The following is a 230,686-nucleotide window of genomic DNA, read 5'->3' as shown; positions in this document are numbered from 1 at the left end:
GCCAGGTCGTGGCCGACCAGGCCGCGCAGCTGCGGGTTGTACAGGAAACCTGTCGCGTCGAAGGCGAACGGTGACTCGTCAGGCATGGCTCTCCATCTCGTTAGGAGTCTAACTATAAGGCTCCTAATTTTCCGCGCGCAAGCAGGTTCGGACTCTGGTGATTTCCGCCGTCACCGGCTAGGGACTTCCCCAGTTGATGGGCCGGATGCGGACGACCCGCCACCGGCCCGGTGAGCCGCCGGGGAAAAGGCTGTTACCGTGTGCGCGTGATCGGGACAGAAACGCCGATCCGGCGTCTTCTCAGCTCGGCAGGAGGCACGGAAGACGAAATTCGTGCCGTCATCGACGAAATCGGCGAAGAATGCGCCGCCGCGATTCTCGTGGACGAGATCGCGGCCCGCTTCGACCCGCCGGCCCTGGACCGCGAGTACACCCTGCGCGCCGAGTTCCCCGGCGCGCGCCAGGTCCACGCCTACACCTTCACCGTCTCCTCCGCCGGCCTCACCGCCGTACCCGCGGACGGCCGGCCGCCTGACGCGCTGGTGGCCTGCGACCTGGCCGCGCTGACCCGCGCCGTGTACGGCGGCGGACGCAGAGCGGCACGCGCCGAGGTGCTCTGGCCGGACGGCGAACGGCTCGGCGCGGCCCTGGCGTCGGTCCACTCGCTCGGCCGCGCCGTGGAGGCCGTCGTCACCGCCTGCCACCCGCCGCAGCCGGAGAACCTCGACCGCCTCGCCACCCGCTACGGCACCGACAAGTACGGCACCCTGCACTGGTACACCCCGCACTACGCGCGCTACCTCGCGCCGCTGCGCGACCGTCCGGTGCGCCTGCTGGAGATCGGCGTCGGCGGCTACCAGGACCCCGCCGCAGGCGGCGCCTCGCTGCGCATGTGGCAGCGCTACTTCCCACGCGGACTGATCTACGGACTCGACCTGTTCGGCAAGACCGGCGTGCGCGGCCCGAGGATCCGCACCCTCCAAGGCGACCAGGGGGACCCGGCGGCACTGCGCGCGCTCGCCGCCGAGCACGGCCCCTTCGACATCGTGATCGACGACGGCAGCCACCTCAACGAGCACGTGCTGCTGTCCCTGCGCGAACTGTTCCCGCACGTGCGGCCCGGCGGCCTGTACGTCGTGGAGGACACGCAGACGTCCTACTGGCCGGCGTTCGGCGGCGGCGGCCCCACGACGACCATGGAATTCGCCAAGACGCTGATCGACGGCCTCCAGCACCGTGAATTCACCGGTCCCGGCCACTCGCCTTCCCTTTTCGACCGGCACGTCGTTGCGGTGCATTTCCACCACAATCTGATGGTCGTGGAGAAAGGCGACAACGACGAGCAAGGCGCTCCGTCGTGGATTCCCCGCGGCGGCTGATTACGGAGCATGAATGTCACGTGTTCTCTTCTGCGCCATCGGCCAGCTCGGCCACCTCAACCCCATGATCACGCTGGCGCGTCACGTCGCGGCGGCCGGTCACGACGTGCGCGTCGCCACCGGGCCCGACATGGCGGGCCACGTCGCGCACGCCGGTTTCCCGCACCTGCCGATCGGCGCGCCGGGGGAACTGCGGCCGGAGGAGTTCACCGAGGAGCGTGGCCGCCGCCTCATCGCCGAGCTGACCCCGAGGTGGATCGGCGACCTGTCGCGGCACGTGGCGCGCTGGCGGCCCGACGTGGTGGTGCGGCAGTGGCTCGAAGGCGCCAGCATGGTGGTCGCGGCCCGTGAGGGCATCCCGCAGGTGGTCGTCGAGGTGTGCCTGCGGCTGCCGCCGGAGTACGCCGTCTACCACCCGGCGCTGGAGATCGCACGCGCGTACGGCGTGGACCCGGCGGCGCTGGACGGCGACCTGTGGCTGTCGTGCTACCCGCCGTCGTTCGCGCGTCCCGGCACGCCGCGCCTCCCGCACGAGCACCACGTCAAGCCGCTGCTGTACGACCTCGTGGCGGCCGGCGGATCCGGCGGGCTGCTCGGCACGCTGCCGGACGGGCCGGTGGTGTACGCGACGCTCGGCACGATGTACAACATGGCGACCACGGTGTTCGCACGGCTCGCCGAGGCGTTCGCCGGCCAGCCCTACCACGCGGTGATCACCACGGGTCCCGACTGCGACCCGGCGTCGGTGCTGCCGTCGCCGCCGCCGAACGTCCGCCTGGCGCGGTACGTGCCGCATTCGCTGATCTTCGAGCGGTGCGCCGCGGTGATCTCGCACGGCGGGTTCAACACCGTCATGTGCGCGCTCGCCGAGCGGCTGCCGCTCGGCCTGATCCCGCTCGGCTCCGACCACGGCACCAACGCCAGGCGCTGCGCCGCGCTCGGCGCCGCCGTGGTGTACCCCGGCTGCGTCGAGGAGCCGTACCTGCACGTCGCGCCGCAGGACGTGGACCCCGATGTGGTGCGCGAGATGACGGCGTCCCTGCTGTCCGACGGCCGTTACCGCGCGGCGGCGGCCAGGGTCGCCGAGGAGACGGCCGCGCTCCCCGGCCCCGGCCACGCCGCCGCGCTGATCGACGACCTGCTGGCTCAGCCCGGTTCCTCGGTCTTGCGCCAGAACGCCGCCGAGTAGTCCACCCGCTCGGGGGTGACCTTCTGGTGCACGCTCAGCAGGTAGTCCCGCACGGCCGCGCGGCACTCCTCGATGGCGTGGTAGTCGTCCACGATGACGTACCCGCCGAGCGACACCTTGGGGTACAGCACACGCAGCGCCTCGTACGTCGAGCCGTACAGGTCGGCGTCGAGCCGCAGCAGCGCCAGCCGGTCGATCGGCGCCATCGGCAGCGTGTGCGAGAACCACCCGGCGAGGAACCGCACCTGCTCGTCCAGCAGGCCGTACGCGGCGAACGTCCGCTGCACCTCGGCGAGGGTGGTGCCGCGCAGGAACCGCGCGTACGCCGTGCCGGCCGGGTCGTTCACGTGTCCGCTGAGCTGGCTCATGACGCCGAGCAGCGGCGACTCGTGGCCGGCCTCGTCGAGCGTGCGGGGGAACCCCTCGAAGGAGTCGGCGGCCCACACCAGCCGGTCGCGCACGTCGTGGGCCTTCAGCACGGCCCGCATGAAGACGGCGGCGCCGCCGCGCGCGATGCCGGCCTCCATCAGGTCGCCGGGGACCTCCTCCGCCAGCAGGTCCTCGACCAGCATCTGCAGGTTGTCCAGCCGCGACATGCCGATCATGGTGTGGGCCAGGCTCGGCCAGTCCTTGCCTTCCAGCCGCGCCGCGAGGTCGAACTCGCCGCGTGCCTGCCACGGTGTGGCGATCGGCGGGTCGGTGTAGATGAGGTTCAGCAGGCACCGCTTCAGCAGGTCCAGGTAGAGCGCCACGCCACCGTCGGGTGCGGGTCCCGGCACGCCGGGGCCGTCGTCGTCGTACCGGGTCACGCGTGCTCCCCCCGCAGTTCGAGCGGCAGCGAGAAGACCAGGCTCTCGCGTGCCGAAGTGACCTCTTCCACCTCTGCGAACCCGGCCTCGGCGAGCCGGTTGAGCACACCGGCCACCAGTTCCTCAGGCACCGAGGCGCCGCTGGTGACGCCGGCCACCCGCACCCCGGCGAGCCACGCCGGATCGATGCCGCCGGCGTCGTCCACCAGGTACGCCGCACCGGCGCCGGCGTGCAGCGCCACCTCCACCAGGCGCACCGAGTTGGAGGAGTTGGTGGACCCGACCACGATGACGAGGTCCGAGCGGGCCGCGATGGCCTTCACCGCGGTCTGGCGGTTCTGCGTGGCGTAACAGATGTCGTCGGACGGCGGCCCCGCCAGATCGGGGAACCGTTCGCGCAGCAGCGCGACGGTCGCCTCGGTCTCGTCGACCGAGAGCGTGGTCTGCGACAGCCACGCCACGTGTGCCGGGTCCCGCACGGTCACCCCGGCGACGCCGCCGGGGCCGTCCACCAGGTGGATGCGCTCCGGCGCCTCACCGGCGGTCCCCTCGACCTCCTCGTGGCCCTCGTGGCCGATGAGCAGGATGTCGTAGCCCTCCTCGGCGAACCGCCTGGCCTCCTTGTGCACCTTGGTGACCAGGGGACAGGTCGCGTCGATGGTGCGCAGACCCCGCCGCGCGGCCTGCTCGTGCACCGACGGCGCGACGCCGTGCGCGGAGAACACCACCACCGCGCCTTCCGGCACCTCGTCGGCGTCCTCCACGAAGACGGCGCCGCGTTCCTCCAGGTTCCGCACGACGTGGACGTTGTGCACGATCTGCTTGCGCACGTACACCGGTGCGCCGTACCGCTCCAGTGCGCGTTCCACGGTCTGCACCGCGCGGTCCACCCCCGCGCAGTAGCCGCGCGGACGGGCCAGCAGCACACGGCGCGGACCTTCGGGGCCGATGTCGTTGTCCATGGGGGGACGGGCCTCCTGCCTGGTGGTTCCTCATGAGCCGGTGAGCGCGTCTCACCGGGTCGCGGCCGGCTCGGGTTCCTCGTCGTCGAGGCCGGGGACGGTCAGGCCGCGCTCGGCCGCGATGCGCAGGGCCTCCTCCACCAGGGTCTCCACGATCCGTGACTCCGGCACCGTGGCGACGATCTCGCCTTTCACGAAGATCTGACCCTTGCCGTTGCCGGACGCCACGCCGAGGTCGGCCTCGCGCGCCTCGCCGGGACCGTTCACCACGCACCCCATGACGGCGACGCGCAGCGGCAGGTCCAGGCCGGCGAGCGCCGCCTGCGCCTGCTCGGCGAGGGTGTACACGTCCACCTGGGCCCGGCCGCACGAAGGACACGACACGATCTCCAGGCCGCGTTCGCGCAGGCCGAGGGATTCGAGGATGCCGATGCCGACCTTGACCTCCTCGGCCGGCGGCGCCGACAGCGACACCCTGATGGTGTCGCCGATCCCCTCGGCCAGCAGCACGCCGAACGCCACCGCCGACTTCACGGTCCCCTGCATCAGCGGACCCGCCTCGGTCACCCCGAGATGCAGCGGGTAGTCGCAGCGCGCGGCGAGCCTGCGGTACGCCTCGATCATCACGATCGGGTCGTGGTGCTTCACCGAGATCTTCAGGTCGCGGAAGCCGTGCTCCTCGAACAACGAGCACTCCCACAACGCCGACTCCACCAGCGCCTCGGCCGTCGCCTTGCCGTGCCGTTCGAGCAGCCGGGGGTCGAGCGAGCCGGCGTTGACGCCGATCCTGATCGGCACGCCGTGCTCGGACGCCGCCTTGGCGATCTCGGCGACCTTGTCGTCGAAACGTTTGATGTTGCCGGGGTTGACCCGCACGGCCGCGCAGCCCGCCTCGATGGCCGCGAAGACGTACCGGGGCTGGAAGTGGATGTCGGCGATCACCGGGATGCGCGACTTGCGCACGATGACCGGCAGCGCGTCGGCGTCGTCCTGCGACGGCACCGCGACCCGCACGATCTGGCAGCCGCTCGCGGTGAGCTCGGCGATCTGCTGGAGCGTCGCGTCGATGTCCGCGGTCACGGTCGTCGTCATCGACTGCACGCTGACCGGCGCGTCACCGCCGACCGGCACGGAACCCACCATGATCTGCCGGGAGACCCGGCGCCGCCGCGGTGGCCGCGACGGCGGCGCGGGGAACCCGAGGTCCAGGGCGCCGCCGCGTGGGGACGTGGTGCTCGTCATCGGGGTCTCCTTCACGAGTGCGTAGTGGTCCGGTGTGGTCCGGTCGTCGGTCGGTGCTCCGGCATGGCATGTGGCCGCGTGTGGTCCGGTGCGGCCATGCCGCTCAGACCGGCTCGGCGTGGCGTACCAGGTGACGGTCCCTGGACTCCAGCGTGGCGGCGACCTCGGCGGCCACCGCCTCGCCGGTGAGACCGAACTCCTCCAGGAGTTGGGCCCGTTTGGCGTGGCCGGCGAACCGGCGCGGGATGCCGTACGTCCGCACCGGCAGGTCCACGCCGTGGTCGCGCAGCAGCCGCGCCACGCCGTCGCCGGCGCCGCCGACCCGGCAGTTGTCCTCGACCACGGCGACGAGCCGGTGCCGGGACGCCAGCTCCGCCAGTTCCTCCGGCAGCGGCGCGACCCAGCGCGGGTCCACCACGGTCGCCGCGATCCCGGCGTCCCGCAGGGTCCGCGCCGCCGCCACGCACACGGCGGTCATCGGCCCGAACGCCACCAGCAGCACGTCCTCACCCTCGGCGCGCGCCAGCACGTCCAGCGGCCCCGCCGTGGCGACCGCCGGCAGGTCGGGGCCGAGCGGCCCCTTGGGGAACCGCACCACGGAGGGCCCGGTGAGCGACACCGCCTGGTCCAGCAGCTCGGCGAGCCGCGTGCCGTCGCGCGGCGCCGCGATGCGCAGCCCCGGCACGACCTGCAGCAGCGACAGGTCCCACATGCCGTTGTGGCTCGGCCCGTCGTCGCCGGTGACCCCGGCCCGGTCCAGCACGAACGTCACCGGCAGGCCGTGCAGCGCCACGTCCATCAGCACCTGGTCGAAGGCCCGGTTGAGGAACGTCGCGTAGATCGCCACGACGGGATGGAACCCGGCGTACGCGAGGCCCGCCGCCGAGGTGACGGCGTGCTGCTCGGCGATCCCGACGTCGTACAGCCGGTCGGGGAACCGCTCGGCGAACCCGCCGAGCCCCGCCGGGTGCAGCATCGCGGCGGTGACGGCCACGATGTCCGGCCGCTGCTCGGCCAGCTTCACCAGCGTGCCGCCGAACACTCCGGTCCAGGTGGTCGCGGGTTTCGGGTGCTGCACCCCGGTGCCGGGGTCGAACGGGCCGGGGGAGTGCAGCCGCTCCACCGGGTCCTCCTCGGCCGGCGCGTACCCCCGGCCCTTGACGGTGACGCAGTGCACCACCACGGGGACCCGCAGGTCCTTGGCGCGGCGCAGCGCCGCCTCGACGGCCGGCACGTCGTGGCCGTCCACCGGGCCGAGGTAGGCGATGCCGAGTTCTTCGAAGAACGTCCCGGTCTCGCCGCCTTCGCCGGGGCCGCGGCCGCGCAGTTCGCCGAGGCGGCGGGCCAGGCCGCCGGCGGTGGGGCAGTAGGAGCGGCCGTTGTCGTTGAGGACGATGACGACCGGCCGGTGCCGCGCCGCGCCGATGTTGTTCAGCGCCTCCCACGCCATGCCGCCGGTCAGCGCGCCGTCGCCGACGATCGCCACGACGTTCCGGTCGTGCTGGCCGCGCAGGGTGTGCGCCTTGGCGAAGCCGTCGGCGTACGACAGGGCCGTGGAGGCGTGCGAGTTCTCGATGATGTCGTGCACCGACTCGGCGCGGTTGGGGTACCCCGACAGGCCGTCCCTGGTGCGCAGCCGTTCGAATCCCTCGCGGCGGCCGGTGAGCAGTTTGTGCACGTACGCCTGGTGGCCGGTGTCGAACAGAATGCGGTCGGCCGGCGACCGGAACACCCGGTGCACCGCGATGGTGAGCTCCACCGCGCCGAGGTTGGACCCGAGGTGCCCCCCGGAACGGGACACCGCGGACACCAGGAACCCGCGGATCTCGGCGGCGAGGCGGCCGAGGTCCCGGTCGTCGAGACGGTCAAGGTCACCGGGTGCGGTGATGCCCTCCAGCAGGCCCATGCGGCTCTCCTCGTGGCTGCTCATGTCCGCGGTCCCTCACCGGACGCGGCTGACGGTACGTTCGACGAACCCCGCGAGGTGGTCCCTGCCGCGACTCGCGGGGAGCAGGGCCAAGGCGGCGGCGGCCCGGTCGGTGTAGGTGCGGGCCATGGCCGTCGACCTGGCGATGGCCTCGGTGCTCCGCAGCACGCCGCCGACGGCGTCGAGCGCCTCGTCGATCGCGAGCTCGCCGAGCAGCGCCGCGTCCAGCACGGCCCGGTCGCGCGCCGTGCCGGCCTCGTACGCGAGGATGATCGGCAAGGTGAGCCTGCGGTTCTTGATGTCGCTGGTCGCCGGCTTGCCGGTGGTGCCGGCGTCGGTGACGTAGCCGAGCAGGTCGTCCTGGATCTGGAACGCGATCCCGAGCGCGTCGCCGTACTCGCCGAGCGCCTGCACCCACTCAGGCGGCCCGCCGCCGAGCACGGCCCCGGCCTGGCAGGCGCCGCTGAACAGCGCCGCCGTCTTCAGCCGCACCATGCGCAGGTACGCGCGCACGTCGCGCGCCGACCTGCTGGTGATCTCCGCCTCCAGCGCCTGGCCGCGGCACAGGTCCACCCCGGCGCGTGCCACGATCTCCATCGCGGACACGATGCGGCCGTCCGGCACGCCGGCGGCGCGGCACTCCGCGAGACACAGGAAGATCTGGAACAGCAGCGCGTCCCCCGCGACGATGGCGTTGTCCATGCCGTACCTGCGGTACACGGCGGGACGGCCGCGGCGCATGGCGTCGCCGTCGATGATGTCGTCGTGGATGAGGCTCGCCACGTGGCCGCACTCGGTGCCGACCGCCGCCGGCAGCACGTCGGCCACCCTGCCGCCGACGGACTCGGCCGACAGCAGAAGCAGCACGGGCCGGAACAGTTTCCCCGGCGCGGTCAGCGCGTACGAGCAGATCTCGTCGAGCGGATCGGGTATTCCCTCGTTGTTCTCACCGCCGGGTGTGAATGATTCCCAGCGTCTTTTGACCTCGTTCGCCATCAGCCCCGCGTGCGCCGACGGAATTTCCTCCACCACCGTTTCGTGCTGCGGGCCCGAAAGGACTCCGACCGGGCTGTCGCTGCATACGGTGACATCGCCGCTACCCATGGCACCTTCCATTTACTTCGCCGGTCACGCCGCACCCATGTTTCGGTGGCGCCGATGCCGGGTCAAGGGATGAGCGGTGGAGCAGGCGCACAGACTACGGAACCCCCTAGGGGCTGATCTGCGCTTATCCGTAGCCTGCGCCGGTGGCGGCTCTCGCCGTGGCTAGCTTCTGACCCAGTTCACACGGCCGGAAAACAGCGGAGTTCTGCGCAGGCAACGGCCCGGAGCCGTCATTCTCGAGCACGAGCGAGGCCACCGCCATGGATAAAAGAATTCTCGTAGGCATCACGCAGCAAGGCGTATGGGACATGGCACTGGAGTCCATGCCGCTCGCCGCCGGTTATCTGAAGTCCACGGCGCTCGCGGACGAGCGGATCAGGGAGGCCGCCGACATCCGGATTTTCAATTTCAGAGGCGGCGTGTCGATCTCCGCGATGGCGACGGAGATCTTCAGCGAGCGCGTCCCCGAGATCTTCGCCTGCTCGGTGTACGGCTGGAACTTCCGCGCCTTCGGGTCGCTCGCGGAGACGTACAAGCGGATGAACCCCCGCGGCTGGGTCGTGTTCGGCGGCACGCACGTGGCGCACCAGGCCGAGCGGGTGTTCCGGCTGTTCCCCGCGGTCGACGTCATCGTCAACGGCGAGGGCGAGCTGGTGTTCCGTGACCTGGTCGGCGCCTACCTCGACGGCCGGAGCCCCGACGACCTCGGCCACATCCAGGGGGTGTCGTTCCGCGACGCGGCCGGCGCGATCGTGACCACCGAGCAGCGGGAACGCATCGAGGACCTCGACGTCATCCCGTCCCCCATCCTGAGCGGCGCGCTCGACCTGCTGGACGACACCGGACGCTTCCGGTACGACGTCGCGCTGATGGAGACCAACCGGGGCTGTCCCTACAAGTGCTCCTTCTGCTTCTGGGGTGGCGCGACCGGCCAGCGCGTCAAGGCGTTCTCGCGGGAACGGCTGCGCGCCGAGCTTGAGGTGCTCGGCCGGCTGAAGGTCGAGACGATCGCGCTGTGCGACGCCAACTTCGGCATGCTTCCCATCGACGAGGAGTTCGTGGACGACCTCATCGAGATCCGCGACCGGTACGGCTACCCGCGCGCACTGGAGAGCTCCTGGGCCAAGAACAAGTCCCAGGTGTTCTACTCGATCGTCCGCAAGATGAAGCGCGCCGGGATGCGCAGCTCGTTCACCCTGTCGCTGCAGACGCTCAGCGACACGGCGCTGTCGCTGATGAACCGGCGCAACATGAAGGTCAACGCCTGGGAGGACCTGGTCTCCTGGCTGAACGCCGAGGGTCTCGAGTGCTACGCCGAGCTGATCTGGGGTGCGCCGGGGGAGACGGTGGAGTCGTTCTACGAGGGGTACGACCGGCTGGCGGCCCGCATCTCCCGCATCGCGGTGTATCCGCTGCTTCTGCTGCCGAACACCGAGTACTACGACAAACGGGATGAGTACGGCATCATCGCGGTGCGCGGCGACACCGACGACTTCGAGTACTCCCTGGCGCACAACACGGTCAGCTTCGAGGAGAACCTCCGCATGCAGAGGTTCATGTTCTGGGCCAGGGTCATGGGGGAGTACACGGTGCTGCGCCACACCTGGGCCCCGCTGCGGGTGCTCGCCGGCGTCACCCAGTCGCAGGTGCTGCGCGACATCCAGGCCTGGATGGACGAGACCGACGACCCGGCGGCCGAGCCGCTGCGCGACTGGCTGACGCAGTCGGCGGCCGACCAGGACGCCTACGGCCCGGCTGTGGCGTACCTGCTCGCCGACCCCGAGGCCAAGCGGCTGCTCGGCCGGTGGTGGCACGAGTCGATGCGCTCGGCGGTGCCGCGTGCCGTCGCGCCGCTGCTCGACGAGGTCTTCCAGTACGACCTGCTGACCCACCCCATCCCGCTGCGCGAGGACGTGCTCGACACCACCGAGCCGCTGCCGATGGTGCGGATCGGCGACGACGACTACTTCCTGCGTTCGGGGGTGAAGTTCGAGTACGACGTGCCTGCCGTGCTCGACGCGCTGCGCACCGGCCGCGAGCCGGACCTGTCGCCGTGTCCGGTGACGCTCGACCTGTACCACCGCACCGGGTTCGAGAACTTCCTCGGGACCACCAACCACGAGGAGATCATCTACTTCATGGGGGTGCAGCGGCACCAGATCACCGGCGCCGCGCCGGATCCGCTGACCGTGCTCGACGGTGTCGCGGGGATCGAGGACGACCTCGATGACGGGCCGTCCCCGGCGCCGCTCATGGCGGCCGAACCGGCGCGGGTGGTCGCCGAGATCGGTGGCGGAGGGGCCTCCGCCTGCCGGTGAAAAGACGGCTGCGCCGATCTCACGGAGCCTCGGAAATGGTCTACACCATTATTGGTCTACACCATTTCCGGGGCTCCATGAATGACCGGCGCCTCGTCGTTAATGAGCCGGTGGAAAACGATGTCCGAGGCCGGGGGTTTTGCGGTCGTCATGGGGTGGAATCGTAATGGATTAGACCGGTGTAATAGCATCTAGCTGGGAGAACGTCCTCTGATGAGGCGGGTGACGAATGGTCGACCGCTTCATAGGTAGAGTCCGGTGAACGAAGACGGAGGGCTCGTCGTCGAGGTCGTGAGGAGCTGGATGTGCCGAAGTACGTATACGACTTCACCGAGGGAAACAAAGACCTGAAAGATCTGCTCGGCGGCAAGGGTGCCAATCTCGCCGAGATGACGAATCTGGGCCTTCCTGTGCCTCCGGGGTTCACCATCACCACCGAGGCGTGCCGGTCGTACCTGAGTGAGGGCGGCCTGCCGGCGGGGCTCGGTGACGAGATCGACACGCATCTGGCGTCGCTGGAGAAGACCATGGGCCGCCGCCTCGGCGCACCCGACGACCCCCTGCTGGTGAGCGTGCGGTCCGGCGCGAAGTTCTCCATGCCGGGGATGATGGAGACGGTGCTCAACGTCGGGCTCAACGACGACTCCGTGCACGGTCTCGCCAAGCGTTCCGGCGACGAGCGGCACGCCTGGGACTCCTACCGCCGCCTGATCCAGATGTTCGGCAGGACGGTGCTCGGCATCGACGGCGCGCTGTTCGAGTGCGCGCTCGAGGACGTCAAGCACGGCAAGGGTGTCACCGACGACCTCGGTCTCGACGCCGGCGACTTCCAGCACCTGGTGGACACGTACAAGGAGATCACCCTCGACCGCACCGGGTCCGCGTTCCCCGCCGACCCGCGCGACCAGCTCCGCATGGCCGTGGAGGCGGTGTTCGGCTCGTGGAACGCCGAGCGCGCCGTGCTGTACCGCCGCCAGGAGCGCATCCCGGCCGACCTCGGCACCGCCGTCAACGTCGTCGCCATGGTGTTCGGCAACCTCGGCATGGAGTCCGGCACGGGTGTCGCCTTCACCCGCGACCCCGGTACCGGCCAGCAAGGCGTGTACGGCGACTACCTGCAGAACGCGCAAGGCGAGGACGTCGTCGCCGGCATCCGCAACACCGTTCCGCTGGAACGGCTACGCGACATCGACCCCGAGTCGTACCGGGAACTGCTCGGCATCATGAGCACGCTGGAGAACCACTACCGCGACCTGTGCGACATCGAGTTCACCATCGAACGCGGCAAGCTCTGGATGCTGCAGACCCGGGTCGGCAAACGCACCCCCGCCGCGGCGTTCCGCATCGCCGTCCAGCTCGCCGACCAGGGCCTCATCGACATGGACGAGGCGCTCGCCAGGGTCACCGGCGAACAGCTCGCGCAGCTCATGTTCCCGCGTTTCGGTGAGAGCGGCGGCCGCCGTCTCATCACCAAAGGCATGAACGCCTCACCCGGCGCCGCCGTCGGCAAGGCCGTGTTCTCCTCCGCGCGTGCCGAGGAACTGGCCGCGCGGGGGGAGGACGTGATCCTCGTGAGCCGCGAGACCACCCCCGACGACCTGTCCGGCATGATCGCGGCGCGGGGGGTGCTGACCAGCAGAGGCGGCAAGACGTCCCACGCCGCCGTCGTGGCGCGCGGCATGGGGAAGACCTGCGTGTGCGGCGCGGAACAGCTCGACGTGGACGCCGAGGGCCGCCGCTTCACCGGTCCCGGCGGCGTCGAGGTCGCCGAGGGGGACGTGATCTCCATCGACGGCGGCACCGGCGAGGTCTTCCTCGGCGAGGTGCCGGTCGTGGCGTCCCCCGTGGTCGAGTACTTCGACGGACGAGGCGACACCGGCGACGAGCTGGTGCGCGCCGTGGACCGCCTGATGCGCCACGCCGACGGCCGCCGCCGCATGGCCGTGCGCGCCAACGCCGACACCCCCGAGGACGCCGCGCGGGCCCGCCGGTTCGGCGCGCAGGGCATCGGCCTGTGCCGTACCGAGCACATGTTCCTCGGCGAGCGCAGGCAGCTCGTGGAGGACCTGATTCTCGCCGGTCCCGGCGCGGCGCGGCAGAAGGCGCTGGACGCGCTGGAACCGCTGCAGAAGGCCGACTTCGCGGGGATCTTCGAGGCGATGGACGGCACGCCGGTGACGATCCGGCTGATCGACCCGCCGCTGCACGAGTTCCTGCCGGACCTGACGTCCCTGTCGGTGAAGGTCGCGCTCGCCGGCGACGACGCCACGCCGCGCGACCGCGAGCTGCTCGCGGCGGTGCGGCGGCTGCACGAGCAGAATCCCATGCTGGGGCTGCGCGGCGTACGGCTCGGACTGGCCGTCCCCGGCCTGTTCGCCATGCAGGTCCGCGCCATCGCGGCGGCCGTCGTGGAACGCCGCGCCGCCGGCGGCGACCCGCGCGCCGAGATCATGATCCCGCTGGTGGGGGCCGTGCAGGAGCTGGAGCACGTGCGCGACGAGGCCAGGCGCATCCTCGCGGAGACCGGCGTCGAGGCCATGATCGGCACGATGATCGAGGTGCCGCGCGCCGCGCTCACCGCCGGCCAGATCGCCGAGGCCGCCGAGTTCTTCTCCTTCGGCACCAACGACCTCACCCAGATGACCTGGGGGTTCTCCAGGGACGACGTCGAGGCGGCGTTCTTCGCGCGCTACCTCGACCTCGGCATCTTCGGGGTGTCGCCGTTCGAGACGCTGGACCGCGCAGGCGTCGGACGGCTCATGGACATCGCCGTGCACGAGGGCCGGGCCACCCGCGGCGACCTGAAGCTCGGCATCTGCGGCGAGCACGGCGGCGACCCCGAGTCGGTGCGGTTCTGCCACCGGATCGGGCTCGACTACGTCTCCTGCTCGCCGTTCCGCGTGCCGGTGGCCCGCCTGGAGGCCGGCCGCGCCGTCGTCACGGCCGGCGACTCCGACACACGGTGACGATGGACCCGCCTCGGCACGCCGGCCGGGGCGGGTACCGCGCGCAGGGGTGCGGGCTCGTGTCGGTAAGGGGGTGGTAAGGGGTGTTTGACCTGGGATGACGCGCGGCATGTGAGCGCTGTGTGAACTTTCTGCGGTGTTCGACGTAGGAGTGCCGTCCCGGGGGTAGCATCCCGGCTACCGATGGAAGGTTATGACGAATCCGACCAGGCCAGATGGGTACCGGAACCTCCCGGCAACCCCGAGCGCAGCGCGTTCGAACGCGACAGGGCACGGGTGCTGCACAGCGCGGCGCTGCGGCGGCTCGCGGCCAAGACCCAGGTGGTCGGGCCGGGAGACGTCCGCGACCACGGCAGGCACGTGCCGCGCACCCGGCTGACCCACTCCCTGGAGTGCGCGCAGATCGGCCGCGAGATGGGCAAGGCCCTCGGCTGCGACCCCGACCTGGTGGAGACCGCGTGCCTCGCGCACGACCTCGGCCACCCGCCGTTCGGCCACAACGGTGAGCGGGTGCTCAACGAACTGGCCGCCAGATGCGGCGGCTTCGAGGGGAACGCGCAGAGCCTGCGGCTGCTCACCCGCCTTGAGGCCAAGGTCCTCACCTCCGAGGGCCGCAGCGCCGGCCTCAACCTGACCCGCGCCACCCTCGACTCGGCGCTGAAGTACCCCTGGACGTCCGCGCACGGCCCCAAGTTCGGTGTGTACGCCGACGACCTCCCCGTCTTCGAGTGGGTGCGCGCCGGCGTCCCCGCCGGTGAGGTCGCCTTCGAGGCCCAGGTCATGGACTGGGCCGACGACGTGGCCTACTCGGTGCACGACCTGGAGGACGCGCTCCACTCCGGCCACGTCACCCCCGCCACGCTCCGCGACCCCGAGGAGCGCCGCGACGTGTGCGAGCGCACCCTCAAGTGGTACGCCTCCGACGCCGACCTCAACGAGCTGGAGGAGACCCTCGCCGACCTGGTCGCCGAACCCATGTGGCCCACCCGCTTCGAGGGGTCCATGCGCGACCTGGTCGTCCTGAAGTCGTTCACCAGCGACCTGATCGGCCGCTTCTGCCACAGCGCGCAGGAGGCCACCCTCCAGGCGTACGGCCCGGGGCTCACCCGCCACCGCGCCGACCTGATCGTCCCGAGGCGCATCCGCCTGGAATGCGCGCTGCTCAAAGGCGTCACCGCGCACTACGTCATGTCCCGCGCCGACCACAACGCCAACCTGGCCCGTCAGCGCACCCTCGTCGCCGAGCTCGCCGCCATGATCACCCTGGGTGCGCCGGCCACCCTGGAACCGGCGCTGCGTCCCCTGTACACCGAGGCCCCCGACGACCCCGCGCGCCTGCGTGTCGTCATCGATCAGCTCGCCTCCCTGACCGACGCCTCCGCCACGTCCCTGCACCACTCGCTGACGTACGCGGGCCCCTGACCCGCGCGGGTCAGGAGCAGGTCGCCGGCAGGGGTTCGTCGGGTGCGTACCTGGCCCACTCCCTCGCGGTGAGCGCGCCGGCGTCCGCGCACAGCGCGCGGACCGGATCACGATGGAGTGCCGGATCCCAGAACCGCAGGACGGCGTCGTCCCCCGAAGAGACCAGCAGGCGGCCGTCCGGGCTCGGCGCCACGGCGAGCACCTGTCCGCTGTGACCGGCCATCGGCGCACCCACCTGGTCGCCGGTCCGAGGGTCCCAGAGCCGGATGGTCCCGTCGCGGTGACCGGTGACCAGAAGCGTGCCGTCGGCGGTGAACACCGGACCCGCCGTCATATGAGCCCCGTCGTCGTGCCGCAGCGCGCCGGCGCGGCGGCCCGTCGCCGGGTCCCACAGCACCGTCCTGCTCGCGGGGAGGAGGACGCCGCCTGAGGCGGGGACGTCGTCCGGGTACACGTTCCCCGTCACGGCCAGCAGAGCACCGTCGGGACTGAAGGCCACCGCCTTGGGTTGTCCGGTCTCGCCGGTGGGGAGTTCGCGGAGCAGGCGGCCGGTGCCGGGATCCCACAGCCGGACCCGGTCGTCCACGGTCACCAGCGTCCGCGCGTCGGGACTGAAGGCGAGCGCCTCCACCGTGCGGCCCTCGGGGAGTTTCCTGACCACCTTCAGCGTCGCCGGGTCGACCAGGACGACCGTGTCGCCGTGGAAGCCGGTGGTGGCCAGCAGCGAACCACCGGGTACGAAGGCCAGCGCCTTCTCCCCGAGGAGCAGCAGGCCGTCGGAGGGTCCCACGTCGGCGCCGGTCAGCGGGTCCCTCAGGCGGACGTTGCCGTTGTACTCGCCGGAGGCCAGCAGGCGTCCGTCCGAGCGGAACGCCACCCGCAGCACGTTCTTGCCGTCGCCGGTCGGCCACACCGGGCCGGTGCGGTGGCCGGTCCGGGGGTCGAGCAGCACGAGGTTCGACTCCAGGCCGTCGGTGCCGGCGGCGAGCAGCCGGCCGTCCGGACTGAAGGCCAGGGAGAAGGCCCGGCCGACGCCGTCCGGTGCGGTGCCGTAGGGCCGGCCGGTCCCCGGGTCCCACAACCGTACGGTGTGGTCCAGTCCGCCGGTGGCCACCTGGCGGCCGTCGGGGCTGAACGCGACGGCCCACACCACGGGCCGGCTGAACGCGGGGACGGACTCCCGTATGCCGGTGTGGCCGGTGAGCACCACCTTCTGCCGTCCCGTGGCGGGGTCCCACAACCGTGCGGTGCCGTCGCTGTGCGTGGTGGCCAGCACATCGCCGTCCGGGCCGAACGCCAGACGGTACGTATCGGTGGCGGGGGTCACCGTCAGGGAACGGAGCAGGCGGCGGGTCCGCGGGTCCCACAGCCGCGTGGTGCTCTTGTAGCCGGAGGTGGCCAGCAGACGGCCGTCCGGGCTGAAGGCGATCGCCGGGTCGTCCGCGGTGTCCCCGGCCCGCAGCGTGCCGGCGTGCTCGCCGTTCCTCAGGTCCCAGAGGTGGACGACGCCTTTCTTGTGGCCGGTGGCCAGCAGGCGGCCGTCCGGCGAGATCACCGTGGAGGTGTGCTCGTACAGGTCGCCGGTCACCGCGTGGCCGTACGGCCGTCCGGTGAGCACGTCACGCAACCGCAGCACGAGCCGGTCGCCGTGACGGGGATCGGTGCTCGTCACCCGCGTGAAGCTCTCGGCCAGCAGCCGGCCGCCGGGGCCGGTCACCAGGTTGCCGTCCGCCACGGAGACGGCCTCCCTGCCGCCGCCGGGCCGCCACAGCTGGATCCTGCCGTCCGGGCCGATCAGCGCCAGCCGTCCGCCGGCGCCGAACGCGATCCACTCCTTCACGCCTGGCCGGCCCTGGATGGGGACGCCGGCGCGGCGGCCGGTACGCGGATCCCACAGCCGGACCACACCGGCCCAGTCCGTCGAGGCCAGCCATCGGCCGTCGGGGCTGTAGGCGATGGCCGACACGTCCTCGGTGTGACCCACCAGGACCGTGCGGCGCTCGGCGACGAGCGCCGTCAACGCGGCGGCGGCCTCGTCGGTGGGGGAGATCCGCCAGGCCGCCACGGCGAGCCTGCGCCTCAGGATCGGGTCGTCCGTGCGCTCCACGGCGGCGGCGATCTCACGCGACAGACCCTCCGCGTGCCGGAGGGTCTCCGCACGGTTGGACACGACGGCCCAGGTCGTCACGACCAACACCAACGCCAGCGTGGCGGCGAGGACGGTGGACATCTGACGCCGTTGCCGCCGGTCGCGTCGCGCGGCCCGCACGCGGTCCCGTTCCGCCTGTTCCGCCGCCTCCAGGAAGCCGGTCGCGGGAGGCGGCAGGGCCAGGTCGCGGGCCTCCCAGGCGCCGCGCGTCGTGCGCGCGGCGGTGAGGCGGGTGCCGGTGTACAGGAAGTCGGGGTCACGGTGCGCGTCCTGCCACTGCTCGGCGTCACGCACCAGCCTGTCGACGTCCCTGCGTACCGATCGCTCGTCCTCCAGCCATTCGGCGAGCCGCTCCCAGCCGGTCAGCAGCACGTCGTGGGCCAGCTCGACCATGACGGGTCCCGGGGCCGCGCCGCTCACCTCGGTGAACGGCTGCCACGTCACCATCAGCCGTGCTTCGAGGAAGACCTCCAGCACCTTCAGCACCTGATCGGCCGGCACCGGACGGCAGGCCTCGACCAGGTCGTCGCGCGCCATCCTGTGCCGTACCGCCGGCTCGTCGGCGACGCTGGTCAGCAGCAGCAGGACCGGTCTCGCCGCGGCCCGGTGCGGTTCGTCGAGGCTCTGGTAGGCTTCCTCGGCGGTCCTCTGCACGACGTGGGCCACACCGCCGAAGCGGTCGTAGGAGCGCCGGGTGAGCATGCCGTTCTCGCGGTGCTCCCAGGCGCGCCGCATGGCCAGCGACAGCAGCGGCAGCGCTCCGGTGCGCGGTCCGCCACGGGACGGGGCGGCGAGGTCGCGCACCACCATGTCGGCCAGGTGGTCCTCCACCGGCACGCCGGCCGCGGCGGCGGGACCGGTGATCGCGCGGATCAGTTCCTCGTCGCTCATCGGCCCGAGCACGAAGCCGCGCCGTTCCAGTGCCTCGGCGAGCACGGGATGCGCGGCGCAGCGGTCGATGTAGTCGCCGCGTACGGCGGCCACCACCACGCCGGCCGGTTCGCCGCCGGGGGTCAGCGGGGTGGTGGCGACGGCGTCCAGCGCCGCCAGGAACAGCTCGCGGTCCTCCGCGCGCCGTGACTCCTGGCCGGTGACCCCGGTGAACATCTCCTCCAGCTGGTCGACCACCACGATCAGGCGGCGCGGTCCCGCCGGGGGAGGTGTGCCTCTTGTCTCCCGTTCCATGGCGTCGGCCACGAGGATCCGGCCCGCGAGGACCGTCGCGTGCGCGGGATCGCGCCGCAGATCGTCCAGCACTCGATCGGCGTCGGCGCGGCACGCGATGGCGAGGTGCGTGGCCAGCGCTCGCAGCGGCTCGTCACCTGGGGTGAGCCACAGGTCGGGCCAGTGCCGCGCCGCCGGGTCCACGGTCACCGATCCGTCGGCGAGGCCGGGGAGCAGGCCGGCGCGCAGCAACGACGACTTCCCGGCGCCGGACACCCCCGTCATGAGGATCAGGCCCGGTCGCGGCGATGACGGCTTCCCGGCTTCCGGCGCCTCCGGCACGCGGCCCGGTCCGCTGCGCAGTCCCGCGGCGATCAGCGCCGCGAGCCTGGCGGTGGCCGTGCCGCGGCCGTAGAACACGGCGGCCTTGTCCCTGCCGAACGGCGCGAGGCCCTGGTAGGGGCAGCCGTCGGTCCACGCCGGCCGCTCCGGGGTCCCGGGGAGGGCCACGTGCCGCGCGGTGATCTGGCGCAGCACCTTGGTGAGGTCGTCACGCAGCGATCTCAGCTCGTACAGCGACGCCTCGGCGCGGTCGCGGTCGTGACGGCGTTCGGCACGGTTCCGGTACTCGTCCCGCTCGTGCCGTTCCATCGCCTCGATCAGCTCGGCGAGCAGGGGCTCCACGGCCGACACCCGGCCGCCGAGCTCGGCGAACCCCTCGCCGAGCTGGGCCAGCAGCCGGTGCTCACCTCGCTGGAACGCGTCGATCACCACGGTCTGGACGACGTCCAGCTCGCGCAGCACCCGCGAGAGGATCTCGGCCAGGTGCTCGGCGTGCGCGTCGCCGGCCTGGAGCATCGCCTCCAGCCGGGCCGACAGCTCGGCCTCCACCTGCTCGGTGGACGGCGGCCGGTCGGCCTTGTCCCGTGCCGCGTTCAGCGACTGGCCGATCACCTCGGTGAGCAGGTTCGCGCCGACGGAGCCCACCACCCCGGCGCCGGCCGCCAGCAGGCCCGGTTCCAGCCCGGCCACCGCCAGCGGCGCCAGGGCTCCGGCGCACAGACCGGCGAAGGCCACGCGCGGCGTGGCGCGGGCCACGGCCTGGCCCGGACGCCGACCGAGCCGTACGGCCCATGCCTTGACGCCACGCCGCGCGTGAGTCTTCGCGAGCGAGACACCGTCCTCGGCCGGGACGGGGGCGGCCTCGCCCTCGTCCCCGCCGGAGCGGGCCGGTCGCTCGCCGCCGGATTCCCCGGGCTCTACCGGCATGCGTATCCCCGCGCGCTTCGCGTCACGTAGAGATATCGCGCCGTAGCGGCACTCGCTACACGGTCGTCGCAATTATCAGTGGACACTCCGCTCGTGGAAAGGTGAACTTTCAATTTTTCTCGCGTCAGGAGTCATGGAGAGGGTCAGAGCGGCCGCAGGGGGGTTCGCGTGCGGCTATACCGGTTCAGCTTTCCGCTGGTGCGGGGGTGATGAAGCGTGTGATGGCGTGCGTTGCCGTCGGGAAAGATGGACCGGGAAACGTGTGAAAGTTGCAGTATTCCGGTCGGTGACGGTCTCTCCGGCGGCCGAGCCGGGTCAGCCGCGGGTGACCTGAGGAGTCGGCTGGTGATTCGGCTGGGTGGCCGTGGGCCGCGGCCTGGGGGTGGATTTGGCGGCGCACTCGGCCTGGCAGCGGGGGGTGGCGCCGAGGCGGGCCCGCATGGAGGCGACCTCGGTGCCGGGGGAGAGGGTGGGATTGCCGGTCATCCAGGCGTCCAGGTAGGACCACGGGTCGACCATGCCGCGGCGGACCCACCAGTACGCCGAGGAGGTCTGCCAGGAGATCGCGAAGTACAGGCCCGACGACCCGCCTTTGCCGTCGCCGGAGTCGCCGACGGTGCCGAGGACCTGGCCGGCGCGCACGGCGACACCGGGACGGATGCCGTTCCCCACCGAGTCGAGGTGGCCGCCGAGGTAGCGGACACCGTCCTTGCCGACGACGGTGACGAACCGGCCCACCCGGTCGGCGCCGCGGTCGGTCGACGCGGTCCAGCGGTTGCGCGTGTTGGTCTCGTGCACGACGCCGTCCACGGGTGCCACGAACGCGCAGCCCTTGCCGGCCCACACGGTGGTCCTCGGTACGGCGGCCTGCTGGCGCGGGTAGGTGACACGGCAGCCGCGCACCGGGAAGACGTACTTGAACGGTGACAGCTTCGGCGGCGGCACCCGCACCGGGGGGTCCCCCTTGGGGACGGCCGCACCGGGGGTCGCGGTGGGGTCGAGCGACGCGGGGTCGATCGCGTCCGGGCTCGCCTCGGGGCCGCCGCTCGGGCCGGCCGACGCCGCCGGGCCGGTCTCCGTGGCGGTCACCGGGTCGGTCGCCGGGTCACCTGCCGGGTCCGTCGCCGGGTCGGAGGCGGACGGCGCCGGTGGCAACGTGCTGATGCCGGCCACTCCGCCAGGCGCCGCGCAGGCCGTACCCGCGGTGGTGACCAGCACCGCCGCGGCGATGGCCGCCAATCGCCCCGATCGCATGATCCCCACCCGTCAGACGTTACCGAAAATGAGCGTTTCCTTTGTAACGGACCTCCACCTACATCACGCACCATTCACGAAAAATCACCCATCATGCTCGGCCGTCGTCCGGCGCCTCCCGTCCGGGCCGTAGACTCACGGACGTGGCCGGGCGGATCAGTGACGACGACATCGCGCTCGTGCGCGAGCGCTCACCCATCGCCGACGTCGTGGGGGAGCACATCCAGCTCCGCAACGCCGGCGGCGGCAACCTCAAGGGCCTGTGCCCCTTCCACGACGAGAAGTCCCCGTCGTTCAACGTGACCCCCACCCGGGGGTACTGGTACTGCTTCGGCTGCGCCGAAGGCGGCGACGTGATCACGTTCGTGCGCAGGCTGGAGCATCTGACGTTCAGCGAGGCCATCGAGCGGCTCGCGCAGCGCGCCGGCATCCAGCTCCGCTACGAGCAGGGGGGGTACGTCCCCGGCCGCGAGCACGGCGAGCGCACCCGGCTGATCGAGGCGCACAAGGCGGCGGCCGAGTTCTACACCGGCCTGCTCGAGGCCCCCGAGGCGGCCCCCGGCCGCAGGTTCCTCGCCGAGCGAGGGTTCGAGCGCGCCGACGCGGAGCACTTCGGCGTCGGGTACGCACCCGCCGAGTGGGACCGCCTGGCCCGCCACCTGCTCGGCCGCGGTTACACCGTCAACGAGCTGGTCAAAGGCGGCCTGGCGCGCGAGGGCCGCCGCGGGCCGGTGGACCGCTTCCGCGGCCGGCTGGTGTGGCCGATCCGCGACATCACCGGCGACGTCATCGGCTTCGGCGCGCGCAAGCTGCTCGACTCCGACGACGGCCCCAAGTACCTCAACACGCCGGACAGCCCCATCTACAAGAAGAGCACCGTGCTGTACGGCATCGACCTGGCCAAACGCGAGATCTCCAAGCGCTCCCAGGCCGTCGTCGTCGAGGGGTACACCGACGTGATGGCCTGCCACCTGTCGGGGGTGCCGACCGCCGTGGCGACCTGCGGCACGTCGTTCGGCGAGGACCACATCAAGGTGCTGCGCCGGCTGCTGCTCGACCAGGCCGAGTTCCGCGGCGAGGTCGTGTTCACCTTCGACGGCGACTCGGCGGGTCAGAAGGCCGCGCTGCGGGCCTTCGCCGACGAGCAGAAGTTCGTCACCCAGACCTTCGTGGCGGTGCAGCCCGACGGTCTCGACCCCTGCGACCTGCGGGTCAAGCACGGCGACGGCGCCGTGCGCGACCTGATCGCCGGCCGCGAGCCGCTGTTCGCGTTCGCCATCCGCAGCGTCATCTCCCGCTACGACCTCGACAGCAACGAAGGCCGCGTCGCCGCGCTGGACGCCGCCGCGCCGCTGGTCGCCGGCATCAAGGACCCGGCGCTGCGCGGCCGTTACGCCGTCGACCTCGACCGATGGCTCGGATTCATGGACGAGCGCATGGTGCTGCGCCGCATCCAGGAGGTCGGTGGCCGGTCCGGCGGCCAGACCTCCGCGCGCGGCTCGCGCCGTCCCGCGCCGCCGGCCCCCGACCCCGCCGACCCGGTGGTGCGCGTCGAGGTCGAGGCGCTGAAGCTCGCCGTGCAGCGTCCGGCGCTCATGGGGCCCGAGTTCGACGCGCTCGGGGCCGCCGTGTTCACCGTGCCGGGCCACGCGGCCCTGTACGAGGTGATCGTGACGGCCGGCGGCACCGTGGCGGCCGGGCCCGGCGGCCGTGAGTGGGTCGACCGGTTGCTCGGGGCCACCGAGGACGGCGCCGTGCGGGCCATGGTCACGCGGTTCGCCGTGGAGCCGCTGCGCGCCGACCTGGCCGACGAGGAGCGTTACGGCGCGGCCGTGCTGGCCCGGCTGGCCGAGGTGGCCGTCACCCGCGCGCTGGTGCAGATCAAGGCGCGCATGGAGCGGCTCAACCCGGTTGAGCAGCAGCAGGAGTACAACCGCCTGTTCGGCGAACTCGTGGCGCTCGAACAACAACGGCGGGTGTTTAGAGAACGTGCCGTCTGACGCGTAATTAACTTTACTTTCCGCTGGTCAACGCGGCCAAACATTCCTGAGATATCGATTCGGTAATGACCGCCGCCTTACCATCGGTGACAAAAATAGGCCTGCCCTTTTCTGTATGCCATACCGCAGACTATGACGCGTGGGTGCATCGGTGCTGCCAAGCGGACCGCCGTCTGTCGACCAGGTGGCGGATCTAGTCGCGAGAGGAAGGGAGCGCGGGGCCGTCACCGTCGACGACGTGGCCGCCGCGCTCGACCGCTCCGAGCTGCCGGCCGACGCGCTGGAACGCGTCGTGCGCATGCTCGCCGAAAAGGGTGTGGAGGTGCTCGAGCCCCCGGGCGACGACGACACCGTCCGGCCCGACGAGGAGGACGTCGGAAAGCGCGCGCCGACCAGCGATCTGGTCCGCATCTACCTCAGGGAGATCGGCCGCGTCCCGCTCCTGACGGCCGAGGAGGAGGTGGAGCTCGCCAAAGCCATCGAGGCCGGCCTGTTCGCCGAGGACAAGCTGTGCGACCTCGGGCTGCGGCTCGCGAAACCCGAGTTCGAGGAACTGGTCTGGGAGGGGGTCCGCGCCAAGCAGCGGCTCATCGAGGCCAACCTGCGGCTCGTGGTGTCGATCGCCAAGCGGTACGTCGGACGCGGCATGCTGTTCCTGGACCTGATCCAGGAGGGCAACCTCGGCCTGATCCGCGCGGTCGAGAAGTTCGACTACACCAAGGGCTACAAGTTCTCGACCTACGCCACGTGGTGGATCCGGCAGGCGATCACCCGGGCCATCGCCGACCAGGCGCGCACCATCCGCATACCGGTGCACATGGTCGAGACGATCAACAAGCTGGTGCGGGTGCAGCGTCAGCTCCACCAGGATCTCGGCAGGGAGCCCGCTCCCGAGGAGATCGCGCTGGAGATGGACCTGCCGGTGGACCGCGTGGTGGAGATCCAGCGCATCGCGCAGGAGCCGGTGTCGCTGCAGTCACCCATCGGCGAGGAGGACTCCGACCTCGGCGACTTCATCGAGGACGCCGACGCCGTGGTGCCGATGGAGGCGGCCGCCTTCATCATGCTCCAGGACCAGCTCGACGACATTCTCGCCACCTTGTCCGACCGCGAGCAACGCATCATCCAGCTCCGCTTCGGCCTGTCCGACGGCCACCCGAGGACCCTCGAGGAGGTCGGCCGCGAGTTCGGCGTGACGCGCGAGCGCATCCGCCAGATCGAGTCCAAGACCCTCGCCAAGCTGCGCCACCCCACCCGCGCGCAGATGCTCAGGGACTACCTGGAGTAGAGCGGGGATCCGCGCCACCGAAGCCGGTGACCTGGCCATGCCCCGGGTCACCGGCTTTCCGCATAGGAGGCGGACATGCGCGGCGCACCAGGGACGGCGCCGCGACAGGTGTGCCGCGACACGTCCGGCACGACATGGGTGGCGGCGTGATCTGTGTGCCGTGACACGTCCGGCACGAGATGGGTGGCGGCGTGACCTGTGTGCCGTTACACGTCCGGCACGAGATGGGTGGCGGCGTGATCTGTGTGCCGTGACACGTCCGGCACGAGATGGGTGGCCGCATGACATGTGTGCCGCGAACGTCCGGGTCGACACGGGGTGGCCGCGTGACTTGGTGTCGCGACACGTCCGGCGCCGCATGTGCGGCGGCGCGACCTCGGTGTCCGACCGGGGTGGCGGACATGGTGGCGCGACCGGTTGTCGCCGGCATCAACGCTTCGGCCGTGGTTTCACCACAGACCGCACCAGATCCGGATCCTGAGTCTCGATCTGCTTGGCCGGCTTGTCGGGTTCACACCGTCGTTCAGGGCCCCCGCCTTTCTCCTTCGGTCTTGGTCCGGTACCCGGGAGGGCCACGCGGCGGCCGTCGTCATTCCCCGACTCCACCTCGGTCAGGAGCGGAAACTCCTGCACCACCTCAGTGGACGCCACCCTCGCGACCCGCGCGCGGGCTGGTCAAGGACCGGTCGCGGGCCGTTGGAACGGTGCGCGCGCGGCACCCAGAAACTGGGGTCGATGAAATTTCAACTGGGGTAGTTTCAGGGTCGACAGCGGTATACCACCAGGTCAATCGGGTTCACCTATATATCACGGTGTAATGGATCCAGTCCTGATTGACACTATGTGGCAGCCCGCTCCACGCTGTGGGTGCACCACGGTCGACCGCACAGTGCTAGCTCTTCGGCATCACCCGGGCAACTCGACGGCGCGAGCCCGGATCACCACACGTGATGCCGCTGACCAGTGAGTGCCCGGTGCACGGGACGGGTCCCGCCATGGCAAGGGAAACGCTCGACGTCCCGGTGTGACCGGCATCTCTCCACGACTCCCCCGAAAAATCAGGGGTGGAGAAAGGTTGTTTGCCATGCCCAAGCTCGATCGACTCGGCGAACCGATCTACGCGTTGTTCCGCATGGTCATTGGATTCCTCTTCACGTTGCACGGCGCGGCGTCGATCTTCGGCGTGTTCGGGGGCCACCGCGGCTCCGGTCACGCCGTCGCGGTCGCGGTCTGGCCCACCTGGTGGGCCGCGCTCATCCAGCTCATCTGCGGCGCACTGGTCCTCACCGGCCTGTTCACCCGCGTCGCCGCCACCCTGGCGTCGGGCTCGATGGCGTACGCGTACTTCGTCGTCCACCAGCCGCAGCAGCTCCTCCCGCTGCAGAACGGCGGGGAGGCCGCGGCGATGTTCGCCTGGGCCTTCCTGCTGATCGTCGCGGCCGGCCCCGGCATCTGGTCCCTCGACTCCCTCCTCGGCCGCTCCCCGGCCCGCGCGTCCACCGCCGGAGCCAAGCCCGCCTTCGGCCTCGCACGTTTCGCCCGGACGCAGTCATCCGGGTCGTGACGGCCGTCCAGAGCCCCGCAAGGCCCTGACACGCGGGGCTCTGACACGCGGGGCTCTGACACGCGGGGCTCTGACACGCGGGGCTCTGACACGCGGGGCTCTGACACGCGGGGCTCTGACACGCGGGGCTCTGACACGCGGGGCTCTGACACGCGGGGCTCTGACACGCGGGGCTCTGACACGCGGGGCTCTGACACGCAGGGCTCTGACAAAGCCTGGCCGGAGTCCGCGAGGCTCTGACAAGCCCGGTCACCGGCGGGTCCCGCACCCGCCGGTGACCGGCCGCTCCTGAAGCGGGGATAAATTTCTCGACATGCGACTTCCCTGGGGCTCGCGAAGCCTTCCCGCCGACGCGGCCGTCACGCTGGAGCGCGGCGAACGGGTACTCGTCCACGCCTCCACCCCGGACGGCCTCATCGTGGTCACCGACCGGGCCCTGCACCTGCCAGGCGCGGCACCGCTGCCGTGGCACCGCATCGACCGCGCACAGTGGGACGAGGAAGGCCTGAACGTCACCGCCACCGACGGCGCCACACACCGCGTCCTGGTCCCCGACCCCGGCCGCGTACCCGAGGCGGTACGCGAACGCGTCACCTCCTCCATCCTGGTGAACCGCCACGTCCGCCTCGGCGACCGCGGCGGCGTCCGCCTGGTGGCCCGCCGCCTACCCGGCAGCGACACAGCAGAGTGGGACCTGGTCTTCGACCCCGGCCTCGACCCCACCGACCCCGGCCTCCGCGCCGCGGCAGAACAGGCCTTGGAGGACCTGCGCCGCACCATGGGGGTCTGAACCCGATCGCGAGGGTCAGAGGATGAACACCATCACGGAAGATCAATTTGATCAGGCGGGTGTGAACCCGATCGTGCAGGTCCACATCTGATCACGGGGTCCGAACCCGACCATGGAGGTTCGAACCCGATCGCGGGGTCTGAACCGACCGTGACATCGCCGAACCCCGATCATGGAGGTGCGGATCCGATGGCGGGGTCCGCACCCGACCATGGACGTCTCCGCCGAGACCATGGACGTCTCCACCGGGCCATGGCGGGTCAAGCTGCTGGAACGCGAGCAGCTCGCACGCGACCTGCACGAGGAAGTCTCCACCGGACCATGGACGTCTCCACCGGACCATGGAAGTTCGGACCCGAACATGGAAGCGGCCCGCATGAGGGGAGCTCATGCGGGCCGCGGTCCTATGGCGCTCAGGTGACGCGGTTCATCTCCCGCTCAGGCCATCCCGTGCCGGTGTCCTCAGTTGCGGCGCTCCAGCCGTTGCGGTGGAGGAAGGGCACCCGGTCACCGAGTACATCACCCAGCTTGTGCCGCGTGGCCTCCGCCGCCTTGGTGGCCTGCGCGCCGGCGAGGCCGGCCGCCTGCTGCACCATGGGGTTGTCGGACACCCGCTGCGCGAGCCGCTTGATCTGCTCGTACCGTTCCCGTCCCGCCCGGCTGCCGAGGACATAGCCGATGGCCAGCCCCACGGTGAACGTCATCTTGTATCGCATCCTTCACCTCCGTGTGCCGCTCCCGGCATCCCTGCTCTCCGCCTCCCCTACCCTCGCGGCGAGGGGTTATGGTTCCCGATGCGCACCTGTTCGGGTCCGAAGGTGGTTTTGCCGCATTCGCCACCCCGTCGAGCGGTCCACGTGCGACACGCACCCCCCGGAATGCGCTAATCTAGTTCCGCGCCGCACGACAGGGCAGAAGCCCTCCAGCGGCGGCGCGCCGCACGATCCCGTGTAGCTCAATCGGCAGAGCAGCCGGCTGTTAACCGGCAGGTTATAGGTTCGAGTCCTATCGCGGGAGCCAAGCACCACCACAGCCCCGGGGCCACGTCCCCCGGGGCTTTTCCGTCTCCACGACCCGATACCAGCCCGGACGTCCACGACCCGTCAGCGGCCCCGAACCTCCACGGACTGGTACCAGTCCCGAAAGTTCGCGACCCGGCACCAGCCTCGAACGTCCGAGATCTGATGTCGGCCCCGAGAACCGCTCCGGGGAACACGCGGCCACCTTCCCCGGATCCCGGGCCCCCCGCAACCGGTGATCCTTGGGACCCCTCCGTCTCCGAGACCGGTGATCCTTCGGACCCCGTCGTTGCCGCAACTGTTGATCATTCCTGGTATGGCGGGACAAACCAGCGTCCATACCGCAAGATGTGGATCTGCCGTGCTTTGTGGCACCACGTGTACGAGCTGTCACCGTGGTCACCGCCAGGCCCGGCGCCGCGGATCATGCCGAGTGCAGCGGGGAGAGGCCGCTGCCATTCGGGGTGCACGCCACCGCCCGGAAACGGTGACGTCACCCGTGAAAGAGCGCACATGCTGGCGTGGCTGAGATCACGGCTGCCGTCATCCCCTTCGTCTCTCTCGTCCCCTTTGTGCCCCGTGTCGCCGGTGGCCCCGCCGCCGCACCGCGGCGGGGGGACGGGACCGGTGGATCCCGGTGAGGCGGAACGGTTCCTGCGGATGTACCACGCGGAGGACCCCGACGCGGGGCCGCTCGGGCCGCGGCTGCGGGAGGTGCTGCGGCACATCGCGCGGTACGGCACCTACACCCATACCGCGGCGGAGCTGGCATACGGGGCCAGGGTCGCGTGGCGCAACAGCAGCCGGTGCATCGGACGGCTGTACTGGCGCTCGCTGCGGGTCCGCGACCGCCGCTTCGTGGACGACGCGCACGGGGTGGCCGCCGGATGCGTCACCCACCTGCGTGAGGCCACCGGCCGCGGCCGGATACGGCCCACCATCACGGTGTTCGCACAGGACCGTCCCGGCCGACCCGGCCCACGCATCCGCAACGAGCAACTCATCCGGTATGCCGGCTACCTCCGTCCCGGCGCCACCGTCACCGGTGACGCGCACGAACACATCGGCCACCTGGGGCCCGGCGGCGTCATCGGTGACGCGCGCAACGTCGAGATCACCGAGCTGGCCCTGCGCCTCGGCTGGGCCGGGGCCGAAGGCACCGACTTCGACGTGCTTCCCCTGGTGATCGAGGCCGGTGGCCGGCCACCTCTGCTCGCCACGCTTCCGCCTGACGCGGTGCTGGAGGTCCCGCTCGTCCACCCGGTCCACGACTGGTTCGCCGGTCTCGGTCTGCGCTGGCACGCCGTCCCCGCGATCTCCGGCATGTGCCTGGAGATCGGCGGTGTCTGCTATCCCTGCGCACCGTTCAACGGCTGGTACATGGGGACCGAGATCGGTGCGCGCAACCTGGCCGACCGCGACCGCTACGACCGTCTCGGCGCGGTCGCCGCGGGACTCGGCCTGGACACCTCCAGCGACCGCACCTTGTGGAAGGACCAGGCGCTGGTGGAGCTGAACGTCGCGGTGCTCCACTCGTTCGCCGCGGCCGGCGTCACCATCACCGACCACCACACCGAGTCCCGTCGTTTCCTGACCCACCTGGAACGGGAGGAACGGTCCGGCCGCCTCTGCCCCGCCGACTGGTCGTGGATCGTTCCTCCGCTGTCGGGCTCGACGACGCCGGTCTTCCACCGGTACTACGAGGACGTCCCGCTGTCCCCGGCGTTCGTCCACCATCCCCCGGACAAGTGATAGAACATAGTTCTGTAGTGGTGCGCCGATCCGGAGGGGGTCAAATGCCCGAGCTGGTCCTGTCGTCCCTGGAGGACGCCGTCCTCACTCTCACGTTCAACCGTCCCGACCGCATGAACGCCTGGACCGCCCCCATGGGCCGCCGCTACTTCGACCTGCTGGAGGAAGCCGAACGCGACCCCGCCGTCCGCGTCATCGTCGTCACCGGCGCCGGCCGCGCCTTCTGCGCCGGCGCCGACTTCCAGACCCTCGACGCCATCCAGGACGGCACCTACGACGAGGAACACGACAAACGGCCCGCCACCCACCCCACGACCATCCGCAAGCCGATCATCGCCGCCGTCAACGGCGCCTGCGCCGGCCTCGGCATGGTCCACGCACTGGCCTGCGACCTGGTCTTCACCGCCGATGAGGCCAAGTGGACCACCGCCTTCGCGAGGCGAGGCCTGATAGCCGAGTACGGCTTGGCCTGGCTCCTGCCGAGACTCATCGGCCAGGCCAAAGCCATGGACCTCCTCCTGTCCGGCCGCACCCTCCTCGGCGCGGAGGCCGCGACCCTGGGCCTCGCCACCCGCGCCGTCCCCGCCGCGCGCCTCATGGAGGAAACCCTGGCCTACGCACGAGACCTGGCCGTCCACAGCTCTCCGGCCTCCATGGCCGTCATCAAGCGCCAGGTCTGGACCGACCTGGACAAGACCCTGGACACGGCGAGTACCGACGCCGTCCACCTGATGCTGGAGGCCTTCACCCGCCCCGACTTCGCCGAAGGCGTGGCGAGCTTCGTCGAACGCCGGCCCCCGGCCTTCCCGCCGCTCTCGCTCTAGGCCACGCGGCGGGCCCCGGCGGACGGCGGGGCCTGGAGGAAACGCGGCTCGGCCCAGGAGTTCGCGGCGTACGCGGTGGTGATCTCGGCGCGCACCGCGTCGAGACGGCCCGCCGGGACGAGCGCGATGGCCGAGCCGCCGAAGCCGCCGCCGGTCATGCGCGCGCCTCGCGCGCCGCCGCGCACGGCGGCCTCGACCGCGACGTCCAGCTCGGCGCAGGACACCTCGTACTGGTCGCGCAGGGACAGGTGGGAGGCGTTCAGCAGCGCGCCGATCTCCTCCGGGACGCCGGCGCGCAGGAGGCCGACGACCGCCTCCACCCGGTGGTTCTCGGTGACGACGTGCTGGGTGCGTGCGCGCTCGTCGCCGGTGAGCGTGGACAGGGCCGACGCGAGGTCGGTCACGTCGCGCAGCGATTTCACGCCGAGGTGTCGTGCGGCGTTCTCGCAGTCGCGGCGGCGGCGCGCGTACTGGCCGTCGGCCAGTTCGTGGTGCACCCCGGTGTCGATGATGAGAAGTTCCAGGCCGGCGGCGGCGAGGTCCAGCGGGACGGGACGCGTGCCGAGGCTGCGGCAGTCGAGGAACAGCGCGTGGCCTTCGCGGCCGAGCGCGGACGCGGCCTGGTCCATGATGCCGCACGGCATGCCGACGAAGTCGTTCTCGGCCTTCTGGGACAGGAGCGCCAGGTCGAGCGGTGCGAGGCCGAGGCCGTACAGCTCGTTGAGCGCGGAGGCGACCGACACCTCCAGCGCGGCGCTCGACGACAGCCCCGCACCCCGCGGCACGTCGCCGTCGACGGCGACGTCGGCGCCGCGCACGGGGTGACCGGCCTGGCGCATGGCCCAGACCACGCCGTAGACATACCGGGTCCAGCCGGTGGAATCGTCGTCGCCGGCGATGACGACGGGGTCGCCGGGGTTCTGCAGCGACAGCAGTCGTACGGTGTCGTCATCGCGTCGTGACAGCGCCGCGGTCACCCCCCAGGGAAGTGCGTACGGCAGGACGAAACCGTCGTTGTAGTCGGTGTGCTCCCCGATCAGGTTGACCCGGCCGGGTGCGTGCCAGACGACGTCGGCGGGACGGCCGTACGCGGCCTCGAAAGCATCGGCGACCCGCATGACGAAACGGCCTCCACGTCTCGGTGAAAAGTCCGTCGTAGCTTATCCAGCGGCGCGGGGTCTCCCGGTACGACGGGGGTGGACCGGCGCTTGGCGACCTTGGTTAACCTCAGTGCGGGACGACACAAGGGAGTGTGATGACGAAGCGAGCTTTGGTGCTCGGGGGCGGCGGTGTCGCCGGAATCGCCTGGGAGACCGGAGTGCTGGCCGGCCTGGCCGCGGGTGGGGTCGACTGCCTGGCCGCCGACAAGATCCTCGGCACGTCCGCCGGGGCCACGGTGGCCGCGCAGATCACCAGCGGGCTGCCGATGGAGGAGCTGTTCCGCCGTCAGGCCGATCCCGTGCTGCAGAACACCGAGCTGCGCAGCGGCGTCTCGGTGGGGAGCCTGGTGGTGCTGTTCGAAGGCATGTACCGGCGGGAGTCCGACCTCGCCACCATGCGCAAGGAGGCCGGCACGCTGGCGCTCGCCGCCGAGACGGTGGCGGAGCCGGTACGGCACGGCGTCATCGCCTCGCGGCTGCCGCGCCACGAGTGGCCGGCGAACGCCGAGATCGAGCTGGTGGCGGTGGACACCGCGACCGGCGAGCATCAGGTGTTCCACCGCGGCTCCGGCGTGGGGCTGGTCGACGCGGTGGCGGCGAGCTGCGCCGTGCCGGGGGTGTGGCCGCCGGTGACGATCGGCGCGACCCGGTACATGGACGGCGGCGTGCGGTCCGGGGTCAACGCCGACCTCGTGGCCGGGTACGAGCGGGTGCTGATCCTCGCGCCGATGGACGACGTGCAGCTCGCCGGCCAGATCGACCTGCTGGAGGAGAGCGGCCGGGTCGAGCTTGTCATCCCGGACGAGGAGTCGGCGGCGGCGATGGGCGCCGACCCCTTGGACCCGGCCGTGCGCACACCGTCCGCCGAGGCCGGGTACCGGCAGGGCCTGGCACTCGCCGGACGGCTGTCGGTCTTCTGGAGCTGACCGCAAATCACTGCAACCGCATGCAAACCGTGAAAACGGATATGCATGGTCATAAGGGGTGAAGGTTTGGAGTCGGTGTCCTGCGGCCGCAAGCGGTTTGCAGGACACTGACCTATCATTGCGCCGTGACTCGGCGACTTGCGGAAGTGGCGAAGAAGGTAGGGGTCAGCGAGGCGACGGTGAGCCGGGTGCTGAACGGCAAACCCGGCGTCGCCGACGCGACCCGTGCCGCCGTGCTGACGGCACTCGACGTGCTCGGCTACGAACGACCCACCCAGCTCCGCGGCGAACGCGCACGCCTGGTCGGTCTCGTGCTCCCCGAACTCGGCAACCCGATCTTCCCGGCGCTCGCCGAGGTGGTCGGCGGCGCACTGGCCCAGCAGGGCTTCACCCCCGTGCTGTGCACCCGCACCGCCGGCGGCCTGTCGGAGTCCGACTACGTCGAGATGCTGCTCGACCAGCAGGTCTCCGGAGTCGTGTTCGCCGGCGGCCACTACGCCGAGGCCGACGCGCCGCACGAGCACTACCACCGCCTCCTTGAGCTGGGCCTCCCCGTGGTCCTCGTCAACGCCGCCGACGACGACCTCCGCTTCCCCCGCGTCTCCACCGACGACGCCGTGGCCGTCGAGCAGGCCTTCGGTCACCTCACCTCACTCGGCCACGAACGCATCGGCCTGGTGCTCGGCCCCGAGGACCACATCCCGTCCCGCCGCAAGCTCGCGTCGTTCCGCGCCTGCGCCGAGGCCGCCGGCATCGAGATCGGCGACGACCTGGTGGAACGCACCCTGTTCTCCCCCGAAGGCGGCCAGGCCGTCGTCAGCAGGCTCCTGCGAGGCGGCGTCACCGGCGTCATCTGCGCCAGCGACCCCCTCGCGCTCGGCGCCATCCGCGCCGTACGCCGCGTCGGCCTGTCGGTCCCCGAGGACGTGTCCGTCGTCGGTTTCGACGACTCGGCCTTCATGAACTGCACCAACCCGCCGCTCACCACGGTCCGCCAGCCGATCGAGGCCATGGGCCGCACCGCCGTCACCCTCCTCGTCGGCCAGATCGAAGGCGCCAGCGTCACCTCCGAGGAGCTGCTCTTCGAACCCGAGCTGGTGGTGCGCGGCTCCACGGCCCCCGCGCGCGTCCGGCCTCCTGCTCTGGTCAAATGACGACAAGGCGCCGCTCCGCGTGGAGTGGCGCCTTGTCCCGTGGCACGGGGTCAGCCGCTGACCGCCTTCTTGTACAGGCGGGTCGCCAGCGGGACGAACACGACCAGCATGACGGCGATCCACAGCAGTGACGCCGTGACGGCGTGCTGCAGCGGCCAGGTGGCCGCGGTCTTCATCAACGGGCTGGTGTTGCCGAACAGTTCGCGTACCGCCTGGGTGAACGTCGACACCGGGTTCCACTCGGCGACGACACGCAGCGGGGTGGGGAGCTTCGAGCTGTCGAGGAAGGCGTTGGAGACGAACACCAGCGGGAACGACAGCATCGTCGCGATGTTGTTGAACGTCTCCGGGGTGCGCAGCGCCAGCGCGACGGTCGCGGTGAGCCACGAGAACGCGTAGGCGAACAGCAGCAGCAACCCGAAACCGAGGAGCGCCTCAAACGGCGACGTGTGCACCCGCCACCCGACGACCAGCCCCATGGCCGCCATGACGACCAGGCTCGCGAGGTTCATCAGCAGGTCGCTCACGGTCTGGCCGATCAGCACACCGGACGGGGCCATCGGCAGCGAACGGAACCGGTCGAAGATGCCACGCTGCAGGTCCAGGGTCAGCGAGTAGCCGGTGATCTGCGCGCTCATGATCACGGCCTGCACGAAGATGCCGGGGAGCAAGAACTCCCGGTACGACATGCCGGGGATGTCGATGACGCTGCCGAAGACGTAGGCGAACAGGAGCACCATCACGACGGGGAAGGTGACCGCGGCGCCGAGCAGGTCGGGTGACCGCCGGATCTTCAAGGTGTTGCGCCTGGCGATGGTCCAGCCATCGGCGATCGGCATGGTCAGCGCGTTCATCAGGAGGCCTCCTGTGCCATTTCCTCGGTGCCGGACGTCTGGCGTCCGGTCAAGGCGAGATAGACGTCGTCGAGGGTCGGCCGCCGCAGCCCGGCGTCCCGCACCCGCACCCCTTCGTCGGAGAGCAGCCCGAGTACGTCCCGTAGCGTCGCGGCCCCGTCGGTGACCGGCACCGTGATCCGCAGCGACTCCGGCACCACCTGCAAGGCCCCGACCGCGACTCCCGCGAGCGTCCGCCGCGCGGTCTCCAGCTCGGCGGCGCCGGTCACCGTCAGCTCGATGCGGCTGCCGCCGACCTGGTCCTTCAGCTCGTCCGCCGTGCCGTCGGCGATGGCGCGGCCGTGGTCCACCACCAGGATCCGGTCGGCGAGCCGGTCGGCCTCCTCCATGTACTGCGTGGTCAGCAGCAACGTGCCACCCGCCGCGACCAGCTCCGCGATGGTGTCCCACAGCGCGGCACGCGCACGCGGATCGAGCCCCGTCGTGGGTTCGTCGAGGAACAGCACCGGCGGGTCGGCGACCAGCGCGCCGGCCAGGTCGATCCGGCGCCGCATGCCGCCGGAGTATCCCTTCACCGGCCGGTCCGCCACGTCGGCCAGGTCGAAACGCTCCAGCAACTCCCGTGCGCGGGCTTTGCTCCGCTTGGCCCCGAGGTGGTACAGCCGTCCCACCATCTCCAGGTTCTCCGCACCGGTCAGGTGCTCGTCCACCGCCGCGTACTGCCCCGACAACCCGATGCGCTCCCGCAGCCGCCTCGCGTCCCCGACGACGTCGAACCCGGCGACCGTGGCCCGTCCCCCGTCCGGCACCACCAGCGTGGTCAGCACCCGCACCGTGGTGGTCTTGCCCGCGCCGTTCGGCCCGAGCAGAGCGAGCACCGTGCCTCTCGGCACCGAGAAGCTCAGCCCGTCGAGGGCCGTCACCTTGCCGTACCGCTTGACCAGCCCTTCGGCGGTTATCGCGTCACTCATGAGGGTTTCTCCTTGGCTTGTTTCCGTGAGGTCAGGACCGGTGGACGTCGATGTCGCCCCAGTTGGTCTGCACGTGTACCTCGACGACCGCGTCGCTGGTCCCGGGTCCGTCCGAAGGGGTGAGGTTGTTGCGCACCACGCCGTTCTTGGAACGCAGGTCGAGCCAGGCCGCCGTGCCCTCGGCGATGCCGACGCCGACCTTGCCGTAGCCGTTCTCCAGGCGCACGGTGCCCCGCACCACCGCGCCGACCCTGATCCGGCCGTACGCCGTCCGCGCGGTCAGCCCCGCCAGCGCACGGCCGACCGTGACGTCACCGTGCGCGGTCCTCACCTCCACGTCACCGGTCACCTCACCGACGACGATGTCGCCGTTGGAGGACTTCACCAGGCCGCCTCCGTCGAGCGTGCCGAGCCGGATGGTCCCGTTGGAGGTGTTCACCTCGACGGTTCCCGCCACCCGGTCGACGGAGATGTCGCCGTTGGACGCCTTGGCCCTGATCGGTCCGGTCTCCTCGAAGTTGAGGTCGCCGTGCGGGCAGTTCAGCCTGACCTCACCGAGCGTCCCGGTGCCGACGAAATCCGCCGGCCCCTCGGCTCGCACACCTGATCCCGTCGGCAGGTCGACCGTCACGTCGACAGACCCGCGCCACGGCAGCAGGTACCCGAGCGCGCTCGGCTTCGGCCCCTTGACCAGCAGCCGTCCGTTGGAGAACTCCACGATTGTCCGTTCGGCGGCCTGCACACTCGCCTCACCGGACGGGTTGCTGGGCCGCACCTCGACCACGGTGTCGGCACGGTCGCTCGCGTTGATACGTACCTGACCGCCATAGATGTCGATCTCAGCGGTGATCGGCTCGGGGGTGTCGAAATTCGGCATGGCGGAGCCCTCCTCATGGGTCCGGTGAAGCGTCCCGGCCTCAGGGCCAGGCGAAGTGAGTAAGACGTGTGGCGCCGCGCCGGCGGCTGCCGCTAGCGCACCCAGCCGGTGTAGCTGCGACCTCCCTGCGGCGGCTGCGGCCGTTCCGCGGGACGCGGCGCCGCGCCGGGTTCGAACGCCGCCGAGATGGCCCGTACCAGGAAGGCGTTGACCGAAAGCCCCTGTCTGGTGGCCGCCTCCTCCACCCGCACCTTGAGATGCTCAGGCAGCCGCAACGTCATGCGCGCCGTCCCCCCCTCCTCGGCGTACGGCACCGCGGCAGGCGCCGGCATGGCGTCCTGTACCGGCTCCCCACCGCCGGTGGACGCCACCGGCTGCGGCGGCGTCACCACGAACGCCGGATCCCCACCGCGCAGCCGCACCTCGACCGACCCCGGCGCGAGATCACTCGTGATCTCGTCCGCCGCCGCCGACAACGCCTCCAGCAGGGTGAGCCGCGTGGCCGACTCGAGCGCGGCGACAAGCCTCTCGGTCAGCGCACGGGCTTCCGGCCCGCCGGCCTCGGCGGCCACGGCGAGCTCACGGCGGAGCTTCTCGACGTACGGCATCAGATCCATGCCACAACTATGACGTCATCATGACGTCATGTCAAGCCAGCGATGACGTCACTGTGTTTCGGGGTGACGTCATAGGTGACGCCGGCCGTCTCTCGGCCGTCTCCCGCCTGCGCTGTCAGGCGAACAGACCGGTCTCGCGGCCGTCCGCACCGAGCGGACCAGGTTCCCCCGCCAGGCGGGTGTAGTACTCCACACCGTGGATCGGCTGGCCGACGTCGTTGGACAGCGCGAAGTGCGAGCCCTCCACGGTCACCTGCGTGCGATGAGCGCGCAGCGCGGCGGTCTTGGCGTCGCCGTCGCCGGTCACGCGGGTCGTGACCTGGTCGTCGGGAACGCCGAACCCGTACTCCTCGACCGAGGCCGGCAGCTCGAACGGGCCGGTCCCCACCCCCTCGGCCAGCACCGACAGCGGCATCGCGGTGGCGTAGAACCGCGACGTGCGCCAGGGCTCACCTTCCCCGAACGCGGGGTCCGCCGCCTTGACGAACGCGCGCCACGCCACCCGGTGCGCCTGGATGTGGTCGGGGTGGCCGTAGTAGCCGTTGTCGTCGTAGGTGACCATCACCTGCGGCCGCACCTCTCTGACCACCCGCACCAGCTCGGCCGCCGCCTCGTCCGGATCCGCCTGCCAGAAACAGGACGGATGCTCGTTGGACGGGGCCCCCATCATCCCCGAGTCCCGCCACCGGCCCATCCCGCCGAGAAACCGGTGGTCGTCCACCCCGAGCGCCGCGCAGGCCTTCGCCAGCTCCCCGGCGCGGTACTCCCCGAGCGCGTCCCCCGACAGATGCCGCAACTCCGGCGGAATCACCTCCCCCTCCTCACCGAGGGTGCAGGTCACCAAGCACACATGGGCTCCCTCCGCCGCGTACCGCGCCATCGTCGCGCCTGTCCCGATGGACTCGTCATCCGGATGCGCGTGCACGAACAGGACCCGCCGCTCGGCCACCATGCCTGCGAACCGCCTTCCTCACCGGGGAGAGAACCCTCTCATTGTCCGACGTCCTCATCTGCCGCGCACCCGCCGAATGCCGGCACCGCTTCGGAGGGAGGCACGCAGATGTGAGGCCGCCGGTCAGGAGCCGCGGAGCCAGGCGGTGGTGTCGGGGGGGAGGAGGCCGGAGGCCAGGGGGGTGCTGGTGAGGAGGATCTCGGTGTTCCGGGGGAGGGGAGTGGGGGTGGGGGAAAGGTTGGTGATGCAGGTGAGGCCGGTGTCCCGGGTGAAGGCGAGGACGGAGTCGGGGGTGTCGAGCCAGGTCAGGGTGCCGTCGCCGCCAAGGTCTCGGCGGATTCTCAGGGCCTGGCGGTACAGGGTGAGCATCGAGGTGGGGGTCGTGGATTGGGACTCGGCGGTGAGGGGGGCCCAGTCGGTCGGCATGGGGAGCCAGGGGGTGCCGGTGGTGTAGCCGAAGGGAGGGGTGGTGCCGGACCAGGGGAGGGGGACGCGGCAGCCGTCGCGGCCGGGGTCGGTGTGGCCGGAGCGGGTCCAGATGGGGTCCTGGCGGAGGTGGCCGGGGATGTCCTCGACCTCGGGGAGGCCTAGTTCTTCTCCCTGGTAGATGTACATGCTGCCGGGGAGGGCCATGGCGAGGAGGGCTGCGGCGCGGGCTCGGCGCAGTCCGAGGACGGGGTCCGATGGCATGCCGTGTTTGCGGTCGGCGTGGTCGAAGGAGGTGTCGGCGCGGCCGTACTTGGTGACGGGACGGGTGACGTCGTGGTTGGACAGGACCCAGGTGGCGGGTGCGTTGACGGGCTGGTGGGTGGCCAAGGTGGTGTCGATGGACTTGCGCAGGGCCGTCGGGTCCCAGGGGCAGGAGAGGAAGTCGAAGTTGAACGCGGTGTGCAGCTCGTCGGGACGCAGGTACAGCGCGAAGCGTTCCTGGTCGGGGAGCCAGACTTCCCCGATGAGCATGCGGTCGTCGTACTCGTCGGCGACGGCGCGCCAGCCGCGGTAGATGTCGTGGACCCCGTCGTGGTCGGTGTAGGACTCGGTGACGCTGGTGAAGTCCTTGATGAGGACGGCGGCCGAGTCGATGCGGATGCCGTCGACGCCGCGGTCGAACCAGAACCTCAGCACGTCGTGGAACTCGGCGGCGACGTCGGGGTTGCTCCAGTTGAAGTCGGGCTGCTCGGGGGCGAACAGGTGGAGGTACCACTGGCCGTCCGGCACCCGGGTCCACGCGGGGCCGCCGAAGATGGACTGCCAGTCGTTCGGCGGCTGGTCGCCGCGTCCGTCGGCGAACCAGAACCGTTCGCGCTCGGGGGAGCCGGGGCCGGCGGAGACGGCCTGCACGAACCATTCCTGCTGGTCGGAGCCGTGGTTCGGCACGACGTCGATGATGGTCTTGATGCCGGCGTCGTGTGCCTCCCCGATGAACGCCTCGGCCTCGGCGAGGGTGCCGAACAGCGGCTCGATGTCCCGGTAGTCGGCGACGTCGTAGCCGCCGTCGGCCATGGGGGAGGGGTACCACGGGTTGAGCCAGATCGCGTCGACACCGAGTTCGGAGAGGTACGGCAGGCGGGCCCGGAGTCCGGCCAGGTCGCCGACGCCGTCGCCGTTCCCGTCGGCGAAGCTGCGCAGGTAGACCTGGTAGATCGCGGCTCCCCGCCACCACGTTTCGGACATGCTGGGGTGTCTCCTTCTCGGATCGGTGTGTGGCGGACGCCGTGGACAGGCACGGCGTGCGCCGGGTTCGGATCGTGTGTGGCGCGCGCCGTGGACAGATACGGCGTGTGCCGGGTCGGTTACCTCTGGTGTCCGGCCGGGGCCGGTCGGGCCGGTGGACGCGGCGGTGGGGGGACGGTGCGGCCGCGTCAACCTTTCAGGCTTCCGGCGGTGAGACCCGCCATGATGCTGCGCTGGAACACGAAGAAGATCACGATGGCCGGGATGCTGGCGATGACGAGTGCCGCCATGAGCACGTTCTGCGGCATCTGCGCCGACAGCGAGGAGATGCCGACACTGATCGGCATCTTGTCGGAGTCCGGCAGCACCAGCAGCGGCCAGACGAAGTCCTTCCACACGCCGACCACCGCGAGGATCGACACGACTCCGATGATCGGCCGGGACACCGGCAGCACCACCGACCACAGGATGCGTGCCGGCCCGGCCCCGTCGATCGATGCGGCTTCGAGCAGTTCACGCGGTATCGAGTCGAAGAACCTCTTGAGCAGGAAGATGAAGAACCCGTTGGCCGCGGCCGGCAGCCAGATGGCCCACGGCGTGTTGATGAGGTTGAACCCGAGGATCGGCAGGTCCTTCACCGTCAGGTACGCCGGCAGCAGGATCACCATCGGCGGGATCATCAGCGTGGCGAGCATCAGCCCGAGCACGGCCTTGCCGAGCACCGGCCGCAGCTTGGACAGCGCGTACGCCGCGGTGACGTCGATGGCGAGGGTGAACAGCCACGCGCCGGCGGCGTAGATCACGGTGTTGCGCAGGAACGTGCCGAGTTCGAGCTGGTCCCACGCCTCGGCGTACACGTCGAAGTTCAGCTCGTCCGGGAAGAACGACGGCGGTATCCGCGCGAGCTCGTCGGGGGACTTCAGCGCGCCGGTGACCATCCAGTACAGCGGGAACACGAAGACCGCGGTGAAGCCGAGCACCACGGAGGAAAGGACGATCCAGTAGATCACCCGGCCCCGGGTGGTGCCGAGCGTGTGCGGGGACACCAGGCCTCTGAACTGCTGACGCGGCGCCTTGCGGCGGCGCTTCTCGGGGGCCGGTGGCGGCGCGAGCGGGGGGCGGCTCGGCCGCAGCCGGGGGCCGGAGTCCTGGACGGTGCCGTGCGACATCGGTACGCCACTCCTTAGTTCGCGTCGTCCCGCGAGACGCGGAGGTAGACGGCCGAGAACACCATGAGGACGAGCATCAGCATCAGGCCGAGCGCGCCGCCGCCGCCGAAGTTCCCGAAGCTGAACGCGTACTGGTACATCAGGTACGCCACGGTGACGGTCGCGTTCTCCGGGCCGCCGCCGGTGAGCAGGTACGGCTCGATGAACACCTGCATGGTGGCGACGATCTGCAGCAGCAGCATGACCAGCAGGATCAGCTTGGTCTGCGGGATCGTGACGTGCCACACCCGGCGCAGCAGCCCCGCGCCGTCCAGCTCGGCGGCCTCGTACAGGTCGCTCGGGATGCTCTGCAGCGCCGCCAGGTAGATCAGTGTGCCGGTGCCGAGGTTCATCCAGGTGGACACGAGCACCAGCGAGATCAGCGCCGTGCTGGTGGAGTCGAGCCAGCTCAGCGCCGGCAGGTGCGCGAGGCCGAGTATCTGGTTGAACAGGCCCGGGCCGGGGTCGTAGAACCACTTGAAGAGCAGGACCGCCACCGCCGGCGGCAGCATCACCGGCAGGTAGACCACGAACCGCAGGTACGCCGTGGCGTGCCGCAGCTCGTTGAGCACGAGAGCGATGACGAACGGCACCGCGTACCCGACGAGCAGCGCGAGCCCGGTGAACGCCGCGGTGTTGAGCCAGGCCGCGGGGAACGCCGAGTCCTCGATGACGGTGCGGAAGTTGTCCAGCCCGACCCACTCGGCCGGCCCGACGAAGTTCGTCTTCTGGAAGCTGAGCAGGAACTCCCGCACCATCGGGTACCACGAGAAGAACGCGAAGCAGATGAGCGCCGCGCACAGGAACCCGTACGCCGTCAGGTTGCGGCGGAACGCGCGCCGGAACCCGCCGGGATCGCGGCGCGTGGTCATGGTGGTCATCGGTTGGTCTCCTTCGGCGGTCGCGGCGGGGTACCCGGCCCCGGGTCGCGGGGCCGGGTACCCCGGAGGTCAGCTGGACCTGGCCAGCATGGTGTCGACCTTCTTCTCCGCGTCGGAGAGTAGCTGGTCGATGTTCGCGTCCTGCCTGGTGAGCACGGCCGACATCGCGGTGTCGAGGATCGCGTAGATCTCCTGCGCCTTCGGGGGCTCCAGCTTGAACTGGACGTTGGCCGTGCCGTCGACGTACGGCTTGAAGTGGTCCACCGGCACCGTGGCGAACTGCGTGCGCAGCTCGTTGATCTTCTGGCCGGGTGCCGTCGCGCCGTACAGGTCGGTGGCCGGCAGGCCGACCGGCAACCCGTCGTTCTTGGCGCGCTCGTAGTCGAACTGGCCCTGGCCGGGGGTGAGGAAGCGGTACTCCAGCCACAGCAGACCGGCCTTGATCTGCTCAGGCGTGGCCTTGGGGTTGAACATGTACCCGTCGCCGCCGCTCAGCGAGTACGTGGCCTCCGGCAGTGACGTGACGCCGTAGTCCTCGAACTTGCCCTTGAAGTCGTTGTTGACGGCCTGAACCACGTCCGGCGCGCCGATCATCATGCCGAGCCTGCCGCTGCCCATCATGCGCATGAGGTCCTCCCAGCGCAGCAGCTGCTTGGTCCCCATGCTGTCGTCGGTCCAGCGCATCTGCTTGAGGTTCTCCAGCACGGCCTTGCCTTCAGGCGAGTTGAACGCCGCCTTCTTGCCGTCGGGGGTCACCATGTCGCCGCCGCGGCCGTACAGGGAGGAGGTGAAGTGCCAGCCGCCGGTGTTGCCGGCGCTGTACTCGCCGTACCCGACGTAGCCGGGGCCGAGTGCCGCGATCTTCTTGGCGGCGGCCTGCACCTCGGCCCAGGTCTTCGGCGGCGCGTCGGGGTCGAGACCGGCCTGGGTGAACAGCTTGCGGTTGTAGACCAGGCCCGTGCCGTAGTTGGTGCGCGGGACGCCGTAGAGCTTCTCTCCCTCCTTGAAGACGCTGATGACGTCGGGCCGCATGTCCTTCAGCGTGGTGAGGGTGGAGGCGTACGGCGTGATGTCGGCCGCCTGGCCGGACGCGATGATCTTGCGTACGTCGGTGTAGTAGACGTAGAAGAGGTCCTCCATCTCGCCGCCGGCGAGCTTGGCCTGGAACGTCTCGGGGACGATGCAGGGGAAGGCGTCCTTGCTCTCGATCGTGATGTTCGGGTGCAGCTTCTGGAAGGCCGCCACGTCGGCGTCCCACTGCGCGCGTTCCTTGGGGTTGCTCTTCGGCGGCTGGCACCCCACCGAGATCGTCACAGGAGCGTCGGCCGCCGCCGGGCCCGCGGGTGACGAACCGGCGCCGGGGGTGTTGCCGGAGCCGCCACATCCCGCGGCGGCGAGCGCGAGCCCTGCGGTGAGCAGGATCGCGAGGTTGCGGGGTTTCATGGGTCTGTTCCCTCCTGGACGTGCCCCCGACGACGAGGCTGAGGTCGTGATCAGGCATCGCGAACCGGTTGGGAGCAACATATAGAGACAGACATATGTCAGCAAGACCCTGGTTAGTGTGATGCAAAAAAGTGACAGTGTTCTGGCTCGGGGTCGGTACGGCAGAGGAGGCGGGCCGAGGACGCCTCCTGGCTGGCGCGATACCCGTGTTCGCCGGGATCGACGGACCATCCGGCGGTCGCCGGGGTCGCAAAGGTGAGGCGGAATCCCGGAAGAGGCGACGCCTGCCGCCGCATCTGGTCGGCAACCTGGTGCCGCCGGCATCGTCGGACGTCGGTCTGGCGACTGACTGGCACGGATCAGTCGTATGCTTGCCGACTTCCGTCAAAAGATTGCGGACATCTGTACGCCGACTTAAGCTGCGAACAGCCCGCGCGTATCGACCCGCGTCCCCGATCGGGGTGCCGGGGGAGGGAGGACGCACCGTCTCCCGGCACCCTCACCGCATGAGAAAGCGTCCGCCGGGGCCCGGACGGCGGACGCGGTCACCACACCCGCCACCGGGCTCCCGGCGGACGCCTCGCTGCGGACCCCGGCCGTGCGGCCGGGCTGACGGCCCTCGTCCCGTGTGCGGGACGCGGGCCCGGCGGCCGTCAGACGATCTGGTTGGCGACGTGGAAGGAGACGCCGCCCTGGTCGTCCACGTCGGCGTCGAGCGACTTGTCGTCGAGGACGCTCGCGGCGACCGGGTCGAGGTAGACCCTGGCCCCCGCGCTCTCGACGACCTTGTCGCTGCTCTCCGGCCCTTCGGCCACGGACAGCATCAGCGAACCGGCGTCCTCGTCCTGCGACGAGATGCGGATGCCCCTCTCGCCGGGCTCGTCGGCCTGCGCGTTCAGGTCGCGGATCACCTTGGCGGCGGTATCGGTCAGCGTGAGCATTACGTCTCCTCGCTGGGTTGGGTTTGGGTTCGTCCGGTCTAGTCCCGCCCTAGCCGTTCCTTCAGCCGATAAACCCACATAAAGATCGATCCACGCTAAAAGAGGGAAAAGCTGGAACGGTGGCCACGCGGTGCTGAATAGTGGTCACAGCGGGCCACGACGGCGGCCCGCACGAGGGGTGGGAGCGGTCGATGGTCGTCGTCGGCACATGGAACCTGGAGAACCTCTACCGGCCCGGCGGTGAGTTCGGGCCGGTCGGCGAGCAGGACTACCGGGCCAAGCTGGCCGCGATGGCCGCCACGATCAACGGGTTCGCCCCCGATGTGCTCGGTGTGCAGGAGGTCGGACAGCCCGAAGCGCTCGCCGACCTGGTGGCCGAGCTCGGCGGCGAGTGGCACACGGTGCTGTCGGGCCACCCCGACGCGCGCGGCATCAGGGTCGGGGTGATCAGCCGGCTCCCCCTCGCCGCGCAGGCGGACGTCACGGCGTTCACCGCGCCGCTCGCCGCCGTGCAGACCGCCGACACCGGGCCGCTGACCGGCCAGACCAGCCGCGGCATGCTGGCCGTACGCACCGAACCGGCCCCCGGCGTCACCCTGGACGTCGTCGTGGTCCACCTGAAGTCCAAGCTGCTGAGCTTCCCCGGCGGCCGGTTCCAGCCACGCGACGAGGGGGAACGCGCCAGGTACGGCGCCTACGCGCTGTACCGGCGTGCCGCCGAGGCCACGACCCTGCGCGGCGTCGCCGACCGGCTGACCGGCGGCGAGGGGCAGCATCGGCCGGTGGTCGTGTGCGGCGACTTCAACGACGAGCCGCAGGCCGCCACCACGCAGATCGTCCTCGGCCCGCCGGGCTCCGAGCTCGGCACCCCCGGCGCGTTCCGGCCCGACCGCGGCGACCCGTGGCGGCTGTGGAACCTGTACTCGCTGCTCCCCGAGGGGGAGCGCTTCTCGCGGGTGCACAACGGCCGCGGTGAGCTGATCGATCACATCCTGGTGAGCAGGGCCTTGCTCGACAAGGTCGACGAGATGCGCTCGGTCGTCGGCCACGGCCTGCCGTCGGTCACCGAGGACCCCGGCCCGCGCAGGAACGCCACCGACTCCGACCACGCGCCGCTGTACGCGCGGCTGCGGTTGTGACGCGCCGGAGGCCTTGGGGTGCTCCGTGCGTCAGGCCGCGGCCTGGCCGCCGGTGATCTGCTCCTTCAGCGGCATGAGCGTCCCCGCGATGCCGAGGATCGTCTCGTCCGGCACCCCGAGGTGCGCCAGCGCGCCGGCGAGGTGGGTGACCACGCTGTCGAAGGCGTCCGTGGTGATGCCGAGGCCGGCGTGCGCCTCACCCATCGTCCGGCCGCGGTACTCCTGCGGACCGCCGAGCGCGGCGGCCACGAAGCCGCGCTGGTGGGCCTTCAGCTTCGTCACGTCGATCTCGGCGAAGTAGCCGGCGAGCGTGGGGTCGGCCAGCACGCGCGAGTAGAACTCGTCGACGACGGCGGATACCGCCGCGGCCCCGCCAACCTGGTCGTATATGGACGCCATCTGGGATCACCCTCCGTGACTCGTCGGCGATGACTTCTGTCAGGAGAATCACACGAGCGCGTTTCAGCCCCATGTCCCGGCGGAAATTCGCCGTGTCCGGCCTCTCACCCGATCGACACGGCCGTAATGACGGCACCGGCCGCGCCGCGGGACGCGCACGGCCGGTGCGGTGACGGTCAGCGCCAGGTGTCGTTCCTGGTCGCGGCGCCGGAGGCGGGGGTCGTGAAGGAACGGTTCGGGTCGCTCTCCCAGGTCACCGAGCCGTCGGGGTTCTTCTTGATGTACTTGTACTGGATCGCCGTGCCGGCCGGCAGGTTCACCGTGCCGCGCCACACCGGGTAGGCCGCCGACGACAGCGGCACCGCCGCCGCCGGGCTCCACGCGCCGAGCGCCGCCACATCGCCGACCACGAAGACGTTCTGGCCCCAGTACGTCGTGGCGTCCACACCGAACGACGTCGCGACCGACGCCGCCGGCGGCGGGCCGCCGACCCTGATGGCCACCGCACTTTTGGCCGGTACGGTCACGGTGGCGGTCCCGCCGGCGGCGACGGTCACCGCGCCGCCGCCGATCAGGTCGGTGTACGTCCCGGCAGGCAGGCCCGTGGGGAACGTACCGGTGTGCGGGCCGCCGCCGTTGTTGATCGCGACCCATCCGGCGGACCCGCGGCCGAACGCGATGACGTCGGTGTCCGGCGCGCTCCAGTTCGTCACAGAGGTGCCGCGCACCGCGTTGCGGAAGCCGACCATGGCGGTGACCGCCGCGTCGCGGTGCAGGCACGTCCACCCCGACGAGCAGTTCGCCGCGGTGACGTACCCGTTGCCGTCCGACGGCGGCGAGGCGTCGTTGTCGGTGAACGTGAAGCCGTCGTAGATCTGCGGCGCGCCGTGCGTCCAGGCGAGCTGGAAGATGTTCGCCAGGGTGTAGGTCGCGCCGTCCTTGTAGGTGAGGGTGGAGCCGTCGCGCTCGGTGTCGTGGTTGGTGACGAACGTGACGGCTTTGGCGCTCGGCTGCATGCCTCCCCATGTGGCGCCGAAGGTCTGCAGGTCGGAGATCGATCCGGAGAACTTCTCCTTGAGGTAGCGGCCGTACTGGAAGTCCAGCACGTCGGCGAGCCCGGTGTACTGGCTCGGCTGCACGGCCTCACCGGCGCCGTAGATGACCTCCTGGAAGATGTACGGCGAGCCGGTCAGCCTGCCGTAGATCGACGACAGGTCGGTGGGACTCATGTGCTTGACCGCGTCCACCCGGAAGCCGTCCACCCCGAGGGACGTCAGGTCGTTGAGGTAGGCGGCGATGCGGGACCGCACGTACTCGGCCCCGGTGTCCAGGTCGGCCAGCCCGACCAGCTCGCACCGCTGCACATTCGCGGCGTTGCCGGTGTAGTCGCCGCCGTGGATCAGGTTGTCGGAGTTGCCGCACGCGGCGGGGTAGTAGTGGAAGTCGGCCCCCGAGTACGTGCCGGGGTAGGTGTACTTGGTGAAGCTCCTGCCGCCGTACGACACCGAGCCCTGACCGGTCATGTGGTTGACGACGGCGTCGGCGTACACCTTGATCCCGGCGGTGTGGCACGCCTGCACCATCGAGGCGAACTGCGCGCGCGTGCCGAGCCGACCGTTCACGTCGTACGCGGCTGGCTGGTACAGCTCCCACCACGAGTGCGTGCCGGAGCGCTTCAGCGAGTCCTGCGGCGGGGACACCTGCACGCCGCCGTACCCGGCGGGGCCGAGCACGTTCGTGCACTCGGCGGCCACCGACGGCCAGTTCCAGGTGAACAGGTTGGCGATGACGTCCTTGGTGCCGGGTGGCGCGGCCTGCGCCGGCTGCGGCACGGTGAGCAGGGCCGCGAGGCACGCGACCAGCGCGGCCGGCGCGGCAAGGGGACGAGGACGTGATCGGGGTGATGTGCGGGATCTCACGCGGGGGGCCTCCAGGCTCGATGGACGGGTTCCCCGCCGGGCCGGGTGCGGCGACACCCGGCCCGGCGTCCCTCCGGGGACGGGAGGGGACGTCTTGCGCCGCTAGCTCCGGACGAACACCGCGACCGTGCGGGCCGGCACGGTGATCGCGCCGGTCGCGGCGTCGAACGCCGACCGCTTGACCACCGGGTCGCGGCCTGCCGCCTGCGCCGGGTGCAGCGCCGCCGTCGCGCCGCGCAGCGCCGGCACCGACGCCGTACGCTCACCGGGGGTCGCGTTGAACACCACCGTGATCGACTTCCACCTGGGGTCCACGCCGGCGGTGTCCAGGTGCATGGCGATCAGGCCGGGGTCACCGGACTGCACGGGGAACGTCAGCCGCCGCTGCACCTCGGCCAGGGACCCGAGCCCGCCGAAGGCCGGCGAGGACGCGCGTACCCGCAGCAGGTCCCCGGACTGCGCGCGGGCCGCACCGATCGCCGCGCAGTCCGGCCGCAGCGCCGGGTCGGCCAGCAGCGGCCGCGCGTACGGCCACTTGGACGCGTTGTCCCCGGCCGGTGGCAGGCCGCCGCCGAAGCCGTTGCCGGCCGCGCAGTCCCACAGCAACCGGTTGAACCAGTCACCGGAGTCGTAGGAGTTGCGGTCCAGCGACTTGGACCGCAGCCGCTCGCTGCCGGCGTGCCAGAACGCGGTCCCCTGGGACAGCACCGACGCCGCCAGCGACAGCGACTGCATGCGCACCCGCTCTGCCATCGGGGTGGACGGCGGCAACTTGTAGGCGAGCGCGTCGAACAGCGTCTCGTTGTCGTGCGCGTCGACGTACGTCACCGCCTCACCCGGCGCCGCGGTGTACCCGGCGGGGGAGCCGTTGTAGTCGACCTGCGCGCCGGTCACCTCCTGCCCCGAGGACCCGGTGAACCGGTAGTCCTTGAGGTTCCCCGCGAGTCCCACCTTGATCAGGTCCTCGTAGTGGCGCAGCCGCGTGGCCTGCTGAGCCGCGTCGCCGTTGGCGGGGGAGCCGTTGGGGGTCCCGGCGAGACCGGAGCCGAAGCCCTGCACGCGGGGGTCGGCGTCGAACGGGCCGCCGCCGCGCACCGCGTCCCGCAGCCGGTCGTTGAACGTGCCGATGCCGGTCCCGGCCATGTTCGCCTGCGTGGCCTGCGGGAACCGCGCGCCGTCCGCCACCTCGCCGAAGTTCCAGCCCTCGCCGTACAGGACGATCGCCTTGCCGTCCACGCCGTCCTTGGCGAGCGTCAGCTTGTCCAGCGCGGCCCGCACCGCCACCATGTTCGCCTTCGGGTGGTGGCCCATCAGGTCGAAGCGGAAGCCGTCCACCTTGTGCTCCTTGGCCCAGGTGACCACCGAGTCGACGACGAGTTTCCCCATCATGGCGTGCTCAGGCGCGGTGTTCGCGCAGCAGGTCGACGTGGCGAGGGTGCCGTCCTCCAGCAACCGGTGGTAGTAGCCCGGCACGACGCGGTCCAGCACCGATTTGGGGTCCTGGCCGGCGGCGTAGGTGTGGTTGTAGACCACGTCCATCACCACACGCAGCCCCGCGCCGTTCAGACCGGCCACCATCTCGCGGAACTCGCCGATACGGCGCGTGCCGTCGGGGTCGGAGGCGTAGGAACCCTCAGGCACGGTGTAGTGCACCGGGTCGTAACCCCAGTTGAACGAGTCCTTGGCGGCGGTGCGCGCCACGCAGGCCTGCTGCTGCTCGGAGTCGGCCGGCATGGCGGCGAGGTCGCAGTCCGGTTCGGTACGGTCGGCGCGCCGCTCCGGCACGCTGCCGATGTCGAACGCCGGCAGCAGATGCACATGGGTGAGGCCGTCGGCGGCGAGGGCCTTGAGCTCCTTCATGCCGGCCGAGTCTCCGGTGAACGCCGCGTACGTGCCGCGCCTGGCCGCCGGCACCGTGGCGTCCGAGGCGGAGAAGTCCCGCACGTGCAGCTCGTACACCGACGCTCTGCCTTGCGGCACCGCCGGCGGTTTGCGCAGCGAGGCCCACCCGGCGGGCCGCAGCGCGCGGTCGGACAGGTCGGCGAGCTGGCTGCGCGCCGAGTCGGCCGCCAGGGACACGCTGTAGGGGTCGGTCACCTCGTTGACGACCACACCGCGGGCCGCCGGCGCGTACACCGTGACCAGGAAGGCGTAGTAGCGGTCCCGCCACGACGCCGCGCCGCGCACCGACCACACGCCGGTCGCGTCGTCGCGCCGCATCTCGTGCACGGTACGGGGACCGCCGCGCGGGTCGCGGTACAGGGCCAGCTCGACCTTGGCCGCCGTCGGGGCCCACACCGACACCCGCGGCGTGCCGGACGACCAGACCGGCCCGAGCGCGGCCCCGGTGGCCGCGGCGTACAGGTCGTCGAGGACACCGGGGATCTGCACGCCGGTCGCGGTGAGCAGAACCCCCGCGGCGCTCCGTTCCAGCGCCACCACCTGGCCGCGCAAGGCGGTGCGCACCAGGTCGGCGTCTCTGGAGTCCACGGTGAACGTGCTGTAGGCGGCCAGGTGCGGCCACTTGGCCTTCTGCGCGTCGCTCAGGCCGGCGCCGGGGGTGAGGCGGACCAGGTGGATGTCACCGGTGAGGTCGCCGCCGGCGTACGCGATGTCCCCCTTGGGGGAGAACGCCAGCGCGTACGCCGACGAGGCGGACGGCTTGACGTCCCAGGCGACGGTGTTCCGGTCGATCCAGTGCGCGCGGGCTTTCGACAGGTCGGCGTCCGCACCCCGCGCGGGAGGCTGCGGCAGCAGGTGGCCCGGGGTGGCCGCGAGCAGCCACACCTCGCCGCCGGTGGCCGCGAGGTCCAGCGACTGGTCGTCCGGCAGGTCCTTGTCGTCACCCTTGTGGATGATGTAGCTCAGGCTGGTCGCCCCCTCGGCGAGCGGCACCCGGAAGTACACCCCGAAGCGGTCGCTCCCCGCCGGCCGGATCGGGGTGGCCCACTCGGTGGGGTTCGCCGCGCCGCTCCAGACGTGCAGCCCCCAGCCGTCGTGGTTCCCGTCCGCGCGGCGGTAATGCAGCACCGCGACGTTCTCCGCCGCGGCCCGCGTCGGGTGGATCGTCGCGTCCTGCGAGTTCACGTACGCCTCGGGCCGGGTGGCCGGCACGAACGACTGGTCGGGGCCGGGGTCCTTGGCGTCACCCTTGTGCACGATGAAGTTCAGCGGCGCGGCCGGGTCCTTCAACGGGACGTGCCAGAACGCGCCGTAGGAGTCGGTGCCGTCCGGCACGCGCGGCGCGGCCCAGTCGGTGCCGGCGCCGTCGGCGATCGCGTCACCCCACAGGTGCAGCCCCCAGCCGTCGTACCGGCCGTCGGGCCGGTGGTAGCGGATCGTGGCGAAGCCCTGCGCGGCGGCGCGAGAGGTGAAGGTGTCCGGCTTTCCCTCCGCCAGCCAGACCTCGCCGTTCCGCGCGGGGTCGATCAGCCGGTCGCCGCCGTCCTTCTCGTCCCCCTTGTGCGCGATGATCCCGACACTGGTGGCGCCGGGCTTCAGCTTGATCCAGGCGAACCGGCCGTAGGCGTCCTCGCCGTCGAACGGCACCGGCGCGTCCCACGCGGTGGGGTTCTCGACGTCCCCCCACACGTGCAGGCCCCAGCCGTCGTACGCGTCGCGCTTGTAGTGCACCACCAACCAGTCCCGCGTGACCGCGCCAGGCGCCGGCGGATCCTCCGGCTTCCCGACCGTCGCGCCGGCGGACGCCGAGGCGATCCGGCCCGCGGAGTCCTTCACCACCGCCTTGTAGGTGACCTTGGTGCCGGGGGCCAGCCCGTCGAGGTCGTGGTACACGCGGAACAGCCGCCGGCCGTCCACCAGGGACGGCGCGTCGTCGGTGCCGAGCACCTTCCACGCACCCTCGCCGATCCTCACGGCGAACGTCACCTGGTCGAACCCGGCACCGGGGACGGTAGCCCCGACCGGGACCCGGTCGTCGGCCGGCGGCACGAGCTCGGCCCCCGGCAGCACCACCGCCACCGCCGGCCCCTGCGCCGGCGCGGCCAGTGGCGCCGCCGCGCGGTAGACCACCGCCGACAGCGGCGGCACCGTCAGCCGCACCGTGCGGTCCCGCGCCGAGGTCACCGAGGCAGCGCCGCCGCCGTACACCCTGGTGAAGCCCAGGCCGGCCGAGTACGTCGGCACGTCCGCGGTCGCGGCCGTCGCGGCGTTGTTGACGGCGACGACGTACTCGACCCGCTCCTTCGCGCCGATCCGCGAGAACGCGTACAGGCCACCCTCGGCGAGCCGCTCCACCTGCGCGCCGTCGGCGAGCGCCGGATGCGCGTCACGCAGCGCGGCCAGCGCCTTGACCCCCTGGTAGACGGGATGCGTCGTCACGTAGTTGTCCCGCGCGTGCGTGGCGTCCGTGCCGATCAGGTCGTCGGTGAGATAACTCGCCGTACGGGACGCGAACATCGTCTGCCTGGCGTCCTTGTCGCCTCCCTTGCCGGTGAACCCCTGCTCGTCGCCGTAGTACACCACCGGCTGACCCCGCGTGAGGTACATCAGCTCGTGCGCCAGCAGGTCACGCCGCAGCAGCTCCGCGTCCGCGGCCCCCGGCCTGTCCTGGGTGACGAACCTGCCGATACGGCCCATGTCGTGGTTGCCGAGGAACGTCGGCAGCGACTGCGCACCCCCGTCCGGCTTGGTGTGCCGGTCGTCGCCGTCGTACAGCCGCGCCAGCCGGTCGGCCCCCGCCGTCCCGCCGGCGAACGACCGCGCCGCCTCCTGGAACGGGAAGTCGAGTGTCGCGTCCAGCCGGCCCCGCGTGGAGTACCTGCTGGTCACCGCCGGGTCCCCGGAGTACACCTCACCGAACATGAAGAACCGGTCGTTGCCGAGCTTCGCCGCGTACCCGTCGAGCGCCGGCGCGAACCGCTGCCAGAACCCCATGTCGACGTGCTTGGCCGTGTCGATGCGGAACCCGTCGATCCCGGTCTCCTTGACCCACGTCCGGTAGATGTCGATCATCCCGCGGGCCACCTCGGGCCGCTCGGTCCACAGATCGTCGAGCCCCGAGAAATCCCCGTACTCGTCGTTCTCGCCCCCGCTGAACGACGAGTTCCCCCGGTTGTGGTACATCGTCGGATCGTTCAGCCACCCCGGCGTCTTCACCCCCTTACGCGCCTCAGGCGTGTAAGGAAAAGAATCCGCGTCCACCTCGGGGAACCGGTCACCCCCCGCGAAATCACGGTCGTCGAACGGCCGTCCCGAGGTGTCGACGTACGGATAGGCACCCTTGCTCCGGTAGGTGTACGTCTTCTCGCGGTAGTCGACCACGTCGGCGGTGTGGTTGGTGATGATGTCGAAGAAGACCTTCATCCCCTTGCGGTGCGCCTCCCGCACCAGGCGCTTCATATCCGCGTTCGTCCCGAGATGCGGATCGATGGAGGTGAAGTCGGTGATCCAGTATCCGTGGTACCCCGCCGACACGTCGTTCCCGCTCCCCTGAACGGCACGATTCCTGAACGACGGCGTCAGCCAGATCGCCGTCGACCCCATTCCCTTGATGTAGTCGAGCCGCGAGATCAACCCCGCCAGATCCCCACCCTGGTAGAACCCCTTGTCCTGCGGGTCGAACCCCGTGACCAGCCGATCCCCCGACATCCCACCCCGATCGTTGCCGGCGTCTCCGTTGGCGAACCGATCGGTCATCACGAAGTAGAACCGCTCCCGCGACAGATCCCCCCGAGGCGCGTCCCGCGCCAGCTCCATGTCCCCCGCCTCGAAGTCCCGCCGCGTCCCCGAGACCAGCGGCCCCACCGCTTCCCGCGCGACCACCCCTGCCTTCCCACCCTCGGCCTCCGCCACGGCCCCCGGCCCCGTACCGGCCAGTCCCACCCCGGCCAGCAGCACGACCAGGGCCGCCACTCCCCGCCGTCCTCGCGCACTCGACCATCTGACGGACCATGAGCAGGACGGCCGGATCACAGGGCCTCCAATGTCGTATTTCACAGGCGTTGCCCGGAAGTTACTCAGATCTTGCAGCCTATGCAATGGTTTTCAGAAATTTCCTGCAAGGCGGCAAGCGTGGGATATGGGTGATTTGTGGGGTTTTGTCGGATTGTCTGGTCACCCCTGTGCCGCTGGCCATGCGCACTCCCCGGTGGTGGGCTGATGGTGTGCGGCCGGTCCGGGACGTGCCGCGCGAGAAGGGGTCGTGGCCGGGAAAGAAAGGCGCGCCTATCCGGACGGATTCCTTATCTCACAACGGGCCGGTGCCGGTTGTTGGCTGATGATCCGCTCACGTGGGCCGTGCGCGCGTGCACGTGATCGGGTCACGTGTGGAGTGGAAGGTCCCCGCCGGGAATTCCTGTGCCGGGAAGGACCGGGAGGTGTGCGTGATTACGCGGTTACATGCCTGCTCCGTGGACGTGTCCGCGGTTTTACACCGGCCGAAATCGGCTGTCCACATGCGAGGTCAGAGATGAGTGCGCGATGCGGAAAGAATCCGAACGATTATCTGGGATCTTTTCCTCGGACGTGCGGTGACTTACTATTGCGGAACATTCGAAGCCGGGTGACGTAGGGCGGCGAGGAGTGTGCCTGCTGGTGAGGGTGCGGGCTTTCTGCCCGTGGAGGCGACGAGTTTTGTCGGTCGGCGGCGGGAGGTCGCCGATGTGGTGCGTGCGCTTGAGGAATCGCGCCTGGTCACGCTGACGGGGGTGGGTGGCGTCGGGAAGACGCGGCTTGCTCTTCGGGTGGTGCGTGAGGTCAGAGCGCGGTTTCCCGGGGGTGTGCGGTTGGTGGAGTTGTCCTCGGTGCGGAGGCCCGAGTCGCTGAGGGAGGCGATCCGTTCGGCGATCGGGGAGAGAGAGGCCGGAGGGGTGCGGCGGTCGCTGCTCGTGCTCGACAACTGTGAGCATCTGGTGGAGAGCGCGGGGCCGCTGGTGGACGAGTTGATCTCGGGGACGCCTGGGCTACGGGTCATGGTGACCAGCCGGCGGGTGCTCGGGGCCGTGGGGGAGTCGGCGTACCAGGTCGAGCCGCTGCCGATCGACGGATCGGCCGACGGGAGCGCGGGGGGACAGCCGGAGGCGGTGACGTTGTTCGCCGACCGTGCGGCCGGGCTGATGCCGGGGTTCGTGCCGACGCCGGAGGTCGCGTTGCTGTGCCGCAGGCTGGACGGCATACCGCTGGCCATCGAGCTCGCGGCCACGCGGCTGCGCACGATGTCGTTCGACCAGATCATGGGGCGGATCGACGACCGGTTCTCGCTGCTGTCGGGGTTCGCGCGCACGCCGGTGCGGCGGCACCGGACGCTGCGGATGGCGATCGGGTGGAGCCATGAGCTGTGCGAGCCCGAGGAACGCATGCTGTGGGCCCGCCTGTCGGTCTTCTCCGGGGACTTCGACCTGCCGGCGGCGCGAACGGTGTGCGCGGGGCCGGCCGCGGCCGGTGGGGTGCCGGAGGCCGAGGACGTGCTGTCGCGGCTGGTGGACCGGTCGATCGTGCAGAGGGTGGTTTCGGGCCGGGTCGTGCGGTACCGGATGCTGGACACGGTGCGTGAGTACGGCGGTGAGTGGCTGCGGCGGCTCGGGCTGGAAGGCGAGACACGGCGGCGGCACCGCGACCACTACCTGGCGCTCGCGCGGCGGTTCGACCGCGAGTGGTTCGGGCCGTCGCAGATGGACTGGCACGACCGCATGATCCGCGAGCTGCCGAACCTGCGCGCCGCGCTCGACTTCTCGTTCGCCGACCCCGCCGAGCAGGCGCGCGGGGTCGAGATGGCGGCACGGCTGGCGTACTTCTGGATCGCCTGCGGGTTCGTCTGCGACGGCCGGCGCTATCTGAGTGCTGCGCTGTCGCACCTGCCGGACGTGCCGCCGGGGGAGGGGGTGAACCGCGCGCTGTGGGTGGGGGCCTGGCTGGCCGACGTCCAGGGGGACCTCGACCAGGCCAACGACCTCGCCACCGAGTGCATGTCGCGGTCCTTCGCCGTGCTGGACCGCGCGTCGGCGGGCTGGGCCACGGCGTGCTGTGCCACCACGGGGCTGCGCTGGGGGTACCTGCCGGAGGCGCTCGGCATGTACGAGCGGGCCCGCCGGACCCATGAGGAAGGCGGCGACCTCGGCGCGGGGCTCGCCACGGCCCTGGTGGGGGAGGCGTACGTGCTCGCCAGGCTCGGCCGCCGCGAGGAGGCCATGGCGCGGCTGCGCCGGCACAGGTCCCTGTGCGACTCGCTCGGGGACATCTGGATGCGGTCGTCGGGGGACTGGGTGCGCGGCTTCATCGAGCTGGAGGAGGGGGACGCGGCGTCGGCGGCGCGGTTCTTCCGCGCGTCGCTGCGGGCCAAGCACCTGCTCGGTGACAGCCTCGGAATGACGACGGCCGTCTCCGCGCTCGCCGCGGCGGCGGCGAGGAGCCGGGACATGGAACGCGCGGCACGTCTGCTCGGCGTGAGCGAGCTCATCGAGCTCAGCTTCGGGCTGCGCGTGTCGATCTCCCCGCCGGACGACGTCCGCGAGGCGACCGAGGATCTGGCCCGCTCCGCGCTCGGCGCGGACGACTTCACCGCGGCCTTCCAGCGCGGCCGGGCCATGGACGTCGAGGCCGCCGTCGCGTACGCACTGGAGCCGCCGTCACCGGTCCCCGCCGGCACGGACGGCACCGACGGCGCCGCTCGCACCGAGGACTGAACGCAGGTCCTCCCACGGGGGTGTTGCCATAATTGCCAGAAATGACATTATTCACCCATGCGAGACGCCTTGCGCGAGGAAACCGAGCGCCTGCTGACGATCCAGGACGACTTCGAGCGCTTCCGGGCCGCGACCCGGATGCTGGTCGATCTGGACGACCTGATCCTGGAGATCTCCAGGATCAGGAACGAGAGCGCCTCCCGGATGCAGATCAGGCCGATCCTCCAGCCCGCGCGCTCGGACGACTCGCTGCCGGAGGACGCCAGAGCGCTGCTCGACTGCCTGCGGCGCATCGGAGCCGAGCGGTTCCGCCGGCGTGACGTGTTCCGGCGCATGGCCCGCCGCTTCAAGACGGTCGCCGCGATGGTCCCCGCTCTCGACCTGCTGGAAGGCGCTGGCTACATCCGCAAGGTGGAACCGGTCGCCGAGCCGGGACAGCCGGGCCGCCGTCGTTCCCCCGAGTACGAGGTCCGGTTCTGAGGCGACCACCAGGCCCGGCGGCCGTCAGGTCGCCGGGACGAGGTCTCCGGGGTCCGGCGGCAGGGAACGCCACTCGACGGCGGACGGCGGGATGTCGCGCGCGGGCCGGTCGGCGGTCTCACCGGCCGGCGTGACCGAGCCGCCATCCGGGCCGCCACCGGAGCCGCCACCCGGGCCGAGGCTGCCAGGAGGAAGCCCGAGCGCGGTGCCGAGATCGTCGTACATCTCGAACGACCCGTACAGGCCGGTGATCGTCAGGATGCGCAGCAACGTGCCGTGGACACCGGCGACGCGGAGCGGCACGCCGGTCTCGTGGCTGCGCCGCAGCACGCTGATCAGCTCGCTGAGGCCGACGGAGTCGCAGAAGCCGACCCCGGTCAGGTCGAGGACGAGCGCGTCCACCCCTGGTGCGTCCCAGGCGGTGGTCAACCCTGACCGTAGGGCGAAAGAGGAACGGTAGTCGAGGTCTCCCTCCGCGCTGACGACGATAACGTCGTCTCTTTTGTGCGATGAGACGGTGAGCCCCGGTCGCGGCTCGGCCCCGTGCTGCATGATCACTCCCTCAGACCTGCGGGTTTCACGGCAGGCGTTGCCTCCCTTCCTACCAGTTCCTGACGCTTTCTCGATGCCTTGACCGGGGTCGGTTCCCGTGGAGGGCCGGCGGAAGGCGGCCGAAGACCGCCGCGGGCCGTCCGCAGACGGTCGTGACCAGGGGAAGTCCGGAAGAGGTGTCAACGGCCGAAAATATACCTTTCTGACCCCTTTCTGGGGTTACTTCTACCAATCAACGGACAGGGGATGACCAATCAGCCAGTAAGCAGGAAGGAACCGTCATGGCCGCGACGCCGCACAACGGAGCCGGCCGGGGAGACGACCGACCGGTGCTGACCGACCGGCAGGGACACCCGGTGTACGACAACCAGAACCAGCGCACTGTCGGCGCCAGAGGCCCCGCGACGCTGGAGAACTACCATTTCCTGGAGAAGATCAGCCACTTCGACCGTGAGCGCGTCCCCGAGCGGGTCGTGCACGCGCGTGGCATCACCGCCTTCGGATATTTCGAGGCCACCGGCCTGCTCGGCGACGAACCGATCTCCCGGTACACCAGGGCCAAGCTGTTCGCCACCCCCGGCAAGCGCACCGACGTCGCCGTGCGTTTCTCCACGGTGATCGGCGGACGCGACTCCTCCGAGGCCGCGCGCGACCCGAGGGGCTTCGCCGTCAAGTTCTACACCGAGGACGGCAACTGGGACCTGGTCGGCAACAACCTCGGGGTGTTCTTCATCCGCGACGCGATCAAGTTCCCGGACGTCATCCACGCGCTCAAGCCCGACCCCGTCACCTTCCGGCAGGAACCGGCCCGGATCTTCGACTTCATGTCGCAGACGCCGGAGAGCATGCACATGCTCGTCAACCTGTTCAGCCCGCGCGGCATCCCCTCCGACTACCGGCACATGCAGGGATTCGGCGTCAACACCTACAAGTGGGTGAACGAGCGCGGCGAGACCCACCTGGTGAAGTACCACTGGCTGCCTGAGCAGAACGTCCGCAGCATGACGGCGGCCGACGCCGCCAAGGTGCAGGCAGGGGATCTCGGGCACGCCACCAGGGACCTGCAGGAGGCCATCGAGCGCGGCGACCATCCGCAGTGGCGGCTGGTCGTGCAGATCATGAGCGACGAGGAGCACCCGGAGCTGGACTTCGACCCGCTGGACGACACCAAGACCTGGCCGGAGGAGCAGTTCCCGCCGCGGCTGGTGGGACGCATGGTGCTCAACAGCAACGTGAGCAACTTCTTCACCGACAACGAGCTGATCGCGTTCGGCACCGGTGTGCTGGTCGACGGGCTCGACTTCTCCGACGACAAGATGCTGGTGGGCCGCACGTTCTCCTACAGCGACACCCAGCGGTACCGCGTCGGGCCGAACTACCTGCAACTGCCGGTCAACCGCGCCAAGAACGCCGACGTCCGCACCAACCAGCGGGACGGCTTCATGGCCTACGACCAGGGGAACGCCGAGGAGTCCCCGCACGTCAACTACGAGCCGTCCATCCTCGGCGGCCCGCGTGAGGCCCCCGCCCCCGGCCACGACGAGCAGGGCCCCGTGATCAATGCCCGGCTCACCCGCAAGCGCCTGCCGCGGACCAACGACTACAAGCAGGCCGGCCAGCGCTACCTGCTGATGGAGCCGTGGGAGCGCGACGACCTGGTGTTCAACTTCACCGACGCGCTGCGGCAGTGCCCCCGGCCCATCCAGGAGCGCATGGTCTGGCACTTCCTGATGGTGGAGAACGACCTCGGCCTGCGCGTCGGCGAAGGCATCGGCCTGTCACCCGAGGACGTCGCGCACCTGGAGCCGCTTCCCGGCCAGATCCTCGACGACGAGGAGCTGGACCGCCTGGCGAACCTCGGCAAGAATCCGGCGAGGGACGTCACCGGCCTCACCATGACGCACTGCGTCCCCGACGAAAGGTACATGCCGTAGGCCGTCGCCACCCGCGTCCCCGCCGCCAGGGCCGGGACGCGGGAGTCGCGGGCCCGCGTGTGGCGGTAGCGTGCACGCATGCGTGAGGTTCAGTGGCGGGTACGGCGTGAGTTCACCCTTGCCAAATGGGCCGGCGCGGCCGGGTTCGCGGTGATCGCCGTGGTGCTGCTGGCAGTGGACCGCCGCGGCATGCTGCTGTGCGCCGGCGGCGCCGTCCTGCTCGGCGGCTTCGCCGTGCGCGACACCCTGGCCCCCGTCCGCCTGGCCGCCGACGACCTCGGCCTGACCGTGGTGACCGGCCTCAAGGCCCGCCACCTGGTCCCCTGGCGCGACGTCACCCGCATCAGGGTGGAACCCAACGCGCGCTACGGCCTGCGCTGGGACATGCTGGAGATCGAGACCGAGGAGAACCTCCACACCTTCTCGTCCCACGAACTCGGCGCCTCCTGCGTCTCGGTCGCCGAGGAACTGTTCCGCCTCAGACCCACCTGACACACGGGCCCACCGGACGCGGGTATGCGCGCGATCGGTGGCGCGGCCGGGTGGGTAAAGACCCGGTGTGGACCTGGCGACGGCGGCGGACGAGCTCTACGGCCTCGCGCCTGAGGAGTTCACCGCCGCGCGGACCCGTCTGGCCGCCGAGGCCAAGCGCGACGGCGATCCCGTGCTGGCCAAGCAGGTCACGGCCCTGCGCCGGCCCACCGTCTCGGCCTGGGCCGTCAACCACCTGGTCCGTGCCTCTCCACCCGAGCTGGATGACCTGCTGGACCTCGGTGAGCGACTGCGGTCGGCCTGGGAGGCGGGGGAGCCGGTGGCCGGGCTCGACCAGCGGCGCGCCGGACTGGTCACCGCGCTGATGCGCACCGCGTCCGCGCTCGCCGCCTCCGCCGGTCGTCCCCTGCGCGAGCCGGCGGCCCGGGAGGCCGAGGACACCCTGTACGCCGCCACCATGGACCCGGTGGTGTCGGACGAGGTACGCGCGGGCCACCTCTCCCGGCCTCGCCGCCATGTCGGCTTCGCCCCCGCGGCCCCGGCCCGCGCGCCTGAGCCGCGGCAGGAGAAGAAGACCCCCGCCAAGGCGCCCCGGCCCTCCGCCGAGGACCGCCGTACCCGCGAAGAGGACCGTCGCGCCAGGGAAGAGGAACGCCGCAGGAGGCGACGCGAGGAGCGCGCCAGGGCCGCGGAGGCGGAGGCGGACGCCGCGGCCGAGGCGCTCGCGGAGTGGAGTGCCGAGCGGGACGAGGCCCGCCGCGAGTGCGCCGAGGTCACCGAGGAGGCCGGCCGCCTGCGTGAGCGCCTGCGCGAGACCCTGGCGCGACAGGAGTCCCTGACCAGGCGCCTGGAGACCGCCGAGCGGGAACACACCCGCGCCGAGCGCCGCGCCGCCGAGGCCCGCCGCCAGGCGCAGGAGGCACGCGACCTGGTGTGACGGGCTACTGCCTGGCGGTGGCGTGCCTGCCGCGGTGGCCCGTGCCGGCGCGGCGGGGGGAGAAGGTGACCAGCGCGGCACGCGCGGCGGGCCGCACCGGTGCGGCGGAGGGGACCTCCCCGGCGTCCGGGACGCTCGCGTCGCGGTACGGCGGCCGGTGGCGGGGGATGAGCAGCGTGAACACGGCGCCGACGACGGTGACGGCGGCACTGATGACGAAGGTGACGCGGAAACCGGCGGCGCTGGTCGTGGTGACCGTGCCGGACGTCACGGTGTGCGCGGCCATCACGGCGCCGAGCACGGCGCTCGCGACGGTGGAGCCGAAGGTCCGCATGACGGCGTTGAGGCCGTTGGACGCGGCGGTCTCCGAGGCCGGAACGGCACTCATGATCAGGTTCGGCATCGCGGCGTAGGCGAACCCGACGCCGAAGCCGATGAGGACCGAGGTGAGGATCATGTGCCAGACCTCGGTCATCAGCACGAGACTGACGGCGTAGGTGACCCCGATGAGGATGATGCCGATCAGCAGCGGCACCCGCGGCCCGCGCGACCTCGTGAGACGTGCCGCGAACGGCGAGGTGGCCCACATGACCAGGCCGCACGGCATGAGGCACAGGCCGGCGACCAGCATGTTCTGGCCGAGGCCGACACCGGTGCCGGTGGGGGACTCCAGGATCTGCGGGAACATCACCACGGTGCCGAAGAAGCCGAAGCCGACGGTGATCGAGGCGATGTTGGTGAACAGCACGGGCCGGCGCGCGGCCACCCGCAGGTCGATCAGTGGACTCGGGACGCGCAGCTCGTAAAGGCCCCAGATCGCGAAGACGACGACGCCGCCGATGAGGCATCCGAGCGTCGCGGGGCTCGTCCAGCCCCAGGTGTTGCCCTCCGACACGCCGAGCAGCAGCGCCACCAGTCCGGCGGCGAGCCCGAGCGCGCCGATCAGGTCGAACGATCCGTGGTCGCGCGGCCCGCCGGAGGGGACCACCCGCCACACGAGCAGCGCGCCTGCGACGCTCAGCAGGCCGGACATCACGAAGAGCAGGTGCCAGTCCAGGTACTGCGCGATGTAGGCCGACAACGGCAGCCCGACCGCTCCGCCGACGCCGAGCGTGGCGCTGACCAGCGCGATCCCGCCGCTGAGCCGGTCGCGGTGCAGCGTGTCACGCAGGATGCTGAGGCCGACCGGGATGACGCCGATGCCGGTGCCCTGCAAGGCCCGCGCGACGACCAGCGGGATCAGCGAGGACGAGAACATCGCGATGACCGAGCCCAGCCCGACCAGCCCGAGCAGGATGAGGACGACACGCTTCTTGCCGTAGAGGTCGCCGAGGCGTCCGGCGATGGGGGTGGAGACGGCGGCGGCCAGCAGCGTCACGGTGAGCACCCACTGCACGTCACTCGGCCGCGCGCCGAGGATGGCCGGCAGCTCGGGGACGAGCGGTGTGACCAGGGTCATCATGAACGCCGACACCAGGCCGGTGGCGGCGAGCGTGGCGACGACGGCTCTGTCGCTGACGGGTCTCGGCGGCGACCGGTCCTCCGGCGTCTCGTGGCCATCGGTGCGGTCGGTGTGTGCTGACACGCGTGCAGTCCTTTCCCCGGCGTGCGGTCGCGCGAAACGGCACCGCGAAGGCGCGAGGTCGATTTAAACTGGAAGTGGAGAACCCTCCACTTCTACGATGCTAAGTGGACACGCCTCCACTTAGCAAACCCTTATCGGCCCCTGCACCCGGAAGGAGCGCCTCGCGTGGTCAACGCTCTCGACCCCGACCGGCCGCTGCGCTCGGACGCGCGGCGCAACCGCGACAAGATCCTCTCCGCCGCCGTGCGGGTCTTCGCCGAGAGGGGCCTGGAGGCCAACCTCGACCAGATCGCCAAGGAGGCCGGCGTCGGCGCCGGCACCCTGTACCGCAACTTCCCCACCAGGGAGGCCCTCGTCGAGGCCGCCTACCGCAACGAGCTCGCGCGCCTGTGCGACGCGGCCCCCGTGCTGCTCGCCACCATGACGCCGCGTGCGGCCATCCGCGCCTGGATGGGTCTCTACATCGACTACGCCTGCGCCAAGCACGGCATGGCCGACGCGCTGCGCGCCGTCGTCGACACCGGCCGCAACCCCTGCGAGCGCAGCCGCGAGATGATGCTGGCGTCCCTGTCGTCCCTGCTCGCGGCCGGGGTGGCCGACGGCGGTGTCCGCGCCGACGTCCGCGCCGACGACCTGCTCGCCTGCGTCGTCGGCGTCGCGCTCGCCACGCGCGCACCGGAGCAGCGTCCCCAGGCCGAGCGCCTGCTCGACCTCGCGATGGACGGCCTGCGGCCGAGGAACGGCTGAAGGGCCGGCGCGGTCAGACGGTGAAGCCGCCGCCGGAGTAGGCGTCGGTGACGCGGCGCTCCATGAAGGCGACCCCGTGGTCGACGGTGACGAGGCGCCAGCCGTACCTGGCCTCCTGGCTCAGGGTGTCACCCCACTGGTCGTCGACGGGGGAGGTGGTGGCGCAGCGGAGGGGGACGGTGCGGTACTCGACCTTCGGGTCGGCGCCGTCCATGGGCCCGGCGGGGGAGGGAATCGGGAAAGGCCCGTCGCCGAGGACGCCGAAATCGGCGGCGCGCTGCGCGGAACGCTCGAATACGTCTCTTTCGTGGCCATGAATTCTGAGGGCCTCGGCGAGCAGGCGCACGGTTTCTTTTCTCGGGTGACAGGTCTCGCCTTTTTCGATGTCGCGGATCGCGCGGGTGCTGATGGTGGAGAGATCCGCCAATTGTTGCTGGGTCATGCCGGCCCGCGACCGGTGGTGCACGAGTAATCGTGGGAATTCACTGCTGCTCACCTCGGTGCTCCTTCCGGCCGACCCGGCCCGGTGCCACCCGGGCCGATGAGTCCCGCGATCTCCCCGGTGTCCGCGTGATGACCTCTGACCGTCTCGGTAAGACCGCTCAGTGAAGCCCATCATCTGAGATGACACCGGACTTGTGCAAGAGTCCTTGCGCAACTTTTGGTGAGATCGACGGGCTGCTCGACCCGGAGCTCTCGCGGCGATCTTACATTCATGCAGGTGAGAGCGCTGCAAAACTGCTATATAACAGCACAATAAACATTGAACAAGAAAGCTTGAGTAACGCATCGTAGTGGACCTAGGCTTGAGCATTGTGAAAGAGCACATCCAGCCACCGCTCCGGCGGCTCGCATGAGCCGCGGGGAGACGAGCAAGGGAAGTGACGGTGTCAGCGTGCTGAAAGCCTTCGCGCACCCCATGCGCGTCCGCCTCTACTACAGCCTCAGAAACGCCGGAGCGGCGTCGGTGTCCCAGCTCGCCGCCTCGGTGAGCTCCCCGATCGCGCAGGTCAGCTACCACCTCCACCAGCTGCACCAGTACGGCTTCATCGAGGAGGTGCCGCAGTACGCGCGCGACCGGCGCGAGCGCTGGTGGCAGCTCAGCGGCAAGAGGGTGGGGTGGGACGCCTCCACCGTGCTCGACGCACCCGACGCCGCGGCGGTCGCCTCCATGGTGAAAGGCAGCGCGATCCGCGAGCAGGTCAGGTTCATCGAGGAGTTCGCGAGCGAGGAGAAGGACTGGGACGGCGACTGGCTCGACGCGGCGTTCATGACCGACGGCACCGTCGACCTCACCAGCGACGAGCTCGCGCGCATGCACGCCGAACTGAAGGCCGTGATCGACCGGTACGCCATGCTCGGCACGCGCTGGCGGCAGACCCGTCAGTCGCCCCCTCCCGGGGTCGAGCGCGTCATGTACGTCATGCATGGTTTCCCGATCCGGGGAACACGGAAGCAGTAGCTCCCCGGCCGGTCGGCCGCCCCCCACGATCGGAGCCTGAGACCATGAGCACGACGCCTGCGCACCCGCTGCGCCAACGACGGTTCTTATACATCTGGGCCGCGAGTTTCTTCACCGAGATCAGCAGGTGGTCCCTGCTGATCGCGCTGCCGTTGTACGCGCTGACCCTCACCGGCTCGGCGCTGGTCACCTCCACCGTGGCGATGCTCGGCCTGCTGCCGAGCCTGATCCTCACGCCGCTGGCCGGCGTCTTCGCCGACCGGTGGCGGCCGGCGCCGCTCATGGCGTGGCTGGCCGGCACCAGAGCCCTGCTGCTGCTCCCCCTGCTGCTCGTCGCCGGCGAGGGCGACCTGTGGATCGTGTACCTCGTGATGGCCGCCGAGTCCGGCCTCACCGGCATGTTCGAGTCGGTGAAGAACGCCGTGGTGCCGACGCTGGTGCCCTCAGGACAGCTCGTGCGGGCCAACGCGTCCATCAACCTGAACAGCAACCTCGGCCGTCTGGTCGGCAGTCCCGTCGGCGGGTTCCTGCTGGGGTTCACCGGCATGGCCAGCGTCGTGCTGACGTCGGTCGCCATGCTGGTGGTGACTGTCGTGCTCGTCGCGCTCATGGGCTCAGGCGCCGCGCGCCGGGTCACCGAGGACGCCGTGGTCCCCGGGGCCGAGACCTCCGGGCCCGCGTTCTGGCGCGAGCTGCCGACCGGGCTGCGCGCCATCGGCTCCTCGGCGCGGCTGCGGTCGGTCGCGCTCATCCTCGGTCTGCTGTCGGTGGCACAAGGACTCTTCGTGATCCTGTTCCTGCTGTTCGTCACCGACCTGATCGCCGGCGGCGAGCCGGAGGCGGGGCTGCTGCGCGGCGTGCAGGCCATCGGAGGACTGCTCGGCGGCGCCGTCGCCGGCCGGATGGCGCGCCGGTTGCAGGCCCACCAGTTCCTCGCCTACGGGCTGCTGTCGTTCGCGCTGATCAGCCTGGCCATCTGGAATCTCACCCTGGTGACCGCCTGGATCGGCTTCTACATCGGCCTGTTCACCCTGGCGGGGGTCCCCGGCATCTGGCTGATGGCGGGGTGGCTGTCGCTGGTGCAGGAGGCGACGCCTGAGGGGCTGCGCGGCAGGGTGATGAGCACGTTCATCGCGCTGTCCGACGGCCAGCAGGCGCTCGGCATGATGCTCGCCGGCGTCCTCGCCGGGCTGGTGCCGACGCTCGCGGCGCTGAACTTCCAGGCGGCGGTGCTGCTGCTCGCGTGGTTGCTCGCCGCGCGCCTGCTGAAGCCGGCGCCGGTCACGCCACAGGCCGGGCCGGTTCAAGAGGCACGCGAGAGGGATACGAGCCGGTGAAGCACCCGAGGCACAGCGACCGGCCCGCGCCGGTCGCCGCGCTCATGGCCTCGACCGACAGGAAGGCCAGCGAGTCGGCCCCGACGAACGCGCCGATCTGCTCAGGCGTCATCAAGTGGCCCGCCAGCTCGCTCTGCGTGCTGATGTCCACGCCGAAGAAGCACGGCCACGCGATCGTCGACGACGCCAGCCGCACGTGCACCTCGGCCGCGCCGGCGCCGCGCAGCAGCGCGACCGCGTGCTTCATCGAGGTGGCGCGCACCAGCGAGTCGTCCACCACCACCACTCGCTTGCCGCCGACCGCCTCCGGCACCGGGTTGAGCTTCAGGCGGACCCCGGAACGGCGCGCCGCGTCGCTCGGACGCAGGAACGTGCGGCCGAGGTAGGGGTTCCTGACAAACCCCTCGGCGTACGGCACCCCGCTCTCGGCGGCGTAGCCGAGCGCGGCGGGCCGCGCCGTGTCAGGCACAGGGATGACCACGTCGGCCGGTACCCCGGCCTCGCGGGCCAGCGCCGCGCCGAACGCGTGCCGCACCTCCTGCACGCGGCGTCCGCTGATCAGAGAGTCGGGCCGCGCGATGTAGACGTGCTCGAACACGCACAACGTGTGCGGCGCGACCGCGAAGTGTTCCGACCGCAGGCCGTCGTCGTCGATGGTGAGCAGTTCGCCGGGCTCGACCTCGCGCACGAACCGGGCCCCCACGGCGTCCAGCGCCGCCGTCTCCGACGCCACCACCCAGCCGGTGGCGGTGGCCCCGAGGCAGAGGGGACGGAAGCCGTGCGGGTCGCGCGCCGCGTACAGGGCCGACGGCGTCGCGAGCACCAGGCAGTACGCGCCGTACACGTGCGGCAGCAGCTCACGCAGTCCCTGCACGAGCGGGCCCTCACGGGTGGCGAGCCGGTCCACCAGGGCCTGGGTGTCGGTCCCGCCGTCCCGCCGCCTGTCGCTCCCCGGCTCCCGGCCGGCGCGGTCGCAAGCCCGGCCGCCGGCCCCGTCGGCGGAACCGCCGAAGCGGCCGATGCGCAGCAGGTTGCCGTTGTGGGCCAGCGCGAACCGTTCACCTGAGGCGGCGGCGCCGAGCAGGGGCTGCGCGTTGGCGAGGGCCGCGCCGCCGGCCGTGGGGTAGCGCACGTGGCCGACGCCGACCAGGCCGGGCAGCCGGTCCAGCCGCTCCTCGTCGAACACCTGGGTGACCAGCCCGAGGCCGCGTTCCAGGCTCAGCCGGGATCCGTCGCCGACCGCCACGCCTGCCGCCTCCTGGCCGCGGTGCTGCAACGCGAGCAACCCCGCGTACACCATCCAGGCCACGGACGCGCCGGGGGCCCGGACACCGACGATCCCGCACTCTTCTCCCACGGCGTCAAGAGACATGGGGCACCCTCCGCATTCGGCCGGTGAAAATCGAATCGGCGCCTTTGCCGGCGCCTGCCGCCGATGCTAGGCGAGAACGTCGTGCAGAAGTTCGTGCGCGGTGGAAGCTGCCTGCATTCTTCCGTCGAAACTTCCGGGTGCGCCTTTCCACCGCGCCTAGTCTTTTCTCAGAATTAGGGGCCGCCACTCCACGACGGGAGTAATCCAAATTGGCACACCACGTCACGGCCGCGGCGAACAAGCTGCCGCCGTCGCCACGCGAGCACCTCACCTCTGAAGAGACCCGCACCGTCCTGCGCCTCCAGCACCGCATGCTCGGCTTCGCGCGTGAGTACCTCTACCGCGAGGGCTTCGTCGAGTTGCTGCCTCCGGTGATCGGCCCGGTGACCGACCCGGGGATCCGCGGCGCCAAGCAGGTCGACGTGGACTACTACGGTCACCGCTACAAACTGATGACGAGTGCCGGGGTCTACAAGCAGCCGTCGCTGCTGGCCTTCGACAAGATCGTGTTCGTGGCCCCCAACGTGCGGCTGGAGCCGCTTGAGACCTGCTCCACGCAGCGTCATCTGGCCGAGTTCCACCAGCTCGACATCGAGGTCGCGCACGCGACGCTGGAATCGATCATGACGCTCGCCGAGGAGCTCATCACGCATATCGTGCGGGGTGTCGTCACGCACTGCGCCGGTGACCTCGCGGTGCTGGGCCGCGACGCCTCCGCGTTCACGGCGCTGCTCGGCAAGCCGTTCGGCCGGCTCTCCCACACCGAAGCGGTGCGGACCCTGATCGACCGCGGCCACCCGCAGGAGCCCGGCGCCGAGATCGACTGGCAGGGTGAGCGGCTGCTGTCCGAACTCGCGGACGGACCGCTGCTCGTGTCGCACTACCCCAAGGGCTCGCGGTGCTTCATCGAGCGTGAGGACCCTGACCGGCCCCGGGTGCTGCGGACGTTCGACCTGCTCATGCCGGAGGGGTACGGCGAGGTCATCAGCGGCGGTGAACGCGAGCGGGACTACGCGACGCTGATCACCCGCTGCCGGGAGACCGGCGAGAACCCCTCCAAGTACGCCTGGTACATGGAGGAGGTGCGCAAAGGGGTGCCACCGAGCGCCGGCTTCGGGCTCGGGGTCGAGCGCTTCACCCGGTACCTCGCGGGTGCCGAGTACGTCTGGCAGGCCACCGCTTATCCGAAGGTCCCCGGGATGGTGTCTCCGTGAGCACACTGCGGGAGACCTTCGTCCCGGCCGCGTCGTCCGCGGCCGCGCCGGTGGACGCGCCTCGGGTGGTGCTGGTGGACAACGACCCCATCTCGCGTCACGTGCTCGGCGGCACACTCAGCGCATCGCCGGACATCACGCTGATCGCCGCGACCGACGGCCGTGGCGCGACACCGGGGTGGCACGTGCGGCGCGGCGACCTCGCGGTGCTGGTCTCCGGGCCGAAGGAGAACCACGTGCTGCTCGCGCGCACGCTCGCCGAGGCGGGGGTGCGCACGCTGCTCATCGGCGTCGACTGGAGCAAGCACCGGCTCGACGCCGCGTTCGCCGTGGGGGCGGCCGGCTGCCTGAACAAGGACTGGGCCGTGGCGAACCTGTGCGCCGCCGTCGTGGCCGCCGCCTCCGGGTACGTGGTGCTCTCACCCGACCTCATCGAGCTGTGCGTGCCCGCGACGGTGATGAACGGCGGCTCGGTCTTCGACCACCGCATGGACGAGCTGACCGAGCGTGAGCGCGAGGTCCTCGCGCTGCTCGCCGACGGCCTGTCCACCGCCGAGGTGTCCAGGTCCCTCGCGATCTCCCCGGCCACCGTCAAGAGCCACGTGTCGCACTCGCTCACCAAGCTCGGCGCGCGCAACCGCCTGGAGGCCGTCCTGCTGATGCAAGCCGCGCTCGGCTGCGGTGTCGAAGAGGACAGACGGCCACGCCTCGTCCGGTGAGGGGACGGCGCGCGGAGCGTTGGCAGGACGAAAGCGAAAAATCTCCGCCGGAGGACAGCTCGGAACGTTCGCACGACGGAAGAGGGGTCCCGGACTCCGGGACCTCTCTTCCGTCGTCATGCATGAGTGCCGGTGCCGGCGGGTCAGGCGGGATCCGGCGCGTGCTCACGGCCGAGCTGCTCGGCGAGGGCCGCCACGGTGGGGTGGCGGAACAAGGTGGCGATCCCCATGTCGACGCCGAGTGAGGCCCGCAGCCGGCCGATCAGCCGCAGCGCGAGCAGCGAGTGGCCGCCGAGCCGGAAGAAGTCGTCATGGATGCCGACGTCCTCGACGCCGAGCACGTCGGCGAACAACGCGCACAGCATCTCCTCACGGTCGTCGCGCGCCGCCTCGCCACCGGTGACGCCGTAGTCAGGCACCGGCAGGGCCCGGCGGTCCAGCTTGCCGTTCGGCGTGACGGGGAAGTGCTCCAGCCCGACGAATGCCGCGGGACGCAGGTAGTCCGGCAGGAAGACCGTGAGGTGGCCCCGCAGCGCGGTGACGTCGAAGGCACGTGGGTCGGTGGGGATGACGTACGCCACGAGCCGCTGGTCACCCGGCCGGTCCTCGCGCACCATGACCCTCGCGTCCGCGACCCCGTCGTGTGCGGTGATCGCCGCCTCGACCTCCGCGGGCTCGATGCGGAACCCCCGCAGCTTGAACTGCGCGTCGTCCCTGCCGACGAACTCCAGCAGCCCGTCACGCGTCCACCGCACCATGTCCCCGGTGCGGTACATGCGCTCACCCGGCCCGCCGAACGGGTCGGCGGCGAATCGCTCGGCGGTCAGCGCCGGCCGGCCGAGATAGCCGTGCGCCAGCCCCGCTCCCGCGATGTACAGCTCGCCGATGAACCCCGGCGGTACCAGCCGCAGGTTCGCGTCGAGCACGTACAGCCGTTTGCCTGCCGTCGGCCGGCCGAGCGGCAGCGACGGCCGTGCCAGGTCCTGCGGCGCGGCCCGGTGCCACACGCTGACCATCATGCATTCGAGCGGCGAGTAGCAGTTGACGATCCGCAGGCCGGGGTAGTCGCGCAGCGCCTTGCGCATGTGCGGCATCGAGGCGGCCTCACCGCCGGTGAGGAGCTGCCGCGTGCGGGACAGCAGGCCGGGGTGCTCGTCGAGCAGGAAGTTGAGCAGGCTCGCCGAGAAGTGCGCGGTGGTCACGTCGTGCGCGGCCATCAGCCTGGCGATCACCTCGGGCTCCGGCACCGGGCCCGGCTGGAGCACGCACGTGCCGCCGGTGGTCAGCGGCCCGAACAGCTCGGCGGCGAACGCGTCCCACGACACGGGGGAGCACTGGAGTGTCACCTCACCCTCACGCAGTTCCATGAAGTCCTGTCCGGCGAGCGTGGCCGTGATCGCGCGGTGCGGCGCCACGACCCCCTTGGGGCTGCCCTGCGACCCGGAGGTGAACAGCACGCACGCGGCGTCCTCGGGGGTCACGCCGGAGCGGGGGCCGGCGGGGGAGTGGGCCGCGACGGCCGCCGCGTCGGTGTCGCACCGCACGACCACGACCCCCTCGGCGCCGAGTCGCTCCGCGAGGTCCGCGCCGGTGACGAGCACCTCCGCGCCGGCCCTGCCGAGGATCTCCCGGCGCCGCTCCGGAGGGAAAGACGTGTCGAGCAGTACGTACGCGCCACCGGCCTTGAGCACCGCGAGGATCGCCACGACGAGGTCGGGGCCCCGCTCGAATTGCACACCGGCCCAGGCGCCGGGCCGCACGCCGAGCCCGGCGAGGTGGTGGGCCAGGCGGTTGGCGCGTTCGTTCAGCTCGGCGTACGTGACGCGGCGGTCCTCGAAGATCAGCGCGGTGACGTCAGGCAGGCGCGAGGCGATGCGTTCGAACGCGTGGTGCACGCACTCAGGTGCGGCGGCGCTCGGCCCCGTACCCGCCGCGAGCAGGCGTCCCTGCTCCTCGGGGGTCAGCGGCGCGATCTGCCTCAGGCGGGTGCCGGGGTCGTCGGCGAACCGCTCGAACAGGCGGGTCAGGCGCGCGGCCCACGCCTCGACGTCGGCGCGGCCGAACAGGTCGGGCCGGTGGTGGATGTGGAGCTCCAGCTCCTCACCCGGTACGGCGACCAGTGTCACCGCGTAGTGCGAGGTCTCCCGCACGGTGACGCCGTCGGCGCGCAACCCCTCGACCCGCAGGTCGAACGCGTAATCGCTCATCGGGTAGTTGTCCATGGCGACCGTGGTGTCGAACAGCGGCCGGTCCGCGCCGATGGCCCGGTGGATGTCGGTCAGCCCGAGGTAGTCGTGAGCGAGCAACCGGAACCGCTGCTCCTGCACGCGTTCCATGACGTCCCGCACGGTGTCGTCCGGCCGCAGCTCGGCCCGTACCGGCACCGTGTTGATCAGCATGCCGACCATGGTGTCCGCACCCGGCAGGTCGGCCGGCCGGCCGCTCACCGTCGTGCCGAACACCACGTCGTCGCGGCCGGTCATGTGGCCGAGCAGGATGGCCCACGCGGTCTGCACCACCGTGTTGACGGTGACGCCGCACTCACGGGCCCGCGCCGACAGCTCACGCGTCAGCCCCGCCGGCAGCCGGACGGTCACCGTACGGGGGTCGGCCTCGCCGCGCGGCGCTCCAGGGGCCACGTACGTGGGTTCCGCGCCGGCCATGTCCCCGCGCCAGCCGAGCTGGGCCCGGATCTTGTCCTGCCGCGCCACCCAGGTGAGGTAGTCGCGGAACGACGGCGCAGGCGGCAGCCGCTCACCGGCGTACAGGTCGAACAGTTCCTGGAACAGCAACGCCGTCGACCAGCCGTCGATCACGCAGTGGTGCGCGGTGACGACCAGCCTGTGCCTCAGCGGCCCCTCCTTGACCAGGAGGAAACGGATCAGCGCCGCGCCTTCCACGTCCATCCCGCGTCGCCAGTCCGCGTCGATCACCGCGGCCGCGTCCCCCGCGTTCGCGCCGGCCTCGGTCCAGTCGAGCGGCGCGTCCCTGCGGACCACCTGCAGCGGCTCGCCTGACCTGCGGTGCCGGAACACCACACGCAGATTGGGGTGACGTTCGAGCAGCGCCTCGGCGGCGGCGCGCAGCCGCGCGGCGTCCAGCGGGCCGTGCAGCGGCGTGACGAACTGCGCGACGTACAGCCTGCGGGACTCGCGGTCGAACAGCGCGTGGAACAGCAGGCCCTCCTGCAGCGGTGACAGCGGCAGGACGTCCTCGACGGGTGAGCGTGACATGGTCGGGTCTCCAGACGTCGGAATCACAGCAGGGATTCGATCTCGTCGAGCTCCGCCTGGCTGAGGGACACCAGCGGCACGGCCGCCGCCTCCCCGGCGGGATCGTCGTCGACGGGGAGCGCGCGCCGCGCCGTCGCGGCGAAGTCGTCGCCGGCGAGCACGTCCTCGGCGGTCAGGTTCAGCCCCGCCTCGCGTGCCCTGCGTACGACGGTCAGCGCGGACACGCTGTCCCCGCCGCGGCCGATGAAGTTGTCCCCCGCCGCGACGGCGGCCACCCCGAGCACCTCGGCCACCACCGCGGTGAGCACCTGTGCGCGTGCGTCGAGCGGCTCCTCCTCGGGGGACGCCGCGGGGAAGACGGGCTCGGGGAGCGCCTTCCTGTCGACCTTCCTGTTCGGGGTGAGGGGGAACTCGGGAAGCACCAGATAGATGCCGGGGACCATGTAGGCGGGGAGGCGCTCGGCGAGGTGAGTCCGAAGGAGCGCCGGGTCCGGGTCCGCGCCGGTATCGGTGCGCGAGGACGCCGTCTCGCCGGAGGTCGTGTCGCCGGTGCGGACGGTCGCGGGGGTCACGTAGGCGACCAGTCTGCGGTCGGCGGGGCCGAAGTCGTGCGCGGTGACGACGGCCTGGTCCACCGACGGGTGGGCCGCGAGGTGGGCCTCGATCTCGCCGGTCTCGACGCGGTGGCCGCGGATCTTGACCTGGTGGTCGGTGCGGCCGAGGTACTCGAGGTCGCCGCACGGCAGGAACCGCGCGAGGTCGCCGGTGCGGTACAGCCGCGCGCCTGGCGGGCCGAAGGGGTCGGGGACGAAGCGGGACGCCGTCAGGCCGGCCCGGCCGTGGTAGCCGCGGGCCAGACCGCCGCCGCCGATGTACAGCTCACCTGGCTCGCCGTCCGGCACCGGCAGGCCCGAGCCGTCCAGGACGTGGCAGGTGGTGTCGCGGATCGGCCGGCCGATCGGCATCGGCCCCGAGCGGCCGAGGTCGCCGGGCCCGAGGGGACGTACGGTGGACCAGATGGTCGTCTCCGTCGGCCCGTACATGTTCCACACCGTCGCTCCGCCGCCGAGCAGGAACCCGGCGACGTCCGGCGTGACCGCCTCCCCGCCGACCAGGGCCGTGAGCCCGGCCAGCTCGGGTGCGCCGCGCAGCAGCCGCCAGGTGGCGGGGGTGGCCTGCATGTGCGTGGCACCCGAGCGCGCCAGCAGCGCGCGCAGCCGCGCGCCGTCCACGGTGGTGGCCGAGTCCGCGACCACCACCGTCCCGCCGGTGGTCAGCGGAAGGAAGAGCTCAAGCGCCGCGATGTCGAACGAAGGCGTGGTCACCGCGACCAGCACGCCGAAGGCCGGCATTCCCGGCCGCGCGGCCATGGACACCAGGAAGTTGACCAGCGCGCCGTGCGGCACCGCGACCCCCTTCGGCCGGCCGGTGGACCCGCTCGTGAAGATCACATACGCGAGGTCCCCGAGCGTCACCCGCGCCTCGGGAGGCGTGGCAGGCATCGCGCCGATCGCCGGGTCGGCGACGTCCAGCCACGGCATCCCCGGTGGCAGCCCGCGCGGCGGCCCTTCGGTCAGCACGACCGCGGGCCGCGCGTCCTCCAGGATCAGCCCGATCCGCGGCCCTGGGTCCCGGGGGTTCAGCGGCACGTACGCCGCACCGGCCTTCAGCACCGCGAGCAACGCGACCGGCAGCGCCGTCCCTCGTTCCAGCAGCACCCCGACGAGGTCACCGCGCCGTACGCCGCGCGCACGCAGGAAGTTCGCCAGCCTGTTGACCCGTGCCTCGGTCCGCGCGTACGTCAGCACCTCGTCCCCGCACACGATCGCCGGCCGCTCGTCGCCTGCGCGCTCCGCGAGCATCTCGGGGAGGGGCCGCAGCCCTCCGCGCGGGAAGGCGGCGCCGTCATCCTCGAAGGGGCCGGTCATACATCTCTCCTTCCACGCTCATGGGCTCGCCGATGTCCTCGCCACGCAGAGCCGCGGGGTCGTACTTGCCGAGAGCGCTGATGAGGAGCCGCATCTCGAGCGTCAGGCACTCGACCAGCCTCAGCAGGCCGGACTCGGGGTCCTCGTCGGCGGCGAGCAGGGCCGCGCGGCCGAGGCCGACGGCGCGCGCGCCGAGAGCGAGGCACTTGACGGCTCTGGTGCCCTCCCACATGCGGCCGCTGACCAGCAGGCAGTCACGGCGGCGGCCGACGGCCCGCAGGCAGTCCGCCAGCGGCAGGCCGACGTGGTCGAGGAACGCGGCGGGAGCCCAGCCGGTGCCGCCTTCCGCGCCGTCCACGGTGACCGAGTCGCTCCCGGCCTCCCACGCCACGGTCGCGGCGTGCGCGACGTCCCTGCCGGGGTGCAGCTTCACCCAGATCCTGGCCCTCGGGAAGTTGTTGCGCATGAGGTGCACCTGCTGGCGCAGGATCTCCTCGGTGTACGTGCCGGGGCTGGCGCTGCGCAGGTACAGCTCGCCGAACGCGCGGTCCAGCGCGAACTGCTCACGCAGGGCCGCCGCGGCGTCCTGCGGCACCACGGTCATGCCGCCGAGCCCCGGCTTGGCCCCCTGGCCGACCTTGAGCTCGAACGCCAGCCGGCCGCTCTCCAGCAGGGGCCGCGCCGAGGGGTCGGTGTACACGAGGTTCCACACCTCGGCGTCGGCGTCCTCGGTGCTCTGCTGCACGACGACCCCGCCGAGACCATCGGCGGCCTCATCGGCGTACGCGCGGATCCGCGCGAGCAGCGACCGCGGCGCGGCGTCGCGTTCCATGCGGCCGTACCCGACGACCGGCACGACGTTCTCGCCGAGCACCATGGGGATGCCGAGCCGGCCGGCCTGCCGTCCCACCGCGAGCGCGAGGTCGCCGCGCGCGGCGTGCGTGGAGCCGAACGCCGAGACGAAGAGCGGCAGCGCCGACCGCAGCCCTCCGATGTCGCAGGCCATGGAGACGTCGCTGTACAGCGGCTCCCTGCCGAGCTCGATGAGCTTCTCCAGTCGCTCGTCCATGAAGACCGGCGGAAGCAGCCGTATCGTGTCCAGCGCGTCGGCGGACGCGGGGGAGGTGCCGCCGAAGACGGCGCGGCCGTAGTCCTCGACAGGCGGGAAGGCGCACGCCATGCCGTTCCTGGCCCGTGCGCGTATGGCGGCCTCGGGCAGACCTGGGGCACGCAGAGGGGAATTCATCGACTCGCTCCCGTTCGCCGGTGACACGGCAACGTTAGGCACGGTCCCGCCTCGTGACCGGCAGAACCACCCGGAAGAAAACCGGCGGCTTCACAGCGCTCGAAATCGCCCTCCACCCGAGGTGGAAGAAAATGCATCGGTGAATGATTGACCTCGCGGCCGGAAAAGTGGATACATATTTCATTCTCCTTTTTGCACAGGAAGGAACGACCCATGAAAAAGCGGCGGGTGTTCGTTCATGACACGAGCCTGCGTGACGGTGAGCAGGCGCCGGGGAACTCCATGGACCCGAGGCAGAAGCTCGCTTTGGCGCTGGCCCTGGAGGCCGTCGGCGTCGACGCCATCGAGACGGGCTTCCCGGCCTCGTCACCCGCTGAGGCCGAGGCCACGCGGCTCATCTCCCGGCACCTGACCACAGCCCGTTTCGTCACGTTCTGCCGGGCCGTGCGTAGGGACGTGGACATCGCGGTGGCGGCCGGCGGCACCCGCAATCACCAGGTGCAGGTACTGGCCACCGCCAGTGAGCTGCACATCGAGCGCAAGCGCGGCATCACCCCCGAGGAGGCGATCGCCGAGGTCGCCGATACCGTGCGGCACGCCGTCTCGCTCGGCGTCGAGTCGGTGTCCCTCGGCCTCGAGGACGCCTCACGCGGCAGTGACGAGTTGCTGCGCGCGCTGGTCCGCGCCGCCGTCGCCGAAGGCGCCACGTGTGTCGGGGCCGCCGACACCACCGGGTGCATGACGCCGGACGAGTACCGCGCGCTCACCGAGAAGATGCGGGTCTGGGCCCCGCCGCCTGTGCAGCTGTTCACCCACTGCCACGAGGACTTCGGGCTGTCGCTGGCCAACACCGTGGCCGGCCTGCAAGGCGGCGCCGACGGTGTGCAGACCACGATCGGCGGCATCGGCGAGCGCGCCGGGAACACCGCCATGGAGGAACTGGTGGCCCTGCTGCACTACAAGGGTGACCGGTACGGCCTCTACACCGATGTCGACCCCGGCGGCATGTACGCCATCTACACGCAGTTGCGGCAGGTCATCGGCATGGCGCAGCCACGCAACAAGGCCATTTTCGGGGAGTTCGCGTTCGGCACCGCCGCCGGCATGCACCAGCAGGGCATGCTGCGCGACCCGAGCACCTACGAGTTCGTCGAACCCGCGCTGTTCGGCCGCGAGCGCTCCATGCTCATCGCCAGGCACTCCGGCCGCGCCGTGCTGCGCCACATCCTGTCCCGCATCGGGGTCGAGGTGAGCGACGACAAGCTGGAGGAGCTGTACCGCAGGCACATCACCGAGCGGCCGGGAGCCGACTGCGAGGACATCACGGTGCTGGAGCGCCGCCTCGCCGCCGAGCTCGTCCCGGTCGGCGCGCGGACGCACTGAGGGCCGGGGGGTCATGAGCGAGACGACCATGCCGCCTCCCGTCACTCCGGGGACGCCTGCGGCCAGGAAGCTGTCCATCTGCGTGTTCTGCGGCGCGCGTCCCGGCCTGTCGCCGCTCGGACCGCCGGTCGCCGAGGCGGTCGGCGCCGCGCTCGGACTGCGGGGCCACCGCCTGGTGTACGGCGCCGGTGGGGTCGGCCTGATGGGTTCGCTGGCCCGAGGCGCGCTGCGCGCGGGAGCGGAGGTGACGGGGATCATCCCCCCGTCCCTGCTGGAGATCGAGCGGCCGTTGCTGGAACCCGGCCAGCGGCTCGTCGTGACCGAGGACATGTTCGAGCGCAAACGCCTGATGATCGACCAGGCGGACGCCTTCATCGCGCTCCCCGGCGGCTACGGCACCCTGGACGAGATACTCGAAGTGGTGTCCCTGTCCTACCTGGGTGAATGCCCCAAACCCATCACGCTGCTCAACGTGGACGGGATCTTCGACAACCTGTTCGCGCTGTTCGCCGACATCCACCGCCGCGGCTTCACCCGCGGCGGCCCGCCGCTGTTCCACGTCTCCGCCACCGTGGACGAGGCACTCGACCACATCGAGTCACGCCTCGCCGCCGGCATGCTCGGCGCGGCCTGACAGTCCCCCGAGTGGGGCACGGCCACCACGGCCGTGCCCCACTCGGTCGTGCCGTGACCCGCGTACACGCCACAGACGTGGACGCGGGTCACGGCACGCCGCGCGCGCATCGGCTCACGGCACGCCATCGGCCCGGCCGGACGGCCGGGCCGAGGTGTCCGCGGGTCCGGTCAGTCGGCGATCCTGCCGGGGACGCCGCCGAGCCAGCGGCCCGCGTACCTGTCGCGGGCCTCCTGGTCGCGGAAGGAGTACGTCTTCAGCAGCCACCGCGTGCGCGCGCGGTCGGCGTCGAGGATCTCGATGCGGTCCCTGCTGTGCAGCCCGTCCTGATTGGCGAACAGCAGCAGGTCGCCTCTCATCAGCCGGTGCCGCTGTTTGTCGGCGCGCCACAGCGCGTTCTTCATCGCGATGAGCGCGTCCTTGGCCGCCGCGGGGGCCCCGGGGGTGACGGTGGTGTGCGTCTCGACGTAGCGGAAGCTGTGGTCGTTCTCCAGAATCGGGTGGTCCTCCGAGATCTGCTGGCGGAGGTTGGTGTCCCGCGAGAACACGTCGAACGGCGTGTAGAAGTCCGGCTTGCGCAGCGCCTCCTGCTGCTCCTCGGTGAGACAGGCCAGCAGGGAACGGCCGCTGACGAAGGTCGTGTAGATGACCTCCTCCTCGGGACACCGCATGCCGAGCAGCGCGATGTAGTCGGCGCGGGCCCAGTGCGCGGTGCGGTCGTTGTGGAACACCAGCTCGCTGTCGCTGAATCCGGTCTGCATGCCGCTGTACCGGTTGATCGCGATCACGTCGGTGAAGAAGTCGCCGTTGTTGCGGCTGCCGTACGCCATCAGCGGGGTGCCGGCCAGGTGGGAGAACATCTGGAGGAACGCCTCGCCGACGAACGTCCGCTTCTTGCGGTACTTGTCGGCCACCGGGTCGTCGAGCTCCAGCTCAGGCACGTCGTCGTCCATGGGGCAGTCGCGCAGGACGTGGGTGTCGGAGATCCCTTCGTCCCGTTCCCGCCTGATCCGCCGGCAGATGTCGGCGAAGAACGCCGGCGCGGGGGCCGCGGCCACCGCGCGAGCGAAATCCTCGTAACCGTCGTAGGGGTTCCCGGCGACGGCGCCGAGAACACCGCGGAGCTCGTCACGCTCCGCGTCGCTGAACACATGGAATGGCTGCATGGTTCAAATATCGGCCCGCACCCCCTGTGCCTGTCATCGTCCGCCGGTGCACAACGGTTCAACCCGGGGTGGAGTCATTTCAATTCATCGGCCGTAGACCAGGTCAGGTGAAATGCCGTTGCATTGTCGTCGAATATCACGGAAAGCGGGAATCCGAGGTGACGGCGTGGCCGGCGAGACTCTGGCGCGGAAGGTGTGGCGGTCGCACGTCGTGCGGCACGGCTCCACAGGCGACGACCTGCTCTACATCGACCTGCAACTGCTGCACGAGGTGAACACCCCCGAGGCGTTCGCCGGTCTGCGCCGGGCCGGCCGCCGGGTGCGCCGTCCCGATCTCACCGTCGGCACCGAGGACCACACGACACCGACGGTCGCGGGGTCAGGTGGTGACCCGGTGACCCGCAGGTACCGGACGCTGATGGCGGACAACTGCGCCGAGTTCGGCATCCCGCTGCACCGTCTCGGTCAGCGAACCCAGGGCATCGTGCACGTCATCGCGCCTGAGCTCGGCCTGGTGCGGCCCGGCATGACGATCGTGTGCTGCGACTCGCACACCACCACGCTCGGCGCGTACGGCGCACTGGCCTTCGGTATCGGCACCAGCCAGGTGGAGCACGTACTCGCCACCCAGACACTCCCCATGGCGCGGCCGAAGGACATGGCGGTCACCGTGACAGGGAGCCTGCCGGCCGGGGTGACCGCCAAGGACCTGGTGCTGGCCCTCATCACCGAGGCGGGTACCGCCGCCGGTCAGGGCCACGTCGTGGAGTTCCGCGGCGACGCCGTCACCGGGCTGTCCATGGAGGGCCGGCTGACGCTGTGCAACATGGCGGTCGAGATGGGTGCGCGGGCCGGCATGGTCGCGCCGGACGACGTCACCTTCCGCCACCTGGACGGCGTGACGCGGGACGACGAGGCGTACTGGCGGTCGCTCCGCACCGACGAGGACGCGGTGTTCGACACCGAACTGCGGTACGACGCCGGTGACCTGCGGCCGCACGTGTCGTGGGGCACCAACCCCGGCCAGTGCGTCCCCATCGACGCCAGTGTGCCGGACCCGGCGGCGTTCGGCGACGACCGCCGCGCCGCCGCCGAGCGCGCCTTGCGGTACATGGACCTGCGGCCCGGTGTCGCGATGCGCGACATCGCGGTGGACGTCGTGTTCGTCGGCTCGTGCACCAACTCGCGCATCGAGGACCTGCGTGTCGCCGCCGACGTGCTGAGGGGCCGCAGGACCGCCGTCGAGACCGTCGTGGTGCCGGGGTCGGCCAAGGTCAGGAGGCAGGCCGTCGAGGAGGGCCTGGACCGGGTGTTCGCCGAGGCCGGCGCCGACTTCCGCGCGCTGCCGGGCTGCTCGATGTGCATCGGCCTCGGCGACCGGCTGCTTCCCGGCCAGCGGGCCGCGTCCACGACCAACCGCAACTTCGAGGGCCGGCAGGGTTCCGGCGCACGCACCCACCTGGTGTCGCCGGCGGTGGCCGCGGCGACCGCCGTACGCGGCCGGCTGGCCGCACCCGACGACCTGTGAGGCATCCATGTCGAAGTTCATCGTGCACACCGGGACAGGGGTCCCGCTCCGCCGCCGCGACGTCGACACCGACCAGATCATCCCGGCGCGGTTCTTCACCGGCGTCACCAGGGACGGCTTCGCGGCCGGCCTGTTCGGCGACTGGCGCGCCGACCCGGGATTCGTGCTCGGCCTGCCGTGCCACAAGGACGCCACGGTGCTGGTGGCAGGCGACAACTTCGGCTCCGGCTCCTCGCGTGAGGCGGCCGTCTGGGCCCTGTACGACTCGGGGTTCCGCGTGGTGATCGCGCCGAGGTTCGGCGACATCTTCCGCGCCAATGCGCTGGTGAACGGCCTGCTCACCGTCACCGCCTCTCCCCGGTTCGTGGAACTGCTGTGGTCGGCGATAGAGCGGGACCCCGCCACCGAGATCACGGTCGACCTGCGCCGGCTGCAGATCACGGCACCCGGACTGCGGGTGCCGTTCACCCTCGACCCCGCCGTACGGGAACGCCTGCTCGCCGGACGTGACCTCATCGGCATGACCCTCCTGCACGAGCCCGACATCGACGCCTACGAACGCCGCCGCCGCCCCACCCCGTGCACGATCCGCCACCGGCGAAGGAGTTGAGATGAAGCACAACAGGTACGCGCCTTTCCCTCCGGTAGACCTTCCGGACCGCACGTGGCCCGGCCGGGTGATCACCGAGGCGCCGCGGTGGTGCTCGGTGGACCTGCGCGACGGCAACCAGGCGCTGATCGAGCCGATGAACCCGGCGGAGAAACGGCGGTTCTTCGACCTGCTGGTGCGCATGGGCTACAAGGAGATCGAGGTCGGCTTCCCGTCGGCGTCCCGGTCGGACTACGAGTTCGTCCGCCAGATCATCGAGCAGGACGCCATCCCGGACGGCGTGGCGATCCAGGTGCTCACCCCGGCGCGGCAGGAACTCATCGAGCGGACCTTCGACTCGGTGCGCGGCGCGCGCAAGGCGATCATCCACGTGCTCAACTCCACATCCACCTTGCAGCGCCGCGTGGTGTTCGGCATGGACCGCGACGGCGTGACCTCCATCGCGGTGAACGGCGCGCTGATGTGCCGCAAGCTCGCCGACACCATGGGGGACACCGAGATCACCTTCCAGTACAGCCCGGAGTCGTTCACCGGCACCGAGCTGGACTACGCGGTGGAGATCTGCGACGCCGTCAACGAGGTGTGGCAGCCGGCCCCCGGCCACAAGAGCATCATCAACCTGCCGGCCACCGTCGAGATGGCCACGCCGAACGTCTACGCCGACCAGATCGAGTACATGCACCGAAACCTGCGGTACCGCGACTCGATCATCCTGTCCCTGCACCCGCACAACGACCGCGGCACCGGGGTCGCCGCCGCCGAGCTCGGCTACATGGCGGGGGCCGACCGCATCGAGGGCTGCCTGTTCGGCAACGGTGAGCGCACCGGCAACGTGTGCCTGGTCACCCTCGGCATGAACCTGTACTCGCAGGGCATCGACCCCGGTATCGACTTCGGCGACATGGACGAGATCCGCCGCACCGTCGAGCACCTCAACCGGATCCCCGTGCACCCGCGCCATCCGTACGCCGGCGACCTCGTGCACACGTCGTTCTCCGGCTCGCACCAGGACGCCATCAACAAAGGCGTGCTGGCCCTGCAGCGGCAGGCACGCACGGCCGGGGTCGCGCTTGAGGACCACCCGTGGGAGGTGCCGTACCTGCCGCTCGACCCACGCGACATCGGCAGGTCCTTCGAGGCCGTGATCCGCGTCAACAGCCAGTCAGGCAAAGGCGGTATGGCGTACCTGCTGCGCACCGCGCACGGCCTCGACCTGCCGCGGCGCCTGCAGATCGAGTTCTCCGGCGTCGTGCAGGCGCACACCGACGCCGACGGCAGCGAGGTGGACGCCGCGAGGATCTGGGACATCTTCGCGGCGGAGTACCTCGACCGGCGCGGCCTGCGGCTGCTCACCTCGCGCGCCTCGACGCGCGTGGAGAACGGCACGCGGGTGGACGTCGTCGGCGCCGACGTGCAGACCAACGGCCACATCCGCGACATCGAAGGCAGCGGCGAGGGCCTCATGGCGGCGTTCGCCGCCGCTCTCGGCGCGCTCGGCCGCGACGTGCGGGTGCTCGACATGGTGGAGCACACCGTCGGCGCCGGCGCGGACGCGCGCATCGCCGTGTACGCCGAATGCATGGTCGACGGCCACGTGCTGTGGGGTGCCGCCGTCGACACCACCGCCAGAGCGGCTTCGTTCAAGGCCGTGCTGTCCGCCGTCAACCGCTCCACAGGAGGACGTCCATGACCACGCGGGACCAGCGCGACCAGGTGCGCAGGCTGTACGAGCTGATCGACGAACGCGACTTCGCGGGCCTCGCCGCGCTGTTCGACAAGGACGCCGTGTACCACCGTCCCGGCTGCGACGTGCTGGTGGGCCGTGACGGCATCGAGCGTTTCTACACCGAGGAACGCACCATCAGCAGCGGTGCGCACACCCTGTCGCGGATCATCGTCAGCGACCGCGACGTCGCGGTCGAAGGCGCCTTCGAAGGCGCGCTCGACGACGGCAGGCAGATCGCGCACCGCTTCGCCGAGCTGTTCCGGCTTTCGGAGGAGGGGCTGTTCACCCGCCGCGACTCCTTCCTTTTCGTGTCCACCATCTGAAGGAGCCACTGATGACGACCATCGACGCCGAGGCGAGGCACGGCGAGACCGGCCTGGACGGCGCGCAGATCGGCGGGTTCACCGCGCACATGGTGACGATGCGCTGGACGGTGGACGAGGGCTGGACCGGCCCCGTCCTCGGCCCGCGCACCGACCTGTCGCTGCCGCCGGCGACGGCCGTGCTGCACACCGGCCAGTCCATCATCGAGGGCCTCGCGGCGCACCGGCAGCAGGACGGCACGGTCGCGATCTTCCGGCCCCGTGACCACGCGCGCCGCTTCCAGCGCTCGGCCCGGCGCCTGTCCATGCCGCCGCTGCCGGAGGAGCACTTCGTGCGGGCCCTTGAGACGCTGGTGGCGGCCGACCACGGGGCCATGTCGGACCAGCCGGGCTGGCGGCTGTACCTGCGGCCCTTCATGTTCGCCTCCGAGGAGAACCTCGTGCCACGGCCGGCGCGCGAATTCACGTTCGTGGCCATCGCGATGATCATCGGCAACTACTTCGGCGAGGACATCGAGAGCCTGTCGGTGTGGGTGTGCCGCGACTTCCCCCGCGCGTTCCCCGGCGGCACCGGCGACGTCAAGTACGCAGGCAACTACGCACCCACGCTGCTCGCGCAGACCAAGGCGGGCCAGGCCGGCTGCCACCAGGTGGTCTGGCTGGACGCCGCCGAACGCCGCTGGATCGAGGAGATGGGGAGCGCCAACCTGTTCTTCGTGCGCGGCACCGGCTCCGAGGCGGTTGTCGTGACCCCCGAGCTCACCGGCAGCTTCCTCCCCGGCGTCACCCGCGACACGGTGCTCGCTCTCGCCGCGCGCCTCGGGTACACGGTGCGGCACGAACGGATGTCCCCGGAACGCTGGCGCGAGGAGTGCGCGTCCGGGGAGATCACCGAGACGTTCGCCTCCGGCACGGCCACCGTGGTCACCGCCGTCGGCTCGGTGACCGACGGCGAGAGCACCTGGGCCATCGGCGACGGCACCCCAGGACCGGTCAGCCGGGCCGTGCACCAGCTCATGATCGACTCTCAGCACGGCCGCGCCGCCGACCCCGCCGGCTGGCGGCACCCGGTCAGGACGCCGGCATGACCGTCACCTCAGGCCTGCGGGCCCGTGTCGACGGCACCCGGCTGCTCGACACCCTCGACCGGCTGCGCCAGATCGGCGCGCTGCCGGGAGGGGGTCTCTCGCGCCTCGCGTTCGGCGAGGCCGACGTACGCGGCAGGGAACTCGTCGCCGGACTGATGCGCGAGGCCGGCATGCGTGTGCGGGTCGACCCCGCGGCCAACCTGATCGGCGGCTACCCCGGCCGCCGTCCCGGCCTCGGCGCGCTCGTGCTCGGCTCGCACCTGGACACCGTTCCCGGCGGCGGCGCGTTCGACGGCGCCTACGGCGTCCTCGCCGCCGTCGAGGTGGTCCGCACCCTGAACGAGCACCGCATCATGCTCGACCACCCCGTCAAGGTGGTGGCGTTCAGCGACGAGGAAGGCACCGCCGGGGCCCGTCCCATGTTCGGCTCACGCGCCGTCGCAGGCGAGGTCGACCCGGCGGAGCTGAGCACGGTCGCGCGGGACGGCAGGACGCTCGGCGCGCTCGTGGACGCCGCCGGCGGCCACAGCTCGCACATCGGCCAGGCCCGCTGGGCCGCCGGGTCCATCGCCGCCTACCTGGAGCTGCACGTCGAACAGGGCCCGGTGCTCGAAGCGGAGGGACTGCGCATCGGCGTCGTCGAAGGCATCTCGGGCCGCTGCTCGGTGGACGTCACCGTGCGCGGCGAGACCAACCACGGCGGCACCACCCCCATGGAACTGCGCAAGGACGCGCTGGTCGCCGCCGCGCGGGTCGTGCTCGCCGTGTCCGCCATGGCGGGGGAGCAGGGCCTCGTGCGGGTCGCCACCACCGGGGCCTGCGCGGTGCGGCCGGGGACGTGGAACGTCATCCCCGGCGAGGTCCGCCTCACCGTGGACCTGCGTGACGTGTCGGCGCACGCGCTGGAGGCCGCGGTGCGCCGCCTGCGTTCGGAGGCCGCCGTGATCGCCGCGGGCAGCGGCACGTCCATCGACGTGGAGCCCCGGCAGCACGTCGCACCCGCGCCGTGCGACGCCGAGCGGCGACGCCGCATCGAGGAGGTGGCCCGCGACCTCGGACTGAGCCATCGGACGCTGCCGAGCGGCGCGGGCCACGACGCGCAGTGGATGGCCCGCCTGGCCCCCATCGGCATGATCTTCGTGCCGAGCCGCGGCGGTGTCAGCCACGCGGCGGGGGAGTGGACCGACGCCGCCGACCTGATCAACGGCGCCGAGGTGCTGCTCGGCTGCGTTCTCGCGGAAGGCACACGGGAATGACGACGGAGATCACACCGGCCACCATGCCGGCCACCATGCCGGTCACCACACCGGCCGGCTCGGTGACGGCCGAGGCGTCGGCCGTCCAGAGAGGCATGTGGCTGACCTCACGGCTCGACCCAGGCGGCGCACGGTTCACCGTCTGCTCGGCCAGCCGCCTCGCCGGCCCCCTCGACGTCCAGGCCCTCCAAGAGTCCCTCGACGCGCTGGTCGCACGGCACGACATCCTGCGTGCGCGCTTCGCCGTGGCCGGCGACCGGCTGGACCTGCTGGTGGACCCCGCCGCCTCGGTGCCGATCGAGACGGCCGACCTGACGGGCCTGCCGGTGGACCAGGCGCGCGAGGAGGCGCGGCACCGCGCCGAGCACGCCGCCGCGGTGCCGTTCGACCTGGAGAACGGGCCGCTGCTGCGGGTCCTGCTGCTGCGGACGCTTCCCGGCGAGCACGTGCTGGTGCTCACGCTGCACCACGCGGTCTGCGACGGCTGGTCGGTCAAGCTGCTGCTGGAGGAGTGGAGCCGGGGCTACGCGCTGCGCCTGTCCGGTGCGCCGATCCCCGCCGAGCCGCCGCCTCCGCCGTACTGGGACCACGCCGAGCCGCCGCGCGACCGGCTGGCAGCCGACCTCGCCTACTGGCGCGGACGGCTGCGCGGCGCCGCACCCCTGCCGCTGCCGCCGCCGCTGCCGGGTCCCCGTCCCGGACAGGAAGCCGCGATCCACGGCTTCCCCGTGCCGCCGGACCTGCTGGACGAGGTGGACGAGCTGGCCGCGCGCACCGGCGCGACCCGGTACGCCGTGCTGCTCGCCGCGTTCACCACCCTGATGGGCCGGCTGTGCGGCACCGACGACGTCTGCGTCGGCACGACGATGGCGACCAGGGAGACGATCGAGTCCTACGACGTGATCGGCCCCATGTTCACCACCGTCGTGCTGCGCGAGGACCTCAGCGGCATCCGCGACTTCACCGGCGCCGTGGCGGCCACCAGGGAGACGCTGCTCCAGGCGCTGGAACACCGCGCGGCCCCCTTCGAGAACGTCCTGGACGCCGTGCGCGCCGGCACGCGCTCCACCGCGCGCAACCCGCTGTTCAACGTGTTCTTCGAGGTGGACCACGAGGCCGAGTCCCCGATGGCGGCGCGCGGCCTCGCGAGCGAGGTGTTCGGCGTCGATCACCCCGCCGCCAAGACCGACCTGATGCTCGCGATGCGGCCGACGGCCGGCGGCATGCGCGGCGTCCTCACCTACCGCACGGCCGCCTGCGACCCCGTCATGGCCGCCGCGATCGGCGACGGCTACGTGGCGCTGCTGCGCGACGCGACCTCACGGCCCGGCGTCCCCCTGCGCGACCTCGCCGTCATGTCCCCCGAGGAGGAGACCAGGGTCACCGAGCTGCTGCCTGACGGCGGGAAGGCCGAGCTGCCTGACGTGTGCGCGCACGACCTGATCGGACGACAGGCCGCGCGCACGCCGGACGCCGTCGCCGTGCGTCAGCTCTCCGCCGAGGCCACGAGTCTCACCTACGCCGAGCTGGACGGCCGGGCCAACGCGCTCGCGTGCCGCCTGCGCGAACGCGGCGTCGGGCCGGAGAGCCGGGTCGCGGTGCTCATGCGCCGCTCACCGGACCTGGTCGTGGCGTTCCTCGCGGTGTGGAAGGCCGGCGGCGCGTACGTCCCCGTCGACCCGTCGTTCCCGCTGGAACGGGCCCGCTTCCTGGTCCGCGACAGCGGCGCCGCCGTGGTGCTGTGCGACCAGGAGCTGTCGGCCACCGCGCTCGCTCTCGGGCCGCCGGTGCTCGACGTCACCGCCGACCCCGGCCTTGAGCCGGCCGGCCCGCCGCCGGCCGCCGGCCCGGGGGACATCTGCTACGTCATCTACACCTCGGGCTCCACCGGCGTGCCGAAAGGTGTGCTGGTCGAGCACAGGGGCCTGGTGAACTTCCTGCTGTGGTGCGTGCGCCGGTACGCGCGCGACGGCGACGGAGGCACGCCGCTGTTCTCCTCGGTCGCGTTCGACATGGTCGTCCCCGACCTGTTCACCCCGCTGCTGCTCGGCCAGACCGTGCACGTCGTCCCCGAGGACGTCACACCGGACCGGCTCGGCGCGGTGCTCGCCTCGGCCGCGCCGTACTCCTTCGTCAAACTCACCCCCGGCCACCTGCAGCTGCTGTCCCGGCAGCTCACCGTGGAGCAGGCACGCGGCCTCGCCGAGCTGCTCGTCGTCGGCGCCGACTCCTTCCCCGCGAGCGTCCTGCGCGAATGGCGGGAACTCGACCCCGGCACGCCGCTGCTCAACGAGTACGGCCCCACCGAGGCGTCGGTGGCCGACTGCGTCCACGAGATCCCAGGCGCCGGCGCCGGCGCCGGCACGCTCCCCATCGGACGGCCCATCCCCAACACCACCATCCGTGTGCTCGACCGCCACGGCCACCCCGTCCCCACCGGCGTCCCCGGCGAGCTGTACATCGGCGGCGACTGCGTCGTCCGCGGCTACGCCGGCCGGCCCGCCACCACCGCGGCCGCGTTCCGGCCCGATCCCCACGGCCCGCCAGGCGCCAGGATGTACCGCACCGGCGACCTCGGCCGCTGGCTGCCGGATGGTGAACTGGAGTTCCTCGGCCGCGCCGACCACCAGGTCAAGGTGCGCGGCCACCGCGTCGAACCCGGCGAGATCGAGGCCGTGCTCTGCCGCGATCCGTCCGTGCGGCAGGCCCTGGTGACCGTGCGGCCCACCCCGGCGGGCCACGACGCGCTGGTGGCGTACGTCGTCCCCGCCGACGGTCACACCGTGGACACCCTCCGCGCCGACGGACTGCGCGAACACTGCGCGCGCGTCCTCCCCGCCTACCTGGTGCCGGGGTGCGTCGTCGCGATCCCCGCGCTGCCGCTCAACGAGAACGGCAAGGTGGACCGCGCCGCGCTGCCGGAACCGTCCTTCGGGACGAACGCGGAAAGCGAACCGGTCACCGGTCCTGAGCTCGACGTCGCGAAGGTCTGGGCCGGTGTGCTCGGCCTGGAGGCCGGCCGCGTCGGCAGGCACGACAACTTCTTCGAGCTCGGCGGCAACTCGCTGCTCGTCCTCAGCGTCTGCGACCGCCTGCGCCGCGGCCTCGGCCTCACGGTGTCCTTCGAGGACTTCCTGCGCACCCCGACGGTCGCCGGCGTGGCCGCGTCCGCCGCGCCGGACGGCGGCCCGCGCCAGGCCGGCGGCGCGCTCACGTGCCTGTCCCCGGCCGGCGACGGCACCCCGATGGTGTTCGTCCACCCGCTCGGCGGCACCGTGTTCTGCTACCGCCACCTCATCACCGAGCTGTACGGCACGGCCCCCCTGTACGGCCTAACGCTCAGCTCACTGCTCGGCGGCGCGGCGGCCGAGGAGGACAGCCTTGAGGCCCTGACCGGCCGCTACGCCGAGGAGATCGCGCGCACCGTCACCGGGCCCGTCGCGATCACCGGCTGGTCGGCCGGTGGACTCATCGCGTACGAGACCGCGCGACGGCTGCGCGAACTCGGAGCGGACGTGACCTCCCTGGTGCTGATCGACCCGAGCCCCCCGGAGGACCATGGCCACTGGCGGGGCCACGTCCGCGAGGTGCGGCGCATCAGGTCGCGGCTGAGCCTCGCCACCGAGGAGGAACGCGAGGCCGAGTTCGCCGCCGTCATCGGGTCCGGCCTGTTCAGGGCCATGGGGATCGCGCCGTCCACCTGCCGCGACTACTCGCTGTTCCCGCAGGACGTTCTCGGTATCTGGGAACGGCAGCTCCACCTGCTCGGCGCCTACGACCCGGGCTCCTACGACGGCCCGGTGACCCTGCTGACGTCCCGCGAATCGGGACCCGCGCGGCGGGACGAGCTGGTGCGCGACTGGCGGCGCCTCGCCACCGGTCCCTTCCACTGCCGCGAGGTGGACGGCGACCACCTGAGCATGATGCGGCCGCCGGCCGTGACATCCGCCGCCGCGGCGCTGCGCGACGTCCTGACGCACCGACGAGGAGACCAGACATGATCGTCGTCATCAACGACGAGGGCCAGTACTCGATCTGGCCCGCCGACCGCGAACCCCCCGCCGGCTGGCACGCCGAAGGCGCCGCCGGTACCGAGGAGGAGTGCCTGCGCCACATCGACCAGGTGTGGACCGACATGCGTCCGCGCACCGTACGGGAGGCGCACGATGCGTACCGCTGAGACCGCGGGGACCGAGCACGAGCGGGTCATCGGGGACTTCTACTCGGAGTTCCCCTACCCGTGGCACGTCACCCGCCTCGCGCGGCCCCACGACCCCGGCCTGTACGCCGCGCTGATCTCGCAGGAACTCGGCGACTTCACCCACACCAGGATGCCGCGCGACGCGCGGATCTGGGTGCCGGGCTGCGGCGTGAACCAGGCCCTCATCACGGCGTTGCGCCACCCCGAGGCCACCGTCGTCGGCAGCGACGTGTCGGAGGAGTCGCTGCGCATGTGCGCCGCCGCCGCCGAGCAGGTCGGCGCACCCAACCTGGAGCTGCGCGAGGAAGGCATCGCCGGGGCCCCGTACCGCGACGAGTTCGACTACGTCGCCTGCACCGGCGTCATCCACCACAACCCCGACCCCGGCGCGCTGCTGCGGTCGCTCGCGGCGGCCCTCAAACCGGCCGGCGTGCTGGAACTGATGGTGTACAACGACTTCCATCGCCGCGAGTTCACCGCGTTCCAGGAGGCCACCCGGCTCATCGGCCGGCCGCAGGACATCTGGTACGCCAAACGGCTCGCCGCCGCGTTCCAAGGCGAGGGCCTCCTGGCGGAGCGGCTGCGCGCCGAGAAGGACGACCCGGACGTGCAGTTCGCCGACACCTGGCTGAACCCCTGCGAGCGGACGTACTCCGTCGCCGCGCTCGGCGACCTGGCCGCCGGGGCCGGTCTCGCGCTGGAGGCGCCGTGTGTCAGCCCCCTCGGCCGCGCGCTCGGCACGTACATGTGGGAGGTGCCGCTCGCCGACGACCGGCTGCGCGAACGGCTGGAGGACCTGGACGACCAGGTCCGCTGGCAGGTGTGCAACCTGCTGCTCTTCGACCGCTCACCGTTGCTGTGGTTCTACGCGCGCCGCGCCGGCAACCCGCTGCCGCGCAGCCAGGAAGCCGCCAGGGACCGCGCGTTCCTCGACACCGTCATGACCCGCGTCGAAAGCGAAGAGGACGTGTGGATCCTCGGCCCGTCCGGCGGCTACCGGCCCCTGGAACGGCCGGCGCGGGCCGGGGGAGACCCCGGCGAGTTCCACGACGTGGTGGCCCTGGCCGACGGCTCGCGATCCATGCGTGACGTCCTGGCCGCCGCGGAACGGACACCGGGTCCGCAGGCGCTGCGCCGCCTGCGGACCATGGTGTCCACCCCCGCCTTCCCGTACCTCGTGGCCCGCCACGCGACCTGAGGGAGGCGGTGCCCGTCCGGCCGCGAGGGGCCGGACGGGCCGGTCGGCGGGTCAGCCGGGAAGGCGGCAGCCGTCGGTGGTCTTGCCGTTGTTGCAGTGGTTGAGCTGGAGTGCGTCGAGTTGGTAGGCGAAGGTCTGGCCGGAGGGGCTCATCACCGAGAGTTGTACGGTGGCGGCGTTGGTGGGTGCGATCGCCGAGACCGAGTATTCGGCCCAGCTCGTCGTGAGGCCGTAGAGCGAGCTGTCGCTGGTGGACAGCAAGGTGCCGGAGGAGTTGTACCAGGACAGGCGCAGTCTGACGTTCCCGGAGGTCGAGGTCGTCAGCCAGGCCCAGAACCTGTACCGCTGTCCCGCCGTCACCGCCGGCTTACGCGTGACCGACACGAAGCCGTTGGCGTGCGACTGGACGTTCATGGTGAGCGACCGCCGGCCGTCGTAGTACCGCGCCGAGGTGGCGGCGTCCGGTCCCGGCGGGGTGACCTGCATCCAGCCGCCGCCTGAGGCGGTGAAGCCGCTCGGCGTGGCGTACGGCGCGTCGGCCTCGATCGTGCGTTCCTGTGCCGTGAGCAGGTCGTTGCTGTAGCCGACGTCACAGCAGGTCGGCGTGGTGAAGTAGGGCCAGGCGGCCACGTTGACCTTGCGGGTGTCGGGATAGTTGCTCGTGTAGAAGGTCGCGCCGGTCTCGCTCGGGTCGTAGTAGGTGTTGAAGTTGTGGTCGAGCAGCCAGTCGTAGTACGGGTTCGACATCACGTCCGGGTAGCTGAGGACGTTCGGCGTCTCGGTGACCTTGGAGTGGTCCACGTAGTTCGGGTGGCCCAGGTGCAGCAGCTCGTGCAGCACGGTGCCGCTGGCCCAGCCGTCGGCCGTCGCCACACCGATGCTGTTCAGCGGATCGTAGTAGGCGTTCGCCGTGCCGTCGAAGTCCTCGAACACGACGTACCTGCGGTTGGAGGTGTCGTACCCGGCGGCGGCGAGGTCCGCCGTGATGACACCGACCGGGGTCTCGCCGCCGATCACGCCGTTCTCGATTTTCTCAGGCACCACGAGTGCCTGCGCGTACCCCGCGTACGTGCTGGTGTCGTACCCGGTGCGGCAACTCAGGTTGAGGTGCTGGTCGTAGTTGGTCGACTCGTCGAGCGACCAGTCCATCCTGTCCACGATCTTGGCGATGTTCTGCACGTGCGTGGCGTAGTTGTTGCCACCGCCGTCGTGCCAGGCGTAGATCACCTGGATCGCCGGGTTGCTCCCGGACGCGTTCGTCGGATCCGACAGTGTCGTCGCACAGCCCCGCTTGGGAACGTTCGCGTCCGTGGGCTGCGCGTACGGCCCGGTGGGTTCGGGGTCGTACGGCGGCGCGAACGCCGCGGCGGGACTCGCCGCGAGGACCACGGCGGCACCGGCCGCGACCAGCGCGGACACGAGGCGGTTGAGCTGCAGTGACAAGGGTGCTCCTCCCGTTGAACAACGGCCCGGTGTCGCTTCGCGGACACCGTTCGGCCGGATTTCTGGTGGCGCACCTAATTGGTACTTTGATCCGACGATTTTTTCGTTGACCATGCGCGCACTGTGCTTGCTCATCGGTGCACGGTTGCGGAGCGGAATTTCCGAGGCGCGGGTGGCCCGTCCGGCCGCGAGGAGCCGGACGGGCCGGTCGGCGGGTCAGCCGGGAAGGCGGCAGCCGTCGGTGGTCTTGCCGTTGTTGCAGTGGTTGAGCTGCAGAGCGTCGAGCCGGTAGGCGAAGGTCTGGCCGGACGGGCTCATCACCGACAGTTGTACGGAGGTCGCGTTGGCCGGTGCGATCGCCGAGACCGAGTACTCGGCCCAGCTCGACGTCAGACCGTAGAGCGAGCTGTCGCTGGTGGAGAGCAAGGTGCCGGAGGAGTTGTACCAGGACAGGCGCAGCCTGACGTTTCCGGATGTGGCCGTGGTCAGCCAGGCCCAGAACTTGTACCGCTGTCCGGCTGTCACCGCCGGCTTGCGTGTCACCGACACGAAGCCGTTGGCGTGCGACTGGACGTTCATGGTGAGCGACCGCCGGCCGTCGTAGTACCTGGCCGACGTGCTGGAGTCCGGTCCCGATGGGGTGACCTGCATCCACCCGCCACCGGACACACTGAAGCCCGACGGTGTCGCGCTCGGCGAGTCGGCCTCGATCGTGCGTTCCTGCGCGGTCAGCAGGTCGTTGCTGTAGCCGACGTCACAGCAGGTCGGCGTGGTGAAGTAGGGCCAGGCGGCCACGTTGACCTTGCGGGTGTCGGGATAGTTGCTCGTGTAGAAGGTCGCGCCGGTCTCGCTCGGGTCGTAGTAGGTGTTGAAGTTGTGGTCGAGCAGCCAGTCGTAGTACGGGTTCGACATCAGCTCCGGGTAGCTGAGGACGTTCGGCGTCTCGGTGACCTTGGAGTGGTCCACGTAGTTCGGGTGGCCCAGGTGCACCAACTCGTGCAGCATGCTGCCACTGGCCCAGCCGTCGACGGTCGCCGCGCCGAGGCCGCTCACAGGGTCGTAGGAGGCGGTCGCCGTGCCGTCGAAGTCCTCGAACACGATGTACCTGCGGTTGGAGGTGTCGTACCCGGCGGCGGTGAGATCGGCCGTGATGACACCGACCGGTGTCTCTCCGCCGATCACGCCGTTCTCGATTTTCTCAGGCACCACGAGTGCCTGCGCGTACCCCGCGTACGTGCTGGTGTCGTACCCGGTGCGGCAACTCAGGTTGAGGTGCTGGTCGTAGTTGGTCGACTCGTCGAGCGACCAGTCCATCCTGTCCACGATCTTGGCGATGTTCTGCACGTGCGTGGCGTAGTTGTTGCCGCCGCCGTCATGCCAGGCGTAGATCACCTGGATCGCCGGGATGCTTCCGGTCGTGACCTTCGGATTGGACAGTGTCGTCGTACAGCCCCGTTTGGGAACGCTCGCGTCCACCGGCTGCGCGTACGGCCCATAAGGTTCCGGATCGTACGGCGGTGCGAACGCCGCTGCCGGGCCTGCCGCGAGGACCACGGCGGCACCGGCCGCGACCAGCGCGGACACGAGGCGCTTGAGCTGCAGTGACAAGGGTGCTCCTCTTGTTGAACAACGGCCCGGTGCCGCTTCGCGGACAACCGTTCAGGCCGGGTTTCTGGTGGCGCACCTAATTCGTACTTCGGTTCGACGATTTCACGTTGACCTTGTGCGCACTGTGCTTGCTCATGGGTGCACGGTTGCGGAGCGGAACATCCCACGCGGATGCCGCCGGATCGCCTGACCGGCGCGCCGGGGCCTGTCCGGCCGGGAGGGCCGGACAGGCCGGTCGGCGGGTCAGCCGGGAAGGCGGCAGCCGTCGGTGGTCTTGCCGTTGTTGCAGTGGTTGAGCTGGAGCGCGTCCAGTTGGTAGGCGAAGGTCTGGCCCGACGGACTCATCACCGAGAGCTGTACGGAGGCCGCGTTCGCCGGCGCGACCGCGGAGACCGAGTACTCGGCCCAGCTCGACGTCAGCCCGTACAGCGAGCTGTCGCTGGTGGACAGCAGCGTGTTCGAGGAGTTGTACCAGGACAGGCGCAGCCTGATGTTGCCGGACGTCGAGGTGGTCAGCCAGGCCCAGAACTTGTACCGCTGTCCCGCCGTCACCGCCGGCTTACGGGTCACCGACACGAACCCGTCGGCGTGCGACTGGACGTTCATGGTGAGCGACCGCCGGCCGTCGTAGTACCGCGCCGATGTGGCCGCGTCCGGTCCCGGCGGCGTCACCTGCATCCACCCGCCGCCGGACGTGCCGAACCCCGACGGGTAGCCGTACGGCGCCTCGGCCTCGATCGTGCGTTCCTGCGCGGTCAGCAGGTCGTTGCTGTAGCCGACGTCACAGCAGGTCGGCGTGGTGAAGAACGGCCACGTCGCCACGTTGACCTTGCGGGTGTCGGAGTAGTTGTCGGTGTAGAAGGTCGCGGTGGTCTCGCTGGGGTCGTAGTAATTGTTGAAGTTGTGGTCGAGCTGCCAGTCGAAGGACGGATTCGACATCACGTCCGGGTAGCTGAGCACGTCCGGCGTCTCGGTGACCTTGGAGTGGTCCACGTAGTCCGCGTGTCCGAGGTGCAGCAACTCGTGCAACATGTTGCCGCCCCACCCGCCGGAGACGGCCACACCGATGCCGCTGCCGGTGCCGCCGTTGGCCAGGGTGTCGTACATCGCTTCCGCCGTCCCGTTGAAGTCCTCGAACACCAGATACCTGCGGTTCGGCACGTCGTACCCCGCCGCCGCGAGGTCCGCCGCGACGACGCCTGTCAACGTCTTCCCGCCGATCACCCCGTTCTCGATCTTCTCAGGCACCACGAGCGCCTGCGCGTACCCCGAGTACGTGCTGGTGTCGTACCCCGAGCGGCAACTGAAGTTGATGTGCTGGTCATAGTTGGTGGACTCGTCGAGAGCCCAGTCCATCCGGTCCACGATCTTGGCGATCTTCTCCACATGGGCCGCGTAGTTGTTCCCGCCGCCGTCATGCCAGGCGTAGATCACCTGGATCGCCGGGATGCTCCCGGTCGCGTTCGTCGGATCGGACAAGGTCGCCGCACACCCGCGCTTGGGAACGTCCACGTCCGCGGGCTGTGGGTACGGCCCCGTGGGCAGATCATCGTACGGCGGCGCGAACGCCGCGGCGGGACCCGTCGCGATCATGACGGCGGCCCCCGCGGCGGCCAGTACGGACACAAGGCGTCTGAACTTCAAGGACAACGGTGCTCCTCCCGTTGAACAACGGCCTGGTGCCGCTCTTCTCGCGTACACCGTTCCGGCCGGATTACGTGTGGTGGCGCACCTAATTCGTATTGCGACCCGGTGATCAGTCCTTGACCGTACGCGCACCGTCCTTGCCTGCCGGCGCACGCTCGCAGGCGAACGACGAGAGGATGTCCACGAGCACCGGCTCGTCCGCCGCCGTCCGCGACACCAGATGCGTGGCGAGCAGCGTGAATACGCTGCGCAGCCCGCCTGACGACATGTCACCGGCCTCGGTCGCCACGGCCAGTTCACGCAGTTCCATGCCGTCCACGCTGACGACGGCCTCCCGGATCGCGTGCAAGGGGAAGTCCTCGTCGGCCAGCGGCCCGGTGGCGCTGTCGGCCCCGGTGTCCCACAGCAGCCCCTCAGCGGCCTCGGCGAGCGTGACCTCTTGCGGCAGCCGCTCCCCGTACACCACGACACTCGGCCGGAAGCCGCCGTTCTCCGGTCCGAGGAACGCGATGAGCGCACCAGGGGGTTCGATCGCGGTCCATCGGTCCGGCAGTTCGATGCGGAAGGGACTGAGACCGGGGGAGGCGATGTTCGGCCATGGGACCGCGGTCCAGCCACGCTTCTCGCGGTCTCCGGCGCGGTCTCCGGCGCGGTCTTCGGCGCGGTCTTCGGTGTGGTCTTCGGTGGCGGCTTCGATGCCGGTGGAGACGTGCGTCGTGACGTTCACGGAAAGGCCCTCACGAGTTTCTTGGCGTTGTCGGCGACGCCGTCGCCGAGATCACGGGCCAGCTTGGCGACGTCGATCTCGGCGCCACCTGCGACCTTGGCGCCGAGGCCGGCCGCCAGGCCCGCCGCACCCTTGATCTTGAGCTTTCCGTCATGGAATTCGGCGTCGAAGTTACCCGCCAAACCGGCGCCGAGCCAGCCTTCAGGCTTGGCGACGGCTTTCACGGGCCCGAGTTCGACCTCTACAGGTACGCCTGTCCTCGCGCCTGCGAAGAGTTCACCGCCGGCAGCCAGCCGGCCACCCTTCTTGCCGAAGCTCAACTCGTTCGCGGTGGACGCCTCGGCCCCAAGGATCCTGGCGTCCAACGCGGCCTTGGCGCGGACAGGACCGGCTTTCACGTTCGCCTCAGGGTTGAGCCTCAACAGGTAGGCCGCCGTTCGTGCGTCGAACCGTGCCCCGGTCCGTTCACCGACCCGGCCCACGGTGGCGGTCACGTCGTACTCGCGGAATCCAAGAGCCCAGCCTTTCCCATCGCGTACGGCCCCTGACTTGTTGGCCCTGAAGTACAGCAGCGAGAGCATCGCCTCCCTGGGGGACGCTCCGTTCCGTTGTAACCGCCGGATCTCCTGCGGTGTGACCCCACGGCCACCCGCCTTGCGGCCGAGCGAGTTGGGATTCTTGACGGAACGCTCGTCCATCAGCCGCGGCCCGAGCAGCGTGGTCAGCGCCGCGGCCGTCGCGCCGGCCGACACACCGGGGGCCGCCGGCAGCGGGCCGAAGACCGTGCCGGTACGGCAGGCCACCGTCAGCTCACGGACGACCCTGCGCCTCTCCTGCTCGGCCTCCTCGTGCCGCCGCCGCGCTCGCCGCACCTCCTCGCGGGCCTGCTCGACGTCGCGCTCGGCCCGTGCCACCGCCGCCGGGTCCGCCACGTCATCCGGCCCGGACGTCCGCACCGTGGCGAGCGCGCGCTCGGCCTCGCCGAGCCGCTCCTCGGCACGCCGCAGTTCCCTGCGCGTCCGCTGTTCCTCCTGGATCGGCGCCACGGTCCTGCGCAAGGCGTCCGCGATCTCCTCGTGCGCGGTGCGGGCCGCGAGCACCCGCGCGCCGAGCCCGTCCAGCGTGCCCTGGAACCGGTCCGCGCAGGGCCCGGTGAACGCCGAAGGCCCGCCGAACAGGCCGCCGCGGACCGCCGCGATCGACCGGCCGGTCCCGTCCAGCGCGTACGCGCGAGCCCCGGCGTCGCCGGAGGCACGCCGCACCGCGTCAGGCATCCCCGCGTCCTCGTCCATGTGCCGTCACCCCCCTGCCAGCCGGAACGCGATCGCCGTCAGGCGTGCCTGCCGTGCGGTGACCGCCATGACCTGGCCGAGGTCGTGCAGATGCTCCGACCACCGGCTGCCGAACTCGTGGACGGCCGCGTCCGCGGCCCCGTCCCCCACCGACACGGCCGCTCCTCGCGTGACAGGCAGCCCGGCGGCCGCCTCCCCGAGCACGGCCGCGACATCACTGAGAACCGCGGGCTGTCCCGCGATCAGGTTCGCGCTCATGGCAGCGACCCTAGGAGCGCCGCGGCCCCGGCGAAATGGGAAGGGTTACCCATCGCGCGGGGACCGTGACGGACGTCAGCGACGGCGGAGTCGCGGTGACAGCCGGTGGCGCGGCGGCCGGAGCGCGGCCGACAACCTCCGGCCGCGAGGCAGGGTGCGGCGCAGGCGGTCGCGTACGGTGTCGGCGAGTTCCCAGGCGCGGTCCGCGTCGGCCGGGCCAGCCGGCGCGGGGCCGTACATCGTGTGGTCCACGATGCCGGCGAGGGCTCCGAGCGGCTCGGTGAGGGTCGGAAAGCCCGCCGACGCGCGGGTGCGGGCCTCGCCGGTGGTGGCCGAGGCGGGGACGCGAAGTCCCGCGTCGGCGAGACGTTCCATGGTGTCGCGCCAGGCTCCGGTGACACGCCGCACCGGGTCCCGCGCGCGGCGTCTGCGCACGCGGAGCGCCGGTTTCAGCAGCGGCACGCAAGCCAGCAGCGCCAGCAGCACGGCCACCATGAGCGTCAGCGGCACCGCCGGGGAGGACGTACCGGCGGGGCCGGTCGCCTTCCGGCCCTGACCGGGTGTGGACGGGTCGGCGTCCTTGTCCGACGCGGCCGAGGGCTCGGATTCGGACTCCTCGGCGGTCTCCCGCTCCGGTGTCTCGCCGTCCCGCGTGGGAGCCGGATGGAACGGCACCCACCCCGACTCGGCGAACCGCACCTCCACCCAGGCGTCGATCTGCTGACCCGTCACCGTCCGTCCGCCACCGGCCGCCGGCCGGCCGAGGGTGAACCCCACCACCACGCGGACGTCGTACCCGAGAGACCTCGCCATGGCCGCGAACGCCGACGCGTACTGCTCGGCCGTCCCGGCACGGGTCTCAAGGAGCCGCCGGATCTGGAAGATCCCGTGTCCGCCAGGAGCCTGCGGCCCCGACTCCGACCGGAACCTGCCGCCGGCGAAGTGACCGGCGAGGCGGCGCAGCGCGGCGAGGTCGTGCCGGTCCCCGGCGATCCCGCGCGCCTCGTCGGCGACCGCCGCGACGGCCCGGTCGGTCCCCGGCACGGTCACCGGCCGGTCCGCGGCGAGCGCGGCTGCGTCCACCACGGGGACCGAGCCCCGCACGGTGTACTCGCCAGGCGGGGGCCGGTCGTCAGGCAGCGCCACGTCACCGGTGCCGGGGTCCACCCCGAGTCCCGGCACCGAGACCTCCACCGGCCGTCCCGCGCTCACCACCATGCCGACCGGCCCGGCCTCGACGAGCCGCACCCGCGTGTCCACCGTCCGCGCGTCCGTGCCGCCGTCCGGAGCGCCGGGAAGACGCGTGCCGGCCCGCCAGAACGTCGCGTCACTGGTCCAGTACGTCCCGTCGAACCGCGCCAGCGTCGCGTACCGCAGCCGTTCCCGTCCGGTCGTCGTCACCCGCAGCCGCACCGGCAGCTTGCCGCTGCGGATGGCCGGGAACTGCGACAACGGGCTGACCCCCTGCCGGGGCCGCACGGCCTGCGGCACCAGCTCACGCGCGTCCGCCGGTTCCGCGCGACCCGGCAACACGGCCACCAGCGCCGGCCCGAGCAGTCCGGCCGCCACCCCGGCCCCGACCAACGGCACCGCCACCACGGCCCGCAGGACTCCACCCGCCGGCCGGGCCCGCAGCGCGAGAAGCGCGGCACACACGGCCGCCAGCGCCGGCGCGAGCCATCCGGCCGTTCCTGCGGACCCCGCCACCGCCAGCCCGGCGGCGACCCCCGCCACCGGCACGGCCATGGCCCATACCGCGCTTTTGCCGCGCAGCACCGACTCCGCCGCCGCGAGCGCCGCCGCTCCGCTCACGAAGGCCACCGTCGCGAGCTCCGCGCCGGAGGGGTCGAGCGGCGGCACCGACGTCACCAGCAGCCGAGGTCCTTCGAAGGCCCGCGAAGGCAGCACCAGCGCGACGTACGCCACAAGTCCCGCGAGCCCCAGCGTGAGCCGCGTGACCGGCGCGAGCCGTGGCACGGCCCCGGCCACCAGGCAGATCACTCCGGCCACCACCGCGGCCCCCGCGACGGGAAGCACGTACCGCGCGTCACCGAGCGCCTCACCCGGCGTGCGTCCGAACACCCCCGCGAACGCGACCATGGGTGCCAGCCCGAGCGACGTCGCCAGCGCGACACCGACGACCCGGCCCCCGCCTGCTCCGCCGTTCTTCCCCCCGCCTGTCTCCGCGTTCACCATGTTCACCGCGTTCACCGCGTTCACTGCGTTCACCATGTGTCCCCGGCACGCCTCATCGTCCGCCACCGCCGAACCGGCCGAGCGCGGACACGGCCGTGCGTGCGGACGTGGCGCTGATCACGGTCAGGCCGGCGCCGTCCCGCACCGTGGTGGACGTCTCGTCCGGGGCCAGCCGTACCAGCACGGCGCGGCCGGACGACCGCCGTCCCGACGCGAGCAGCGGCGGCACCTCCGGATCGGTCCCGGTGATCAGGATCAACGCTCCACTCGGCCCGGTGCCGCGCACCAGGGACCGCAGCGACGCGACGCCGGAGTCGGCCTGCTCCGCCAGGGTGAGCCGGTCCACGGGGCCGCGCGCGCCGGCGCGGAGCGCGGCGGCGGGATCTTCGCCGAGTATGTGCAGCGTGACGGCTCCGTCGCCGGGACCTGCGGCGGTCATCACCGACGCGGCGACCTCGACGGCGTCCTCGAAGGCGGCAGGGGACAACGCGGCCGTCCGGGTGTCGAGGACGACGGCGGCGCCGGGGCCGGTGCCTTCGACCGGCCTGCGGACGACCAGTTGGCCGGTGCGCGCCGTGGACGGCCAGTGGATGCGGCGCGGGTCGTCACCGGCGCGGTACTCGCGCAGCCCGTCGTACGCGCTCGCGCTCTCGGCGGCGCGGTCGCGCCGGATCTCCTGCCCGGGGGCCAGGCCGGCCGGTGGCGCGGCCAAGGGGTGGACGCGGGGCCGCACCCACAGGACGGTGGCGGGGGCCAGGTGGTCGGTGCGGCGGGCCAGGCCGAGGGGGTCGCGCCGGTCGAGGGTCAGCGGGCCGACCGTCACCAGGCCGCGGCGCGGAGTGGGGATGGCGTACTCGACGCGCGCCTCGGCGCCGGGTGCGAGCGGTGGGACGAGCACGCCGGAGCGCGCGCCGCCGCCGGACATCGTGGGGCCGCTGCCGGGTGCGGTGGCGCGGCGGTCATCCGCGGCGGCGTGGCCGTCGGACGCGGCGGCGTGGCCGTCGGACGCGGTGGCGCGGCCGTCGGACGCGGTGGCGCGGCCGGTGGACAGCCTGCCGGTGTTCCGCACGACGAGGTGTCCGGTGGCGCCGGTGTCCACGGTCACCCGTCCCGGTGTCACCGTGCGGCTCCCCTCCAGCCGTACCGGAGGAGACACCAGCAGCACGGCGCCGAGCACGAGCGTGAGCGCGCACGCGCCGAGCCCCGCCAGTGCCGGGTAGCCGGTCGCCGAGCCCGACGCCACGAGGACGACGCCGGCGATGGCCGCAGCGACGCCGGAACCGGTGAGCCGAGGCCCACGCGGCGAGGGAAGGGTCGCCGGACGGCGGCGGGGACCGGAGCCGGAACCGGTGAGCTGTGGCTCGCGCGGCGGGGGAGCGGTCATCGCAGAGCGGCGGGGACCGGCGCGGGGACGGTGACGAGCAGGTCGCTCAGGATGCCGGCGGAGGTCTGGCCCTCGATCTCGGCCTGGGGGTCGAGCAGGAGGCGGTGCGCGGCCACCGGCTCGGCGACGGCCCGGACGTCGTCGGGGGTGACGAAACCGCGGCCCTCACCGGCGGCCCACGCCTGCGCGGCGCGGACCATGGCGAGGCTGCCGCGAGGGCTCAGGCCGAGACGCAGGCCGGGGTGGCTGCGGGTCGCTTCGGCGAGGCGGGCCACGTACTCGGCGACGGCGTCCCCGACGTGGATCCGTGAGACGTACTCGATCATCCAGCGGACCTGCTCCACCTTGGCCACCGGCCGCAGCGCCGGCGCGCCTCCCGCGCGGGCCCGGCCGAGCAGGACGTCGCGTTCGGCCGTGACGTCGGGGTAGCCGACCGCGATGCGCAGCAGGAACCGGTCGAGCTGCGCCTCAGGCAGCCGGTAGGTGCCTTCCAGGTCCACGGGGTTCTGCGTGGCGACGACGAGGAACGGCGACGGCACCAGGTGGCTGCGGCCCTCGACCGTGACCTGCCGCTCCTCCATGACCTCGAGCAGCGCGGACTGCGTCTTCGGCGACGCGCGGTTGATCTCGTCGGCGAGCACGATGTGCGCGAACACCGGGCCGGGCCGGAACTCGAACGTGCTCTGCCGCTGGTCGTACACCATGGTGCCGGTGATGTCGGACGGCAGCAGGTCGGGGGTGAACTGGATGCGGTGCCAGCTCGCGTCCACCGACGCCGCGATCGCCTTGGCCAGCGTCGTCTTGCCGACACCGGGGACGTCCTCCACCAGCAGGTGGCCCCCGGCGAACAGGCAGGTCAGCGCCAGCCGTACGGCGAGCGGTTTGCCGGTGAGCGCCTGCTCGACGTTGGCGCGCAGCGCGGTGAACCCGGCGGCGAAGTACGACGCCGCGTCGACGGAGGTCTCCGTCGTCTCGCTCGACATGTGGCCTCCGAAGCTCACTGTTGCCGTGCCGCGCGTCCGTCGGCGGCACGGCACACGGGTTTCTGATCGGCCGGCACGGGACCGGCCGAGTCGACGAGCACCATGACGCGGTAGCAGTACCTGGTGCGGCTGTCGAGCTTGTGGACGAGGTACGGCGGCGCGTCACCGGCGGACGGATCGGCGATCTTGAGGTTCCCCCGGAACACCACGTACTTGACGAACCCCGGCGCCGACGACGCGTCCGCGAAGTCGATCTTGATGGTGCCGCGCTCGGGACTGGTGAGCACCAGCGGCACCGAGTACAACTGCAGGGCCGGCCCCGGTGACGCGGTCGCGGCGGGCGGCGTCGCCGACGGGGACGACGTCCCGTACCAGATCCCCGCGCCGGTCGCCGCGACCAGCAGCCCGAGCGCACCGAGCACCGGCCACAGCAGGCGCCGTCGCGGCGCGGAAGGCTTCGCGGGTGCCTCGGGGACGAGCACGGTCGCACCGCTCGTCGCGAGCACCTCGGGGAGCACGTTCCCCGTTGCGGCCGATCCGGTGGCGGCCGGTCCCGCATTAGCAGGTCCGGTGGTGGCCGGTCCGTTATGAGCCGGTCCTGTAGTAGTCCGTCCAGCGGTGGCCGGTCCTGTGAAGGCCGATCCCGGAGCGGCCGGTGGGGACCCGGTAGCGTGCGGCGCGGAGGAGCGCGCCGGGGAGGCCTGGTCGGGGGACGGGGTGACGGAGGGTGGGATCGGGGGTGGCGCGCCGGGAGGCAGCGCGCCGGTGCGGCCACGTAATCGGGTGAGGTCGCCGGCCAAGGGCTCCGCCTGCGGCCGGTCCTGCGGTCGTTTGGCGAGGCACGCCGACAGCACACGCCAGACCTCGTCGTTGACGCCGCCGGGCCGGGCCGGCTCGTCCTCCAGGTGGGCCCGAAGCAGCGCCATCGGGGTGTCCCCGGTGAAGGGCCGCCGGCCGGCGAGCAGCTCGTACGCCATGACGCCGAGCGCGTACACGTCCACGGCGGTCCCGGCGGGACGGCCCTGCGCCAGTTCGGGGGCCAGGTAGGCGGGGGTGCCGACGAGCTGGGAGACCCGGGTGAGCACCTGGCCGTCGGCCACCAGCGCCACCCCGAAGTCGGTGAGACGGGCCCACGGCTCGCCGCCGCGCCATGTCACCAGCACGTTCTCCGGCTTCAGGTCGCGGTGCACGATGCCGGCCGCGTGAACCGCCGCGAGCGCCGACGCGACCTGGCCGAGCAGCGTCATGCCCCGGTCGGCGTCGAACGCGTCCCGCGCCATCGCGTCGCGCAGCGTCTCCCCGGTCACCAGCTCCATGACGATGGCGTGCGTGTCCCCTTCGACCACCAGGTCGTGCACCGGCACCAGATGGGGATGGTCGAGGGACCGCAGCGCCATACGTTCGCGCAGGAACCGCGCGACCGCCTCACGGTCGGCGGCGTACTCCTCGCGAAGCACCTTGATCGCGACAGGGTGCTCGTCGGCGATCCTGCGTCCTTCGTAGACCCGGCCGTTGGAGCCCTGGCCGATGAGCCGCTCCAGCCGGTAGCCGCGGCCGAGGGGGACCGGCGCGGCACCGGGGTCCGGCCCACGTGCCCCTCCCGGGGGAAGGGTCGGTAACGCGGCGGGGTCGCTGTTCAAGGCAGTGGTCTCCACACGTGGGCCGGGGTCCGTGAGCGGTGAGGCAGTGGTCTCCGCACGTGGGCCGGGGTCCGTGAGCGGTGAACCAGCGGTCTCCGCGCGAGGGCCGCGATCCACGAGCGGTGAGCCAGCGGTCTCCGCACGAGGGCCGCGATCCACGAGCGGTGAGGCAGTGGTGTCCGCGCGAGGGCCGCGGTGCGGCACGTAGCGTGCTCCTGGCGGCACTGCGGTCGTACTATAACCACTCACAGTGGTCATACACCGACTCATCCGTGAATTTCCTCATCACAGAGCGGCACCTGCACCGTCATCCGGCCGCCAGGGGTGACCAACAGCCCTCGTCCCGGCGGCAGCCCTCCACGGGTCGACGACGGCAGCTTCAGGTCGAACAGGTCGCCGTCGGCCGAGGACGACGGGGTGAGCAGCAACCCGGTCCGCGCGCGCCGCACCGCCGACAGCCAGCCACGGTACCGCTGCATCTGCAGATCCTCGGTCGTCCCCGCCGCCACCAGCACATGACCCCGGTCCCGCGCCGTCCGCGCGAGGTCCTCAAGCACCGTCGCGCACGGTCCGTCGGCGAGCAGCTCGGCGTCGTCCACCAGCACCGCGCACGGCCCCTCCTGCGCGTGGAGCGCCACCCGCAACGCCTCGGCGTCCCCGCCGTCCAGCACCGCCGCCACCCCGTGGGCCGTACGCAGCGGGGACTGCCGGGGACAGACCGCGATCACGGGAAGCCTCATGGCCGCGCCGGACGATCCCGCCGCCGGGCCGGCCGCGCTGTGGGGTCCCGCTCCGGCGTTGGCCGTGCCATATGCTCCCGCCGCCGTTCCGGCCGTGCCAAGCGGTCCCGCCGCCGCGTCGGCCACGCCATGGGGTCCCACTGTCACGCCGGGTCGGCCGGTCGTGGTCAGTGACCTGGCCACGGCGAGCAGTGCGCCGCTGCGGCCCGAGCGGGCCGGTCCCGCGACGAGGAACACGTGGCCGAGCCCGGCCAGGTCGAGGTCGACCGGCCCGAGCCGGTCTCCCCCCACCCCGATCGTGCACACAGTGGGCTCCGGCGGCGCGGGGGTCCTCCTGAGCCGTCCGGCCTCCGCGGCGGTGATCCGGGACGGCAGCGGGTCCACCGGGTGCGGCAGCCGGTCCTCCGGGACGCCGTCCCAGCGGCGCCGGCACTTCTGCGCGAAGCGTTCCACCGCGGCGACCTGGGCCGCGCCTTCGGGGTCGGCGTCGAGCATCGCGATCTGCGTCTCCACCATGGAGGGGACGGCGATGGCCCGGCCAGGTGGCATCGCGCGCGGCGCCTCACGCGGGTTGATCCCGTACGCGGCGAGGTCGTCGCGGTCGGCGTGCCGCAGCACCAGGCGGGCCGCCGTCGCGCCGGCGAGCCGCTGCGTGAAACCGGACCGGTCGGTGGAGATCACCGTGACCACCCCGGCGGCCGGTCCGCGGCGCAGCAGCCCGTCGAGCGCGTCGACGAGCCGGCCGCCGTCCAGGTCGGCGTACCGCGCGACGAACGTCTCGTAGCCGTCGAGCATCAGCACCAGGTACGGCAGCGCGTCGCCGCCGCACGCCGCGCGCTGCTCGGCCGGTGAGGCGTACCCGCCGGCCGACAGCAGGCGCTGCCGCCGGTCGACCTCCGAGTTCAGCAGCGCGAGGACCCGCGCGGTGCGGTCGGCGTCGTCGCCGTCCACGTGCGCGCCGCAGTGCGGCAGCGCCGCCAGCGGAGCCAGGGCCCGGTTTCCCTGATCGAGCAGGTACAGGTGCGCGTCGGCCGGCCCGTGCCGCCGGGCCAGCTCGACGGCGAGGGTGCGCAGCACGGTGGACCGGCCGCTGCGTGCCATCCCGGCGACCAGCAGCGGCCCGGTCCGTTCCAGGTCCAGCAGGAAGGGCCGCTGCGCCTGCTCGCCGGGATGGTCGCCGAGCCCGAGCGGCACGGCGAACGGCGCGCGGCCGCCGTCCCCGAGGTTCAGGCCGGTGTTCCCGGTGTCCAGGCCGCCGTCCCCTGCGTCCAGGTCGTCCACGGTCACCAGCTCAGGCAGCGGCGGCAGCCACGGGCTAGGCGCCGTGCGGGCCCCGCCGCGCGTCGCGGCGTCGCGTACGGCCGCGACGAGCACCCCGAGGTCGGTCTCCCGGTCCTGTCCGGCCGGCGGCGGCGCGGTCACCGGTGCCGCCGACCCCGCCTCGGCGACGGTACGCCGGGTCACGGTGACCTGCTCGGCGGCGCCGGTCCCCGGCAGCTCGCGCGGCCGTCCGGCGCGGGCCACCTGGAGCAGGGTGAGGTCGGAGTGGCCGGCGCGCAGGTACGCGCGGCCGGGGACGTGGCGCGACAGCCGGGCCGCGTCGGGGACGTCGATGACGTCGCCGCTGTCGGAGGCGCTGGTGACGCGCAGGCAGATCCGCAGGTTCAGGTTGGCCCGCAGCTCGGCGTTCACGACGCCGGCCGGCCGCTGCGTGGCGAGCACGACGTGCACGCCGAGGCTGCGGCCTCGCATCCCGATGCCGACGACCCCGGTGACGAACTCCGGGACCTCCTCCACCAGGGACGCGAACTCGTCGATGACGATCACCAGGCGCGGCAGCGCGCGTCCCGCCGCGAGGTAGTCCTCGATGTCCTTGGCGCCGGCCTCGGCGAACAGCCGTTCGCGCCGCTTCAGCTCGGCGTCGAGCGACGCGAGCGCGCGGGACACCAGGTGACCGTCCAGGTCGGTGACCATGCCGGCGCAGTGCGGCAGGTCACGGCACTCGGCGAACGCGCTGCCGCCTTTGTAGTCCACCAGGACCATCGACAGCGCCTCGGGGGTGTTGCCGAGCGCCAGCCCCGCGACGAGGGTCTGCAGCAGTTCGGACTTCCCCGCGCCGCTGGTCCCTGCGATCAGCGCGTGCGGCCCGTCGCGCCGCAGGTCCACCGTGACCGGCCCTTCGGCCCCGACGCCGAGCGTCACCGCCGTGCTCGGGCCGCCGGCGGCCCACCGCCGCGTGATCTCCTCCGGAGTGGGGGTGGCGCCGAGCCCGGCGAGTTCCAGGAAGCCGACGGACGCGGGAAGCTCGGCGCCGCCGCCGGACCGGCCGCCGAGCACCCGTATCGGGGCCATGGCGTGGCCGAGGCGCAGCGCGTCCCCGGCGGGGAGCCGGTCGAGCAGCACCGACTCGGTGAGCGACCCGTCGGGCCTGCGCACCCGGGCCCTGGTGCCGGACGCGCTGGTGACGACGACGGTGGCGCGGCACTCGTCGGGGAGACTGGTCTCGTCGTCGTCCAGGCAGATCGCGTACACCCCCGCCTCCGGCCCCTCGGCGAGCAGCTCGGCGAGCCCCGGCAGCTCACGCAGCCGCCGCGCGCGGTCGGCCACCACGACGAGACGCCGTCCGCTCGGCCCGCCGGCGCGCAGCGTGGCGCGGCGCTCGGCACGCCGTTCCGCGACAAGTGACCCGAGCTCGGCGAGCCGCGCGCCGGCCTGCCGCGCGTCGGTGGCGACCATGCGCCGGCAGGCGAAGTCGGGGGAGTGCGGCAGCGAATGCGGCAGCCACGTGACCCATTCCCAGTCCGCCGCCTCCTCGGCGCCGGTCAGCACCACGAGCCCGGCGTCGTGCGGCCCGTGCAGCACCGCCAGGTGCGCCAGCACGGCCCGCGCCGTGGCGAGCACCGCCTCGCGCGGCCCGGCGACGCCGAGCACCCCGGCGGCGGCCAGGTCGATCGCGACCGGCGCGTGGTGCACCACGGGACGCTCCGGCGGCTCCTCGGTCCCCGGTCCGGTGAACGCCGCCTCGACCGGCGTGGCGGCGAGCCCCACCCGCAGCCGCAGGAAGTCCTCGTCGTGCGGCCGGCGCTCGAACAGCCGCCGGGTCGGCCCTGTCGCGACGCGCAGCAGCCGCGCCGGGTCGGGAAGCGCGTCGCGTCCCGTCCGTCCCTGTTCGCCGGCCGCGGCGGCGAGGGCCTCCTCCAGCAGCGCACGCCTGCGTTCGTACTCCTTGACCGCCTCGCGGTGCTCACGCCGTCCTCCCCGCCGGTCGGAGACGACGTTGGCGAGCATCAGGACCGGCGACAGCGCCAGGAAGATCAGGAAGTACCCCGCGCCGGGGAACAGCGCGTAGGCCGCCGCCGCGAGGACCAGCGGCAGCACGATCGCCACCACGGGGAAGCGCACCCTGCGGGGCTCGTCCGGCCGGCGCGGCACCGTGAACACCGGTGCGGGCCGGGTCAGCGGTATGCGCGGCGGCCGGTTGAACAGCAGCACGTCCCCCGCGGCCTCGACCGGCGCGTCCGCGGGGTCGCTCTCCCGCACCGCCAGCACGGTCTCCCCGGCCCCGAACACCTCCCCCGGCGCCACGACGGCGCTGCCGTCGAGCCGCACCCCCTGCCACGCCACCCCGTTGCGCGAGCCCGCGTCGCTCAGCTCCGCGTCACCGTCCGGTGTGAGCAGCAGCGTCGCATGCGTACGGCTCACCTCGGGGTCGGCCAGCGTGAGCCCTCCTGCGGCTCTTCCCACCGTCAGCGCCGTCCCCGCCACCAGCGGGGCCGACGCCGCGCCGCCGGCGCCACCGGCGACCGCCACCTCCAGCCCCGGGGACGGGCTCGCCGTCCCGGCGGGGCTCACGGGGTGGGACGCGAACTCCAGGCGGGCCCCCGCCGGCAGCCGGAGTTCCGCGAGCGGCCTGTCCTGCGGCACCGCGTGGCCGTCCAGCCACAGCGGGACGCCGGAGCAGGGAGGCAGGCCGGCCGCCGGCAGCGCGCGGACGAGGTCGGCCACGGTGGCGCCGGGCCCGGCCCGCAGCACGACGGCCGTCTCCCGGCCATCCGTCACGACCCGCATCTCGCGCTCCACCGCCGGTCCTCCCTGTGTCCTGATCCGTCCTGAACTCGTCAGCCGCCGACCTGCTCCAGCGCCTCGGCGCGGCGGCGCACCTCGGAGGCGGCGTCCTGCAGCGCCGCCGACAGGCGGGTGAGCGCCGGCTCGTACTCACTGCTCCACGAGGCGCGGAAGCGGTCGGCCGCGCCGCCGCGCCAGTACGTCCCCGCCAGCTCGTTGCGCAGTTCGCGCAGCAGGGTGTCCACGGCGGTGGCCTGCCGCTGGAAGTTGGAGTTGAGCGAGTGCAACTGGGGGATCTCGCCGCCGATGACCGTCATCACATGGCTCCTTCGCCGTCGTCCGATGTCGGCGACGACGCTAGACGGCGCACCGGCGGCGGCGGTATGGGAAGGGTTTCCCAGCGGACCTCAGCGGGGGAGCGCGGCGAGGTCCTCGCGGGTGACCAGGCCCCGGCTGAGCGCGTACTCGGCGAGGTTGGCCAGCGCGTTGAACCCTCTCATGTTGGGGACCCCCGCCGCGTCGAGCCGGGTGCGCAGGTACTCGATGCGCTTGACGAGAGTGGTGCGCGGCCAGCCGAGCCGGGACGCGGCGGCGGCGTAGTCCTTGGGGTGGGGGTCGTACCGAGGCGGGTCCTCCAGGTAGCCCATGAACAGCGCCGTCATCGCCAGGCGGTCGGCGGCGCTGATCATCACCTCGGCGCCGGTCGCCGTGGGGGTGGTGCCGGGTGCCGGGGTGACGGCGGCAGGCGGGGGAGCGGTCGTCGCGGCCGGGGTCAGGGTGAGGCCGTGGCGGTGGTGCGAGCCGTCGACCAGGACCTTGGTGAGGGACTCGACGGCGACGCGGCGGCCGGGGGCCAGCACGCTGCGGAACCCGAGGTCGTCGACCGTCGAGAGCGGCCGGGTCTCCGAGACGTTGGACAGCCACCAGGTGCCGGTGTCGTACGCGACGGCGCCGGCGACGCGGGAGATGCCGGTGTCCTCCGGGTCCAGGCAGATCGTGCAGTCGCGTGCACGGCCGAAGGTGAGGCGGTCATCGGCGGTCAGCTCGACGACGTGGTCCCGCCTTTCGACCCGCATCACGGTCATGATCTTCTCCAACGGTTTCTCTGGGGAGGGTTTCCCACCACGCACGACGCCGCCGGGTGGACGTAAGGTCCTATTCTCGGACATCGCCAGTTATGGCGTGTTGGATTTGGCCGCTTGTTTCGCGAATGGAAGAGCTTGATGTCCGCCTTGGTGACTTCGCTGTTGTCCGCTGGAAGATCGGCCGTAGGACGGCTGCGACGGCTCCCATCAGGTGGAAAGCCCAGCATCTGGATCAATCGCGCAGTAATCGGTGTCGCCGTCGCCGCATTGGTGACGGCCGTCGGTTTCGGCGCGGGATACCGCACGTCGAAGGCTGCTTTCGGGGACGGCAGTGCCTATCTGCAGAAAGGCGGCAAAGTACTGCGCGTCAATGCCGACAATCAGCACGTTGACGCTCAAACAGCAGTGAACCTCGCAGTAGGCAAGGAAACCCTTGAAGTGGTCCAGGTGGGGCCGGACTCCGTCTGGGTCGTCAACAACGACACCGGCGTCGCGACCCGCCTCCCCACCGACACCCTGAAGCCCGACCGGACCGAGAGGCACCCGGACGCCAAGGGACAGCTCGACCTCACCACCGGTGGCGGCGAGACCTACACCGTCGACCACAGGAACGGCCGGCTGCGGAAGCTGGACGGCAAGCGTGGTCAGCCGGGAGAGGTCACCACCCCGCCGGTCACCGCCGCCGTGGTCGACTCCAAGGGAACGGCCTGGGCCCTGTCCGTGACGAACGGCGAACTCCTGGAGATCGACGGCACCACCGTGAAGGGCCGTCAGCGGGTCACCGAGCCCGGCGAGTCCGCCGCGCTCACCCTGGTCTCCGACCTGCCGGTCGTCTACCGGCAGGCCACCGGTCAGGCGGCGCTCCACGACGCAGGCGGCCTGCGCAGGCAGGTCGACCTCGGCGCGCGCGACGGCCTGGTGTCGCAGCCGGGGACGGCGTCCCCGGTCGTCGCCGTCGTGGTGCCGAGCACCGGCGTGCTGACCACCGGCGACTTCAACTCCCGCCAGGCGAGGAACATCCGGCTCCCCGGCCGCGCGGGACACACCTTCGCCGCACCCGTCGTCCACCACGGACGCGTGTACGTCCCCGACTTCACCGACCTGCAGGTCCTCATCGCCGACCTCGCCACCGGCGAGGTGCGGGCCGAGAAGGTGCCGAGCCCCTCGAACGAGTTCCAGCTCACCGTGCGCGACGAGCGGGTCTGGGTGAACGACCCCCAGAGCACCGTCACCCTGACGTTCGACGCGAGTGGCAAGAAGACCAGCATCGACACCAGCGGCGAAGGCGGCCCGTCCGACAAGCCGCTCCCCACACCGACCCCGACCGTCCAGCAGGACGAGCAGCCGCCGCCGGCGAGGCCCGTGACGCCGGTCACCACCGCACCGCGCGTCTCCCGGCCGAGCGCCGCACCCACACCGAAGGACGAGGTCGTGCCGGACGTCGTCGGCAAGCCGCGCGAGCAGGCCTGCGCGCGGCTGCGTCCGAAGTTCCGCTGCCTGGCCGTCGCGGAGAGCGGCGAGGACGCGCAGGGGGACACCGGCGTCGTCCTCGCCACCGACCCTCCGGCGGGGACGCGCGCGGCGCGCGGCAGCGCCGTCACGGTCCGGTACCGCGGCCCGGTCACCGTCCCCGCCGTCGTCGGCGTCCCCGCCGCGCAGGCCTGCGAGGCGGTGCTCAAGGCGCGGCTCAAGTGCGCGCAGAGCGCGGAAGGCCTGGCCAAGGCGGCCACGCAGGTCGGTGTGGTGACCAAGCAGGACCCCAAGCCCGACACCCCCGCCGCCACCGGCACCACCGTCACCGTGGTCTCCCCGGCGCAGGTGGAGGTCGGTTCCCTCCAGGGACGTCCGGTCGCCGAGGCGTGCGCGGCCGTGCAGCAGGCGGGTCTCGCCTGCGCGCAGCAGGAGGCCGGCCGCGGGGCACCCACCGGCGTGGTCCAGACCCAGACCCCCGCGGCCGGGGCCGGTCTCGCGCCAGGCGGCACGGTCACCGTCACCTACCTCGGCGAACCTCTGGTGCCGAACCTCGTGGGCCAGGCCCCGGACGCGGCCTGTGCGCTGCTGCGCCAGGAGGCGCTGGAGTGCGCACCCAACGACAACGAGATCACGCTCGACCTGAACAAGGTCATCAAGCAGGACCCGCCGCCAGGCGGCCGGCTGGCGGCCGGGACGAAGGTGACGTACACCTACGAGTCCACGGCGCCGACCGACCTGCTGCGCTACAAGGCCCCCGCGCCGGGCCGCGCCAACTTCATCTCCCCCGGCGGCGCGGGACCGGCCGGGTGGAGCTCGCAGAGCACGCTCGGGAAGGTCTACCAGCCCGACCAGGTGAACAGCGTGCCGGGACTGGTTCCCATCTACCGGTTCAGCTGCCAGAAGGCCGCTCAGTGCCATGAACCCGGCAGCTACTACTTCTCACCCGGCGCGGGAGAGCACGCGGGATTCGTCGCGGAAGGACCGGCCTTCGCCTGCTTCTCGGACAAACCGGCCGGCACCAAAGAGCTGTTCGCGCTGATGAACGGCGAAGGCACCTGGGTGTGGGCCGTGCCGGGAAGCTTCGAGTACAACCACTTCAAGTCCACCGGTTTCGGTGGCAGGGAGTTCCGCATCTGCAACATCTGGTGACCCCTCACTCCAGGCACGCGGCAGGCAGCGGGAACCACCGGAGCCGCTCGAACCCGGCCGGTAGCTCCGGTGGCCGTGGGTCGACCGTGTCGGGACGGGAACGCAGCAGCGCGCGGGCCTGGTCCATCTGGGCCGGCAGCGCGGACTCCGGCGCGCGGCCCGCGGCCGGTGCGGGGGAGTCGTACCGCAGGTCGGCGAGGCTCGCGGGTGGCGTGGCGGGAGAGTCCCTGTGGCGCCACAGGCCGGTCGTGGGGGTGAAGCGGTAGTCGGGGAGCAGGCGGTGGCCGGCGGTGGCGACCAGGTCGACGGCGTCGATCAGGTAGTCGCACACGGTTTCGGAGATGAAGTAGTTGAAGTTGACGCGGACCCAGCCGGGTTTGACGCCTTCCCAGCCGCGCGCGATCTCGGTGCGGAACTCCAGGGACCGCGCGTCGCCGATGCCGAGCAGCCGGTGGCCGTACGGCCCGGCGCACGAGCAGCCGCCGCGCGCCTGCACGCCGAGCAGGTCGTTGAGCACGGCGACGACATAGTTGTGGTGGAGGAACTGCTCGCCGTGCCGGACGCGCAGCGACACGATCGGCAGCCGCCGCGCGTCGCGGTCGCCGAGGATGTCGATGGCGGGGTTGCGGGCCCAGCGCTCCAGCGCGCGGCGCCACAGCCGTTCCTCCCTGGCCTGGATGACGTCGGTGCCGACGGCCTGCTTCAGGCCGAACACCAGGCCCGCTCTGATCGACTCGACGATGGCCGGGGTGCCGCCTTCCTCCCTGGCCACCGGGTCGTCCAGGTACCGGTGGCCCGCGGGGTCCACGAACAGCACGGTGCCGCCGCCAGGCGCGGCAGGTACGCCGCCTCTCACCAGGTCGCGCCGCATCACCAGCACGCCGGGGGTCTGCGGGCCGCCGATGAACTTGTGCGGGGACAGGAAGATCGCGTCCTTGTGGTCGCGCAGGCCCGGCGCGCTCGGCCCCATGCGGATCGGCACGTACGGCCCGGCCGCCGCGTAGTCCCAGAACGCCAGGGCCCCGTGCTCGTGCAGGAGCGCGGACACCGCGTCGGTGTCGGACAGGATGCCGGTCACGTTGGACGCGGCGGAGAAACTGCCGATCAGCGGCCGGCCCGCGTGCCGTTCCAGCCCGGCGCGCAGCGCGGCCAGGTCGATCTGGCCACGCCGGTCCTCGCCGATGACGACGGTCTCGGCGATGCTCTCCCGCCACGGCAGCTCGTTGGAGTGGTGCTCGTACGGGCCGACGAACACCACCGGCCGATCGCGTACGGGGATGCGGTCCAGCAGGCCGTACCGGCGCGCGAGCCCGTCGGGGAGGCGCAGTTCCAGGATGCCGATGAGCTTGTTGACGGCCGCGGTCGCGCCGGACCCGCAGAAGATCACCAGGTCGCCGGGGCCGCCGCCGACGGCCTCGTGCACGGCCTTCCTGGCCTCTTCGCGTAATCGTCCCGTCTGCAGGCCGGTGCCGGAGCTCTCGGTGTGGGTGTTGGCGTAACAGGGGAGCACGCGGTCACGGATGAAGTCCTCGATGAAGTCGAGGGAGCGGCCGGACGCGGTGTAGTCGGCGTAGACGATACGGCGCGCGCCGTACGGACCGTGGAGGATCGCGTCGTCGCCGATGACACCTGACCTGATCCGCTCAAGCAGCGGCGACGCCGGTGGCTCGTCCTTCAGCTCCACACGCGTTTCCTGCTGAGTCACCATCCGACCAGCATGCCTCGTTGGACGCAATTGTTTAATCATTGACATACATATCTGGCGACAAAGCGTGGAAATCAGCGGACGGCAGTAAATGAGGTAAACCTACCTGGAAAGCCGATAATTCGATTTCGCCGTCCCGGCGCGTCGGGTAACCTGCGATCATGCTCGACCGTGATCGCGGCAGCCTGCGGCAGACCTTCGACGAGGACGCCGAGCTGTACGACCGTTCCCGTCCGGCCTACCCGGCCGCGCTCTACCAGGACCTCGCCGAGCTCACCGGCGCCGGCCCCGGGTGCCGCGTGCTGGAGATCGGCTGCGGCACCGGACAGGCCACGGTGCCGCTCGCCGAGATGGGCTGCGAGATCGTCGCGGTGGAGCTCGGCGCCGGCATGGCCAAGGTGGCGCGCCGCAACCTCGCCGGGTTCGCCGGCGTCGAGGTGGTGACCGCGGCGTTCGAGGACTGGCCGCTGCCGGAACAGCCGTTCGACCTCGTCTTCTGCGCCACCGCGTTCCACTGGATCGACCCGGCCGTCCGCGTGGAGAAGTCCGCCGCGGCCCTGCGTCCCGGCGGCGCGCTCGCCACCGTCACCACCCACCACGTGCTCGGCGGCACGGTCGACTTCTTCGTCGCGGTGCAGGACTGCTACGAGCGGTTCGACCCGGCCACCCCGCCGGGACTGCGGCAGTCCCCGGCGGCGGACATCCCCATGGACGGCGCCGAGATCGAGAAGTCCGGCCGGTTCGGCGCACCGGAGTTCCGCCGCCACGAGTGGGACGTGCCGTACACGACCGCCGGGTACGTCGACGTGCTGAACACCTACTCCAACCACCGCGCGCTGCCGCCGGACGCGCGGGCCGGGCTGTACGGCTGCGTGGCGTCCCTCATCGACGGCCGCCACGGCGGCCACGTCACCAAGCGCTACCTGGCCGAGCTCCGGGTCGCGTACCGCCGGTAAATCCGTCGCACCGGCGGGCCGGGGTCGTTAGGCTCGGATCCGTGACTGCCGGGTCGGCCATGGGCCACAAGCGAGTGAGGCACCCGGCCCGCGCGTGACCGCGCGGCGGGCCCGTGCCCCGCCTTCTTCTTTCCTCTCCTGTCGTCCAACCCCTGTGCTTCACACCTGGAGAAGAAAGAATCGAATGCCGATCGATTTCAACGAGTCTGTCATCGAGGAGTTCCGCGCCAACGCGGGACGGGTCGGCGGGCCGTTCACGGACGCGCGCCTGATCCTGCTCACCACCACCGGCGCGCGTTCCGGAGCCCCGCACACCACCCCCGTCGGCTACCTGCCGGACGGTGAGCGCATCCTCGTCATCGCCTCCGCCGGCGGCGCACCCCGCCACCCCGCCTGGTACCACAACCTCGTGGCGAACCCGGTCGTCACCGTGGAGACCGGCCTTTTCACCTACGAGGCCCACGCCACCGTCCTCACCGGCGAGGAACGCGACGAGATCTTCGCGCGCGCCGCCGAGGCCGACCCAGGCTGGGCCGCCTACCAGGCCAAGACGTCCCGCGTCCTGCCGGTCGTCGCGCTCCGCCAGGCCTTCGCCGGTCCTCCTACGGCCTCGTCGTGGGGGGAGGCGCTCAAGCGGATCCACGAGACATTCCGCCGTGAGCTCGATCTGGTCCGCGCCGAGGTCGCGCGCTCAGGCCCGGTGCTCGGCGCGCAGCTGCGCGTGAACTGCCTCACCGTCTGCCAGGGCCTGCACATGCACCACACCGGCGAGGACAGAGGCATGTTCGCCGCGCTCGCGCGGCAGCACCCCGAGCTGGCCCCCACCATGGCCCGCCTGCACGAGGAACACGAGCGGGTCGCCGTCATCCTCGGCGAACTCCGCAAGACCCTCGACGGCGGTGACACGGCCACGCTCCTCACCGACGTGGACCGGCTCATCGCCGAGCTGGAGGCACACCTGGCGTACGAAGAGGACCAGCTCATCCCGATCCTCGACGCACGCTGACCCACGCGTGAAGGCCGCCCGCGCCCCCGTGGACGGGCGGCCCCGTGCGCCGCCGGGAAGCGGCGGCGCACACGCGGGTTCAGGAGGCCGGGGGACCGTCGCTCATGCCGTACTTGGCGGAGCGGGCCCCGGTGACGAAGGCCCAGTAGCGGTCGCCGTACGACCAGTGCCACCACTCGGTGGGGTAGTTGACGAAACCGAGGGCCGTGAGCACGGCGCCGAGGGTGTCGCGGTTGCGCCGCGCCTCAGGGGAGATGCCGGGGTACGCCGTGTGGCACGCCTCGTCGCTCTCCGGCGGGGTGGCGTTGACCTGCGTCCCCATCGGCAGTTCCACGCCGGACGCGGTGCACAGCGTCAGGTCCACCGCGCCGCCGGACACGTGCGGCGCCACCTCCGGTGGCGAGACGTAGCGGCTGGCCTCCAGGTACGCCTGGTGGCCGTCCCAGCCGGGGTGCTCGGCCAGGTGCGCCGCGACGGACTCCTCGAAGTAGCTCCGTTGCAGCGCGGCGGGCCGGAAACCCTCGACGACCAGCAGGCGGAGCTCGCGCGGCAACTGCGTCTGCGCGGCGACCAGCCGGTCGGCCACGCTCAGGCGTACGTGCGCGAACAGGCCCTCGGGATCGGCGAGCCGCTCGTCGACCCGTACGACCTCCATGGCGCGCAGATCCACCAGGGGCTCGCCGCACTCCTTCACCGGCACCGCGTGGATACGCGGATCCGACAGGAGCACGATCTCCGACATGGGCCCTCCGTGACCACTCCAGGCGCTCCCGGTGAGCCGCCGTGCGCAATGATGCGGTAGACCGCTCCAAGGACGCTGTAACCGGTGGTCGCGCGGGAGGTCAGCCGCCGAGTTCGGTGAATTCCCGTGCCTCGTGCAGCCGGAAGGTCTCCAGCGCCTCCGCCATGATCTTCTTGGCGGCGTCGTCGTCCCCGAGCGCCTCGTGCACGCGGGCCAGGTCGCGCTGGGTGCGTGCGCGGAACAGCGCGGCGCGCAGCGTCTCCCACAGCGCCAGCGCCTCGGTGAGGCGCTCCTTGGCCTGGTAGAGCCGTCCCTCGGCGAGATCGAGCTCGCCGAGCGTGCGCAGCGAGCAGGCCTCTCCCCACCGGTCGTGCAGCGATCGGGTCACGGCGAGCGACCCGGTCAGTTCGCCGCGCGCCGCGTCGTGGCGGCCGAGCCGCGTCAGGGTCTTGCCGAGGGACCGCATGCAGTACGCCTCAAGCAGCCGGTCACCGAGCTCCCGGAAGATCGCCAGCGCGCGTTCGCACAGCTCCGCCGAGCGCGTCAGCTCGCCTCTCGCGCGGTGGTACATCGACAGGGTGCGCAGCGTCAGGCCCTCGCCGCGGCGGTTCCCCTCGGCCTGGTACAGCGACAGCGCGCCGGTCAGCTCCGCACGCGCCGCCGCGTAGTCGCCGCGTTCCAGGTGCACACTGCCGGCGAGCCGCCTGACGTGCGCGAGCGCCGCGGGGTCGGCGAGATCGGCCCACAGCAGGCCGGCGCGGTTCAGGAAGTGCAGCGCCTCCGGCAGGTACCCCTGCTCGCGGCACGCGGCGCCGAGCGCGGCGAGCGTCGCGGCCTCGCCTCTGGCGTCCCGCGCGGTGCGGAACAGCGACAACGCCTGGCTCAGGTACTCGCGGGACTCCGAGTACTGGTCGCGCTCGTAGTACAGGTGACCGAGCCCCGCGAGCAGCGTCGCCTCACCGAGCGCGTTGTCGGTGCGCCGCGCCACCGCCAGCGCAGCCTCGTGGGTGCGGTGCCACGCCGCGAACGGGTTGTCGAAGACGTACTGGCTGCCTTCGAACGCCACCGACGACAACGCCGCGGCCAGCTCCACCGCGATGTCGTCCAGGTCCAGCGCCGCCGCCAGCTCCACCGCGACGATCAGCGCCTCCTCCTCGCCGCGCAGCCAGCCGTGCGGGTCGGCGAGCGCCACCCGCAGCACCTCGGCGTCCACCGGCCGCGCGAGACCCGGCGTGGCGCGCATCGGGATCGCGCCGGTCGGCACGGCCTCACTCAGCCGCTCCACCAGCCACAGCCACCCGCCGAGCACACGGCGCACCACCGCCTCACGGCCGGCCCGCTCCTCCTCGGCGTGCGCGCGTTCCCTGGCGAACAACCGGATCAGGTCGTGCAGCCGGTACCGCGTGCGTCCCGCCGCGTCGATGTCCACGACGCTCGCCAGCGAGGTGTCCACCAGGTGGTCCAGCACCCGCTCGGCCTCGTCCAGGCCGGTCTCCATGGCCGTCGCCGCCACCCACACCGGGAAGTACGGCAGGCCGAGCAGGCCGAGGCGCCGCAGCGCGGTCTTCGCCTGGCCCGGCAGCATGTCGTAGCTGAGCGCGATGCCGGCCCGCACCTCCTGGTCGCCGACGGCCAGCTCGTCCAGCCTGCGCTGCTCGTCGGCCAGCCGGTCGGCCAGCCGTGCCACCGACCACTGCCTGCGGGACGCCAGCCGCGCGCCGGCGATGCGCAGCGCCAGCGGCAGGCCGCCGCACTGCCGCACGATCCGCTCGGCCGCCTGCGGCTCGGCCGCGACGCGCTCGGGCCCCGCGACCCGCGCGAGCAGCCGTGTGGCGGCGGCGTCCGGCAGCAGGCCGAGGTCGAGCACCGTGGCGCCGGCGAGGCCCGACAGCCGGTTGCGTGAGGTCACGATCACGCCGCAGCCGCGCGCGCCTGGCAGCAGCGGCCGCACCTGCCGTTCGGTGGCGGCGTCGTCGAGCACGACCAGCTTGCGCCGGTCGGCGAGCAGCGTGCGGTACCGCGCGGCGCACTCCTCCGGCGTGGCCGGCGGCGACGCGCCGGGCTCCAGTTCCCTCAGCAGCCGGCCGAGGACCTCAAGCGGGGTGGCGGGTGCCTCGGAGGTGCCGCGCAGCTCGACGTGGAGCTGGCCGTCGGGGTACAGGTCCGCGAGCTCGTGCGCGGCGCTCAGCGCCAGGGCCGACTTGCCGACGCCACCCGGCCCGAAGATCACGCAGACCGGCCGCGCGTCCGGCTTGCCGAGCCGGCCGGCGAGCTCGGCGATCTCCTCGTCGCGCGCCGTGAAGTCAGGCGGCGGGGGAGGGAGCTGCCGAGGCGGGGCGGGCCTCGCCGGGCCGAGCAGCGCGGGGTCCGACCGCAGCACGGCCTCGTGCACCGCCTGTAACTCCGGCCCCGGCTCGATGCCGAGCTCCTCGACCAGGACCCGCCTGCTCTGCTGGTAGACGGCCAGCGCGTCGGTCTGCCTGCCGGACCGGTACAGGGCCACCATGAGGTCGCGCCTCAGCCGCTCACGCGCCGGATGCGCCGCGACCAGCTCGGTCAGCTCGTCCACCAGGCCCTCGGCCCGTCCCGCCGCGAGGTCCGCCGCGACGCGCTCCTCGACCACCGTCAGCCGCAGCTCCTCCAGCCGCGCCACCTCCGAACGCAGGCACGCGTCGTCGATCCCCCCGAGGGCCGGCCCCCGCCACAGCGCCAGGGCCTCCCGTAACGATCGCGCCGCTCCGGCGTGGTCCCCGCCGCGCGCCGCGCGCCGTCCGTCCTCGACGAGCCGCTCGAAGACGCATCTGTCGAGCGCGTCGTGCGGCACCTCGGCGGCGTACCCCACCCGGTGCGACACGATGATCGCCGGCAGTCCCGCCGCGGTGAACGCGCGCCGCAGCGAGGCGACGTACGTCTGCAGCACCCCGCGTGCCGTCACCGGGGGGTCCTCCTGCCAGATCGCCTCCATCAGCCGCTCGACGGTCACCACCCGTCCCGCGTCGAGCAACAACGCCGCGAGCAGCGCGCGCGGCTTCCCACCCCCGAGCGGCACCTGCCGCTCACCGTTCCACACCTCGACCGGACCAAGGAGCCGTAACTCCATCGTTTGGTTCTCCTGAAAGGCTCGGCGGGATCCCCTGTCAGAAACCTAATCCGTGTCACCGTTCCGCGCGCAATGCGAAAAATCCTGTTATTTCCAAAGATGTGAATTGTCGGTCACTGCTCGTGCAGCAAGGAAGGACAGTGCTCGGCGACCACACGGGTCAGCTCGACACGGGACGCCACACCGAGCTTGGGGAACATGCGGCGCAGGTGCGTGGACACCGTATGCGGGGACAGGAACATCCGCTCGGCGGCCTGGCGGTTGGTCATCCCCTGCGCGATCAGGCCGGCCACGGCGCGCTCGGTGTCGGTGAGACTGTCCCACCCGTACGGCGGCCGTTGCGGCTGGGCCCAGTGACGCCGCCGCACGCCGAGCGCGCGCAACCGGGCCCGCACGCGGGCCGCGTCCCGCTGGGCCCCGATGCGCCGGTACCCGTCGAGTGCCTGGTCGAGCCAGGCGACCGCCTGGTCGCGCGCGCCGGGATCGGCGGCCAGCAGGACCCCGGCGTCCTCGGCGCAGGAGGCCCGGTCCCACGGCTGCGGAAGCGCGGCGACGACACCGGTGAGCGCATCGGGGTCGCGGCCGAGGAGGCCGCGCGCGTGCGCCGCGGCGGCGGCGAGCGAGGGGAAACCAGGGTTGTCCCCGGCGAGACGCTCGGCGGTGGCGACCACGGCCCGCGCGTACGGGACGTTCCCCGTGTCCAGGGCCAGCCGGGTCAGCCACGCCGGGGTGAGCGGCGCCGTGCCGACGGCCCAGCGCCGCTCACGCGCGTCGGTGTACGTCGCACGCAGCACCTCAACGGCCCGTTCGCGGTCTCCCTGGGCCTCGGTCACCAGCGCGTCCACCCACTGGTGCCAGGGCAGGCCGAACAGCATGCCGTTCGCCGGTCCCTCCGACCGGTGCTTGCGCATGTGCTTCACCGCGGCGTCCACGTCGCCACGCCGTACCGCGGTCAGCGCGAGCATCGACAGTCCCATCCGGATGAACAGGCGGATCCCGAGTTCTTCGGCGGTGGTCATCGCGGCCCGCGCCTCGTCCGCGGCGTCGTCGAGCCGTCCGGTCGCGAGGTGCAGGCCCGCGCGGAACAGCGCCGGGTGCGCGGCGAGCACCGTCAGGCCCGCGGCCTCGATCTCCTCCTCGGCGGCCCGCACCGCGAGGTCAGCCTCCTCCGGCTGCCGCACGGCCCGGTGGAGCAGGCACAGCATCAGCTGCGCGTACGGCTGCTGCGCGGGAAGCGCGCCGCCGTCCTTCGAGATCCGCACGGCCTCACGCAGGTGCGTGAACGCGTCGGCGACCCGTCCGTCCGCCATGGCGAACCGCGACAGCATCAGCCGGGCCCCCACCGGCGCCGTGCCGCCGAGCCACCGCCGCCGCGTCAGCACCGTCGCCGCGCGCCGCCGTCCGGCGTCCAGGTCGTTCAGCGACAGCAACCCCCACAGCACCGTCCACTCCACGATGTCGCGGACCGGCTCCGGCAGATCCGACCCGGCGAGCATGTCCTCGGCCTCCGCCAGCGCCTCCTCCGGCCGCGCGCTCAGCAGCAGGATGTACGCCAGCGCGCACCGCAGGCGCGGCGTCTGCGCGGAGGAGGCCCTGCGCATCGCGGCACGGGCCAGCTCGGCCGCCTCGGTCAGCCGGCCCACCAGCGTCAGCGCGTCCACCGCCGTCGCGGCCCGCTCCGGCCACTCGGGGTCGGCCTGGTCGCTGAGCTCCAGCACACGTCCCGCGAGCTCGGCCGCGGTCTGCGGCGAGGTGCGCAGCACCTCGCGCGCCGCCTGGTCCAGGCCGCGCACCGCGAACACGTCACCGGGACCCGCGCTGCGCAGCAGGTGCGCCGCCGCGGGAACGGCGGGCCCGCCGCGCTTGAGCAGCATCTCCCCGGCGTCGCGGTGCAGCGCACGTCCCACCGCCGGGGGGACGGTCCCCGTGACCGCCTGCCACAGCAGATGGTGCCGGAAGGCCAGTTCCTCGCCGGCCGATCCGACGATGCCGGCGCTCATCGCCTCGTCCAGCATCGGCAGCAGCCGGTGGGTCGGCTCGCCGAGCATCTCGGCCAGGTCCTGCACCGCGAACGTACGGCCGAGCACCGAGGCGACCTGCAGCAGGTGCCTGGTACGCGGTGACAGCTCCCGCAGCCGTTCCAGCGTCACCGCCTGGACCCGCGGCAGCCGCGCCGGGACCGTACGGACATGACCGTCGGCGATCTCGAAGACCCCTTCGCCGCGCAGCCGCCGGATCAGCTCTGTCAGCAGGAACGGATTGCCGTCCGCGAGGCCCGTCAGCGCCAGCACGTCGGCCTCTGGCTCCGCTCGCAGCAGGTCGCGGACGATCTCCACCACGGCCGGTCCCGCGAGCGGCGGCAGCGCGATCCGGGACGCGCCGTCCCGTTCCAGCACGTCGAACAGCCGGTCGTCCCCGCCGTCCTTGGTCCGCGCCAGCATCCACACGAGCGGATAGGAGGCGAGGTCCCTGGTCATGGACCGCAGGGCCAGCAAGGTCATCGGGTCGGCCCAGTGCGTGTCGTCCAAGGTGAGCAGCATCGGCCGCAACGCCACCCGGCGTTCCAGCGGCCCCCGCAGCCGCTCCAGCATCAGCAGCCTCTGATCGGTGGCCCCCGTCTCCTCACCGGTCCACAACAGCCCCGGGTCCCCGAGCGCCGACGACAGCGGCGCCAGCGGCACCAGGCGGGTCACCTCGTCCGCCGCGCCGCGCGCCACGTCCAGCCCGAGCTCGGCGGCCCCCGCAGCCGCGAGATCGAGCAACCGGCTCTTCCCGGCCCCCGACCGTCCCTCGACCAGCACCACCCCACCCCGGCCGGTCTTCGCCGACCGGAGCGCCTGCGCCACCAGATCCCATTCCCGCGCACGGCCCCGCCATCCCCGCCATGACGACCGCTGCGAACCAGGCCCATCCGCCGCCTCAAGGAACGAGTGCGAGAAGCCCCCCATGACTCCATGACACCATCTGGACCCGCGCCGCTGTCACACACCCCCGGTCGCGCGTACCCAGATGTCCCACGGATGTGCGATACGGGCCCTGCCTCGGCTGCGTACCGTTCAACTAGCGGTCCATTCCCACTGACAAGGCAAAGCCCTTGGACCGCGACGGCAAGAGCGGACACCGGACGGCCGACGCCACGGCGGCTGCCAGGCAAGGCCAATTCACGGCACCGTCAACGGCATCGTCAAGGCGCCGTCAACGCGGCACATCCCTTCGCAGCACCCCCCGGGAAGGATGACCACAGTGGACCTGACCATCGACCGGCTGACGCGGTTCACCTTCGCACGACTCCCCGGACCGCCGGGTCGCGCCTGGCGCGACGCCGAACTCGCGCGCCTGCGCGGCTTCGTCGACGACATCATGGGCCGCGTCAGCGAGGACACCGAACGCCTGGAACTGCTGAGACGCCACCGGCGCCGCCTCACCTCCGGCGTCACGTGCGACCTGAGTGACTCCATCGAAGGCCTGCGCGCTCTGCTGAAAGCCCTGCCGGCCCGGCCCGAACTGATCACGTCGGCCGTGGCCCAGACGGCCCGCATCCAGTCGCTCATCGACAACATGGGAGCCCTGGCGGCCGTAAGGCCCGGCGACGGCCACCTCGCCGCACACCGGGACGTCCCTCGTTGTCCCAGGTAGGGACCTGTGCCGCACGGGCCCTCGGACCGGAAAAGCCTTGCCATCGGCAAAACTTCGCAAAGAACGGCAGGGTTCCGGCCGGGGGTCCGTCTGGTATCGAGGTCACGGTCGGAGGCCCACTCGGTGATCGAGGTCTCGGTCGCGGGCCCGGCCTGGCGATCGAGGTCCGCGTCGGGGGACCCGTCTGGTGATCGAGGTCCCGGTCAGGGAGGGCCGAGCGTGCCGGAGGCCAGCCCGAGCGCCACCGACTCCGCCACGAGCAGCCCCTGAGCCGCCGCGTCCCGCAGTTCGTCCTCGAACGCCGAAAGCGCGCGCCACGCCTCGCCGTACCGGCGCTGCTCCTCGATCGGCAGGCGCGGCACCTGCGCGCGCCGCGCGTCGAACCGCGTCACCCCCGACTGTGTGCCGCCGGCGCTCACCGGCACACCCCGCAGGAACCCGGCCAGGAAGTACGGGTCCAGGCGCTCGGGATCGGGCCGCAGCAACGTGAGCCGAGGCCCGAGCAGCGACCCGGACTCCTCGGCCACCCGGGTCGCGACCTCGCGGTCCCGGGTCGCGACCACCACGTCCCCCCGCACGATCACCGTACGGCCCTCCGGCCGCGCGCGGCCCACGGCGGGCCCGCCGCCGAACACCTGCGCGGCCTCCAGGACCGGCTCACCCTCGCCGTCCACGTCGTACCGGCCGGACTGGTGCACGGCCAGCGCGCCGGTGCGCTCCAGCTCCGCCAGCGGCACCGCCGGCAGATCGCGGGCCTGACCAGGCGGCACGTCCGGCACCAGCGAGGCCAGGCGGTCGAGCCTGCTCAGGAACGCCGCGCGCACCCCGGCGTAGTCACCCCCCTCCGGCCCCGCGGCCCCCACGTGCCGCGCCGGACTGATGTCGACATCCTCGTCGACCAGATCGATGATCGGCACCGCGCGGCTCTCACCCGGCACGTCCGCCACCGCGTCCGGATCACCCTGGAACTCGCGCCACCGCCGCACGACCGCGTCGAACGTCGCCGGCCCGGCGACCGCCATCAGCACACTGGACGGCGTGCGGTCGTCCCGCTCCGGCCTGCGCAGCACCCACACATGAACCGGCAGCCCCGTCCCCGGCGCCATCCCCGGCGGCAACCCGATCACCGCCTGCACCGCGCCACGCCGCAGCAGATTGCGCCGTATCCTGCGGCCCGACCGCCGGTTCGCCGCCACCTCAGGCATCAGCACCACCGCGAGCCCCCCCGGCCGCAGCTTCGCCAGCGCATGCTGCACCCAGGCCAGCTCCGACTCCGACTTCGGCGGCAACCCGTACTCCCAGCGCGGATCGCTCGCCAGCTCCTCGTACCCCCAGTTGCGCTCGTTGAACGGCGGATGACACACCACCGCGTCCACCCTCACCCCGGCCCAGGCGTCCTCCCGCAGCGAGTCCCCGGTGCGTACCTCCCCATCAACCCCCGCCAGCTCCAGCCGAGCACGCGCCAGCCGAGCCAGCGCCTCCTCCTGCTCCTGTCCATAAACCCGCCCCACCCCACCGGCCGCCGCCAGCAAACCCCCCAGCCCGCACGCCGGATCCATCAACGTCATCGACCCCGACTCCATCGGCGTCCCTGACCCCGGCTCCATGGGTGTCCCCGGCCCCGGAACCGCCAGCCGCACCATGAACCCCGCCACCTCACCCGGTGTCTCCCCGAGCCGCCGCGACTGCACGTCGGCGAACCGCTCCAGCAGGAACCGCACCACCTCCGCCGCACCGGCCTCCTGCGCGAACTCCCGCATCAGCCCCCAGGCCCGCCGCGGCACCGACCGCGGCTTCCCCTGACCCCGCAGCAACTCGGTGGCCTCCGCCACCACATCCCCGAGCCGCGGATCGTCCCCCGCCATCCTGACCTGCTGCCACACCCGCTCACGCAACGGCAGCTCCTCGACCTTCCCCTGCCGCAGCAACCACCGCTCCACCGCACGCAGCGAGAACGCCGGGCTGGTCGCCGTCCCTCCCACCGGCTCGGGAAAATCCTCGTACCGCCGCCGCCAGTTGCTCACCGCGGCCCGTCCCACCCCCGCCATCCGCGCGATGTCAGCCGAACTGACCGTCGCCTCGTCTCCGCTGATGACGGCCTCCCGCTCATCTCTCCCGGCACACCCACGCCGGCCCTTGCTCACCCGCAAGCAAACCGTAGCCTAGACCCCCACATCTCGGAATCACGGCCACCTCACACGTGTAACAAATACACGGACCGCGCCGCTCGATGTCACCGGTCCCCGGGCCGGGGCCTTCCTGCCGAGCACGGACAGGCAAGAACGCGACGCGGACACGCAAGGGCCGCCGGGCTGTCCATGGTTCCTTTTTCCTACGGCTCTGCGGGTCCGGACTTCGACGAACAGCAGAGGCGATTCTGACGATCCCCGTCGTGAAGGAAGAATCCATGCGTACATTCAGAAATTTGGTCACCTCTCTCCTGGTTTCGGCGGCGGCCTGTGCGACGCTCACCGTCGCGACGCCTGCGTCCGCGTCCGCGTCCGCCGATATCTGCACCAACAACGGCCCGTACAGCTTCAAGAGGTCCTACGAGACGACCTACGCCACGATCTACGCCTACTCGGGCTCGAACTGCGTCGGCAGCTACCTTTCGTACGGCCGGACGACTCTCTCGGGGTCCAATGTCGTCATCTACGCCTACGACGCCAAGTGCGACAACATCGGCCTGAAGACATACACGAGTGGCGGCCAGTCTGTGACGTCCACCGGCTGCTACAACAATCCCAACAAGACCGTCAGCCGGTCGAGCTCGGGCAACTACTTCTGGGTCGAGGTCAACGGCTACCTCTCGGCGACGGCCTCGATTCCCATCTGACGCGAACTCGGTCCACAAGGCGCGTGAACGGGAAAGCGGGTGCCGCCTCCAAGGCGGCACCCGCGCGAGCTGATCAGGCGGCGTGCGGCGCCGGCGGTTCCAGCCGGATGACGTCCGGCACCGCGGCCGCGAGATGCCGGCTCAGCGACTTGGCCCGAGAGACCACCGTCACCTGCCGGCCGGCCTCTCCGAGCCACGCGGCGAGTCCGGTGAAGTACCCGTCGCCCGACCCGATCACCACCCGCTCGAACCGCCGGTCGATCCGGTCGTCGTACGCCGCCTCGACCAGCGCGCGATCGGCGCCGTCCGGCCCGGACCGCGCGAGCAGTCGCACCCCGCGGAACGCGATCCCGGCCGCCAGGAGCGCGTTGTGGTTCACCGCCACGACGTACTGGTCCCTCGCTCCTATGGGGACGAGCGTCTCGTAGACCACCATGATCTCCTCGACCTCACACGTCGTGGGCCGCGTCGATCCCACGAGGTTCTCGATGTCGATCAGATGCATGGCCCGGCCGCGCCGCAGCGACTCCTTGTGCTCCACCTGACGTGAACGGCGGCTGCTCCGCGATGTCCGCGTGCGGAACTCGTGCAGAGCCGTGACGGGGGTGCTCACGATACGCGTCCTTCCATGAGAGCTGATGTGCTTCTCCAGAACAGCATATGTGAACTCGATGCACAAGTAACTATCTGGTCTCCAGGTCGGTCGAAGGACGTCCATCCGTCGCGCGGAGCAGCATGCGCTCGCCTGGACGGTCGAAGATGCTGAGCACCTCCGCCGGACCCTCACCGGTGCTCCCGAACCAGTGCGGCACCTGGGTGTCGAACTGCGCGGCCTCGCCGACGCCGAGCACCAGGTCCTGCTCGCCGAGGACCAGCCGCATCCGTCCGGACAACACGTAGAGCCATTCGAAGCCGTCGTGTGCGCGCGGACGCGGGGTGGACTGCGACCGCGGGATGACGATCTTCCATGCCTGGATACCGCCGGGCCGGGTCAGCGGCAGGACCGTGCGGCCGTTGATCTGCCGGGGTTTGAGCCGGATGCGTGGATCGCCGACCTCCGGTGCGCCGACCAGGTCGTCCAAAGGGACCTGGTAGACCTGCGCCAGCGGCAGGAGCAGTTCGAGACTGGGCCGGCGCAGGCCGGTCTCCAGCCTCGACAGGGTGCTCTTGGAGATGCCGGTCGCCGCGGCGAGCGCGGTGAGGGTGATGCCGCGCTGCTTGCGCAGCGTCTGCAGCCGCGGCCCCACCTGGGTGAGCGCGTCGGCGATGGGCTGCTGATGGACGCTCATGACCCCCATGGTCGGCACATTTCCCGGAAACAGCAACATTCGTTGCCTCTGCTGGAGACCTCCCCGCACCCTGGTGGACATGAATCGATACGACGCAGTGGTGATCGGCGGCGGAGCCGCCGGACTGTCCGCGGCGCTGGTCCTCTCCCGGGCCCGGCGCCACGTGCTCGTGGTGGACGCCGGAGCGCCTCGGAACGCGCCGGCGACACATATGCACGGATTCCTGTCCCGCGACGGGACACCGCCAGGCGAACTGCTGGCCGAAGGCCGGCGGGAGGTCAAGGACTACGGCGGAGACGTCGTCGACGGACAAGTGGCGAGCGCGCGGCGGACCGGCGCGGGGTTCGAGATCGAACTGAGCGACGGTGTCACCGTCCGCGCGCGCCGTGTCCTGGTCGCGACCGGCCTGCGCGACGAACTGCCGGACGTCGAAGGGCTGCGCGAGCGCTGGGCCCGCGACGTCCTGCATTGTCCGTACTGCCACGGCTACGAGGTCCGAGGTCAGGCGTTCGGCGTGCTCGGCTGGTCGCAGGAAGCGGTCCGCTACGCGCAGATCGTGCGCCAGTGGTCGGACGACGTCGTCCTGTTCGCTCCTCCCGCGAGCCTGACCGAGGACGAGCGCGAGCAACTGGCCGCACGCGCCGTCGGCGTCGTCGAGGGACACGTCGCACGGGTGGTCGTCGAGGACGACACGTTGCGCGGCGTCGCGCTCACCGACGGCCGGATCGTCGGCAGGGACGTCGTCTTCGTGCCGCCGCGCTTCGCGCCGGACAACAGCCTGTTCCTCACACTCGGCTGCGACATCGACGCCACCGGCTGGGTCGTCACCGACGCCACCGGCCGGACCACCGTTCCCGGCGTCTGGGCCGCGGGCAACGTCCGCAACCCGCGCGCTCAGGTCATCACCGCCGCAGGCGAGGGCTCGGCCGCCGCCGTCGCCGTCAACGCCGACCTCGTCGACGAGGACGTACACGACGCCGTCCGCGCACACCGCGACGAACACTGACACAGCCCCCTACCCACGAGAGGAAACCCGTCATGTCACACCGACCCTCGCCGGAGAGCCCGCGGAAGCCGATGGGCCCAGATGGGCCCCCCGAGGACACGCGGAAGCCGATGGGCCCACCCCGGTCCCCCGACACCGCGCGGAAGCCGGTGGGCCCACCCGGACGGCATCAGCTCGCGCTCATGATCTGGATCGCGGTCTTCCCGACCCTCACCGTCCTCAACCTGACCCTCGGGCCGTGGCTGACCGGCACCGGCACCGTCCTGCGGACCTTCGTCCTCGCGACCATCGCCGTGCCGATCGTCATCTACGGCCTCATGCCCCGGCTCAACCGCCTCCGCGCGCACCTGCTGACGCGACGCGCCACCTGAACGACCCACCCCGCACCCGGCGGCTCCGGCCCAGGTCGCGGCCTACTTCAGGCGGGATCCTCTGGTCTATCGTCGAGGCATGCCAGTGCTGGCCACGAAACTCCACGTCCCCGAACCGCGTCCCGGTCTCGTGGCCCGCCTCCGCCTCCACGATCGCCTGGCCGCCGCCGAGCACACCCCGGCCCGGCTCGTCCTGATCTCCGCACCGGCCGGCTTCGGCAAGACCACGCTCCTGAGTCAATGGCTCGCACAGGCCGGGACCGCGTGGCAGGTCGCCTGGGTATCGCTCGACGCCGGTGACAACGACCTCAGGCGATTCCTGGCCCACGTCGTCGCCGCGTTCCGTACCACGAACCCCGGAGTCGGCAGGGACGCCGGGACCGTGCTGGACGCGGGTGGCGACCTCGCCGGCCAGATCGTGCTCACCAGCCTCGTCAACGACCTCGACGCGATGGCGGAACCGACCGTTCTCGCGCTGGACGACTACCACGAGATCACCGCGCGGCCCGTCCACGAGGCACTCGGCTTCCTGCTCGACCACCTGCCCCGGCACATCCGCGTCGCCGTCACGACCCGCTCCGACCCGCCACTGCCGCTGGCGCGGCTCCGGAGCCGCGGCGGGCTCGTCGAACTGCGGGCCGCGGACCTGAGGTTCACCCCGGACGAGGCGGGGACGCTCCTCAACGACGTGATGGGCCTCGCTCTCAGCGACACCGACGTCGGCACGCTGGACCAACGGACCGAAGGCTGGGCCGCCGGGCTCCAACTGGCGGCGTTGTCGATGCGTGGACGGGACGACGTCGCGGCGTTCGTCGGGGACTTCGCCGGCAGCCACCGGTTCGTCCTCGACTACCTGGTGGAGGAGGTCCTCGACCGCCAACGTGACGAGGTACGCCGGTTCCTCCTCGACACCTCGGTCCTGCACGCGATGAACGCGTCACTGTGCGAGGCGGTGACCGGACAAGCCGGCGCACAGGCGACGCTGGAGGCGCTCGAACGCGACAACGTCTTCGTCGTGCCGCTCGACGACCGCCGCGACCGGTACCGCTACCACCACCTGTTCGCCGACGCGCTCCGAGCCCGCCTCCAGTCCACCCGGCCGGAACGAGTCACCGAACTGCACGCCGCCGCCTGCCGCTGGCACGCCGAACACGGCTCACTGCCGGACGCCATCACCCACGCCATGGCCGCCGGCGACCTCGAACGCACCGCCGACCTGGTCGAACTCATCCTCCCCGAACTACGCAGAGAACGCCGCGACGACACCGCACGCGCCTACGTACACGCCATCCCGCACCCCGTCATCCGCCGCCGTCCACTCCTCGCCACATTCACCGCCTGGACCCTGCTCGCCGAAGGCGACCTCGACGGCGTGGAGACCTGGCTCAACGCCGCCACCGGCACGCCACGCGGCACCTCCGGCACGGCACGCGGCACCGCCGACACGGCACCCGGTGACACCGAGACATCCCGCGATGTCGCCGGTATGTCCCCGGGCAGTACCGAACCGTCCCTCGAGGCCGGCGAGACACCACCCGGCCGCACCCATGACATCCCCGGCGAATTGCGTGCCTGGCTCGCCGACGCGGCCGAGGCCCGTGACCAGGAGCTGCGCCGGCTACCCGCGATGATCGCCGTCTACCGCGCCTCGGTGGCCCAGGCCCGCGGCGACGTCGACGGCACCACCATCCATGCTCGCCACGCCTTGGACCTCACCACGCCAGATGACCATTTCACGCGTGGCGCGGCCTCCGGATTCCTCGGCATGGCGGCCTGGGCCGCCGGCGACCTGACCACCGCCGTGGACACGTTCGGCGACGCCGCCGCCTCCCTCCACGCCGCCGGCAACGTCGCCGACGGACTCGGCGCGACCGTCGTCCTCGCCGACATGTGGTTCGGCCGCGGCCGTCCCGACGAGGCCCGCCGCCTGTACGAACAAGCCCTGGCCGCCGCCGCGAGGCACCCCGTTCCGCTCTCCACCACCGGCGACCTGCACGTCGGCCTCGCCGACGTCCTGCGCGAACAAGGCGACCTCGACGCGGCCACCGTCCACCTGGACACGGCACGACGCCTCGGCGACGCCGCGTCCTTGCCGGAGAACCGTCACCGCTGGTACAGAACCATGGCCGCGGTCCTGCGCGCACGCGGCGACCTCGACGGCGCTCTGACGATGCTCGACCACGCCGAGGCCGCGTACCAGCCGGGCTTCTTCCCCGACCTGCGCTCCATCGCCGCCACCAAGGCGGCTCTCCACGCGGCCCGAGGCGACCTGGCGGCCGCCGCCGACTGGCTGCGCACCACCGGTGTGACCTTGAACGACCCACCGGCCTACCTGCACGAGCACGACCAGCTCACGCTCGTCCGCCTGCTCCTCGCCGAGCACCGCCACGGCACCGCCGTGAACCTGGCCGAGGCGACATCCACCCTGACCCGCATCGCCACCGCCGCGGCGACCACCGGCCGCATCGGCGGCGTCATCGAGTCCCACATGCTCCGCGCACTGACCCACGCCGCCACCGGCGACACGACCACCGCACTCGACGACCTGGAGACAGCCCTCACCGCCGCCACCCCCGCCGGCTACCGCCGCTTGTTCCTGGACGAAGGCACCCCCATGGAACACCTCCTCCGCACCCTCACCGAAGAACGACCGACCGCCGAGCCCACCGCCTACGCCGCTCACCTGCTGACCCCGGCCACAGAGACACCACCGGTCACCACCACCTCACCGGCCACCACCGAAGAATTGACCGACCGCGAACGGGAAGTCCTCCGCCTCCTGGCGACCGACCTGACCGGCCCCGAGATGGCCCGCCACCTGTACGTCTCGGTCAACACCCTCCGCACCCACACCAAACACATCTTCACCAAACTAGAAGTGAGAACCCGCCGCGCCGCCGTAACCAGAGCCACAGAACTCAATCTCCTGTGACGACCGCGACCATCACTCAGCTCACCCGATCGAATGACGCGGCTCCGCCAAGGCCGTGGTGCCGGCCTGCTTGAGGGGGGAGCACTGGTCCTCATCCGATCGGATGACGTGGCTCCGCCAAGGTCGTGATGCCGGCCTGCTTGCGGGGGAGCACTGGTCCTCACCCGATCGGACGATGCGGCCCCGTCACGGCCGCGATGCCGTACCACCTGCGAGAAATCACGGGATCTCAGCCGATCGGCCGATATGGCTCGGCCAAGGCCGCGACACCGGACCGCCTGCGAAGGGCTGCCAAATCCTCACCCGATCGGCCGATAAGGACCCACGAAGGCCGCGCCACCAACCGGCGGGTGAGGACCGAGAATCACCATCCCGGTCACCCGATCGGATGATGTGGACTCACCACGTCGATTCCTAACGTCTGGGACATGACGGGACGCCACCCCCGCGACCCCGACCGGAACAGGAAACCCGACATGAACCTCACCACCAAAGGCCTGACCGCCACCACCGGACTCTGCGCGGCCACCGCCGGCGCCATCTTCATCGGCGTCCAGATCAACCACCCCCCGGCCGACGTCACACACATCGTCACCACCGAGCTTCTGATCCGTGAGACCGCGAAAGCCGTCATGGCCGTCCTGGCCCTAACCGGCTTCACCGGCATGTTCCTCCACCAGCGCCACCGACTAGGTGTACTCGGCCTCACGGGCTACCTGCTGCTGACCATCGGCTACCTGGCCCTGTTCGCCATCGAATGCGTCGTCGGCTACGTCCTCCCCATCGTGGCCCGCACCGACCCCGCCTACGTCCAGAACGTCATCGAAGAGGCCGTAGGCGGCCCCGCGAGCGGCCAGATCGGCCACCTCCACGAACTGTTCCTCCTGTCCGGCATCGGCTACTCACTCGGCGGCCTCCTCTTCGGCATCGCCCTGTTCCGCGCCGCCGAACTCGCACGCTGGGCCGCGGCCCTGCTCGCCGTCGCCACGACCTCCGCCCTCGCCTTGTCGGTACTACCTGACGCCTTCAACCGTCCGTTCGCCGTACCGACCGGAATCGCACTGATCGGCCTCGGCCTCTCCCTGTGGCGCGTAAGGCACATAAGCCCAGCCACCACTCAGGTCGTCCCCGCCGGCCGCTCCGCCTCCGTCCGATGACCTCCCCATCCCTTCACAGCGCAGCCACCCCGTCCTCGGCAGGCGGTCCGATGACCTCCCCGTCCCTTCACAGCGCAGCCACCCCGTCCTCGGCAGGCGGTCCGATGACCACCCCCACCCCTCCCCGTCGAACAGGCCGTCCGATGACCACTCCGCTGCTCACCGGCAACCCGGCCCGCCGCCCTCGTGCACGCAGCGGTTGGCGCCTCGCTGCCGCTCTCGTCCTGCTCGCCGCCGTCCCCCTGATCGCAGGAACCCTCCGCCTGCTCCAACTCGCCGGCGGCCCCGAACTCATCCCCGCCGACCACCGCTTCGACACCGTCCCGATCCCCGTGGCGGCACACATCACCGGCAGCGTCGTCTACGCACTCGCCGGCGCACTCCAGTTCGTCCCGCGCTTCCGCCGCAGCCACCCCCGATGGCACCGCCGCACCGGCCGCCTCCTGGTGGCCGCCGGCCTGGTCGTCGCCACCTCAGCCCTCTGGATGACCCTGACGTACCCCACCAAACCAGGCACCGGCGACCTGCTTTTCGCCTCCCGCCTGGTCGCCGGCACAGCGATGACCGCCTGCCTCGTACTCGGCTTCACCGCGGCCCGCCGCCGCGCCTTCACCTCCCACCGCGCCTGGATGATCCGCGCCTACGCACTGGCCCTCGCCGCCGGCACCCAGGCCTTCACCGAAGGCATAGGAGGCGCCGTCTTCGGCCACAGCGTCCTCGTCGCCGACCTGTCCAAAGCAGCCGCGTGGGTCATCAACCTCGCCGTAGCCGAGTGGGCCATCCACCGCCAGAAGCCCACCACAGCCCTCCGACCATGACCACGAACCATCCCACCTACACCATCCAGGTGCAAGGCCACCTGGACGACCACTGGTCCACCTGGCTGGCCGGCATGACCGTGACCCACAACGACGACGCCACCACCTCCCTGACCGGCCCGGTGACCGACCAGGCCCACCTCCACGGACTCCTCGCCAAGATCCGCGACCTCGGCCTCACCCTCATCGCCGTGACCCGAGCCCCACAGCCCCCATCCCCACCGGCTACCAGCGGGTCCGTCCGGTGCTCAGAGGACCGTCAGGTGTGAGGGGGTTCGTTCGGTTGTGAGGATGCGGGGACGCAACGGTCTGCCGGTCAGGAGTCGTTGTCTCGCGGCCGGATCCTGTGGGCCTGGTCGTATTCCTCGATCAGATGGGCCGGTAGCCGTCCGCGTTCGCCGACGGTGTAGCCGCGGCCGCGTGCCCATGTCCGGATCCGGTGTGTCTCCGTGAGAGTGGGGGAGAAGGAGCCGGACGGACTCAGCGAGGTGAGAGCGGGCTCAATGCCGTCGACCCGGATGTCCGGGTGCGTGAACTCGGGTTCCCAGATTTCCTGATCGGCCGATGGCGCGGCGTCCGTGGGAAGTTCCACCGCGCTCCAGGCCGGCTCACGTGAAGCGTCTGTCCCGGTCTGCTGCGCCTGGCCGGGGGTGATGCCACGTCTGCTGAGTTCGTCCCACAGGGGCAGCAAAGCCTTGTCCGGGTCGAAGGAGAACTCGCTTTCGCGTACGCGCCAGAAGCGCCAGCCGGCGCGCTTCAGTTCGCGTTCGCGGTCGAGGTCGTTCTCTCGTTGCTCAGGTGTGCCGTGCCAGTGGTCGCCGTCGCACTCCACCGCGATGCGGCCCTTGGCGCCGCTCACCACCAGGTCGATCCGGCGGCCGTTGACCTCGAACTGCGGGACCACGTGGTAGCCGCGTTCGCGGATCCGCAGGTACACCCGCTGCTCGAAGAGCGAGTCGAAGTCCTTGTGCCGGTCGTGCGGTGTCACGTCGTCCAGGGTGTGTGACAGCAGCGGCGCAGGGGGATTGGTCATGTACGTGAGCAGCGAGCGACGAAGGCAGGTAGGCGACAGCAGATCCGGGCTGACCGAGTGGAACAGCCACATCTGGTCCTTGGCGCGCGAGGCCGCCACGTTGAACCTGCGCTGCGCCTCGGTGCTGGTCAGCGCGGACCGTTTCTCCGCGACCACCATGGAGAGGAACACCACGTCGCGCTCGTCACCTTGGAAGTCCGGTGGCGTGCCGACACGTAACCGCCGTCTGGTCCACTCCTTGGCGTCCATCCGGTCCAGCAGCATGTTGTGGATGAGGTTCACCTGGCCGGAGCCCTGAAGGACGACGACACCGAAGGTCTTGCCGTCATAGGTGGGGTCGTCGGCGCATTCGAGGATCTTCTCGACGACGGCTTCGGCTTCCACGGGGTTACGCAGCCGTGTGTCCGAGCCTTCTGTGTACGCCGAGGTGACGCGTACGGCCTTCAGCGGCGTCAGCCGGTCCGCGCCGAACTGGCGCAGCGGCACCAGTGGATCGTCTGCGTAGAACTGGCGGGACGAGAAGTCGATGATCTCCGGCATGCACCTGAAGTGTTCCTTGAGGCGCAGCACCGAGCCGAACCGGGTCGCCAGCAGGTCGAACAGGCTGGAGTTCGGGGTGAACGCCCCTCGCAGATAGGCCGGCATGTCCGGCAGGTAGGTCGTGAGCTTGGCGAAAATGGGGTCCAGCTCACCGTGGCGGACGGCCGAGGGAGCACACTGCTTGTCGTCGCCGACCACGATGACCCGCGGCGCGAGCCACAGCAGGAACAAGGCGTCGATGCCTGCCTGGCTGGCCTCGTCCACGATGACGACGTCGAAGGAGTCGCGGTCCGGTGGGATCGACTCAAGGACCTGGCGTAGCGGCATGATCCAGGCGGGTACGGCGTCCCGTGCGTCGGCCATGGCCTCACGAGCGTACGTGCGGTACCGCTCGGCGTGCTTCCCGGTCCCCTTGCCGAGTTTGGACATGTGGTCCTGGTACGCCTTCAGTGCCGTCGTCTGCCGCGTGTTCATCCTGCTGAGCGCGGCCTCCCACGCCTGTTCCGCGGCGAGTTCCGCGGTGACGCGCAGACTCCGCGCGGTCGCGGCCTCGAGGTCGGCTTCCAGTTGCTGCTCCAAGCCGGGCCGTCTCTGTTCGTTGAAGAACGTCTGCGCCTTGGCCCAGGCCCAGGCACGGTCCCAGGTGGAGAACTCCGGCCGCCATCGTCCCTCCCTGAGAAGTTCGAGCAGCGCCGGATGGGTGGCGCGCAGCAGTCCGGCCAGATGGTCGCACCGCCGCTGGTCGGCGAGTTCACTGTGCGCGCTGGCCAGTGCGTTGAGACAGAGCTGGTAGGTCGTCGCGTCACGTGCGGCCACCGCGTGTGCGGCCTCGTTCAGTTCCGGTGCCGCGGGGCCTGAGGTGATCTCCTGGTGCAGCTTCGCGTACAGGGACTTGAGTTGCTCGGTCGCCTGCTCGGCCTCGACGACCAGGCGTACGGCGCGAAGCGCGGAGGCGTACTCGACCCAGGCCTCCGGGGTGTGCAGCGGCAGGTGGACTCCGGCGCGGACGAGTCGCGCGGTGGACTCGGCCACCGCGACCCCGATCCGCCGGATCTTCTCCAGCTTGCCGTAAGCCTCGGTGAGCTGAGCCACCGCGCGCTGCAGCGGCAGGTCGGCGGAGATCTGTACGCCTACCAGTGACCAGCCGCGTGACAGCTCGCCGACGGCGGCCCGGCCCTCAAGATCCGCGATGACCAGTGCGAGCAGCTCGGGTGTGGACGGGGTGACACCGTCGACCAGAGTGGTGTTCAGCCAGGGTTCCGCCTGCTTCTGCACGGCGGGCCGGAACGGACCGCGCTTGAGCTGGTTCCCGGCGGCGAGATGGTCGTGCAGCATGCGCGCGGACTGCAGGACGGCTCCGCCTGCCACCTGCGACGAGGAGTGCTCGACCGTGCGGAAACCCAGCGTGTCGACCGCGCGCCGCGCGTCGGTGAGACGCCTCGCGTGCGCGGCGAGCTGATCCCAGAGCATCGTCTCCCGGCCGACCAGAAGATCTCTCAGGGCACGAACCGTCCAGTCACCGGAGTCCCATCTCTGTACGTTCTCAGGCAGCCCCAGTTCCCGCAGCAGCCGGGTCACGTCGTCCGCCACCTGGTGGAGATGGGTGAGCACGGTGACATCGACGTGTTCCAGTCGCGCCGACACCTCCGTGCGGGCCTCCAACGCGAGGTGTCGCGCGGCCTGTTCCGCGGCGACCAGTCCCCGCACTGTGTCCACGCCTGGAAGGGAGGCCACGTCAGGGATGCGTTGCGCGGGACGCGCACGCCGCTGAGGTGTCTCGGACGCCAGTAACTCGGCCAGCTCGGCGGCCTCACCGACGGACAACGGCGGCGTGGCCGGCGCGTCGGCGGGTGGCAGCGGCATCCACGAGCACCGCGCCTCCTCCTCACGCAGCCGCCGTACGATCGCGGCGAGCGTCCCGGCGTATCCGGGAGCCACCTCCGGGTGCTGATAGGTCTCCGACTCGCGCAGCGCGCGGACGCGCTCGGTGAGACCGGCGACCTTGCCGCGCACCGCGTGGAGCTGCTGTCGCTTCTCGGTGATGACCTTCGCCTGCCGCGCGGCGTCGAAACCCGAGAACCGGCTGGACAGCGCCTTGATGCCGCTTTCCAGCTCCGGCGACCCGCCGCGTCCGAGGTCGGTCATCGACACGCACAGCTTGGCGATCTCATCAGGGAGTTTGTCTCTGAGTACCTGCAGCGCCTGAGCCTTCTGGCTGGTGACCAGCACCCGCTGGCCCTGCGCGAGCAGCGCGGACAGCAGATTGGCGATGCTGTGCGTCTTCCCTGTTCCCGGCGGCCCCTGGACGACGACCCCGTTGTCCCCACGTAGCCGCTTCATGATGTCGCGCTGCTCGGGGTTGGCGGGCAGCGGGAACAGGGGATCGTCCCCGATCGTGCCGCGAGAGGCGGTGCCGCGCTCACGCAGGAACTCCATGCGTTCCGCGGGTTCCAAGGCGCCGACCAACTGCGCGAAGCCCAGCGGCGCCTGCGGATCCGGGCCGGTCAAGGTGTCCAACATGGTGTTGTAGTAAGAGATCAGCGTCCCCCGGTCGCGCTTGCGCAACACCAGCGCCGGTGCGAGCCGTACCTCCGCCTGGGCCATCGGTCCCTGTGACGGCTCCCATACGTCCCGGTACCCGGCCGCCGTCTCCAGCCCGCGGTCACACCAGGACTTCAGCACGTCCACCGCCGAGTCCTGCAACCCGACGCCTTCCCCTTCACGCACACGCTGCCGCAGGCGCTGACCGCGCATGAAGTCCACACCGGGAAGGTCGGCGAGTAACTCACGATCGTGCAGAGCCGGAGCGGTCTCACCGAGCACGACGTCGATGCGCTCGGTGTCCGGGTCCAGGTGCAGATGAACCCGCGTACGGATCAGGTGGTCCCGCACACGGGTGTCGTTTGGAGCGATCCACGACAACAGGCCGACCGCGAGCACCAACTCCAGCTCGTCCTCAAGCCGGCCGAGCTGGGTGTGAACGGAGTACAGGTTCCGGTGCCAGGACTGCCGGTGCCTTCGCTGACGCTCCTCACCGGCCCACTTGCGCCAACCAGGCAGCCACTGAGCGTACGCCGCGACCACATCGGGCCGCTCGTCCTGACGCTCCGGCCGGACTCTGGGCTCGCCGTCCGCACCGGTCTCCGTGACCTTCCCCGGCCCCTGCTCCCCGAGCGTCGGCGCGTCCACCTCCGGGTCGGCGACCTCCCCGCGCCGCAGCCACCCGTTCAGCACCCCAGGCGCGGCAGGCGGAAGCACACTCGGCTCATGCTCGACGGAGAACACCACTTCACCGAGGCCGGCTGTCCGGCTGGCTTGGACGTTCTCCGGCAACTCGGCCAGCCACAACACCTCGTTGTGCTCGCGAAGGTCCCGGATGGGAGCCCGCCGGCCTGCCGCGAGGTCACGCAGGAACTCCACCAGTCGCGCCGTGTCACCGACGAGCCGAGGGTCACGTGCACGGGACGGTGACCGGTCCATGCGAATCCTCCTCCAGGCCGATGGGCCGTCGTCAGCTGCCGGCCCCTGCGCGTCACAGTGGGGGATCGTAGCCACACGCTCCGCACGGAGGGCCGGGAACGGCGTAACGGTTGAATCTCGTATCAATCCGTGCGCAGGCGCTCGCCCAAAAAGCGCCGGAAACAGGCAATAAATCCTTTATCGTCTGACTGGGAGAGCTCAAGGACGTCTTGTAACCCTTTTGTCGCAAATAGCCGTCTGGCGACGAGAACAAGCTGCCACCAACGATGATCGTTTGCTCGGCGCCGTGCCGACTTCGACGGTTTCTGAGCAGGTGCGAGGAGCGAGGCGGCATGGGTAGCGGCCTGGAGATGAAACTCGCCAAGGAGGTCCGTCAAGCGCTGACGCACCTTCCCGCTTTCGCCGACGCAGTCCACCGCGCTCAACGGCGACACATGGGTGTGGCGCCGGGAACCGGACAGCTCGGCGACGACTGCGGCCGCTGCGGACGCATACTCGTCCGCTGTGAAGTGGGCCCGCGCGGCGGCGTCGATCTTCGCTACGAATGCGCTGCTTGTGACCGCTTGCCTCGCATGGCCAAGAGTCGCGGGCCCGGCCGGTTGCGCCAGGGGGACCAGGCCAGATACCGGTCGGTGTGACCTTTGGGATTCGAGGCACGACGAAAGCCAGGGAGGCTAAGGTTTCTCGTGGGCTTTATTCACATCCGCTAAATGTGAAACAGGCCAACTTCACCCCCTTTGGGAAACGTTCCCCCGACTTTGTCTGGATAGCGTGCGTCCTCATGCCCCCGAACAGCACTCGCCTGTACCAAGCGGTCCTGCGTGACAAGCCGGCCGTCCTGCGGCACAAGACCGCACCCATCTCCATCCGGCTGCGTGGCAGCGTCGGCGGGTGGCTCGCCGGGAAAGGGCTGCCGCCTCTGGACGCGGGGAGACCTCAGCAGGACCTCGAAGCCGACGGCACACGAGCCAGAAGCGAGCGAAAAGGTGACTGCGGCCGTTATCGCATCGAGGAGTCGATCGGGGATGCGCTGTTACGCACCCGGATCGTCTATCACGAAGCCATCCAGGGGATGGCCGGCTGGGTGACCGTCACGGTCGAGGAGACCGGCGTGACGGGTGCGGGGCACGCGCCGGGGTTCCTTCCCGAGTATCTGCGGAAAGGCCAGGTCACGGACGGTGCGGTCGACCTCACGGACACACCGGACATCGTCGACGAGCATGACGTCCCCCGGTTGATCGACACGCTGACGGCGCGCGACCGCCGTGTGCCGCTGATCGTCGTCACCGACGACCCGAAGGACCAGCAGGCCGCGCGAGCGAGGGCCGACCATCTCGCCGCCGCGACCGCGGGGGCCGGGCTGGTGGTGCGACTCGCCGACGCGCGCGCCGAGCACCGCTTCAACACGGTCCTCGGCTCCGAGCTGGGGGTGTTCGCCGGCGCCATCCGCACCTACCTGGCGCCGTTCGACCCGAAGACCGAGCGTTACCCGACCCGGCACCGGTGGACGGGACCCGGTCCGCTGCGTTCCCGAGGCGACGAGGCGCTCGACGTGATCGCAGGCGGCGCCGTCGGCGACACCGCGTACCGTGAGCTCCCCGATGACGTCCGGCGTGCCATCGGCAAGGTCTCCCAGATCATCGCCGGCAAGGCGGCCCCTGCGGACATCCATGAGGTCCTGGCGCCACGGCCGACCCTCGGCGACCTCGACAAACAGGACATGTACCGCAGGATGATGGCCCTCACCGTACGCCGCGGCACCGGCGTGACGACTGAGGCCGCCACCACCGACGAGCCGGTCCAGGACGAGACGCCTCCCCCGCCGGCAGCCGACAGTGAGCCCGCAGACCAGGATCCGCGGCCGTCCCAGCACGCACCGGTCCCGGACACCGACGAGTTCGCGCGCACAGTCGCGCGAATCGTCCTCAACGACCTGCGCGGCGACCTGGAGGCCGCACTCGACCTCGCCGTCAAGGCGGCAGTGAACGCTCCGGACACCGGCGACCTGCGTCGCCACATGCGCACCCTCGGCGCACACCTGGACGGCCTGCGCGACGCCGTGCTCACCCGTCCACACCCCGGCCGGCCGGCCTCCTCCAACGGCGTGAACGGCGTGGACCCCGAACTGGAACATCTCCGCGCCGAGCACGAGAACCTCCAGACCGAATACGCCGAAGCCATGGCGAGCGCACGCAAACTAGAAAGACGGGTGCGCTGGCTCGAAACCAGGCTGGCCGCGTCCACCCAGCCCCCGAACGGCACGGCCACCAATGAACCCGACTTCGAGCCGGACAACCTCATGGACGCCGTGACCATGGCCCGCGACACCCTCACGCGTGTGACGATAGGCGACACCGACGCGGCGGCCACCAAACTCGACCTTGCCTTCCCCACTCTCGCCGGCGTCTGGGCCGCCAAACTCTGGGACTCGTTACGAGCCCTGAACGCCTTCGCCGAGGCCAGGTCGTCGGGGGAGTTCTCCGGCGGCTTCCTCCAGTGGTGCATGAGCGCCGCCGCCGAGGTCACCATCCCCGCCGGCATGGTCGCCATGAGCGAGTCCAAATCCGTGCACACGAACGGCAGGTACAGCACGAGCCGCACGTTCCCCGTCCCCAAAGAGGTGAACCCGGCCGGCAAGGTGCTGATGGAGGCACACATCAAACTCCGCCAAGGCGGCCACCCGGCGCCACGCATCCACTTCTACGACGACTCAGGCGGCGCCACCGGGAAGATCTGGGTCGGGTACGTGGGGGACCATCTTCCTAACACCCTGACGAACTGACCGCTGAACCACCGACTGCGGTCGCCGGTCATCGGGAGGCGCGCGAGGTTCATTCGCTTTCGGCTCTCTGCACAGGTGGCGACGAGGTCGAGCCGATCACCGGGATGGCCGCCGTCAGTCCTGGACGATTGAGCCGTGCTCGGCGCAGGCGAGCCAGCGTCGGACGCAGGTTGGGGAGGGTGTCAGGGGTCAGGCGGGTCCCGGTGGGGGTGGGGAGGGCGAAGGCTACGGCTTTGGCGAGGGTGCCGGTGGTGGTTGTGGTGGTCCAGTAGGCGTGGCAGTGGCCTTCGGTGAGTTCGTGGGCCAGCAGGAGGCCGCGGCCGTTCTCGGCCAAGGGGGCCGGGTCGGGGGTGGGGAGGGTGGCGAGGCGGTGGAAGGTGTCGCGGATCTTCTCGGGGGAGGGGTCGGCGTCCACGACCTCGCACCAGGCCGGTGTGCCGTCGATGCGGAACAGGCGCAGTTCGTACGGCTGTCGGCCGTGGCGTTCGGCGTTCGCGGCCAGCTCGCCGACGACGATCTCGGCGTCGGCGACGGCGTCGGGGGTCAGGCCGGCGCGCTGGAGTACGTCCTGGACGACGGCACGTGCGTTCCGTGCCGCCGTGCCGGGGGTCAGGACCTTCACGAGGACCTGGATGTCGTGGCGGTACTCGCCAGTGGAGGTAGCGGAGGGTTCCGGGGACGGGACGCCGAGGAGGATGTCGTCGGGGGACGGCATGACTGTGCTCCGTTCGCGCTGGGTGACGGTGCACATCAGGAAAGGCCGTTCGGCGTGCGGAGCGTACGGCGAAGGGGCGGTGTTGATCCTGGAACAGGCTTGGCGGGGGTCGTCAACCGGGCGATCTTTGGTCGTTCGAACCGGGACGTATCGCGCTGATCGACGGGGGTGGCGGGATCATGTGGTGGGGGTCGTGGTGTGGCGTGCGCTCTACCGTCGTGTCGAGGAAGCAGGTTGACAGGGGGTGTCGGCTGGCTACTATAGGTGTTGCATGGCTCGCTCGGAGTCATGAAGTGGAGCCGGGTTAACCTCCGCAGGTGGTGGCCCGGCTTTCGCGTTTCGGCAGGTCAGCGAGGTTCGCAGCCGACGTGTGTCAGGATCCTTCCCAGCCCTTGTGTCCTGGGGTCCTCGCGACGAGCGAGTGCTTTGGCCGTACTGCTGACGATCACATCGGCCGCCCATAGGAGCGGTTCCTTCGCGATTGGTGCGTGGCTGTAGGTGAAGGCCGGGGCTCGGCCCGCCAGTCCGCCGAGAACTCGGCGATCATGCCTGTCTTGGCTTGCTTCGCGTTCCGCGAGCACCAGACACCGGACTGAGCGCGGAAGCTCCTGCACCAGCCAGGTGAGTGCGCGAGAGCGTGCGGCCTCTTTGCGTTTGGGTCGTTCGTACCGGCAGCCGTACACCCGGGCCGAGATCGGCAGAGCCGCCACTTCGCGGATCAGTGCTGCGCGGGTCTGCTTGTCTTCTTTCGACCAGTGCGGTGGACGTGCCGTCGGAATGACCGCGCACAGCAGTTTCCGCACCTCCTCAGTGACGCCGGGATCGGCCAGCACGAGGCCGACCACGTACAGGCAGACGTCGGTGTGTACCGATTCGTCGATGAATCCGGCCAAGGGAGATGCGGGGGGATGCATGGAGCCATCATGCCGTAACTCAAGTGAGTGGTATGGCTACATAGCGTGTGCAGTGCTGGGTTGTGGTGGAGCGTTCGAACCTGTTGAGGCCGCCGACGGCGGCCTCAACCAGTTCTGCGGAGTGCACCAAGTCGGTGATATCCGACTTGGCCTGCGCGGTCGCCGGTCCGGGGGGTTCGCTGACACCGGCGGCAACCCACAGGTTCACTGCCACAGCGGACCGTCTCCGACGTCAGAGGGACTGGTTCTTGAGCCAGGCCAGGGCTGCTTCGGCTATTTCCTGCCAGCCGTGGTCGATGGTGAGGGAATGGGCCCGGTCGGGGAATTCCATGATGTCGGTGACTGCGGTGGAGTGGCGGTACTGCTTGAGGGTGGCGCGGGTCACGGCTTCTGGGACGGTGTGGTCCTGGCCGCCGGTCATGAGCAGGAGGGGGCCGCGGCCCTGGTTGCTGGTGTTGACCTTGGCGGGGGAGTGGGGGTTGAAGTTGGCGGTGGCTGCCTCGAAGAGAGGTTTGCCGGGGGCCGGGATGGACCAGCGGTTGTAGAGAGCGTCGGATTCTTCGACGGGGATGGCGTTGCCGAAGGCGTAGCGGAACTGTTCGGAGGTGAGGGAGACGGCGCGGTGTGCGTTGGCGGGGTTCTTGAAGACGGGGAGGGCTGAGCGGAGTGCGGTCAGGGGGACGGGGAGGACGCCTTTGATCTGTGCGGCGTCGATGGCGACGGCGGCGGCGCCGAGGTCCATGCCGAGGAGTTTCTGCGCGATCATGCCGCCGAAGGAGTGGCCGATGAGGATGGGCCGGACCGGCAGTGCGGTGATGATGGCGGCGTAGTGCTCGACGACGTCGTCGATGCCGTGGCCGGCGATGCTGTCGGGGTCGTCGCGGGTCTCCTGGACGGTGGCGTGGTCGCCGGGCCAGCCAGGTGCGCTGGGGTCGTAGCCGCGTTCGGTGAACAGGGTGATCCAGGGGTCCCAGGAGCTGGCGTGCAGCCACAGGCCGTGGATGAAGATGACGGGGTACGCAGGCATGATGCCTTCCCTCTCGGTAGGACTATGTCGGTTCGATCGGACCGTGGCGCGAGGGGGTGGCGCATCAGGGAAACACCCCAGTCCTGCTGGGGTCAGGAGGTGGAGAGGTCGGGTCTGGCCAGTTGGCGGCGCAGGGTGAGGCGGAGGGGTCGGGTTCGGTCGGTTGAGTGGTGGGGTTGTCGGGTCAGGGGGTGGAGGGGTCGGGTTTGGTGAGTTGGCGGCGGGAGGTGAGGCGGAGTTTTCGGTAGATCTTGGTGAGGTGGTATTCGACGGTCGAGGTGGTGATGAACAGGCGGGTCGCGATCTCCGCGTTGGTAGCGCCGGTGGCGGCGAGGGCCGCGATCTGGGCTTCCTGGGGGGTGAGGGCCTCGGTGGGGGTGGTGGTTCTCGGGGTGGCGTGTTCGCCGGTGGCGGCGAGTTCGACGCGGGACCGGTCGGCGAAGAGCGACGCACCCATCGAGGTGAACAGTTTGTAAGCGGTCCGCAGTTCGGTGCGGGCCTCGGTGCGGCGCCGGTGGCGGCGCAGCCATTCGCCGTACAGCAGGTGGGTCCGCGCCAGCTCGGTGACCATCTGCGTACGGCCGAGGTGGTCGAGCGCCTCCCGGTACGGCGGCTCGGGGTCGGACGTCAGGAGCGCCTGCGACCGGGCCAGCAGCCCCAGGGCCCATGGGGTCGCGGCGGCGGGGGCCCGTCCGGCGAGCCGCGCGAGCGCGTCCCGCGCGGCGTCGGGTTCGCCGGCGCGTACGGCGGCTTCGACCATGTCGGCGAGCGCGCGGTTGCCGTGGCCGAGGGGGTCGTGGCGGTACAGCGACGCCGCCTGGTCGTAGGCGTCGCGGTAGTTGCCGAGGCTGAGTTCCAGCACGGTCATGGCGAGCGCCGCGTGGTCCGCCGCGACGGCGACTCCCTGCTCCTTGCCGACGACCTGGATGAGCGTGGCCGCCACCTCACGTGCCTCCGCTTCGGCGCCTTGCCAGGCCAGCAGTTCGATCCGCGTGGTGAGCCCGGGGGCCGCCGTCCCGGTCATGGCGTCCAGCGTGGCGATCTCCTCGTGGTGCGCTCGCGCGACGTGGAACTGTCCGGCCCACACTTCACCGTCGGCGAGCCCCGCGAGCGTGAGCTTGAGCGCGCCGAGCGCACCGTTGTCCCGCTCGACCCCCGCGAGCCGCGTGAGGAACGCGTGCCGGCCCTCCTCGTCCCACACCTCTTCCGCCAGAAGACCCCCGAGAACGGCCTGCGGCTCCGCACCGAGCGCGTCCCTCAGCAACGACACCGAGGCTAGATACCCCTCACCGACCCGCGTGGCCACGGCACGCACGACCAGGTCGGCAGGCTGGACGGCGAGCGCGGCACGAGCCACGGCCTCAAGCGTGGTACCGGTGGTGTACCGGCCGGCGACCACGGCGGACGTCAGCGCTTCCCGCGCCGGCTCTCTGTCCGCCGCACCGAGCGTGGCCACGGCGTCGAGCAGATCAGCCGGCACCCGCGTCGGCCGTTCCACCGCGAAGTCCACAGCGGCCCGAAGCCGTTGAGCCCGAGCCCGCAGCACCACCGGCAGGTGACCTTCGCCGGCCCGCTCAAGCAGCCGCCGAGCCGCCGCGACGTCCCCCGCCACCAGGAAGGCATGTCCAGCGGCGATCATCCGGCCACGACCGGCACCAGGATCAGGACTCAACTCGGCCGCACGAGCGAGGAACGTCCCCTGCGAGGTGTACCCGCCACGCGCGCGAGCCCGCTCGGCCGCCGCCTCCAGCCCCCGGGCCGCGTCCTCGTCGGTCCCGGCGGTGGCCGCCGCCAGATGCCAGGCCCGCGTGTCGGCGTCGGCGACGGGATCACTGGCCGCCGACACCGCCTCATGGGCCCGCCGCCGGTCGGAGGGATGCGCCGCGCCGTACACCGCCGACCGCGTCAGCGGATGCAGGAACGCCACACTGCCTCCCAGCATGTCCCCGAGCCGCAGGATCCCTTCGGCGACCGCCGGATCGGCGTCCACCGGCGACAGCCCGAACGACGACGCGGCCCGCCACAGCAGCCCCTGGTCCTGTGGCGGGCTGATCGACGCGACCAGCAGCAACGCCTGCGTGGCCAGCGGCAACGCACGGATCTTGGTGAGCAGGTACGTCTCAAGTTGCGCGCCGAGCGGCAGCGGCGACGGCAGCGGCGAGTGTCCGGCGAGCTGTCCGGCCGACAGTCCGGCGGCCAGCGTCACCAGAGCCAGCGGGTTGCCGTCGGTCTCACCGGCGAGCCGCCGCGCCACCCCGTCGTCCAGCGGCCCTCGTACGACCGAGCCGAGCAGCCGATGCGCCTCGGCGACGGTGAGCCCGCTCACGGTACGCACCGGCACCCCTTCGAAGAAGTCCCCGCCGGCCGCCGCACGCCGCGCCAGGATCACGCCGACCCCTTCGGCCCGCAGCCGCCGCGCCACGAACGCCAGCACCTCGGCCGACTCACGATCAAGCCACTGCGCGTCGTCGACAAGACACACGACCGGCCGTTCCGCCGCGACCCCAGCCAGCACCCCAAGGGTCGCGAGCCCGGCGAGGAACCGGTCGACCGGCCCCCCGGAGATCAGCCCGAACGCCACCCGCAACGCGTCACGCTGCGGCCCCGGCACCTGTTCGAGCCGGTCGAGGAACGGCCCGACCAGACGATGCAGCGCCGCGAACCCGAGCGCCGCCTCCGGCTCCACCCCGGAGACCCGCACGACCCGAAGGTCCGCCGCCATGGTGGCCGCGAGGTCCAGCAGCCGCGTCTTCCCCGCGCCGATCTCCCCTTCGAGCACGAGCGCACCGCTCACCCCGTCCCGGACCCGACGCGTGAACCGTTCCAGGACCTGCCGTTCCTCGTCCCGGCCGACCAGAACCCCCGCCGCAGCCTGGGACGAGTCCCAGGGATCCTCGCGGTAAGCGGACATCACAGCCCTCTTCACTTCGAGATCGGCAAGCAGCATGACAAGCTATGAGGCGATATCGCGGTGAGCCCGGCCACAGCCGGACGAGTTGGACCATAACGGCATCTCGCTCGGAATAGGGGATCATGTCAGCCATGTCCTTCGGCGAGTCCGCAGCGTCACTGATCGGCCGTGAGACCGAGACCCGCCGCCTCACCGACATGATCGACCGCGTCCACGACCAAGGCGGCAGCCTCCTCGTCAGAGGCGAAGCAGGCATAGGCAAGTCAGCACTGCTCGCCACCGCCACCACCCTCGCCACCACCCGCGGCCTGAAGGTCCTCACCGCGACCGGCGTCCAGTCCGAGGCCCTCCTGCCGTACGCGGGCCTGCACCAGCTCCTGCACCCTCTCCAGTCCCACGCCGCCACGCTGCCGCCTCCCCAGCGCGAACCGCTGCGCGCCGCCTTCGGCCTCACCGACGCCACCGTCCCCGACCTGTACCTCGTCGCGCTGGCGACCCTGAACCTCCTGGCCGAGGCCACCACCAGCCAAGGTACGCTCCTCGTCGTCGACGACGCGCACTGGCTCGACCAGGCCAGCGCACAGGTCCTCACCTTCGTCGCACGCCGCCTCGAATCGGAACCGGTCCTGCTCCTCGCCGCCGTCCGCGACGGCTTCCCCACCGTCCTCGACGACGCCGGCCTGCCGGACCTGCCGCTGACCGGCATCCCCCCGACGTCCGCCGAAACCCTCCTGGACGCGACGTCCCCCGGCCTCACCCCGAGAACCCGCCAGCGCGTCCTCCACGAAGCCGCAGGCAACCCCCTCGCACTGACCGAACTCCCCAGAGCCTGGCAGGACCTGGACGGCGACGCCATGCTCCGCACCTCCTGGCTCCCCCTGACCACCCGCCTGGAGAAGACCTTCACCTCCCAGGTGGCCCGCCTCCCGGAAGCCACCCGCACCCTCCTCCTCGTGGCCGCCGTCAACGACACCACCCTCCTCACCGAGACCCTGTCCGCCGCCGCACACCTCACCCCCGGCAGCACCGACCAGGACCTCACCCCCGCCGTGGCCGCACGCCTGGTCGCCACCGATCACGGCCGCATCGTCTTCCGCCACCCCCTCATGCGCTCCGCCATCTACCAGTCCGCGACCCTCGCCGAACGCCACGCCGCACACGCCGCCATCGCCGGCACCCTGGCTGAGCTGTCCGCCGGGAACCCCGGCGACCTGGCCGACCGCGAGACCTGGCACCGCGCCGCCGCCAGCCCGCGACCGGACGACGAAGTGGCCGCGTCCCTGGACACCATGGCCGCCAGAGCCCAGCAAAAAGGCGTCGCCACCGTGGCCGTGAGCGCACTCGAACAAGCCGCCAGACTCAGCCACGACCCCCGCAGACGCGCGGAAAGACTCCTCAGAGCCGCCGACGTCTCGGTGGAACTCGGCAACCACGACGTCGTGACCCGCCTCCTGCGCCAGACCGAACCCCTCGACCTCACCCCCCAGCAACGCACCCGCGTCCTGTGGATCAAAGGCGCCTTCGACGACGGCACCGGCGACCACGCCGTAGGCCCCCTGGCCCTGGCCGAACTGGCGGAAACCGTCGCCGCCGAAGGCGACCCCGAACGCGCACTCCGCATCCTCTGGAGCGCCGCACTCCGCTGCTTCTGGGTCGAACCAGGACAACAGGCCCGCGACCGTGTCGTAGCCGCCGCGGAAAGCCTCCCCATCGACCCCCACCACCCCCAACTGCTCGCCATCCTCGCCTACACGGCCCCCATCGACCGAGGCGGCGCCGTCATCGACGGCCTGCGCACGGTCACGTCCCAGCCGGTGGTGGACCCCCAGGCCGCACGACTCCTCGGCACCGCCGCCGTCCTCGTCGGAGCCCTCGACCTGGCCGAACGCCTTTCCGCCGCGGCCCTCACCGGCCTGCGGAGCAACGGCCGCCTCCAACTGCTGGCCCGCGCGCTGTGCGCACAGGCCTGGAGCGCCGTACTCCTCCTCGACCTCGACGTCGCCATCCCCGCCGTCCACGAGGCCAAGCTGCTGTCCAAGGAGACCGGCCAGCCCCTCATGTACGCCACGGCCCTGTCCACCGAGTCCCTGCTGCAGGCCGTCCGCGGCGACCGCGACCACGCACTGACCCTGGCCGCCGAAGCCGAGAAACTCAGCCTGACCGCGACCGTACGACCCGTGCTGGCCACCGTCCAGATGGCCCGAGGCATGGCGGCCCTCGCCGAAGGAAAATACGCCGAGGCCTACGACCACCTGGCTCGCATGCACGACCCCGCCGACCCGAGCCACCACATCTCCATCCGCTGCCACGTCCTCGCCGTACTCGCCGACGCCGCCGCGCACAGCGGCAACACCGCCGAGGCCCGCGCCGTCCTCGCCGACATGGAGACCGTGGCCCGCACCACCCCGTCCCCCGCACTCCACGCCGGCCTGCTCCTCGCCAGACCCCTGCTGTCCGACGACCCCGAACCCCTCTTCGAGCAGGCCCTCGCCTCCGACGCCGTCCGCTGGCCCTTCAACCGGGCCCACACCCAGCTCGCGTACGGCGAATGGCTCCGCCGCGACCGCCGCGCACCCCAGGCCAAAGCACTCCTGCGCGCCGCACGCGAGACCTTCGACGCACTAGGCGCCGTCCCCTGGAGCGAACGGGCCCGCCGCCAGCTCCGCTCCTCAGGCGAACGAAGCGAGCAACGACCCATCGGAGCCCGCGACATGCTCACCGCGCAGGAGTTCCAGATCGTCCAGATGGTCGCGGAAGGCATGACCAACCGCGAGATCGGCCAACGCCTCTACGTCTCCCACCGCACCATCGGCGCACACCTGTACCGCATCTTCCCCAAACTCGGCATAACCTCCCGAGCCGAACTAGGCGCCATCCTCAGCGACCGGTGACCCAAGGTGACTCGGCATAACCTCCCGAGCCGAACCAGGCGCCGTCCTCAGCGACCGGTGACCCACGGTGACACAGTCACCTGACCGATGCGCCGCACGAAACCCCGTCCCTAGCGTCGTGACCATGCGACGCACCCCCCTCCTCCTGCTCACCGCGTTATCCCTCACCGCCGCCGTACCGGCCGCCGGAGCCACCGCCGACCCCCGCGTCCCCGCCGGCTTCACCGAGCGCACCGCGAACGTCAACGGCATCACCGTCAACTACGTACGCGGCGGCCACGGCCCCACCCTCGTGCTGATCCACGGCTACCCCGAGTCCTGGTACGAGTGGCGCGCCGTCCTGCCGTCCCTGGCCAAGCACTACACCGTCATCGCACCCGACCTGCGCGGCGCCGGCCGCTCCAGCGCTCCGAGCGGCGGCTACGACAAGAAGACCATGGCCGCCGACCTGCACGGCCTGCTCACCCGCCTGCGCCTGGACCACGACATCAACCTGGTCGGCCACGACATCGGCACCATGGTCGCCTACTCCTACGCCGCACAACACCAGGACCGCGTGGCCAAACTGGTCCTCAGCGAGGCCCCCATCCCCGACGACAAGCTCTACACCTTCCCCTCCCTCACCCCGCAGGGCCCCGGCTTCTGGAACTTCGGCTTCTTCAACATCCGCAACGGCCTCCCCGAGCAGATCATCGACGGCCGCGAAGCCCTGTGGGTCAAACGCTTCATCAGCCTCCTAGCCGTCCACAAGGACCGCGCCGCCGAACCGCGAGCCGTCCGCGAGTACGCCAGGAACCTCAGCGACGACCGCAGACTCCGCGCCAGCTTCGAGTGGTTCCGCGCCTTGAACAAGGACGTCGCCGACAACAGACGCCTGGCCAAGGACAAGCTCCACATGCCGGTCCTCGCCATCGGCGCCGACCACAGCCTCGGCGCCTTCGTCCCCGACCAGGTACGCGACTACGCCGACGACGTCCAGGCCAAGGTCATCCGCGACTCCGGCCACTGGATCTTCGAAGAGCACCCCAAAGAGATGACCCGCATCCTGCTCAAGTTCCTCAAGCAGTCCTGACCCGCCGCTCAGGGGTCGCGACCTGGTCGCTTCCTGGTCGTTTGCCGGAAACCGCTTGGCGCGCGACCCCAGCCGGTGTCATCGTCGTCACATTCAGTGGTCGGACGATTACCCGGAGGCCGGTTCATGGATGCAGAAGGACAAAAGACGGGACGTCCCGAGCTGATCCGCGCGCGGCGACGCAAGGGCCTGACCCAGGAGGCGGCGGCCGAGGTGCTCGGGGTGTCGCTAACGACCTGGGCCCGCTGGGAACGAGGCGAGCAGGGGGTACGCGCACGGCACCGGGCCCGGCTGGCGAAGGTGTTCGACGCCGCGTCCGACGACGTGGATCGGTGGGTAGACGGCTGGACCCTCCCGGAGACACCTTCCTGGCCGATCGCGGACTGTGGTGACGGATCCGTCGCGGCTACGGTGAAGTCGGCCAACTCGTTGTGGAGGTTCGAGATGGATCCGTCCCGCCGTCACATGCTGGCCACACTGCCGTTCGTACCGGCGGTGCTGGGGGAGTGGCTGGCGTCGTGGAGGTACGACAGCCCCGCCGCGTCGGCCGCGCACAACGGGTCCGGCCGTGCGGTCGGCATGGCGGACGTCGAGCGCATCAACCAGGCCCAGCAGGCGTTCCGCCAGATGGACCATCAGTTCGGCGCGGGCCTGGTACGTCCGGCGGTCCTGCGTTATCTCGACTCCAACATCACGCCGCTGCTCAACGGCCGCTACGACGACAAGGTCGGCGCGGCACTGATGAGTGCCGCCGCCGGTATGAGCTGGATGGCCGGATGGACGGCCTTCGACATGACCCGGCACGGCACGGCGCAGCAGCACTTCGGTCAGGCGCTCGGATTCGCCAAGGCAGGGAACGACCCGCTGACGGGGGCCGGGGTACTCGGCGCGTTGACGCAGCAGGCTTTCCACCTCGATCGAGGGGACTGGGCCATGCGACTGGCCCGTGCCGCGACCGACACGGCGACTCGCGCCGACGCTCCGCCAAGGGTCATGGCGATGGTGCTGGTGAAGGAGGCCTGGGCCACCGCCTTCCGCTTCAACCCCGCCGAGTCCGGGGACCGGCATGCCGCCAAGCAGGTCGAACGTCTGCTCGCCGACGCCGAGCGCATGCACGCGCGAGGCGCGACGGACCGCGACCCGGCCTGGTCGGTCTGGTACGAAGAGATGGAGCTCCGCGCGGAAGCCGGCAACTGCTGGCGTCTCATCGGCGACCACCAGCGTGCGCTCGCCACCGCTGAAGCGGCCGTGACAGAGTTCCAAGGCCGACTGCCTCGCTCCGCACAGATCAACCGGGTCCACGCCGCAGAGGCGCACGTGAAACTCGGAGACGTGGAGCAGGCTTTGGAGGCGGCCCGTCCAGCCATCCTCGCGACCAAGGCCCTCGCCTCTCCCCGCACGGTCGGCTTCCTCAAGGGCTTCGACAAGCACCTCGACCCCTACGCCGACACCATCGCGGTCCGCGAGTTCCGTGACCACCTGAGACGCGAACTGGCGGCCTGATCTGATCTCAGTACCAAACTCTGGCTGGTCAGCTCACCAGAGGGTCGAAGCATCCACAACAAACACGGTGCCACTGACCCGCCTGCGTCGACCGAAAGCAGCCACGCACACGGCCACGTCCTACCTGCCATCTGCACGGCCCGTCATGACCCCCGAACTTGTCGGTTGATCGCGATACCCTGCCTGCCACATAGGTGATGCGGCCCGACGGGCTTCCGCTGATCTGACGATCGCGGACATGCCCCCATACCGCACGAGGATTCGTGCTGCGTGGGGGTAGTCGGTGACGGCGTTTCGGCAGTCTGCCGAAGGTTTGGCCAGGTTAGGGTCTGAGTCTCTTCCGGAACGGCGGTTGAGTGAGCTCCTCGCGGAGCATCTGCGGATGGCGGTAGGGATCACGCCGTCCCAGTCGGAGCGCCGGTCGTGGGATCGCAGTCTTCCGGTTCTCGCGGCGGACCTGGTCGACGCGGGGCTCGGCAAGGTCGAGATGCTTGTCGAGTACCAGTTGCCGCTGACCAGCAAGCGGGCCGATGTGGTTCTCGCGGGTGTGGACAGGCGTACGGGGGACGACGCGTACGTGGTGGTCGAGCTGAAGCAGTGGAGCCAGGCGGACCTGTACGAAGAGGACCAGAGTCTGGTGCTGGTGGAGAGCATGCCGGGTCGGCCATTACTCCATCCCGTGCTGCAGGTCGAGGGGTACTGCGACTACATCGCCGACTTCGCCGCCGTCCTCGGCGGCAGCAAGGACGCCGTCCGTGGCGTGGCCTATCTGCACAACGCGGCGGACCTGGATGTTCGCGACCTGTACGGACTGGTCAGGGACGATCGGACCCGCATGTTCACCAAGTCGCGGCGCGGGGCCTTCCTCGACTACCTCCGCGACCGGTTCTCCCCGGACTCGGGTGCCGGGGCCGCGGACAGGCTGATGACCACGGCGGTCCGGCCGTCCAAGCAGTTGCTCAAGCTGGCGGCGGCCGAGATCAAGAGTCGTGAGCAGTTCGTGCTGCTCGCCGAGCAGCGGCTGGCGTACGAGATCGTCCTCCACCACGTCGAGACCGCGCGCCGGGCCGACTCCAAGGAAGTCGTCATCGTCTCAGGCGGTCCGGGGAGCGGGAAGAGCGTCATCGCGTTGTCGCTGCTCGGCGAGCTGACCCGCAAGGGACGCACCGCGATCCACGCCACCGGGTCGCGGTCCTTCACCCAGACGATGCGCCGTTTCGTCGGCAAGGGAGCCCCCCGGGTCCGCGGCTTGTTCAAGTACTTCAACGACTTCACGCAGGCGGACCAGAACGATCTCGACGTGCTCATCTGCGACGAGGCGCACCGGATCCGGGAGAACTCCACGACACGGTTCACCAAGGCCAAGGACCGAACGGGCCGCTCACAGGTGGACGAGCTGATGGCGGCGGCGCGCGTCCCGGTGTTCCTGCTGGACGAGCACCAGGTCGTACGGCCAGGCGAGCTCGGCACGGTCGCCGACATCAGGCGGCACGCCGAGTCGCTCGGGTTCCGTGTGCACGAGATCTCGCTCGACGCGCAGTTCCGATGCGGTGGCAGCCGCACCTACGAGAACTGGGTGCTGCGGCTGCTCGGCCTGGACGGCGACGGCCCGCAGGTGTGGTCCGGTGACGACCACTTCGACGTCATGCCGGCCGGGTCGCCGTACGAGCTGGAGGCTCTGCTCAGGAACAAGCAGGACGAGGGGTACTCGGCGCGGATGACGGCGGGTTTCTGCTGGAAGTGGAGCGATCCGGCGAAGGACGGCACGCTGGTGAACGACGTGCGGATCGGTGAATGGACGCGTCCGTGGAACGTCAAGGGTGACAGGGCCGTGGGTGACGCGCCGCCGAGCGCCTTGTGGGCCTCGGAGCCTGGCGGCTTCGGTCAGGTGGGATGCGTCTTCACGGCCCAGGGATTCGAGTACGACTGGAACGGCGTCATCATCGGCCCTGACCTCGTCGCACGCGACGGCAGGCTCGTCACCGTGCGGTCGGCGAGCAAGGACCCGGCCCTCACCAGGAGCGTCAGCGACCAGCAGGCGGACCGGTTGATCCGCAACAGCTACAAGGTGCTGCTCACCCGCGGAATGGCCGGCACCGCGATATACGCCGTGGATCCGGAGACGCAGGAATTCATCTCCGCGCTCATCGAAGGCGTCCCTTTGGCGCGGCCGCCACGGACATAGGCGGGACCGGTGTAGTTTTGCCGCATATCCGGGTGCGGGGAGGGTGGGGATGACCGGACGTCTGGTCCTCGTCGAGCGTTACGAACTGGACATCATCCCCGTAGGCCGCGGCGGTATGGGTGAGGTTTATGCCGGTTATGACCGGCATCTCGATCGCCGTGTCGCAGTGAAACTCATCCGCTTCCCTTACGGGCAGTACGACGAGACGCTGGTGAAGCGTTTCGTTCACGAGACGCGCGTCATGGCGAAGCTCGACCACCCCGGCGCTCCGGCGATCTACGACGCCAACGGCTACCAGGACCCTCGTCTCGGCACACGTCCCTTCCTCGTCATGCAGTACGTGGACGGGGTGACGATCGACCACCTGGTGGGGGAGCAGGGCCCGCTTCCTGTCGCCTGGGCCGCGCTGATCGCGGCGCAGGCGGCGGCCGTGCTGCAGGCCGCGCACGAGAGAGGCATCTTCCACCGGGACCTGAAGCCGAGCAACCTCATGCTCTGTCCGGACGGCTCGGTGAAGGTCCTCGACTTCGGTCTCGCCATGTTCCACGACCCCGAACTGTCCAGGCTCACCCGCAGCGGCACGATCCTCGGCACGCCGTCCTACATGTCACCCGAGCAGGTCCGCGGCGCCACGGTCGGCCCGCAGAGCGACATCTACTCCCTCGGGCTGGTCCTGCACGAGATGCTGACCGGATGCCGCTTGTTCGAGGGGGACACCGAGTACAACACCTTCGACAAGCAGGTCAACGACCCGGCGCCTCCGGTACGGCAGCGACGACCGGACGTGCCGCCTGACCTGGACGCGTTCCTGCTCGGCATGCTGAGCAAGCGCGCCGAGGACCGTCCATCGCAGGCCGGCGCCGTGGTCGACGGCCTGCTTCCGTTCACCACCGGCCTGCGTCCCATCACCGGTGTCGTCACCTCCGCTCCGAGCGCGCTGCGCATGTACGCAGGCGCGGTCTCCCGCGTCATCGCCGGTGTGGACAACCCGGCGGCGGCCGAGCCGCACGGCGGTACGCCGCCGGACCGCAGGGACGATCCCCCCGCCTCGCGCGCATCGAGCGAGGACGGCTTCGGCCGGGATGACATAGCCCGAGCGCGGACCGAGGCCAGAGCGCTGGCGGACGACTCCCGGTACGGCCAGGCGGTCGAGGTGCTGTCGGCGGTGCTCGACACCGCTCACCGGATGTTCGGAGCCCTGGACAAGGACGTGCTCGACCTGCGGATCCATCTGGCCGAGGTGCTGTTCGAAGGCGGCGACTACCGCCGGGCCGCTCCGGCGTTCGCGGAGCTGAGCACCGACCTGGCGAGGAGACACGGGCCAGGCGACGAGGTGGTCCTGCACTGCCGCAGGCAGGAGGCGACCTGCCTGGCGCTGATGGGCCGCACGGGTGAGGCGCTCGGCATGCTCGAAAGCCTGCTCGCTGACGAGCTTTACGTCTTCGGGGACGAGGACTCACGTCCGCTGGAGCTGAGGCGGCAGATCGGGCTGCTGCAGCTCGGCGCCGGCGACACCGACCGCGCACGGGCCACCCTGACCGACCTGTTGGGGGATCTGTCGCGGCTGTACGGCGAGGGTCACCCCGAGGCCCTGCGGGTTCGCGACAACCTCAGCCGCCTGACCATGTGAACGGCGCGGTCGGTGTCGCCAGTCTCTCGATCAAGCGGGACAGCAGGTTGTGGAACGGCGACGTGACCGCCTGTGACGCGATCGTGAGCAGCACTGCAGTCGGAGTCTGTGACTCCGATACACAGTTGTGTGAACATGGTTGACGTGTTAAAGTTCTTTTGGCTCCACTTGATTCACCGTCCCCCAATGGGTCGCTCATTCTCCCCCGGCCATCAGACCGTTCCGTACTTGTGACACGGACGGTGCTAAACGTGATCCATCTGTTGCCCGGAAGGTTTTTGGCCCAGCGGTAAATCGGCCATTACCCGCATTTCGGTCACGTGGTCGTGGTGACGGCGGATTCTCGCGCTTTGCCATGTATTCATGATGCACCAGAAGGGCTGACAATAGAGTGCGGTTTCGGGCAGACCGGTATAGGCGGGTCCTTTGATGACCGGCTTTCGGCTCGAAGACCTGACCCAAGGCGCCGTGGTCGGCGGCGTGACGCCGAGCGGTGACGTGACGGTCGTCGCCGTCACTTGGTACGGCGCCAACGCGGTCGAACTCACCTACCGCACCGGAACCGGCCAGATCGCCGCTCAGTTGCTCGACCGTGACGCCGAAAGCCGCCTCGCGCTGCGCCGTCCGTCCGCCGCCTACGCCTTCGACGGCGACGGCGCGCGGTTCAAGCTCGCCGCAGAGGCGACCCGCATCCGCATGGCGGCCCGCTTTGACCCCATGCTGGCCGTCAGCACCAGCGACCTGGAACCCCTGCCGCACCAGATCCAGGCCGTGTACGGCGAACTGCTCGACCGCACACCGCTGCGCTTCGTGCTCGCCGACGACCCCGGAGCAGGCAAGACCATCATGGCCGGCCTGTACATCAAGGAACTGATGCTCCGCGGGGACCTGGAACGGTGCATGATCGTCGCACCTGGCGGACTGGTCGAGCAGTGGCAGGAGGAACTGCTGGAGAAGTTCGGCCTGCGCTTCGAGCTGCTGACCCGGCAACTGGTCGACGCCGAGATCGAGCAAGGCGTCTTCGAACGCCACCCTCTGCTCATCGCGCGCATGGACCAACTCTCCCGCAGCGATGAGCTCCAGGCCCAGCTCGGACGCAGCGACTGGGACCTGGTCGTGGTCGACGAGGCCCACCGCATGTCGGCCCGCTACTTCGGCGACGAACTGAAGAAGACCAAGCGCTACCAACTCGGCGAACTGCTCGGCACACACACCCGCCACCTGTTGCTGATGACCGCGACCCCGCACGCCGGCAACGAGGCCGACTTCCAGCTCTTCATGGGCCTGCTCGACTCCGACCGGTTCGAAGGGAAGTACCGCGAAGGCATCAGCTCCGGCGACACCGACGGACTGATGCGCCGCATGGTCAAGGAAGACCTGCTCACCTTCGACGGCAGGCCACTGTTCCCCGAGCGCCGCGCGTACACCGTGCCGTACGAGCTGTCGGACGCCGAGCGCGAGCTGTACGAGGTCGTCACCGACTACGTCCGCGAGCAGATGGGACGTGCGCAGGAACTGGCGGCAAGGGGAGAGGGCCGGCGCGGCAACACCATCGGCTTCGCGCTGACCGTGCTCCAGCGCCGCCTCGCCTCCAGCCCCGAAGCGATCCTGAAGTCCCTGGAACGCCGTCACAGGCGCCTCCTGCAGCTCCGGCACGAACTGGCCACAGGGACGGCGAGCACCGTCGAGCACCGTCTCAGGGAACGGCTCGCCGTGCTGGCCGGACGAGCACCGGAGAACATCGACACCGACCTCGACGACCTGCCAGGCGGCGAGGTCGAGGAGCTGGAGGACGACGTCGTCGACGCCGCCACCACCGCGCAGACCCTCGCCGAGCTGGACAAGGAGCTGGGCCTGCTCGCCGACCTGGTCGAGGTCGCGCGCCGCGTGCGCCACGCCGGCACCGACCGCAAGTGGACCGAGCTGTCGGAGCTGCTCCAGAGCCACACGCTGATCCGCAGCGCCGACGGCGGCCCGCGCAAGCTCATCGTCTTCACCGAGCACCGCGACACCCTCGAATACCTCGTGGAACGCATCCGGGGGGTCCTCGGCCGCGAGGAGGCCGTGGTCGCCATCCACGGCGGCGTGGCACGCGACCAGCGACGCAGGATCAAAGAGCTGTTCACCCAGGACAAGGACTGCCGCGTGCTGGTCGCCACGGACGCGGCGGGGGAGGGCCTGAACCTCCAGCGGGCCCACCTCATGGTCAACTACGACCTGCCGTGGAACCCCAACCGCATCGAGCAGCGTTTCGGCCGCATCCACCGCATCGGCCAGACCGAGGTCTGCCACCTGTGGAACCTCGTCGCCGTGGACACCCGCGAAGGCGCCGTCTTCCGCCGCCTGCTCGACAAGATCGACGAGCAGCGCCGCGCGTACAAGGGGAAGGTCTTCGACGTCCTCGGCGAGGCATTCCAGGGTCAGCCGCTTCGCACGCTCCTCATGCAGGCGATCCAGTACGGCGACCGGCCCGAGGTGCGCGACCGGCTGAACCAGGTCATCGACGCATCGGTAGGCGAAGGCCTCGACAAGCTGATGGCCGAACGCGCACTGGCGCACCAGAGGCTGGACGAGACCGGCGTCGCCGAATGGCGGCTGCGCATGGAGGAGGCCAGGGCCCGGCGCCTGCAGCCCTACTACGTCAAGGCGTTCTTCCTCGGCGCCTTCCGGCTGCTCGGCGGTCGGGTCTCCGAGCGGGAGTCCGGCCGGTACGAGATCACGCACGTCCCCGGTGACGTCGTCGCACACGACCGGCAGATCAGGGCCGGCGTACCGGTGCTGCGCCGCTACGAGCGGGTGACTTTCGACCGTGAACTGGTCCGGCCGTCCGGCCTGCCACGCGCCGACCTGCTCGCACCGGGTCATCCGCTGCTCGACGCGGTCGTCTCGCTGGTCATCGAGCGGTACGGCACGCAGCTCAAACAAGGCGCCGTGCTGGTGAACCGGCGCGACGAGACCGAGGAGCCACACGTGCTGGTCGCGATCTCCCAGGAGGTCGCGGACGGCCACGACAGGGTCATCGGCAAACGCTTCGACTTCGTCGAGATCGGCCGCGAGTCGGCCCGCGCCGCCGGCGCCGCACCGTACCTCGACTACGCACCGGCCACCGAGGAGGAACGGCGGCTCGTCGCCGGAGTGCTGGCGGAGGACTGGCTGGCGAGCGGCGTCGACCGGCTCGCGGTCGGGTGGGCCGTCGAACACGGCCTGGCGTCGTACGTGGGGGAGATCCGTACCAGGGTCGGCGCGCAGACCGAACGCGTCCGCAGACTCGTCCGGCAGCGACTGCTCCAGGAGATCAACTACTGGGACACCCGGCACGCCGATCTCCTCGACGCCGAGCAGACCGGCAGAACCCTCAAGATCCGTCCGGAGACCGCGGCGCGCCGGGCCCGCGACCTGGAGACCCGACTCCAGCGCCGCATGGCCGACCTGGACCGCGGAGAACTGCTCCAGGTACGGCCCCCTCAGGTGGCCGGCGGCGCACTCGTCATCCCGCAGGGCCTGCTGGACCGGCTCACCGGCCTGCGAGATGGGCCACCAGAGACGTACGCACGGGACACCGCTGGCGTAGAACGGCGAGCGGTCGACCGCGTCCTGCAGGAGGAACGGAAACTCGGCCGGATTCCCGAGGAAATGCCGCATAACAACCCAGGCTATGATATTCGCTCCAAAACGGTCGATGATCACTGGATCTTCATCGAAGTGAAGGGCCGGGTAAACGGAGCGGACGACTTCCACGTCACACGTACGGAAGTCCTGACCGGCAAGAACGCCGGACCGAACTACCGGCTGGCGCTCGTGAGCGTCCACCCGGACGGTCCGCAGCACGACCAGGTCCGGTACATCGTGAATCCTTTTCGCGATTTGGACTTCGGCGACTTCGCCGCCACCGACCTCGGTGGTGACTGGCACAAGGAATGGGTACGAGGAGGAGCACCGGTATGACCCCCGACACCGGAACCGGCACACCTGGATACCGCCGCAAGCTGATCGAGGTGGCTCTTCCCTTAGAGGAGATCAACAAGCAGTCGGCCCGCGAAAAGTCCATTCGTCACGGTCACCCGTCCACTTTGCACCTGTGGTGGGCTCGACGGCCACTTGCCGCCTGTCGAGCTGTGCTTTTCGCTCAGCTTGTTGATGACCCATCCTCCCGTCCTGAAGACTTTCCTTCGGAAGAAGATCAAGCTCTCGAGCGCAAACGACTTTTCACTATCATTGAACGTTTGGTCGATTGGAATAATCTCAACGACAAGGTTCTGTATGAAGAAGCTCGCGAAGAGATACGGAAGTCATGCGGCAATTTTCCGCCGCTGATTCTCGATCCCTTTGCTGGTGGTGGATCGATTCCTCTTGAAGGTCAGCGTCTCGGGCTGAAAGCACATGCCTCGGACTTGAATCCGGTTCCTGTTCTTATCAATAAGGCATTAATTGAGTATCCGACCAGGTGGGCTGGTAGGCCTCCTGTCTACCCGGATGTAGCAGCTTCGCGACTCGGAGACTGGCCTAGCACTCGCGGCGTGGCCGAGGATATTCGTCGCTACGGTCATTGGATGCGTGATCAGGCTAAGAAGCGAATTGGCCATCTCTATCCGCAAGTCAGGTGTGAGGTTGGCGGTTCCCTTGACGTCATAGCCTGGCTCTGGGCTCGCACGGTGACCTGTCCCAATCCTACGTGCAACGGAACTCTGCCGCTGGTTCGTTCTTTCTGGTTGAGCAAGAAAGAAGGCGCGGAACGCTACGTCGAGCCAATGGTGGAGGGCAGGAATATTCGCTTCGAGATCCGCGGCCCTGAGGGAGCGGCCCGAGAAGGTACGGTTTATCGTGGGCGGGCGACATGTCTTATCTGCAATTCGCCAGTGAAGCCAGACTACATCAAAAGTGAAGGTAAGGCGGGTCGTATAGGGGCACAGATGATGGCCATCGTGGCGGAAGGAGATGGCTCGCGCCTTTATTTCCCGCCAACTAAGGAGCATGAAGACGCGGCGGCGGTGGCGCGCCCGCGCAACGTTCCGGACAGTCCTCTGGCCGGTGACCCGCGTAATATCTGGTGTGTGAACTACGGGCTCGATACTTTCGACAAGTTGTTCACGGATCGCCAACTCGTTGCTCTAGCCACTTTTAGTGACCTCGTTTCGGAGGTGCGAGAGAAGGTACTTGAGGACGCTCTGTCCTACGGCCTTCCCCAAGGGGTGCCGTTAGCGGCGGGAGGGCTAGGTGCGTTGGCCTATGCTGAAACGATCGCAACGTACCTGGCGCTGGGTGTAAGTCGCCTAACCGACATCTTCAATTCGTTGTGCCGATGGGAAGTTACAAAGACACAGGTACGAAATTTGTTCACTCGCCAGGCTATTCCTATGCTGTGGGACTACGCGGAGACTCAGCCATTTGGCACTGCTGCCGGGGGCTTCCTGGTGAGTTTAAACAGCCTTGTGAGATCTCTGGAGGGAGTCCCGGCGAAGGGAGACGTCACCGTAGAGCAGGGCGGTGCAGTAACGCGCTCCTATAAGGGTGTGGTAGTTTCCACCGATCCGCCTTATTATGACAACATAGTTTACTCGGACCTGTCGGACTTCTTCTATGTTTGGCTGCGGAGATCTATTCATTCGATTCATCCCGACTTGCTGGGCACGCTTCTGACACCAAAATCGGAAGAGCTTGTCGCTAATCCGTATCGGCACGGCGGAAAAATGGAAGCCACCCGATTCTTTGAGAACGGCTTTCAGCAAGTGTTCGCGCATATACGAAAAGAAGCGTGCGTTGACTACCCGATGACTGTCTTCTATGCTTTCAAGCAATCCGAGAGCGATGAGGCGGGGGAGGCGTCCACCGGTTGGGAGACGCTTCTCGAAGGTATGATTCGATCGGGTTGGACGGTGACGGCCACATGGCCCATACGCACCGAACTTGGTAATCGAACAACAAGTCAAGAAAAAAACGCTTTGGCATCCTCGATTGTACTGGCTTGCCGGGCTCGATCAGAGGATGCCGGCACAATTGATCGGCGAGGGCTAATAAATGCCCTTAAGGTGGAGCTTCCTGCTGCACTTAATGCTCTCCAGCAAGGTGGAATTGCTCCTGTGGATCTGGCTCAGGCTGCAATAGGACCAGGAATGGCCGTTTTCTCCAGATACGCACGAGTAGCCGAGGCTGATGGCTCGCAAATGAAGGTGCGGGCTGCGCTCATTCTGATCAACCAGATTCTCGCAGAGGTGCTTTCTGAGCAAGAAGGTGACTTCGATTCTGATACAAGATTCTGTATCGAGTGGTTCAAAGGTCATGGGTTTGATGGCGGACAGTATGGCGATGCAGAGACTCTGTCGCGAGCTCTAGATACAACTGTCGCGGGACTTGACCGTGCACGACTTTTAAGAGCACGAGCTGGCGTGGTCCAGCTCTTCAGTCCAGGTGAACTGCCGCTCAGCTACGATCCCGTGCGTGATGATCGAATTAGCGTATGGGAAGTTGTCATGCATCTCGCTAAGCGGCTCGATGAGCTCGGAATTGAAGCTGCCGGCCAATTGATGGCGGCTGCCAAGACTCGGCTAGATCTTGACACAGCTAAGGAGTTGGCATACCTGCTCTTTGCGATCAGCAACAAACGTAGTTGGGCCAAGACTGCACTTCTTTTCAACAGCCTTGGCTCGGCATGGACCGAGATCGAAAGGGCTTCTCACGATGCCGCACTGACGGAAAGCGGTCAGGCAACGATCGACTTCGGCGACGACGAGGACTGACGACATGGCTTTGAGCAACAGGGACAGGATCGACCGGGGGCTCGAGCTGCTCGGGGCTGGGTTGCTGCCGTTCGTCGACATGATGATGGACATGGCCACCCCGGGTGGCAAGGACTGGGTGAAGGTCCTTGAAACGCGGGACGCGGCCAAGCACGGTACGAACAGGACGTACAGCAAGACCGACGTGCGGTTCCTGCTTCGGGTCATCGTGGAGGAGTGGCGGGTCTTCAAGGATCGGCTTTCCCGGGTGGAGCAGAACTTCGCCGGCGAACTGAAGGAAGTTGGCAACAAGTGGGCCCACACCGAGCCGTTCTCCGGTGACGACACCTACCGTGCGCTCGACACCATGGAGCGGCTGCTGGTCGCGGTCGGTGCCATGGACCGGGCCGACGAGGTGCGCAAGTTACGCCTGGATCACCAGCGCAGCCTGTACGACAGCGAGGCGCGCAAGGCCGCGCACTCCGTCACCTCGTTACCGAGTATCGAGGCCAATGGTCTCAAACCGTGGCGCGACATCATCGCCCCGCACCCGGACGTCCAGGCCGGCAAGCTGGAGGCGGCCGAGTTCGCGGCCGACCTGCACATGGTGTCGATCGGGGAGAGCACCAGCGAGGAGTACTCCAACCCGATCCAGTTCTTCCGCCGCACCTACCTGACCGACGGTCTGAAGGACCTGCTGCAGAAGGCGGTGGCCCGGGTCGGCAAGGACCCCAGTGCCACGCCGGTCTGGAACCTGCAGACCAACTTCGGCGGCGGCAAGACCCACTCGATGCTGGCCCTGTGGCACATCTTCTCCGGCACTCCGCTGCACCAGTTCCCCCAGGAGGTCGTGGACCTCTTCGCCGACGCCGACGCGAGTGCCGTCGGCAGTCAGGTGTGCCGCGCGGCCCTGGTCGGCAACCACATCGACCCGGCCGCCGGCAAGCTCAAGGACGACGGCACCCGGGTGCACACACTCTGGGGTGAGCTGGCCTGGCAGCTCGGTGGCCGCAAGGCGTACGAGATCGTCCGGCAGGCCGACGAGGCCCGCACCAACCCGGGTGACGCGCTCCGCGCGCTGGTGGCGGCGTACTCGCCGTGCCTCATCCTCATCGACGAGTGGGTCGCGTACGCACGCCAGCTCTACGGCCGCGAGGACCTCGGCGCCGGGACGTTCGACACGCAGTTCACGTTCGCGCAGACCATCACAGAAGCCGTCAAGGCCGTGCCAGGAGCGCTGCTCGTCGTCTCGATCCCCGCGTCCAGCCCCGGCGAGACCGAGGACGCGATCATGGGGAGTGCGCTGGAGGTCGGCGGGGTCAACGGCCGGGCCGCGCTGGACCGCCTGCAGAACGTGATCCGCCGCGTCGCGCGCCAGTGGCAGCCCGCGCGGGCCCACGAGTCGTTCGAAATCGTGCGCCGCCGCCTGTTCCAGGAACCGGACGCCAGGGCCAAGGCCGAGATCGCCGCGATCGCCAAGCAGTTCTGGAAGTTCTACAACGACCACAAGGGGGAGTTCCCCCGCGAGTGCTCCGAGACCAGCTACGAGCAGCGGATCAGGGACGCCTACCCGATCCACCCCGAGCTGTTCGACCGGCTGTACGAGGACTGGTCGACGCTCGACCGCTTCCAGCGCACCCGTGGCGTCCTGCGGCTGATGAGCATGGTGATCCACAAGCTGTGGCACGCGCAGGTGGCCGACCCGCTGATCATGCCGGGTTCGGTACCGTTGAACGAAGCTGTTGTGGTGAGCGAGGTGGACCAGTACCTCGAGGACCGCTGGAAGGCGGTCATCGACACCGACATCGACGGCGACACCTCGACACCGGTCCAGGTCGACAAGGAGCGCAACGTCTTCGGCCGGCGGGCCCTCACCCGCAGACTGGCCCGGACGATCTTCCTCGGCGCCGCTCCTACGCTGAAGAAGCCGCACAAAGGTATCGAGCAGCAGAACATCTGGGCCGGTGTCGCCATCCCCGGTGACGTCGTCGGCAACTTCGGCTCCGCGCTGCACATGCTGACCGACCGGGCCACGTTCCTGTACGTGGACGGCGCTCGGTACTGGTTCGACACCCAGGCGTCGGTGACCCGCACGGCGAAGGACTATGCCGAACGGCTGTACCCCGAAGACGTGTGGGCCGAGATCGTCAAGCGGCTGCGGAACCACGAACTGCGCATGCGCGGCGACTTCGCGGCCGTGCACGTCACCGACGACAGCTCCGAGGTGCCGGACACCGGTGACGCGCGGCTGGTCATCCTGCATCCGAAGGTCGTGCACGCCAAGGGGGACGACAAGTCCTCGGCGCGGTCGCTGGCGCAGGAGATGCTGGACAAGCGAGCCACGTCGCAGCGGATCAACCGGAACATGCTGGTCTTCCTGGCCGGGGACGCGCGGCGCATGGAGGAGCTGTCCGAGGCGGTGCGCGAGTACCTGGCCTGGGAGAGCATCTCCGGCCGCAAGGAGGAGCTGGACCTGTCGGTCCAGCAGATCAGGCAGGTGGAGACGCGGCTCGTCAACGCCAAGCAGGCCGTCGACCTGCGGATCCGTGAGACGTACTACTGGGCCTTCGTCCCCGACCAGCAGCCCGGCGGTCACATCACGTGGCAGGTGGAGAAGGCCGACGGCGGCAAGGAGCGGCTGGCCGAGCGGGTGAGCGCCAAGCTGCGGCAGCGTGACGCGCTTCGTGTCATCCAGGCGGCGTCCGTCATCCGGGGGAACCTCGACCGGGAGCTCGGCAGCATCTGGAGCAAACGCGGCCACATCTCCGTGGAAGAGCTGTGGGGTTACTACTGCCGTTACCCGTACCTGCCGAGGCTAAGGGACCGGAGGGTGCTCGACGACGGCATCATCGCGGGGCTGGACGAGTTTGTCTGGGAACGTACCGGGTTCGCGCTCGCCACCGCCTACGACGGACAGCGGTTCGACGGGCTCGCTGTTCCGCCGAAGGACGACTTCGGCCAGATCACCGACGGCACGCTCCTGGTACGTCCCGACCTGGCGATCGCGCAACGCGAGGCCGAGCTGCGGTCCGCCGCCGAGGCGGCGGCGGCCGCCGCGCTCAAGGCGCAGGGGGTTGACGTCCCGGTCGTGACCGGTGGCGCGGGCTCGGCCACGGGGACGACCGGCGTGGTCGTTCCCCCGGACGAGCCGCCGGCGGGTCCGAAGAACATCCGGTTCTTCGGCGCCGTCAAGCTCGACCCCGAGTTCTACCAGAAGAGCTTCACCAAGATCGCTCAGGAGGTGATCCAGCATCTGGCCGCGGTGGAGGGGGCCGAGCTGGAGATCACCGTCGACATCAGCGCACGCAGGCCTGACGGCTTCCCGGAGGACAAGATCCGGATCGTCTCGGAGAACGCTCGCGTCCTGAAGTTCGACCAGGCCGGGTTCGAGGACCGGTGATCCGGTGACCGCTCCGCCGTCACAGCGGAGGTGGAGCGGTCACTCGCGCGACATTCCCATGGTTCCCTGATCGCACGGAGTTGGTATGCCGGTTGAGAAGGCAGAGAAGGACATCCAGACCCTCGTGGGTCAGATCACCAGCGGCGACATCAAGCTGCCGGAGATCCAGCGTGGATACGTATGGAAACCCACGCAGGTCGCCAAGCTCATCGAGTCGCTGTACCGGGGCTACCCGACCGGGTCTCTGCTGTTCTGGCGTACCGACGAGATCCCGACGACGCGGGGTATCGCCATCGGCACGGCACAGGCGCGGTCGGCGGTGCAGCCGCTCTACCTGCTCGACGGACAGCAACGCCTCACGTCACTCCACCGCGTCCTGAACGACCATATCGAGGCACAGATCGTCTTCAACGTCGAGACCGAGGCGTTCCAGAACCAGAGCGCGGCCACGGCCAAGGACCCCCGTTGGATCAAGGTATATGAGGTGGCGCGTCCTGGTGCGAAGCAGTTCCCTCTGGTGACCAGGATCCACGCCGCCGTTCCTTCGCTCGACCCAGACCTGATCGGCGAACGACTGGGACAACTGGCCGCGATCCGGAGCCGGCCGTTCCATATGGAGGTCCTGACCGAGTACCCGTACGACGAGATCGCGCAGATCTTCGTACGGGTCAACAGCGGACGGCCGCTCAAGACCAGTGACCTGGCGCTGGCCACCTTGTCCGCGCGCTGGAACGGCATCCTCGGCAAGCTGGAGGACGAGGCCGCGTACTGGGCCCAGAGGCACTACCAGGACCTCGACATCCCCTTCCTCACCCGCGCGCTTACCGGCACCGTCCTCGGCCGGGGCCTGTCCACGTGGTCCCACGGCCGGCTCGTCGCGGCAAGCGACGAGGAACTGGAACGGGGATGGGCCACTGTCCAGCGTGGCCTGCGGCACCTGATCCCGTTGCTGCAGCAGAACCTGCGGGTCACCAACAGCAACCTGATCTCGTCCCACATCGCGCTGCTTCCGCTCATCGTCCTGCTCGGTGAACGGCCTGACGTCCCCTTGGACCAGGAGACGGCCAACGGCATCCTCTACTGGTTCCTCCTCGCGAACCTCCGCAACCGTTACAGCGGTTCGACCGACACGCGGCTCGGCCAGGACATCCCCGCCGCGCGAGGGGACGAGCCTGTTCGGCAACTGCTCGGCAACCTGGGTGTGCGCGGCGCGCATCTGGAGGTGACGCCGCAGGACCTCGTGGGTCGTACGGTCGGCAGCCCGTACTTCTTCCTCAGCTTCCTCGTCGCCAAGAACGCCGGTGCGCGGGACTGGTGGTACTCGACGGAGATCTCCGCGACCGCCGAAGCCGGACAGAAGATCGAGTACCACCACATCCATCCCCAGGCCACCCTCAAGAGCCACGGCAACGGGTACAGCAAGACCGAGATCAACGATCTCGCCAACCTGGCCTTCATCTCGGCCAAGGCCAACCGCAAGATCAGCGATCGGTCACCGAGCCTGTACTTCGTGGACCCGGGCCTTCCCCCGCTGACCGAGCAGGAGCTGGCCGCGCACTTCGTGCCGTACGACGAGCCGCTGCGGCACGCCGACGCCTACCGGGACTTCCTGAACGCGCGGCGCGCACTCCTCGCCGAGGCGATGACGAAGCTGCTCGACCGCTACCGGCCCGCGTGGCTCGACGAGACCGCGGCGGTCGCCGACCCGCTCGCCGGCAGTTCGCTGGAGCTCGTGCTCTACCAGAGCTCCTGGGACACCGGCCGTGTGGTGGTCAAGGCCAAGGGCCACGGCGTCGAGTGGGAGGGGACCTTCGGCTTCGCCGAACTGGAATCCGCCGTCGAAGCCGCCGACGGCGGGCTCGACAGCGACCTCGAGATCGCCGGCGAGGTGCTGCCGGTCCGGGTGGAGAGCGACACGCTGACGATCCCCATCGGCCCCTTCCTGGCCACCGGCACGATCGACGCCTGGCGCAAGACGCTGGAACGCGAGAAGGCCGACGCTCAGCCGCTGTCCCAGTGTCCGGTGATCCCGCCGCGGCCATGGGACGGCGAGCGGACACCGTTCCCCGTGACGAGCATCGAATGAACGGATCGACATGCGACCGGTTCTGAGCGCGGCAGGTGAGATGACAGGCAACAACGGTGGCACACCCGCCAGGAAAGTGAGCGCGACCGAGCTGCTGGACATTCGGGAACGAGCATGGGCCAAGCGCCTGCGTGGCTGTTCGCTGGTCGCCGAGGTCGAGGTGCCGGACGCGTACAGCGAGCAGGTTGCCGGCGTGCTTGGGCCGCTGTATGCCAAGTGGGTCGCCGGCAGACGCCGGCCTGAGGACTTGTTCATGCGGTGGCCGGCCTGCTTCGCCGTCGCGATGACCGGCGTCGCCGCACGGTCCTACCAACACGGCACCTTCTGGCCGATGCTCTGGACGAAAGTCAGGCACAGAGCACTGCCTGAGGAACAGACCATCTGGGGCAAGGGATTCGCCGTCGCGGTCGACTCGCTCGGCATGCCGACCTTTCCCGGCATGCCGACGCCGTACCTTGGCCCGATCCTCATGCACACCGGCATTCCGACGTTCTGCCTTGAGGACTACTTCCGGCTCCTGCTCCAGCGCCGTACACAGGACCCGGGCCTGGACGCCGAAGGCTTCCTCGCCTGGGCCACCGCCACCGGACGTGAGCATCGCATCGACGTCCTCGACGTTCCGGTTCGGCGGTTCCTGCAGCACGGCACCGAGTACGCGTACGACTTCGTCGAGCGCACCTTCGACCTCCTCGACCGGCTGGACGGCACCGCCTCCGACATCGACGCCGTCGGTCTGCCGGAACGCGTCCTGAAGAAGGCGCTCGACCTGTCCGCAGAAGGCAAGCTGGACCTCACCGCACGCGCGGCATCGCGCGTCCCCGGCCAGCGCCGCTGGGAGCAGCCGCGCATCGCGCTCGACCCGTACGGCCGTGGCGTCGAGGTCGTCCTGCCGGCCGTGGGGGACACCCCGGACGGGCTGGCGGTGTGGCATGTGACGGCCGACGGGATGACCGCGACCGTCCGCAGTCGCGCGCAGTGGGTCGGTGTCGCCGAGGCCGCGCCGTCCACCACGTACCCCCTGCCGAAGCCGGTGCTGAGCGTCGCCGTCTCGCTCGCGGGCTGGCACCACCGCGTGGAACGGTCCGTCGTGGACCCGAAGTCGCCGATGCTGGTCTTCTCCGAGGACGGCAGGCGCCTCGCCGACAACCTGCCGCTTCCGCCGGACGCCGTGTGGGTGGTACACCCCGAGGAGCACGACCTGAACGCCGAGGGGAAACTGCGGGTCGTCGTAGAGGGGGAACTGCCGCTCGGCTGGAACGGCTGGCGGCTGCGGCAGATCTCCCTGGAAGGCGCGCGCTCCCTAGGTCTCGACGGTGTGCCGGGAAGTCAACGGCCCGTGCGCGGCTACGCGCGGCCGAGGATCGTCACCGGCGACCCGGTGACCGGCGTCGCCACGCCGTACGGGTCCAGCGTCCTGTCCCGGCCGCCGGACCTGTGGCTTCCCGGACAGGCAGGCGCGGACACCACCTGGATGGTCGACGTACGCCGCAGCGCCACCGGCGGGACGGTCGTGTCGCGCACCCTCACCGTCCAGGAGCCCACGACGGTCACCGACCTGTGGTCCGATGCGCCTCGGCCTCTCCTCGGCGGGTTCGACATCGTCGTCCGCGGACCGCTCGGACGGGGCACGGTCCGCACGGTGTTCCTGGCCGAGGGCCTGAGCGTGGACTACAGCCCCGTCCACCGCCTGTTCACCCCCACCGGACTGGTCACGGCCCGCGCGGAACTCAAGGCCGGAGCCGGCGGCCAGGCGCATCCCGCGCGGTTGTCGTTCGCGAGCCACGAACTCTCGCAGGTCGTGGAGTTCCGCGCGGACGGTGAGTCGGAGCCGCTCGTCGTCACCCCGCCGCACGTCCAGGTGCTCAGGCAGCGCACGACTCAGTCGTCGGCCTGGCTCGCCGGGCCGCTGCGGATGGCCACCGAGTCCTTCGCCGACGACCCGGGGACGCTGCTGGTGCGCGTGCCGGGAGCCGGGTCGCTTCCCGCCGTCCAGGTCGTGGTCGGTGGCCGTGTCGTGCAGGAGGTGGAACCCGGCGGCCAGGCCCGGGACGGTGTCGCGCGCTACGAGCTGGCCAGGATGAGCGGGACGATCGAGGAGCACAAGTACGCCGATCTGTCCTTCGGCTCCGGCGCGATGTTCACACCGCTGGCGTTCGTCCGTCCCCGCCAGCTCGCGACGGGGGTGACGCACGACGGCGACCGGCTCGTGCTGCGGGACCCGGCGGACGTCGAAGGGCTCGCCGCCGCGGTCTACGCGCTCCGTGCGCCGTGGCGCGAACCCGCCGAGGCGCCGGTGCACGAGGGCACGGTCGTGCTGCCGCCGGACCTGTGTGACGCGGGTCCGCTGCTGGTCGTCCTGCAGATCGAGGACCCGTGGACGTTCAACGAATGGCCCCGCTGGCCCGATCGGTTCATGGTGGCGGGAGCGGACGGGTACGTGCGCGCCGACGACCCCGAGGAGACCGCGCTGTCCCGGTTCCTCGCGGACGCCGGGCCGTTCCCCGAGAGGGTCACCGACCTCGGCAGGCTCTGGTGGATCGTCGAACTCGCAGGCAAGCTCGCCGTGCCGTCCGACGTCCGCAGGCTGGTCGAGCGGTGCTGCCGTCCCCTGCGGGAACGGCCCGCAGAAGCCCTGGCCCGGCTGATCGACCTCGGGTTACCCGCCGACCGGATGACGTCGCTGCTCGTCACCTCGGGCCTCGCGGCCACGGCCGTACCCGGGCCGGAGCACGCGGAGACGGCCCTGGCGGCCTGGCCTGTGATGCCGGCGGCGGCGCTCCTGCTCACCGGGCTGGACGACCCCGACTGCCTGGAGTCGGCCGAACGGCAGTGCGGGGACGACCTGACGGCGATCTGGCGGGACGGGGCCGATCCGCACGCCACCGTGGGACGGTTCGGTCCCGAGGTGAAGCGCATGAAGCTGATGACCGACGAGCAACTGGAAGGCATCTGGCGGGCCGCCAACGTCATCCCGAAGGCTCTGCTCGACCCCGACACCCGGCTCGTGGCCGCACGCAGGCTGTTCGACGCACGTGTCGTGGCCGCGGCGGCGACCGTCGGACGTACGTCGTCCCAGATCGTCAGGACGGCGCACCGCCTCGTCGCGAAGCACCCCAGGCTGGCCGAGCAGATCCGGCGGCGGGAGAACCCCGAAGGACTCGGCGGCTGGTACGCGCTGCCTGCCGCCTCGATCGCGCTGGCGTGCGTCGCGCGGCTCGCGGCACGCGGCGACGCGGAGTGCCGGTCCGCCGAGCAGTTGCTCCGCACGGACTGGGCCTGGCTCGCCGCCGCGGCCCCCGACCTCGTCGCCATCGACCTCGTGCTGGCCGAACTGCTCGTCGCCGCACACGCCTCGGAGGACAAGTGAGCACAACGCTCGACGCGCTCGCCACCAGCACGCTGATCACCGGCACCTACCGGCGGTACCTGCGGTCCCTGCTTCCGGTACGAGAACCGCGCATCGCCGCCGCGCTCGCCGAGGAGATCACCCGCAGCACCATGCTCACCAAGGGGCCGCTGCTGGAGGCGACCCCGCCGTACCGGACCGGGGCCACGCTCGGTCAGCTCATCGACGAAGGGGTGCTCGGCCCGGAGTTCCGCACGCTCACCGGTCCTGACCTGCCGGTGGACCGGCCGCTGTACAAGCACCAGGAGAACGCGCTGCGGAAGGCGACGAAGGGACGCAACCTCGTCGTCGCCACCGGCACCGGGTCCGGCAAGACCGAGAGTTTCCTGCTGCCGATCCTCGGCTCTCTCGCCGCCGAGCACGCGCGCGGCGAACTCGGGCCCGGCGTGCGCGCGCTGCTTTTGTACCCGATGAACGCGCTGGCCAACGACCAGCTCAAGCGTCTGCGCCGACTGCTGGCCAATGTCCCGCAGATCACCTTCGGCCGGTACACCGGGGACACGCCGACGAGCGCCAGGGAAGGCGCGGACACCTTCGAGGCACTCAACCCGGGGCAGCGGCGCCTGCCGAACGAACTGCTGAGCCGTGAGGAGATGCGGAACAACCCGCCGCACCTGCTGCTCACCAACTACGCCATGCTGGAGTACCTGCTGCTCCGGCCGGACGACCTGCATCTGTTCGAGCAGCGCGAGTGGCGGTTCGTCGCGCTCGACGAGGCCCACGTCTACGACGGCGCCAAGGCCGCCGAGCTGGCGATGCTGCTGCGCCGCCTGCACGACCGGGTCGCGCCGGACCGGCCGCTCCAGTGCATCGCCACCAGCGCCACGGTCGGCGACGACCCGACGGCCGTGACGGACTTCGCGACCCGGCTGTTCGACGTCCCCTTCGAATGGGTCCCCGAGGACGCGTCCCGGCAGGACCTGGTCCGTGCGACACGCGTGTCGATGCCGCAGGGGCCGTTCTGGGGTCCGCTGTCCGCCGACGCCTACCTCGCGCTGGGCCGGCTCGACGACCCCGGAGCCGAGATCCTCGTGCTGGCCAAAGAACGGGGCTTCGCCGCCGACGACGCGGCGACCGCGCTGGCTCACGAACAGAGCATGGCCGAGCTGCGCAGGCGTCTCGCGGCCGGGCCTGAGCCGTTCGCGAACCTGGCACGGCTGCTGTTCGACCCGCGCGAGCGGCCGGAGGAGGCGCTGGCCGCACTGGTCGCCATCGGTAGCAAGGTCAAGGACACGGCCGGCTCGCCTGTTCTCTCGGCTCGCTACCACTTGTTCGCACGGGCCACCGAGGGGGCCTTCACCTGCCTGACCGAAACCGGCCCGCACGTGTCTCTCGGACGTCACGAGCTCTGCCAGACGTGCGACGGCGCGATGTTCGAGTTCGGCGCCTGCAAACGGTGCGGAGCCGTCCACCTGCTCGGTGCCGTGCGCGCGCAGGACGGCCAGTACGTCTTCGCTCCCCGGATCAAACGCGCCGAGCAACGGGTCTGGTTGCTTCTTGGCGACGCTCCGGTCCTGACCGACGAGGACGACGACCTGGAGGACGTGCCGGCCCTCACCGGCGACGAGGCGTACCTGTGTGTGGCCTGCGGAGGGCTGCACCACTCGCCGCGCGTGGTGTGCGGACACAGCGGATGCACCGGGACGACCCTGTGGCCGGTCCGGCGGCTCAACACCCGGCAGGACTCCCCGTCCGGTTGTGTCGCCTGCGGCGCGCGCGGCGCGGCGACCGTGCGGCAGTTCGAGAGCGGCAACGACGCCGCGGTGGCCGTACTCGCCACCGCGCTCTACCAGGCGTTGCCACCCGCGGGTGACGACGAGCTGGCCGACCAGCCGGGGGAGGGACGCAAGCTGTTGTCGTTCAGCGACAGCCGCCAGGCCGCCGCGTTCTTCGCTCCGTACCTCGAGTCCAGCTACGCCGGCGTCCAGCACCGGCGCCTGATCCTCGAAGGTCTCCAAGCGGCCACCCGCGACGACGAGGACGACGAAGGGGTGAGCGTCACCGACCTCACCCACCACGTGGCCAAGGCCGCGAACCGTGCTCATGTGTTCACCCGCCGCATGTCCAAGCAGGAACGCCAACGGGTGGTGGGCCTGTGGATCATGCAGGAACTCGTCGCCATGGACGACCGGCAGTCCCTGGAAGGACTCGGGCTCATGCGCGTCGGCCTTGACCGCGAGCCGCGCTGGGCCGTACCGGCGGGCCTGCGGTCACTGGGGCTGTCCGACGAGGAGATCTGGACACTGGCCGGCGAACTGCTCCGCACCGTACGGCAGCAAGGCGTGCTGTCCATGCCGGACGACGTCGACCCCCGCGACGAGGCGTTCGACCCGCGTCGCGGCCCCATCTACCTGCGCGAGGACGGTGCCGAACCCAAGAAGAAGGTGCTGAGCTGGCTGCCGACCCGCGGCGCCAACCGGCGGCTGGACTACGTGAGCCGGATCCTCGCCAGACTCGGCTCGCCGGCCGACCCCAAGGACGTCCTGCGCGGCTGCTGGGCCATGATCCTCAAGCCACGCGAAGGCTGGCTGCTGACCGAGAGCGTCCGCCTCCTCGGCACACTGCGCCAGGTCGACCACACGTGGCTCCGGCTCGCGCCGGTCGGACCTGACCGTCCCCTGCACCGGTGTGACCTGTGCCGCCGGATCACCGCCGTCTCGGTCCGTGGTGTCTGTCCGACACTCGGCTGTCAGGGGGCCCTTGAGCCGTTCACCGTTCCGCCGGCCGAGCAGGACGACAACCACTACCGGTCCGTCTACCGGTCGATGACCCCCGTGCCGCTCGTCGCGAAGGAGCACACCGCGCAGTGGACGAGCATGGAGGCCGCCGACATCCAGCAGCGGTTCCTGCGAGGCGACGTCAACGTCCTGTCCTGCTCCACCACATTCGAACTCGGCGTGGACGTCGGCGAACTGCAGTCCGTGGTCCTGCGCAACATGCCGCCGACCACGGCCAACTACGTCCAGCGCGCCGGCCGCGCGGGCCGCCGCACCGACTCCGCCGCGCTCGTGGTGACCTACGCGCAGCGGCGATCGCACGACCTGTCCCGCTACCAGGACCCGATCTCCATGATCGCCGGCGAGGTGCGCGCTCCGTACGTGCCACTCGGCAACGAGCGCATCGACCGGCGGCACGCGCACTCCATCGCGCTGGCCGCGTTCTGGCGACACGAGAAGAACACCACAGGTGCCACCTGGTCGACCGCTGGAGAGTTCTTCCTCGCAGACGACGGCGACGTACCCGCGTCCCGGGTCCCCACTTTCTTGACACCGGTACCCGTGGACGTCATGGAATCCCTGCGGCGCGTGCTACCACCAGATGTACAGCAGGAGATCGGGCTGAGCACTGGTGTGTGGGTCGACACCTTGTGCGAACTGCTGGAGGAGATCAGGCAGCAACTCGCGCAGGACGTGGAGATCTTCAAGGAGCGTCGCGAGGAGGCGTACAAAGCCGGTAAGGACTTCCTGAGCCTCAGGTATGCCAAGACGATCAACACCCTGACGAGGCGCAACCTGCTCGGCTACCTGGCCAACCGCAACGTGCTCCCCAAGTACGGCTTCCCCGTCGACACGGTCGAACTGCGTACCGTCTACTCCGGTGAACCGGTCGGCGCGAAGCTGGAACTCACCCGCGACCTGTCCGCGGCCATCTACGAGTACGCGCCAGGCTCGGAAGTCGTGGCCGGCGGCCTGCTCTGGCGCTCCGGCGGCGTCTACCGCGTACCCGACCGCGAACTGGTCGGCAGGCACTACCTCATCTGTGAACACTGCCGCCACTACTGGGAAGGCGACGAACGACTCGACGCCGTCTGTCCGTCCTGCGCGACCTTCGCACGCAACGCGCCACGTCAGTACTACGTCCCCGAGTTCGGCTTCGTCGCGGAATCCAACCCCGCCAAAACCAGCACTACACCCCCCAAGCGCAGCTGGAACGGCGCCACGCACGTGCTGTCCCTGGCCGCCGAAGTCGAGGAAACCATGTGGCGGACGGCCTCTGGCGCGATGATCCACAGCCGTGCCGGAACCCGCGGCCGCCTGATCGCCCTCTCCGAAGGCCCCGGTGGAAGCGGCTTCCTCATCTGCGACTTCTGCGGCGCTGGAGTCCCCACGACCAGCCGTACCCCCAAGTCCCACCCCCACCTCCTGAGAGGCACCGACTGCGCCGGCCGCCTCCGCCGCAGATCTCTGGCCCACCCCTACGAAACCGACCTCCTCGACTTGACCTTCAACCACCTGGCCCTCCCCCTGTCCGCCACCCCCGAAAGCTGCTACTCCGTCCTCTACGCACTCCTCGAAGGCGCCGCTGAACGCCTCGAACTGAGCCGCGACGACATAGGCGGCACCCTGTACTCCCGTCCAGGCGGCCAACTCAGCCTCATCCTCTTCGACGCCGTCCCTGGCGGCGCCGGCAGCGTCCTCCGCATAGCCCGAGCCCTCGACGGCGTCGTCCAGGCCGCCTACCGTCGTGTCACTGACTGCGACTGCGGCGAGGAAACCTCCTGCTACGGCTGCCTCCGCAGCTTCCACAACCAGTCCCACCACGAAGTCCTCAGCCGCGCGGACGCTATCGGCACCCTGCGGCCTTTGATGGAGGGCGGTGGGCTTGTGGCTGATCGTCGTTGACTCTGTATGTCTTGGCGCTGATTTCGGCTAGGAATGCTTGGAGTATCCGTTGGCAGGCTTGAACTGGGACAGATCGAAGCGGGAAGTCATGATGGCGGTTGCCGCCACTGAGCATCGGCTGGAAGAGGCCATGCTCAAGGACGTGGAGTTACTGGGTCACTCCGGTTTCGGAGGCGATCCGGAGGCCCGCGACGACTACCGAGATTTCCGGCAGTCACTCAAGGAGCAACTTTACGGTGCCGCGCCGACGACGCGTACGAACGGTCCGAGTAAGCAGAAGTCATCCGCGAAGCGCCAGCCCGTCACCCCTGCCCGGAAAGCGTCTCCCACGAAACGCGGCCGTTCCGCACCTGTCACGCCGCCAGATCCGTCGACTTCGTCGAAAAGTCCGGACCTGCAGCTGAATCGGTTGCTGGAACAGATCGGGAGGGCCAGACGGGAGAACAAGTACGCGCGCGTGCTCGGCCTGTGCGGTACCGCGATAAGTATTCTCGACCATGTTCAGCGCAGACGTGCCGACAAAGTGCGGCCGATCATCAAGGCGCACATGGCCTGGGCCAAGGCGAACATGAACGCCGATAACGCGAAGAAGCTCTTTATTCGTCGCGGTTGAAGAGAATGGGTGCTGACCGATCAGAGAAAGTGTTTATCCGGCTTCGAGGCGCGTCTGGTGGCGCTCGCCGACGAGCACCGGTATCTGTTCAGCCACGCGACTCTGCCCTCGACTGCCGGACCGTCCGGCGTGCGCCTAGGCTCGTCGGTCATGGACTGGGTGGAGCGGGTCGCGGGGATCCGGCGGTGGGTTCGGGATGGGGAGCGTGCGCCGCACAAGCCGCTGCTCTTGCTGTACGCGCTCGGGTGTTTCCAGCGGCGCGGTGGGGAGCCGATCGCGTTCAGTGCGGCGGAAGCGGATCTGCGGCACCTGCTCAAGGAGTTCGGGCCGCCGCGTGAGACCAGTCCGGGGTATCCGTTCCACCATCTGACCAGCGACGGGGTGTGGCTGGTGGACACGGTGAATGGAGCGGGTAGCCCGGGGTCGGGACTTGGACGGTTACGGGAGTCGCAGGCGGTGGGACGGTTGCACCCCGACTTGCTGCGGGCTCTGACGGACGACTCGCAGCTTGTGGTGCGGCTCGCGCGGCAGTTGCTCGACGCGAACTTCGCGCCGTCGTTACATCCGGACATCTGCCGGTTCGTGGGTCTCGAACTGGACGGTGTGGAGCTGGTGCCGAGGAGAACGGCGAGAGTGCGGCGGGGGGCTGAGTTCCGGGATCAGGTGCTCATGGCGTACGAGTACCGGTGTGCTTTCTGTGAGTACGACGGCCGGCTCGGGGGAGCGGTGGTGGGGTTGGACGCGGCGCATGTGCGGTGGTGGGCTTTCGAAGGGGCTGATGAGCTCGCCAATGGGTTGTGTCTGTGTGCCATACACCACAAGTTGCTCGACAAGGGGGTGCTGGGGGTCACCGCGGAGCGGACGATCGCGGTGTCGATGCGATTCACCGGCGACTCCGCGGCGGCGAAGGCCATGGTGTTGTCACTGGTGGGACGTCCGGTGCGGGGGCCGCAGGCCGGTCTACGAGCGGTCGATCGCGCCAACATCGAGTGGCACGATCGGCAGGTGTTCCACGCGCCGGCGCGTCACGCGTAGCCGTTCAGATGAGCAGCCGGGTGAACGCTTCGGGGGTCACGATGGGGATGCCGTAGGCGCGGGCTTTGCGAGCTTTGCCGGACAGGGAGTCAGGGTCGGCGGCGATCACCAATCGGACTTTTTTCGTCACGTTCGCGTGGGGGACGTAACCGGCTTGGCGGGCCCGGTTCTCCCAGGTCTCGCGGCCTTCGGTCATCTCGCCGGTGAAGACGACGAGGTCTCCCTCGCGTAAGGCGAAGCGGGGTGACGCGGAAGGGGTGCGGGTGGCGGTTTCGGTCAGGGCCTCGTCGGTGGCTGAGGCGGGGAGGTGCAGGAGGCCCGCGATGAGGTCGAGTTCGTGGCGCTCTTCAGAAGTGACTACGCCGTCGGCGAGGGCTGCTTGGGCCAGGGTGAGCAGGTAGTCGCGGTGGAGGCGGTCGAGCTCGGCTCGGCACAGGCCGAGGGTGGTGGCGAGGTCGACCAGAGCGTCGGCTTCGGACGCGGAGATGTGGTGGTCGAGGAGGACCTGGTCGAGTAGAGCTAAGTACGTGGTGGCTTGGACGGGTTGGGCCGCCTGGGGGACGCGGTCGAGGATGCGGGCCAGGAAGTGGTGCTGCCGTTCGGCGGACACACCGCGGCGTACCCACGGAGCGTCACCACCGGCGTACGGCGGCCACTCGGCGGCGGCGCAGGAGGTGAGCGCGGCCGGCCAGGGGGAGTGGGGGCGGGACAGGTCGAGGTAGTGGCGCAGGAGGGCCGCGGCGGCGTGTGCGTCGATGAGTGCGTCGTGGTGGCCGTCGAGGGGGATGTCGGCGATGGCGCAGCAGCCGGCCAGGTTGCGCGGCGCGTGTGGCAGGAAGCGCTGCGCCTCCGCCATGGTGCACACACCGACGACGCCGAGCAGGGGGGTCGTCACACCGATGCGGGTGAACTCGGCGTCCAGGAACCCGGTGTCGAAGCTGAGGTTGTGCCCCACCGGCACCCGGCCGCGCAGCAGCCCGGCGACCGCACCGGCGATCTCTTTGAACGTCGGCGCGTGACGGATGTCGGCGGCACTGATGCCGTGGATGCGCTGCGGCCCGAGGTCACGTTCCGGGTTGACCAGGGTGCTCCATTCACCGGTCACCCGGCCGTCGAGGTCGGTGTGCACGACACCGATCTCGATGACCCGGTCATGCCACGAGGCCCGCAAGCCCGTGGTCTCGACGTCGATCACCGAGTAACCGGCCGGACTGCTCGTCATCTGCCGCCTCCCTCACCACGACTCACCCGGAAGATGGCACGCGGATACGGATCATGCGGCGGGACGGCGTAAGTGTGATTGTCCCGTTACGCAGAGACGCGGACCGGGGGCCGTCCCGCCGGTCGTGTGCCGGCGGGACGGCCATGGTCGGCGGGGTCAGATCTCCTCGACGCTGCTCGGTTCGCGGCGGGAGAGGTCGATGCCGAGTTCTTCGGCGGCGCGGAAGACGTCCTCGTCGGTGTCGCGGAGCTCGATGGACATGCCGTCGCTGCTGAGGACCTCGACGTTGAGGCACAGGGACTGCATCTCTTTGATGAGGACCTTGAAGGACTCGGGGATGCCGGGTTCGGGGATGTTCTCGCCTTTGACGATGGCTTCGTAGACCTTCACGCGGCCTGCCACGTCGTCGGACTTGATGGTGAGGAGTTCCTGGAGTGCGTAGCCGGCGCCGTAGGCCTCCAAAGCCCAGACTTCCATTTCGCCGAAGCGCTGGCCGCCGAACTGGGCCTTACCGCCTAGGGGTTGCTGGGTGATCATGGAGTAGGGGCCGGTGGAGCGTGCGTGGATCTTGTCGTCGACCAGGTGGAGGAGTTTCAGGATGTAGATGTAGCCGACGGCGATGGGGTGGGGGTACGGCTCGCCGGAGCGGCCGTCGAACAGGCGGGCCTTGCCGCTGGCGGCGACCATTCGCTCGCCGTCGCGGTTGGGGATGGTGTTGTCGAGGAGGCCGATGATCTCGTCTTCGTGTGCGCCGTCGAAGACCGGGGTGGCCATGGTGGTGCGGGGTTCGACCCGTTCGAGGCCTTTGGTGCGGAGGTGGTCGGCCCAGGCGGACTCGACGCCGGAGATGTCCCAGCCGCGGGAGGCGATCCAGCCGAGGTGGGTCTCCAGGACCTGGCCGACGTTCATGCGGCCGGGAACGCCTAGCGGGTTGAGGATGATGTCGACGGGGGTGCCGTCCTCGAGGAACGGCATGTCCTCGATGGGGAGGATCTTGGAGATGACTCCCTTGTTGCCGTGGCGGCCGGCCAGCTTGTCGCCTTCGGTGATCTTGCGTTTCTGTGCGACGTAGACCCGGACCAGGTCGTTCACGCCAGGCGGCAGGTCGTCGCCGTCCTCGCGGGAGAAGACGCGGACGCCGATGACGCGGCCCTGCTGGCCGTGGGGGACCTTCAGGGAGGTGTCGCGGACCTCGCGGGCCTTCTCGCCGAAGATGGCGCGCAGCAGGCGCTCCTCGGGGGTCAGCTCGGTCTCACCCTTCGGGGTGACCTTGCCGACCAGGATGTCGCCGGGGACGACCTCGGCGCCGATGCGGATGATGCCGCGCTCGTCGAGGTCGGCCAGCACCTCCTCGGAGACGTTCGGGATGTCCCGCGTGATCTCCTCGGGGCCGAGCTTGGTGTCACGAGCGTCGACCTCGTGCTCCTCGATGTGGATCGAGGACAGCACGTCGTCCTGCACCAGGCGCTGCGACAGGATGATCGCGTCCTCGTAGTTGTGACCCTCCCACGGCATGAACGCCACCAGCAGGTTCTTGCCGAGCGCCATCTCACCGTCGTCGGTGCACGGGCCGTCGGCGATGACCTGGCCGGTCTCGACGCGGTCGCCTTCGCGCACGATGGGCTTCTGGTTGAAGCTGGTGCCCTGGTTGGAGTGCTTGAACTTCGCGAGCCGGTGGGTCGTGGTGGTGCCGTCGTCGTGCGCGACGGTGATGTAGTCGGCGCAGACCTCCTCGACGACGCCGGGCTTGGCGGCGGTGACGACGTCGCCGGTGTCGGTGGCGGCGCGGTACTCCATGCCGGTGCCGACCAGCGGGGCCTCGCTCCTGAGCAGCGGCACCGACTGGCGCATCATGTTGGCCCCCATGAGCGCGCGGTTGGCGTCGTCGTGCTCCAGGAACGGGATCATGGCGGTCGCGACCGACACCATCTGGCGCGGCGACACGTCCATGTAGTGCACCTCGGCGGAGCGGACGTACTCGAACTCGCCGCCTTTGGTGCGGACCAGGACGCGCCGCTCGGCGAAGTCGCCGCCGGGGGTCAGCGGTGAGTTGGCCTGCGCGATGACGTACCGGTCCTCCTCGTCGGCGGTCAGGTAGTCGATCTGCTCGGTCACCTTGCCGTCCACGACCTTGCGGTACGGCGTCTCGATGAAGCCGAACGCGTTGAGCCTGGCGAAGCAGGCGAGGTAGCCGATGAGGCCGATGCTCGGGCCTTCGGGGGTCTCGATGGGACACATGCGGCCGTAGTGGGACGGATGTACGTCACGCATCTCCATGTTGGCCCGCTCGCGCGACAGGCCGCCGGGGCCGAGCGCGGACAGGCGGCGCCGGTGCGTCAGGCCGGACAGGGGGTTGGTCTGGTCCATGAACTGCGACAGCTGCGAGGTGCCGAAGAACTCCTTCATGGACGCCACGAGCGGACGGATGTTGATCAGCGTCTGCGGGGTGATCGCCTCGACGTCCTGCGTGGTCATGCGCTCGCGGACGACGCGTTCCATGCGGGCCAGGCCCAGCCGTACCTGGTTCTGGACCAGCTCGCCGACGTTGCGCACGCGGCGGTTGCCGAAGTGGTCGATGTCGTCGACCTCAAGCGGCAGGTCCTCGGTCGCCTGGTCTCCGGCGTGCAGCCGCACGAGGTACTCGACCGCGGCGACGATGTCGTCCTCGGTGAGCACGGTCTCGGTGATGGCGGCGTCGAGCGCCAGCTTTTTGTTGATCTTGTACCGGCCGACCTTGGCCAGGTCGTACCGCTTGGGGGTGAAGAAGAGGTTCTGCAGCAGGGCCTGCGCCGACTCCTTGGTCGGCGGCTCGCCGGGCCGCAGCTTGCGGTAGATGTCGATCAGCGCGTCGTCCTGGCCGGTGATGTGGTCCTTCTCCAGGGTGGCGCGCATCGACTCGAACCGGCCGAAACGCTCAAGGATCTGGTCGTTGGTCCACCCGAGGGCCTTGAGCAGCACCGTCACCGGCTGCTTGCGCTTGCGGTCGACGCGGACCCCGACGCTGTCGCGCTTGTCGATCTCGAACTCCAGCCAGGCACCCCGCGAGGGGATGATCCGGCAGCCGTACAGGTCCTTGTCGGTGGTCTTGTCGGTGGTGCGCTCGAAGTACACCCCCGGCGAACGGGTGAGCTGCGACACCACGACACGTTCTGTGCCGTTGACGACGAACGAGCCTTTTCGCGTCATGAGCGGGAAATCACCCATGAACACCGTCTGGCTCTTGATCTCACCGGTGGTGTTGTTGACGAACTCGGCCGTGACGAACAGCGGCGCGGCGTACGTCATGTCCTTGTCCTTGCATTCGTCCACCGTGTACTTGGGTGGCTCGAAGCGGTGGTCGCGGAACGACAGCGACATGGTGCCGGCGAAGTCCTCGATGGGACTGATCTCCTCGAAGACCTCTTCCAGGCCGGACTGCGCGGGAACGTCCCGGCGTCCGGCCTCAAGGGCCGCCTCGACCCTGGCCCGCCACCGGTCGTTGCCGAGCAGCCAGTCGAAGGACTCGATCTGCAGAGCGAGAAGGTTGGGGACTTCGAGCGGCTCCTGGATGCGCGCGAACGAGACGCGGCGGGGACCGGCGGGAACGCGGACGGCATTGCGCGAGGCTGCCAACAGGTGTGTCCTTCCGAGGGCAGGCGGCGGACTGACTCCACGCATGCCGGACGACCTCGCGCATAGACGGGGTCGCCAGAAAGAGAAACAGCGTGGACGCATGAGCGTACACGCTCCATGCTAATCTGTCCACGCTACCGCGCACCTATTTCCCTCAGGCGCATTTTCATGATGACGTAAGGGGCCGCGTTTGTCAATTCATAATCGCCTCCGCGCGACACCAGGTTCGCCGACGGCGGACCGGCTGAACGACGCCACCCCGGCTGGCACCATAGGCGGGATGAGGGGGAACATGGCGGTACGCAGACTCGACCTCGGGTACTTCATCCGGCCGGCGTCCGAGGCCGGGGGAGCGCAGCCGCGGGTCGAGCCCGTGCTGGCCTACCTGGTGCGGCATGACGACGGGCTGATCCTCTTCGACACCGGCATCGGCGCCGCCGACGCCGGCACGGAGGCGCACTACCGGCCACGGCGCCGGTCACTGCGGGACACGCTGGCCGAAGCGGGGACGAGCGTGGACGACATCACGCTCGTGGTGAACTGCCACCTCCATTTCGACCACTGCGGCGGCAACCCGCTCATGGCAGGCAAACCCATCGTCGTCCAGGCCACCGAGCTGGCCACGGCCCGCGCCGGCCGGTACACCGTGGACGCGCTCGTCGACTTCCCCGGCGCCGTCTACGAGGAGCTCACCGGGGAGACCGAGATCCGGCCCGGCGTCTTCGTCGTCCCGACCCCCGGCCACACCGACGGCCACCAGTCATTGGTGTTGCGCCGTCCCGACGGGACCGTGGTGCTGGCGGGGCAGGCGCACGATTTCGCGTCGCACTACGCGTCCGATCATCAGGCCCGGCAGGCGACCCTGCACGGCGCGGCGGCGCCGCTGCCGTCCTACCGGCCCTGGCTGGAACGGCTCGCCGAGTTCGACCCGAGGCGCGTGCTGTTCGCGCACGACTGCTCGGTGTGGGAGCCGTCAGCCATCGGCTTCTAGACCGCCGGCGAGGATCTCGTCGAACACGGCGTACGCGGTGGCGTCGAACAGGACGAAACGCACTTCCTGCACCTGCGACGGTGTGGCGCGCACGGTGCCGATCGCGATGCGGGCCGCGTCGCGCATGGGCCAGCGGTAGATGCCGGTCGAGATCGCGGGAAAGGCGACGGTGGCCGCCGCCAGCTCGTCCGCGACGCGCAGCGACTCGCGGTAACACGAGGCCAGCACGTGCGAGCGGTCGTCTGTGGCGGAGTGGACGGGGCCGACGGTGTGGATGACCGAACGCGTCGCGAGCCTCCCCGCGGTGGTGGCGACGGCCAGTCCCGCCGGCAACCCCTGCGGGTACGCCGACGCGCGCAGCCGCCGGCACTCCGCAGGATCTCCGGCCCGCCGCGCCGGTGGATCGCGCCGTCGACCCCGCCGCCACCGAGGAGCGAGGAGTTGGCGGCGTTGACGATGGCGTCGACCCGCTGATCGGTGATGTCCCCCTGCGCCAGGGTGACCCTCATGTGTCCTCCCACGTCGTCAACCCTGAAGTCCCGTTCTGGCCGGAGAGGGACCCCCCAAACGTGGGGGGTGCGGGACGCCGGCACCCCACGATCGTGGGATGGGACGCCGGCCCTCGCGTCGGCACTCTTGAGGCAGAAGGAAAGCCGTACCAAGAAAAGGAACAAAACGGTGTCTGCCACCTCATCGCCGTACTTGGAAGACCTGCGCACACGCCTGGAGGGCTCACTGGTCCTCCCCGGCGACCCCGGCTGGGACACCGCGAGAACGGCCTGGCAACTGGCCGCCGACCAGCGGCCGGTCGCCGTGGTCATCGCGCGGTCCGCCGCGGACGTCGCCGCCACGATCGACACCGCCGTGGCGTCGGGCCTGCGGCTGGCGCCGCAGGGAAGCGGTCACGGCGCCACTCCGCTCGGACCGCTGGACGACACGATCCTGCTGCGCACCGTGGAGATGTCGGGGGTGCACATCGACCCCGTGCGCCGCCGCGCCACCGTGGGGGCCGGCGTGCTGTGGGCCGAGGTCACCGCGACCGCGGCCGAGCACGGGCTGACCGCGCTGAGCGGCAGCGCCGCCGACGTCGGCGTCGTCGGGTACACCCTCGGCGGCGGCCTGTCGTGGTTCGCGCGTTCGCACGGCCTGGCCGCCAACCACGTGACGGCCGCCACGGTGGTCACCGCCGACGGCCGCGTCCTGCGGGTGGACGCCGACAACGAACCCGAGCTGTTCTGGGCCCTGCGCGGCGGCGGCGGCGCGTTCGCGGTGGTCATCGAGCTGGAGTTCGCCTTGTTCCCCATCACCGAGGTGTACGCGGGGGCCATGTTCTGGCCGATCGAGCACGCCGAGGCCGTGCTGGCCCGGTGGCGCGACTGGACCCGCACCGTGCCTGACGCGGTCACCTCGCTCGGCCGCTTCCTGCGCTTCCCCCCGGTGGAGATGATCCCCCCGCCGTTCCGCGGCCGTTCCCTGGTCGCCATCGAAGTGGTCGCGCAGCTCGACCCGCAGACCGCCGCCGAACTGCTCGCACCCCTGCGCGAACTCACCCCCGAGCTCGACACCGTCGCACCCACCCCCGTCACCAAGCTGGAACTGCTGCACATGGACCCGCCGGGCCCCACCCCCGGAGTCGGCGACGGCTTCCAGCTCACCGCGCTCCCCGACGAGGCCCTCGCCGCGCTCCTCGCCGCGGCCGGCCCGGGTGCCGACCTCCCGCTGTTGTCGGTGGAGGTCCGCCACCTCGGCGGAGCCCTCACCCCCGGCGCGTCAGAAGGCGGCGCCGTCTCCTCCCTCGACGCCGCCTTCGCCGTGTTCTCGGTCGGCCCGATGTTCGACCCCGCGTTCGCCCCCGCTCTCAACGCCGCGGTGGACTCCGTGGCCGCCGCGCTGGCCCCCTGGCGCGCGCGCACCTCCTACCGCAACTTCACCGAACGCCGCACCGACGACCTGGTCTTCGACACCGACGTCGTCCACCGCCGCCTGCAGAACGTCAAGAAGACCTACGACCCCCTGGACGTCATCCGCGCCGGCCACCCGATCCGTCCCGCCGGCTGACGGACCGAGGGGACGCCGGCCCGCCGTGGACGGCCGTGCCATTGGGGGACGAGGGCCGGTGTCGTTCCGCCGGGTCTCGATGCGCGGCCGTTCCCGGCCCTTCGGTGCCTGAGGGATCCCGTCCGTCCGGTCGCTGAAAAGGTTCTTTACATAGATATAGACGTTATGTGATGCTCACCCTGTTTACCAAACATAGGTGCGAAAGGTTGCAGGGTGGAATTTCGATGGAGACAATTAAATTCACGTGCCAGAGCGCGCCATCGCGTCGCCTTGATCGCCATGTTGACCATGCCTCTGTCGTTGGCGAGCGTCCCCGCGTCGGCGCGGCAGGACTCCTCGCCACCTCCCGCTTCCTCCACGCCGGCCGCGACTCCGAAGGCTCGCGAGAGCGCACCCGGCACCGCTGCCGGTAAGGCACTGGCGCAAGCCAAAAAGGATAAACGGCGGGTCGAGATAGAGTCGCTGCGGTCGGAGAGCGCCACCTTCTATGCCAATCCCGACGGCAAGACGATCCGGATGGAATTACACAGCAAACCGATCCGCGTCAAAATCTCCGGCGACAATAATTTCACGCCGATCGACACCACTCTCGTCGAGGCGGACGGCGTCATCAGGCCGAAGGCCGCCAAGGGGAACCTCGTCCTGTCCGCCGGCCGGGACAAGACCCTGTTGAAGAGCCGCGCGGCCGGTGAGACGGCGACGATCACCACACCGTCGGCGCTGCCGGAGCCCCGGCTGAAGGGGGACACCGCCACGTACCCCGGCGCCTACGGCAAGGGCCGCGACCTGGTGGTGACCGCGAACCCCGCCGGGTTCCAGCAGCGGATCACCATCGCCGAACGGCCGGACGGGCCGGTGTCCTTCCGCGTCCCTGTGGACCTGCCGAAAGGCCTGTCGTTCAAGAAGGACGCCGCCGGCCGGCCCGTCATCGTCGGCAAGGACGGCAAGACGCTGACCGAGGTGCGGCCGACCCCGGTGCGCGACGCCAGGGCCGCCGACGCCGCCGCTCCGATCGACGCGGGCAAGGTCGGCAAGGCCGCGGTCACGCTCGCCGGCGACGGCAGGACCCTGGTGTTCACACCGGACGCCGCGTTCCTGGCCGACCCGGCGGTCACCTTCCCCGTGACGCTGACCGCGGCGGTGTCGGACTGGTGGGAGGGGCACACCGGCCAGTGGCAGCTCGGCGGCATGGACACCTTCGTCAACAACGCCGACTACCCCGACAGCTGGGACAACTTCAGCCTGGACCGCATCCTGGTCGGCAAGTCCAACAGCGGATCGGTCCGCTGGCGCGGCTACCTGCGGTTCCCCGACATCCCGGACGAGTTCGCCGGCAGCACGGTGCAGAACGCCGACCTGATCCTCTGGAACTACTACTCCAACGCCTGCGGGCTGTCGGTCGGGTCCGGCATCACGGCGCGGCGCGTCACATCGAGCTGGGACGAGCTGACGCTCCACTGGAACAGCCAGCCGACCGTCACCAGCGCCGGCGCGGACAGCGAGTACGGCGCGTACAGCGACACCGGATGCTCCGGCTCGATGGCCCACGCCTGGGACCTGGTCCACTCGCTGGACGACATCGTCCAGGCGTGGGTGGACGGCCAGCCCAACTACGGCATCCAGCTCACGGCCGGCAACGAGTCCGACCAGACCAACTGGCGGCGCTACCGGACCGACGAGGCCGGGGGCTGCAAGTCGGCGCCGCTGCAGGACTGCCAGGGACGGCTCCACCCGCCGATCCTCACCGTCGACTTCCTGCCTCGGAAGCTGAAGCTGGCCTACTTCTCCGAGGTGGGCCCGCGGCGTACGACCCACCCGAGCCTCGCCGAGTTCGCCGCCAAGGGAGAGGTACTGGAGGAGGGTGAGACCCCCGAGACCGGCGACCTCACCGACGAGGAACTGCAGGCCATGATGGAGGAGCAGAGCGTCCCTGCCGAAGTCGGTCCCGACGACCTGCTCCATCAGCCCGACGACGACCAGTGGCTGGAACCTGAGGGCCAGGACCAGACGCCGCCGACGGTGACCGGCACGTCGCCGGCGGACGGCGCGACGCTGGTGCCGCGCGACACGACGGTGCGGGCCGTGTTCAGCGAACCTGTCTGGGACGCGGAGGTGTCCGTCACGGACGGCGCGGGGACGGCGGTCACCGGGACCGTCTCACTCCCCGACGGAAGCGCCGAGCCGGTGTTCACCCCGGCGGCGCCGCTGGCCGAGGGTGCCACCTACACCGTGGAGATCACCGACGCCTACGACGACGAGGGCAACGCGATGGCCCCGTACTCGTGGTCCTTCACCACGTCGCCACCCGCGGCGGGACACTGGAAGCTGGACGAGGGCCAAGGGGCCACGGCCGCCGACTCCTCCGGTCGCGGTCGCGACGCGACGCTGACCGGCACAGCGGGGTGGGTACCCGGCAAGATCGGCGAGGCGCTGTCGAACGAGCCGGCGCAGGCCCGTCTCACGGCGTCACGCGAGGCCGTACGCAGGTCGAGCCCGGTGGAGGTCCCTGAGGAGACCACCGAGTCCAGCGTGACGTACGCGCTCCCCGACGGCAGGACGTACCGGACCGACATCGCCGCGGGCCCCGTGCGGACCCGGCAGGCCGGCAAGTGGGTGCCGATCGACTCCACCTTGGTGGCGGCGGACGGCGTGCTGCGGCCCAGGGCCGGGGTAGCCGGAGTGGAGTTCTCCCTTGGAGGCAAGGGGGTGTTCGCGAAACTCGTCCGTCCGGACGGTACGGAGTTCGCGCTGGAATGGCCCGGCGTCCTGCCCCGGCCCCAGGTGAAGGGCGACGTCGCCACCTACGTCGACGCCGCAGGTCCGGGGGCGGACCTCGTGGTGACCGCGCTGAGCACCGGCTTCCGTCACGACGTGGTCCTGCGGCGACGTCCCGCGTCGGCCGTGGAGTACCGTCTGCCGGTCCGCACCGACGGCCTGACGCTGAGCGAAGGCGGTGACGGCGGACTGCGACTGGTGACCCCCAAGGGGAAGACGGCCGCGTCGGCCCCCAAGCCGGTCATGTGGGACACCGGTACCGCGGGCAAGCCCGGCCGGAGAAAAGGCGAGATCGTCACCGAGCTGGTCGCGGAGAACGGCCGCCAGGTCCTGGTGCTGCGGCCGGACGCCGCGTTCCTGGCCGACCCGGCGACGAAGTACCCGGTGATCGTGGACCCGACGACGACCCTGCCGACGCTCTCCGATGTGTGGATCAGCGACTACGGCGTCACCGGAGCGCTCACGCAATCGGACGACACGCTGTGGGTCGGGACGTACACCGAGGACGGTGTACCCGGGGTCGAGCGCGCGTACCTGAAGTTCGACACCACCGCCATCACCGGTGCGAACGTCTCCGCGGCGACGCTGAGTCTGAACCGCGTCGGCGCCATCGGCTGTGGCGACTCCTCCTCGGGGATCCGGGCCCAGCGCGTCACCGCCGGCTGGACCCCCGGCGCCATCACCTGGTCGAACAAGCCCGCGACGACATCGGCCGGTGAGCAGACCCTCAGCGACTTCACGACGTGCGGTGCGACGGGGACGGCGAGCTGGAACGCGTCGGCCTTCGCGCAGGCCTGGGCCACGGGCTCACCGAACTACGGGATCATGCTGCGTGGCGTGGACGAGACCGTGGTGGGACGGCCCTACTACGACCGGGGATTCGAGTCCAACGAAGGCGCCACCAAGCCCAGCCTGAGCGTCACCTACACCCTCGGCTCCGCTCCGGCGGTCGCCGATCCGGTGGTGCTGCCTGCCGCGACGGTGTCCGGCACTACCACGGCGACCTCGCTGACGCCGCAACTGGCCGCCACCGTGTCCGACACGGTGAACGGGTCGCTGACCGCCGAGTTCGAGGTCGAGCACGACCCGGCGGACACCACCGGCGGCACGGGCTCCATCTGGGCCGGCTCGGTCACAGCCGTGACCTCCGGCTCGGTGGCCGCGCTGACCGTACCCCCCGGCACGCTGCTGGCCGGCCAACTGGTCCGCTGGCGGGTGCGCGCGGTCAATCCGGGACAGTCGACGTCCTCCGTGTGGTCGTCCTGGCGGACGATGAGGATCAACCCCGCCGCGGCACCCGCACCGGTGAGCTCCCCGCTGGCGCACTGGAAACTGGACGAGACCACGGGAACGACCGCGGCCGACGCGACCGGCGGCCCCTACCCGGCCACCCTCGGCGGCACGGCCGCGTGGTCCGGCGGCCTGTTCGGCGGTGCGATGACCGGCGGTGGCGCGTCCACCTCGGGTCCCGTGCCGCGTACCGACCAGAGCTTCACGATCTCGGCCTGGCTGCGGCTGGCGGACGACACCGGCGCGTACGAGATGGCCCGTCAGATGGGGAACGTCAAGCCTGCGTTCTCCCTCGGGACCAACCCGTCGACCAGACAACTGGAGTTCCTCGTCCACACCGGCGACAGCTCCACGGCCACCGCCAACGGCGTGCGCGCCGGAACGGTTCCGGTGAAACGCTGGTTCCACGTGACCGGCGTCTACGACCGTACGGCCGGACGGGTCACCCTCTACCGTGACGGGCAGTCGATCGGCACCAGCACCGTTCCCGCGACGTGGAATGCCGCGGGGCCGCTCACCTTCGGCCGTGTGCTCAACGGCGCGCTGGACGACGTCCGCGTGTACCAGAAGGCGCTGAGCGCCACCGAGGTCGCCGCGATCACGGCGGGCAGCCCGGCACCGGATCGCACCCCGGTCATCTCGCAGCTCCAGACCGACCCCGGCACGCCGGTCACCACGACCACCCCCACGCTGAAGGCCCGGGTGTCGGAACCCGGCGGTCAGGCGCTCCGCGCGGAGTTCCAGGTGGAACGCGACCCGGCGGAAGGCGGCGGCTCGCTGTGGACGACCGGCAAGGACAATGTCGCCTCCGGCGCCGACGCGACCGTCACGGTTCCCACCGGGGTGCTCTCGGACGGCTGGTCGGTGCGCTGGAGGGCTCGGGCCGTACGCGGCGCGACGAGTTCTCCCTGGTCGTCCTGGCAGACGTTCACCGTCGACGTGCCGAAGCCGGCGATCGCCGGGCTCCAGGCGGTTCCCTCCGCCGTGGTCGGCGGCGTGACGGTGACGACCACGCTCACCCCGGCGCTGCGTGGCACCGTCTCCGAGCCAGGAGCGGGGCAGGTCCGCGCGGAGTTCCAGATCGAGCACGACCCCGGCCAGGGCACCGGGCCGATCTGGGCCGGTACCAGCTCCGATGTGGCGTCCGGCCAGATGGCACAGGTGACCGTTCCCACCGGTGCGCTGACGGACGGACAGCAGGTGCGCTGGCGAGCACGGGCCGTCGCGGCCGGCACGTCGGCGACCTCCGGCTGGTCGGCCTGGCGGACGCTCACGGTGGACGTCCCCGGTGACGGGACCGCGCCGGTCATCGACCTGCTCCAGGTCGCGCCGTCCGCGGTGAACGGCGGCACCGTGGTGACCGATTCACCGGCCCCGGCCCTGATCGGCCGGGCCTTCAGCCCGGACGGCGGCGCCGCGCGTGCCGAGTTCGAGGTGGAACACCACCCGGACGCACCCGCGGGTCAGGGTACGGGACAAATCTGGACCGGTGCGGCCGACGACGTCGCCTCAGGCGGACAGGCGTCGGTGACCGTGCCGGCCGGGACGCTCAAGGACGGTCACCTGGTCAGGTGGCGCGCACGCCTGGTCGCCGCACCGGGGACCTCGCCGTGGTCGCCGTGGCGGGATCTGTCGGTGGAACTCGCCGACCCCGTCATCGCGCAGTTGCGGGTGGACCCGTCGGAGACGGTGGGGGCCAAGACCGTCACCACGTCGCTGACGCCGGCCCTGAAAGCCCAGGTCAGCGACCCGTACGGCGCCGGCACGCATGCCGAGTTCGAGCTGGAGCACGACCCCGGAGCCCCCGCTGGTCAGGGATCGGGGCTCATCTGGAGCGGCGGATCCGCCGACGTCGCCTCCGGCTCCGACGTCTCGGCCGCCGTCCCCGGCGGCGAGCTGTCGGACGGCTGGCAGGTGCGCTGGCGAGCGCGTGCGGTCACCCCGAGCGCCACGTCCGCGTGGTCGCCGTGGCAGGACCTCACCGTGGACATCGTGCAACCCGGTGAGGAACCGCTGGCCGCCACGTCCCAGGCCGTCGTGGACACCGGCCGGAGCTACTCTGTCGCGGCATGGCTGCGTTGGGACGACAAGGACGGCGCGTACACGGTCGCCGAGCAGAGAGGCACCCACCAGGCGCCGTTCCGCCTCGGCAACGACCCCGACGCCGGCCTGGTCTTCACCTTGACCAGCGCCGACAGCGCCTCGGCCACCGTCGCCGGAGTGCTCTCCGGAGTCGAACCACCGGTCGGCGAGTGGTTCCACCTGGCCGGTGTCTACGACGCCGGCACCGGGACCGCCACCCTCTACAAGGACGGGACGGTGATCGGGTCGCAGGTGATCGGTTTCCCCGCGTGGAACGCCGCGGCCCCGATGACCCTCGGGACGAGCATGCGCGGCGGCATCGACGACGTGCGTGTCTACCAGGCCGCGCTGAAGGCCGCCGAGGTCGACGGCCTGTACGACGCGGCCGCGGCGCCGGCGTTCGTCGCGGCGTCCGGCATCAGCGTGGCGCGGCCGGCCTCGGCCGCTCCCGCGTCGCGGGCCGCCGGGCCGGTGACGACCGCGGCGGCGACCACCTTCCCCTACGGTCGCAAGACGTTGCAGCAGTGCGAGGACATGCGGGAGGCGGCCGACGACGGTGTCCTGCAGTTCGAGGACTACTGGCGTCCGTACACCTTCTGCGCCAGCCGCCACCACTATTTCTCCTGGTTCATCCCGACGGTCGACGACGGGGACATCGACGGAATAGAGGTCAGGACACTCACCTTCTCCGCCACAGTCGTCGCGCACTCTTACCTCGGCACCTGGAAGCCCGAGAATTCGACCGTCCCGAGTGGGGTGACGCCTGACGGCGGCGGGGTGAACCGGCATCCGAACGACCTCGCCGTATGGGTGCGTATCGACGACGTCGACTGCTACGACGACAACGGTGGCTGCGACGAGATCATGTCGCTCAAGGTGTTCCACCATCCGCTGCGGCTAGGCGGCCAGTGCCAGATCATCCACGGTACGTCCGAGGCGGAGGACCGCCACGGCGAGCGGATATTCCAGGTGCAGAACAGGATTGGCCGATGGGAGGACCTCGGGGACGACGGCCACTACGAGCACTTCGTCTACCGGTCGTTCAACACCGACAGCAACAGCTACCACCATCTGAGCAAGTGCCACATCCGGCCGTGGATCGAGGTCGAGGCGCTGGACATGGACCCCACCGACCCCGGGAGGAAGGTCTTTTCCGTCGCGCTGTGGGACCGGCCGAAGCACGCGAACGGCCTCAGGTACGACAACGGACCGTCCGTCCGCTGTGACCTGTCGCCGAGCTACGTCGCGTACTACGGCGCGTGCGTCTTCAGCCGGGTCAGCAGGGTCTACCAGATGAGGCGCACCGACCCGGCCGGCGCCGCCAAACCCATGAGCCAGGTCGCCAGGCACATCGAGGACACCTGGCGTACGCCGCTGAACACGTTCCCCAAGTACGACTTCCAACGGCCACGGCAACCGATCACCCAGAAGCTGTTCCCGGGTTCGTGGGTACCCGGCGCGGGCCGGTCGACCGCCGCGCTGCACTTCCTCAGCCCGACCGTCAGAACCGACGACGGCAAGTCCACCATCCGCCGGAGGAACAAGGGGATGAAGGACAAGGTCTGCACCAAGGACTTCACCGCAGCGGAACTCGTCGGCAAGGAATGCGACGAGTACCCCTTCTACAGCACATGGGAAGGCGCCGCGCAGGGCTACAAGGGCACTTTCGCAGGGAAGAATCCGACCTGGAACTTCAGCATCAGGCCGGTGGACGTCACGCACAACAAGAACGCGGGGACGGATCTGCAGCTGTTCTACGCGCAGTACCGGTTCTTCAACAATGATCCGTACTGGATATCGATGAACTAGGATGACCGGCCGCCGTGCCATGATCACCATGGCACGGCGGTCTCGCATTCACCGATCCGATGGGACGCACAGTGAAAAGCCCGACCATGCTCTACGACTTCATCCAGGCCTACTGGCCGCCGGCGGAAGACCAGTTCGCGGCGGTCTGGGCCGAAGGACTGAGCGTCACGGAGACCGCGCGGCGGATCGGCGCCGACCTGGACACGGCGACCGTGACGAGCCTGCGCGGCATCGGCAAGGGGCTCGCCGCCGGCCCGCCGGACCCCGAGGCCGGGGTCGTCCTCGTCGGCGAGTGCGGGACCTGGACGCTCACCGTCCAGGTCCAGGGCACGCACATCCTCACCGATCCCGTCATGTCCGCGCTCAGCGCGGACGGCCGCGCGGTGAGCCTCGGTTGGCACGTCAACGGCGGCCACCATGTCACGTACGCGGCCGGCGGGGCCGTCATCGACTCACGGAGCATGAACTCCTACGACCCGGACTGGGTCCCCGAGGCCCTCGCCGCGGACGACCTGACCATGCCGGTCGTGGACGAGGACGAGGACGAGGACGACGTCCCCATTGAGGAGATGATCACCGTCACGCTCGCGCTCATCGGCCGGCTCGTCGGTCAGGAGATCGACGAGGACTGGCTGGAGGACGAGCACACACGCTTCGTCGTCCCCGCCGGTCGTCGCTGAGGCCGCGTCAGACGTCCACCTCGACGATGTCGGCGCTCGGCGTCATGATCAGAGGGCTGTAGTACTCGCCGAAGAGCTTGGCGACGAGTTCGCCGCGGCTGCTGACGTCGACCTTGGTGAAGATCGCCTTGAGGTGGTCGCGGACCGTGTGCGGAGACAGGTGGAGGCCCGCGGCGATCTCGGAGGTGGTCTGGCCGCGGGCCACGCACTCGGTGACCTGGCGTTCCCTCGGGGTCAGCGAGTAGGCCTCCACCATGATGGGGACGATCTGCGCGGAACTCGCCGGCTTGATCACGACGGTGACGGGCCCGAGACGGCCCTGCTTGCTGCGCAGCACCGACGCGTGGATGCTGAACCAGCGTCCACTGGTGGCGCGCAGCCGCACGACCGCCGGCCCCGGCGCCTGACCGGCGGAGACGGCCCGCGCGCGGGCCACCACCGCGTAGACGGCTGCCATCCCGAGCGGAATGCCGGGGCTGTCCCAGGTGGGGTCGTACAGCTCGGCGAACCACCGTTCGGCGTACTCGTCGGTGAACGAGACGCGGCCGCCGTCGTCGAACAGGGCCGTTCCCGGGACCTGACCGAGCGGCGGCGCGCCATGCGCACCGGCCACGGCGAGCCCCGCGAGGCTGAGTGCGACACCGGGGGCCAGCGCCGTGACGTATCGCAGGTCACGCTCGTCGAATAGCGGCCGGTCGGCGCGGCGGAACAGGTCCACCACCCCCCAGGTGCTGTCACCGATGCGGAACGCGGCACGCAGGTTGTCGGCGTACCCCTCGGGCCGCATGAACTCGCGGTACCGCGCGCTCTCCCCGATGTACCCGGCCGTGACCTGCCGCAACGTCGCCGCCGGCATGCTGGAGCGCGACACGTCGCGGAAGGTCAGCACATCGTTCGTGCCGTACTCACGGTTCCAGTACGGCGCGCAGTGCACCCGGTCGATGTTCTCCACCCGGATCGGCGTGGTCGGCAGACTGGTCAGCGGATCGGTGCCGAACCACGCGGCCGCGTCGTACGGCACGACCCGCCGCAACCGCCGCGCCGCCGCCGTGAACACCTCGGCCCCCGGCCCCGACACCCCGTCCAGCAACGGCACCTCGGCCGGAGCACCCGCCACCGGCCCTCGCATCAGCGACACGTCCATCTCCGCCACTCCGTACACCCCACCCGTCCCGCTCATTCTGCACGGGTTTCGGGCCGACCTGAATCCCCCAGATGTGGGGGATTCAGAGCGTCCGGTGATCCTCGGCAGGGTCCGGGCCTCACCCGGTGCAGCAGCCGGCCTCCTCCGCGGCGGGGCCGCAGGCGCATGGTGCCGCGGTGTCCTCGGCGGCGGACCTGCCGAGGGTGTCGGCGTCGGCCTTGACCACGTAGACCTCCCAGGGCTCGGCGCCGGGCCCGCGGACCCACACCTTGTCCTGCAGCGCGTAGCAGCACGAGGTGTCGTTCTCCTCGAAGGTCGCGAGGCCGGCGTCCTTGAGTCGCTGTGTCGCGGCGGTGACCTGACCGGTGTCGGCGACCTCGACGCCGAGGTGGTCCATCCGGGTGTCCTCGCCCTTCTCGCCTTCCAGCAGCACCAGCTTCAGCGGGGGCTCGGTGATGGCGAAGTTGGCGTAGCCGGGACGGCGCTTGGCCGGTTCGACGCCGAAGAGCTTGGAGTAGAAGGCGATCGAGCCTTCCAGGTCCGACACGCGCAGGGCCAGTTGGACACGGGACATGGGGGTCTCCTTACGGATTCGGGTTATATCGACGAGCATCGATATAGACGAGGTTGCCACCTTGGATAGATGTCTGTCAACATAGACACATGTCGAAGCAGATGCTGCCGGTGTTCCCCGCGGGTTGCTGCGAGCCGATGGTCCGCGAACCGCTGGGGGAGCAGGACGCGGCCGAACTGGCACGCATGTTCAAGGCCCTGTCGGACCCGGTACGCCTGCGCCTGCTGTCCCTCATCGCCTCCCACGCCGGCGGCGAAGCCTGCGTGTGCGACCTGACCGGCCCGTTCGACGTCTCCCAGCCCACCATCTCCCACCACCTGAAAGTCCTGCGCGAAGCCGGCCTCGTCGGCTCGGAACGCCGTGGTACGTGGGTCTACTACCGGGTGATCCCCGCCGCCATGAACCGGCTGTCGGACCTGCTCCAGGCCCCCGCACAGGCCGGCGTCCCAGCGGGCTCCGGCACGTGAACGGCCTGTCCCTGCCACGACGGCTCACCGCCGAGGCGGCAGGCACCGCCGCACTGGTGACCGTCGTCGTCGGCTCCGGCATCCAGGCCGACCGTCTCACCCACGACGGCGGCGTGGCACTGCTGGCCAACTCACTGGCCACGGTCCTCGGACTCGGCGTGCTGATCGCGCTGCTCGGCCCGGTCTCCGGCGCGCACTTCAACCCGGTGGTCACCCTGGCCGCCTGGTGGCAGGCACGCCGCGACGGCGAGAACCCGGCGCCGCGCGACGTGGCCGCCTACGTCGCCGCGCAGATCACCGGCGCCGTCGCCGGGGCCGCGCTGGCCGACGCCATGTTCGGGCTGCCTCTGATGCGCTGGTCGGCACACGAACGCTTCGACGGGTCGTTGTGGCTGGCCGAAACGGTGGCCACCGCCGGCCTGGTCACCCTGATCCTCGGCCTGACCCGCACCGGCCGTACCCACCTCGCGGCCCCCGCCGTGGCCTGCTACATCGGCGCCGCCTACTGGTTCACCTCCTCCACCAGCTTCGCCAACCCGGCCGTCACCATCGGCCGGGCCTTCACCGACACCTACGCGGGCATCGCACCGGGCTCGGTCCTCCCGTTCATCGCCGCACAACTCCTCGGCGGCCTCATCGGCGCCGCCTTCGTCGCGACCCTGTTCCCCCGACCCCCCGCCGCCGGGCCTGTCGCGTCCGTCCCCGCCGCCTCTTCCGCCGCCGAGCCTTCCCCGTCCGTCCCTGCCGCCTCTCCCGTCCCCGTCCTCACCGACCCAGGAAGCCATCGCTCATGAGCGTCCAGCCCCCGTCCGTGCTGTTCGTCTGCGTCCACAACGCCGGCCGGTCCCAGATGGCCGCCGCGTTCCTCACCCACCTGACCGCCGGCCGCGTCGAGGTCCGCTCCGCCGGATCCGCACCCGCCGACCAGGTCAACCCGGCCGTGGTCGAGGCGATGAAGGAAGTCGGCATCGACATCTCCACCGAAACCCCCAAGGTCCTCACCACGGCCGCCGTCCAGAGCAGCGACGTGGTCATCACCATGGGCTGCGGCGACGCCTGTCCGATCTTCCCCGGCAAACGCTACGAGGACTGGCAGCTCGACGACCCGGCCGGCCTCGGCGTCGACGCCGTACGGAACATCCGCGACCAGATCGCCACCCGCGTCCACGCACTGATCGCCGACCTCCTCCCCGAGGAACAGACAGCAGCGCGGTAAGGGTCGTCGTCGTACCGTCCCCGTCCCGGCCGCCGTGCAGCGAACGGTTCTCTCGTCCCGAAGTCGCGGCGTACGGCGCGGCGGAGTACCGTTCCCGCTGATCTACACGAAGCGGCGACGCCAGGACAGGAGCGGCGATGAGCGCGGACGACCGGATCGAACGAGCGAGGACGCTCTACGAACAGGCCGTGTACAACGGCGACACCGACGCGCTGACCGAGGCCGAACAGACCCTGGACGCGGTGGACGCCGACGCCGCGCTGGCCCGAGGCCGCATCCTGCACACACGCTTCAACCTCGAGCGCGCCGCCGGTAGGTCCCCCGCCGAGGACCCCGCCGAACTGCCCCTGTTCGAGCGCGCGCTGGAGCTGTACCGCGAACTCGGCGACCTCCGAGGCGAGGCCGAGGCGTTGTTCTGGATCGGCTGCCTGCACCAGGTCATCCGCCGAGACAACGAGACCGCGACCCCGTACCTGGAGCAGTCCCGCCACCTCTCCGCACAAACCGGCGACAAACCCACCGAGTCCGAGGCCCTGAGACACCTAGGCATCGCCGCACACACGGCCGGCCACCTCGACGAAGCCCGCGACCACCTGGAGAACTCGACCCGCCTCCGCCAAGAGCTCGGCGCCATGCCAGGCGTGGCCTCCAACATGATCGGCCTCGCCTACATAGCCGCAGCCCAGAACCGCCGACCAGACGCACTCACCACTCTCGCCGAGGCCCACACCATCGCACAGGCCCACGGCGCTCACGCCATCGTGCGTCACATCGAGCAGGCGAGAACACAGATCTAGTACGGCGGCCGCTTCCTTCTGTAGCCCATCCCGCGAGCTCACACTGGAATGACCATTGCCGTATTAGCGGACCTCACCGTGTTTGATACCGCCGATGAAGTCGCGCCATCCGTCCAAGGTCAGTCCTAAAGCAGGACCACCAGGGTTCTTGCTGTCGCGTACGGCACGGTTCCCGTCGGCCAGATGTGCCACCTCCACGCAGTTGTTGCTGGTGCCCTGGCTGCGAGAGCTCTTACGCCACTCCACTGTGCTGAGATCCAAGTCGGACAGATGCATCGATACCTCGACAAAATATCGATCGGTTCGGACGCGATCGGTATTCTCAAGTCTCGCCTCTGACTGGAATCCCGTAAACGAGTTCGTACTTGTCGACAGGGATCACAATGTCGGCGGTCTCCACAGGACGGTCATCCACGTAATAGGTGCGTTGGAGCGTGAGGGCCAGCGCGCCGGGTGGAAGTCTCAGCAGCTTCGCCTCTTCCGACAGAAGCGGTCGAGCCGACACGATCTCCGCGCAGTGCGTGATGTTCACGTCGAACACGGCCATGCGGTCGACGACACCGCTTCCCGCATGCGGGCCTTCCTCCGGGAACACCACTGGTGTCCCGCGTGTCAGCTCGTACGGCTCATACGACGTCGACAACATGACAGGTTCGTCATCAGCGAGGAACACATACTTCGTTCGCATGACATCGGGCAGTTCGCCGTCCGGTTCCGGAAGAGCCAATCGCTCACGTATCACCGGCTGCGCCTGCGTGGTCTCGGACTCGTACGTCCAGTGGCCCCGGCGACCCTGAGCCTCGGTCTCCGCGCGGAACGGGCTACCACCGCGATCCTTGCGATACCAAGCACGCGTCAACCGTTTGAGTGCCGGACGCTCCTTGACGAACATGCCGGCTCCGGGCCGAGACTCGATGAACCCCTCAACGGCCAAGGCCCGCGTCGCTTCCCGCGCCACTCCATCGGCGACCAGGTGGGGTGTGTGGCCGGACTCCGGTGGAATCGGCAAGACCATCTGGTTCACCCTCACGGCTGGTTAGGGAATCGAGTCCCCATCCGATCCGGAGCGGTCCGCTGCGCGGTGCAGGGTGGTCAGGAGTGTGGTGCCGGCCGCGGTCAGGTCGAATGTGGGGTCGGTGAGTGTCTCGGCGACGACGGCGTCGATCGCGCCGCTGAGAATGATCGCCAGTGTGCGGCTGTCCACTTCGGAGTGGTACTCGCCGGCGGCGACGGCGGCGTCGATCAGTGCGGCCAGTGGTCTCCATCTGGCGGCTGAGTGCCGGCCGTCCTCGATCCCGATCGCTTCCGCCGCGCCGAGCGCCTCGACAAGGACACGCACATGCCGGGGATGGTCTGCCATATGGCCGATCAGCGAGGTGAGGTACGCGTCGACGGCTCCGGCGGCACTGGACGCGGCGGTGATGTCCGCCTCCACGCGAGTGGTGAGCGACTCGATCACCGTTTCGTAAGCCGCGCGGAGCACCGCGTTCTTGGAGTCGAAGTGGTAGATGACCGCCGCCTTCGTGATCCCGGCGGCGTCGGCGATGCGTTGCAGGGAACAACCGGCATAGCCGTGTTCGGCGATCAACTCGATGGTGGCCGCGATGAGCTGCGAGCGCCGAGCCTGCTCGGTGATGGTCAACGGCCGTCCGGCACGCGTACCCGGCCCTGGCTGATCGGCTGACGTCATCGCAGGAACCGTCCGACGTCGGTCGCGATCCTGTCCGGCTGCTCCCCGTTGACGGCGTGCGACGCTCCTTCGTAGGTCAGCACCGTGCCGCGTTTCAGGTTCTCCTCGGCGAACCGCGCGGCGGCGGCCGAGTCGTGCATCACGGAGGCGCCGGCCATGACGACCAGCACCGGCTTGTCCACGCTCGCCAGTTGCCGGGTGGAGAAGCGTGTGGGACCAGGCAGCTTGAGGACGTAGTTCTTCATACCGGACTCGATCATCTGTGCCACCGGCACATCCTCCACAGGTGCGCCGTTGGCTGTCCAACTGTTGAAGCCGTCCCGCCAGCTTCTCGGCGCCTGGCGCACGGAGACCGGGATCGACCGCAGGATGGCGCCGAGCGAAAGGTCGGCGAAGGTCATCACCGGATCGAGCAGGATCACGCTTTCGATCTTCTCCGGCTGCCGGATCGCCAGGTTCATCGCCGTCCAGCCCCCGATGGACACACCGAGCAGGTGGACACCAGGCTCCGGCATCTGCGTCAACGCTTCATGAAGCCAGCGCGCCTGGTCGGCGTCGCTCTCGATGGGCCGGTTCTGGATGCTGGCACCGGGTTCGCCGAGCAGGTCGACGGTGTAGACGGTGCGCAGACGCAACAACGACGACAGGTTGCCGGCCCACATCGGAGACGCCGCGGCCCGGCCCGGCAGCAACACGATCGGTGCCCGCGCCGGGTCGGCCCCGTCGAACCGATACATGCGCACCAGCCCGAAACCGGTGCGCAGATCCAACGTGGCGTCCGGCTCCGGCAGGTCCCGCATGGCCTGCCGATAGGCGGCCATGAACTCGTCGTGGCCTCCACCGGACGTGAAGTGCCCGACCGGAGTGGTGTCGCGGAAGGCGAGCCAAAGCACGCTCAACGCGGCAACGACGGCCGCCGTGATCCGCCAGAACCGGCGTCGGCGTGGTGGCCGGCCTCCGGTCGGCTCGGTCTGATCATCTGACGCGGTCTTGCGAGAACGACACAGTATTGACCACATGGTTAATAATCTAACCGCTTGGTTAGTGCGATGCTCACAGGCCAGCCTGTGGCGGTCATGCGGCCGGAATGCTCGTCCTGGTCAGTCGTTCGGAGATCTCCCAGACGCGCCTGGCGTCGTCCGTGCTGCGCAGCGGGGGGTACAGCCGTTGCTCGGCAGGCGGGCCGCCGAGGTGGCCGGGGCCACTGGGGCCGTAGAAGGTGGCGGGTTCGGTGTCGGTCGCGGCCATGAGGGCCGGCAGGGCCGCCGTCTCGGCGGTGCCGAGGAGGATGCCTCGTGCCGACAGTGCGCGGATCACGCGGACCTGAGGGGTGTCCTTGCCACGGCCAAGCTCGGGACGAGCGGCCAGGAGGCTGGTGGGGGCCACTCCGGGATGGGACAGGTTGCTGGTGACACCCCAGCCGTGGGCCTTGCTGCGCCGGTCCAGTTCCAGGCCGAACAACCCGAAGGCGATCTTGGACTGACTGTAGGCGCGCTGGCCGTGGTAGCCGCGTTCCCAGTTGACGTCGTCCCAGTTGATGGCGCCACGACGTGCGGCGATGCTGACCTGGGACGTCACGCGTGCGCGTCCGGCACGCAGAAGAGGCAGCAGGTGACCGACCAAGGCGAAATGGCCGAGGTGGTTGGTGCCGAACTGCAGCTCGAACCCGTCGGCGGTCGTCCGCCGGTCCGGCGGCGTCATGACGCCGGCGTTGTTGACGAGGACATGAATGGGGTGGCCTTCCCCGCGCAGGCTCTCGCCGAGGGCCGCGACGGAGTCGAGCGAAGACAGGTCGAGGTCGCGCAGGGAGACGTTCGCGCCGGGGACGGTCCGCTTGATCGTGGTGATCGCGGTCTCACCCTTGCGCCGGTTGCGGACCGGCAGGATCACCTCCGCGCCGGCCGCGGCCAGCCGAGCGGCGATCGTCAGCCCCATCCCGTCGCTCGCTCCGGTGACGACGGCCCGTTTTCCGGACAGATCGGGAACGGTGATGTCGATGCGTGCACGTGGCATGGGTTCTTCTGCTCCTTCATGGTGCCGTCCCGGGTTCGCTGTCGCGCCTCGGAGGCGATCCGCTCCGCGTACGCGGCCCCCCGCCGCAGCCCGGCACAGGGTCGCCGTCCCGGGGACGACATCCAGCTTCGCCGGACGGCGCGGACGCATCCAGGGACTGCCGATCCCCGGCTCACCGGACCGCCGTTCGGATCGGGACAGGGGGATCAGCGGTCCGTGGCTACCCGTTCACGCAGGTGGTAGAACCGGAGCCGTACCGGAGAAGAGGGAAATGACATGATCGATCGCGCCGGGCTGGCGGAGTTCCTCCGGACTCGCCGGGAGGCTCTGCAACCCGAGGACGTCGGTCTGCCGCGCGGATCGCGGCGCAGGACCACCGGCCTGCGGCGCGAGGAGGTCGCGTCGCTGTGCAACATGTCGACCGACTACTACGCACGGCTGGAGCGTGAACGCGGCCCGCAGCCGTCGAGCCAGATGCTCGCCTCGATGGCCCAGGGCCTGCACCTGTCCCTCGACGAGCGCGACCACCTGTTCCGCCTCGCCGGCCACAACCCGCCGACCAGGGGAGCGTCCGGCGACCACATCAGCCCCGGCATGCTGCGCGTCCTCGATCGGCTCACCGACACCCCCGCGGAGATCGTCACCGAACTCGGCGAGACCCTGCGCCAGACCCCGATGGGTGTCGCACTCACCGGTGACACGACCCGCCACACCGGCCCGGCGCGCAGCATGGGGTACCGGTGGTTCACCGACCCCGCCACGCGGCGGCTGTACGCACCGGAGGAACATCCGTTCCTCACCCGCATGTACGCCTCAGGCCTCCGCGAGATCGTCACCCTCCGCGGCCCCGGCTCCCGCGCCGCGCACCTCGCCGACCTGCTCCTGACCCGCAGCGAGGAGTTCCGCCAGGTATGGGCCGACCACGAGATCGGCATCCGTCCGCACGACGTCAAGCATTTCGTCCACCCCGAGGTCGGCGTTTTGGAGCTCAACTGCCAAAGGCTGGTCGACCCGGGCCAGGCCCACTCGCTGCTCGTCTACACCGCCGTCCCCGGCAGCGAGAGCTACGAGAAGCTGAAGGTGCTGTCGGTCATCGGAACACAGAGGCTTCACTGACGACCGCGAACGGACGGACGCTGAGAAGGTTCGCCTCGCCTCGAAAGCTAGGAGGCAAGCTCCTATAGTGATAGGAAGTGGCTTCCTAGTGCAGTAGCCTCCAGGGTGTGACCGAGATCCTTCCCCCGCATCTGCGACAGCTCGCCGAGGTCGCAACGATCGTGGCGGCCGCAGGTGCTACAGCTGACTGGCTGTATCACCTCAGGGGCGATATGTGCGCGCTGCGTGTGATCAAGAATGGCGTTGTCTCGGTTCCCGTCATGATTCCTGCCGACCCGGATCGCGACCCGGAGCTCTTTCGCGAAGCCGTCAAGCGGCTTGAGGCGGTCATAGAGAGGATCAGCCGATGAGCAAGATGATCACGTATGTCGTCACCTACGAGCACGGACGGTGGGTGTCGCGCTGCCCTGGCGGTGAGGTCGACGGAGTCGGCGTGGCAAGCTCGCTGTCCCAACTTGAGCGTGACTTGGCGGGGATTCACGCCTGGGCATGGCCCGAGGAGCCTCCTGGCGTGGAGTTCGTCTTCGACCTTCCCGCGGAGGCGGCGGAGGTGGTGGCGGAATACAGCCGCGAGAAAGAACTGGCCGAAGCGCATACCAAGCGCGCCGCGGAACTCGCGGTCAAGGCCGCGAAAGTACTGACGAGCCACTGGTCGGAGCCGGATACGGCACGTGTCATGGGTTTGTCCAAGCAGCGTGTCCACCAATTGAAGGTGAGCGCCTGACGGTTGTCGGCGCTACGCCGCAGAGCGTCGATCTCGCCGACAGCTTTGAGGGACGGCTGTGGGTAAGCATTGGGTAAGACCAGCCGTAGATGGTCCCCTTCAGCCGTGGACAGCCGGACGTATCGAGAGAGCCCCTGGCGGCATAGTTGCCGGCCAGGGGCTCTTTTCGGTGATCGGGGGTGGTAGGGCGGGTGGGACTTGAACCCACGACCTACGGATTATGAGTCCGCTGCTCTGACCGGCTGAGCTACCGCCCCGCAAGCTGTGAGTCTCTCATAGGTCGGGGGGTGTTTGGGGTGGGGTCGGGTGGGGGTGGGGGCAAAAAAGAGAGGGCACCCCCGGCGGGCGGGTGGGGGTGCCCTCGATCTTGGTGGTGGGAGGGAGGGTCAGGGGGTTAGGGGAAGGTGCAGGTGACTGGGGTTGGAGAGGTGTTGGTTCCGGTGTGGGTGCCGGTGAAGCCGAAGGTTGTGGTGGCGCCGGCGGTGAGGGTGGCGTTGTAGGAGGCGTTTTTGGCGGTTACCGAGGTGCCTGTGGTGGTCACGGTGGCGTTCCAGGCTTGGGAGACGGTCTGGCCGGTGGGCCAGGTCCAGCGGACGGTCCAGCCGGGGGCGGTGGCGGGGCCGGGGTTGCGGATGGTCACGTCGGCCTGGAAGCCGCCGGGCCAGGAGTTGGTGACGGTGTAGGTGGCCTGGCAGCCGCCGGGGGAGGTGGTCGGGGTGGGGGTGGGGGGTCCGGACGGGGTCGGGGTGGGGGTTCGGGTCGGGGTGGGGGTCGGGGTCGGTGTGGGGGGACGGGTGGGGGTGGGGGTTGTGGTGATTGTGGGGGTGGGTTCGCCGGTGGGGGTCACGCCGTCGAGGAGGGACTTGAGGGGTGGGTACCAGGCGTCGGACATCTTCTGGTCGCCTGAGGCGTTGGGGTGGACGCCGTCGTAGGTGTTCTGGGCTGTGCTGAAGGCGGTCCAGTGGTCGACGACCACGATGGGGGACGCGGAGGTGCTCTTGGCGGCGGCCCAGGCGGGGATGTCGGCGTTCAGGGAGATGACGCGGTTGCCGCACTCGGGGCAGGAGCTGACGCTCATGGGGATGATCTTGGCTACGAGGATTTTCATCCTGGGGTTGTTGGCCCGCATCTGGTCGACCAGTTTGCTGTACGCGGCGAGGATGGTCTGGGTGGGGCGGTTGCTCCAGACGTCGTTGGTGCCGAAGTGCATCAGGACGATGTCGGGGTTGGTGGCCGAGAGCCAGGCGGGGAGCTGGTTCTGGTCGGCGACGTTGGTGACGAGTGCGCCGCCGTGGCCTTCGTTGTCGCCGTCGTAGGAGACGCCGCAGCCTTGAGGGGGGAGGGTGCCGACGAAGTCGAGGCCGGTGTAGCCGGCTTGGACGAGGCGGTTCCACAGGAGTGCGCGCCAGCAGCCGGGGGAGCCGGTGATCGAGTCGCCTAGGGGCATGATCTTCACGGTGGCGGCTCTGGCGGGGAGGGCCGGTGTGATCACCAGGTATGCCAGGACACCGACCAGGGCTGTGAGCATTGCCAATAGCGTGCGTCTTGCAGCCATCGTCCACCTCCGGGGGATTTGTCGGCGATGGTAGGGACCATCGGGGAGGACGAGGTAGTCGGAGGTTGGGGGACGACGGCGTGAGCTGGGGGTTCGCTGTTCGCGTGCTGAAAGTTACACGTATGGTGACTTATCCGGTTCAGTGACGGTCAGGTGGCCGGGTCGTCTTCGGAGGGAGAGATCTCCACGGGACGGAGGCGTTCCCAGCCGATGAACACGCCGGCGACGACGATCATGCCGATGCCGGTCCAGAGGTTGACGCGTATGCCTTCTGCCTTGGTCACCGCGTCGTTGCCGTCGACGATGCCGGTGATGACGAGGATGACGCCGTACACCAGGAACAGGCCGCCGATGATGCGGCGGATGTCGAACAGGCGCGCGGCGCGGCCTTTGGCGGCCCGGTCGGCAGCCGACTCCGGGGTGGTGGAGTCGGCCTCTACGGAACCGGTCCAGTCGTCGAGGGGGGTGCGGTCGCTCGGCGGCGGGTCGTCCTGCCGGGTGGCCTCGGTGAGGTGGGGGGAGGTTCCGGCGGACCTGGAAGTGTCCGCGGCCAGGGGGCTGTCCTCGTGGGAGGTGGGCCGGGAAACATCGGCGGCGGCAGGAGTTTCGTCGTGGGAGGCGGGCCTGGAAGTGTCCGCGGTCGCAGGGGTTTCCTCGTTGAGGGGGTCGGCTGACCGGGAGGTCTCTTCGTGAGGGGTGGGGTCGGGGCGGGAGTTGTCGGGGGTCATGAGGGCCTTCCGGGGAGGTCTAGATGAAGGGGATGTACATGGCGGCGGAGAGGATCAGTGCGCCGGCGCCGAGGACGAGGGGGGAGCGGTACCAGGACTTGTCGCCCTTGACGGAGTCGTCGGCGAGAGTCGTGTCGGTGAGGCCCCAGACCAGGCCGCGGAGTTCGCTCTCGGGCTTGGGGGTGGTGGCGAGGGTGACGGCCACCGAGACGACGGCGTCGACGACGAAGGCGATGCCGGCGCCCCAGAAGGTGGCGTTGAGTTCGGTGCCGAAGTCGATGACGTCCGCCTTGTAGAGGATGTACGAGGCGAAGGCGGCCAGCGTGCCGGTCAGGAGGCCCCAGAAGCCGGCCCAGGGGGTCATGCGGCGCCAGAACAGGCCGATGATGAACGTGGCGAACAGCGGCGCGTTGAAGAACGAGAACAGGGTCTGCAGGTAGTTCATGATGTTGCTGAAGCCGGCGGCGATGAGCGCGGTGCCGATGCCGAGGACGACGCCGCCTACGGTGGCCCAGCGGCCGAGGCGCAGGTAGTAGTCGTCGGGACGGTCCTTGCGTACGTGCGAGCGCCAGATGTCGTAGGTGAAGACGGTGTTGAAGCCGCTGATGTTGGCGGCCATGCCGGCCATGAAGGACGCGAGCAGGCCGGTGACGGCGACGCCGAGGACGCCGTTGGGGAGCAGGTCGCCCATGAGCAGCGGGATCGCGTAGTTGTACTGGGGGCCGTCGGGCTTGCCGAGGTCGCTGAACAGGACCAGTGCGACGAGGCCGGGGATGACGGTGACGAAGGGGATGAAGATCTTGGGGTACGCGGCCACGATGGGGGTGAGGCGCGCGGCGTTGGTGTTGCGGGCCGACAGGCCGCGCTGGACCTCGGCGAAGTTGGTGGTCCAGTAGCCGAACGACAGCACGAAGCCGAGGCCGAGGACGATGCCGATCCAGTGCGCGCCGAGCGGGTTGTCGCCGGACGCGGTGCCGGCCCAGGCGTGCAGGCCGCCTTCGCCGATCGCGGACTGCCGGACCTTCTCGGTGAGGCCGGAGAAGCCGCCGACCTTGATCAGGCCGAGGACGGTCACGGGGATGAGGCCGGCGAGGATGACGAAGAACTGCATGACCTCGTTGTAGATCGCCGAGGACAGGCCGCCGAGCACGACGTACGCGAGCACGATCGCCGCGGACACCACGATGGACAGCATCAGCGGCCAGCCGAGCAGCGCACCCATGACGAGCGCGAGCGCGTACAGGTTGATGCCGGCGATGAGGATCTGCGCGACGGCGAAGGTGATGGCGTTGAGGAGCTGCGTCTGGCCGTTGAAGCGGCGGCGCAGGAAGTCCGGCACGCTGTGCACCTTGGATCGGTAGTAGAACGGCATCATCACGACGCCGAGGAACACCATCGCGGGGACCGCGCCGATCCAGTAGTAGTGGACGGTCGCGACGCCGTACTGCACGCCGTTGGCCGCCATGCCGAGGATCTCGGTCGCGCCGAGGTTGGCGGACAGGAAGGCCAGGCCGGTGATCCAGGCCGGCAGGGACCGGCCGGACAGGAAGAAGTCCAGGCTGGTCTTGATGGTCCGGCGTGCGACGAAGCCGATGCCGAGGACGGTGAGGAAGTACACCGCGAGGATGAGGTAGTCGAGGAGGTTGACGTCCAGCCGGAGGTCGGGGGCCGCCAGAGCCAGGTGAGGAGCCACGGCAAGGCCCGCTACCCGGATTTTCCACCCTTTCACCTGGCATAACGATCGGTCTGTGACGCAGCCCACATCGTGGCCCCACTCCGAGAAAGTATGGTCGTCAAACTATTGACGCGCAGGGCCGCGCTGTGTGAGTCTGCGCGCGGGACGTGTCAGGCGTCCGAGCACCACAGTTCCATGCACGCTGGAGGTCGACGGTCAGGGTCCCGCCTGATCGTGCATGGCGGTTTGTCCGTATTCGAAGGGAAACCGTTCATGCGCAGAAAGCTCTTCGGGCTGCTCGCCATCCTGATGGCGGCATGCTTCACCGCGGGGGTGGAGGCCCCACCGGTGACGGCGGCGGCGTCCGACCCGTACACGTTCAAGAACGTCCAGATCGCCGGCGGCGGCTTCGTGCCGGGGATCATCTTCAACCAGACCCAGCAGAACCTCATCTACGCGCGCACCGACATCGGCGGCGCGTACCGCTGGAACCAGTCGACGCAGACCTGGATCCCGCTGCTCGACTGGGTGGGCTTCGACAACTGGGGTTACAACGGCGTGGTGAGCCTCGCGACCGACTCGGTGGACCCCGACAAGGTCTACGTCGCGGCCGGCATGTACACCAACGACTGGGACCCCAACCCCGGCGCGATCCTGCGGTCCTCCGACAAGGGGGCCACCTGGCAGCGCAGCGTGCTGCCGTTCAAGCTCGGCGGCAACATGCCGGGCCGCGGCATGGGTGAGCGCCTCGCGATCGACCCCAACCGCAACAGCGTCCTGTACTTCGGCGCGCCGAGCGGCAACGGCCTGTGGCGCAGCACCGACTCCGGTGTGACGTGGTCCAAGGTCACGAGCTTCCCCAACGCCGGCAACTACGCCGAGACCCCCGGTGACGCCTACGGCGGCGACAACCAGGGTGTGGTGTGGGTGACGTTCGACAAGCGCACCGGCACCAGCGGCAACGCCACCCAGACGATCTACGTGGGTGTGGCCGACAAGGCGAACACCGTGTACCGCACCACCAACGGCGGCACCACCTGGGAGCGCGTCGCCGGTCAGCCGACCGGGTACATCGCGCACAAGGGTGTGCTGGACACCACCAACGGCTACCTGTTCATCGCGACCAGCGACGGCGGCGGCCCCTACAACGGCACCAAGGGTGAGGTGTGGCGGTACGCGACGGCGACCGGCACGTGGACGCAGATCAGCCCGATCGCGTCCAGCAGCTCCGACGACTACTTCGGCTACAGCGGCCTCACCATCGACCGCCAGCGGCCCGGCACGCTCATGGTCGCCACACTGAACTCCTGGTGGCCGGACGCGATCTTCTTCCGCAGCACGGACTCCGGCGCCACGTGGACCCGCGTGTGGGACTTCACCAGCTACCCGAACCGCTCGTTCCGCTACAAGATGGACATCAGCTCCAGCCCGTGGCTGACCTTCGGCACCAACCCCCAGCCTCCGGAGATCACCCCCAAGCTCGGCTGGATGGTCGAGTCCATGGAGATCGACCCCTTCGACTCCAACCGCATGATGTACGGCACCGGCGCCACCATCTACGGCACCACCGACCTGCGCCAGTGGGACAGCGGCGGCCAGTTCACCATCAAGCCGACGGCGGCGGGCCTCGAGGAGACCGCCGTGCTCGACCTGATCAGCCCGCCGTCCGGCGCACCGCTGATCAGCGGCCTCGGCGACATCGGCGGGTTCCGGCACACCGACCTCACCAAGGTCCCGTCGATGATGTTCACCTCGCCGGTGTTCACCACGACCACCAGCCTCGACTACGCCGGCACCAACCCGAGCATCATGGTCAGGGCCGGCAACTTCACCGATTCGGACCGGCCGAACGACAGCCATGTGGCGTTCTCCACCGACGGCGGCGCCAACTGGTTCCAGGGCACCGAGCCCGGCGGGGTCAACAACGGCGGCACGGTGGCCGCCAACGCCGACGGCAGCCGCTTCGTGTGGGCCCCCGGCGACCCCGGCCAGCAGGTCGTGTACTCGGTCGGGTACGGCAACAGCTGGAGCGCCGCGTCCGGTGCCCCCGCCGGTTCGATCATCGAGTCCGACCGGGTGAACCCGAACAAGTTCTACGCCTTCTCCGCCGGCGGTTTCTACGTCAGCACCAACGGCGGCGCGACCTTCACCCGTACCGCCGCGACGGGCCTGCCGGCCACCGGTAACGTCCGCTTCAAGGCGCTCCCCGGCACCGAGGGTGACATCTGGCTGGCCGGCGGCAGCAGCACCGGCGCGTACGGCCTGTGGCACTCCACCAACTCCGGCGCGTCGTTCACCAAGCTGTCCAACGTCACCGAGGCCGACAACATCGGCTTCGGCAAGGCGGCGCCGGGCCGTACCAACCAGGCGCTGTTCACCATCGCCAAGATCGACGGCGTGCGCGGCGTGTTCCGCTCCGACGACACCGGCGCGACCTGGGTCCGCATCAACGACGACCAGCACCAGTACGGCAACATCGGCGAGGCCCTGACCGGCGACCCGCGGATCTACGGCCGCGTGTACATCGGCACCAACGGCCGCGGCGTCATCTACGGCGACCGGACCGGCGGCACCACGCCGGACACCACGCCGCCGTCGAAGCCCGGCACGCCGGCCGCGTCGTCGATCACGTCGACCGGCGCCACCCTGACGTGGACGGCGTCCACCGACGACACCGGCGTCACCGGCTACGACGTGTACCGCGAGGCCGGCACGACCGACGTGAAGGTCGGCACCGCGACCACGAACTCGTTCGCGCTCACCGGCCTGACGGCCTCCACGTCGTACACGTTCTACGTGGTGGCGAGGGACGCCGCGGGGAACTCCTCGCCGGAGTCCAGCCCGGTGACGTTCACCACCACCGGTGGCGGCGGGGACACCACGGCGCCGTCGCGGCCAGGTACGCCGGCCGCGTCGTCGATCACCAGCACCGGCGCGACCCTGACGTGGACGGCGTCCACCGACAACGTCGGCGTCACCGGGTACACGGTGTACCGCAGGTCGGGGACGACCGACGTGAGCGTCGGCACCCCGACGACCAACTCGTTCACGCTGACGGGTCTGTCGGCGTCCACGTCGTACACGTACTTCGTGGTGGCGAGGGACGCGGCCGGCAACACCTCGCAGGCGTCCAACACGGTGACGTTCACCACGACCGGCGGCGGGGACACCACCGCGCCGTCGCGGCCGGGTACGCCGGCCGCGTCGTCGATCACGTCGTCGGGTGCCACGTTGTCGTGGCAGGCGTCCACCGACAACGTGGGGGTCACCGGGTACGACGTGTACCGCGCGGGGACGACCGACGTGAAGGTCGGCACCGCGACCACGAACTCGTTCGCGCTGACCGGCCTGACGGCGTCCACGACGTACACCTTCTACGTGGTCGCCAGGGACGCGGCCGGCAACTCGTCGCCGGCGTCGAACTCGGTGACGTTCAGCACGACCGGCGGCGGAGGCGGCGGCTGCACGGCCGCCTACTCGATCGCCAGTTCCTGGCCGAGCGGGTTCACGGCCAACGTCGCGGTGACCAACACCGGCACCTCGGCCATCACCGGCTGGACGGTCCGCTGGACGTTCGCCGACGGCCAGGTCGTCAGCCAGGCCTGGAACGCCACGGTCACCCAGTCCGGCGCGCAGGTGACCGCGCGCAACGTCTCCTACAACGGGAACCTCGCCGCGGGTGCCGGTACGTCGTTCGGCTTCAACAGCGGCTGGAACGGCAACAACAACAGCATCCCGTCGCAGATCAGCTGCACGGTGGGCTGACCGGCCGCCGCATGAGAAGCGGGCCCGGCACCCCTGCGCGGGTGCCGGGCCCTGCCTGTGTGCCGCGGCGGTCAGGACGCGGACGTGTAGGCCACCATGGACGGCTGGTCCACTCTGGTCGTGCCGCTGTAACAGATGACGTTGCGCACGGTGACCTCCATCCCCCAGGTGCCCCACACGGTCACGAGGTTGCAGAACTCCGGTCCGGGACCGTACGCGGTGACTTGCACGTTGTCCTGCAGCACCCCGATCTTGTGGAAGGTCACCATACGCTGACCGGGACCCGCGCTCTGGATCTCGTTGAACGAGCCCACGGAGTTGAACGTGACCCCCGCCGGCACCGGCGTGTACGGCCCGGGGTTGGCGGGTGAGTTGTCGAAGACGTAGCCGAAGTACCGCGGCGGCGCGGCACCCCCCGTCACGGCCCTGGTGTACTGGTAGGTGATGGTCCAGCCGGTGTCGACGGGGACGTTGGTCGCGTTGTGGCACCGCACCTGGATGAGCTGCCCCGACGTCGTCGGGGCCCAGGCGCCGACCTTGCAGCGGGCCGGCATGCTGGAGTTCACGGCGGTCACCTGGATGCCGCCGGCCATGACCGACGGGCCGAGATTCGGCATCTTCACGGTCCAGACCCCGACACCGGTCGGGGTCACCGAGTTCACCGTGCCGGTCGAGTTGAACTGCGTGCCGATCCCCGAGCCGGTCCAGTGGACGTAGCCGAGTCCCTGCACGATGGCACCCCAGCCGCTGCTCTCCTCGAACACGATGCTGAACCGTGTGTTCTCCGGCGTCCCGCCGAAGCGGTAGCACTGTACCGCCACCACTTCGTCGGCGCCGCTCATGCCCCATTTCTGCGCCTGGCACCACACGGCGGTCTGCGACAGCGCCGTGACGTGCACCACCCCGCCGTTCGGCACGCCGATCTGCGGGAACTTCACGAAGTACTGGCCGACGCCGCCGCTCGTCACGGTGACGTTGAACCCGGCGGGCCAGCTTCCCGCCTGGTGCGACGGGTCGGGGACGCCGCTCGTGACGTCGACGAGCGCGAAGCCCCACCGGTTGGGTACCGCGGCCTCGGCGGCGGTGCCGGCGGCGACACCGGCCGTCAGCAGGCCGATGACGCAGAGGACTCGTAGGAATACGGGAAGTAATCGGCTCATCGCGTTGTCCATCCGCCTCGGGGACCGGAACGTCAGGCCGGTGTGCCGCCGCGCGGTGGGTTTTGGCGCGTTCCACCGGCCCTCCGCTCCTGGATAACCTCAGATCCGCCGGTTGAGAAGACCTAACCTGATCAAGCCGGGACGGCGCACTGGGCCCTGTGGCGCGAGCCGTGTGCCGGACGCCGCGCCGGCCTGTCCGAAAATCGGCGGACACGTCCTGGCCGGGCCCATCCCCAGGTCGTATACCAGGCTCCACCTGCGGGATGAGCGTCGTTTTCATGACGCTGGATATTGTGGGCAGGTGGAAGGCGGCTATTGGGGGTGTACGGCGTGGCGGTGACCGATGAGCGGCAGGACGACGCCTCTCCTGATGTCCGGCGTGAAGGTTTCATGGGTTGGGTGGACAGTGTGCGGTCCACCCGCACCGGCCGGCTCACCCTGCGCATCGTGGTCGGTGTGCTCGGCACCGCGCTGGTGGTCACGGGGCTGGTGCTCGTGCCGCTGCCGGGACCTGGCTGGCTGATCGTGTTCGCGGGGCTGGCGGTGCTGGCCACGGAGTTCGAGTGGGCTCACCGCCTGCTGCAGTTCGCCAAGCGCACGGTGTCGGCGTGGACCGACTGGCTGATGCGGCAGAACTGGCTGGTGCGCGTGCTGGTGGCGGCCGTGACGCTGGCCTTCGCGGCGGTCCTGGTGTGGCTGATGCTGAAACTGAGCCTTGGGGTCGATCTGCTGAGCATGGCCCAGATGTTCCTGACGAAGGCTCTGGCCTAGAGGTACAGGCCGGTGCCCTGCTCGGTCTGCGGGGTGGCGACGGCGTGCAGATCGCGTTCGCGCATCACGAGGTACACCTGGCCGCCGACCTCGACCTCGTACTGGTCGTCGGAGTTGAACAGCACCTTGTCGCCTGCCTTGACCAGCCTGGCGTTGGCCCCGACGGCGCACACCTCTCCCCAGACGAGGCGGTTGGCCATCGTGACGGTGGCGGGGATGACGATGCCGGCGGAACTGCGCCGCTCCTCGGTCTCCTGCTCTGTCTTGACCATGACGCGGTCGTGAAGCATCTGGATCTCGAACTTCGGGTCGGTCACAGGCAAAGCCTATGCGGCGGGGCCGTCGACGGTGACCCGACTTTCGGAGAGCGCTCCCACGAGGCCGGTCGGTAGGGTTCGCCACATGATCGACGATTTGAGCGGCTGGCGGTGGATCAACGAGCCCGCGAACTGGACGGCCGGCGAGGACCTGCGGATCACGGCGGAGGCCCGCACCGACCTCTGGCAGACCACGTTCTACAACTACAAGGTGAGCTCGGCGCACATGTTCGGCACCACGGTGACCGGTGACGCGCTGCTGACGGCCACGTTCGGCGGAGCGTATGCGGCGCAGTACGACCAGGCGGGCCTGGTGCTGCACATCGACGACGAGAACTGGATCAAGGCGGGGGCCGAGTACGTCGACGGCGGCCTCCACCTGAGCACGGTGGTGACCCGGGGCTTCTCCGACTGGTCGGTCACCGTCCCCGCCAAGCCGTCGCAGGAGATCACCCTCGACCTCCAGAAGAAGGGTGACGCCGTGGTCGTGCGGTACGGCCTGGACGGCGCGAAGCCGGAGACGATGCTGCGCCTGGCCTATTTCCCGCCGGGCCCTCCCGCTCTCGCCGGCGTGATGTGCGCCGCGCCGTCCGGTCCGGGGTTCGAGACACGTTTCACCCACGTGACGATCAAGTGAATAGTTTTCTCCCACCTGCGGGGATGTCGGCCTGAATCATGTCACGAGCCCGGCTTTCGAGAGGTTAGCTCGTAAAATGGGTATGTTGGTGCTCCCGACGACGGACGTGAAGTTCGTAGAGGGCCGCGGGGATTTACGGTATTTCGTCCGGTTGATACCGCGTCGGCCCGTGCTCCAGGTGAGGGGGGAAGCGTGGGGGACGAGGTCCGCGGAGGATCCGATGGGCTTGACGTCACGGCACCGAATTGGGCCCGGATCGCGAATTATTTCCTTGATGGAAAAGACCATTTCGCGGCGGACCGAAAAGCCGCGGAGGAGCTTCTCTCCTACGCTCCGGAGATCCGGACCATGACGGTGGAGCTCAAGGAGTTCCACGGCAGAGTGGTGCGCCATCTCGCCGCAGAAGGCATGACGCAGTTCCTCGTGGTCGGCGCGGGCCTGCCGTCCAGTTGCAACACCCACGTCGCCGCTCGTGAGACGCAGCCGCGAGCGCGTGTGGTGTACGTCGCCGACGACCCGGTCGTGCTGTCGCACGGCCGGGCCCTGGTCGCCACCGACGACGACACCGGCATGGTCGAGGGAGACCTGCTCGACCCGGACGCGATCATCGACGACCCGGTCACGCGCCGCCTGATCGACCCGGCCCTGCCGGTGGTGGTGATCATCCCGCACCGCCTGCAGTTCACCCCGGACGTCGACGAGCCGTACAAGAGGGTCGGCGAGCTGCGCGACTGGATGCCGGCCGGCAGCCACCTGGTCGTCACGCACGCCGTGCTCGACTCCCGGCCGAAGACCGCCGACCGGGTCGTGCCGGTCTACCAGCGCATCTTCCGCCGCACCGAGGACGCCTCCCGCACCCGGCAGCAGGTGCTCAGGTTCTTCGACGGCACCGAACTGATCGACCCCGGCCTGGTGTACATCCGGCAGTGGCGGCCGGACCACCCGCTGGCGGCGCGCAACCCCGAGCGGATCTGGACCGTCGGCGGCGTGGGCCGCAAACCCGGCCCCTGACTCCTGCCGGCACTGATCTCCGCTGAGTCCGAGCGGTGGCCGAAGCGCCGCCTGCCGGTGATCCGGCGCACATGGACGCACCTCATACTGTGATGCGCACATGTGAAGGGAAAGGTCAGGGGACTTGAGGATCGCACCGTTCGCCGGGTTGCCCACACCGTTGCGCTGGACGGCCCGGGTGCTCACCGTCCTCGTGGTACTCGCCGTCCTGCTCGCCGGAGCGGCCGTCTGGACGGTCCGCAGATCCTTCCCGCAGACCGGCGGGGAACTACGGCTGCCGGGCCTCCAGCGGCAGGCGACCGTGCTGCGCGACGCGCACGGCATCCCGCACATCTACGCCGACACCCCGCACGATCTGTTCATGGCACAGGGATACGTGCACGCGCAGGACCGGTTCTGGGAGATGGACTTCCGGCGCAAGACCACCGCCGGCCGGCTGTCGGAGCTGTTCGGCGCCTCCACCCTGGACGTCGACAAGGTGGTGCGCACCCTCGGCTGGCGGCGCACCGCCGAACGTGAGCTCGCTCTGCTGAGCGCCGCGACCCGGCAGGCGCTCACCGACTACGCCGCCGGGGTGAACGCCTGGATGACGGCGCACGACGGGTTCGCCGAGCGCAGCCTGGAGTACGTCGTGCTCGGCCTCACCAACGGCTCCTACCGTCCCGAGCCGTGGACCCCCGCCGACTCCCTGGCGTGGCTCAAGGCGATGGCGTGGGACCTGCGTTCCAACATGGACGACGAGCTGCGGCGCGCGCTGTACGCCTCCGTGCTGCCGAAGGACCGGGTGGCGCAGCTCTACCCCGCCTACCCCTTCGACCGCCACGCTCCGATCGTCACCGGCCCGGCACGCGGCGGCGCCAAGCCGGCCCGTCCGGCCGCGAAGAAGACCGGCACGGACGGCGACCCCAGAACGGCCGCCGCCGGGTCCGGCGACCGCGACCCCGGTACGGCCGAGGACGGCGACTCCGGTACGGCCGCCGCGCTCGCCGCGGTGGCGCGCACGTTGCGCGTGGTGCCGTCGCCGCTCGGCACGAAAGGCGGCGACAGGGACGGCATCGGCTCCAACTCGTGGGTGGTCGCCGGCGCGCACACCGCCACCGGCAAGCCGCTGCTCGCCAACGACCCGCACCTCGGCCCGCGCATCCCGTCCATCTGGTACCAGGCCGGGTTGCACTGCCGCGTGAGATCCGCCGCCTGCCCCTACGACGTCACCGGCTACACGTTCTCCGGCCTGCCAGGCGTCGTCATCGGCCACAACGACCGTGTGGCGTGGGGTTTCACCAACCTCGCACCCGACGTGGCTGACCTGTACCTGGAGCGGACCAAGGGGGACACCTACGAGGTGGACGGCGCCTACCGTCCCATGGAGGTCCGCACCGAGGAGATCAAGGTGGCGGGCCGCGCCGCCGAGCGGCTCTCGGTGCGCGCCACCCGGCACGGCCCCATCGTCTCCGGTGTGCTGGACAACGCCACCAGGGCCGTCCCCGGCGCGGCAGCGGCGGCGGGGGAGCCGAAGGACGGGCTGGAGGCGGCGCTTCGCTGGACCGCGCTCGACCCCGGCCGCACCGCCGACGCGCTGCTGCTGCTCAACACCGCGCGGAACTTCCAGGAGTTCCGCGCGGCGGCGGCGCTGTTCGAGGTCCCCGCGCAGAACATGGTGTACGCCGACGTGGACGGCAACATCGGCTACCAGGCCCCCGGCCGCATCCCGGTCCGCGCGAAAGGCGACGGCACCTGGCCCGCCAAGGGCTGGACCAGCGAAGCGGAATGGACAGGTTTCATCCCGTTCGACGAACTGCCTTCGGCGTACAATCCGCCGGAGGGCTACATCGTCACCGCCAACAACGCCGCCACAGGACCGGGGTACGACCACTTCCTGACCTCCGACTGGGCCTACGGCCACCGCTCACAGCGCATCACGCAGCGTATCCGCGAGGCCCTCGCCGCCGGGAAGATGACGGCGGCGACCATGGGGGACATCCAGATGGACACCGCCAACACGCTGGCCCCCACGCTCGTCCCCCACCTGCTGCGTGCCGGCGTCCCCGACGGGGAGATCCGCGAGCTGCTGGAGACCTGGGACCGCACCCAGGGGCCGGACTCGGCCGCCGCTGCGTACTTCAACGCCGTGTGGCGCCACCTGCTGAGCCGCACGTTCGACGACGAACTCCCCGAAGGCGGCCGGCCCACCGGCGGCGACCGATGGTACGAGGTGGTGCGCGGCCTGCTCGACCGGCCCGCCGACCCCTTCTGGGACGACACCCGCACCCCCGCCGCCGAGACCATGGACGACACGCTGCGGGCCGCCATGACCGACGCGCGCGCCGAACTGCGGGAACGGCTCGGCGGCACGCCGGGGGAGTGGCGCTGGGGTGACCTGCACACGCTGGAGCTGACCAACGAGACCTTCGGCACCTCCGGCATCGGCCCGGTCGAGTGGCTGTTCAACCGGGGTCCGCTGCGTCTCGGCGGCGGCAAGGACGCGGTGGACGCGACCGGCTGGAACGCCACCAAGGGGTACGAGGTCGACTGGGTGCCGTCCATGCGCATGGTCGTGGACCTCGCCGACCTCGACCGGTCCCGCTGGGTCAACCTGACCGGCGCCTCCGGCCACGCCTTCCACGCCGCCTACGCCGACCAGGCGGAGCTGTGGGGGACCGGCGGCACCACCCCGATGCGCCACACCGAACGCGCCGTGAAGGCGGACGCCACCGACACGCTGACCCTGGTCCCCTGACCAGGCGGGCCCGCCGCTCCACGGACGGCGGGCCGGTCGGCCGGCGAGAACTCAGGTGGAGGACCGGCAGCGTCTCCGGTGACAGGCCGGTCGCCGCTGTGAGACTCCAGCCGGCGGTCAGCCGCTGGTGACCGACGCGATCTCGGCGAGCGGGAACTCCAGGTAGTCGCCGGCCTCCTCGCACCAGGCGTCGAGGACGCCGCGGCGCAGCTCGCCGTGGCTGATGGTGGCGGTGATGCCGTCGGACAGGGTGATCAGCGCGCGGACGCCGCGGTCCACCACGAAACCGAGCAGCGACTGCTGCGCGGTGGGGAGCCGGGTGGCGAGGCGGCCGATGACGGCCCATGTCTGGCCCGCGGCCTGCTCGTCGGGGCCGCTGCGCATGAGGCGCTGCGCGTGCTCACGCGGGTCCGGTGGCGGGTCGGCGATGATCGGCGGAGGGCTTTCCAGCTCCGCCACCCGGCCGCCGGGGAGCAGGATCAGCCGGCCGCCGGCGGGTTCGCGCCGTACGGCGATCTCGCCGGTGTCGTCCACGGGGACCGGCGCGTAGCCGGCCTCGCGGAGCGAGGTGAGGGTGCGGTCGGCGGCGGCCGACGACGCGAGCACGGTGGGGGCCAGCAGGCGCAGGCCGAGCCGCGTCAGGCGGCGGTGCGCGGCGATCTCGGCGAGCAGCCCCGGGTCACCCTGGATGATGCAGCCGACCGTGGTGACCGTCACCTCGCCGTGCCGCCGCGCGACGTCCTTGACGAGGTACGCCAGCGGCTGCGGCACCGTGCCGGCGGCACGCAGCTCTTCGAGCAGGGACTCGGCCGAGTACCCGGCGTCCAGCGCGCGCCGCACGCTCGCCGCACTGAACCGCCACACCGACGCCGCGCCTTTGGACTCGCGGTCGGCGGCCCGGTCGAGCAGCGACGACAACTCGGCCGCGGGGGGACCGGTGACGACGGCCGTCAGGTCGGCGCCGAACAACGCGGTGCGCTGCGCACCCGCGAGGGCCCGTACGGACACCTCGACCAGGCCGGGGTCGTGCTCGACCTCCGGCACCGACTCGTCCTGCTCGTCGCCGGCGACGCCGGGGCCGAGCGCGGCGAGCGCGCGGCCGAGGCCGGTGAGGCTGTCGCCGGCCATGAGGCCGAGCAGACGGGCCTCGGCGAGCACGGCGGGGCAGCACTCGGTGAGCAGCTCGCGGTCGAGCAGCGGCGCGCGCCAGTGCACGGCCTGCACCAGCTCGGGAAGGCTGGCGAACGTGGCGTCCTCAGGCAGGGTGGCGAGCGTGGTGAGCACGGCCCTGCGCACGCGTGCCACGGTCTCACCGGCCGGGTCGTCGCCGAGCACGGTGGGGTAGCGGCCGGAGACACGGCGCAGCGACGAGCGCTCCATGCGCCACCAGGCGGCGAGCAGCGTGCGCAGCCGCGCCGGAGCGTCCTCAAGGCGCCACGCGTCGAACCGCTTGGTGGGGATCAGGCCTTCCGCGGCGTCGTCGAAGGCCAGCAGCCGCGCGACGGCGCAGACCTCCAGCAGCAGCCGGGCCTCGTCCTCGGCGCAGCCGGTCTCCTTGACGACGCGGCGCACCTCGCGCACGCCGACGCCGCCGCCTTTGAGCAGCGGCAGCGGCGTCTTGTCGGTGTTCTCCAGCAGCGCGGCGGCGCGGTCCACGGCGTGCGGCGCGGCCAGGCACATGGCGTGGCCGGCCTCGGCGGGGTCGGCGGCCACGGTGCCGAGCGCCGGAGGCTCGGGGGTGAACGGCGCGCGGTAGTCGGGGCCGCGCAGCGCGAGCGCGACCTCGCGCGGCATCTCGGCGATGTCCCACTGGGTGCGGTACAGCAGGCCGCGCTCGGCGGCCCACTTCTCGGGGCTGTCGAGCGCGACGAAGCGGTTGCCGTCGACGCCGCGCACCGGCCCGTCCCAGGCGAACTCGTCGAGCAGGCTGACCGTGCCGTCGGGGGCCTCGCGCAGCAGATCGGCGAGCCGCTCGGCGTCGCCGAGCACCGCGGTGACGCGGGCCATGAGCTGGCGCCTGCCGCCTTGCGCGGACAGGCCGAGCGCGCGGCTCATGCGGCGCAGGCCTTCTGAGTTGAGGGTCCAGGAGTCGAGGTAGGAGGCCAGGGGCTCGCCGAGGCCGCAGGGGGCCGTCCACCAGCGCGCGACGGCCTCGGCGAGGTGGAGGGAGCCGCCGGGGCCGGGCCAGGCGAGCGCCTTGTCGTACAGGCCGTCGAGCCACGGCACGACCTCGGCGGTGGTCACCCCGAGGAACCGGGCCAGCTCGTCGGGGGTGGCGCGGTCGCCGACGACGAGGCAGGCCTGGAGGATCTCCAGCGGCGGCAGGGGGAGGCCGCGCATGACCTCCATGACGGCGAAGTTGTCACTCAGGCGGCGGGCCAGGGTGTCCAGGCGGCGCGGCCACGGCGCGGCGATGGCGTCGGGCCGACCGGCCAGGACGCGCGCGAGCCGGTCTTCATCAAGAGTTGTCAGCCAGGCGAGCAGGTGATCGTCCATCACGGCTCTTTCGAAGGTCTCGCGGAAGTCACCAAGATGCCACCGTAATGCAGAGCACAGGTCCGGCGGGTTCGACGTAGCAGAATAGGCCCTGATTCATTGGCCGCGCGTCGACGCCGCGGCGCACGCGTCCGGCGACGCCGGTGCCGTGTTCCCAGCTCAGGGGGCATCGAGCCCGCCGCGTACGGTGGGCCTCCCCTCCCCGAGCGGGTGGGTGGCATCTGCCGTCAGCTCTTCAGCACGGCCCAGACGACCTTGCCGTACGGCGACAGGGGGTCGAAGCCCCAGCGCAGGCTCATCGACTCCACGATGTGCAGCCCCATGCCGCCGGTCGCGAGATCGGCGGCGCGGCGCAGCACGGGGACGGCCGACCCGGGGTCGGCGAAGACGCAGGTGACCAGCGAGCCTTTGCGGATCATCGACATGCGGACGAGGTCGGCGCGGTCGGCGTGCGGGTGCGCGCCACCGGAGGCCAGGCCGTGCCGCAGCGCGTTGGTGGCGAGCTCGGAGACGACCAGTTCCATGTCGGGGACCAGGTCGCACATGTCCCACCCGGTGAGGCTGCCGGCGGCGAAGCACCGCGCGGCGTGCGCGGACCGCGCGTGCGGCGTGAGGACGAACGTGGCGCTCGAGGTGCAGGCCCCGGCAGGGGCGAGGTCGCGCGCCGGCTCGGGCCACCAGCCGATCGGGGGCCACCAGTCGAACGCCGACCACTGGTTCCCCCCACGAGTCAGGTCCGTGGAGTGCACACAGATCATCATGGATCAGCTCCCGTGCACTTGCAAGAGCGAATGCACGTGCAGAAGCTACGTGCAGGCGCTACGGTTGGTACAAGAGGTCACGAAAGGGGACTACACGCGCGATCTTTGACAGACTGTGATCCAGTCCACAACCGGAGGAAGGCACGTGTCGATCGACCCCCCGGGTACCGGCTCAACGGTCCGGCGAATCATGCTGGGCGCCAGCTTGCGCAAGTTGCGCGAGGATCGGGGACTCAGCAGGGAGGAAGCGGGTTTCCACATCCGCGCCTCGGAGTCCAAGATCAGCCGGATGGAGCTCGGCCGGGTCGGGTTCAAGACGCGTGACGTCGAGGATCTGCTCACGCTCTACGGCGTCAACGACGACGCCGCCCGCCGCGGGCTGCTGGAGATGGTCCGCGAAGCCAACGCACCCGGATGGTGGCAAAAGTACAGCGATCTGCTACCGGCATGGTTCAACACGTACATCGGTCTCGAGGAAGCGGCCCAGACCATCCGGACCTACGAGGTGCAGTTCATCCCAGGCCTGCTCCAGACCGCGGCGTACGCGCGCACCGTGATCAGGCTCGGCTGGCCGGACGTGACCGAGGACGAGATCGATCGGCGTGTGCACATGCGCCTGGAACGGCAGGAACGTCTCACCCGGAAGGACGGTCCGCGGCTCTGGGCGGTCATCGACGAGGCCGCGCTGAGGCGGCCGATCGGTGGCAAGGAGATCATGTACGAGCAGATCCAGCACCTGATGGCGGTGGCGAGCCTGCCGTCCATCACCCTGCAAGTGATGCCGTTCCAGTTCGGCATGCACGCGGCCGAGGGTGGGGCGTTCAGCATCCTGCGTTTTCCGGAGTCCGACCTTTCGGACGTGGTCTACGTCGAGCAGCTATGGGGTGCCCTCTACCTGGACAAACGTGAGGACGTCGATCCGTACCTCACCGCCATGGAACAACTGTGCGTCGAAAGCACAACGCCTGGGGGCACCGCCGAGATCCTCGGCGACATACTCAGAGAGATCTAGATGACCCAGCCCTATAACGGAATGCCGGCCACCAGCCTGACCGGAGTGGCCTGGCGGAAGAGCCTGTACAGCAACTCGCAGGGCAACTGCGTCGAGCTTGCCGAGCTCCCCGATGGAGGTGTCGCCGTCCGCAACTCTCGATTTCCGGACGGTCCCGCCCTCATCTACACCCGCGCCGAGATCGCGGCACTCGTGCTCGGCGTCAAGGACGGGGAGTTCGACAATCTGGTCGCGTAACGTCCTGTTCACATATCGCGCGTCCGGTTAACCGGAGAGCGCGCATCGCGTAACCGGGGTCGTTCATCCGATCCGGCACACTGGTGGCCTCCGCTGCGCTTGATGTCCCTGGGAGCCCCGATGCTGGACCAGATGACGCTCTACCCCGTCGCCGATGACGTGTTGTTCGCGCCGGGGGGCCGCGTCGTGATCCGTACCTACGGTGTCGCGTCCGCGGCCTCCACAGAGGACGGCAACCGTGCCGTGGCGTACCGCACGTGGGTCACGGGGGTTCGTGACCAGCCCCGATACTGGCGCTGGGGTCATTTCGAGGACGCACGCCGCGGCCACCGCAAGGTCCTCGAATGGCTGACGGGACGCGGCCCCCAGCCGACGGCGGCCCCCGTCACCTGACCCGCGTCAGATCGGCGCGTTCCAGCGGCCGACGGCGCGCTCACCGTGCTCGAAGCCGAGCACCGACACCGTCCCTGTGTCCAGTTTGAACAACTTCCCGTCGCGCGGCGGCAACCCCAGCCACCGTGCGGCCAGCACGCGCAGGAAATGACCGTGTGCGACCAGCGCCACGGTGCCGTCCGCGGGCAGCGCTCGCGCGATCACCCGGTCGGCCCGCTCCCCGACCTGCTCCACCGTCTCGCCGGGATGCTCGGCGTCCCCGGGGATCACCCCGTCGCGCCACAGGTACCATCCGGGCCTGGTCTCGCGGATCTCGGCCGTGGTGATGCCTTCGTAACCTCCGTAGTCCCACTCCCACATGTCGGTGTCGGTCCTGACGCCGGTCAGGCCGGCCAGTTCCGCGGTGCGCAGGGCCCGCCGCGCGGGGCTGCTCAGCACCAGGGAGATCGTCCTGCCCTTGAGCGCGCCGGCCAGCGCGCGGGCCTGCTCCTCACCTTCCGGTGTGAGCGGTACGTCGGTGCGGCCGGTGTGCCGCATGGCCGTGCTCCACGCGGTCGCGCCGTGCCGCAGAAGTATGAGCTCCTCCATCGCGCCATCATCCACGACCGGCGCGCCTCACGGGCCGCCGGGGGACGCTCAGCGGCGGGAGGCGGCGGGGCTCAGGTCGCCGCCGGGTGGCGCGCGCGCATGGCGTGCTCGACCAGGGTGACCAGCACGTTCTTGCTCGACTCGCGGCGGCGCGCGTCGCACAGCACCACCGGGATCCGCGCGTTCAGGTCCAGCGCCATCCGGATCTCGTCCAGATCGTAGGAGCGTGCGCCGTCGAAGCAGTTGACGGCCACCACGAACGGCGTGCGGCGCCGCTCGAAGTAGTCCACCGACGGGAAGCAGCCGTCCAGCCTGCGGGTGTCGGCGATCACCACCGCACCCATGGCGCCGATCGCCAGCTCGTCCCACACGAACCAGAACCGCTCCTGGCCCGGCGTGCCGAACAGGTAAAGCACGTGGTCGTCACCCATGGTGATGCGGCCGAAGTCCATCGCGACCGTGGTGGTGGACTTGCCCTCCACCCCCGTCAGGTCGTCGACGCCGGCGCCGCGGTCGCTCAGGATCTCCTCGGTGCGCAGCGGCCGGGTCTCCGAGACCGAGCCGACCATGGTGGTCTTGCCGGCGCCGAAGCCCCCGGCGATGAGGATCTTCACCGCCGTCGGCACCTTCACCGGCGCGGAACGCACCTCAGAGCGCCCGAAGGCCATTGAGCACCGCCTTGTAGGTGTCCAGACTCAGCACGTCGCTACCCCGGTGCGGCTCCTGGATCGCGACGACGCGCCGGTCGAGCAGGTCGCCGAGCAGCACGCGGACCGTGCCGGCCGGCAGGTCCAGGTGCGCGGCGATCTCGGCCACCGACAGCGGCCGTTCCTCGCACATGTCCATGATGGTGTGGTGCTCGGGGCCGAGGCCGGGCTGGCCCGGCGCGACGGCCTCCACGGTCATGACGAGGGTGATGAGGTCGAACTTGCCGCGGCTCGGCTTGGTCCTGCCGCGTGTCATCACGTACGGCCGGACGATCCTCCCGGCCTCCTCATCCAGCCACTGCTCCTGGCCTGGGTCGTCGGAGAGGCTGGTCATCACGCTCCTTCCCCCGGATCGCCGTGATCTGGGTGGGGTGGGCGGGCGGCGTCGGCGCGGCCGCGTTCTGTACCGGACTGGAAGGCCGCGAGCATGCGGCGGGTCTCCTCTGGTGTGCGTTCCGCGGCGGGCCGTGCGGGTGCCGCCGCGGGTCGTTCGTCGCGCAGGCCGGGGGCCAGGTGCGACTGCGCCACCCGGCGGGGGAGGCCCGACGGTGTGGTGAACACCGTCGGCGCCGGTGGCGCGTGCTCGGTCGCCGCGCCGCCTGCGGGCTCGGGGGACGGCGGCGGCACGTCGGCGGTTCGCGGACGAGGCGGGACGGCCTCGTGCGCCTGTACGGTGCGCGCCGTCCGCACGGCGCGATCCCCGCCGGTCTCACCGGTCTCACCGGGGAGTCCGGGCTCGCCGGGGTGCTCGGGGGTGACGTCGGGCTCGGGCTGGCGGCCGGGGCCGCGGGTCAGGTCGGGACGGGGATCCCTGCGCTCGTCCTCCCCGGCGGGGCTCCACGCCGACCGGCCGGTGTCCTCCCGGGAGGCCGGCACGCCGGAGCCGTCGGGAGCGTCGGCGTCGGGGTCGATCAGCTCGCGGGGGAGCAGCACGATGACGGTGGTGCCGCCGTACGGCGAGGACTTCAGCGTCACCTGGATGCGGTGCCTGGCCGCGAGGCGGCTGACCACGAACAGGCCGAGACGCGGGGTGTCGGTGAGCTTGAACTCCGGGGGCTCCGCGATGCGCGCGTTGGCCTCCTGGAGGTCCTCGGAGCTCATGCCGAGGCCACGGTCCTCGATCTCGACGACGTAGCCCTTGCCGACCACCTGGCCGCTCACCCGTACGGTCGCGAACGGCGGCGAGAACGACACGGCGTTCTCGATCAGCTCGGCCAGCAGGTGGATCACGTCGCCGATGGCGCGTCCGGCGAGCTCGCCGTCGTCCATGGTGCTCAGCTCGACCTGGGTGTAGTCCTCGATCTCGGCGAGCGCGCCGCGCACCACGTCCACCATCGGCACCGAGCGGCGCCAGGCGCGGCCGGGGGACGCGCCGGACAGCACGATGAGGTTCTCGGCGTTGCGCCGCATGCGGGTCGCCAGGTGGTCCACCCGGAACAGGTCGGCCAGTTCGGCGGGGTCGGACTCCCGCTTCTCCATGGTGTCGAGCACGGTGAGCTGCCGGTGCACCAACGACTGGGTGCGCCGCGCGAGGCTGAGCAGGATGGCGCGGTAGCCGCGCCGCATCTCGGCCTGCTGCACCGCGACCCGCACCGCGGTCTCCTGCACGGTGTTGAACGCCTGGCCGACCTGGCCGATCGCGTCGCTGCCGACCGCGAGCGGCGGCGCCTCGGACGCCACGTCCACCTCTTCACCCCGGCCGAGGCGGTCCACCACCGAGGGGAGCCTTCTGGCGGCGAGGTCGAGCGCGGCGGCGCGCAGTTCCTCCAGGCGCCGCACCAGCGCGCGGGCCGTGGTGATGGCGAGCACGATGGACGCGATGACGGCGATCAGGCCGAGGCCGCCGGCGAGGGCCAGTCGCGCGACGACGCCGACCGCGATGGGGGTGGCCCGGTCGACGAGGCGGTCACCGCCGACGGTGATGAGCCTGTCCATCTGCACCAGCACGTCGCTTGAGGCGTTTCCCCAGGTGGCGGCGTCCACCGGCGGAGACTCGTCGCGCGGCGACTGGATCAGCCGGTCCTCCAGGCGGCGCAGGCGCTTGTACGGCTCGGCCGCGGTGAACGCGTCGTAGTCGGCGCGGTCGGCGGCCGGCAGTTCGTCGGCCGCGGTGGACAGCAGGAAACGCTGCGCGCCGACGTTCTGCGCGAACCTGGCGCGCTCGGCGTCGTTGAAGCCGCCGGCGACCAGCGCGCCGGCGGAGATGGCGTCCTCCTGCGCGAGCAGTTCGAGGGCCCGGCTGATCTGGATGAACGTGCGGGTGTCCTTGGCGAACTCCGAGTCGTCCAGCGTGGCCATCGAGTCGTAGATCTTGTACAGCGAATCGATGATCTTCGTGATCGTCGTGGCGGCGCTGCCGCGGTCCACCGTGCCGGCGTCCACGAGCTTGCGCAGGCCCGGCAGCACGGCCGCCTGGTTGTTGGCCTGGTCGATGCGCCGGTTGAGCTGCGCGTCCGCCGCGCGCCGGGTGCCGTCGCTCAAGGTGAGGCGGCCGAAGTCGGCGACGGCGACGTCGGTGCGGCGGCGCTGTGCCGTCAGCGCGCTGCGGCGCGCGGAGGAGCCGGGGTCGGCCAGCGCGACGACGGTGAGGCGGCGCTCGCGCTGGAGCTCGTCGCGCAGCCGTTCCGCGGGGACGGCCACGCCGGAGTCGAGCGTGGACACCGACAGGACGTTCAGGCCCTCACGGGTGGTGACCCAGGCGGCGAAACCCCACAGGGCGATGAGCGACACCAGCAGCGCGGTCACCTTGACCCGGACACGCGAGTTACGCAAGCGCACGGCTCCACCCCAGGCGGCTATTCGGGAATCCCGTGGCACGGCAGCCCGGCGAACATCCCTACGTGTATCGTCTTATCGGAATATAGCGGTGAATCAGGGGACTGGTGGCATATCACCGCTTACGTCGGACGACCTTAGCACGTGGGAAAACGGCGCCACGACCGACCACTGTGATCTTTGTAAAGATGTCGAGTTAAGTCGGTCCTCCTGTCATCCGTGGTCCCCGCTGCGCGCCACGACGGGCTCACCGCGCTGTCCTGCCTGGTACCACGCAGTGATCGCGGGCTCGCGCTGCGCGAGATGGAGCGCCGCGGTCACCACGGCACGCACGATGGTTCTCGGGAGGTACAGGTCTTTGTCATGCCACATAGGGGGAAAAACCTCCCATCCCTCTCGTCCGTTGCTTTTTATTCCGATATTTCGCTCTGTACGCCTTAGGTACGCATAACCGCGCGCCGCCGCGTCGAGCGATTCATCCGCCACGTCGCCGCGCCGTCCCGTGAGCAGCAGCAGGTGCAGCGCGTACGCGGTCTCCTCCGCGGTGCCGTGCCACAGCCCCCACGAGCCGTCGTCGCGCTGTGTCTCCAGGGTCCACCGCACCGCGCGCCGCACCGCCGCCGCCGTCCCCGCGCCACCGAACTCGGCGAGCGCCAGCGCGCAGCACGCCGTGGCGTAGTACGGCGAGGCGTGCCAGCGGTCGCTCCAGCTCCCCGGGTCGTCCTGCCGTGCCGCCAGCCACCCCGCCAGCTCCGCCATGACGGCCGCGTACCGGGGCCGTGCCCGCGGGGCCGCCGCGGCGTACCGGCCGAACGCGTCCAGCACGTGCGCGTTGACCGTCGTCGAGACCCCTTCCTCGCCGCGCCACGTGCAGAAATGCGGCCCCACGTGGTAGTCCCACAGGCTGTCGGGAGCTTTCGGCGTCCCGAGCAGCGCCAGCGCGTACAACGCCACCGACGTGGTGTCCGCGTCGGCCGGCAGCCCCGGTCCCGCCGCGACCCCTCCCGGCTCCGCCGACCCGAGCAGGCTCACCCCGAGCTCCTCGGGGACCGCGACCGGCACCCCGGCCCGCACCAGCCAGCTCAGGGCCCAGCCGCGCTCGAACACCGTGATCGGCACTCCGCACGGCACCGGCCCTCCGTGGGCTGACGCCACCTCGTCGAGGAAGGAACACGCCGCCGAGGAGTCCGCGGAGCCGGACGCGCCGAGCCACGCGGCGGTGGCGGCGGGGGACGCGCCGACGACGCCGGACGGTGAGGGGTGGACGCCTGGCGCGCGGACGGCGGCGTCCCCCGCCACCTCCAGCGCGTGCAGCAGCTTCTCGGGGACCGGCGCGCCGGACAGCAGCCGCCGGCGTACGGCGGCGAGGCGGGTGCCGTCCGCGCCGTCGGGGAGGGGAAGCGGGACGGCGGACGGCGGGCCGAGCTCCCGCAGGCGCCGGTTGATCGAGTCGACCAGGGCCGGGACGATCAGCTCGATCGCCGGGGTGTCCGGCAGCGCGCCGCCGCCGTGCGGGCCCGGCGCGTCGCCGAGGCGCCACAGCGCGCGGATCGCTCGGCGCGCGGCGGCGGCCACCGCCTCTGCCTCCGGCCCGCCGCCGGCCGCGTCCCCGCGCCGCGCCGCCGTGAGCTCGGCGAGCAGGCCGTCGGCGGCGCTCAGCGTCGGCACCAAGGCGTACCGCTCGTGCGGGCCCCACGTGCCGTCCGTCCCCTGGGTGGCGACGAGGTACGCGACGCGTTCACCGTGGCCGGACAGCCACGGGGCCAGGGCCACCACGCGGCCGGTCTCGTACACCGACGGCGAGACCTCACCACGGGGGCTGGTGAGCAGGTCCCGCACCACGTCGCGGGCCCGGGCCGCGACGTCCGCGCGGCCGGGGCCCGTCACAGGCTTCCCCAGTAGTCGCCGGCCGAGTAGAACCCCGCGCAGAAGTCCATCTGACGCTCCAGGTAGTCGGCGACGCGCGGCAGACCGGGCCGCAACGCGGCGATCAGATCCCTGGCGCGCGCCGCCAGCCCGGCGACGCGCCGCTCCACCTCCGCGCGCGGCACCCCGAGGAACAGCGCGTTCAGGTCCCCCCACTCGACGTCCCGCTCGTAGGTGCCGAGGTCGTTGAGCAGCCGGATCACCCGCTGCACCTCTGCGGCCGCGGCCAGCACCGGCCCGAGGTCGCCGGGCCGCTCGACGCCGCCGGTGTGCAGCAGGTGCGCGGTGAAGGCGAACGTGAAGCCGAGGTTGGCGGCGTTGCCGAGGTACTCCTCGAACGACGGCACCGTCCCGGCGTCCCGCCAGGCCCGCTCGCGGCGCATCCCCTCCAGCATGGCCCGCAGCTCGTCCCGCCACACCGGCCCGAGCCACGGGTACGACGGCGTGGCCGCGAGCCCGGCGCGGATCTCGGCGAGGAACACGCCGAGCTCGTCCCCTTCGGCCGGCGCGCCGCCCCCGGCCACGGCCAGGCAGCGCTCGGCGACGGCATCGACCTCGCCGGCGGACGTGGCGACGTAGTCGGCCAGCCAGTCCAGCCCGAAGGCCCACAGCGACGCCTTGTTCGCCATGCGCAGTTCGGCGGCGCCGAACCACGGGCCGCTGAACGCCATGGCCATGCCGAGCGTCCCGGCGAGCCCCGCGTCGAACGGCGCGGCGGAGAACAGGCCGGGGTAGGCGGCCATCCATCCGAGCAGGTCGCGCTGGCACCGGCCCGCCACCGCGCACACCGAACCGGCCTCCGTGGCGGAGGTCAGGACACGAGCCGTCATCAGACCGCCCCGGCGGCGGCCTGGCGCAGCCGCAGCCGTACCCG

Annotated in this window: 160 protein-coding genes, 2 tRNA genes and 1 pseudogene (2 of these 163 running past the window's edge); 80 read left to right on the top strand and 83 right to left on the bottom strand. The window is 70.5% G+C overall.

Going from position 1 to position 230,686, the window contains the following annotated elements:
• Window positions 1–86 carry the beginning of a MarR family winged helix-turn-helix transcriptional regulator gene (locus tag BJ992_RS21715; RefSeq protein WP_184983856.1) on the bottom strand. The gene continues 556 nt to the left of window position 1, outside the view, so only the first 86 of its 642 coding nucleotides appear in the window; it begins with the start codon at window positions 84–86; the stop codon falls past the left edge of the window.
• Between the two features lie 180 nt (window positions 87–266).
• Here BJ992_RS21715 and BJ992_RS21710 point away from each other — a divergent pair, with 180 nt between their 5' ends.
• Window positions 267–1,379 (top strand): class I SAM-dependent methyltransferase, encoded by a 1,113-nt coding sequence (locus BJ992_RS21710; protein WP_184983854.1) that lies wholly within the window; start codon window positions 267–269, stop codon window positions 1,377–1,379.
• A 13-nt stretch (window positions 1,380–1,392) separates the two neighbouring features.
• On the top strand, window positions 1,393–2,568 hold the full coding sequence (locus BJ992_RS21705) for a glycosyltransferase (protein WP_184983852.1): 1,176 nt from the start codon (window positions 1,393–1,395) through the stop codon (window positions 2,566–2,568).
• Here the strand turns inward: BJ992_RS21705 and BJ992_RS21700 are convergent.
• The 5 genes from BJ992_RS21700 to BJ992_RS21680 all read right to left on the bottom strand — a co-directional run bounded on the left by BJ992_RS21700 (window position 2,526) and on the right by BJ992_RS21680 (window position 8,537).
• Window positions 2,526–3,377 (bottom strand): TylF/MycF/NovP-related O-methyltransferase, encoded by an 852-nt coding sequence (locus BJ992_RS21700; protein ID WP_184983850.1) that lies wholly within the window; start codon window positions 3,375–3,377, stop codon window positions 2,526–2,528. The two genes, BJ992_RS21705 and BJ992_RS21700, sit on opposite strands and share 43 nt — an antisense overlap.
• A complete protein-coding gene (locus BJ992_RS21695; protein ID WP_343072987.1) occupies window positions 3,374–4,303 on the bottom strand; it encodes a 4-hydroxy-3-methylbut-2-enyl diphosphate reductase in 930 nt (309 codons plus the stop codon). Before BJ992_RS21695 ends, BJ992_RS21700 begins: the two co-directional genes overlap by 4 nt.
• An 87-nt stretch (window positions 4,304–4,390) precedes the next feature.
• On the bottom strand, window positions 4,391–5,581 hold the full coding sequence (gene ispG, locus BJ992_RS21690; protein WP_184983846.1) for a flavodoxin-dependent (E)-4-hydroxy-3-methylbut-2-enyl-diphosphate synthase: 1,191 nt from the start codon (window positions 5,579–5,581) through the stop codon (window positions 4,391–4,393).
• A gap of 103 nt (window positions 5,582–5,684) precedes the next feature.
• Complete coding sequence (locus BJ992_RS21685; RefSeq protein WP_184988666.1) at window positions 5,685–7,487, bottom strand: 1-deoxy-D-xylulose-5-phosphate synthase; 1,803 nt, start codon at window positions 7,485–7,487, stop codon at window positions 5,685–5,687.
• A 36-nt stretch (window positions 7,488–7,523) separates the two neighbouring features.
• On the bottom strand, window positions 7,524–8,537 hold the full coding sequence (locus tag BJ992_RS21680) for a polyprenyl synthetase family protein (protein ID WP_184983844.1): 1,014 nt from the start codon (window positions 8,535–8,537) through the stop codon (window positions 7,524–7,526).
• A 335-nt stretch (window positions 8,538–8,872) separates the two neighbouring features.
• On the opposite strand from BJ992_RS21680, the gene BJ992_RS21675 reads away from it, so the two are divergent.
• The 3 genes from BJ992_RS21675 (at window position 8,873) to BJ992_RS21665 (ending at window position 15,318) form a co-directional block, all read left to right on the top strand.
• Window positions 8,873–10,930: a KedN5 family methylcobalamin-dependent radical SAM C-methyltransferase gene (locus BJ992_RS21675; RefSeq protein WP_184983843.1), complete on the top strand. Its 2,058-nt coding sequence runs from the start codon at window positions 8,873–8,875 to the stop codon at window positions 10,928–10,930.
• Between the two features lie 305 nt (window positions 10,931–11,235).
• The gene (gene ppdK, locus BJ992_RS21670; protein WP_184983841.1) at window positions 11,236–13,896 is read left to right on the top strand and encodes a pyruvate, phosphate dikinase; all 2,661 of its coding nucleotides are present in this window, start codon (window positions 11,236–11,238) and stop codon (window positions 13,894–13,896) included.
• Between the two features lie 183 nt (window positions 13,897–14,079).
• Window positions 14,080–15,318, top strand: coding sequence for a deoxyguanosinetriphosphate triphosphohydrolase (locus tag BJ992_RS21665; protein WP_184983839.1), 1,239 nt, complete (start codon window positions 14,080–14,082; stop codon window positions 15,316–15,318).
• Window positions 15,319–15,328: 10 nt separating this feature from the next.
• Here BJ992_RS21665 and BJ992_RS21660 read toward each other — a convergent pair whose 3' ends face one another.
• Together BJ992_RS21660 and BJ992_RS21655 are read right to left on the bottom strand one after the other, a co-directional pair.
• On the bottom strand, window positions 15,329–19,900 hold the full coding sequence (locus tag BJ992_RS21660; protein ID WP_184983837.1) for an nSTAND1 domain-containing NTPase: 4,572 nt from the start codon (window positions 19,898–19,900) through the stop codon (window positions 15,329–15,331).
• Window positions 19,901–20,215: 315 nt separating this feature from the next.
• The gene (locus BJ992_RS21655; RefSeq protein WP_184988663.1) at window positions 20,216–21,154 is read right to left on the bottom strand and encodes a peptidoglycan DD-metalloendopeptidase family protein; all 939 of its coding nucleotides are present in this window, start codon (window positions 21,152–21,154) and stop codon (window positions 20,216–20,218) included.
• Window positions 21,155–21,297: 143 nt separating this feature from the next.
• Between BJ992_RS21655 and dnaG the strand changes: the two genes are divergently transcribed.
• The 4 genes from dnaG (at window position 21,298) to BJ992_RS21635 (ending at window position 26,796) form a co-directional block, all read left to right on the top strand.
• Entirely contained in the window at window positions 21,298–23,154 is a 1,857-nt protein-coding gene (gene dnaG / locus BJ992_RS21650; protein WP_184983834.1) for a DNA primase, read from the top strand.
• A gap of 184 nt (window positions 23,155–23,338) precedes the next feature.
• Window positions 23,339–24,442, top strand: coding sequence for an RNA polymerase sigma factor RpoD (gene rpoD / locus BJ992_RS21645; RefSeq protein ID WP_343072793.1), 1,104 nt, complete (start codon window positions 23,339–23,341; stop codon window positions 24,440–24,442).
• A 1,084-nt stretch (window positions 24,443–25,526) separates the two neighbouring features.
• Window positions 25,527–26,006, top strand: a complete 480-nt coding sequence (locus BJ992_RS21640; RefSeq protein WP_184983833.1) for a DoxX family protein — start codon at window positions 25,527–25,529, stop codon at window positions 26,004–26,006.
• A gap of 313 nt (window positions 26,007–26,319) precedes the next feature.
• A complete protein-coding gene (locus BJ992_RS21635; RefSeq protein WP_184983831.1) occupies window positions 26,320–26,796 on the top strand; it encodes a hypothetical protein in 477 nt (158 codons plus the stop codon).
• Window positions 26,797–27,209: 413 nt separating this feature from the next.
• Here the strand turns inward: BJ992_RS21635 and BJ992_RS21630 are convergent, their stop codons facing one another.
• A complete protein-coding gene (locus tag BJ992_RS21630; protein ID WP_184983829.1) occupies window positions 27,210–27,512 on the bottom strand; it encodes a YtxH domain-containing protein in 303 nt (100 codons plus the stop codon).
• Between the two features lie 228 nt (window positions 27,513–27,740).
• On the opposite strand from BJ992_RS21630, the gene BJ992_RS21625 reads away from it, so the two are divergent.
• From BJ992_RS21625 to BJ992_RS21615, 3 genes are all read left to right on the top strand, one after another.
• Window positions 27,741–27,816, top strand: a tRNA-Asn gene (locus BJ992_RS21625).
• A 626-nt stretch (window positions 27,817–28,442) separates the two neighbouring features.
• Window positions 28,443–29,567 (top strand): nitric oxide synthase oxygenase, encoded by a 1,125-nt coding sequence (locus tag BJ992_RS21620; protein ID WP_343072792.1) that lies wholly within the window; start codon window positions 28,443–28,445, stop codon window positions 29,565–29,567.
• A 44-nt stretch (window positions 29,568–29,611) separates the two neighbouring features.
• Entirely contained in the window at window positions 29,612–30,391 is a 780-nt protein-coding gene (locus BJ992_RS21615; protein ID WP_184983825.1) for an enoyl-CoA hydratase, read from the top strand.
• On the opposite strand, the gene galK is transcribed toward BJ992_RS21615, so the two are convergent.
• Entirely contained in the window at window positions 30,388–31,509 is a 1,122-nt protein-coding gene (gene galK, locus BJ992_RS21610; RefSeq protein WP_184983823.1) for a galactokinase, read from the bottom strand. The genes BJ992_RS21615 and galK overlap by 4 nt on opposite strands.
• Before the next feature lie 137 nt (window positions 31,510–31,646).
• On the opposite strand from galK, the gene BJ992_RS21605 reads away from it, so the two are divergent.
• Entirely contained in the window at window positions 31,647–32,477 is an 831-nt protein-coding gene (locus BJ992_RS21605; protein WP_184983821.1) for a patatin-like phospholipase family protein, read from the top strand.
• A gap of 125 nt (window positions 32,478–32,602) precedes the next feature.
• Entirely contained in the window at window positions 32,603–33,631 is a 1,029-nt protein-coding gene (locus BJ992_RS21600) for a substrate-binding domain-containing protein (RefSeq protein WP_184983819.1), read from the top strand.
• A gap of 50 nt (window positions 33,632–33,681) precedes the next feature.
• Here the strand turns inward: BJ992_RS21600 and BJ992_RS21595 are convergent, their stop codons facing one another.
• The 10 genes from BJ992_RS21595 to BJ992_RS21550 all read right to left on the bottom strand — a co-directional run bounded on the left by BJ992_RS21595 (window position 33,682) and on the right by BJ992_RS21550 (window position 44,049).
• Entirely contained in the window at window positions 33,682–34,485 is an 804-nt protein-coding gene (locus BJ992_RS21595) for an ABC transporter permease (RefSeq protein WP_184983817.1), read from the bottom strand.
• The gene (locus BJ992_RS21590; protein ID WP_184983816.1) at window positions 34,485–35,456 is read right to left on the bottom strand and encodes an ATP-binding cassette domain-containing protein; all 972 of its coding nucleotides are present in this window, start codon (window positions 35,454–35,456) and stop codon (window positions 34,485–34,487) included. Before BJ992_RS21590 ends, BJ992_RS21595 begins: the two co-directional genes overlap by 1 nt.
• 31 nt (window positions 35,457–35,487) lie before the next feature.
• Window positions 35,488–36,333: a DUF4097 family beta strand repeat-containing protein gene (locus BJ992_RS21585; RefSeq protein WP_184983813.1), complete on the bottom strand. Its 846-nt coding sequence runs from the start codon at window positions 36,331–36,333 to the stop codon at window positions 35,488–35,490.
• Window positions 36,334–36,425: 92 nt separating this feature from the next.
• The gene (locus tag BJ992_RS21580; protein WP_184983812.1) at window positions 36,426–36,950 is read right to left on the bottom strand and encodes a toxin-antitoxin system HicB family antitoxin; all 525 of its coding nucleotides are present in this window, start codon (window positions 36,948–36,950) and stop codon (window positions 36,426–36,428) included.
• Between the two features lie 115 nt (window positions 36,951–37,065).
• Complete coding sequence (mshB, locus tag BJ992_RS21575) at window positions 37,066–37,899, bottom strand: N-acetyl-1-D-myo-inositol-2-amino-2-deoxy-alpha-D-glucopyranoside deacetylase (protein ID WP_184988657.1); 834 nt, start codon at window positions 37,897–37,899, stop codon at window positions 37,066–37,068.
• A gap of 126 nt (window positions 37,900–38,025) precedes the next feature.
• Window positions 38,026–39,576, bottom strand: a complete 1,551-nt coding sequence (locus tag BJ992_RS21570) for a glycoside hydrolase family 13 protein (RefSeq protein WP_184983810.1) — start codon at window positions 39,574–39,576, stop codon at window positions 38,026–38,028.
• Window positions 39,577–39,764: 188 nt separating this feature from the next.
• On the bottom strand, window positions 39,765–40,745 hold the full coding sequence (locus BJ992_RS21565; protein ID WP_184983808.1) for a carbohydrate ABC transporter permease: 981 nt from the start codon (window positions 40,743–40,745) through the stop codon (window positions 39,765–39,767).
• Between the two features lie 14 nt (window positions 40,746–40,759).
• Window positions 40,760–41,665 carry a carbohydrate ABC transporter permease gene (locus BJ992_RS21560; protein ID WP_184983806.1) on the bottom strand — a complete coding sequence of 302 codons (906 nt, stop codon included), beginning with the start codon at window positions 41,663–41,665 and terminating at the stop codon, window positions 40,760–40,762.
• 69 nt (window positions 41,666–41,734) lie between these two features.
• A complete protein-coding gene (locus BJ992_RS21555) occupies window positions 41,735–43,108 on the bottom strand; it encodes an extracellular solute-binding protein (protein WP_184983804.1) in 1,374 nt (457 codons plus the stop codon).
• Between the two features lie 653 nt (window positions 43,109–43,761).
• Complete coding sequence (locus BJ992_RS21550) at window positions 43,762–44,049, bottom strand: iron-sulfur cluster biosynthesis family protein (protein ID WP_184983802.1); 288 nt, start codon at window positions 44,047–44,049, stop codon at window positions 43,762–43,764.
• Between the two features lie 140 nt (window positions 44,050–44,189).
• Here BJ992_RS21550 and BJ992_RS21545 point away from each other — a divergent pair, with 140 nt between their 5' ends.
• The gene (locus tag BJ992_RS21545; protein WP_221474920.1) at window positions 44,190–45,188 is read left to right on the top strand and encodes an endonuclease/exonuclease/phosphatase family protein; all 999 of its coding nucleotides are present in this window, start codon (window positions 44,190–44,192) and stop codon (window positions 45,186–45,188) included.
• Between the two features lie 30 nt (window positions 45,189–45,218).
• Here the strand turns inward: BJ992_RS21545 and BJ992_RS21540 are convergent, their stop codons facing one another.
• The 3 genes from BJ992_RS21540 to pulA all read right to left on the bottom strand — a co-directional run bounded on the left by BJ992_RS21540 (window position 45,219) and on the right by pulA (window position 53,380).
• A complete protein-coding gene (locus BJ992_RS21540; RefSeq protein ID WP_184983800.1) occupies window positions 45,219–45,587 on the bottom strand; it encodes a group I truncated hemoglobin in 369 nt (122 codons plus the stop codon).
• Between the two features lie 176 nt (window positions 45,588–45,763).
• Window positions 45,764–47,506, bottom strand: coding sequence for a carbohydrate-binding module family 20 domain-containing protein (locus tag BJ992_RS21535; protein WP_184983798.1), 1,743 nt, complete (start codon window positions 47,504–47,506; stop codon window positions 45,764–45,766).
• A 102-nt stretch (window positions 47,507–47,608) separates the two neighbouring features.
• On the bottom strand, window positions 47,609–53,380 hold the full coding sequence (gene pulA / locus BJ992_RS21530) for a pullulanase-type alpha-1,6-glucosidase (RefSeq protein WP_343072791.1): 5,772 nt from the start codon (window positions 53,378–53,380) through the stop codon (window positions 47,609–47,611).
• A 749-nt stretch (window positions 53,381–54,129) separates the two neighbouring features.
• Here pulA and BJ992_RS21525 point away from each other — a divergent pair.
• Both BJ992_RS21525 and BJ992_RS21520 read left to right on the top strand, forming a co-directional pair.
• Window positions 54,130–56,148 (top strand): ATP-binding protein, encoded by a 2,019-nt coding sequence (locus tag BJ992_RS21525; protein ID WP_184983796.1) that lies wholly within the window; start codon window positions 54,130–54,132, stop codon window positions 56,146–56,148.
• A 57-nt stretch (window positions 56,149–56,205) separates the two neighbouring features.
• The gene (locus BJ992_RS21520) at window positions 56,206–56,628 is read left to right on the top strand and encodes a hypothetical protein (protein WP_184983794.1); all 423 of its coding nucleotides are present in this window, start codon (window positions 56,206–56,208) and stop codon (window positions 56,626–56,628) included.
• A gap of 24 nt (window positions 56,629–56,652) precedes the next feature.
• Here the strand turns inward: BJ992_RS21520 and BJ992_RS21515 are convergent, their stop codons facing one another.
• Entirely contained in the window at window positions 56,653–57,180 is a 528-nt protein-coding gene (locus BJ992_RS21515; protein WP_184983793.1) for an STAS domain-containing protein, read from the bottom strand.
• Window positions 57,181–57,461: 281 nt separating this feature from the next.
• Here BJ992_RS21515 and BJ992_RS21510 point away from each other — a divergent pair, with 281 nt between their 5' ends.
• From BJ992_RS21510 to BJ992_RS21500, 3 genes are all read left to right on the top strand, one after another.
• On the top strand, window positions 57,462–59,114 hold the full coding sequence (locus tag BJ992_RS21510; protein ID WP_184983791.1) for a catalase: 1,653 nt from the start codon (window positions 57,462–57,464) through the stop codon (window positions 59,112–59,114).
• A gap of 78 nt (window positions 59,115–59,192) precedes the next feature.
• Window positions 59,193–59,606 carry a PH domain-containing protein gene (locus BJ992_RS21505; RefSeq protein ID WP_184983789.1) on the top strand — a complete coding sequence of 138 codons (414 nt, stop codon included), beginning with the start codon at window positions 59,193–59,195 and terminating at the stop codon, window positions 59,604–59,606.
• A 67-nt stretch (window positions 59,607–59,673) separates the two neighbouring features.
• Window positions 59,674–60,543 (top strand): hypothetical protein, encoded by an 870-nt coding sequence (locus BJ992_RS21500; RefSeq protein ID WP_184983787.1) that lies wholly within the window; start codon window positions 59,674–59,676, stop codon window positions 60,541–60,543.
• A 4-nt stretch (window positions 60,544–60,547) separates the two neighbouring features.
• Here the strand turns inward: BJ992_RS21500 and BJ992_RS21495 are convergent, their stop codons facing one another.
• A complete protein-coding gene (locus BJ992_RS21495; protein WP_221474919.1) occupies window positions 60,548–62,128 on the bottom strand; it encodes an MFS transporter in 1,581 nt (526 codons plus the stop codon).
• Between the two features lie 165 nt (window positions 62,129–62,293).
• Between BJ992_RS21495 and BJ992_RS21490 the strand changes: the two genes are divergently transcribed.
• Window positions 62,294–62,875, top strand: a complete 582-nt coding sequence (locus BJ992_RS21490; protein ID WP_343072790.1) for a TetR/AcrR family transcriptional regulator — start codon at window positions 62,294–62,296, stop codon at window positions 62,873–62,875.
• A 13-nt stretch (window positions 62,876–62,888) separates the two neighbouring features.
• Here BJ992_RS21490 and BJ992_RS21485 read toward each other — a convergent pair whose 3' ends face one another.
• On the bottom strand, window positions 62,889–63,371 hold the full coding sequence (locus BJ992_RS21485) for a helix-turn-helix domain-containing protein (protein WP_221474918.1): 483 nt from the start codon (window positions 63,369–63,371) through the stop codon (window positions 62,889–62,891).
• A gap of 399 nt (window positions 63,372–63,770) precedes the next feature.
• On the opposite strand from BJ992_RS21485, the gene BJ992_RS21480 reads away from it, so the two are divergent.
• Together BJ992_RS21480 and BJ992_RS21475 are read left to right on the top strand one after the other, a co-directional pair.
• A complete protein-coding gene (locus BJ992_RS21480; RefSeq protein WP_184983785.1) occupies window positions 63,771–64,337 on the top strand; it encodes a helix-turn-helix domain-containing protein in 567 nt (188 codons plus the stop codon).
• A 44-nt stretch (window positions 64,338–64,381) separates the two neighbouring features.
• The gene (locus BJ992_RS21475) at window positions 64,382–65,674 is read left to right on the top strand and encodes an MFS transporter (protein WP_184983783.1); all 1,293 of its coding nucleotides are present in this window, start codon (window positions 64,382–64,384) and stop codon (window positions 65,672–65,674) included.
• On the opposite strand, the gene purF is transcribed toward BJ992_RS21475, so the two are convergent.
• Complete coding sequence (gene purF / locus BJ992_RS21470) at window positions 65,619–67,046, bottom strand: amidophosphoribosyltransferase (protein WP_184983781.1); 1,428 nt, start codon at window positions 67,044–67,046, stop codon at window positions 65,619–65,621. The genes BJ992_RS21475 and purF overlap by 56 nt on opposite strands.
• Before the next feature lie 209 nt (window positions 67,047–67,255).
• Here purF and BJ992_RS21465 point away from each other — a divergent pair, with 209 nt between their 5' ends.
• Together BJ992_RS21465 and BJ992_RS21460 are read left to right on the top strand one after the other, a co-directional pair.
• Window positions 67,256–68,260 (top strand): asparagine synthetase A, encoded by a 1,005-nt coding sequence (locus BJ992_RS21465; protein WP_184983779.1) that lies wholly within the window; start codon window positions 67,256–67,258, stop codon window positions 68,258–68,260.
• Window positions 68,257–68,979, top strand: coding sequence for a LuxR C-terminal-related transcriptional regulator (locus BJ992_RS21460; RefSeq protein ID WP_184983777.1), 723 nt, complete (start codon window positions 68,257–68,259; stop codon window positions 68,977–68,979). The genes BJ992_RS21465 and BJ992_RS21460 overlap by 4 nt, the downstream gene beginning before the upstream one ends.
• A gap of 143 nt (window positions 68,980–69,122) precedes the next feature.
• Here BJ992_RS21460 and BJ992_RS21455 read toward each other — a convergent pair whose 3' ends face one another.
• The 3 genes from BJ992_RS21455 to BJ992_RS21445 are packed head-to-tail and all read right to left on the bottom strand — an operon-like array spanning window position 69,123 to window position 75,386.
• On the bottom strand, window positions 69,123–72,212 hold the full coding sequence (locus tag BJ992_RS21455; RefSeq protein WP_184983776.1) for a non-ribosomal peptide synthetase: 3,090 nt from the start codon (window positions 72,210–72,212) through the stop codon (window positions 69,123–69,125).
• 23 nt (window positions 72,213–72,235) lie between these two features.
• Complete coding sequence (locus BJ992_RS21450; RefSeq protein ID WP_184983774.1) at window positions 72,236–74,140, bottom strand: non-ribosomal peptide synthetase; 1,905 nt, start codon at window positions 74,138–74,140, stop codon at window positions 72,236–72,238.
• Complete coding sequence (locus BJ992_RS21445) at window positions 74,118–75,386, bottom strand: glutamate synthase-related protein (RefSeq protein WP_184983772.1); 1,269 nt, start codon at window positions 75,384–75,386, stop codon at window positions 74,118–74,120. Before BJ992_RS21445 ends, BJ992_RS21450 begins: the two co-directional genes overlap by 23 nt.
• A gap of 213 nt (window positions 75,387–75,599) precedes the next feature.
• Here BJ992_RS21445 and BJ992_RS21440 point away from each other — a divergent pair, with 213 nt between their 5' ends.
• Together BJ992_RS21440 and BJ992_RS21435 are read left to right on the top strand one after the other, a co-directional pair.
• Complete coding sequence (locus BJ992_RS21440; RefSeq protein WP_184983771.1) at window positions 75,600–76,769, top strand: LeuA family protein; 1,170 nt, start codon at window positions 75,600–75,602, stop codon at window positions 76,767–76,769.
• Between the two features lie 13 nt (window positions 76,770–76,782).
• Entirely contained in the window at window positions 76,783–77,403 is a 621-nt protein-coding gene (locus tag BJ992_RS21435) for an LOG family protein (protein WP_184983769.1), read from the top strand.
• 170 nt (window positions 77,404–77,573) lie between these two features.
• Here BJ992_RS21435 and BJ992_RS21430 read toward each other — a convergent pair whose 3' ends face one another.
• A complete protein-coding gene (locus tag BJ992_RS21430) occupies window positions 77,574–78,569 on the bottom strand; it encodes a TauD/TfdA family dioxygenase (RefSeq protein WP_184983767.1) in 996 nt (331 codons plus the stop codon).
• Window positions 78,570–78,681: 112 nt separating this feature from the next.
• Here BJ992_RS21430 and leuC point away from each other — a divergent pair, with 112 nt between their 5' ends.
• Genes leuC through BJ992_RS21385 form a run of 9 tightly spaced genes read left to right on the top strand, consistent with a single transcriptional unit; the run spans window position 78,682 to window position 90,499 of the window.
• Window positions 78,682–80,097 (top strand): 3-isopropylmalate dehydratase large subunit, encoded by a 1,416-nt coding sequence (gene leuC, locus BJ992_RS21425; protein WP_184983765.1) that lies wholly within the window; start codon window positions 78,682–78,684, stop codon window positions 80,095–80,097.
• 7 nt (window positions 80,098–80,104) lie between these two features.
• Window positions 80,105–80,707, top strand: a complete 603-nt coding sequence (gene leuD, locus BJ992_RS21420; protein ID WP_184983763.1) for a 3-isopropylmalate dehydratase small subunit — start codon at window positions 80,105–80,107, stop codon at window positions 80,705–80,707.
• A 1-nt stretch (window position 80,708) separates the two neighbouring features.
• Window positions 80,709–82,397, top strand: coding sequence for a 2-isopropylmalate synthase (leuA, locus tag BJ992_RS21415; RefSeq protein ID WP_184983761.1), 1,689 nt, complete (start codon window positions 80,709–80,711; stop codon window positions 82,395–82,397).
• Complete coding sequence (locus BJ992_RS21410) at window positions 82,394–82,756, top strand: nuclear transport factor 2 family protein (RefSeq protein ID WP_184983759.1); 363 nt, start codon at window positions 82,394–82,396, stop codon at window positions 82,754–82,756. Before leuA ends, BJ992_RS21410 begins: the two co-directional genes overlap by 4 nt.
• Window positions 82,757–82,767: 11 nt before the next feature.
• Complete coding sequence (locus BJ992_RS21405; protein WP_184983757.1) at window positions 82,768–83,844, top strand: branched-chain amino acid aminotransferase; 1,077 nt, start codon at window positions 82,768–82,770, stop codon at window positions 83,842–83,844.
• The gene (locus BJ992_RS21400) at window positions 83,841–85,100 is read left to right on the top strand and encodes a Zn-dependent hydrolase (protein WP_184983756.1); all 1,260 of its coding nucleotides are present in this window, start codon (window positions 83,841–83,843) and stop codon (window positions 85,098–85,100) included. The genes BJ992_RS21405 and BJ992_RS21400 overlap by 4 nt, the downstream gene beginning before the upstream one ends.
• Complete coding sequence (locus BJ992_RS21395; RefSeq protein ID WP_184983754.1) at window positions 85,097–89,101, top strand: non-ribosomal peptide synthetase; 4,005 nt, start codon at window positions 85,097–85,099, stop codon at window positions 89,099–89,101. Before BJ992_RS21400 ends, BJ992_RS21395 begins: the two co-directional genes overlap by 4 nt.
• Window positions 89,098–89,280: an MbtH family protein gene (locus BJ992_RS21390; RefSeq protein WP_184983752.1), complete on the top strand. Its 183-nt coding sequence runs from the start codon at window positions 89,098–89,100 to the stop codon at window positions 89,278–89,280. Before BJ992_RS21395 ends, BJ992_RS21390 begins: the two co-directional genes overlap by 4 nt.
• A complete protein-coding gene (locus BJ992_RS21385) occupies window positions 89,267–90,499 on the top strand; it encodes a class I SAM-dependent methyltransferase (protein ID WP_184983744.1) in 1,233 nt (410 codons plus the stop codon). The genes BJ992_RS21390 and BJ992_RS21385 overlap by 14 nt, the downstream gene beginning before the upstream one ends.
• 51 nt (window positions 90,500–90,550) lie before the next feature.
• Here BJ992_RS21385 and BJ992_RS21380 read toward each other — a convergent pair whose 3' ends face one another.
• The 14 genes from BJ992_RS21380 to BJ992_RS21315 form a co-directional block, all read right to left on the bottom strand.
• Window positions 90,551–91,942, bottom strand: coding sequence for a hypothetical protein (locus BJ992_RS21380; protein WP_184983743.1), 1,392 nt, complete (start codon window positions 91,940–91,942; stop codon window positions 90,551–90,553).
• 216 nt (window positions 91,943–92,158) lie between these two features.
• A complete protein-coding gene (locus tag BJ992_RS21375) occupies window positions 92,159–93,550 on the bottom strand; it encodes a hypothetical protein (protein WP_184983741.1) in 1,392 nt (463 codons plus the stop codon).
• Window positions 93,551–93,793: 243 nt separating this feature from the next.
• Window positions 93,794–95,194, bottom strand: a complete 1,401-nt coding sequence (locus tag BJ992_RS21370; protein ID WP_184983738.1) for a hypothetical protein — start codon at window positions 95,192–95,194, stop codon at window positions 93,794–93,796.
• A 112-nt stretch (window positions 95,195–95,306) separates the two neighbouring features.
• Window positions 95,307–95,924, bottom strand: a complete 618-nt coding sequence (locus BJ992_RS21365) for a hypothetical protein (RefSeq protein ID WP_184983737.1) — start codon at window positions 95,922–95,924, stop codon at window positions 95,307–95,309.
• Window positions 95,921–97,216, bottom strand: a complete 1,296-nt coding sequence (locus BJ992_RS21360) for a hypothetical protein (RefSeq protein WP_184983735.1) — start codon at window positions 97,214–97,216, stop codon at window positions 95,921–95,923. The genes BJ992_RS21365 and BJ992_RS21360 overlap by 4 nt, the downstream gene beginning before the upstream one ends.
• 6 nt (window positions 97,217–97,222) lie before the next feature.
• Complete coding sequence (locus BJ992_RS21355) at window positions 97,223–97,474, bottom strand: hypothetical protein (RefSeq protein ID WP_184983733.1); 252 nt, start codon at window positions 97,472–97,474, stop codon at window positions 97,223–97,225.
• Between the two features lie 75 nt (window positions 97,475–97,549).
• Window positions 97,550–99,694: a transglutaminaseTgpA domain-containing protein gene (locus BJ992_RS21350; RefSeq protein WP_184983730.1), complete on the bottom strand. Its 2,145-nt coding sequence runs from the start codon at window positions 99,692–99,694 to the stop codon at window positions 97,550–97,552.
• A 28-nt stretch (window positions 99,695–99,722) separates the two neighbouring features.
• Window positions 99,723–101,054: a DUF58 domain-containing protein gene (locus BJ992_RS21345; protein WP_184983728.1), complete on the bottom strand. Its 1,332-nt coding sequence runs from the start codon at window positions 101,052–101,054 to the stop codon at window positions 99,723–99,725.
• Window positions 101,051–102,037, bottom strand: coding sequence for an AAA family ATPase (locus BJ992_RS21340; protein WP_184983726.1), 987 nt, complete (start codon window positions 102,035–102,037; stop codon window positions 101,051–101,053). Before BJ992_RS21340 ends, BJ992_RS21345 begins: the two co-directional genes overlap by 4 nt.
• A 14-nt stretch (window positions 102,038–102,051) precedes the next feature.
• The gene (locus BJ992_RS21335; RefSeq protein WP_184983724.1) at window positions 102,052–103,677 is read right to left on the bottom strand and encodes a serine/threonine-protein kinase; all 1,626 of its coding nucleotides are present in this window, start codon (window positions 103,675–103,677) and stop codon (window positions 102,052–102,054) included.
• A gap of 266 nt (window positions 103,678–103,943) precedes the next feature.
• Window positions 103,944–108,485, bottom strand: a complete 4,542-nt coding sequence (locus tag BJ992_RS21330; protein WP_184983722.1) for a type VII secretion EssC family protein — start codon at window positions 108,483–108,485, stop codon at window positions 103,944–103,946.
• A gap of 50 nt (window positions 108,486–108,535) precedes the next feature.
• The gene (locus tag BJ992_RS21325; RefSeq protein WP_184983720.1) at window positions 108,536–108,799 is read right to left on the bottom strand and encodes a WXG100 family type VII secretion target; all 264 of its coding nucleotides are present in this window, start codon (window positions 108,797–108,799) and stop codon (window positions 108,536–108,538) included.
• A 90-nt stretch (window positions 108,800–108,889) separates the two neighbouring features.
• Complete coding sequence (locus tag BJ992_RS21320) at window positions 108,890–109,567, bottom strand: FHA domain-containing protein (RefSeq protein WP_184983718.1); 678 nt, start codon at window positions 109,565–109,567, stop codon at window positions 108,890–108,892.
• Between the two features lie 207 nt (window positions 109,568–109,774).
• Window positions 109,775–109,966 (bottom strand): hypothetical protein, encoded by a 192-nt coding sequence (locus BJ992_RS21315; RefSeq protein WP_184983716.1) that lies wholly within the window; start codon window positions 109,964–109,966, stop codon window positions 109,775–109,777.
• A gap of 6 nt (window positions 109,967–109,972) precedes the next feature.
• Between BJ992_RS21315 and BJ992_RS21310 the strand changes: the two genes are divergently transcribed.
• Window positions 109,973–112,189: a PASTA domain-containing protein gene (locus BJ992_RS21310; protein ID WP_184983714.1), complete on the top strand. Its 2,217-nt coding sequence runs from the start codon at window positions 109,973–109,975 to the stop codon at window positions 112,187–112,189.
• A gap of 4 nt (window positions 112,190–112,193) precedes the next feature.
• Here BJ992_RS21310 and BJ992_RS21305 read toward each other — a convergent pair whose 3' ends face one another.
• Window positions 112,194–113,897 carry an aminotransferase class V-fold PLP-dependent enzyme gene (locus tag BJ992_RS21305; protein WP_184983712.1) on the bottom strand — a complete coding sequence of 568 codons (1,704 nt, stop codon included), beginning with the start codon at window positions 113,895–113,897 and terminating at the stop codon, window positions 112,194–112,196.
• Between the two features lie 158 nt (window positions 113,898–114,055).
• On the opposite strand from BJ992_RS21305, the gene BJ992_RS21300 reads away from it, so the two are divergent.
• Both BJ992_RS21300 and BJ992_RS21295 read left to right on the top strand, forming a co-directional pair.
• Window positions 114,056–114,850, top strand: a complete 795-nt coding sequence (locus BJ992_RS21300) for a class I SAM-dependent methyltransferase (protein ID WP_184983710.1) — start codon at window positions 114,056–114,058, stop codon at window positions 114,848–114,850.
• Between the two features lie 184 nt (window positions 114,851–115,034).
• On the top strand, window positions 115,035–115,856 hold the full coding sequence (locus BJ992_RS21295; RefSeq protein WP_184983708.1) for a nitroreductase/quinone reductase family protein: 822 nt from the start codon (window positions 115,035–115,037) through the stop codon (window positions 115,854–115,856).
• A gap of 79 nt (window positions 115,857–115,935) precedes the next feature.
• Here BJ992_RS21295 and BJ992_RS21290 read toward each other — a convergent pair whose 3' ends face one another.
• The 3 genes from BJ992_RS21290 to BJ992_RS21280 form a co-directional block, all read right to left on the bottom strand.
• Window positions 115,936–116,598: a M15 family metallopeptidase gene (locus BJ992_RS21290; RefSeq protein WP_184983701.1), complete on the bottom strand. Its 663-nt coding sequence runs from the start codon at window positions 116,596–116,598 to the stop codon at window positions 115,936–115,938.
• Window positions 116,599–116,698: 100 nt separating this feature from the next.
• Entirely contained in the window at window positions 116,699–119,698 is a 3,000-nt protein-coding gene (locus tag BJ992_RS21285; protein WP_184983699.1) for an AfsR/SARP family transcriptional regulator, read from the bottom strand.
• 113 nt (window positions 119,699–119,811) lie between these two features.
• Complete coding sequence (locus BJ992_RS21280) at window positions 119,812–122,646, bottom strand: helix-turn-helix transcriptional regulator (protein ID WP_184983697.1); 2,835 nt, start codon at window positions 122,644–122,646, stop codon at window positions 119,812–119,814.
• Between the two features lie 286 nt (window positions 122,647–122,932).
• Between BJ992_RS21280 and BJ992_RS21275 the strand changes: the two genes are divergently transcribed.
• Window positions 122,933–123,334: a hypothetical protein gene (locus BJ992_RS21275; protein ID WP_184983690.1), complete on the top strand. Its 402-nt coding sequence runs from the start codon at window positions 122,933–122,935 to the stop codon at window positions 123,332–123,334.
• A gap of 203 nt (window positions 123,335–123,537) precedes the next feature.
• Here BJ992_RS21275 and BJ992_RS21270 read toward each other — a convergent pair whose 3' ends face one another.
• Window positions 123,538–125,382: an N-6 DNA methylase gene (locus BJ992_RS21270; RefSeq protein WP_184983688.1), complete on the bottom strand. Its 1,845-nt coding sequence runs from the start codon at window positions 125,380–125,382 to the stop codon at window positions 123,538–123,540.
• 359 nt (window positions 125,383–125,741) lie between these two features.
• Between BJ992_RS21270 and BJ992_RS21265 the strand changes: the two genes are divergently transcribed.
• Window positions 125,742–126,170 carry a hypothetical protein gene (locus BJ992_RS21265; RefSeq protein ID WP_184983686.1) on the top strand — a complete coding sequence of 143 codons (429 nt, stop codon included), beginning with the start codon at window positions 125,742–125,744 and terminating at the stop codon, window positions 126,168–126,170.
• Window positions 126,171–126,243: 73 nt separating this feature from the next.
• Here the strand turns inward: BJ992_RS21265 and BJ992_RS21260 are convergent, their stop codons facing one another.
• Both BJ992_RS21260 and BJ992_RS21255 read right to left on the bottom strand, forming a co-directional pair.
• Window positions 126,244–126,783, bottom strand: coding sequence for an NYN domain-containing protein (locus BJ992_RS21260; RefSeq protein WP_184983684.1), 540 nt, complete (start codon window positions 126,781–126,783; stop codon window positions 126,244–126,246).
• 70 nt (window positions 126,784–126,853) lie between these two features.
• On the bottom strand, window positions 126,854–127,459 hold the full coding sequence (locus tag BJ992_RS21255; protein WP_221474917.1) for a helix-turn-helix domain-containing protein: 606 nt from the start codon (window positions 127,457–127,459) through the stop codon (window positions 126,854–126,856).
• A 79-nt stretch (window positions 127,460–127,538) separates the two neighbouring features.
• Between BJ992_RS21255 and BJ992_RS21250 the strand changes: the two genes are divergently transcribed.
• The 6 genes from BJ992_RS21250 to BJ992_RS21225 all read left to right on the top strand — a co-directional run bounded on the left by BJ992_RS21250 (window position 127,539) and on the right by BJ992_RS21225 (window position 134,012).
• Window positions 127,539–128,465, top strand: coding sequence for an NAD(P)/FAD-dependent oxidoreductase (locus BJ992_RS21250; RefSeq protein ID WP_184983681.1), 927 nt, complete (start codon window positions 127,539–127,541; stop codon window positions 128,463–128,465).
• 110 nt (window positions 128,466–128,575) lie between these two features.
• Window positions 128,576–128,836 (top strand): putative antibiotic biosynthesis monooxygenase, encoded by a 261-nt coding sequence (locus BJ992_RS21245; RefSeq protein ID WP_184983679.1) that lies wholly within the window; start codon window positions 128,576–128,578, stop codon window positions 128,834–128,836.
• Window positions 128,837–128,915: 79 nt separating this feature from the next.
• Complete coding sequence (locus BJ992_RS21240) at window positions 128,916–131,768, top strand: winged helix-turn-helix domain-containing protein (protein ID WP_184983677.1); 2,853 nt, start codon at window positions 128,916–128,918, stop codon at window positions 131,766–131,768.
• Window positions 131,769–132,196: 428 nt separating this feature from the next.
• Entirely contained in the window at window positions 132,197–132,925 is a 729-nt protein-coding gene (locus BJ992_RS21235) for a hypothetical protein (RefSeq protein ID WP_184983676.1), read from the top strand.
• Between the two features lie 143 nt (window positions 132,926–133,068).
• Window positions 133,069–133,743, top strand: a complete 675-nt coding sequence (locus tag BJ992_RS21230) for a DUF2306 domain-containing protein (RefSeq protein ID WP_184983674.1) — start codon at window positions 133,069–133,071, stop codon at window positions 133,741–133,743.
• Window positions 133,740–134,012, top strand: coding sequence for a hypothetical protein (locus tag BJ992_RS21225; protein WP_184983672.1), 273 nt, complete (start codon window positions 133,740–133,742; stop codon window positions 134,010–134,012). Before BJ992_RS21230 ends, BJ992_RS21225 begins: the two co-directional genes overlap by 4 nt.
• 47 nt (window positions 134,013–134,059) lie before the next feature.
• Here BJ992_RS21225 and BJ992_RS21220 read toward each other — a convergent pair whose 3' ends face one another.
• Window positions 134,060–138,796 (bottom strand): AAA domain-containing protein, encoded by a 4,737-nt coding sequence (locus BJ992_RS21220; protein ID WP_184983670.1) that lies wholly within the window; start codon window positions 138,794–138,796, stop codon window positions 134,060–134,062.
• A gap of 122 nt (window positions 138,797–138,918) precedes the next feature.
• Window positions 138,919–139,221, bottom strand: coding sequence for a hypothetical protein (locus BJ992_RS21215; RefSeq protein ID WP_184983668.1), 303 nt, complete (start codon window positions 139,219–139,221; stop codon window positions 138,919–138,921).
• Window positions 139,222–139,577: 356 nt separating this feature from the next.
• On the opposite strand from BJ992_RS21215, the gene BJ992_RS21210 reads away from it, so the two are divergent.
• Window positions 139,578–141,578, top strand: a complete 2,001-nt coding sequence (locus BJ992_RS21210) for a hypothetical protein (protein WP_184983666.1) — start codon at window positions 139,578–139,580, stop codon at window positions 141,576–141,578.
• 49 nt (window positions 141,579–141,627) lie between these two features.
• On the opposite strand, the gene BJ992_RS21205 is transcribed toward BJ992_RS21210, so the two are convergent.
• The 4 genes from BJ992_RS21205 to BJ992_RS33895 form a co-directional block, all read right to left on the bottom strand.
• The gene (locus BJ992_RS21205) at window positions 141,628–142,293 is read right to left on the bottom strand and encodes an ATP-binding protein (protein ID WP_184983664.1); all 666 of its coding nucleotides are present in this window, start codon (window positions 142,291–142,293) and stop codon (window positions 141,628–141,630) included.
• A 347-nt stretch (window positions 142,294–142,640) separates the two neighbouring features.
• Entirely contained in the window at window positions 142,641–143,207 is a 567-nt protein-coding gene (locus tag BJ992_RS21200) for a hypothetical protein (protein WP_184983662.1), read from the bottom strand.
• A gap of 232 nt (window positions 143,208–143,439) precedes the next feature.
• On the bottom strand, window positions 143,440–144,234 hold the full coding sequence (locus BJ992_RS21195; RefSeq protein ID WP_184983661.1) for an alpha/beta hydrolase: 795 nt from the start codon (window positions 144,232–144,234) through the stop codon (window positions 143,440–143,442).
• Window positions 144,235–144,418: 184 nt separating this feature from the next.
• The gene (locus BJ992_RS33895; protein WP_184983658.1) at window positions 144,419–147,145 is read right to left on the bottom strand and encodes a LuxR C-terminal-related transcriptional regulator; all 2,727 of its coding nucleotides are present in this window, start codon (window positions 147,143–147,145) and stop codon (window positions 144,419–144,421) included.
• 131 nt (window positions 147,146–147,276) lie between these two features.
• Between BJ992_RS33895 and BJ992_RS33890 the strand changes: the two genes are divergently transcribed.
• The 13 genes from BJ992_RS33890 (at window position 147,277) to BJ992_RS21125 (ending at window position 178,301) form a co-directional block, all read left to right on the top strand.
• Window positions 147,277–150,036, top strand: a complete 2,760-nt coding sequence (locus BJ992_RS33890) for a helix-turn-helix transcriptional regulator (protein ID WP_184983656.1) — start codon at window positions 147,277–147,279, stop codon at window positions 150,034–150,036.
• A 124-nt stretch (window positions 150,037–150,160) separates the two neighbouring features.
• Window positions 150,161–151,108: an alpha/beta fold hydrolase gene (locus BJ992_RS21180; RefSeq protein WP_184983655.1), complete on the top strand. Its 948-nt coding sequence runs from the start codon at window positions 150,161–150,163 to the stop codon at window positions 151,106–151,108.
• A 126-nt stretch (window positions 151,109–151,234) separates the two neighbouring features.
• Window positions 151,235–152,611: a helix-turn-helix transcriptional regulator gene (locus tag BJ992_RS21175; protein WP_184983653.1), complete on the top strand. Its 1,377-nt coding sequence runs from the start codon at window positions 151,235–151,237 to the stop codon at window positions 152,609–152,611.
• Between the two features lie 382 nt (window positions 152,612–152,993).
• Window positions 152,994–154,796 (top strand): DUF2075 domain-containing protein, encoded by a 1,803-nt coding sequence (locus BJ992_RS21170; protein WP_246496738.1) that lies wholly within the window; start codon window positions 152,994–152,996, stop codon window positions 154,794–154,796.
• Between the two features lie 49 nt (window positions 154,797–154,845).
• Window positions 154,846–156,426: a serine/threonine-protein kinase gene (locus tag BJ992_RS21165; RefSeq protein WP_184983650.1), complete on the top strand. Its 1,581-nt coding sequence runs from the start codon at window positions 154,846–154,848 to the stop codon at window positions 156,424–156,426.
• 429 nt (window positions 156,427–156,855) lie between these two features.
• Window positions 156,856–160,371, top strand: coding sequence for a helicase-related protein (locus BJ992_RS21160; RefSeq protein ID WP_184983648.1), 3,516 nt, complete (start codon window positions 156,856–156,858; stop codon window positions 160,369–160,371).
• The gene (locus BJ992_RS21155; RefSeq protein ID WP_184983646.1) at window positions 160,368–163,160 is read left to right on the top strand and encodes a DUF1156 domain-containing protein; all 2,793 of its coding nucleotides are present in this window, start codon (window positions 160,368–160,370) and stop codon (window positions 163,158–163,160) included. The genes BJ992_RS21160 and BJ992_RS21155 overlap by 4 nt, the downstream gene beginning before the upstream one ends.
• 4 nt (window positions 163,161–163,164) lie before the next feature.
• Window positions 163,165–166,539 (top strand): Swt1 family HEPN domain-containing protein, encoded by a 3,375-nt coding sequence (locus BJ992_RS21150; protein ID WP_184983644.1) that lies wholly within the window; start codon window positions 163,165–163,167, stop codon window positions 166,537–166,539.
• Window positions 166,540–166,624: 85 nt separating this feature from the next.
• Window positions 166,625–168,625, top strand: a complete 2,001-nt coding sequence (locus tag BJ992_RS21145; RefSeq protein ID WP_184983642.1) for a GmrSD restriction endonuclease domain-containing protein — start codon at window positions 166,625–166,627, stop codon at window positions 168,623–168,625.
• A gap of 40 nt (window positions 168,626–168,665) precedes the next feature.
• Window positions 168,666–171,992 (top strand): hypothetical protein, encoded by a 3,327-nt coding sequence (locus tag BJ992_RS33080; RefSeq protein ID WP_184983640.1) that lies wholly within the window; start codon window positions 168,666–168,668, stop codon window positions 171,990–171,992.
• Complete coding sequence (locus BJ992_RS21135; protein WP_184983638.1) at window positions 171,989–176,653, top strand: DEAD/DEAH box helicase; 4,665 nt, start codon at window positions 171,989–171,991, stop codon at window positions 176,651–176,653. The genes BJ992_RS33080 and BJ992_RS21135 overlap by 4 nt, the downstream gene beginning before the upstream one ends.
• A gap of 49 nt (window positions 176,654–176,702) precedes the next feature.
• Entirely contained in the window at window positions 176,703–177,266 is a 564-nt protein-coding gene (locus BJ992_RS21130) for a hypothetical protein (RefSeq protein WP_184983636.1), read from the top strand.
• A gap of 150 nt (window positions 177,267–177,416) precedes the next feature.
• Window positions 177,417–178,301, top strand: coding sequence for a phosphorothioated DNA-binding restriction endonuclease (locus BJ992_RS21125; RefSeq protein WP_184988639.1), 885 nt, complete (start codon window positions 177,417–177,419; stop codon window positions 178,299–178,301).
• A 4-nt stretch (window positions 178,302–178,305) separates the two neighbouring features.
• Here BJ992_RS21125 and BJ992_RS21120 read toward each other — a convergent pair whose 3' ends face one another.
• Together BJ992_RS21120 and rpoB are read right to left on the bottom strand one after the other, a co-directional pair.
• A complete protein-coding gene (locus tag BJ992_RS21120) occupies window positions 178,306–179,523 on the bottom strand; it encodes an exonuclease domain-containing protein (RefSeq protein ID WP_184983635.1) in 1,218 nt (405 codons plus the stop codon).
• 156 nt (window positions 179,524–179,679) lie between these two features.
• A complete protein-coding gene (gene rpoB, locus BJ992_RS21115; protein WP_221474914.1) occupies window positions 179,680–183,135 on the bottom strand; it encodes a DNA-directed RNA polymerase subunit beta in 3,456 nt (1,151 codons plus the stop codon).
• 292 nt (window positions 183,136–183,427) lie between these two features.
• Here rpoB and BJ992_RS21110 point away from each other — a divergent pair, with 292 nt between their 5' ends.
• Window positions 183,428–184,126 carry an N-acyl homoserine lactonase family protein gene (locus BJ992_RS21110; RefSeq protein WP_221474913.1) on the top strand — a complete coding sequence of 233 codons (699 nt, stop codon included), beginning with the start codon at window positions 183,428–183,430 and terminating at the stop codon, window positions 184,124–184,126.
• On the opposite strand, the pseudogene BJ992_RS21105 reads toward BJ992_RS21110, so the two are convergent.
• Window positions 184,109–184,635 (bottom strand): annotated as a pseudogene (locus BJ992_RS21105) (O-acetyl-ADP-ribose deacetylase). The gene BJ992_RS21110 and the pseudogene BJ992_RS21105 sit on opposite strands and share 18 nt — an antisense overlap.
• Before the next feature lie 169 nt (window positions 184,636–184,804).
• On the opposite strand from BJ992_RS21105, the gene BJ992_RS21100 reads away from it, so the two are divergent.
• From BJ992_RS21100 to BJ992_RS21090, 3 genes are all read left to right on the top strand, one after another.
• A complete protein-coding gene (locus tag BJ992_RS21100) occupies window positions 184,805–186,184 on the top strand; it encodes an FAD-binding protein (RefSeq protein WP_221474912.1) in 1,380 nt (459 codons plus the stop codon).
• Between the two features lie 288 nt (window positions 186,185–186,472).
• Window positions 186,473–194,140: a DNRLRE domain-containing protein gene (locus BJ992_RS21095; RefSeq protein WP_184983627.1), complete on the top strand. Its 7,668-nt coding sequence runs from the start codon at window positions 186,473–186,475 to the stop codon at window positions 194,138–194,140.
• 86 nt (window positions 194,141–194,226) lie between these two features.
• Window positions 194,227–194,820: a DUF6461 domain-containing protein gene (locus BJ992_RS21090; RefSeq protein WP_184983625.1), complete on the top strand. Its 594-nt coding sequence runs from the start codon at window positions 194,227–194,229 to the stop codon at window positions 194,818–194,820.
• 7 nt (window positions 194,821–194,827) lie between these two features.
• Here BJ992_RS21090 and BJ992_RS21085 read toward each other — a convergent pair whose 3' ends face one another.
• Complete coding sequence (locus BJ992_RS21085) at window positions 194,828–196,000, bottom strand: helix-turn-helix domain-containing protein (RefSeq protein WP_184983623.1); 1,173 nt, start codon at window positions 195,998–196,000, stop codon at window positions 194,828–194,830.
• Between the two features lie 82 nt (window positions 196,001–196,082).
• Window positions 196,083–196,538, bottom strand: a complete 456-nt coding sequence (locus BJ992_RS21080; protein WP_184983622.1) for an ArsI/CadI family heavy metal resistance metalloenzyme — start codon at window positions 196,536–196,538, stop codon at window positions 196,083–196,085.
• Between the two features lie 89 nt (window positions 196,539–196,627).
• Here BJ992_RS21080 and BJ992_RS21075 point away from each other — a divergent pair, with 89 nt between their 5' ends.
• The 4 genes from BJ992_RS21075 (at window position 196,628) to BJ992_RS21060 (ending at window position 199,018) form a co-directional block, all read left to right on the top strand.
• A complete protein-coding gene (locus BJ992_RS21075) occupies window positions 196,628–197,005 on the top strand; it encodes an ArsR/SmtB family transcription factor (RefSeq protein ID WP_221474911.1) in 378 nt (125 codons plus the stop codon).
• A complete protein-coding gene (locus BJ992_RS21070; protein WP_221474910.1) occupies window positions 197,002–197,799 on the top strand; it encodes an aquaporin in 798 nt (265 codons plus the stop codon). The genes BJ992_RS21075 and BJ992_RS21070 overlap by 4 nt, the downstream gene beginning before the upstream one ends.
• Window positions 197,796–198,221 carry an arsenate reductase ArsC gene (locus BJ992_RS21065; protein ID WP_184983620.1) on the top strand — a complete coding sequence of 142 codons (426 nt, stop codon included), beginning with the start codon at window positions 197,796–197,798 and terminating at the stop codon, window positions 198,219–198,221. The genes BJ992_RS21070 and BJ992_RS21065 overlap by 4 nt, the downstream gene beginning before the upstream one ends.
• Window positions 198,222–198,358: 137 nt before the next feature.
• Window positions 198,359–199,018, top strand: a complete 660-nt coding sequence (locus BJ992_RS21060; RefSeq protein WP_184983618.1) for a tetratricopeptide repeat protein — start codon at window positions 198,359–198,361, stop codon at window positions 199,016–199,018.
• Between the two features lie 63 nt (window positions 199,019–199,081).
• On the opposite strand, the gene BJ992_RS21055 is transcribed toward BJ992_RS21060, so the two are convergent.
• The 5 genes from BJ992_RS21055 to BJ992_RS21035 all read right to left on the bottom strand — a co-directional run bounded on the left by BJ992_RS21055 (window position 199,082) and on the right by BJ992_RS21035 (window position 202,721).
• Window positions 199,082–199,294, bottom strand: a complete 213-nt coding sequence (locus BJ992_RS21055) for a DUF397 domain-containing protein (protein ID WP_184983616.1) — start codon at window positions 199,292–199,294, stop codon at window positions 199,082–199,084.
• A 46-nt stretch (window positions 199,295–199,340) separates the two neighbouring features.
• Window positions 199,341–199,910: a UTRA domain-containing protein gene (locus BJ992_RS21050; protein WP_184983615.1), complete on the bottom strand. Its 570-nt coding sequence runs from the start codon at window positions 199,908–199,910 to the stop codon at window positions 199,341–199,343.
• Window positions 199,911–200,054: 144 nt separating this feature from the next.
• Entirely contained in the window at window positions 200,055–200,708 is a 654-nt protein-coding gene (locus BJ992_RS21045) for a TetR/AcrR family transcriptional regulator (RefSeq protein WP_184983613.1), read from the bottom strand.
• Window positions 200,705–201,601 (bottom strand): alpha/beta fold hydrolase, encoded by an 897-nt coding sequence (locus BJ992_RS21040; RefSeq protein WP_343072986.1) that lies wholly within the window; start codon window positions 201,599–201,601, stop codon window positions 200,705–200,707. The genes BJ992_RS21045 and BJ992_RS21040 overlap by 4 nt, the downstream gene beginning before the upstream one ends.
• 181 nt (window positions 201,602–201,782) lie before the next feature.
• On the bottom strand, window positions 201,783–202,721 hold the full coding sequence (locus BJ992_RS21035; protein ID WP_184983609.1) for an SDR family oxidoreductase: 939 nt from the start codon (window positions 202,719–202,721) through the stop codon (window positions 201,783–201,785).
• 276 nt (window positions 202,722–202,997) lie between these two features.
• Here BJ992_RS21035 and BJ992_RS21030 point away from each other — a divergent pair, with 276 nt between their 5' ends.
• The 3 genes from BJ992_RS21030 to BJ992_RS21020 all read left to right on the top strand — a co-directional run bounded on the left by BJ992_RS21030 (window position 202,998) and on the right by BJ992_RS21020 (window position 204,561).
• Entirely contained in the window at window positions 202,998–203,837 is an 840-nt protein-coding gene (locus tag BJ992_RS21030) for a helix-turn-helix transcriptional regulator (RefSeq protein WP_184983607.1), read from the top strand.
• A 107-nt stretch (window positions 203,838–203,944) separates the two neighbouring features.
• Entirely contained in the window at window positions 203,945–204,187 is a 243-nt protein-coding gene (locus BJ992_RS21025) for a hypothetical protein (protein WP_184983606.1), read from the top strand.
• Window positions 204,184–204,561, top strand: a complete 378-nt coding sequence (locus BJ992_RS21020) for a hypothetical protein (RefSeq protein WP_184983604.1) — start codon at window positions 204,184–204,186, stop codon at window positions 204,559–204,561. The genes BJ992_RS21025 and BJ992_RS21020 overlap by 4 nt, the downstream gene beginning before the upstream one ends.
• A gap of 180 nt (window positions 204,562–204,741) precedes the next feature.
• On the opposite strand, the gene BJ992_RS21015 is transcribed toward BJ992_RS21020, so the two are convergent.
• The 4 genes from BJ992_RS21015 to BJ992_RS21000 all read right to left on the bottom strand — a co-directional run bounded on the left by BJ992_RS21015 (window position 204,742) and on the right by BJ992_RS21000 (window position 208,537).
• Window positions 204,742–204,818: transfer RNA gene (locus tag BJ992_RS21015), tRNA-Ile, on the bottom strand.
• Window positions 204,819–204,955: 137 nt separating this feature from the next.
• Window positions 204,956–206,089, bottom strand: a complete 1,134-nt coding sequence (locus BJ992_RS33885) for a cellulose binding domain-containing protein (protein ID WP_281390430.1) — start codon at window positions 206,087–206,089, stop codon at window positions 204,956–204,958.
• Between the two features lie 176 nt (window positions 206,090–206,265).
• Window positions 206,266–206,844 carry a hypothetical protein gene (locus tag BJ992_RS21005; RefSeq protein WP_184983600.1) on the bottom strand — a complete coding sequence of 193 codons (579 nt, stop codon included), beginning with the start codon at window positions 206,842–206,844 and terminating at the stop codon, window positions 206,266–206,268.
• A gap of 19 nt (window positions 206,845–206,863) precedes the next feature.
• The gene (locus BJ992_RS21000) at window positions 206,864–208,537 is read right to left on the bottom strand and encodes a sodium:solute symporter family protein (protein ID WP_343072788.1); all 1,674 of its coding nucleotides are present in this window, start codon (window positions 208,535–208,537) and stop codon (window positions 206,864–206,866) included.
• 255 nt (window positions 208,538–208,792) lie between these two features.
• Here BJ992_RS21000 and BJ992_RS20995 point away from each other — a divergent pair, with 255 nt between their 5' ends.
• Window positions 208,793–212,284, top strand: a complete 3,492-nt coding sequence (locus tag BJ992_RS20995; RefSeq protein WP_184983598.1) for a fibronectin type III domain-containing protein — start codon at window positions 208,793–208,795, stop codon at window positions 212,282–212,284.
• A 71-nt stretch (window positions 212,285–212,355) separates the two neighbouring features.
• Here BJ992_RS20995 and BJ992_RS20990 read toward each other — a convergent pair whose 3' ends face one another.
• A complete protein-coding gene (locus BJ992_RS20990) occupies window positions 212,356–213,444 on the bottom strand; it encodes a hypothetical protein (RefSeq protein ID WP_184983596.1) in 1,089 nt (362 codons plus the stop codon).
• Between the two features lie 390 nt (window positions 213,445–213,834).
• Between BJ992_RS20990 and BJ992_RS20985 the strand changes: the two genes are divergently transcribed.
• Window positions 213,835–214,215, top strand: a complete 381-nt coding sequence (locus BJ992_RS20985) for a TIGR02611 family protein (RefSeq protein ID WP_184983594.1) — start codon at window positions 213,835–213,837, stop codon at window positions 214,213–214,215.
• On the opposite strand, the gene BJ992_RS20980 is transcribed toward BJ992_RS20985, so the two are convergent.
• On the bottom strand, window positions 214,212–214,532 hold the full coding sequence (locus tag BJ992_RS20980) for a co-chaperone GroES (RefSeq protein WP_184983592.1): 321 nt from the start codon (window positions 214,530–214,532) through the stop codon (window positions 214,212–214,214). The genes BJ992_RS20985 and BJ992_RS20980 overlap by 4 nt on opposite strands.
• A gap of 85 nt (window positions 214,533–214,617) precedes the next feature.
• Between BJ992_RS20980 and BJ992_RS20975 the strand changes: the two genes are divergently transcribed.
• From BJ992_RS20975 to BJ992_RS20965, 3 genes are all read left to right on the top strand, one after another.
• Complete coding sequence (locus BJ992_RS20975) at window positions 214,618–215,169, top strand: DUF1349 domain-containing protein (RefSeq protein ID WP_184983590.1); 552 nt, start codon at window positions 214,618–214,620, stop codon at window positions 215,167–215,169.
• Between the two features lie 192 nt (window positions 215,170–215,361).
• Window positions 215,362–216,180, top strand: a complete 819-nt coding sequence (locus BJ992_RS20970; RefSeq protein WP_184983588.1) for an SAM-dependent methyltransferase — start codon at window positions 215,362–215,364, stop codon at window positions 216,178–216,180.
• A gap of 124 nt (window positions 216,181–216,304) precedes the next feature.
• Window positions 216,305–218,917 (top strand): penicillin acylase family protein, encoded by a 2,613-nt coding sequence (locus tag BJ992_RS20965; protein WP_184983586.1) that lies wholly within the window; start codon window positions 216,305–216,307, stop codon window positions 218,915–218,917.
• Between the two features lie 117 nt (window positions 218,918–219,034).
• Here BJ992_RS20965 and BJ992_RS20960 read toward each other — a convergent pair whose 3' ends face one another.
• Entirely contained in the window at window positions 219,035–221,413 is a 2,379-nt protein-coding gene (locus BJ992_RS20960; protein WP_184983584.1) for a helicase-associated domain-containing protein, read from the bottom strand.
• Between the two features lie 227 nt (window positions 221,414–221,640).
• Window positions 221,641–222,171 (bottom strand): ATP-binding protein, encoded by a 531-nt coding sequence (locus BJ992_RS20955; protein ID WP_184988626.1) that lies wholly within the window; start codon window positions 222,169–222,171, stop codon window positions 221,641–221,643.
• 193 nt (window positions 222,172–222,364) lie between these two features.
• On the opposite strand from BJ992_RS20955, the gene BJ992_RS20950 reads away from it, so the two are divergent.
• The 3 genes from BJ992_RS20950 (at window position 222,365) to BJ992_RS20940 (ending at window position 223,816) form a co-directional block, all read left to right on the top strand.
• The gene (locus BJ992_RS20950) at window positions 222,365–223,186 is read left to right on the top strand and encodes a helix-turn-helix domain-containing protein (protein WP_221475641.1); all 822 of its coding nucleotides are present in this window, start codon (window positions 222,365–222,367) and stop codon (window positions 223,184–223,186) included.
• Window positions 223,187–223,423: a DUF397 domain-containing protein gene (locus BJ992_RS20945; RefSeq protein ID WP_184983581.1), complete on the top strand. Its 237-nt coding sequence runs from the start codon at window positions 223,187–223,189 to the stop codon at window positions 223,421–223,423.
• 102 nt (window positions 223,424–223,525) lie between these two features.
• Entirely contained in the window at window positions 223,526–223,816 is a 291-nt protein-coding gene (locus BJ992_RS20940; RefSeq protein WP_246496735.1) for a hypothetical protein, read from the top strand.
• A gap of 6 nt (window positions 223,817–223,822) precedes the next feature.
• Here the strand turns inward: BJ992_RS20940 and BJ992_RS20935 are convergent, their stop codons facing one another.
• From BJ992_RS20935 to BJ992_RS20910, 7 genes are all read right to left on the bottom strand, one after another.
• Window positions 223,823–224,404, bottom strand: coding sequence for a histidine phosphatase family protein (locus BJ992_RS20935; protein WP_184983579.1), 582 nt, complete (start codon window positions 224,402–224,404; stop codon window positions 223,823–223,825).
• 71 nt (window positions 224,405–224,475) lie between these two features.
• A complete protein-coding gene (locus BJ992_RS20930) occupies window positions 224,476–225,072 on the bottom strand; it encodes a GTP-binding protein (protein ID WP_184983577.1) in 597 nt (198 codons plus the stop codon).
• Window positions 225,053–225,445 (bottom strand): DUF742 domain-containing protein, encoded by a 393-nt coding sequence (locus tag BJ992_RS20925; protein ID WP_184983575.1) that lies wholly within the window; start codon window positions 225,443–225,445, stop codon window positions 225,053–225,055. Before BJ992_RS20925 ends, BJ992_RS20930 begins: the two co-directional genes overlap by 20 nt.
• Window positions 225,445–227,889, bottom strand: a complete 2,445-nt coding sequence (locus tag BJ992_RS20920) for a nitrate- and nitrite sensing domain-containing protein (RefSeq protein WP_184983574.1) — start codon at window positions 227,887–227,889, stop codon at window positions 225,445–225,447. The genes BJ992_RS20925 and BJ992_RS20920 overlap by 1 nt, the downstream gene beginning before the upstream one ends.
• Window positions 227,890–228,099: 210 nt before the next feature.
• Window positions 228,100–229,773: a prenyltransferase/squalene oxidase repeat-containing protein gene (locus BJ992_RS20915; protein ID WP_343072786.1), complete on the bottom strand. Its 1,674-nt coding sequence runs from the start codon at window positions 229,771–229,773 to the stop codon at window positions 228,100–228,102.
• The gene (locus BJ992_RS33065) at window positions 229,770–230,642 is read right to left on the bottom strand and encodes a terpene synthase family protein (RefSeq protein ID WP_246496734.1); all 873 of its coding nucleotides are present in this window, start codon (window positions 230,640–230,642) and stop codon (window positions 229,770–229,772) included. The genes BJ992_RS20915 and BJ992_RS33065 overlap by 4 nt, the downstream gene beginning before the upstream one ends.
• Window positions 230,642–230,686, bottom strand: the 3' portion of a protein-coding gene (locus tag BJ992_RS20910; protein ID WP_184983572.1) for a cytochrome P450. It continues 1,335 nt past the right edge of the window; only the last 45 of its 1,380 coding nucleotides appear in the window; its start codon lies off the right edge, out of view; its stop codon occupies window positions 230,642–230,644. Before BJ992_RS20910 ends, BJ992_RS33065 begins: the two co-directional genes overlap by 1 nt.

The organism is Sphaerisporangium rubeum (assembly GCF_014207705.1).
In the GTDB taxonomy this organism is placed as follows: Bacteria; Actinomycetota; Actinomycetes; order Streptosporangiales; family Streptosporangiaceae; genus Sphaerisporangium; species Sphaerisporangium rubeum.
This window is presented reverse-complemented; position numbering and strand designations above follow the sequence as displayed.

What these genes read in the sequence shown, in the direction of transcription:
- BJ992_RS21595 (WP_184983817.1), bottom strand. Translation starts at nt 34,485, where the DNA reads ATGAACGCGCTGACCATGCCGATCGCCGATGGCTGGACCATCGCCAGG.
- BJ992_RS21570 (WP_184983810.1), bottom strand. Translation starts at nt 39,576, where the DNA reads ATGTCCGAAACGTGGTGGCGGGGAGCCGCGATCTACCAGGTCTACCTG.
- BJ992_RS21585 (WP_184983813.1), bottom strand. Translation starts at nt 36,333, where the DNA reads ATGCCGAATTTCGACACCCCCGAGCCGATCACCGCTGAGATCGACATC.
- BJ992_RS20930 (WP_184983577.1), bottom strand. Translation starts at nt 225,072, where the DNA reads ATGGCCTTCGGGCGCTCTGAGGTGCGTTCCGCGCCGGTGAAGGTGCCG.
- BJ992_RS21455 (WP_184983776.1), bottom strand. Translation starts at nt 72,212, where the DNA reads ATGTCACGCTCACCCGTCGAGGACGTCCTGCCGCTGTCACCGCTGCAG.
- BJ992_RS21685 (WP_184988666.1), bottom strand. Translation starts at nt 7,487, where the DNA reads ATGGGCCTGCTGGAGGGCATCACCGCACCCGGTGACCTTGACCGTCTC.
- BJ992_RS21165 (WP_184983650.1), top strand. Translation starts at nt 154,846, where the DNA reads ATGACCGGACGTCTGGTCCTCGTCGAGCGTTACGAACTGGACATCATC.
- BJ992_RS21060 (WP_184983618.1), top strand. Translation starts at nt 198,359, where the DNA reads ATGAGCGCGGACGACCGGATCGAACGAGCGAGGACGCTCTACGAACAG.
- BJ992_RS21230 (WP_184983674.1), top strand. Translation starts at nt 133,069, where the DNA reads ATGACCACTCCGCTGCTCACCGGCAACCCGGCCCGCCGCCCTCGTGCA.
- BJ992_RS21320 (WP_184983718.1), bottom strand. Translation starts at nt 109,567, where the DNA reads ATGACCGTGATGCGGGTCGAAAGGCGGGACCACGTCGTCGAGCTGACC.
- BJ992_RS21125 (WP_184988639.1), top strand. Translation starts at nt 177,417, where the DNA reads ATGGACTGGGTGGAGCGGGTCGCGGGGATCCGGCGGTGGGTTCGGGAT.
- BJ992_RS21590 (WP_184983816.1), bottom strand. Translation starts at nt 35,456, where the DNA reads ATGAGTGACGCGATAACCGCCGAAGGGCTGGTCAAGCGGTACGGCAAG.
- BJ992_RS21565 (WP_184983808.1), bottom strand. Translation starts at nt 40,745, where the DNA reads ATGTCGCACGGCACCGTCCAGGACTCCGGCCCCCGGCTGCGGCCGAGC.
- BJ992_RS21325 (WP_184983720.1), bottom strand. Translation starts at nt 108,799, where the DNA reads ATGACGGTCATCGGCGGCGAGATCCCCCAGTTGCACTCGCTCAACTCC.
- BJ992_RS21055 (WP_184983616.1), bottom strand. Translation starts at nt 199,294, where the DNA reads ATGCATCTGTCCGACTTGGATCTCAGCACAGTGGAGTGGCGTAAGAGC.
- BJ992_RS21440 (WP_184983771.1), top strand. Translation starts at nt 75,600, where the DNA reads ATGAAAAAGCGGCGGGTGTTCGTTCATGACACGAGCCTGCGTGACGGT.
- BJ992_RS21030 (WP_184983607.1), top strand. Translation starts at nt 202,998, where the DNA reads ATGATCGATCGCGCCGGGCTGGCGGAGTTCCTCCGGACTCGCCGGGAG.
- BJ992_RS33080 (WP_184983640.1), top strand. Translation starts at nt 168,666, where the DNA reads ATGACAGGCAACAACGGTGGCACACCCGCCAGGAAAGTGAGCGCGACC.
- BJ992_RS33895 (WP_184983658.1), bottom strand. Translation starts at nt 147,145, where the DNA reads ATGTCCGCTTACCGCGAGGATCCCTGGGACTCGTCCCAGGCTGCGGCG.
- BJ992_RS21445 (WP_184983772.1), bottom strand. Translation starts at nt 75,386, where the DNA reads ATGAATTCCCCTCTGCGTGCCCCAGGTCTGCCCGAGGCCGCCATACGC.
- BJ992_RS21275 (WP_184983690.1), top strand. Translation starts at nt 122,933, where the DNA reads ATGACCACAGTGGACCTGACCATCGACCGGCTGACGCGGTTCACCTTC.
- BJ992_RS21270 (WP_184983688.1), bottom strand. Translation starts at nt 125,382, where the DNA reads ATGGCGGGGGTGGGACGGGCCGCGGTGAGCAACTGGCGGCGGCGGTAC.
- BJ992_RS33065 (WP_246496734.1), bottom strand. Translation starts at nt 230,642, where the DNA reads ATGACGGCTCGTGTCCTGACCTCCGCCACGGAGGCCGGTTCGGTGTGC.
- BJ992_RS21205 (WP_184983664.1), bottom strand. Translation starts at nt 142,293, where the DNA reads ATGCCGTCCCCCGACGACATCCTCCTCGGCGTCCCGTCCCCGGAACCC.
- BJ992_RS21110 (WP_221474913.1), top strand. Translation starts at nt 183,428, where the DNA reads ATGGCGGTACGCAGACTCGACCTCGGGTACTTCATCCGGCCGGCGTCC.
- BJ992_RS21035 (WP_184983609.1), bottom strand. Translation starts at nt 202,721, where the DNA reads ATGCCACGTGCACGCATCGACATCACCGTTCCCGATCTGTCCGGAAAA.
- BJ992_RS21580 (WP_184983812.1), bottom strand. Translation starts at nt 36,950, where the DNA reads ATGGATCTGATGCCGTACGTCGAGAAGCTCCGCCGTGAGCTCGCCGTG.
- BJ992_RS20985 (WP_184983594.1), top strand. Translation starts at nt 213,835, where the DNA reads ATGGGTTGGGTGGACAGTGTGCGGTCCACCCGCACCGGCCGGCTCACC.
- BJ992_RS21540 (WP_184983800.1), bottom strand. Translation starts at nt 45,587, where the DNA reads ATGGCGTCCATATACGACCAGGTTGGCGGGGCCGCGGCGGTATCCGCC.
- purF (WP_184983781.1), bottom strand. Translation starts at nt 67,046, where the DNA reads ATGTCTCTTGACGCCGTGGGAGAAGAGTGCGGGATCGTCGGTGTCCGG.
- BJ992_RS21550 (WP_184983802.1), bottom strand. Translation starts at nt 44,049, where the DNA reads ATGCTCACGCTGACCGATACCGCCGCCAAGGTGATCCGCGACCTGAAC.
- BJ992_RS21355 (WP_184983733.1), bottom strand. Translation starts at nt 97,474, where the DNA reads ATGAGCGCGAACCTGATCGCGGGACAGCCCGCGGTTCTCAGTGATGTC.
- BJ992_RS20940 (WP_246496735.1), top strand. Translation starts at nt 223,526, where the DNA reads ATGTCCCTGGGAGCCCCGATGCTGGACCAGATGACGCTCTACCCCGTC.
- BJ992_RS21635 (WP_184983831.1), top strand. Translation starts at nt 26,320, where the DNA reads ATGCGACTTCCCTGGGGCTCGCGAAGCCTTCCCGCCGACGCGGCCGTC.
- BJ992_RS21390 (WP_184983752.1), top strand. Translation starts at nt 89,098, where the DNA reads ATGATCGTCGTCATCAACGACGAGGGCCAGTACTCGATCTGGCCCGCC.
- BJ992_RS21705 (WP_184983852.1), top strand. Translation starts at nt 1,393, where the DNA reads ATGTCACGTGTTCTCTTCTGCGCCATCGGCCAGCTCGGCCACCTCAAC.
- BJ992_RS21515 (WP_184983793.1), bottom strand. Translation starts at nt 57,180, where the DNA reads ATGCAGCACGGGGCCGAGCCGCGACCGGGGCTCACCGTCTCATCGCAC.
- BJ992_RS21225 (WP_184983672.1), top strand. Translation starts at nt 133,740, where the DNA reads ATGACCACGAACCATCCCACCTACACCATCCAGGTGCAAGGCCACCTG.
- BJ992_RS21155 (WP_184983646.1), top strand. Translation starts at nt 160,368, where the DNA reads ATGACCCCCGACACCGGAACCGGCACACCTGGATACCGCCGCAAGCTG.
- BJ992_RS33890 (WP_184983656.1), top strand. Translation starts at nt 147,277, where the DNA reads ATGTCCTTCGGCGAGTCCGCAGCGTCACTGATCGGCCGTGAGACCGAG.
- BJ992_RS20995 (WP_184983598.1), top strand. Translation starts at nt 208,793, where the DNA reads ATGCGCAGAAAGCTCTTCGGGCTGCTCGCCATCCTGATGGCGGCATGC.
- BJ992_RS21300 (WP_184983710.1), top strand. Translation starts at nt 114,056, where the DNA reads ATGCTCGACCGTGATCGCGGCAGCCTGCGGCAGACCTTCGACGAGGAC.
- leuD (WP_184983763.1), top strand. Translation starts at nt 80,105, where the DNA reads ATGTCGAAGTTCATCGTGCACACCGGGACAGGGGTCCCGCTCCGCCGC.
- leuC (WP_184983765.1), top strand. Translation starts at nt 78,682, where the DNA reads ATGCCGTTGCATTGTCGTCGAATATCACGGAAAGCGGGAATCCGAGGT.
- BJ992_RS20960 (WP_184983584.1), bottom strand. Translation starts at nt 221,413, where the DNA reads ATGGACGATCACCTGCTCGCCTGGCTGACAACTCTTGATGAAGACCGG.
- BJ992_RS21410 (WP_184983759.1), top strand. Translation starts at nt 82,394, where the DNA reads ATGACCACGCGGGACCAGCGCGACCAGGTGCGCAGGCTGTACGAGCTG.
- BJ992_RS21145 (WP_184983642.1), top strand. Translation starts at nt 166,625, where the DNA reads ATGCCGGTTGAGAAGGCAGAGAAGGACATCCAGACCCTCGTGGGTCAG.
- BJ992_RS21630 (WP_184983829.1), bottom strand. Translation starts at nt 27,512, where the DNA reads ATGCGATACAAGATGACGTTCACCGTGGGGCTGGCCATCGGCTATGTC.
- BJ992_RS21045 (WP_184983613.1), bottom strand. Translation starts at nt 200,708, where the DNA reads ATGACGTCAGCCGATCAGCCAGGGCCGGGTACGCGTGCCGGACGGCCG.
- BJ992_RS21290 (WP_184983701.1), bottom strand. Translation starts at nt 116,598, where the DNA reads ATGTCGGAGATCGTGCTCCTGTCGGATCCGCGTATCCACGCGGTGCCG.
- BJ992_RS21340 (WP_184983726.1), bottom strand. Translation starts at nt 102,037, where the DNA reads ATGTCGAGCGAGACGACGGAGACCTCCGTCGACGCGGCGTCGTACTTC.
- BJ992_RS21395 (WP_184983754.1), top strand. Translation starts at nt 85,097, where the DNA reads ATGACGACGGAGATCACACCGGCCACCATGCCGGCCACCATGCCGGTC.
- BJ992_RS21330 (WP_184983722.1), bottom strand. Translation starts at nt 108,485, where the DNA reads ATGCGGGTCGTGACGGATGGCCGGGAGACGGCCGTCGTGCTGCGGGCC.
- BJ992_RS21180 (WP_184983655.1), top strand. Translation starts at nt 150,161, where the DNA reads ATGCGACGCACCCCCCTCCTCCTGCTCACCGCGTTATCCCTCACCGCC.
- BJ992_RS20945 (WP_184983581.1), top strand. Translation starts at nt 223,187, where the DNA reads ATGACCCAGCCCTATAACGGAATGCCGGCCACCAGCCTGACCGGAGTG.
- BJ992_RS20975 (WP_184983590.1), top strand. Translation starts at nt 214,618, where the DNA reads ATGATCGACGATTTGAGCGGCTGGCGGTGGATCAACGAGCCCGCGAAC.
- BJ992_RS21655 (WP_184988663.1), bottom strand. Translation starts at nt 21,154, where the DNA reads ATGCGATCGGGGCGATTGGCGGCCATCGCCGCGGCGGTGCTGGTCACC.
- BJ992_RS21075 (WP_221474911.1), top strand. Translation starts at nt 196,628, where the DNA reads ATGTCGAAGCAGATGCTGCCGGTGTTCCCCGCGGGTTGCTGCGAGCCG.
- BJ992_RS21660 (WP_184983837.1), bottom strand. Translation starts at nt 19,900, where the DNA reads ATGCCGGTAGAGCCCGGGGAATCCGGCGGCGAGCGACCGGCCCGCTCC.
- BJ992_RS21450 (WP_184983774.1), bottom strand. Translation starts at nt 74,140, where the DNA reads ATGACCGGCCCCTTCGAGGATGACGGCGCCGCCTTCCCGCGCGGAGGG.
- BJ992_RS21020 (WP_184983604.1), top strand. Translation starts at nt 204,184, where the DNA reads ATGAGCAAGATGATCACGTATGTCGTCACCTACGAGCACGGACGGTGG.
- BJ992_RS20925 (WP_184983575.1), bottom strand. Translation starts at nt 225,445, where the DNA reads ATGACCAGCCTCTCCGACGACCCAGGCCAGGAGCAGTGGCTGGATGAG.
- BJ992_RS21605 (WP_184983821.1), top strand. Translation starts at nt 31,647, where the DNA reads ATGACGAAGCGAGCTTTGGTGCTCGGGGGCGGCGGTGTCGCCGGAATC.
- BJ992_RS21080 (WP_184983622.1), bottom strand. Translation starts at nt 196,538, where the DNA reads ATGTCCCGTGTCCAACTGGCCCTGCGCGTGTCGGACCTGGAAGGCTCG.
- BJ992_RS21195 (WP_184983661.1), bottom strand. Translation starts at nt 144,234, where the DNA reads ATGCCTGCGTACCCCGTCATCTTCATCCACGGCCTGTGGCTGCACGCC.
- BJ992_RS21005 (WP_184983600.1), bottom strand. Translation starts at nt 206,844, where the DNA reads ATGACCCCCGACAACTCCCGCCCCGACCCCACCCCTCACGAAGAGACC.
- BJ992_RS21200 (WP_184983662.1), bottom strand. Translation starts at nt 143,207, where the DNA reads ATGCATCCCCCCGCATCTCCCTTGGCCGGATTCATCGACGAATCGGTA.
- BJ992_RS21435 (WP_184983769.1), top strand. Translation starts at nt 76,783, where the DNA reads ATGAGCGAGACGACCATGCCGCCTCCCGTCACTCCGGGGACGCCTGCG.
- BJ992_RS21665 (WP_184983839.1), top strand. Translation starts at nt 14,080, where the DNA reads ATGGAAGGTTATGACGAATCCGACCAGGCCAGATGGGTACCGGAACCT.
- BJ992_RS21265 (WP_184983686.1), top strand. Translation starts at nt 125,742, where the DNA reads ATGCGTACATTCAGAAATTTGGTCACCTCTCTCCTGGTTTCGGCGGCG.
- BJ992_RS21345 (WP_184983728.1), bottom strand. Translation starts at nt 101,054, where the DNA reads ATGACCGCTCCCCCGCCGCGCGAGCCACAGCTCACCGGTTCCGGCTCC.
- BJ992_RS21240 (WP_184983677.1), top strand. Translation starts at nt 128,916, where the DNA reads ATGCCAGTGCTGGCCACGAAACTCCACGTCCCCGAACCGCGTCCCGGT.
- BJ992_RS21095 (WP_184983627.1), top strand. Translation starts at nt 186,473, where the DNA reads ATGCCTCTGTCGTTGGCGAGCGTCCCCGCGTCGGCGCGGCAGGACTCC.
- BJ992_RS21280 (WP_184983697.1), bottom strand. Translation starts at nt 122,646, where the DNA reads ATGGGGGGCTTCTCGCACTCGTTCCTTGAGGCGGCGGATGGGCCTGGT.
- BJ992_RS21160 (WP_184983648.1), top strand. Translation starts at nt 156,856, where the DNA reads ATGACCGGCTTTCGGCTCGAAGACCTGACCCAAGGCGCCGTGGTCGGC.
- BJ992_RS21245 (WP_184983679.1), top strand. Translation starts at nt 128,576, where the DNA reads ATGGGCCCACCCCGGTCCCCCGACACCGCGCGGAAGCCGGTGGGCCCA.
- BJ992_RS20935 (WP_184983579.1), bottom strand. Translation starts at nt 224,404, where the DNA reads ATGGAGGAGCTCATACTTCTGCGGCACGGCGCGACCGCGTGGAGCACG.
- BJ992_RS21510 (WP_184983791.1), top strand. Translation starts at nt 57,462, where the DNA reads ATGGCCGCGACGCCGCACAACGGAGCCGGCCGGGGAGACGACCGACCG.
- galK (WP_184983823.1), bottom strand. Translation starts at nt 31,509, where the DNA reads ATGCGGGTCGCCGATGCTTTCGAGGCCGCGTACGGCCGTCCCGCCGAC.
- BJ992_RS21405 (WP_184983757.1), top strand. Translation starts at nt 82,768, where the DNA reads ATGACGACCATCGACGCCGAGGCGAGGCACGGCGAGACCGGCCTGGAC.
- BJ992_RS21050 (WP_184983615.1), bottom strand. Translation starts at nt 199,910, where the DNA reads ATGTTCGTCAAGGAGCGTCCGGCACTCAAACGGTTGACGCGTGCTTGG.
- BJ992_RS33885 (WP_281390430.1), bottom strand. Translation starts at nt 206,089, where the DNA reads ATGCTCACAGCCCTGGTCGGTGTCCTGGCATACCTGGTGATCACACCG.
- BJ992_RS21360 (WP_184983735.1), bottom strand. Translation starts at nt 97,216, where the DNA reads ATGGACGAGGACGCGGGGATGCCTGACGCGGTGCGGCGTGCCTCCGGC.
- BJ992_RS21220 (WP_184983670.1), bottom strand. Translation starts at nt 138,796, where the DNA reads ATGGACCGGTCACCGTCCCGTGCACGTGACCCTCGGCTCGTCGGTGAC.
- BJ992_RS21175 (WP_184983653.1), top strand. Translation starts at nt 151,235, where the DNA reads ATGGATGCAGAAGGACAAAAGACGGGACGTCCCGAGCTGATCCGCGCG.
- BJ992_RS21235 (WP_184983676.1), top strand. Translation starts at nt 132,197, where the DNA reads ATGACGGGACGCCACCCCCGCGACCCCGACCGGAACAGGAAACCCGAC.
- BJ992_RS21170 (WP_246496738.1), top strand. Translation starts at nt 152,994, where the DNA reads ATGGCGGTAGGGATCACGCCGTCCCAGTCGGAGCGCCGGTCGTGGGAT.
- BJ992_RS21505 (WP_184983789.1), top strand. Translation starts at nt 59,193, where the DNA reads ATGCGTGAGGTTCAGTGGCGGGTACGGCGTGAGTTCACCCTTGCCAAA.
- BJ992_RS21520 (WP_184983794.1), top strand. Translation starts at nt 56,206, where the DNA reads ATGCGAGACGCCTTGCGCGAGGAAACCGAGCGCCTGCTGACGATCCAG.
- BJ992_RS21295 (WP_184983708.1), top strand. Translation starts at nt 115,035, where the DNA reads ATGCCGATCGATTTCAACGAGTCTGTCATCGAGGAGTTCCGCGCCAAC.
- BJ992_RS21615 (WP_184983825.1), top strand. Translation starts at nt 29,612, where the DNA reads ATGCCCGAGCTGGTCCTGTCGTCCCTGGAGGACGCCGTCCTCACTCTC.
- BJ992_RS21120 (WP_184983635.1), bottom strand. Translation starts at nt 179,523, where the DNA reads ATGACGAGCAGTCCGGCCGGTTACTCGGTGATCGACGTCGAGACCACG.
- BJ992_RS21430 (WP_184983767.1), bottom strand. Translation starts at nt 78,569, where the DNA reads ATGCAGCCATTCCATGTGTTCAGCGACGCGGAGCGTGACGAGCTCCGC.
- BJ992_RS21255 (WP_221474917.1), bottom strand. Translation starts at nt 127,459, where the DNA reads ATGAGCGTCCATCAGCAGCCCATCGCCGACGCGCTCACCCAGGTGGGG.
- BJ992_RS21305 (WP_184983712.1), bottom strand. Translation starts at nt 113,897, where the DNA reads ATGGTGACTCAGCAGGAAACGCGTGTGGAGCTGAAGGACGAGCCACCG.
- BJ992_RS21090 (WP_184983625.1), top strand. Translation starts at nt 194,227, where the DNA reads ATGCTCTACGACTTCATCCAGGCCTACTGGCCGCCGGCGGAAGACCAG.
- BJ992_RS21150 (WP_184983644.1), top strand. Translation starts at nt 163,165, where the DNA reads ATGGCTTTGAGCAACAGGGACAGGATCGACCGGGGGCTCGAGCTGCTC.
- BJ992_RS21555 (WP_184983804.1), bottom strand. Translation starts at nt 43,108, where the DNA reads ATGAAACCCCGCAACCTCGCGATCCTGCTCACCGCAGGGCTCGCGCTC.
- BJ992_RS21400 (WP_184983756.1), top strand. Translation starts at nt 83,841, where the DNA reads ATGACCGTCACCTCAGGCCTGCGGGCCCGTGTCGACGGCACCCGGCTG.
- BJ992_RS20955 (WP_184988626.1), bottom strand. Translation starts at nt 222,171, where the DNA reads ATGATCTGTGTGCACTCCACGGACCTGACTCGTGGGGGGAACCAGTGG.
- BJ992_RS21285 (WP_184983699.1), bottom strand. Translation starts at nt 119,698, where the DNA reads ATGGAGTTACGGCTCCTTGGTCCGGTCGAGGTGTGGAACGGTGAGCGG.
- BJ992_RS21675 (WP_184983843.1), top strand. Translation starts at nt 8,873, where the DNA reads ATGGATAAAAGAATTCTCGTAGGCATCACGCAGCAAGGCGTATGGGAC.
- BJ992_RS21385 (WP_184983744.1), top strand. Translation starts at nt 89,267, where the DNA reads ATGCGTACCGCTGAGACCGCGGGGACCGAGCACGAGCGGGTCATCGGG.
- BJ992_RS21085 (WP_184983623.1), bottom strand. Translation starts at nt 196,000, where the DNA reads ATGAGCGGGACGGGTGGGGTGTACGGAGTGGCGGAGATGGACGTGTCG.
- BJ992_RS21065 (WP_184983620.1), top strand. Translation starts at nt 197,796, where the DNA reads ATGAGCGTCCAGCCCCCGTCCGTGCTGTTCGTCTGCGTCCACAACGCC.
- BJ992_RS20950 (WP_221475641.1), top strand. Translation starts at nt 222,365, where the DNA reads ATGCTGGGCGCCAGCTTGCGCAAGTTGCGCGAGGATCGGGGACTCAGC.
- ispG (WP_184983846.1), bottom strand. Translation starts at nt 5,581, where the DNA reads ATGACGAGCACCACGTCCCCACGCGGCGGCGCCCTGGACCTCGGGTTC.
- BJ992_RS21640 (WP_184983833.1), top strand. Translation starts at nt 25,527, where the DNA reads ATGCCCAAGCTCGATCGACTCGGCGAACCGATCTACGCGTTGTTCCGC.
- BJ992_RS21210 (WP_184983666.1), top strand. Translation starts at nt 139,578, where the DNA reads ATGCCCCCGAACAGCACTCGCCTGTACCAAGCGGTCCTGCGTGACAAG.
- leuA (WP_184983761.1), top strand. Translation starts at nt 80,709, where the DNA reads ATGAAGCACAACAGGTACGCGCCTTTCCCTCCGGTAGACCTTCCGGAC.
- BJ992_RS20990 (WP_184983596.1), bottom strand. Translation starts at nt 213,444, where the DNA reads ATGAGCCGATTACTTCCCGTATTCCTACGAGTCCTCTGCGTCATCGGC.
- BJ992_RS21475 (WP_184983783.1), top strand. Translation starts at nt 64,382, where the DNA reads ATGAGCACGACGCCTGCGCACCCGCTGCGCCAACGACGGTTCTTATAC.
- BJ992_RS21250 (WP_184983681.1), top strand. Translation starts at nt 127,539, where the DNA reads ATGAATCGATACGACGCAGTGGTGATCGGCGGCGGAGCCGCCGGACTG.
- BJ992_RS21560 (WP_184983806.1), bottom strand. Translation starts at nt 41,665, where the DNA reads ATGACCACCATGACCACGCGCCGCGATCCCGGCGGGTTCCGGCGCGCG.